This window comes from Pontibacter flavimaris (assembly GCF_001907195.1).
GTDB lineage: Bacteria > Bacteroidota > Bacteroidia > Cytophagales > Hymenobacteraceae > Pontibacter > Pontibacter flavimaris.
The window spans coordinates 346,029-576,714 of the sequence record NZ_LVWA01000003.1 but is presented as its reverse complement, the minus strand read 5'-3'; the positions used below and the strand labels follow the sequence as shown (position 1 = coordinate 576,714).

Annotated in this window: 212 protein-coding genes and 3 tRNA genes (1 of these 215 running past the window's edge); 95 read left to right on the top strand and 120 right to left on the bottom strand. The window is 54.5% G+C overall.

What is annotated here, in order from left to right:
• Positions 1-33: 33 nt before the first annotated feature.
• Both A3841_RS04745 and A3841_RS04740 read right to left on the bottom strand, forming a co-directional pair.
• The gene (locus A3841_RS04745) at positions 34-1,428 is read right to left on the bottom strand and encodes an MATE family efflux transporter (protein WP_073851143.1); all 1,395 of its coding nucleotides are present in this window, start codon (positions 1,426-1,428) and stop codon (positions 34-36) included.
• A gap of 203 nt (positions 1,429-1,631) precedes the next feature.
• Complete coding sequence (locus A3841_RS04740; protein WP_073851142.1) at positions 1,632-2,093, bottom strand: YhcH/YjgK/YiaL family protein; 462 nt, start codon at positions 2,091-2,093, stop codon at positions 1,632-1,634.
• A gap of 223 nt (positions 2,094-2,316) precedes the next feature.
• Between A3841_RS04740 and A3841_RS04735 the strand changes: the two genes are divergently transcribed.
• A complete protein-coding gene (locus A3841_RS04735; RefSeq protein ID WP_073851141.1) occupies positions 2,317-4,713 on the top strand; it encodes an endonuclease MutS2 in 2,397 nt (798 codons plus the stop codon).
• A gap of 110 nt (positions 4,714-4,823) precedes the next feature.
• On the opposite strand, the gene A3841_RS04730 is transcribed toward A3841_RS04735, so the two are convergent.
• The 5 genes from A3841_RS04730 to A3841_RS04710 form a co-directional block, all read right to left on the bottom strand.
• Entirely contained in the window at positions 4,824-5,591 is a 768-nt protein-coding gene (locus A3841_RS04730; protein ID WP_073851140.1) for a 3-hydroxybutyrate dehydrogenase, read from the bottom strand.
• A 102-nt stretch (positions 5,592-5,693) separates the two neighbouring features.
• Positions 5,694-8,210, bottom strand: coding sequence for a TonB-dependent receptor (locus A3841_RS04725; RefSeq protein WP_073851139.1), 2,517 nt, complete (start codon positions 8,208-8,210; stop codon positions 5,694-5,696).
• A gap of 82 nt (positions 8,211-8,292) precedes the next feature.
• Positions 8,293-9,279 (bottom strand): alpha/beta fold hydrolase, encoded by a 987-nt coding sequence (locus tag A3841_RS04720; protein WP_073851138.1) that lies wholly within the window; start codon positions 9,277-9,279, stop codon positions 8,293-8,295.
• On the bottom strand, positions 9,269-10,807 hold the full coding sequence (locus tag A3841_RS04715) for a sodium:solute symporter family transporter (protein ID WP_073851137.1): 1,539 nt from the start codon (positions 10,805-10,807) through the stop codon (positions 9,269-9,271). The genes A3841_RS04720 and A3841_RS04715 overlap by 11 nt, the downstream gene beginning before the upstream one ends.
• A gap of 609 nt (positions 10,808-11,416) precedes the next feature.
• Positions 11,417-12,178, bottom strand: coding sequence for a LytR/AlgR family response regulator transcription factor (locus A3841_RS04710; protein ID WP_073851136.1), 762 nt, complete (start codon positions 12,176-12,178; stop codon positions 11,417-11,419).
• 127 nt (positions 12,179-12,305) lie between these two features.
• Between A3841_RS04710 and A3841_RS04705 the strand changes: the two genes are divergently transcribed.
• Positions 12,306-14,468, top strand: coding sequence for a sensor histidine kinase (locus A3841_RS04705; RefSeq protein WP_073851135.1), 2,163 nt, complete (start codon positions 12,306-12,308; stop codon positions 14,466-14,468).
• Between the two features lie 85 nt (positions 14,469-14,553).
• Complete coding sequence (locus A3841_RS04700; protein ID WP_073851134.1) at positions 14,554-15,369, top strand: alpha/beta fold hydrolase; 816 nt, start codon at positions 14,554-14,556, stop codon at positions 15,367-15,369.
• Positions 15,370-15,519: 150 nt separating this feature from the next.
• On the opposite strand, the gene A3841_RS04695 is transcribed toward A3841_RS04700, so the two are convergent.
• The 14 genes from A3841_RS04695 to A3841_RS04630 all read right to left on the bottom strand — a co-directional run bounded on the left by A3841_RS04695 (position 15,520) and on the right by A3841_RS04630 (position 28,639).
• Positions 15,520-15,939, bottom strand: a complete 420-nt coding sequence (locus tag A3841_RS04695; RefSeq protein WP_139307874.1) for a hypothetical protein — start codon at positions 15,937-15,939, stop codon at positions 15,520-15,522.
• Positions 15,940-16,081: 142 nt separating this feature from the next.
• Positions 16,082-16,516: a hypothetical protein gene (locus A3841_RS04690; protein WP_073851132.1), complete on the bottom strand. Its 435-nt coding sequence runs from the start codon at positions 16,514-16,516 to the stop codon at positions 16,082-16,084.
• A 257-nt stretch (positions 16,517-16,773) separates the two neighbouring features.
• Positions 16,774-17,880, bottom strand: coding sequence for a signal peptidase I (lepB, locus tag A3841_RS04685; protein ID WP_073851131.1), 1,107 nt, complete (start codon positions 17,878-17,880; stop codon positions 16,774-16,776).
• 14 nt (positions 17,881-17,894) lie between these two features.
• On the bottom strand, positions 17,895-18,611 hold the full coding sequence (gene dapB, locus A3841_RS04680) for a 4-hydroxy-tetrahydrodipicolinate reductase (protein ID WP_073851130.1): 717 nt from the start codon (positions 18,609-18,611) through the stop codon (positions 17,895-17,897).
• A complete protein-coding gene (locus A3841_RS04675) occupies positions 18,608-19,270 on the bottom strand; it encodes a DUF5683 domain-containing protein (RefSeq protein WP_073851129.1) in 663 nt (220 codons plus the stop codon). Before A3841_RS04675 ends, dapB begins: the two co-directional genes overlap by 4 nt.
• A gap of 5 nt (positions 19,271-19,275) precedes the next feature.
• Positions 19,276-20,190: a ParB/RepB/Spo0J family partition protein gene (locus tag A3841_RS04670; RefSeq protein WP_073851128.1), complete on the bottom strand. Its 915-nt coding sequence runs from the start codon at positions 20,188-20,190 to the stop codon at positions 19,276-19,278.
• Positions 20,191-20,205: 15 nt separating this feature from the next.
• On the bottom strand, positions 20,206-20,988 hold the full coding sequence (locus A3841_RS04665) for a ParA family protein (RefSeq protein WP_073851127.1): 783 nt from the start codon (positions 20,986-20,988) through the stop codon (positions 20,206-20,208).
• Positions 20,989-20,996: 8 nt separating this feature from the next.
• Positions 20,997-21,677 (bottom strand): metal-dependent hydrolase, encoded by a 681-nt coding sequence (locus A3841_RS04660; RefSeq protein WP_073851126.1) that lies wholly within the window; start codon positions 21,675-21,677, stop codon positions 20,997-20,999.
• Positions 21,678-22,302: 625 nt separating this feature from the next.
• Positions 22,303-23,160, bottom strand: coding sequence for a YsnF/AvaK domain-containing protein (locus A3841_RS04655; protein WP_073851224.1), 858 nt, complete (start codon positions 23,158-23,160; stop codon positions 22,303-22,305).
• A 48-nt stretch (positions 23,161-23,208) separates the two neighbouring features.
• The gene (locus tag A3841_RS04650) at positions 23,209-23,712 is read right to left on the bottom strand and encodes a YsnF/AvaK domain-containing protein (protein ID WP_083610212.1); all 504 of its coding nucleotides are present in this window, start codon (positions 23,710-23,712) and stop codon (positions 23,209-23,211) included.
• 261 nt (positions 23,713-23,973) lie between these two features.
• Positions 23,974-24,459, bottom strand: coding sequence for a DUF6438 domain-containing protein (locus A3841_RS04645; RefSeq protein WP_073851125.1), 486 nt, complete (start codon positions 24,457-24,459; stop codon positions 23,974-23,976).
• A gap of 7 nt (positions 24,460-24,466) precedes the next feature.
• Positions 24,467-25,069 carry a hypothetical protein gene (locus A3841_RS04640; RefSeq protein WP_073851124.1) on the bottom strand — a complete coding sequence of 201 codons (603 nt, stop codon included), beginning with the start codon at positions 25,067-25,069 and terminating at the stop codon, positions 24,467-24,469.
• Between the two features lie 93 nt (positions 25,070-25,162).
• Positions 25,163-26,998: a membrane protein insertase YidC gene (yidC, locus tag A3841_RS04635; RefSeq protein ID WP_073851123.1), complete on the bottom strand. Its 1,836-nt coding sequence runs from the start codon at positions 26,996-26,998 to the stop codon at positions 25,163-25,165.
• A 27-nt stretch (positions 26,999-27,025) separates the two neighbouring features.
• Positions 27,026-28,639 carry a CTP synthase gene (locus A3841_RS04630; protein WP_073851122.1) on the bottom strand — a complete coding sequence of 538 codons (1,614 nt, stop codon included), beginning with the start codon at positions 28,637-28,639 and terminating at the stop codon, positions 27,026-27,028.
• 400 nt (positions 28,640-29,039) lie between these two features.
• On the opposite strand from A3841_RS04630, the gene A3841_RS04625 reads away from it, so the two are divergent.
• The 3 genes from A3841_RS04625 to A3841_RS04615 all read left to right on the top strand — a co-directional run bounded on the left by A3841_RS04625 (position 29,040) and on the right by A3841_RS04615 (position 32,748).
• The gene (locus A3841_RS04625) at positions 29,040-30,872 is read left to right on the top strand and encodes a glycoside hydrolase family 15 protein (RefSeq protein ID WP_073851121.1); all 1,833 of its coding nucleotides are present in this window, start codon (positions 29,040-29,042) and stop codon (positions 30,870-30,872) included.
• Between the two features lie 221 nt (positions 30,873-31,093).
• Entirely contained in the window at positions 31,094-31,636 is a 543-nt protein-coding gene (gene hslV / locus A3841_RS04620) for an ATP-dependent protease subunit HslV (RefSeq protein WP_073851120.1), read from the top strand.
• Positions 31,637-31,776: 140 nt separating this feature from the next.
• Positions 31,777-32,748: a deoxyhypusine synthase family protein gene (locus tag A3841_RS04615; RefSeq protein ID WP_073851119.1), complete on the top strand. Its 972-nt coding sequence runs from the start codon at positions 31,777-31,779 to the stop codon at positions 32,746-32,748.
• Between the two features lie 353 nt (positions 32,749-33,101).
• Here the strand turns inward: A3841_RS04615 and A3841_RS04610 are convergent, their stop codons facing one another.
• Entirely contained in the window at positions 33,102-33,653 is a 552-nt protein-coding gene (locus tag A3841_RS04610) for a 2'-5' RNA ligase family protein (protein ID WP_073851118.1), read from the bottom strand.
• Positions 33,654-34,031: 378 nt separating this feature from the next.
• On the opposite strand from A3841_RS04610, the gene abc-f reads away from it, so the two are divergent.
• Both abc-f and A3841_RS04600 read left to right on the top strand, forming a co-directional pair.
• Positions 34,032-35,960 carry a ribosomal protection-like ABC-F family protein gene (gene abc-f / locus A3841_RS04605; protein ID WP_073851117.1) on the top strand — a complete coding sequence of 643 codons (1,929 nt, stop codon included), beginning with the start codon at positions 34,032-34,034 and terminating at the stop codon, positions 35,958-35,960.
• A 181-nt stretch (positions 35,961-36,141) separates the two neighbouring features.
• The gene (locus A3841_RS04600) at positions 36,142-36,975 is read left to right on the top strand and encodes a hypothetical protein (RefSeq protein ID WP_073851116.1); all 834 of its coding nucleotides are present in this window, start codon (positions 36,142-36,144) and stop codon (positions 36,973-36,975) included.
• 94 nt (positions 36,976-37,069) lie between these two features.
• Here A3841_RS04600 and treZ read toward each other — a convergent pair whose 3' ends face one another.
• Both treZ and A3841_RS04590 read right to left on the bottom strand, forming a co-directional pair.
• Positions 37,070-38,914: a malto-oligosyltrehalose trehalohydrolase gene (gene treZ / locus A3841_RS04595; protein WP_073851115.1), complete on the bottom strand. Its 1,845-nt coding sequence runs from the start codon at positions 38,912-38,914 to the stop codon at positions 37,070-37,072.
• 38 nt (positions 38,915-38,952) lie between these two features.
• Positions 38,953-40,554, bottom strand: coding sequence for an alpha-amylase family glycosyl hydrolase (locus A3841_RS04590; RefSeq protein ID WP_073851114.1), 1,602 nt, complete (start codon positions 40,552-40,554; stop codon positions 38,953-38,955).
• 418 nt (positions 40,555-40,972) lie between these two features.
• Between A3841_RS04590 and A3841_RS20205 the strand changes: the two genes are divergently transcribed.
• On the top strand, positions 40,973-41,128 hold the full coding sequence (locus tag A3841_RS20205) for a hypothetical protein (protein WP_170866143.1): 156 nt from the start codon (positions 40,973-40,975) through the stop codon (positions 41,126-41,128).
• 442 nt (positions 41,129-41,570) lie between these two features.
• Here the strand turns inward: A3841_RS20205 and A3841_RS04585 are convergent.
• Positions 41,571-41,644, bottom strand: a tRNA-Met gene (locus tag A3841_RS04585).
• Between the two features lie 134 nt (positions 41,645-41,778).
• Here A3841_RS04585 and A3841_RS04580 point away from each other — a divergent pair.
• The 10 genes from A3841_RS04580 (at position 41,779) to A3841_RS04535 (ending at position 52,870) form a co-directional block, all read left to right on the top strand.
• Complete coding sequence (locus tag A3841_RS04580; RefSeq protein WP_073851113.1) at positions 41,779-42,183, top strand: START-like domain-containing protein; 405 nt, start codon at positions 41,779-41,781, stop codon at positions 42,181-42,183.
• A 96-nt stretch (positions 42,184-42,279) separates the two neighbouring features.
• A complete protein-coding gene (locus A3841_RS04575; protein ID WP_073851112.1) occupies positions 42,280-43,692 on the top strand; it encodes an LptF/LptG family permease in 1,413 nt (470 codons plus the stop codon).
• Positions 43,693-43,801: 109 nt separating this feature from the next.
• Positions 43,802-44,077: a 30S ribosomal protein S15 gene (gene rpsO, locus A3841_RS04570; protein WP_073851111.1), complete on the top strand. Its 276-nt coding sequence runs from the start codon at positions 43,802-43,804 to the stop codon at positions 44,075-44,077.
• Between the two features lie 140 nt (positions 44,078-44,217).
• Positions 44,218-46,356 (top strand): polyribonucleotide nucleotidyltransferase, encoded by a 2,139-nt coding sequence (gene pnp / locus A3841_RS04565; RefSeq protein WP_073851110.1) that lies wholly within the window; start codon positions 44,218-44,220, stop codon positions 46,354-46,356.
• A gap of 190 nt (positions 46,357-46,546) precedes the next feature.
• A complete protein-coding gene (locus A3841_RS04560) occupies positions 46,547-47,410 on the top strand; it encodes a sigma-70 family RNA polymerase sigma factor (protein WP_025605096.1) in 864 nt (287 codons plus the stop codon).
• A 144-nt stretch (positions 47,411-47,554) separates the two neighbouring features.
• On the top strand, positions 47,555-48,493 hold the full coding sequence (gene trxB, locus A3841_RS04555) for a thioredoxin-disulfide reductase (protein ID WP_073851222.1): 939 nt from the start codon (positions 47,555-47,557) through the stop codon (positions 48,491-48,493).
• Between the two features lie 23 nt (positions 48,494-48,516).
• On the top strand, positions 48,517-49,683 hold the full coding sequence (locus tag A3841_RS04550; protein ID WP_235861293.1) for a M23 family metallopeptidase: 1,167 nt from the start codon (positions 48,517-48,519) through the stop codon (positions 49,681-49,683).
• Between the two features lie 12 nt (positions 49,684-49,695).
• The gene (bshB1, locus tag A3841_RS04545) at positions 49,696-50,415 is read left to right on the top strand and encodes a bacillithiol biosynthesis deacetylase BshB1 (protein WP_073851109.1); all 720 of its coding nucleotides are present in this window, start codon (positions 49,696-49,698) and stop codon (positions 50,413-50,415) included.
• A 170-nt stretch (positions 50,416-50,585) separates the two neighbouring features.
• Positions 50,586-51,599 (top strand): NADP-dependent oxidoreductase, encoded by a 1,014-nt coding sequence (locus A3841_RS04540; protein ID WP_073851108.1) that lies wholly within the window; start codon positions 50,586-50,588, stop codon positions 51,597-51,599.
• 113 nt (positions 51,600-51,712) lie between these two features.
• Positions 51,713-52,870 (top strand): iron-containing alcohol dehydrogenase, encoded by a 1,158-nt coding sequence (locus A3841_RS04535; RefSeq protein WP_073851107.1) that lies wholly within the window; start codon positions 51,713-51,715, stop codon positions 52,868-52,870.
• Between the two features lie 76 nt (positions 52,871-52,946).
• On the opposite strand, the gene A3841_RS04530 is transcribed toward A3841_RS04535, so the two are convergent.
• Entirely contained in the window at positions 52,947-53,564 is a 618-nt protein-coding gene (locus A3841_RS04530) for a TetR/AcrR family transcriptional regulator (protein WP_073851106.1), read from the bottom strand.
• Between the two features lie 517 nt (positions 53,565-54,081).
• On the opposite strand from A3841_RS04530, the gene A3841_RS04525 reads away from it, so the two are divergent.
• Positions 54,082-54,327 (top strand): hypothetical protein, encoded by a 246-nt coding sequence (locus A3841_RS04525; RefSeq protein ID WP_073851105.1) that lies wholly within the window; start codon positions 54,082-54,084, stop codon positions 54,325-54,327.
• An 88-nt stretch (positions 54,328-54,415) separates the two neighbouring features.
• Here A3841_RS04525 and A3841_RS04520 read toward each other — a convergent pair whose 3' ends face one another.
• Together A3841_RS04520 and A3841_RS04515 are read right to left on the bottom strand one after the other, a co-directional pair.
• Positions 54,416-54,652 carry a hypothetical protein gene (locus A3841_RS04520; protein WP_073851104.1) on the bottom strand — a complete coding sequence of 79 codons (237 nt, stop codon included), beginning with the start codon at positions 54,650-54,652 and terminating at the stop codon, positions 54,416-54,418.
• 72 nt (positions 54,653-54,724) lie between these two features.
• Entirely contained in the window at positions 54,725-55,408 is a 684-nt protein-coding gene (locus A3841_RS04515; protein WP_073851103.1) for a hypothetical protein, read from the bottom strand.
• A 133-nt stretch (positions 55,409-55,541) separates the two neighbouring features.
• On the opposite strand from A3841_RS04515, the gene A3841_RS04510 reads away from it, so the two are divergent.
• The 9 genes from A3841_RS04510 (at position 55,542) to A3841_RS04470 (ending at position 63,513) form a co-directional block, all read left to right on the top strand.
• Positions 55,542-56,237, top strand: coding sequence for a hypothetical protein (locus A3841_RS04510; RefSeq protein WP_073851102.1), 696 nt, complete (start codon positions 55,542-55,544; stop codon positions 56,235-56,237).
• A gap of 77 nt (positions 56,238-56,314) precedes the next feature.
• Positions 56,315-56,878, top strand: a complete 564-nt coding sequence (locus A3841_RS04505) for a hypothetical protein (RefSeq protein WP_073851101.1) — start codon at positions 56,315-56,317, stop codon at positions 56,876-56,878.
• Positions 56,879-57,153: 275 nt separating this feature from the next.
• Positions 57,154-57,495, top strand: a complete 342-nt coding sequence (locus A3841_RS04500; protein WP_073851100.1) for an ArsR/SmtB family transcription factor — start codon at positions 57,154-57,156, stop codon at positions 57,493-57,495.
• Positions 57,496-57,528: 33 nt separating this feature from the next.
• Positions 57,529-58,062 carry an ArsI/CadI family heavy metal resistance metalloenzyme gene (locus tag A3841_RS04495; protein ID WP_073851099.1) on the top strand — a complete coding sequence of 178 codons (534 nt, stop codon included), beginning with the start codon at positions 57,529-57,531 and terminating at the stop codon, positions 58,060-58,062.
• An 88-nt stretch (positions 58,063-58,150) separates the two neighbouring features.
• Entirely contained in the window at positions 58,151-58,915 is a 765-nt protein-coding gene (locus A3841_RS04490) for a metallophosphoesterase family protein (protein ID WP_073851098.1), read from the top strand.
• A 54-nt stretch (positions 58,916-58,969) separates the two neighbouring features.
• Entirely contained in the window at positions 58,970-60,058 is a 1,089-nt protein-coding gene (gene arsB / locus A3841_RS04485; RefSeq protein ID WP_073851097.1) for an ACR3 family arsenite efflux transporter, read from the top strand.
• A gap of 115 nt (positions 60,059-60,173) precedes the next feature.
• Positions 60,174-60,851: a response regulator transcription factor gene (locus tag A3841_RS04480; RefSeq protein WP_073851096.1), complete on the top strand. Its 678-nt coding sequence runs from the start codon at positions 60,174-60,176 to the stop codon at positions 60,849-60,851.
• Complete coding sequence (locus tag A3841_RS04475; protein ID WP_073851095.1) at positions 60,848-62,113, top strand: sensor histidine kinase; 1,266 nt, start codon at positions 60,848-60,850, stop codon at positions 62,111-62,113. The genes A3841_RS04480 and A3841_RS04475 overlap by 4 nt, the downstream gene beginning before the upstream one ends.
• An 83-nt stretch (positions 62,114-62,196) precedes the next feature.
• Entirely contained in the window at positions 62,197-63,513 is a 1,317-nt protein-coding gene (locus tag A3841_RS04470; RefSeq protein WP_073851094.1) for a PepSY-like domain-containing protein, read from the top strand.
• Between the two features lie 86 nt (positions 63,514-63,599).
• On the opposite strand, the gene A3841_RS04465 is transcribed toward A3841_RS04470, so the two are convergent.
• The 3 genes from A3841_RS04465 to A3841_RS04455 all read right to left on the bottom strand — a co-directional run bounded on the left by A3841_RS04465 (position 63,600) and on the right by A3841_RS04455 (position 66,890).
• Positions 63,600-65,450 (bottom strand): glycoside hydrolase family 13 protein, encoded by a 1,851-nt coding sequence (locus A3841_RS04465; protein ID WP_073851093.1) that lies wholly within the window; start codon positions 65,448-65,450, stop codon positions 63,600-63,602.
• Between the two features lie 177 nt (positions 65,451-65,627).
• Entirely contained in the window at positions 65,628-66,128 is a 501-nt protein-coding gene (locus A3841_RS04460; protein ID WP_073851092.1) for a DUF4920 domain-containing protein, read from the bottom strand.
• 180 nt (positions 66,129-66,308) lie between these two features.
• Entirely contained in the window at positions 66,309-66,890 is a 582-nt protein-coding gene (locus A3841_RS04455; protein ID WP_139307873.1) for a hypothetical protein, read from the bottom strand.
• Between the two features lie 257 nt (positions 66,891-67,147).
• On the opposite strand from A3841_RS04455, the gene A3841_RS04450 reads away from it, so the two are divergent.
• The gene (locus tag A3841_RS04450; protein ID WP_073851220.1) at positions 67,148-67,774 is read left to right on the top strand and encodes a cytochrome c oxidase subunit 3; all 627 of its coding nucleotides are present in this window, start codon (positions 67,148-67,150) and stop codon (positions 67,772-67,774) included.
• A gap of 142 nt (positions 67,775-67,916) precedes the next feature.
• Here the strand turns inward: A3841_RS04450 and A3841_RS20470 are convergent, their stop codons facing one another.
• Positions 67,917-70,466: a gliding motility-associated C-terminal domain-containing protein gene (locus A3841_RS20470; RefSeq protein ID WP_073851090.1), complete on the bottom strand. Its 2,550-nt coding sequence runs from the start codon at positions 70,464-70,466 to the stop codon at positions 67,917-67,919.
• A 123-nt stretch (positions 70,467-70,589) separates the two neighbouring features.
• Positions 70,590-71,099, bottom strand: a complete 510-nt coding sequence (locus A3841_RS04440; protein WP_139307872.1) for a hypothetical protein — start codon at positions 71,097-71,099, stop codon at positions 70,590-70,592.
• Positions 71,100-71,384: 285 nt separating this feature from the next.
• Here A3841_RS04440 and A3841_RS04435 point away from each other — a divergent pair, with 285 nt between their 5' ends.
• A complete protein-coding gene (locus A3841_RS04435) occupies positions 71,385-71,852 on the top strand; it encodes a hypothetical protein (protein ID WP_073851088.1) in 468 nt (155 codons plus the stop codon).
• 129 nt (positions 71,853-71,981) lie between these two features.
• Here A3841_RS04435 and A3841_RS04430 read toward each other — a convergent pair whose 3' ends face one another.
• From A3841_RS04430 to A3841_RS04420, 3 genes are all read right to left on the bottom strand, one after another.
• Positions 71,982-72,413 (bottom strand): DUF2147 domain-containing protein, encoded by a 432-nt coding sequence (locus A3841_RS04430; protein WP_073851087.1) that lies wholly within the window; start codon positions 72,411-72,413, stop codon positions 71,982-71,984.
• Between the two features lie 654 nt (positions 72,414-73,067).
• Positions 73,068-73,442, bottom strand: coding sequence for a hypothetical protein (locus tag A3841_RS04425; RefSeq protein WP_073851086.1), 375 nt, complete (start codon positions 73,440-73,442; stop codon positions 73,068-73,070).
• 81 nt (positions 73,443-73,523) lie between these two features.
• The gene (locus A3841_RS04420) at positions 73,524-74,129 is read right to left on the bottom strand and encodes a C40 family peptidase (RefSeq protein WP_073851085.1); all 606 of its coding nucleotides are present in this window, start codon (positions 74,127-74,129) and stop codon (positions 73,524-73,526) included.
• Between the two features lie 270 nt (positions 74,130-74,399).
• Between A3841_RS04420 and A3841_RS04415 the strand changes: the two genes are divergently transcribed.
• Complete coding sequence (locus A3841_RS04415) at positions 74,400-74,819, top strand: hypothetical protein (protein ID WP_073851084.1); 420 nt, start codon at positions 74,400-74,402, stop codon at positions 74,817-74,819.
• A 96-nt stretch (positions 74,820-74,915) separates the two neighbouring features.
• On the top strand, positions 74,916-76,724 hold the full coding sequence (locus A3841_RS04410) for a M61 family metallopeptidase (protein ID WP_073851083.1): 1,809 nt from the start codon (positions 74,916-74,918) through the stop codon (positions 76,722-76,724).
• A gap of 73 nt (positions 76,725-76,797) precedes the next feature.
• Here the strand turns inward: A3841_RS04410 and A3841_RS04405 are convergent, their stop codons facing one another.
• A complete protein-coding gene (locus tag A3841_RS04405; RefSeq protein WP_073851082.1) occupies positions 76,798-77,526 on the bottom strand; it encodes an SIMPL domain-containing protein in 729 nt (242 codons plus the stop codon).
• A gap of 198 nt (positions 77,527-77,724) precedes the next feature.
• On the opposite strand from A3841_RS04405, the gene A3841_RS04400 reads away from it, so the two are divergent.
• On the top strand, positions 77,725-78,171 hold the full coding sequence (locus A3841_RS04400) for a hypothetical protein (RefSeq protein ID WP_073851081.1): 447 nt from the start codon (positions 77,725-77,727) through the stop codon (positions 78,169-78,171).
• A 33-nt stretch (positions 78,172-78,204) separates the two neighbouring features.
• Here A3841_RS04400 and A3841_RS04395 read toward each other — a convergent pair whose 3' ends face one another.
• Positions 78,205-79,629: a Glu/Leu/Phe/Val family dehydrogenase gene (locus tag A3841_RS04395; protein ID WP_073851080.1), complete on the bottom strand. Its 1,425-nt coding sequence runs from the start codon at positions 79,627-79,629 to the stop codon at positions 78,205-78,207.
• Between the two features lie 314 nt (positions 79,630-79,943).
• Between A3841_RS04395 and A3841_RS04390 the strand changes: the two genes are divergently transcribed.
• Entirely contained in the window at positions 79,944-80,426 is a 483-nt protein-coding gene (locus A3841_RS04390) for a hypothetical protein (RefSeq protein WP_073851079.1), read from the top strand.
• 99 nt (positions 80,427-80,525) lie between these two features.
• Here A3841_RS04390 and A3841_RS04385 read toward each other — a convergent pair whose 3' ends face one another.
• Positions 80,526-81,125: an FKBP-type peptidyl-prolyl cis-trans isomerase gene (locus tag A3841_RS04385; RefSeq protein WP_073851078.1), complete on the bottom strand. Its 600-nt coding sequence runs from the start codon at positions 81,123-81,125 to the stop codon at positions 80,526-80,528.
• Between the two features lie 852 nt (positions 81,126-81,977).
• On the opposite strand from A3841_RS04385, the gene A3841_RS04380 reads away from it, so the two are divergent.
• The gene (locus A3841_RS04380; protein WP_073851077.1) at positions 81,978-83,534 is read left to right on the top strand and encodes an FMN-binding glutamate synthase family protein; all 1,557 of its coding nucleotides are present in this window, start codon (positions 81,978-81,980) and stop codon (positions 83,532-83,534) included.
• 1 nt (position 83,535) lies between these two features.
• Positions 83,536-83,946, top strand: a complete 411-nt coding sequence (gene rnk / locus A3841_RS04375) for a nucleoside diphosphate kinase regulator (protein WP_073851076.1) — start codon at positions 83,536-83,538, stop codon at positions 83,944-83,946.
• 86 nt (positions 83,947-84,032) lie between these two features.
• On the opposite strand, the gene A3841_RS20195 is transcribed toward rnk, so the two are convergent.
• From A3841_RS20195 to A3841_RS04365, 3 genes are all read right to left on the bottom strand, one after another.
• Positions 84,033-84,182 carry a hypothetical protein gene (locus tag A3841_RS20195; protein ID WP_170866142.1) on the bottom strand — a complete coding sequence of 50 codons (150 nt, stop codon included), beginning with the start codon at positions 84,180-84,182 and terminating at the stop codon, positions 84,033-84,035.
• Between the two features lie 148 nt (positions 84,183-84,330).
• Complete coding sequence (locus A3841_RS04370) at positions 84,331-87,717, bottom strand: methylmalonyl-CoA mutase family protein (RefSeq protein WP_073851075.1); 3,387 nt, start codon at positions 87,715-87,717, stop codon at positions 84,331-84,333.
• A 121-nt stretch (positions 87,718-87,838) separates the two neighbouring features.
• Positions 87,839-88,426 (bottom strand): DUF1003 domain-containing protein, encoded by a 588-nt coding sequence (locus A3841_RS04365; protein ID WP_073851219.1) that lies wholly within the window; start codon positions 88,424-88,426, stop codon positions 87,839-87,841.
• Positions 88,427-88,646: 220 nt separating this feature from the next.
• Here A3841_RS04365 and lepA point away from each other — a divergent pair, with 220 nt between their 5' ends.
• Complete coding sequence (gene lepA, locus A3841_RS04360) at positions 88,647-90,431, top strand: translation elongation factor 4 (RefSeq protein ID WP_073851074.1); 1,785 nt, start codon at positions 88,647-88,649, stop codon at positions 90,429-90,431.
• Positions 90,432-90,616: 185 nt separating this feature from the next.
• Complete coding sequence (locus A3841_RS04355; RefSeq protein ID WP_073851073.1) at positions 90,617-91,498, top strand: bifunctional 5,10-methylenetetrahydrofolate dehydrogenase/5,10-methenyltetrahydrofolate cyclohydrolase; 882 nt, start codon at positions 90,617-90,619, stop codon at positions 91,496-91,498.
• Here the strand turns inward: A3841_RS04355 and A3841_RS20190 are convergent.
• Entirely contained in the window at positions 91,495-91,653 is a 159-nt protein-coding gene (locus A3841_RS20190; protein WP_170866141.1) for a hypothetical protein, read from the bottom strand. The genes A3841_RS04355 and A3841_RS20190 overlap by 4 nt on opposite strands.
• 186 nt (positions 91,654-91,839) lie before the next feature.
• Between A3841_RS20190 and A3841_RS04350 the strand changes: the two genes are divergently transcribed.
• Complete coding sequence (locus tag A3841_RS04350; protein ID WP_139307881.1) at positions 91,840-92,421, top strand: 7-carboxy-7-deazaguanine synthase QueE; 582 nt, start codon at positions 91,840-91,842, stop codon at positions 92,419-92,421.
• 6 nt (positions 92,422-92,427) lie between these two features.
• Entirely contained in the window at positions 92,428-94,359 is a 1,932-nt protein-coding gene (locus A3841_RS04345) for an OmpA family protein (protein ID WP_073851071.1), read from the top strand.
• Between the two features lie 62 nt (positions 94,360-94,421).
• Here A3841_RS04345 and pyrE read toward each other — a convergent pair whose 3' ends face one another.
• Positions 94,422-95,060 (bottom strand): orotate phosphoribosyltransferase, encoded by a 639-nt coding sequence (gene pyrE, locus A3841_RS04340; RefSeq protein ID WP_073851070.1) that lies wholly within the window; start codon positions 95,058-95,060, stop codon positions 94,422-94,424.
• 109 nt (positions 95,061-95,169) lie between these two features.
• On the opposite strand from pyrE, the gene A3841_RS04335 reads away from it, so the two are divergent.
• A complete protein-coding gene (locus tag A3841_RS04335) occupies positions 95,170-95,850 on the top strand; it encodes an NUDIX hydrolase (protein WP_073851069.1) in 681 nt (226 codons plus the stop codon).
• On the opposite strand, the gene coaD is transcribed toward A3841_RS04335, so the two are convergent.
• The 3 genes from coaD to A3841_RS04320 form a co-directional block, all read right to left on the bottom strand.
• Entirely contained in the window at positions 95,807-96,283 is a 477-nt protein-coding gene (coaD, locus tag A3841_RS04330; protein ID WP_073851068.1) for a pantetheine-phosphate adenylyltransferase, read from the bottom strand. The two genes, A3841_RS04335 and coaD, sit on opposite strands and share 44 nt — an antisense overlap.
• Before the next feature lie 355 nt (positions 96,284-96,638).
• The gene (locus A3841_RS04325; RefSeq protein WP_073851067.1) at positions 96,639-97,526 is read right to left on the bottom strand and encodes a DUF3822 family protein; all 888 of its coding nucleotides are present in this window, start codon (positions 97,524-97,526) and stop codon (positions 96,639-96,641) included.
• Between the two features lie 90 nt (positions 97,527-97,616).
• Positions 97,617-98,102 carry an NUDIX domain-containing protein gene (locus A3841_RS04320; RefSeq protein WP_073851066.1) on the bottom strand — a complete coding sequence of 162 codons (486 nt, stop codon included), beginning with the start codon at positions 98,100-98,102 and terminating at the stop codon, positions 97,617-97,619.
• A gap of 37 nt (positions 98,103-98,139) precedes the next feature.
• Here A3841_RS04320 and A3841_RS04315 point away from each other — a divergent pair, with 37 nt between their 5' ends.
• From A3841_RS04315 to A3841_RS04295, 5 genes are all read left to right on the top strand, one after another.
• Positions 98,140-98,589: a PaaI family thioesterase gene (locus A3841_RS04315; RefSeq protein WP_073851065.1), complete on the top strand. Its 450-nt coding sequence runs from the start codon at positions 98,140-98,142 to the stop codon at positions 98,587-98,589.
• A 343-nt stretch (positions 98,590-98,932) separates the two neighbouring features.
• Positions 98,933-100,339 carry an ATP-dependent DNA helicase gene (locus tag A3841_RS04310; RefSeq protein WP_073851064.1) on the top strand — a complete coding sequence of 469 codons (1,407 nt, stop codon included), beginning with the start codon at positions 98,933-98,935 and terminating at the stop codon, positions 100,337-100,339.
• 82 nt (positions 100,340-100,421) lie between these two features.
• Positions 100,422-100,877: a DUF1573 domain-containing protein gene (locus A3841_RS04305; protein ID WP_073851218.1), complete on the top strand. Its 456-nt coding sequence runs from the start codon at positions 100,422-100,424 to the stop codon at positions 100,875-100,877.
• A 262-nt stretch (positions 100,878-101,139) separates the two neighbouring features.
• Entirely contained in the window at positions 101,140-102,216 is a 1,077-nt protein-coding gene (locus A3841_RS04300) for a calcium:proton antiporter (RefSeq protein WP_073851063.1), read from the top strand.
• A 67-nt stretch (positions 102,217-102,283) separates the two neighbouring features.
• On the top strand, positions 102,284-102,853 hold the full coding sequence (locus tag A3841_RS04295; RefSeq protein WP_073851062.1) for a hypothetical protein: 570 nt from the start codon (positions 102,284-102,286) through the stop codon (positions 102,851-102,853).
• A gap of 59 nt (positions 102,854-102,912) precedes the next feature.
• Here A3841_RS04295 and A3841_RS04290 read toward each other — a convergent pair whose 3' ends face one another.
• From A3841_RS04290 to A3841_RS04260, 7 genes are all read right to left on the bottom strand, one after another.
• Positions 102,913-103,290, bottom strand: a complete 378-nt coding sequence (locus tag A3841_RS04290) for a DUF423 domain-containing protein (RefSeq protein ID WP_073851061.1) — start codon at positions 103,288-103,290, stop codon at positions 102,913-102,915.
• A gap of 89 nt (positions 103,291-103,379) precedes the next feature.
• Positions 103,380-103,826, bottom strand: a complete 447-nt coding sequence (locus tag A3841_RS04285; protein ID WP_073851060.1) for a DUF2750 domain-containing protein — start codon at positions 103,824-103,826, stop codon at positions 103,380-103,382.
• Positions 103,827-103,899: 73 nt separating this feature from the next.
• A complete protein-coding gene (locus tag A3841_RS04280; protein WP_235861292.1) occupies positions 103,900-104,886 on the bottom strand; it encodes a glycerophosphodiester phosphodiesterase in 987 nt (328 codons plus the stop codon).
• A gap of 63 nt (positions 104,887-104,949) precedes the next feature.
• A complete protein-coding gene (locus A3841_RS04275) occupies positions 104,950-105,636 on the bottom strand; it encodes a YggS family pyridoxal phosphate-dependent enzyme (protein ID WP_073851058.1) in 687 nt (228 codons plus the stop codon).
• Positions 105,637-105,750: 114 nt separating this feature from the next.
• Entirely contained in the window at positions 105,751-106,803 is a 1,053-nt protein-coding gene (locus A3841_RS04270; RefSeq protein ID WP_073851057.1) for a vWA domain-containing protein, read from the bottom strand.
• Entirely contained in the window at positions 106,787-107,698 is a 912-nt protein-coding gene (locus A3841_RS20185) for a hypothetical protein (RefSeq protein ID WP_073851056.1), read from the bottom strand. Before A3841_RS20185 ends, A3841_RS04270 begins: the two co-directional genes overlap by 17 nt.
• A complete protein-coding gene (locus tag A3841_RS04260; protein WP_073851055.1) occupies positions 107,691-108,572 on the bottom strand; it encodes a DUF58 domain-containing protein in 882 nt (293 codons plus the stop codon). Before A3841_RS04260 ends, A3841_RS20185 begins: the two co-directional genes overlap by 8 nt.
• A 58-nt stretch (positions 108,573-108,630) precedes the next feature.
• Between A3841_RS04260 and A3841_RS04255 the strand changes: the two genes are divergently transcribed.
• Positions 108,631-109,032 (top strand): DUF4296 domain-containing protein, encoded by a 402-nt coding sequence (locus A3841_RS04255; protein WP_235861291.1) that lies wholly within the window; start codon positions 108,631-108,633, stop codon positions 109,030-109,032.
• Between the two features lies 1 nt (position 109,033).
• Here A3841_RS04255 and A3841_RS04250 read toward each other — a convergent pair whose 3' ends face one another.
• Positions 109,034-109,390 carry a tRNA-binding protein gene (locus A3841_RS04250; RefSeq protein ID WP_083610211.1) on the bottom strand — a complete coding sequence of 119 codons (357 nt, stop codon included), beginning with the start codon at positions 109,388-109,390 and terminating at the stop codon, positions 109,034-109,036.
• 224 nt (positions 109,391-109,614) lie between these two features.
• Between A3841_RS04250 and A3841_RS04245 the strand changes: the two genes are divergently transcribed.
• The gene (locus A3841_RS04245; RefSeq protein ID WP_073851054.1) at positions 109,615-111,147 is read left to right on the top strand and encodes an FAD-dependent oxidoreductase; all 1,533 of its coding nucleotides are present in this window, start codon (positions 109,615-109,617) and stop codon (positions 111,145-111,147) included.
• Positions 111,148-111,199: 52 nt separating this feature from the next.
• Here the strand turns inward: A3841_RS04245 and A3841_RS04240 are convergent, their stop codons facing one another.
• The 5 genes from A3841_RS04240 to egtB form a co-directional block, all read right to left on the bottom strand.
• A complete protein-coding gene (locus A3841_RS04240) occupies positions 111,200-111,787 on the bottom strand; it encodes a DUF922 domain-containing protein (protein ID WP_073851053.1) in 588 nt (195 codons plus the stop codon).
• A gap of 80 nt (positions 111,788-111,867) precedes the next feature.
• Positions 111,868-113,211, bottom strand: coding sequence for an MATE family efflux transporter (locus tag A3841_RS04235; protein WP_073851052.1), 1,344 nt, complete (start codon positions 113,209-113,211; stop codon positions 111,868-111,870).
• A gap of 205 nt (positions 113,212-113,416) precedes the next feature.
• Positions 113,417-114,541 (bottom strand): aminotransferase class I/II-fold pyridoxal phosphate-dependent enzyme, encoded by a 1,125-nt coding sequence (locus A3841_RS04230; protein WP_073851051.1) that lies wholly within the window; start codon positions 114,539-114,541, stop codon positions 113,417-113,419.
• Positions 114,542-114,597: 56 nt separating this feature from the next.
• A complete protein-coding gene (gene egtD / locus A3841_RS04225) occupies positions 114,598-115,605 on the bottom strand; it encodes an L-histidine N(alpha)-methyltransferase (protein ID WP_073851050.1) in 1,008 nt (335 codons plus the stop codon).
• 4 nt (positions 115,606-115,609) lie between these two features.
• Positions 115,610-116,884, bottom strand: coding sequence for an ergothioneine biosynthesis protein EgtB (egtB, locus tag A3841_RS04220; RefSeq protein ID WP_073851049.1), 1,275 nt, complete (start codon positions 116,882-116,884; stop codon positions 115,610-115,612).
• A 187-nt stretch (positions 116,885-117,071) separates the two neighbouring features.
• Here egtB and A3841_RS04215 point away from each other — a divergent pair, with 187 nt between their 5' ends.
• Positions 117,072-118,121, top strand: coding sequence for an o-succinylbenzoate synthase (locus A3841_RS04215; protein WP_073851215.1), 1,050 nt, complete (start codon positions 117,072-117,074; stop codon positions 118,119-118,121).
• 359 nt (positions 118,122-118,480) lie between these two features.
• Here A3841_RS04215 and A3841_RS04210 read toward each other — a convergent pair whose 3' ends face one another.
• Positions 118,481-120,265, bottom strand: a complete 1,785-nt coding sequence (locus A3841_RS04210) for a chloride channel protein (protein WP_073851048.1) — start codon at positions 120,263-120,265, stop codon at positions 118,481-118,483.
• A gap of 212 nt (positions 120,266-120,477) precedes the next feature.
• On the opposite strand from A3841_RS04210, the gene A3841_RS04205 reads away from it, so the two are divergent.
• Positions 120,478-121,299, top strand: a complete 822-nt coding sequence (locus A3841_RS04205) for a metallophosphoesterase (protein ID WP_235861290.1) — start codon at positions 120,478-120,480, stop codon at positions 121,297-121,299.
• On the opposite strand, the gene mnhG is transcribed toward A3841_RS04205, so the two are convergent.
• The 7 genes from mnhG to mbhE form a co-directional block, all read right to left on the bottom strand.
• A complete protein-coding gene (gene mnhG / locus A3841_RS04200; protein WP_073851046.1) occupies positions 121,253-121,702 on the bottom strand; it encodes a monovalent cation/H(+) antiporter subunit G in 450 nt (149 codons plus the stop codon). The genes A3841_RS04205 and mnhG overlap by 47 nt on opposite strands.
• 3 nt (positions 121,703-121,705) lie before the next feature.
• Positions 121,706-121,975: a monovalent cation/H+ antiporter complex subunit F gene (locus A3841_RS04195; protein WP_073851045.1), complete on the bottom strand. Its 270-nt coding sequence runs from the start codon at positions 121,973-121,975 to the stop codon at positions 121,706-121,708.
• The gene (locus A3841_RS04190) at positions 121,972-122,469 is read right to left on the bottom strand and encodes a Na+/H+ antiporter subunit E (RefSeq protein ID WP_073851044.1); all 498 of its coding nucleotides are present in this window, start codon (positions 122,467-122,469) and stop codon (positions 121,972-121,974) included. Before A3841_RS04190 ends, A3841_RS04195 begins: the two co-directional genes overlap by 4 nt.
• Positions 122,470-122,480: 11 nt before the next feature.
• Positions 122,481-124,007, bottom strand: coding sequence for a proton-conducting transporter transmembrane domain-containing protein (locus A3841_RS04185; protein ID WP_073851043.1), 1,527 nt, complete (start codon positions 124,005-124,007; stop codon positions 122,481-122,483).
• A gap of 80 nt (positions 124,008-124,087) precedes the next feature.
• Entirely contained in the window at positions 124,088-124,441 is a 354-nt protein-coding gene (locus A3841_RS04180) for a Na+/H+ antiporter subunit C (RefSeq protein WP_073851042.1), read from the bottom strand.
• Between the two features lie 6 nt (positions 124,442-124,447).
• A complete protein-coding gene (locus A3841_RS04175; protein ID WP_073851041.1) occupies positions 124,448-124,993 on the bottom strand; it encodes an MnhB domain-containing protein in 546 nt (181 codons plus the stop codon).
• Complete coding sequence (mbhE, locus tag A3841_RS04170) at positions 124,990-127,296, bottom strand: hydrogen gas-evolving membrane-bound hydrogenase subunit E (RefSeq protein WP_073851040.1); 2,307 nt, start codon at positions 127,294-127,296, stop codon at positions 124,990-124,992. The genes A3841_RS04175 and mbhE overlap by 4 nt, the downstream gene beginning before the upstream one ends.
• A gap of 150 nt (positions 127,297-127,446) precedes the next feature.
• Between mbhE and A3841_RS04165 the strand changes: the two genes are divergently transcribed.
• Positions 127,447-128,370, top strand: a complete 924-nt coding sequence (locus A3841_RS04165) for a universal stress protein (protein WP_073851039.1) — start codon at positions 127,447-127,449, stop codon at positions 128,368-128,370.
• A 261-nt stretch (positions 128,371-128,631) separates the two neighbouring features.
• On the opposite strand, the gene nhaA is transcribed toward A3841_RS04165, so the two are convergent.
• From nhaA to A3841_RS04145, 4 genes are all read right to left on the bottom strand, one after another.
• Positions 128,632-129,996 (bottom strand): Na+/H+ antiporter NhaA, encoded by a 1,365-nt coding sequence (nhaA, locus tag A3841_RS04160; RefSeq protein WP_073851038.1) that lies wholly within the window; start codon positions 129,994-129,996, stop codon positions 128,632-128,634.
• 195 nt (positions 129,997-130,191) lie between these two features.
• A complete protein-coding gene (locus A3841_RS04155) occupies positions 130,192-131,265 on the bottom strand; it encodes an alanine racemase (protein WP_073851037.1) in 1,074 nt (357 codons plus the stop codon).
• A 1-nt stretch (position 131,266) separates the two neighbouring features.
• Positions 131,267-131,719 carry a GNAT family N-acetyltransferase gene (locus A3841_RS04150; RefSeq protein WP_073851036.1) on the bottom strand — a complete coding sequence of 151 codons (453 nt, stop codon included), beginning with the start codon at positions 131,717-131,719 and terminating at the stop codon, positions 131,267-131,269.
• The gene (locus A3841_RS04145; protein WP_073851035.1) at positions 131,659-133,398 is read right to left on the bottom strand and encodes a sodium:solute symporter family protein; all 1,740 of its coding nucleotides are present in this window, start codon (positions 133,396-133,398) and stop codon (positions 131,659-131,661) included. The genes A3841_RS04150 and A3841_RS04145 overlap by 61 nt, the downstream gene beginning before the upstream one ends.
• A gap of 426 nt (positions 133,399-133,824) precedes the next feature.
• Here A3841_RS04145 and A3841_RS04140 point away from each other — a divergent pair, with 426 nt between their 5' ends.
• On the top strand, positions 133,825-135,075 hold the full coding sequence (locus A3841_RS04140) for a pepsin/retropepsin-like aspartic protease family protein (protein ID WP_083610210.1): 1,251 nt from the start codon (positions 133,825-133,827) through the stop codon (positions 135,073-135,075).
• Positions 135,076-135,077: 2 nt separating this feature from the next.
• Here A3841_RS04140 and A3841_RS04135 read toward each other — a convergent pair whose 3' ends face one another.
• A complete protein-coding gene (locus tag A3841_RS04135) occupies positions 135,078-135,374 on the bottom strand; it encodes a hypothetical protein (protein ID WP_073851033.1) in 297 nt (98 codons plus the stop codon).
• Between the two features lie 575 nt (positions 135,375-135,949).
• On the opposite strand from A3841_RS04135, the gene A3841_RS04130 reads away from it, so the two are divergent.
• The 9 genes from A3841_RS04130 (at position 135,950) to argH (ending at position 145,659) form a co-directional block, all read left to right on the top strand.
• Positions 135,950-136,636 carry a GNAT family N-acetyltransferase gene (locus A3841_RS04130; RefSeq protein WP_073851032.1) on the top strand — a complete coding sequence of 229 codons (687 nt, stop codon included), beginning with the start codon at positions 135,950-135,952 and terminating at the stop codon, positions 136,634-136,636.
• 30 nt (positions 136,637-136,666) lie between these two features.
• Positions 136,667-137,869, top strand: coding sequence for an argininosuccinate synthase (locus tag A3841_RS04125; protein WP_073851031.1), 1,203 nt, complete (start codon positions 136,667-136,669; stop codon positions 137,867-137,869).
• The gene (argC, locus tag A3841_RS04120) at positions 137,857-138,861 is read left to right on the top strand and encodes an N-acetyl-gamma-glutamyl-phosphate reductase (protein WP_073851030.1); all 1,005 of its coding nucleotides are present in this window, start codon (positions 137,857-137,859) and stop codon (positions 138,859-138,861) included. Before A3841_RS04125 ends, argC begins: the two co-directional genes overlap by 13 nt.
• Before the next feature lie 230 nt (positions 138,862-139,091).
• The gene (locus A3841_RS04115; RefSeq protein ID WP_073851029.1) at positions 139,092-140,246 is read left to right on the top strand and encodes an aspartate aminotransferase family protein; all 1,155 of its coding nucleotides are present in this window, start codon (positions 139,092-139,094) and stop codon (positions 140,244-140,246) included.
• Positions 140,246-141,196 carry a Rossmann-fold NAD(P)-binding domain-containing protein gene (locus A3841_RS04110; protein ID WP_073851028.1) on the top strand — a complete coding sequence of 317 codons (951 nt, stop codon included), beginning with the start codon at positions 140,246-140,248 and terminating at the stop codon, positions 141,194-141,196. Before A3841_RS04115 ends, A3841_RS04110 begins: the two co-directional genes overlap by 1 nt.
• A 218-nt stretch (positions 141,197-141,414) precedes the next feature.
• Positions 141,415-142,203, top strand: a complete 789-nt coding sequence (argB, locus tag A3841_RS04105; protein ID WP_073851027.1) for an acetylglutamate kinase — start codon at positions 141,415-141,417, stop codon at positions 142,201-142,203.
• Positions 142,204-142,305: 102 nt separating this feature from the next.
• The gene (gene proC, locus A3841_RS04100; protein WP_073851026.1) at positions 142,306-143,121 is read left to right on the top strand and encodes a pyrroline-5-carboxylate reductase; all 816 of its coding nucleotides are present in this window, start codon (positions 142,306-142,308) and stop codon (positions 143,119-143,121) included.
• Between the two features lie 12 nt (positions 143,122-143,133).
• Positions 143,134-144,201 carry a M20 family metallo-hydrolase gene (locus tag A3841_RS04095; RefSeq protein WP_073851025.1) on the top strand — a complete coding sequence of 356 codons (1,068 nt, stop codon included), beginning with the start codon at positions 143,134-143,136 and terminating at the stop codon, positions 144,199-144,201.
• Positions 144,202-144,324: 123 nt separating this feature from the next.
• Positions 144,325-145,659: an argininosuccinate lyase gene (gene argH / locus A3841_RS04090; RefSeq protein ID WP_073851024.1), complete on the top strand. Its 1,335-nt coding sequence runs from the start codon at positions 144,325-144,327 to the stop codon at positions 145,657-145,659.
• Positions 145,660-145,708: 49 nt separating this feature from the next.
• Here the strand turns inward: argH and A3841_RS04085 are convergent, their stop codons facing one another.
• The gene (locus A3841_RS04085) at positions 145,709-145,924 is read right to left on the bottom strand and encodes a hypothetical protein (RefSeq protein WP_073851023.1); all 216 of its coding nucleotides are present in this window, start codon (positions 145,922-145,924) and stop codon (positions 145,709-145,711) included.
• 310 nt (positions 145,925-146,234) lie between these two features.
• Here A3841_RS04085 and A3841_RS04080 point away from each other — a divergent pair, with 310 nt between their 5' ends.
• The 5 genes from A3841_RS04080 to A3841_RS20780 all read left to right on the top strand — a co-directional run bounded on the left by A3841_RS04080 (position 146,235) and on the right by A3841_RS20780 (position 151,145).
• A complete protein-coding gene (locus A3841_RS04080) occupies positions 146,235-146,957 on the top strand; it encodes a cysteine peptidase family C39 domain-containing protein (protein ID WP_073851022.1) in 723 nt (240 codons plus the stop codon).
• Between the two features lie 3 nt (positions 146,958-146,960).
• The gene (locus tag A3841_RS04075; RefSeq protein ID WP_073851021.1) at positions 146,961-148,436 is read left to right on the top strand and encodes a RimK family protein; all 1,476 of its coding nucleotides are present in this window, start codon (positions 146,961-146,963) and stop codon (positions 148,434-148,436) included.
• Positions 148,411-149,685 carry a carboxylate-amine ligase gene (locus A3841_RS04070; RefSeq protein WP_073851020.1) on the top strand — a complete coding sequence of 425 codons (1,275 nt, stop codon included), beginning with the start codon at positions 148,411-148,413 and terminating at the stop codon, positions 149,683-149,685. The genes A3841_RS04075 and A3841_RS04070 overlap by 26 nt, the downstream gene beginning before the upstream one ends.
• Positions 149,679-150,371, top strand: a complete 693-nt coding sequence (locus A3841_RS04065) for an N-formylglutamate amidohydrolase (protein ID WP_073851019.1) — start codon at positions 149,679-149,681, stop codon at positions 150,369-150,371. The genes A3841_RS04070 and A3841_RS04065 overlap by 7 nt, the downstream gene beginning before the upstream one ends.
• Before the next feature lie 264 nt (positions 150,372-150,635).
• Positions 150,636-151,145 (top strand): YqaE/Pmp3 family membrane protein, encoded by a 510-nt coding sequence (locus A3841_RS20780; protein ID WP_317042473.1) that lies wholly within the window; start codon positions 150,636-150,638, stop codon positions 151,143-151,145.
• A 138-nt stretch (positions 151,146-151,283) separates the two neighbouring features.
• Here A3841_RS20780 and A3841_RS04055 read toward each other — a convergent pair whose 3' ends face one another.
• Positions 151,284-152,372 carry a PAS domain-containing sensor histidine kinase gene (locus A3841_RS04055; protein WP_073851018.1) on the bottom strand — a complete coding sequence of 363 codons (1,089 nt, stop codon included), beginning with the start codon at positions 152,370-152,372 and terminating at the stop codon, positions 151,284-151,286.
• Between the two features lie 205 nt (positions 152,373-152,577).
• Between A3841_RS04055 and A3841_RS04050 the strand changes: the two genes are divergently transcribed.
• Positions 152,578-153,507, top strand: coding sequence for a DnaJ C-terminal domain-containing protein (locus A3841_RS04050; RefSeq protein ID WP_073851017.1), 930 nt, complete (start codon positions 152,578-152,580; stop codon positions 153,505-153,507).
• 41 nt (positions 153,508-153,548) lie between these two features.
• The gene (locus tag A3841_RS04045; protein ID WP_073851016.1) at positions 153,549-153,899 is read left to right on the top strand and encodes a hypothetical protein; all 351 of its coding nucleotides are present in this window, start codon (positions 153,549-153,551) and stop codon (positions 153,897-153,899) included.
• Here the strand turns inward: A3841_RS04045 and A3841_RS04040 are convergent.
• A complete protein-coding gene (locus A3841_RS04040) occupies positions 153,886-154,635 on the bottom strand; it encodes a pseudouridine synthase (RefSeq protein ID WP_073851213.1) in 750 nt (249 codons plus the stop codon). The two genes, A3841_RS04045 and A3841_RS04040, sit on opposite strands and share 14 nt — an antisense overlap.
• A 179-nt stretch (positions 154,636-154,814) precedes the next feature.
• On the opposite strand from A3841_RS04040, the gene A3841_RS04035 reads away from it, so the two are divergent.
• Positions 154,815-155,015, top strand: a complete 201-nt coding sequence (locus A3841_RS04035) for a hypothetical protein (RefSeq protein WP_073851015.1) — start codon at positions 154,815-154,817, stop codon at positions 155,013-155,015.
• A 2-nt stretch (positions 155,016-155,017) separates the two neighbouring features.
• On the opposite strand, the gene A3841_RS04030 is transcribed toward A3841_RS04035, so the two are convergent.
• Positions 155,018-155,278 (bottom strand): hypothetical protein, encoded by a 261-nt coding sequence (locus tag A3841_RS04030; protein ID WP_073851014.1) that lies wholly within the window; start codon positions 155,276-155,278, stop codon positions 155,018-155,020.
• 16 nt (positions 155,279-155,294) lie between these two features.
• On the bottom strand, positions 155,295-155,711 hold the full coding sequence (locus tag A3841_RS04025; protein WP_073851013.1) for a hypothetical protein: 417 nt from the start codon (positions 155,709-155,711) through the stop codon (positions 155,295-155,297).
• Positions 155,712-155,892: 181 nt separating this feature from the next.
• On the opposite strand from A3841_RS04025, the gene A3841_RS04020 reads away from it, so the two are divergent.
• The 3 genes from A3841_RS04020 to A3841_RS04010 all read left to right on the top strand — a co-directional run bounded on the left by A3841_RS04020 (position 155,893) and on the right by A3841_RS04010 (position 158,280).
• Positions 155,893-156,192 carry a GIY-YIG nuclease family protein gene (locus tag A3841_RS04020; RefSeq protein WP_073851012.1) on the top strand — a complete coding sequence of 100 codons (300 nt, stop codon included), beginning with the start codon at positions 155,893-155,895 and terminating at the stop codon, positions 156,190-156,192.
• A gap of 157 nt (positions 156,193-156,349) precedes the next feature.
• Entirely contained in the window at positions 156,350-157,348 is a 999-nt protein-coding gene (locus A3841_RS04015; protein WP_235861289.1) for a cation diffusion facilitator family transporter, read from the top strand.
• A 5-nt stretch (positions 157,349-157,353) separates the two neighbouring features.
• Positions 157,354-158,280, top strand: a complete 927-nt coding sequence (locus A3841_RS04010) for a ketopantoate reductase family protein (RefSeq protein ID WP_073851011.1) — start codon at positions 157,354-157,356, stop codon at positions 158,278-158,280.
• 84 nt (positions 158,281-158,364) lie between these two features.
• Here A3841_RS04010 and dprA read toward each other — a convergent pair whose 3' ends face one another.
• A complete protein-coding gene (dprA, locus tag A3841_RS04005) occupies positions 158,365-159,486 on the bottom strand; it encodes a DNA-processing protein DprA (protein WP_073851010.1) in 1,122 nt (373 codons plus the stop codon).
• Positions 159,487-159,507: 21 nt separating this feature from the next.
• On the bottom strand, positions 159,508-159,855 hold the full coding sequence (locus A3841_RS04000) for a MerR family transcriptional regulator (RefSeq protein WP_073851009.1): 348 nt from the start codon (positions 159,853-159,855) through the stop codon (positions 159,508-159,510).
• A 201-nt stretch (positions 159,856-160,056) separates the two neighbouring features.
• Between A3841_RS04000 and alaS the strand changes: the two genes are divergently transcribed.
• The 3 genes from alaS (at position 160,057) to A3841_RS03985 (ending at position 165,372) form a co-directional block, all read left to right on the top strand.
• The gene (alaS, locus tag A3841_RS03995; RefSeq protein WP_073851008.1) at positions 160,057-162,693 is read left to right on the top strand and encodes an alanine--tRNA ligase; all 2,637 of its coding nucleotides are present in this window, start codon (positions 160,057-160,059) and stop codon (positions 162,691-162,693) included.
• Positions 162,694-162,778: 85 nt separating this feature from the next.
• On the top strand, positions 162,779-164,236 hold the full coding sequence (gatB, locus tag A3841_RS03990) for an Asp-tRNA(Asn)/Glu-tRNA(Gln) amidotransferase subunit GatB (RefSeq protein ID WP_073851007.1): 1,458 nt from the start codon (positions 162,779-162,781) through the stop codon (positions 164,234-164,236).
• A gap of 11 nt (positions 164,237-164,247) precedes the next feature.
• Complete coding sequence (locus A3841_RS03985; protein WP_073851006.1) at positions 164,248-165,372, top strand: TlpA disulfide reductase family protein; 1,125 nt, start codon at positions 164,248-164,250, stop codon at positions 165,370-165,372.
• A 144-nt stretch (positions 165,373-165,516) separates the two neighbouring features.
• On the opposite strand, the gene A3841_RS03980 is transcribed toward A3841_RS03985, so the two are convergent.
• The 3 genes from A3841_RS03980 to A3841_RS03970 all read right to left on the bottom strand — a co-directional run bounded on the left by A3841_RS03980 (position 165,517) and on the right by A3841_RS03970 (position 167,447).
• The gene (locus tag A3841_RS03980) at positions 165,517-166,155 is read right to left on the bottom strand and encodes a hypothetical protein (RefSeq protein WP_073851005.1); all 639 of its coding nucleotides are present in this window, start codon (positions 166,153-166,155) and stop codon (positions 165,517-165,519) included.
• Positions 166,156-166,161: 6 nt separating this feature from the next.
• Positions 166,162-166,695, bottom strand: a complete 534-nt coding sequence (locus A3841_RS03975; RefSeq protein WP_073851004.1) for an acyl-CoA thioesterase — start codon at positions 166,693-166,695, stop codon at positions 166,162-166,164.
• A gap of 92 nt (positions 166,696-166,787) precedes the next feature.
• Positions 166,788-167,447 carry a protein-L-isoaspartate(D-aspartate) O-methyltransferase gene (locus A3841_RS03970; protein WP_073851003.1) on the bottom strand — a complete coding sequence of 220 codons (660 nt, stop codon included), beginning with the start codon at positions 167,445-167,447 and terminating at the stop codon, positions 166,788-166,790.
• A 225-nt stretch (positions 167,448-167,672) separates the two neighbouring features.
• On the opposite strand from A3841_RS03970, the gene A3841_RS03965 reads away from it, so the two are divergent.
• Entirely contained in the window at positions 167,673-168,266 is a 594-nt protein-coding gene (locus tag A3841_RS03965; protein WP_073851002.1) for a riboflavin synthase, read from the top strand.
• Positions 168,267-168,311: 45 nt separating this feature from the next.
• Here the strand turns inward: A3841_RS03965 and A3841_RS03960 are convergent, their stop codons facing one another.
• Both A3841_RS03960 and A3841_RS03955 read right to left on the bottom strand, forming a co-directional pair.
• The gene (locus A3841_RS03960; RefSeq protein ID WP_073851001.1) at positions 168,312-168,776 is read right to left on the bottom strand and encodes a DoxX family protein; all 465 of its coding nucleotides are present in this window, start codon (positions 168,774-168,776) and stop codon (positions 168,312-168,314) included.
• A gap of 99 nt (positions 168,777-168,875) precedes the next feature.
• Complete coding sequence (locus tag A3841_RS03955; protein WP_073851000.1) at positions 168,876-169,577, bottom strand: SIR2 family NAD-dependent protein deacylase; 702 nt, start codon at positions 169,575-169,577, stop codon at positions 168,876-168,878.
• A gap of 360 nt (positions 169,578-169,937) precedes the next feature.
• Between A3841_RS03955 and A3841_RS03950 the strand changes: the two genes are divergently transcribed.
• Together A3841_RS03950 and A3841_RS03945 are read left to right on the top strand one after the other, a co-directional pair.
• A complete protein-coding gene (locus A3841_RS03950; RefSeq protein ID WP_073850999.1) occupies positions 169,938-170,618 on the top strand; it encodes a hypothetical protein in 681 nt (226 codons plus the stop codon).
• A 154-nt stretch (positions 170,619-170,772) separates the two neighbouring features.
• The gene (locus A3841_RS03945) at positions 170,773-171,102 is read left to right on the top strand and encodes a hypothetical protein (RefSeq protein ID WP_139307871.1); all 330 of its coding nucleotides are present in this window, start codon (positions 170,773-170,775) and stop codon (positions 171,100-171,102) included.
• A 106-nt stretch (positions 171,103-171,208) separates the two neighbouring features.
• On the opposite strand, the gene A3841_RS03940 is transcribed toward A3841_RS03945, so the two are convergent.
• Entirely contained in the window at positions 171,209-173,038 is a 1,830-nt protein-coding gene (locus A3841_RS03940) for a M2 family metallopeptidase (protein ID WP_073850997.1), read from the bottom strand.
• Between the two features lie 437 nt (positions 173,039-173,475).
• Between A3841_RS03940 and A3841_RS03930 the strand changes: the two genes are divergently transcribed.
• On the top strand, positions 173,476-174,369 hold the full coding sequence (locus A3841_RS03930) for a hypothetical protein (protein ID WP_073850995.1): 894 nt from the start codon (positions 173,476-173,478) through the stop codon (positions 174,367-174,369).
• 94 nt (positions 174,370-174,463) lie between these two features.
• Here A3841_RS03930 and rmuC read toward each other — a convergent pair whose 3' ends face one another.
• From rmuC to A3841_RS03910, 4 genes are all read right to left on the bottom strand, one after another.
• The gene (gene rmuC / locus A3841_RS03925) at positions 174,464-175,795 is read right to left on the bottom strand and encodes a DNA recombination protein RmuC (protein WP_073850994.1); all 1,332 of its coding nucleotides are present in this window, start codon (positions 175,793-175,795) and stop codon (positions 174,464-174,466) included.
• Between the two features lie 90 nt (positions 175,796-175,885).
• Complete coding sequence (locus A3841_RS03920) at positions 175,886-177,262, bottom strand: DEAD/DEAH box helicase (protein ID WP_073851211.1); 1,377 nt, start codon at positions 177,260-177,262, stop codon at positions 175,886-175,888.
• A gap of 221 nt (positions 177,263-177,483) precedes the next feature.
• Positions 177,484-178,239, bottom strand: a complete 756-nt coding sequence (locus A3841_RS03915; RefSeq protein ID WP_073850993.1) for a LytR/AlgR family response regulator transcription factor — start codon at positions 178,237-178,239, stop codon at positions 177,484-177,486.
• A 160-nt stretch (positions 178,240-178,399) separates the two neighbouring features.
• Complete coding sequence (locus A3841_RS03910; protein ID WP_083610209.1) at positions 178,400-179,413, bottom strand: sensor histidine kinase; 1,014 nt, start codon at positions 179,411-179,413, stop codon at positions 178,400-178,402.
• A gap of 205 nt (positions 179,414-179,618) precedes the next feature.
• Between A3841_RS03910 and A3841_RS03905 the strand changes: the two genes are divergently transcribed.
• The 3 genes from A3841_RS03905 (at position 179,619) to A3841_RS03895 (ending at position 184,072) form a co-directional block, all read left to right on the top strand.
• Positions 179,619-182,084: an outer membrane beta-barrel family protein gene (locus A3841_RS03905; protein WP_073850992.1), complete on the top strand. Its 2,466-nt coding sequence runs from the start codon at positions 179,619-179,621 to the stop codon at positions 182,082-182,084.
• A gap of 79 nt (positions 182,085-182,163) precedes the next feature.
• Positions 182,164-183,057: an AraC family transcriptional regulator gene (locus A3841_RS03900; protein WP_073850991.1), complete on the top strand. Its 894-nt coding sequence runs from the start codon at positions 182,164-182,166 to the stop codon at positions 183,055-183,057.
• A 43-nt stretch (positions 183,058-183,100) separates the two neighbouring features.
• A complete protein-coding gene (locus A3841_RS03895) occupies positions 183,101-184,072 on the top strand; it encodes a multidrug resistance efflux transporter family protein (RefSeq protein ID WP_073851209.1) in 972 nt (323 codons plus the stop codon).
• Between the two features lies 1 nt (position 184,073).
• On the opposite strand, the gene A3841_RS03890 is transcribed toward A3841_RS03895, so the two are convergent.
• The 3 genes from A3841_RS03890 to A3841_RS03880 all read right to left on the bottom strand — a co-directional run bounded on the left by A3841_RS03890 (position 184,074) and on the right by A3841_RS03880 (position 189,388).
• On the bottom strand, positions 184,074-185,258 hold the full coding sequence (locus A3841_RS03890) for an acyltransferase family protein (RefSeq protein WP_073850990.1): 1,185 nt from the start codon (positions 185,256-185,258) through the stop codon (positions 184,074-184,076).
• Positions 185,259-185,353: 95 nt separating this feature from the next.
• Entirely contained in the window at positions 185,354-186,493 is a 1,140-nt protein-coding gene (locus A3841_RS03885) for a helix-turn-helix transcriptional regulator (protein WP_073850989.1), read from the bottom strand.
• A 153-nt stretch (positions 186,494-186,646) separates the two neighbouring features.
• Entirely contained in the window at positions 186,647-189,388 is a 2,742-nt protein-coding gene (locus tag A3841_RS03880; protein WP_139307879.1) for an outer membrane beta-barrel protein, read from the bottom strand.
• A 288-nt stretch (positions 189,389-189,676) separates the two neighbouring features.
• Between A3841_RS03880 and A3841_RS03875 the strand changes: the two genes are divergently transcribed.
• Complete coding sequence (locus tag A3841_RS03875; RefSeq protein ID WP_073850987.1) at positions 189,677-190,249, top strand: DUF2062 domain-containing protein; 573 nt, start codon at positions 189,677-189,679, stop codon at positions 190,247-190,249.
• Between the two features lie 230 nt (positions 190,250-190,479).
• Here A3841_RS03875 and A3841_RS03870 read toward each other — a convergent pair whose 3' ends face one another.
• From A3841_RS03870 to A3841_RS03855, 4 genes are all read right to left on the bottom strand, one after another.
• On the bottom strand, positions 190,480-191,358 hold the full coding sequence (locus A3841_RS03870) for an OmpA/MotB family protein (RefSeq protein ID WP_073850986.1): 879 nt from the start codon (positions 191,356-191,358) through the stop codon (positions 190,480-190,482).
• 53 nt (positions 191,359-191,411) lie between these two features.
• On the bottom strand, positions 191,412-192,290 hold the full coding sequence (locus A3841_RS03865) for a bifunctional transcriptional activator/DNA repair enzyme AdaA (protein WP_073850985.1): 879 nt from the start codon (positions 192,288-192,290) through the stop codon (positions 191,412-191,414).
• A gap of 105 nt (positions 192,291-192,395) precedes the next feature.
• Complete coding sequence (locus tag A3841_RS03860) at positions 192,396-193,112, bottom strand: tetratricopeptide repeat protein (RefSeq protein WP_073850984.1); 717 nt, start codon at positions 193,110-193,112, stop codon at positions 192,396-192,398.
• 114 nt (positions 193,113-193,226) lie between these two features.
• Positions 193,227-193,901: a tetratricopeptide repeat protein gene (locus tag A3841_RS03855; RefSeq protein ID WP_235861288.1), complete on the bottom strand. Its 675-nt coding sequence runs from the start codon at positions 193,899-193,901 to the stop codon at positions 193,227-193,229.
• A gap of 218 nt (positions 193,902-194,119) precedes the next feature.
• On the opposite strand from A3841_RS03855, the gene parS reads away from it, so the two are divergent.
• The 3 genes from parS (at position 194,120) to A3841_RS03840 (ending at position 196,974) form a co-directional block, all read left to right on the top strand.
• Entirely contained in the window at positions 194,120-194,548 is a 429-nt protein-coding gene (gene parS / locus A3841_RS03850; RefSeq protein WP_073850982.1) for a type II RES/Xre toxin-antitoxin system antitoxin, read from the top strand.
• Positions 194,545-195,009, top strand: a complete 465-nt coding sequence (locus A3841_RS03845) for an RES family NAD+ phosphorylase (protein WP_073850981.1) — start codon at positions 194,545-194,547, stop codon at positions 195,007-195,009. Before parS ends, A3841_RS03845 begins: the two co-directional genes overlap by 4 nt.
• Positions 195,010-195,711: 702 nt before the next feature.
• Entirely contained in the window at positions 195,712-196,974 is a 1,263-nt protein-coding gene (locus A3841_RS03840) for an alkaline phosphatase family protein (protein ID WP_073850980.1), read from the top strand.
• Between the two features lie 91 nt (positions 196,975-197,065).
• Here the strand turns inward: A3841_RS03840 and A3841_RS03835 are convergent, their stop codons facing one another.
• From A3841_RS03835 to A3841_RS03765, 14 genes are all read right to left on the bottom strand, one after another.
• A complete protein-coding gene (locus A3841_RS03835; protein WP_073850979.1) occupies positions 197,066-197,665 on the bottom strand; it encodes a hypothetical protein in 600 nt (199 codons plus the stop codon).
• Between the two features lie 426 nt (positions 197,666-198,091).
• Positions 198,092-198,505, bottom strand: coding sequence for a DUF4625 domain-containing protein (locus tag A3841_RS03830; protein ID WP_073850978.1), 414 nt, complete (start codon positions 198,503-198,505; stop codon positions 198,092-198,094).
• A 266-nt stretch (positions 198,506-198,771) separates the two neighbouring features.
• A complete protein-coding gene (locus A3841_RS03825; protein WP_235861287.1) occupies positions 198,772-199,764 on the bottom strand; it encodes an N-acetylmuramoyl-L-alanine amidase family protein in 993 nt (330 codons plus the stop codon).
• Positions 199,765-200,041: 277 nt separating this feature from the next.
• Entirely contained in the window at positions 200,042-201,502 is a 1,461-nt protein-coding gene (locus A3841_RS03820) for a M48 family metalloprotease (protein WP_073850977.1), read from the bottom strand.
• Positions 201,503-201,918: 416 nt separating this feature from the next.
• Positions 201,919-203,049: a tetratricopeptide repeat protein gene (locus A3841_RS03815; protein ID WP_073850976.1), complete on the bottom strand. Its 1,131-nt coding sequence runs from the start codon at positions 203,047-203,049 to the stop codon at positions 201,919-201,921.
• 70 nt (positions 203,050-203,119) lie between these two features.
• A complete protein-coding gene (gene gyrA / locus A3841_RS03810) occupies positions 203,120-205,696 on the bottom strand; it encodes a DNA gyrase subunit A (protein ID WP_073850975.1) in 2,577 nt (858 codons plus the stop codon).
• Positions 205,697-205,774: 78 nt separating this feature from the next.
• Positions 205,775-206,017, bottom strand: coding sequence for a hypothetical protein (locus tag A3841_RS03805; protein ID WP_073850974.1), 243 nt, complete (start codon positions 206,015-206,017; stop codon positions 205,775-205,777).
• 132 nt (positions 206,018-206,149) lie between these two features.
• Positions 206,150-206,920 (bottom strand): SDR family oxidoreductase, encoded by a 771-nt coding sequence (locus tag A3841_RS03800; protein ID WP_073850973.1) that lies wholly within the window; start codon positions 206,918-206,920, stop codon positions 206,150-206,152.
• Positions 206,921-207,000: 80 nt separating this feature from the next.
• Positions 207,001-208,020 (bottom strand): metal-dependent hydrolase, encoded by a 1,020-nt coding sequence (locus tag A3841_RS03795; protein WP_073850972.1) that lies wholly within the window; start codon positions 208,018-208,020, stop codon positions 207,001-207,003.
• Between the two features lie 283 nt (positions 208,021-208,303).
• A complete protein-coding gene (locus tag A3841_RS03785) occupies positions 208,304-209,470 on the bottom strand; it encodes a hypothetical protein (RefSeq protein ID WP_073850970.1) in 1,167 nt (388 codons plus the stop codon).
• 160 nt (positions 209,471-209,630) lie between these two features.
• Positions 209,631-209,703 (bottom strand) — tRNA-Thr (locus A3841_RS03780).
• Positions 209,704-209,761: 58 nt separating this feature from the next.
• A tRNA-Thr gene (locus tag A3841_RS03775) sits at positions 209,762-209,834 on the bottom strand.
• Between the two features lie 128 nt (positions 209,835-209,962).
• Positions 209,963-212,032 (bottom strand): DUF349 domain-containing protein, encoded by a 2,070-nt coding sequence (locus A3841_RS03770; RefSeq protein WP_073850969.1) that lies wholly within the window; start codon positions 212,030-212,032, stop codon positions 209,963-209,965.
• A gap of 31 nt (positions 212,033-212,063) precedes the next feature.
• Positions 212,064-212,636: a YqgE/AlgH family protein gene (locus A3841_RS03765; protein ID WP_235861285.1), complete on the bottom strand. Its 573-nt coding sequence runs from the start codon at positions 212,634-212,636 to the stop codon at positions 212,064-212,066.
• Between the two features lie 396 nt (positions 212,637-213,032).
• Between A3841_RS03765 and pdxH the strand changes: the two genes are divergently transcribed.
• The 4 genes from pdxH (at position 213,033) to A3841_RS03745 (ending at position 217,033) form a co-directional block, all read left to right on the top strand.
• A complete protein-coding gene (gene pdxH / locus A3841_RS03760) occupies positions 213,033-213,683 on the top strand; it encodes a pyridoxamine 5'-phosphate oxidase (protein ID WP_073850968.1) in 651 nt (216 codons plus the stop codon).
• Between the two features lie 66 nt (positions 213,684-213,749).
• The gene (locus A3841_RS03755) at positions 213,750-215,048 is read left to right on the top strand and encodes a DUF1015 domain-containing protein (RefSeq protein WP_073850967.1); all 1,299 of its coding nucleotides are present in this window, start codon (positions 213,750-213,752) and stop codon (positions 215,046-215,048) included.
• On the top strand, positions 215,014-215,595 hold the full coding sequence (locus tag A3841_RS03750; protein WP_073850966.1) for a Maf family nucleotide pyrophosphatase: 582 nt from the start codon (positions 215,014-215,016) through the stop codon (positions 215,593-215,595). Before A3841_RS03755 ends, A3841_RS03750 begins: the two co-directional genes overlap by 35 nt.
• A 253-nt stretch (positions 215,596-215,848) precedes the next feature.
• The gene (locus A3841_RS03745; RefSeq protein ID WP_073850965.1) at positions 215,849-217,033 is read left to right on the top strand and encodes a class I SAM-dependent rRNA methyltransferase; all 1,185 of its coding nucleotides are present in this window, start codon (positions 215,849-215,851) and stop codon (positions 217,031-217,033) included.
• 215 nt (positions 217,034-217,248) lie between these two features.
• On the opposite strand, the gene A3841_RS03740 is transcribed toward A3841_RS03745, so the two are convergent.
• Genes A3841_RS03740 through A3841_RS03730 form a run of 3 tightly spaced genes read right to left on the bottom strand, consistent with a single transcriptional unit; the run spans position 217,249 to position 220,195 of the window.
• On the bottom strand, positions 217,249-218,649 hold the full coding sequence (locus tag A3841_RS03740; RefSeq protein ID WP_073850964.1) for a methyltransferase RsmF C-terminal domain-like protein: 1,401 nt from the start codon (positions 218,647-218,649) through the stop codon (positions 217,249-217,251).
• A 37-nt stretch (positions 218,650-218,686) separates the two neighbouring features.
• Complete coding sequence (locus A3841_RS03735) at positions 218,687-219,097, bottom strand: (deoxy)nucleoside triphosphate pyrophosphohydrolase (RefSeq protein WP_073850963.1); 411 nt, start codon at positions 219,095-219,097, stop codon at positions 218,687-218,689.
• Positions 219,098-219,154: 57 nt separating this feature from the next.
• On the bottom strand, positions 219,155-220,195 hold the full coding sequence (locus tag A3841_RS03730) for an acyltransferase family protein (RefSeq protein ID WP_235861283.1): 1,041 nt from the start codon (positions 220,193-220,195) through the stop codon (positions 219,155-219,157).
• 83 nt (positions 220,196-220,278) lie between these two features.
• Between A3841_RS03730 and A3841_RS03725 the strand changes: the two genes are divergently transcribed.
• Complete coding sequence (locus tag A3841_RS03725; protein ID WP_073850961.1) at positions 220,279-220,785, top strand: hypothetical protein; 507 nt, start codon at positions 220,279-220,281, stop codon at positions 220,783-220,785.
• 45 nt (positions 220,786-220,830) lie between these two features.
• On the opposite strand, the gene A3841_RS03720 is transcribed toward A3841_RS03725, so the two are convergent.
• From A3841_RS03720 to sdaAB, 4 genes are read right to left on the bottom strand one after another with little or no spacing between them, the layout of a single operon-like run.
• The gene (locus A3841_RS03720; protein ID WP_139307870.1) at positions 220,831-221,820 is read right to left on the bottom strand and encodes an NAD(P)H-dependent glycerol-3-phosphate dehydrogenase; all 990 of its coding nucleotides are present in this window, start codon (positions 221,818-221,820) and stop codon (positions 220,831-220,833) included.
• A gap of 4 nt (positions 221,821-221,824) precedes the next feature.
• Positions 221,825-223,231: an efflux RND transporter periplasmic adaptor subunit gene (locus A3841_RS03715; RefSeq protein ID WP_073850959.1), complete on the bottom strand. Its 1,407-nt coding sequence runs from the start codon at positions 223,229-223,231 to the stop codon at positions 221,825-221,827.
• 6 nt (positions 223,232-223,237) lie between these two features.
• On the bottom strand, positions 223,238-224,698 hold the full coding sequence (locus A3841_RS03710) for a TolC family protein (RefSeq protein WP_073850958.1): 1,461 nt from the start codon (positions 224,696-224,698) through the stop codon (positions 223,238-223,240).
• Positions 224,699-224,713: 15 nt separating this feature from the next.
• Positions 224,714-225,391 (bottom strand): L-serine ammonia-lyase, iron-sulfur-dependent subunit beta, encoded by a 678-nt coding sequence (gene sdaAB, locus A3841_RS03705; RefSeq protein WP_073850957.1) that lies wholly within the window; start codon positions 225,389-225,391, stop codon positions 224,714-224,716.
• A gap of 268 nt (positions 225,392-225,659) precedes the next feature.
• Between sdaAB and A3841_RS03700 the strand changes: the two genes are divergently transcribed.
• From A3841_RS03700 to A3841_RS03690, 3 genes are all read left to right on the top strand, one after another.
• Positions 225,660-226,625 (top strand): tryptophan 2,3-dioxygenase family protein, encoded by a 966-nt coding sequence (locus A3841_RS03700; protein ID WP_073851206.1) that lies wholly within the window; start codon positions 225,660-225,662, stop codon positions 226,623-226,625.
• A gap of 168 nt (positions 226,626-226,793) precedes the next feature.
• Positions 226,794-228,374: an NAD(P)/FAD-dependent oxidoreductase gene (locus A3841_RS03695; RefSeq protein WP_073850956.1), complete on the top strand. Its 1,581-nt coding sequence runs from the start codon at positions 226,794-226,796 to the stop codon at positions 228,372-228,374.
• A gap of 149 nt (positions 228,375-228,523) precedes the next feature.
• Positions 228,524-228,886 carry a CoA-binding protein gene (locus A3841_RS03690; protein ID WP_073850955.1) on the top strand — a complete coding sequence of 121 codons (363 nt, stop codon included), beginning with the start codon at positions 228,524-228,526 and terminating at the stop codon, positions 228,884-228,886.
• A gap of 212 nt (positions 228,887-229,098) precedes the next feature.
• Here the strand turns inward: A3841_RS03690 and A3841_RS03685 are convergent, their stop codons facing one another.
• Both A3841_RS03685 and A3841_RS03680 read right to left on the bottom strand, forming a co-directional pair.
• Positions 229,099-229,965 carry an SDR family NAD(P)-dependent oxidoreductase gene (locus A3841_RS03685; RefSeq protein WP_073850954.1) on the bottom strand — a complete coding sequence of 289 codons (867 nt, stop codon included), beginning with the start codon at positions 229,963-229,965 and terminating at the stop codon, positions 229,099-229,101.
• Positions 229,966-230,348: 383 nt separating this feature from the next.
• Positions 230,349-230,686, bottom strand: the final stretch of a protein-coding gene (locus tag A3841_RS03680; protein WP_317042472.1) for an ABC transporter permease. The gene runs 2,206 nt beyond the window's last position; 338 of the gene's 2,544 nt are visible here — the last part of the coding sequence; the start codon falls outside the window, past its right edge — the gene reads right to left on this strand; it ends in the stop codon at positions 230,349-230,351.

Below are 230,686 nucleotides of genomic sequence, written 5' to 3'. Positions count from 1 at the left end.
TCTAACTCCTAAACTCTCTAACTCCCAAACTCTCTACACTTTCACCTGCTTCCAGGTGCCGCGCCTGAACAGCCACCAGCTTACCAGCGCATGAAGGGAGTGGCAGCAGGCAATGGCTATGAAAATGCCGGTGTAGGCCATGTCCAGGTAAAGGGCCAGCGTGTAGGCAAGCGGAATCTCCAGGAGCCACAGCACCACGATGTTGATGAGGGCAGGGGTGCGGGTGTCGCCGGCGCCGTTAAAGGCCTGCACCATCACCATGCCAAGACCGAAAAAGATGTAGCCCAGCGTGATGATCTGCAGCGCCTCGGTGGCAATGCCGATCACTTCAGTATCATCCGTGAAAAAGCTGGAAAGGTGCTTCCCGAAAAGTATGAAAATGAGTGTGACGGCCGCCATGAACACCATGTTGTAGCGGGCCGTCAGCCATACGGCCAGTTCGGCCCGTTTGGCCTTGCGGGCACCCAGGTTCTGGCCTACCAGCGTAGCCGCCGCGGAAGAAAGCCCCCAGGCTGGCAGTAGCGTAAAAATGATTACCCGAAACGCGATGGTGTAGGCGGCCAGTGCGTTGCTGCCGAACTCGGCGATGAGCCTGGTGAGGAGAATCCAACTGGCAGAGTCGATCAGGTACTGGCCCACGCCGCCCGACGAGAGCTTCAGGATGCGGTACATCACTTTAAAGCTGAGCACCAGGTTATCGCCGGTGATTTTTAACAGGTGCTTTCCGTTGAACAGGTGGTAGAGTTGGTAGACCACGCCCAGGCTTCTGCCAATGGTGGTGGCCCAGGCCGCGCCCGCCAATCCCAGCCCGTCAAAATGGCCGATGCCGAAGATCAGGAGCGGGTCGAGGAGGATGTTAGCGCCGTTGGCCAGCCAGAGCGCGCGCATGGCCAGGTGCGGCTGGCCCGCTCCCCGAAAAGCGCCGTTGATGAGGAAGAGCAGGATAATGGCTACGTTTCCCGCGAAAATTATCCGGGCATAGGCCAGGCCCTCAGTGACGACTTCGGGCGAGGCTCCCATCAGCGTCAGCGTTTCGGCCGCGAAGTAGGTGGCCAGGCCGCCCATCAGCAGCGACAGGAGCAGGCCGGTCACGATTAGCTGGAAGGTTATACTTCCGGCCTCATGGAAATTCTTCTCCCCAACCCGCCGCGCAACCAGCGCTGCCGCCGCAATGCTGATGCCCATGCCCACTGCGTAGATGATCATCAGCACCGACTCGGTGAGCCCCACCACGGCCAGTGCGTTTGAGCCAAGCCTGCCCACAAAGAAGATATCGACGATGGCAAACAGCGACTCCATCAGCATCTCCAGAATCATGGGGATGGCCAGCAGCACGATGCTATGCTTGATGCCAAGGGTCGTATAATCCTGCTCCTTGCCCTTAATGGCAGACCATGCGAGCTGCAGAAAGTCTCTGAAGTTGGCCATAGGGAAGAGGAGAGTTTATATTTTGGAGAGTGCTTTACTTGCTTTGCCAGCTAAAGGTTAGCGTTCATAACTGCCTTTTTCGCTCTGTAAGAAAGTATAAATAACCCAGGTTATGATTAAATCACCCAAGCTGGGGGTGTTTTATCAAAGTATAGCAAAGCATGAATTACTGGCTGCCTGATGTCAAGTATAAGCAGGCGTTTTTATACTTGAGGCGTGACCGCGATCTTGAGCACCACCTTCCGCACCACCTGTTCCCCGGTCACCATGGCGGCGTGGGCATCATCCGGGTAAAAAATAGTGAACGAACCGGCGGGCACCTCGAACCAGCTGGTCGCCCTGTCGGGGAAGAAGGCCGCGTCGCGCTCGTCCTGGTAGGGATCGTTGGGCGCCGCGCACTGGGCCATGTCTTTCCAGCCCATCCGGTCGGTGCCCGAGATGATGTACTGGATGTCGATGTACTTGCGGTGCACCTCCAGTTTGTACGCCTGCTCCGTTACGCCCGGCCCGTCAGAGATAATGGCGAAGAGCTGTTTCCCCACGATTTCATGCACCCCGGTTGCTGCTGTCTTCAGGTCTGTTTCGCGCAGGTAACGGAAAGCCTGCTCAAAAAGCGGGTGTAAAGAATAGTAGCGCTGCGCGTTGTCGAGTTTATCAAGAACCATGGGAGTTTAGGAGTTAGAAAGTTTAAAAGTTAGAGAGTTAGAAAGTATGGGCGCCTTACTTTTCGGCTGTTGTCTCTTGTTAAAAAGTCCTTTGTCTTATGTCAAAAAAGTCTTTTGTCTAGATACCTGATACTTGCTACGAGATACGGACATCAAAACGAACGAAACACCGATTTATACTTGTTATAAAATGCTATTTTTGCTGTAAATTAAAAGATAAGAATTGATCTATCCAGAAAACTTTGAAATAAAAATAGGCTTTGCACAGGTGCGCGAGATGCTGTCGGAACTCTGCCTGAGTCCGCTGGGCCGCCACTTTGTGAACCGCATGGCTTTCCTGAACCGCCACGACCTGGTGGAGCGGCTACTGCAGCAAACCGACGAGTTCAAGCAACTGCTGGAGTCGGATGCCGAGATCCCGCTGCAGCACTACTACGACGCCACCGCCTACCTGGACCGGGCCGCCATAGAAGGTTCCTATTTGGATGTGTCAGCTTTCTTTGAGATCAAGATGTCGCTGCGCACCATCCGCGACTCGCTGCGCTTTATCTCCGAGGCAGAGGAAGGCAAGTATGAAGCCCTGAAGGAGTTGGGTGCCAACGTAAGTGTGGAGCGCTCGCTGCTGGCCGCCCTGGACAAGGTGGTGGACGATGCCGGTGCCGTGCGCGACGATGCCACCCCCGAGCTGCAGCGCCTCAAGCGCGACCTGATCGCGCAGCAGGCAGTCCTGCGAAAAACCATCTCCTCCATACTTCGCCATGCTAAAAACGAAGGCTGGACACCTTCTGACGTGGAGCCCACCATACGCGGTGGCCGCTTGGTGATACCGGTTATTGCCGAGCACAAGCGCCGCATCAAGGGCCTGATCCACGATGAGTCGAACACGGGCCAGACGGTATACATAGAGCCGGAGTCTATCTTCGAGCTCAACAACGACATCAAGGACCTGGAGAACGCCTACCACCGCGAACTGATCCGCATCCTGATGAGCCTGACCAGCACGCTGCGCCACCACATACCGGAGTTGCGCAAGGCGTACCAGTACCTGGGCCTGCTCGATTTTATCCGGGCCAAGGCCGCCTTTGCCCGCCGCGTGGAGGCCAGCAAGCCGAGGCTACAGAAGTATCCGCTCATTAACTGGAAGCAGGCGTTTCACCCGCTTTTATACTTGGCCCACCGGCCGATCGGCAAGCCAACCGTACCCATGGACCTGGAGCTGAACCAGGAGCAGCGTATCCTGTTGATCTCCGGCCCAAACGCCGGTGGTAAATCGGTGAGCCTGAAAACGGTAGGCCTGCTGCAGTACATGCTGCAGTGCGGATTGCTGATTCCGGCGGAAGATGGGTCTGAGGCAGGTATTTTCCACGATATTTTCATTGATATCGGGGATGAGCAGTCGATTGAGAACGACCTGAGTACCTATAGCTCGCACCTGACCAACATGAAGAAGTTCGTGACGGTGGCCGACAAGCGCAGCCTGGTTTTAATAGACGAGTTCGGTACCGGCACAGAGCCTATACTTGGCGGTGCCATTGCCGAGGCGGTGCTGCAAACGCTGAACGAGAGCAAAGTATACGGCGTCATCACCACGCACTACACCAACCTGAAGAACTACGCCGAGCGCACGCCGGGCATTGTGAACGGCGCCATGCGCTACGATCACAAGCATCTGCAGCCGCTCTACCAGTTGGAGATCGGGAAACCGGGCTCTTCGTTTGCGATTGAGATCGCCCAGAAGATCGGCCTGCCAAAGCATATCATCGACAGGGCCAGCAAGCTGGTGGGGAAGGACAAGATCCGCTACGACCGCCTGCTGGAAGAGCTGGAGACGGAGAAGCAGGAGCTGGAGAAAAAGACGCGCGAGGCGGCCAAACTGGAGGAGAAGCTCAAGCGCCAGGTAAAGGACTACAGCGACCTGAAGAACTTCCTGGAAGACAGCAAGCAGGAGATCATGCGCGAGGCCAAGGGCAAGGCCAAGCTGCTGTTGAAAGACGCTAACCAGAAAATCGAATCCACGATACAGCAGATAAAGCAGAGCCAGGCCGAGAAGGAGAAGACCAAGGAGGCCCGCCGCGAGCTGGAAACCTTTGCCCAGGAGGTACGCAAGGAGGAACCGCGCCCGGCCCACAAGCGCATCGCCAATGGAAGTATAAAGGAGGGCGATCACGTGGCGCTGGTCGGGCAGGACTCCGTAGGCCAGGTGGTCAATATAAAGGGGAAAACCGCGGAGGTATTGTTCGGTGGCCTCAAAACGATTGTGAAGGTAGACAACCTGGAGCGGGTAGAGGGGCAGGTGGCCAAGCAGAAGAAAGCCAGGGCAGAGAGCGACGGCGGCGGGTATAGCCGCGGCATGAACATGACGCAGCGCATGGCCGACTTCGCCAGCACCCTCGACATCCGGGGCGAGTATGCCGAAGACGCGCTCACCAAAGTGATGAACTTTACGGATGAGGCGCTGATGCTGGGCATCCCGGAGATCAAGATCATCCACGGCCGCGGCAACGGGGTGCTGCGCCAGGTGGTGCGCGATTACCTGCACTCGTTGCCGGAGGTGGCAAGCGTAGGCAACGAAGCTACTGAGCGCGGCGGCGACGGTGCTACCCTGGCGGTGCTGAAGTAAGTATAAAGTATAAATTAAAACAGCTGCGGCTCCCATACTCGGGAGCCGCAGCTGTTTTAAGGGCTTACGATGATACCAATTCTAGTTGCTTGCCTGTAGTCAGTTTATACTTACTGCGCGCTCCAACCGCCATCTATAGGAAGGCAGGCACCCGTCATCTGCGCGGCGGCGTCTGAGGCCAGGAACAGCGCCAGCTGCGCGATGGCCTCCACGTCCACAAACTGCTTCACGGGCTGTTTCTTCAGCATCACCTTCTCCACCACCTCATCCTCCGACATAGCATGCGCCCTGGCCTGGTCTGCGATCTGTGCCTCCACGAGCGGGGTTTTTACATAGCCGGGACAAATGGCGTTGCAGGTAATATTGAAAGGAGCCCCCTCCAGCGCCAGCACTTTGGTAAGCCCGGCAATGCCGTGCTTGGCCGCCACATAGGCCGCCTTAAACTCTGATGCGCGCAGGGCATGTGCCGAAGCGATGTTGATGATCCGGCCAAAGCGCCGCTCCTGCATCCCCTGCCAAACTGCCTTGGAAGTATGAAACGACGAGGAAAGGTTCACGGCAAGTATGGCGTCCCACTTCTCCTCCGGGAACTCCGCCACCGGCGCCACATGCTGAATGCCGGCGTTGTTCACCAGCACATCCACCTGCCCCAGCTGCTGCGCTGCCTGTTGCACCATCTGGCGTATCTGCTCGGGCTGCAGCATGTTGGCCGGCGAGAAGTATACGTTTACCCCATGCTCCTGCGCCAGCTTGTCCGCTATTTCCTCGCCGTTCTTCTCCAATCCGTTTACCACTAGGTTGTAGCCCTGGGCGGCAAAGGCGCGGGCCAGCCCCAGGCCAATGCCGCTGGTGCCGCCGGTTATCAGTACATTCTTCATATCTATACTTTGGGTTGATGTTAGGGAATGAGTAAAAATGCCGAAGCGCCCCGGTAGAGCGCTTCGGCGGTAAAATAACCTTCTTAACCTTTCACTCTCATATTAATACTTGCCGTTGAGCACGCTCAGGTTCGGGAGCAGTTTTTCGGTCAGGTCGAAGCGGAGCTCTACGGAGTAGAGGCGGCCGATCTCCGGTGAGCCCACGTACTCGCGCTGCGCCGTATCGAACAGGTTGCTCACGCTGGCACCCAACGTCATCCACTCCTTCAGCTTATAGCCGGCGCTCAGGTCAACAGAGGTAAAACCACCCAGCGGACCGTAGTTATAATTGTAGGGGGCTACTCGTCTGCCTTGGTTCTCTCTGGCGGCGATCTGGACACCGGAGTAGAAATCGTACTCAGGCAGGATGCGCACGTTCACGGAACCGAAGAACTTCTTGTTGAACAGGTCGCGGGCGGTGAAGTTGAAGTTGTAGCGGTGCTTGGCCGCGTTCAGGCTGCTCTCTGATACAGACACTTTCCCGTCGCCATTGGCGTCGTTGTCCAGGTTGTCGGTGTCGGTGATGTTGGAGTTGAAGTAGGAGTACTTGGCACCCACGCTGAAGAAGTCGTTGAGGTAGTAGTTAATGCCCAGGTCGGTTCCCCAGGAATCAACATCGCCATAGTTCAGGTAGGTGAGGTAGTAGTTCAGGGCGTTGGCAGCCGTCTCGGTCACGTCTTTGTCACCTTTCAGAACCACCTTCTCTTTACCCATGAGTGGCGTAACGGCGGTGAGCGGCGAGATGAAGTTCTCTGACTTGGAGTACCAGGTGCTCAGGTCGATAAACACTTTATCCGTAGGCGTGCCTTTATAGCCAAACTCGAAGGTCTGCACCTGCTCCGGCTCCAGCTTGTCGATGGTGCGCGTCTGGTTCGTCTCGGTGTTGCGGATGGTCAGGCCGGCGCCGTTGCCAAGTATGGCCAGTGCCCCGTTGTTGAGGTAAAACTCCTGGAACTGGATGGATGGTGCGGAGTAGGCACTGCCCCAGGTGGCGCGGAAGGTGCCTTTCAGGGCATTATACGTCAGGGCTGCCTTTGGGCTGTATTGAGCACCGTAGTTGTCGTGGTTGTCGTAGCGGATAGCACCTAAAGCCTTGAATTTGTCGGTGATGGCATACTCCAGCTGCGCCACCACGCCGTACTGGCTCAGGATGATGTCGCCGGCTGCGTCGTCCAGGTAGGTCTGGCGGCTATAGGCCACGTCGCGCTGGTAGCTTACGCCGGTAATCAAATCGAGCTTGCCGAAGCTGTTGTTGTACTGCACCTCGCCGTTGATGCGGTGGCTCTTGTCGATGAAGCCGGGGAAGGCAATGGCTGGGGAGCCTTCGCCGATCTCTCCGGGCTTGGCGCCTGTCTTGGAGTAGCGGGCTGCCTGGTCTTCAGAATAGCCCATGGCGCGCAGGGTGTAGTAGTTGGTGGTGCGGGCATTGATCTGGTAGGTATCACCGGCATCGTTCCAGGTGCTGTAGAGCTGGGCAAACACGTGCGGCGACACGAAGCGGCCCTGCAGGTACTGGAAGGTCCAGCCGTTGATCTGGTTGCGGCCGTTGCTGGTCACGCCAATGTTATCGCCCTGGCCAAAGCCATAATCCAGTATAAGGTCGGTGGTTTTGGTTGGGCTAAAGTATAAAGCCGAGCCGAAGCGCTTCGATTTAAAGCCGAAATCCACGTCATACTCCGGCAGGGCACCCAGCGCAGCGTTGTACACGGTGTCCACAAACCTGAAATCCTGGCCCTCGGTGTACTCGCCGGTTATCTTGTAGGCAAACTTGTCGTTGATCACGGCAGCGTGGCGGGCGCGGGCGCTGAGCACATCCTGGTTGCCGGCGCCAATGGTTACGGTGGTGCCTGGGTGGCGGCGCGGGTCTTTGGTGATGGTGTTGATGACGCCGTTGTGCGCATTCGGTCCGTACAGGGCCGAGGATGGGCCGAGAATCACCTCCACCCGCTCAATATCCTCCTTGATGGTGGTGTTGTAGAAACCGGCTGGCAGGCCCGTTCCGCCCGGCAGCATGGAGTTGCGGCCGTCCGTCATCTGGTACATCTTCACGTTAAAGGCGTTGTTAAAGCCGCGGGCGTTGATGCCCACGCCGATCACACCGGAGCGCACCACCTCCACACCCTGCACCTTGTTGAGCAGCTCGCCGATGTTAAAGGAAGGCATCGCCTCCAGGTCGCGGGAGGAGATAACGCTGATGGCGGCCGGGGCCTCGGTGAGTTTCTCGGGGCGGCGCGTGGCCGATACCACCACTTCCTCGCCCATCATGGTAGCGGCCTGCATGGTGATGGTGCCCACATTGGCAGTGCCATCGGCCCCCACTATTACCGGCATATCGGGAGAGGAGTAGCCCACGTAGGAAATGCGCAGGCTATATGTTCCGGCCGGCACGCTCTGAATCAGGAAATCGCCATTGGCGTCGGTGGTGGCGCCTTTGCTGGTGCCTTTCAGGAGCACCGTGGCGCCTACCAGCGCCTCTTGGGTGTCTCCGCCTACCACGCGTCCCTGCACAGCGCCGCTTTGGGCCATGGCTGCCTGTGCCACACAGACGATAGACAGCAGGAGTACGTAAATTTTTCTCATGGTTAGTAAGGTTAGATAAAGTGATTTTTTAGTGTTCCGTTTCGTGTGTTCGCAAGTATAAAGTATGATCGCAAGTATAAAATCAATCCAGAAAGTCTCGTACGGCCTTGTTAAAGGCCTCCGGCTGCTCAAACTGCAGCATGTGCCCCACCTGCGGCAGTAGCACCACCTGGCTGTTGGGTATCCGCTCCTTGCCGATGTCAGCCACTGCTTTCGTGGTGAGGGTGGGGTTGAAGTAGCGGTTGGGGATCAGCGCGTCGTTCTCCCCGAAAAGTATAAGCGTGGGCACCTGCAGCTGCGGCAGCTTGTCGTGCACCGGCTCGTCCACCATACTGGCCACACCCTGCGCCACAGCCTGGCTGTAGTCCGGGAACTGGGCGGAATTTAGCATCTCCACGCGCTCCTCTACCATAAACTGTGCATCGGCCGGCATCTGGAAGAAATTGACCTTGATGTTGGCAGCAATCTGCTCAGGCGTGGTCTTGGCAATACTTTCCGGCGTGACGGTGGCCTTGAACAGCTGCTTCTGCTGCTCCGTGAAGGTCTCCAGCCCAGCGGGGGCGGCCAGGATGAGCTGTTGCACCCGCTCCGGTGCCTGCAGGGCCGCGGTGATGGCCACCTGCCCGCCCATGGAATGGCCCGCCAGCACCGCCTTTTCGATTTTCAGCTCATCCATCAGGGCCAGCACCGCATCCGCATACGCTTTCATGCCTACCTGCGCATTTTCCTTGGAGGATTTTCCGTAGCCCGGCAGGTCCAGGGCGATGATCCGGTAGTGTTGGCTCAGTTCGGGTATGTTCTTGTTCCAGGCGGGCAGGTAGCTACCCAGTCCGTGGATGAGGATAATGGTCTGCGGCCCCTTTCCCTGATCCACATAGGCGATAATCTGGCCATCGGGCAAGGTGACTTTCCGCACCGGGTATTTATACTTCAGGCCCTCGAAAACCGGGTCGGCAGTGGTTGCGGCGGCGGCCGTTCCAGACCTGGAGGCCGGTGACTGGCACTGGGCGTTCAGGCTCAGCAGGCCCCCGAGCAGGAGCGCTACGTATAGTTTTGCGTTAGTTCTCATACACGGGTTCGGTTTTAGGTGTGGCAGGAACACTCACTTCGGCAGGCTTTCTGAAAGTATAGTATAAGGAGAATCCGACAATGACGGAGGCAACTATCGCCAGTGCAGCGGCAATGCCTGGATTACGAACAGGGGCATCCATGTAGGAGGTAAGGCCGCCATAGTATACTGCAAAGTGCACGGCCACCGAGGTCAGCGAGGCCGCCACCGGCGCCACCAACGGCACCCGTTTCAGGAACATCCCGAACAGCACCGGCACAAACGCCGCCGAGAAGTAGGCGTACACCCCGTTCTGGGCGAAAATGCCCACGCTCAGGTTCGGGTACAGCAGCTGATCGAACGTGAGAAGTATGGTTACTCCAGCCAGCGCCACAATCACCAGGCGGTTCACCAGGACGCTGCGCGCTTCTATTTTTTGGCCAAAGATGGGGGTAAGGATATCGGAGGTGATGGTGATGGACAGGGACTGGATCAGGCCTTCGAGGGTGGAAAGACCCGCCGAGATGAGCCCCAGCACCACCAGCAGCCCCACATACACCGGGAACTCGCTCACCACATAGGCTGTCATGATGCCATCCAGCGGAATCGCCTCGCCGTTTATACTCAGGTCCGGGAAGGTGATACGGGCGTAAAGTCCTGCCACCACCACCAGGAAGAACAGGCCCTGCGTAACGAGGCCCACCAGCAAGTATAAATTCACGTCCTTCTCCTCTTTGAGCAGCAGCGACTTGGTGATGATGTGCGGCTGGCACACAATGGCCACCCCGATGATGATCTGGCAGAAGATGATCTCGAAATAATCGCGGAACAGGAAGCTCTGTGGGTTGGTCGGCTCCACCAGCAGCGGGTCGATGGCCGCCAGCTTGTCCAGAAAGCCCCGCACACCGCCGCTGAAGTGCTCGTAGCCGGACCCCAGAAGTATAAAAGCCACGATCACCATCAGCAGGGCCTGTATCATGTTGGTATAGACCATGGAGTTGGCGCCGCCAAACATCATATAGCCGAACACAAACACCACAATGCCCACGCACACGTACAGTTCCGGCTGGTTCAGCACGCTGGCCAGCACCTTCGTCAGGCCCACGCAGATGAGCACGATAAAGGTGATGAGCAGCAGCGATAAGAAGGCAAAGAACATCGTGTAGCCTTTGCTCTTGTACACGGCACCCATCCACTGCGCCATCGTCTGCGCCTTCACGGCTGTGCCCATGCTTCGGAAGCCCTTGGTAAGTATAACCAGCGATAGTAGCGCGGCAGCTGGCAAGGCAATGGCCATGGAGATAAAGCCACTCACGCCATAGAGCGCCACAAAGCCCGGGTTGATGATGAAGGTGGCGGCGCTCGTCATGGAGGCAGCCAGCGACAGCCCCACCGCCACCGGCGAGAAGACCACGCTGCCCAAGGCGTAATCAGAGATGGAGCGGATGCGCAGCGCGCCCCGTACCACAAAGAAAAGTATAAGCGCAGCATATGCGGAAACAAGTATCCAACCAGCCGTTACAAGTTCAGAAGGGGCCAAGTCGTTCATAAGGTCAGCGTTACAGGTGTTGCTTTGTCCTAAAAATGTAGGAATTATTTTACATAGTATCGTACCTATACTTGCCAACTCAGCATATTTTAAGGTGAAATCAGGAGTGTGTGTGGTGAGGTGTTTTAAGGATGAGTGAGTGGTTGCTTATTACATCTTGAGGATAGTATAAAGATGCTGTCTCTGCCGGAAGTATAGCGAAGCCGTAACTTGTGGCTGTGCATGAGGTTAGTCTACCATTATTTTATCAGTTCAGGTAAACCTGCTTTCTGCGCGGGCAGGAAAGTATAAGTCAGCAGGTTTATACTTTGCTTTGGCAGGCATCGGGGGCTGAGTAAGCTGTTATAATTAAATTATAAAGTATAGCCAAAGCCTTCATAACCTTGCTTTTTCAAAGCAAAGCAGTTTAAAACTGCTGCTAAAGCAACCACAAGTTGCGCTATCGCTAAACTTGCGGTATGAAGCGTACAGCAATTACCTGGCGGATTGCAAATTCGCGGTTACTATACTTTCGGTAAGGACGCAGCTTATTGCATTCCTTTAACTTTCTAACCTTCTAACTTCCCAACTTTCTAACTCCCAAACTCTCTAACTCTCTAACTCTCTAACTCAAAGGATCTGCAGCCGCTTGAGCAGCGCCTCCTTGTGGGTGTTGCCGATGGGGATTTGTTTGCCACCGATCAGGATGTGATTGTCCTCAATGGCCTCGATGGCCGTGAGTCGCACCAGGTAGGAGCGGTGCACGCGCATAAAGTCTTTTCCGGGAAGGCGCTGCTCCACGTTTTTCAGGCTCTGGCTCACAAGGTAAAGGTGCTGCGGCGTTTTAATGTTGCAGTAGATATCCTGCGCCTCAGCCCACACAATATCCCGCAGCGCCACCTTCTCCAGGCGGTTCCGCACCTTCACGAACAGCGCATCGTGCAGCAGGTAGCTGTCGTTTTCCGCTGCGGAAGGCGCTGTAGCCTCCGTATTTATACTTGCCGGCTGCTGCTGGCGGGCGCTGGCATTGTGAATGGCCACCTCAATGCTGCTCTGCAGTGTGCGGATGTCGAAGGGCTTGACCAGGTAGGCGTGCGGGCGGGTTTGCTTGGCGCGGTCTATGGTCTCCTTGTCCGAGAGGGCCGTCATGAAAATAAACGGGATCTGGCTTGACCTGGAAAGTATGGCCGCCGTGTCGATGCCGTCGAGCTTACCCTCCAGCGTAATATCCAGTATGGCTAAATCGGGGTTATAGCGATATACCTCCAGCAGCAGCTCCTCGCCCGTACTCACCAGGGCGCATACTTCGTAGCCCAGTTCCTCCAGCGAGAAAGCCAGGTTCTGCGCGATCACCACATCATCCTCTGCTATCAGTAGCCTTACCTTTTCCATACTTTAAGCCTTATACTTTTAGCGGTAGCCGCTTTTAATTCCAATCAATATATATAATAAAAGCAGATAAATAAACCAACAGCACCTGCAAGTATGGTTTTATACAGAAGAGTTTATAAATTGATGGATGCTTTTGCCACTAAACCAGCTACACAACACCCTGACACTGAGCCTGCTTTTTTTGCTGGCCCTGGCAGGTATGGCCAAGGCGCAGGCTCCCGGCATGGTGTCGCTGCTGCCGGGCAAGGAGCAGGAGGTCAGGGAGCAGCTGCAGGTCTACCACGATGCAGCAGGCAACCTTTCGCTGCAGGAGGTGCAGCAGATGGCCTTTGCCCCCCTCGATACCCAGGCCACGCTGCAGGCGGGCAAAACCGTGCACTGGGTGCGGGTGGCGCTGCAGAATAATTCCCACCACGAGGCTACGCGTTTCCTCTACTCCGGCGAGTGGAGCCGGGTGCAGCTTTATGCTTTGAGTGCTGACGGGAGCTTTGAGGAGCGGCAAACGGGGCAGCTACTGCCCATTCCCGAGCGTGATGTGCCCCAGAGCAAGCCTCTGGTGCTGGTGCGGGTGCCGCCGCAAAGCCAGACGATGCTCTACCTGCGGCTGCAGGGCGACATTGACCTGTACAAGCCGCAGCACCTGAGCCTACGGCTGCAAACGCCCGAGCAGGTGGTGCAGGTGAACAACCGCCGGCTGCTGGTGCAGGGCTTTTTTATGGGCATCATCCTGGTGATGGCGCTTTACAACCTGGTGCTGTTCTTCTCCGTCCGCGACCGCAGCTATTTATACTTTGTACTGGCGCTGCTGGGCACCGGATTATACTTTATGTTTTACCACGGCTTTGCCCTGGAGCTTCTCTGGCCCAATGCGCCTTTCTGGAACGCCCACAGCTTTGCCTTCCTGGTGACCTTCAACGGCCTCTTCCGGCTGCTGTTTACGAAAAGCTACCTCAACACCCACGCTACCATGCCCCGCTGGGACAAGCTCTTGACGCTGCTCTCGCTGCTTTACGCGCTGCCGGTGGCCATGGGGCTGCTCTCTTACCTCACTCCGCTGGACCTGCTGCAGGCCTGCGTGGACCTGATCGGGATAATCGGCGGTGCCGTGCTGGTAGCGATGCTCCTGGTCAGTGTGGCGGCGCTGCGGCAGGGGTATCGCCCGGCCTTATACTTCCTCATCGCCAATATGTTTTTTGTGGTGGGCGCGTTGCTGTTCATCCTCAAGGAGATGCACCTGCTGCCCAATACGCCGCTCACGGTATATGCAGCGCAGGTAGGCATGCTGGCGCAGGTGGTGCTCTTCTCGCTGGGCCTGGCCTATAGGCTGAACACAGTGACAAGCGAACTGGCTGCCGAGGTGCTGGAAAAGGAGCGCCTGGAGCGGGAGAAGGAGACGGAGCGGAAACGCCTGGCTGAGCAGCAGAAGCGGGAGCTGGAGGTGATGGTGGCCAACCGCACCGCCGCCCTCCGCCACAAAACCCGGGAACTGAACGAGACGGTACACCAGCTACGGGAGTCGGAGCACAAACTGCTGCGCCTCAATCAGCTCAAAGACCGCTTCTTCTCCATCATTTCCCACGACCTGCGCACCCCGCTGGCCACACTGGACTCTTTCCTGAACATCCTCCTGAATTTTTCCGGCAGAATGCAGCCCGAGCAAATGCAGAAACTGGCCAACCACACGCAGCTGTCGGTGCACAACCTGCAGTCGCTGCTGGAGAACCTCTTGCAATGGGCCTCCTCCCAGGCCGGTTCGGACCACAGCATGCGCTTTGAGCCAGAGCCTTTGCAAGTAGGGGAGGTCGTGCAGCGCAACCTGGCGCTGTTGCAGGATACTGCCGCCGCCAAGCAGATTAAATGCCAGGTGCAGGTGCCGGAGGAACTGCAGGTAGTGGCCGATGCCAACATGCTGGACTTCCTGATCCGTAACCTGCTGCACAACGCCATCAAGTTTTCGAAGGCAGGGGGGAGTGTAAGTATAGCGGCCAGGGCGCAGCACGATGGCTTCGCGGAAATAACGGTGGAGGACGAGGGGATAGGGATAGAGCCATCCATCAAGCAGTCTCTTTTTCAGCGGGAGCACCCGGCCCAGACGACGAAAGGCACCGCCAATGAGAAGGGAGTAGGGCTTGGTCTGCTGCTGTGCCGGCAGTTTGTGGACCGTTGCGGTGGCAGCATCCATGTGGAGAGTGAGCCGAACAAGGGGAGCCGCTTCTGGTTCCGGTTGCCCCTGCACCGGCAAAAAGCAATGGCAGACCCCGAGCGTACACTGGAGGGCGAGATACTTTAACTGATGAGTAAGTGAAAGTATAGTAGCCGGATCTGGTGCCAACGATTATGATTCACAGAAGTTTTCACCCCTAATAAAGATACGTATGAAGCACACTTTACCTGATGGCCTACAGCTATACTATGAGCTGCACGGTAATGCGGATGCCGCCCAAGCCTTGGTCTTCCTGAATGGCTTGTCGCAGTCTACGGCGGCCTGGGCGGGACTGGTGCCGGCGCTGAGCAAAGACTACAAGCTAGTGCTGGTAGACCTGCTGTTTCAGGGGCAGTCGGATGCGGCGCCGGCGCACCGGACTTTTGAGGGGCACGCCGCCGACCTGGCCGACCTGCTGCATGCGCTGCGCCTGCCTGAAACGGTGCTGGTAGGCATTTCGTACGGAGGTGCTGTGGCGCAGCGCTTTCTGGTGAATTTCCCGGATCTGGCGCAGGCAGGAGCGCTGCTTTCCACCTTCCCTTACAAGGATGCTTTCTTTGATGCCATCGGCTACAGCTGGGAAGCGGCCCTGCAGGCGGGGGGCTACCCGCTGATGCTGGACGTGATGCTGCCCGCGGTGCTGGGGCGAAGCTACTTCCTGAACCCGATCATCAGCATCGAAAACCTTAAAAACAGCAAGTCCAGCCAAAGCCCTGCCCCCGAGAACATTCTAAAGCTGACGCAGGCCACCAAGGAAAGCGGTAATTACCTGGAGGAGCTGCGCAACGTGCAGGTGCCGGTGTTGGTGGTGCACGGCGAGGAAGACTCTTTGTGCACGGTAGAGATGGGAAGGGCGATGCACCGGGCTTTGCCTTATGCGTCGCTGGAGATCCTGCCGAACGTGGGCCATACCCTGAACCTGGAGTGCGTTCCCAGACTGACGCAACTGCTGGATGAATTTGCCGCGAAAGTAAGGCAGGAAGTATAAACGCTGGCGCTGCTCAAGAACGGCTTTTACCCACAGGAGGTACAGCTTGTCGTTTAGCAGTCGTTCGTTCTTGGTTGTCCTGGTACCGGCAAAGTATAAAACAACGGAGCGTCTAAGTATAGGCCCCTCCGTTGTTTTATACTTTGAAAATCAGTTCTGACGCGTAAACCTGAACTCTGCGCCGCCCTGTATGTAGTAAAGCTCCCGCTCGTCCAGCTTTGAGATTACCACGCGGTACTCATCAGAGGTGCCCTTATCGAAAAGTATAACCCGCTCGTCATTCTCATATTCCCACGTCCCATCGGCAAGCACGGAGCCGTCGTAGTGGTCTGTATAGCTGCCGTCTCTCTCAAAAAGGGAAGTATAGCGGGTAATGTCAATGCCAAAGTCGGCTTCAAATTCGGAGGAGATATCCTGGCCGTCAAAGAAGATCGCGCTGCCGGTCCACTCGCCACGGGTGAGCAGGGCCACGTTCGGGGAGACATCATCGTCATCATCATCGCCGCAGCTAGAGAGGGACACCACGCACAACGCGGCAAAGAGAAAGTAAAGGAGTCTAAGTTTAGGCATATACAGCAGGTTAGGGTTCTATGTCTTCCTATATATGTAAGTTGTCTATAAAAGTTTTGTGATCGCAGTAGATGCTGAAAACTTCAAAACAGCGAAGGCTCTCAAGTATGAGAGCCTTCGCTGTTTTGGAGCAAGAACCGGGTTATCGCTTCAACCGGATCTCCATACTCATTTCGGAGCCATCTCCAATTGGGAAAAGCCCTTCCAAGTGTAGTTCCGAGGATGTTAGTTTATTGATTTCGTACTTATTCTCGTCCGAAGTGCCCTTGTCCGTGGTGATTTCCTTCTCGCCGGTGCTGAACTCCCAAGCCCCATCCTGCATCACTTCACCCTCAGATTTTATGGTATAGGAACCATCCTTCTTAAAATCTAGCTGTATTTGCGAGGCAGTCACGCCATAATTCTTCAGCGTCTCCGTCATGTTGTTGCCTAGCATCCAAATCTGATCTCCAGTCCACTCGCCGCCTGTCAGCAGTTCGGTCTTAGAAAGGTCTTTGTCATCGTCTTTGTCACAGCTAACCAGTGTCAGCATGAATAGAGAGGCAAAGAAAAGTGTAAATAGGTTAAGCTTGTTCATAAATTTAATTATTTAAATAGTAATACAGCTCAAATATAGCAAGACTGATATACTTTAAAGTATAGGTGGATCAAAAATTTTATTAAGATGAGGAAAAAGTTTCCAGCAGCAGGATAGGCGCAGTTTTTAGTGAATTGCTATGGAAGGTGTTTTATACTTCAAGGAGATGTGCGCCCATTGGACTAACCGCTAAAGTATAAAACAGCAAAGCCAGCCCATGATAGGCTGGCTTTGCAATATCCTATAAGTATAAATCCTTATTCGATGATGTTGAAGATGCGGTTCCAGCGGATTTTGTCGAACATGGTGCCTTCCGGGTTGGTCGACATCCAGATCATCACGGCCTTGCCCACAATATGGTCTGCCGGCACATAGCCCCAGTAGCGCGAGTCGAGGGAGTTGTGGCGGTTGTCGCCCATCATGAAGTAGTAGTCCTGCTTAAAGGTATACTGCTGCACCTCCTGCCCGTCGATAAAGAGTTTCCCGTCGCGCACTTCGGCTTTTTCATTATGCTCATACTCCAGGATCACGCGCTCGTAAAACGGCAGCGACTCCGGCGTAATGGCCACGGTGGCGCCTTCCTGCGGAATGTAGATGGGGCCGAAGAAATCCTTGTTCCACTTATACTTGCTCGGCACGTGCGGGAAAACGCCCGCTTCCGCCTCGCCGGCTGTACTTTTGTACATGATCACCTCCTTGATGAAGTCCAGCTTGGAGATCTCATCGGCCATCTCGGGAGTGATATCCAGTACGTAGCCGTTGTCGAACATCTGTACTTCACTGAGCCTGATGTCGCGGTCCTGGAAGAATTTATCGGAGAGCTGCATGGTGGGGATTACCACATACTTGAACTGCATCAATTCGGGGTTCTGTGCAGGCTTACCGTTAATCAGTACCTGCGTGTCACGGATCTCCAGCGAGTCGCCGGGCATTCCAATGGCGCGCTTGATGTAGTTGGTGCGCAGATCGGCCGGGTGCTCTTCCTCCGGCGGGTAGTTAAACACTACCACATCATTATGCTTTACCTCAGAGAAACCCGGCAGGCGGTACGACTTCAATTGGATGGCATCGGAGTAGGAGGGGATGTTGGTGCCCCAGATGGTTTGGTGCGTGAGTGGTACCTGCAGCGGTGTCATGGGAGTACGCGGGCCGTAGTGCAGCTTGCTCACAAACAGGAAATCCCCCACCAGCAGGGTTTTCTCCATGGATGGCGTGGGAATGGTGTAGGCCTCAAAAGTGGCCCAGCGGATAAGGCTGGCCGCAATGACGGCAAAAAGGATGGCGTCGCCCCACTCTCGGGCAAAGCTTTTCTTCTTTTTGGGTTCCTTTGTTTCGGGTTTCTTATCCCAAAATTTTACGTTCATCAGCTAAGCTATAATTACAGGTTCAGCATGTCCTTCATGCCGTAAACGCCCTGGCGGCCCTGCAGCCAGGCAGCGGCCATAACGGCGCCCTCGGCAAATCCGGCACGGGAATGGGCAATGTGTCCTAACTCAAGGGTATCCACACCGGAGCTGTACGTAACAATATGCGTACCCACCACATCAGGCTCACGCTCCGAAGCGATGTTTAATTTAGTTGTTTCTTCCGGATTATCACTCACCCAGCCGCTTAAATCTTTGTAGCTGGCCAGTATGCCCTCTGCTGTTGTGATGCCTGTTCCGCTTGGCTTGTCTACCTTCTGCAGGTGGTGCACCTCGCGGATGGCCACGCTGTACTCCTTGTAGTCCTTCATTTTGCCGGCGATGTACTCGTTAAAATGGAAAAACAGGTTTACGCCTACGCTGAAGTTGGAAGCATAAAAGAAGGCACCGTTATTATCGGCGCACAAAGCCTGGGCGTCTTCATACTTGTCGAGCCAGCCGGTGGAGCCGGACACCACCGGGATGCCGTTCTCCAGGCAGTAGCTGATGTTAGCGAAGGCCGATTCGGGGTGAGTGAACTCGATGGCCACGTCGGTGTTGGCAGAGGTGTAGTTCTGCAGCTCCTGCACGTTGCTGTGGGTAAGCCTGCCGATGATCTGGTGGCCTTTGGCCAGGGCGGTCTGCTCAATGGTTTTGCCCATCTTGCCATAGCCTATCAAAAGGATTCTCATTTCTTGGTGCGGGTGTATAATGTCAGGGTAAGGCCAGGGGTATAGTTGCCCGGCTGCGTGTGGAGGGGCAGCAGGTTGGGCTGTACGCGCAGCGCCAGGTCTTCTCCTACCTCAAAATCCTTCATGTGGGCATGCACATAAGCCTCTGCTATTTGCAACGTATGGGCTGCCACCGCAAGTATGATGGTCAGGTCGCGGTTGCGGCGCCAGTAGTCTTTGCGGTAGCGCAGGTTGTTTATAGCGTCGGTGCCTCTCGCTTCACCCAAAATCGGATGGTTGACAAACTGATCCACGGTGGTGCTGTCCCTGTCCACGCGGCGCAGCAGGGCCACCCGGTAATCCTGGTATTGGTTGTTGTTATCGATAAAGAAGAAGGTGAGCACTGCACCCGTGGCGTACACGATGGGCACTTTCCAGTAGGCTTTGTTGTAAACCTGCCCGGCTCCGGGAATGATGGCGGAGAACAAAGCGGCCTTGGCGGGTTTGTCCCACTTGCTCAGGAAAAAGCCACGTTCCTCCTCAGCGGCGGTATCGGCTGGCACCACAGGCACGCGCACCGAGTCGGGGCCGGCGGTTATCACCTGCCCCTGGGTTTGTGCCGGGGCAAAGTATAACACCATGCCCAGCAGCCAAACTGCAGCGCCAACTCTCAGCCTCATTCGCCTTAGTAGTTAAGTATCTCCAGTATACGGTTCAGCTCATCCACCGACACAAACGGGATCTTGATCTCGCCTTTGCCCTCGTTGTTGGCCTTTACCTGTATTTTCGTGCCGAATTGGGTAGCCAGTTTGCTCTCCACGGTCTTCAGCTCTTCCTCATACTTGTTGAACAGCAGTTTTTGTTGCGCGTCCGGCTTTTTCCTGGCGTTCTGCAGGTTGCGTACCAGCTCCTCCACCTTGCGCACCGACAGCTCCTTGGCCACCACTTCCTTAAACACGTCCAGCTGCAGCTCAATGGTGTCGATGTTGATCAGGGCCCGGGCGTGGCCCATGGAAATCACGTTGTCGCGCAGGGCGATCTGGATGTCCGGCGGCAGCTTGAGCAGGCGCAGGTAGTTGGTTACGGTAGTGCGTTTCTTGCCCACGCGGTCGCCAAGCTCTTCCTGCTTCAGGCTGCACTCGGTGAGCAGGCGTTGGTAGGAGAGGGCGATCTCGATGGCGTTCAGGTTCTCGCGCTGAATGTTCTCGATCAGGGCCATCTCCAGCATCTGCTGGTCGTCTGCCTTACGGATGTAGGCCGGAATGACGGTTAAACCGGCAATCTTGGAGGCCTGGTAACGGCGTTCCCCCGAAATGAGCTGAAAGCTGTTCGGGCCCAGCTGCCTTACCGTGATGGGCTGAATGATGCCCTGTACTTTGATGGACTCCGCCAACTCCTCCAGCGCCGCCTGGTCGAAGTGCGTGCGCGGCTGGTAAGGGTTGGTCTGTATGTATTCAATGGCTATGTCTGCGATGGTGTTGACGTCGTTAAAAGTGGATGACTCAGTTTTACCGGTGTACTTGTTGCCCTCCAGAAGAGAGCCAAGGCCTCGGCCGAGGCCGCCTTTACGTTTCGCTGCAGAATTCTTGTTATCAGACATGTACTCTCCTAAAAGTTATTTCGCCAGCGCTACGCTGTTTTTCTCCGCAATCTCGCGGGCCAGGTTCAGGTAGCTCAGGGCACCCTTGCTGTCGGCGTCGTGCAGCAGGGCCGGTATGCCGAAGCTTGGCGACTCGCTCAGTTTCACGTTTCGGGGGATGATGGTGTCGAACACCATTTGCTGGAAATGCGTTTTCACCTCTTCCACCACCTGGTTAGAGAGGCGCAGGCGCACGTCATACATCGTTAAAAGGATCCCCTCAATGGCCAGTTCCGGGTTCAGGCGCGACTGGATGATCTTGATCGTGTTCAGGAGCTTGCCCAAACCCTCCAGCGCAAAATACTCGCACTGCACCGGAATCACCACCGAGTCGGCGGCGGTCAGGGAGTTTACCGTGATCAGGCCCAGGGACGGGGAGCAGTCGATGATGATGTAGTCATACTTCTGCTTCATCTCACTCAGCGCCACGCGCATTTTCTCCTCGCGGTTGGGGATGTTGATCATCTCCACCTCGGCGCCCACCAAATCGATGTGCGAGGGGATCAGGTCCAGAAACTCAATGTTAGGCGACTGCAGCACAATCTCCTCTGCCTTCACGTCCTCCACCATGCACTCGTAGATGCTGCTGGTAATGGTGGCCGGGTCGAAGCCCAGGCCGGAGGTGGCGTTTGCCTGTGGGTCGGCATCCACCAGAAGCGTTTTATATTCCAGGGCTGCCAGGCTTGCTGCAAGGTTAATGGCTGTAGTGGTTTTGCCTACGCCGCCTTTCTGGTTGGCAACCGCAATAATCTTTCCCATGTTATACTTTATAGTTCAATCGTTTGACCTATCTCCATTAAAATGAGTTCCTTATCGGCCATTTTCGCTACTTCCATCACTTCCTCCTTATCGATCTTGATGTAGGGGAACGTGTCGTAGTGCATCCCGATCACCCGGTCTACCTGCACAAAGTCGGCGGCTATCATGGCATCGTGGATGTCCATGGTAAAGTTGTCGCCGATGGGCATCAGGGCAAAGTCCACGTCAAACTGCTCGGGTATGAGTTTCATGTCGTAGGTGAGGGCGGTATCGCCGGCGTAGTAGAATGTCTGGCGCTCCGTTTCCACCACGAACCCCGCCGCGCTGCCAGCGTACGAGCCGTCTGGAAGGGAGCTGGAGTGGATGGCGTTCACCATCTTCACGGTGCCGAAAGGCAGCGTCACCTTGCCGCCGGTGTTCATCGGGTGCAGGTTTTCAAGGCCCTTGGCGCCATACCAGGTCGTGATCTCGAAATTGGCGATAATGGTACTGTTGTTGTTCCTTGCGATCTGCTCGGCATCGTGCACGTGGTCCTGGTGGCCGTGCGAGAGCAGGATAAAGTCGGCCTTAATATCGTCTACGTTGATGCTGGATGCTAGCTCGTTAGGGGAGATGAAGGGGTCGAACAACACGCGGTTCTCTCCGATTTCAAATAAAAAGCAAGACTGGCCGTAGTACGTTATTTTCATAATTTTATCGGATTTAGCTTACCCATACCTACGCAAGGTAACTTAACTTCCACAAAGATACATTTTTTTACCCATATAGCCGCTGGCATTTTTGAACATTAGGGAGCAATTTATCCACATTTCAGGGCTGTTTTATACTTGCCAGCACCCTGTTTTTGCGTTCAGATTCCGGAGTTATAATTCTCTCTTTTTTATACTTGTTTCCGGGATAGGTGGAGCTGTTTATACTTTGTGTAAAACATTGAAAACAAATAATAGTGTCAAACAAAGTATAAAGTATAAGTTGAAGTAAAAGTTTTCCGTCTTGTCTCCATCCGAATTCATACTTCCCGGGCAGCGTACTTAGGACAGGACGTGCCTAGCTGATCAACCTGAGCAGGAGCCTTTCCCATACTTTAGCAGGGTGATCAGCGCTGGCCGATCGTGCTTCCCGGATCAAAGCTGCCTGTGCTTCTTTAGGCTATTGTAGGTAAAGTATAAACCGGCCTCCGCTACTTCGAAATCGTTGTATTTCTTCCAGAGAGAGGAGCAGGACTGCGGTTGAAGTAGGAGTCAAAAAAGAAAGCGCTAACCATAAGTTGGTCAGCGCTTTCCTTTCTCTGCCTCATGGCTCTATCTCCCGGGCTTAGGGACGCTTGTTCTTGTCAATGTCCCGGTCTAGGTTCGGATCGCGGCGGTCAGTATTCCTGTTCAGGTTAGGATCTCGCTGCTCGTTTCTGGGGTTGAGCTTGTCTACCTCCACGTCCTGCTTGCGCACGGTTTCCTTTATCTTCTCCGTATGCTCCGTGGTCTCCTTGTTCAGGCGAACTTCCTCTACCACGCGGGCCTCCTTGTTCACCACCGGGATTTCGGAGCGCTCTGTCATGGTTCTTTCGCCTTCCTTAAATGTCTCCAGGTCGCGCTCGTTTGCCGGGCGGTTCACCGGGCGGCGCTCCACGTTCACGTGCTCCTCACGCAGGCGCAGGTTCTCTTCCACGGGGCGCTCAATAATGCGGCTTCTCAGCCTCACGCCGCCGGTCTCCACCTCGCGCTTGCCAACGTTCAGGTTCTCCTCCACTACGGGGATGGAGGCGCTGGAGCCGGTCCAGTTTCCCTTGCTCGACGAGGCCATGCCACTGCGCTGCTGGGTTGCCCGCTCGTCCACATCCATTGCCCCCGCCTTGTCCAGGATCTGGGATACCTTGCGCGCCTCCTCGTCAGACGAAGTATGGACAGTCACAATAGAACCGTTCTGGGCTGCCTGTGAGTATCTGGCGGATTCATCGCGGTTACCTAAGAGGGAGTTAAAGAAATTGCCTACACGGCTATCGTTCTCTCTGTTCTGGGGTTGCTCATGTATATTTGTAGCGGTGGATTTATCCCTGGCCCCGTGTACGGCAACATCAATCTTGCTGCTTGGGATACCGGCTTTCTCCAACTGCTGCGCAGCCATCTGCGCGTCTACTCCATAATCGAAAATACCAATTACTGTTTGTCGTTTCATAGTCTCTTTCATTAAAATATGTGTTAAAAATATCCACAGGCCGGATTATCAGGCCTGCCTTGGGTCGTGCGGCTGGGTTTTCACCCGTTCAATGATAACCTCCTCCTTTCGGAGCGGCATTTTTTCTGTCCGGTGCGTCTCTACCTGCTTTTTGGTGACATGCAGTTCCTCCACCAGCAGCAATCGTTTCTGCAGCACAACTTCTTCTTTCAGAACCGAAATGATCATTTTGTCGCCTTCGTAGCGCACGGGCGGAGGGGCCTCGTCCACAAACCTGTTCATGGCCACGCGCTCAACCTCCACTTCTTCGTGCATCGAGGGAATGTCCACGTCTTCCAGTTCCTCACGCACTTTCTTAGAGATATGCACTTTTGCTGTCTCTACCTCTCTTTTCCCTATCTGCACCTGTTCCTCCACCACGGGTATGGTCTCTTCCTGATACCGGCGCGATACGTCCGGCGCTATGCCGGCCTCCTCATCGTGGTGGTTAGACTGAAAATTATCCTCAAATTCTGTTTTTAGTATTTTATCGCTTTTATTCGGCTTTTTCATAGTTTACAACCATATTTAAATATAGTTTTCCTAAGGCATATTGTTGCGATATGTCCTTTGATTTCTACGGAGCTCCAGGGCTATAGTTGGCAATTGCCCGAAGGCAAGGCAATTCTAATTCGGGTAGATTGTTTTATACTTATGGCGAAGGGAGGGTATAAGTTGGTGTATGGTTGCACAGCCTCGGTAAGCACGCATGAAACACAGGAACTATAAAAATAGGGGACCCGAAGAAAAATTCTCCATCCCCTCACCACCGGCTCATTTCCCGACAAGCAGGCGCATCACCAGTTCATGCAGTTCACCGATGGTCTGCTGCAGTTGCGCCGGCCCTTCCTGTTGGTGCTTCACCCGTTTTACTTCCCTGCCTTGTTCGTAGAAGGTGAGGTAGGTAGAGGGCATATCGGTGTAAGGGGATGGGTAGCTGCTTTCCAGTGCAGTATAGTTCAGATTACGGAGGGAGGCCTGTACTTTTTGGAGCTGCTCTGGCGTGAGTTGCAGCCGAACCGAGTCCAGCACGGGCACGTAGCGGAATCCCTCAAAAAGTATACTTCCGTCGGAGTAGAAGGTGGCGTTGTAGGCGGGGCAGGTGCCGTAGCAGGGCGTTTTCTGAAACAGCAGCAGTTTATCCAGCGCGCCCTGCTGTGCCTGAGTTCCTTGCGCGGTGCTGCTGGCGCAGCCGCCTGCAAGGAGGCAACCCAGCCAAAGCAGGGGGAGCAGCCAGTAGTTTCTATAGGATGGGTGCATGCTGTGCTTAACGGTTTTGCTGCTCCAGTTTACGGAATTTATCGTTCTCAAACACAAAGGCCTCCGGGGTACACTGGTTGCATGCCTCGTAATCTATGGCTGAGTCCGGTGGGTTGACTATGAACAGGCGGCTATCGGCACTATAGCTGGCGCCCATGCTGCTCTGCACCTTATCGAGCACCTTGCCGGTTTCCCGGTCCACCACGTAATGCTGCTGGCAGCCGGTGCCACAGCCAATACTTACCACCGTATACTTGCCGGCAAAGTTTACGCCCTCTTCCATCCCTTTCCGGATGGCGGTGCGAAAGCCGCGGGCATCGGCGTGGCTGGCCTCATCCAAAGGGGCCATGCGGCCGCGGTACAGGTTGCCTACACTGTAGTTGCCGCTGCTCCTGTACTCTTCCGTGGTGATGCGGTAGCGGTTGTAAAGCTGTTCGCTGGTGCTGTCGCTGTAAGGCACCGTCAGGGAGTCTCTGGCCAGCTCCTCGGCGAGTTCGGGATGGGTGGCTGCCAGTCCCTCGTCTTTTTTCGTATTGCCCTGGCAGCCCCATACTGCCAGCGGCAGCAGGAGCAGGTATAGTTTCAACGTATGGGTGAAGCGCTTTCTCATATAGAGCATACATACGTGCCAACCGGCGCCGCAGCCATAAAAAAAGCCTTCCCGAATCCGGGAAGGCTTTTGTGGTAGTTAAAGTATAAAGGCTTATTTCTTTGTCTTGCTGCGCTTCTGCTGCTCACGCTCCTGTGCCTGGCGCATGGCCTCCTGCATACGCTCAGTGAACGAAGGGCCGCCTTTCGGCTTCTTCTCCTTGCGCTTCTCCTTGTTCTCCTCCAGCCTGGTCCTGATCTTCGTCTCGTCCACAAAGTAACGGATACCAGCCTGCTGGCCGAAGGTCACGATGTTGGATACGAAGTAGTAGAACGACAGACCGGCAGGGAAGGAGTTCAGCACGAACATGAAGATCACCGGCATCAGGTAGCTGTAGAACTTCATCGGGCCCTGCATCTGGGAGTTGATCTGGTTGTTAGACCAGGTATAAAGTATGGTGGAGGCTGTCATCAGCAGCGTGAACATACTTACGTGGTCGCCATAGAATGGTATGGTGAACGGCAGACGCATGAACACGTCGTAGGTGGAAAGGTCGTCCGCCCACAGGAATGCCTCCTGGCGCAGTTCGATCGAGTTCGGGAAGAAGTTGAACATCGCAAACAGGATCGGGATCTGCAGCAGCATCGGGATACAGCCGCTCAGCGGGTTCACGCCCATCTCCTGGTAGAGTTTCATCGTCTCCACCTGCGTCTTCTGCATGTCGCCTTCGTTGCGCTCTTTAATCGCGTCGATCTCCGGCTTAAGCACCTTCATCTTCGCCATCGACAAGTATGACTTGTAGGTGAGTGGGAAGAGGATGGTCTTGATGTAGAGCACCAGCAGGATGATGATGATGCCGTAGCTGGCGATGTAGTTCTCCAGGAAGTCGAAGGCCGGGATGATGATCCACTTGTTCACGTAGGAGAAAATGCCCCAGCCCAGGTCCAGGTTCTTGTCAAAATCGTGGCCGATGTGCTTGAGGATCTTGTAGTCGTTCGGCCCGAAGTAGAACACGAACTCGCCGCCGTTGCCGCTCACCACATCCTGCGCTGGTATAAGAATCTCAGAAGAGAGCATCTTCACCATGGTTGTGTCAGCGGGGTCTACGGTAGATGTGAGGCGGGCGCCGGAAAACTGGCTGCCTGCGATAATACCGGCCGTAAAGAAGTTCTGCTTGTTGGCCACCCACTTCACCGGCTCCTCCAGGGCCACGGTTTCCTTCTCCTCCGAAATAGAGAGGTGGTCGTAGCCATCCTCTACGGTGGCAAAGTTGATGGTGGACTTGGCGCGGTTCTGCTTCAGGTCGCGCTCCAGCTGCTTCAGGTTATCGTCCCAGGTAAAAACCAGGTTGCTGCCTGCCACCTGCTGGTCCAGGCCCTCGAAGTCAAGCTTATAGCCCAGCAGGAAGTTGTCGTTGTAGAGCGTGTACACCTGGTTGATGTGCTGACCGTTGCCCAGGCTGGCCCGGAACGTGATCGTCTTGCCCGACTTATCCTCGGCGGCAACTTCCGTCACCTCAGAGGCGGTAAAGTACAGGTCAGAGAGCTTTACCGTTTTCCCCTCGCTGGTGTTGAAGGTAACGTCGGTGTTGCTGCTCTCGCTGTCGAAAAGGATGAGAGGCTCGCCCAGGTACGTCTTGTAGTTTTTCAGGAGCACTTCCTCCACCTGGCCGCCCTTTGTGTTGAAGGTGACGCGGATGTTCTCGTTTTCCAGGGTGGTGGTGCTGGCCTCGCCGGTGGCGGCAGCGCCAAAAGCGCCCAGGGCGGCAGCTCTGTTAGCACGGGTCAGCGAGTCTTCCGCTGCGGGTGCAACAGGGGTTTGCAGCTGCTCTACTTTGGCTGTTTCCTGCACTGCCTGCCTGGCTGGCTCCTCCGGGCTCGAGAAAAAGAACGAGTAAGCCAGCAGCAGCACGGCAATCAGTCCAAAGCCAATCGCTTGATTTCTATCCATCTACTTTGTTGTGTTGTGTGTATGCGCTTATTTAGATTTTGAATGATTGATGGCTGCCTTCACAAACTTCACGAAAAGTGGGTGAGGGTTCAGCACGGTGCTCTTCAGTTCCGGGTGGTACTGCGCCGCCACGAACCAGGGGTGGTCCTGCAGCTCGATCACCTCTACCAGGCCGGTGTCCGGGTTAATGCCAGTGGCATGCATGCCGGCCTCCTCAAACGCCTGTAAGTACGTGTTATTGAACTCGTAACGGTGGCGGTGGCGCTCCGAAATCCTGGACTTCCCGTAAATAGAATAAGCCTTTGTCCCTTTTTTTAGTTCACAAGTATAAGCACCCAGGCGCATAGTGCCGCCCATTTGCGTAATTTGTTTCTGATCTTCCATCATGTCGATCACCGGGTGTGGTGTCTCCGGGTCCATCTCGGTAGAGGCGGCCCCACTCAGCCCCAGCACATTACGGGCAAACTCAACGGCTGCGCATTGCATGCCCAGGCAGATGCCCATGAAGGGTATCTTGTTCTCCCGCACAAAACGGATTGCTTCGAGCTTACCCTTGAAGCCACGCTCTCCGAAGCCAGGTGCCACCAGCACGCCGTCCATGCCTTGCAGTAGCCCGGTCACGTTCTCGTCGGTAATGTTCTCCGACTGGAACCACTTGATGTTTACCTTGCATTCGTTAGCGGAGCCTGCATGCACAAAAGACTCTATAATAGACTTATACGCATCCGGGAGCTCCACATACTTGCCCACCAGGGCGATATTTACCTCGGAGGTTGGGTTCTTCAGTCGGCCCAGGAACTCCTTCCAGGTATCCAGGTTCGGGTCTGCCTTGTGCGGCAGCTTCAGCTTGGCGATCACGCGCTCGTCCAGTTTCTCCTTGCGCATCAGTAGGGGCACGTCATAGATCGTTTCCGCGTCGATAGACTCGATAACGGAGTTTTGCTTCACGTTACAGAACAGGGCAATCTTCTTGCGCACTTCCTGTGGTATGGGGTACTCTGAGCGGCACACCAGAATATCGGGCTGTACGCCAGCCTCCGACAGGTCACGCACGGAGTGCTGGGTTGGTTTTGTTTTCAGTTCGCCGGCGGCCTTCAGGTAGGGTACCAGCGTGAGGTGAATTACGCATGATTCGTTCACACCTAACTCCCAACGCAACTGGCGCACCGCCTCCACGAATGGCAGCGACTCGATATCACCTACACAGCCACCGATCTCAGTAATCACAATGTCGAACTCGCCTGACTGGCCCAGCAGCAGCATCCGCCGCTTGATCTCGTCGGTGATGTGCGGTACCACCTGCACGGTCTTGCCCAGGTAAGCACCTGCGCGCTCCTGCGTGATGACGTGGTGGTAGATACGGCCCGTGGTCACGTTGTTGGCCTGCGAGGTGTGCACGTTCAGGAAACGCTCGTAGTGGCCCAGGTCCAGGTCCGTCTCAGCGCCATCTTCGGTCACGTAGCATTCGCCGTGCTCGTAGGGGTTAAGGGTGCCTGGGTCGATGTTGATGTAGGGGTCGAATTTCTGGATAGTGACAGAATGGCCTCTGGCCTGCAGTAGTTTAGCAAGAGATGCGGAGATGATTCCTTTTCCTAATGATGATGTTACGCCACCTGTAACAAAAATATATTTCGTTGCCATAAGTTGGGGTTAAGCCTTATGGGCTGCAAAGTTAGGGAAATTAATCCAGACGCGAAACAGAAGCCCGGATAGACTTTACATTTAAATGGCAGGTTCCTGCACATCCACGCGGGAGGTAAAGTCCGCAACGCTTTCCCACACAAGTATAGCTATCCGGGAAAGGCGCGAAGGGTTCAAAGGTTCTCTGTCAGGGCAAAGGCAAGTATAACCCCGTCACTTTATTCACTTCAGCGTCATGCGCAGCTGGTAGGGTAGGAGGCGGATTAGCCCCGGCTTCTGCAGGCGCAGCGCCCAACGTATAATTTAACCACCTGCTCTCTATACCTGTCATCCTTGCCCCATTCAACTATGATCTGCAGTACCCGTAGGAAAGAACCGTAACCAGCAGGCACAATAAAGTATGAACGAAGATACCAATGCTTATTTACCCATAGAAGACCATGGCGTGATCGGGGACTTGAACACCGTGGCGCTGGTGGGCCTCAACGGCACCATCGACTTCATGTGCTTCCCTGATTTCGACTCTCCCTCTATTTTTGCCTCCCTGCTGGATGCCGGGAAGGGCGGGAGCTTCTCCATTCACCCCACCCACAACGGCATGAAGCACAAGCAGCTCTACCTGCCTGACACCAATGTGCTGCTGACCCGCTTCCTCTCCGACGCAGGAATTGGCGAGGTGACCGATTTTATGCCGGTGGAAGCGCTGAAGGAGGGTCATGAACTGATCCGGAGGGTGGCCTGCGTGTATGGAAGTATGGAGTTCCGGATGCAGTGCAGCCCGCGTTTCAATTATGCGCTGTCGCCCCACACGGCTGTTCAGGTTAACGAGAACGAGGTGCAGTTTACCAGCGAAGGGCCGGACGGAATAAGCCTAAGACTTAAGAGCACCGGGCCGCTGCAGCTAAAAGATGGGGATGCAGAGGCTACCTTCCGACTGAACACCGGGGAGAAGGTTGATTTTATACTGGAGTACGTAACCAGCGACACGCCCCCGGCCATTGACCTGGAAGCGTTTGTGACCAGGCACCTCTACGAAACCATTAACTACTGGAAAGACTGGGTTGCCAATAGCAGTTACAGGGGCCGCTGGATGGAGATGATGAACCGCTCGGCGCTGGTGCTGAAACTGATGATCTCCCACAGGTATGGCTCTATGGTTGCCGCCCCCACCTTTGGGCTGCCCGAGGAGATCGGCGGGGTGCGCAACTGGGACTACCGCTATACCTGGATCCGGGATGCCTCCTTCACCGTTTACGCCCTGCTCCGGCTGGGCCATAAGCAGGAGGCAAAGAATTTCGTGGACTGGGTGGATAAGCAATGCGATAGCCTTAAAGATGCCGGTTACCTGCGGCTGATGTACACCCTGGAGGGAAAGCTGGAACTGGAGGAAAACGAACTGCACCACCTGGAAGGGTATAAAAATTCCAGACCCGTGCGCATTGGCAACGGCGCCTACGACCAGATACAGCTCGATATCTACGGGGAGCTCCTCGATTCCGTGTACCTCTACGACAAGTATGGCGCGCCCATCTCCTTCGATTTCTGGAACGACCTGCGGCGCCAGGTGGATTGGGTCTGCCATAACTGGCATCGGCAGGATGAGGGGATATGGGAGGTGCGCGGCGGCAAGCGGCATTTCCTGTACTCCCGGATGATGTGCTGGGTGGCCATCGACAGGGCCATCAAGATAGCCAACAATCACTCTTATCCACTCCCCAACAGGTGGGTGGAGGAGCGGGACAGTATCTTTTTTTCCATACACCACGAGTTCTGGAACGAGGAGCTGCAGTGTTTCGTGCAGTACAAAGGGGCCGACACTGTGGACGCGGCCACCCTCCTGATGCCCCTGGTCCGGTTTATAAGCCCCAAAGACCCGCGCTGGCTCTCTACCCTGAAGCGCATAGAGGAGCGGCTGGTGTCCGACTCCCTGGTTTTCCGCTACCGCACGGATGAGGCTTTCGACGGATTGGCAGGCGGGGAGGGAACGTTCTCCATGTGCACCTTCTGGTACGTGGAGTGCCTGGCCAAGTCGGGGCAGGTAGACAAGGCCAGGCTATACTTTGAGAAGATGCTCGGCTACGCCAACCACCTGGGCCTCTATGCCGAGATGCTGGGGCTGAAGGGCGATCACCTCGGAAACTTCCCGCAGGCGTTTACCCACCTGGGCCTTATTTCTGCCGCCCTAAGTATAAACGACATCCTGGAAGGGAAGGAGAACAAGCGGAAGATTTAGGTAGTTGTTTGTTATTTGAATTCAGGTAGCGGGAAAGTATAAGTATGGGATGCATTGAAGGAATGATTTATACTTTGGCTTTAGCTTGATTCATTCATTACGCCATTCTGGCACACTGCGTGGCTTTGGCTTTTTGTTTGCTTTTGCCGTAGCTTTACCTAGTGCGGCGGCCAGGTATGAACCAGTTGCTGCCCATCTCAAACTAAAACAAGTATAACAGCATGACGAAGATAAGATCAACCACCGTGTGCGGCATTTACCATAACGGGGAGGTAGCGCTGGGCGCCGACGGACAGGCCACCATGGACAAGCACATCGCCAAGAGCAACGTGAAGAAAATACGTAAATTGCTGGATGGCAAGATCGTGACGGGTTTCGCCGGCTCCACCGCCGATGCCTTTACCTTGCTTGAGCGCTTCGAGGAGAAGCTGAATGCCTACCAAAGCAACATGAAGCGCGCCGCCATTGAGCTGGCCAAGGATTGGCGCAAAGACCAGTACCTGCGCAAGCTGGAAGCCATGATGGTGGTGGCCAACAAAGACGAACTGCTGATCATCTCGGGCACAGGCGATGTGCTGGAGCCGGACAACCAGATTGCTGCCATCGGCTCGGGGAGCATGTACGCACACGCTGCCGCTTTGGCACTGAAAAAGCACGCGCCGCACCTGTCGGCAGAGGAGATGGTGCGCGAGGCCCTCAATATCGCAGCCGATATCTGTATCTACACCAACCACAACCTGATCATCGAGAAGCCTTCGTCTTAGCGGCTGCCGGGCCTGAAGTGCTGCGGGAAAAGGAACTTTAAAGGTGCCAACCTCGAATAACGGTAAACGAGACTAGAATAATTGTTAACTTGCCACCGCCTGGGCAGCCACTGGTTATGCCAGGCATTAAGCGACAAACTATGAACGTATCAGAATTCCTAAAGAAACACTACAAGCATTTTAATGCCGCATCGCTGATTGATGCCGCCGAAGGATACAAGACACACCTGAACAACGGTGGGAAAATGATGGTGACGCTGGCCGGTGCCATGTCGACGGCAGAGCTGGGCATCATCCTGGCCGAGATGATCCGCCAGGACAAGATACACGCCATTTCCTGTACAGGCGCTAACCTGGAGGAGGACATTTTTAACCTGGTGGCCCACGACTTTTACGAGCGCGTGCCGCATTACCGCGAGCTTTCCGCCGCAGATGAGGAAGAGCTGCTGAGCCGCCACCTGAACCGCGTAACCGATACCTGCATTCCGGAGGAAGAGGCCATGCGCCGCCTGGAGCACACGGTGCTGAAATATTGGATGAAGGCCGATCAGGAAGGCAAATCATACTTCCCGCATGAGTTCTTTTACCAGATCCTGCTGAGCGGCGACCTGGAGCAGTACTACCAGATAGACCCGAAGAACAGCTGGATGCTGGAGGCTGCCAAGAAGAACCTGCCGATCATCTGCCCGGGCTGGGAAGACTCCACACTGGGTAACATCTACGCCAGCCACGTGATCAGTGGCGACGTGAAAAACGTGTACACGGTGAAGACCGGTATACAGTACATGATCGAGCTGGCCGACTGGTATACGAACACTGCCAAGGAGGAGTCTACCATTGGTTTCTTCCAGGTTGGCGGCGGTATTGCCGGCGACTTCCCGATCTGCGTGGTGCCGATGCTGCACCAGGACCTGCAGCGAGACGGCATTCCGCTTTGGGGCTACTTCGCGCAGATATCCGACTCCACTACGAGCTACGGTTCGTACTCCGGTGCGGTGCCAAACGAGAAAATTACCTGGGGCAAGCTGGGCAAAGACACGCCTAAGTTCATGATCGAGTCGGACGCGACTATTGTGGCGCCGCTTATCTTTGCGCTGGTGCTGGATATGTAATTGCACCTAAAGTATAAAATGAAAGCGGCTGCAGGTTTATACCTGCAGCCGCTTTTTGTTTGATAGCCAGAGCACTAGGCCGGCAGCGTTGTAGCGATGCCATAAGTATAAATGGCTTTATACTTATACTTTCAGAGAATAGTCTTTTGTACGGAATCCCTGATAACTTCCTTCAGGGTAGGGATGGGGTAATTGCGACTTGGGCTTTATACTTTCACGCAGTCTAAGTTGGAGCAGCGACAGCAGGGGAGAAGTTTTTACCTTAGGTATAAGGTATGGCCAGGTCCGGGACGGAAAAAGTAACTGCTGTGGCTTTAATTTATACTTGCAAACTACGCATCAATAGGCGTTTATCAGAAGATCAGCTCGCCCCTGCCAAAACGGAACTCTTCGTCCTTGAGGTAGTACTCGCCGCATTTCTGCAGGATAGTGAGGTTATCCAGGGTTATCTCCCAGTTAAAGTTATACGTGCACAGGAATGACAGCACTGGCCCGAGCAGCTGTGGGGTAGTGTCGCCGAGGGCAAGCGTGATGTGGGGCAGCCAGAGGTTGGTGTTGTAGTATACGCCCATCTCGGTGCTCATCTCTGAGATGTCGCGGTGGAGGCGGCTATGGAACTGGTTCAGCGGGGTTGTGCGCAGCACAGGGATGTAGATGACCGGGTTCTCGCCCGGGAAAATGCCCAGGCCGGTGGTGCGCACGCTAAAGTTCTGCGCCTCCATGCAAGTCAGCTCCAGGTACTGCTTCAGCTCCTCCATGTCCGGGATCTCGGCCGTGAGCAGCGTCAGGTGCGGGTAGGGCGTAATCTTAACACCGCTCAGCCCGAATTTCCTCTCAAGTTGCTCGGTCAGCTCCGACACGCGCTCCGAGGTTTGCTTGTCCAAAAGCGAGGCAATCGCAATCATATAGTAAAGCTTACAGTCCCTGTTCCGCTGCCCGTTCAGGCAACGCATTTTGCATAAATTATCTAAACGGCATCCCGGTATTTATTGTTCTGCCGGCGGTTCCCGCAGGTTGTCCCAATGCAACGATGGCGCTGAATTCGCGCTACAACCTTTGCAGCAGCCCCTCCTGGTCGGCCCAAATTTGGGCAGGAAACAGCAAATGTATGGTTTGTTATACTTTATTTCAATTTTCAGCGGCTTAATATTTAACAGGCCCTCCTTTGCGCCTGGGTAGGGTAAAGGCAGCACCAGCCGCCGCCGCACGATTTTAGCTGATTCGATGTTTTCATCTCACAGCTAAAAATAAGTACCTTTGCCCCTTAAAGTATACCGGAGCGCATGATTTCCATAAACAACCTGAACTTTCATTTCGGCAGCCGCATCATGTATGAGGATGCCAGCCTGCATATAAAACCAAAGGATAAGATCGGACTGATCGGCCTGAACGGCACCGGCAAGTCCACGCTGCTGCGCCTGATCGTGGGCGAGTTTAAACCTGACAGCGGCAGCATACAGATGAGCAAGGAGACGACCATCGGTTTCCTGAACCAGGATCTGCTGAGCTACGAAACGCATGAGAGCATCCTGTCGGTGGCGATGCAGGCCTTTGGCGAGGCGCTGCACCTGCAGGCGGAGATAGACAAGGTGCTGGTGGAGTTTGAGAACAACTTCCATGACGACCTGGTGGACCGGCTGGCCACGCTGCAGGAGCGCTTTGAGGCATTGGGCGGCTATACGATGCAGGCCGAGGCCGAGGCCATTCTGGAAGGGCTCGGCTTTACCACCGAAGAGCTGCAGCAGCCGCTGAAGTCTTTCTCCGGCGGCTGGCGCATGCGCGTGATGCTGGCCAAGATCCTGCTCCAGAAGCCCTCGCTGCTCCTTCTCGATGAGCCTACCAACCACCTGGATTTGCCCTCCATCAAATGGCTGGAGTCTTACCTGGAGCGGTACGAGGGGGCCGTGGTGATCGTGTCGCATGATCGCGAGTTCCTGGACCGCACCGCCAACATGACCGTGGAGGTATCAGGCGCGAAGCTGAACGTGTACGCCGGTAACTACAGCTTTTATGTGGAGGAGAAGGAGCTGCGCAACGAGATACAGAAAGGCGCCTTTGAGAACCAGCAGGCGCAGATCAGGCAGGCGGAGCGTTTTATTGAGCGCTTTAAGGCCAAGGCCACCAAAGCCAAGCAGGCACAGAGCCGCCAGAAGATGCTGGACCGTATGGAACGCATTGATGAAGTGGCGCCTGACGCTGCCAGGGTGAACTTCAGCTTTAAGTTTAACACCCAGCCGGGCCGGCACATCCTGCGCCTCGAGCACATGAGCAAGGCCTACGGCGACAAAGTGATCTTCCGGGACACGAACGTGCACATTGAGCGCGGCGACAAGATAGCCCTCGTGGGTGCCAACGGAAAGGGTAAATCCACGCTGCTGCGCATTATTGCCGGCACCGAGCCGATAAAGGGCAAGCGGGAGCTGGGACATAACGTGATCCTGTCGTTCTACGCCCAGCACCAACTGGAGTCGCTCAACGTGGAGAACGACATGCTGACCGAGCTGCAGCAGGCCGGCTCTAAGAAAACCGAGATGGAGCTTCGTACCCTCCTGGGCTCGTTCCTGTTCACGGGCGATGAGGTTTTCAAGAAGATCAAGGTGCTGTCGGGAGGGGAGAAGAGCCGTGTGGCGCTGGCCAAGACACTTATCTCCGAGGCCAACTTCCTGATGCTCGACGAGCCCACCAACCACCTGGACATGCAGTCGGTGAACATCCTGATCCAGGCGCTGGAACAGTATGAGGGCACGTTTGCGGTGATTTCCCACGACCGTTATTTCGTGGAGAACGTGGCTACCAAGATCTGGTACATCGAGGATTTCCAGCTGAAGGAGTACCCCGGCACCTACCACGAGTATGAGGCCTGGCAGGAGAAGCGCGAGAAGGAGGCCAAAAAAGAAGCTGCCAGCGCCCCGGCTTTGGTGAAGCAGGAAAAGCAAACCCGTGAGAAAAGCGAGTTCTCCCAACTCTCGAACCAGCTGAAGCAGGTGAACAGGCAGGTAAGCCAGGTGGAAAAAGAGGTGCAGCAACTGGAGGAGCAACTGGCCGCACAGGAAAAGCACCTGGCTGATCCGCAGGTTTACAGTGATGCGGATAAGCTGCAGCTAGCCACCAAAGAATTTGATGATATCAAACTGAAATTGGACAAAAAGCAAGAAGAGTGGGAGCGGCTGATGCTGGAAGCAGAGGAAATTGAGTCGAAAATGGAGAGCTAGTTTCTACGGAAAGGCTTTTAGAGGCGGCCCCTGAGGTGATATTCACAGCAGGGGCCGCCTTATTTAATATAAGTATATTGCTAAACCAATATTAACAAATTGTTAAATCATTGTAACCTTTCTGCTATTTCTTAATATAAGTATATTATATATAATGTTTTAAAGATGAAATCAGCAGCATATGAACCAAGAGATACCCGTTTTACCATACAGCCTCATCAAGACCGAGGAATTAAAAGACAAAGGAGGCCTGAGCCTCCATTTTAAGGGAAAAAAGCTTCTGCACTGGCTCTACCGGGCCGCCGCCATCCTGGTGGTGCTGAACATCATAGCGGTTTCCTGCAAATACCTGACCGACCACCCCAACGCCTGGGGCATCATCCCACAGTTCGAGCTGGACAACGAGCGAAACATCCCCACGTACTTCTCATCCTTTATCCTGCTGCTGTCATCGTTTTTGCTCTTTACCATCGCTTTTATGAAGCAGCGGCAACGAGACAAGTATACCTGGCACTGGCGCCTGCTGGCATTCGTGTTTCTGTACATGAGCGTGGATGAGTCGGCGGGGATCCATGAGATGCTCATTTACCCGCTCCGCGACAACTTCAACATGGGCGGCATCTTTTATTTCTCCTGGGTAATAGCAGGAGGACTGCTGGTGCTAGGTCTGGGCATCTACTACCTGCGCTTCCTGTTCTCGCTGGAGGCGAGGCTACGAAAGGGGCTCATACTTGCCGGAACGGTGTATGTAGGTGGCGCTTTAGGTGTAGAACTGTTTGGTGGCTATTACGCAGATACTTATGGGCTCGATAACCTTGGCTATGCGATGATCACGACAGTGGAGGAAACCCTGGAGATAGCTGGTGTTCTGCTCCTGATGTCGACGCTCTACAGCTACCTGGAGCAGCAGCTTGCCTTCCTGCGGCTCAACCTGCGCCGCGCTGAGCCGGAGGTAGAACTGACGGATATCTTACCGCAACTGAAAGCAGTGCCGCAGGAGGAAAGGCTGAATTAAGTCCTGCAGCTTTAGCTCAAAACCTTAGGCAAAGTATGAATGCCTACAGGCTGCTTGCCCAACGTATGATGCATACCTTGGGCAAGTATAAAACCTACATTTCTACACTTGCATATACCACCACGCTTAGCGGGGGCAGTTTTATACTTGTGCCAGTGGCGATCTGATCCGGCATTTCTTTGGCCCCCTCTTTTTGCTGCATCCACTGCTCATCCTTTGAATGGAGCACCAGTTTATACTTTGGCTCCGGCGTAGGCCATTCATACTTTAGTTCTTGTTCCGAGAGGTTGAAGAGGCACAGCAGTTGCTGCTCACGATCCATACTTTGCCGCAAAAGTATAAATCCCTGCTCCCCCAGTGCCGCTGCCTGCACACGCTCCTTATCAATGTTTCGAAGGGCGGGCATTTCCTTCCGCATACTTATTAAATGCTGATACCACTTTAGCAGTAAGTTGTGTTTGCTTTTTTCCCGCTTCTGCCACTGCAGTTTCGAGCTTTCAAAGGTATGGGCATCCTGCGGGTTGGGTGGCTCACCCTCCCATTTAAAGCCGGCAAACTCCCTTTTGCGGCCCTCCTGCACTGCCTTTATCAATTTCTTGTCAGAGTGGCTGACAAAGTATAAAAACGGGTTGTCCTCGCCGTACTCCTCGCCCATGAACAGCATCGGGATGTAGGGCGAAAGCAGGAGGGCGGCAGCCGAGAGCTTCAGGCGTTCAAAGTTAACCAGCACGCTCATGCGTTCACCGTGCACGCGGTTGCCTACCTGGTCGTGGTTCTGGGTGAAGGCGATGAAGGTGTCGCCCGGCAAGTGGGCGGAGGAGGCGCCGAAAGTTTTCTTCCGGAACTTCACGTACTCGCCGCTGTGCACAAAGCCGTCGGTATAGGCCTTTACCAACTGCGCCATCTGCCCGAAATCCTCGTACAGGCTTTGCCCTTTTTTATCGAGCAGCACATACAGCGCATGGTGGAAATCATCCAGCCACTGGGCATTGAACCCGTAGCCGCCCGTTTCGGCTGGCTGTACCACGCGCGGGCTGTTCAGGTCGCTCTCCCCAACCAGGTGAAATGGGCGGCCGCTTTCCTGCGTTGCCTGTGCAATTTTATGGCTCATCAACTCCCAGAAGGAGGTGGCGCTCTGGTCGAACATGGTATGGATGGCGTCGAGCCGGAGGCCGTCGATGTGGAAGTGCCGCAGCCAGTACACCGGGTTCTCCGAAAAGAAGGCGCGCACGCCGTCGGAGTAGGCCCCATCGAAATTAATGGCCGCTCCCCAGGGTGTTTTATACTTGCCGGTAAAGTATGGGCCGAACTTTCCGAGGTAGTTTCCTTCCGGGCCCAGGTGATTGTACACCACATCCAGCAGCACCGCGATCCCTTTGGCGTGGCAGGCATCCACCAGTTTCTTCAGCCCCTCCGGCCCACCGTAGGAGTGCTGCACGGCAAACGGAAACACGCCGTCGTAGCCCCAGTTGCGGCCACCCGGGAACTGCGCCACCGGCATGAGCTCCAGCGCGTTTATTCCTGTTTCCCGCAGCTCCTCCAGCCGCGGAATAATGGCCTCAAAGGTACCCTCCGGTGTAAAAGTGCCCACGTGCAGCTCATAGAGGACCATCTCCTGCAGCGGCAGGTTCTTCCAGTGGGCGTCTGTCCAGGTGAAGGAAGTATGGTCCACCACTTCGGAGGGGCCGTGCACGCCCTCTGGTTGGGAAAAGGAGGCCGGATCGGGAAAGTCGCCCTCGTTATCGGAGTTGAAATAGTAGCGGGTGCCGTGTGCCACGTCTTCCACCTCGGCGGTAAAGTAGCCCCAGGCATCCTGCTGCATCCTTATAGTGCGCTCCCTGGGGTGCACCAGGTGCAGCATCATGTGCTGCTTCTCGGGTGCCCAGACGTGAAAGCGGCACCGACCATGGCCCAAATACAGGGCTCCAGCTGTCTCCATCAGTTACGATTTCTAAAGTATGAAATGACAAGCAACCGCTACTCCAACGCCACCAGCATGCCCTCATCGCCGTAAAGGCTGATGTTGCCCTCTACGTGCAGGCCTTCGCGCTCCGGGTCGGTGGATAGCACGATCCTGCCTTTGAAGTTCTGATGCTCTTGCCGCAGGGTACAGGGTTTGTGGCTCAGGTTCAGCACCACCAGGAACTTTTTGCCCGCGCTTTTGCGAATGTAGGCTACCAGCGGGCCGCTGGTTATCACCGGCGCATAATCGCCCACGCAAAGGGCGGGCTCCTGCTGGCGCAGCTGTACCAGGCGGCGGTAATAGGAGAGCATGGAATAGGCATCATCCTGCTGGGCCTCCACGTTGATGCGCTTGTAGTTATCGGCCATCGGCAGCCACGGCTCCCCATCCGTAAAGCCGGCATTCTTACTGTCATCCCACTGCATGGGCGTGCGGGCAGGGTCGCGGCTCAGGTCTTTATCGGGCATGTTGAGCCCCTGGGGGTCCTGTATCTTATCCGGCGGAATGGGCACGTCGCGCATGCCCAGTTCGTCCCCATAGTATAAAGTAGGTGTACCGCGCAGGCTGAGCAGCAGCATGGCGGCCACCTTTGCCTGCGCCTGCCCGATGCGGCTGGTGATGCGGGGCTGGTCGTGGTTGCCGATCACCCAGTTGGGCCAGCCGCCCTCCGGCAGGGCGCCTTCGTACTCGTCGATGTGGGAGCTGATGCTGCGGGCGTCCCAGGCCATGGTTATGAGCGTGAAGTTAAAGGGAAGGTGCGTGCCGTTGTTCTCGTGGCCATAGTAGCTCACGAGCCGGTGCACGGGCAGGTAAATCTCGCCGATCAGTACGCGCTCTTGGTAGGCATCGGTTACATCGCGCATCTTGGCTACAATCTGGTGCACCTCGGGCTGGTCGGTGGAGAAGGCGGGGATCAGCTGCTCATACGTGGCCTGGTGCGCCTTGTAATCCGGGTTGACGGGGTTGTCGCGCAGGTTCTTGTCTTTGATCATGTGCCACATCACATCCACCCGGAACCCATCCACGCCCTTGTCCAGCCAGAACCGCATGGCGTCGAACATGGCCTCCTGCACCTCGGGGTTTCGCCAGTTCAGGTCGGGCTGCTCCTTCAGGAAGGCGTGGTAATAGTACTGTTGCGTCTGCTCGTCCCATTCCCAGGCGCTGCCGCCAAACACGCTGAGCCAGTTGTTGGGCTCCGAGCCGTCTTCCTTGGCATCGTGCCAGAGGTACCAGTCGCGCTTGGGGTTATCGCGGGAGGAGCGGGACTCCAGGAACCAGGGGTGCTCGCTGGAAGTATGGTTCGGCACCAGGTCAAGTATAAGCTTCATGTCGCGCCGGTGTACTTCCTCCAGCAGCCTGTCAAAATCGTCCATGGTGCCGAACAGCGGGTGGATGCCCGTGTAATCCGAGATGTCGTACCCGAAATCTGCCATGGGCGAGGGGAAGATAGGCGACACCCAAACAGCGGTAATGCCCAGCCACTTGAGGTAATCCAGCCGGCTGATGATGCCGCGCAGGTCGCCCACGCCATCATCGTTCGAGTCCTGGAAGGAGCGGGGGTATATCTGGTAAATTATGCCTGACTGCCACCAAAGGTATTTTTGATCCTGCTTCATAGTTCTGTGATTATTGCGCACTCGCTGTTTTAGTATGGTATCTACGCAGCATGGCTCCTGAGGATATGTTAGCGGGCGTGGGGTTAGGGCTACCTGAAGTATGACTCCAGCTTTGGTTTCCAGGCGAAGTATAAAGTAGGATAGTTTTTCACTGAATAGTTAAATACAGCTGGCTTGCTAAAAATATTTTATATGGATTATCCAAGCATGAAGCGGTTTAGGTAGCAGGAACAGCGGAAGTTAATTGTACTTTGTATTATCCTGTATAAATATTTAATAATACTTATTTCGATTGATTAAAAACTCTATATATTTGCATTATAATATTTAATGCCGGCTTGGGCGTTGGGGCAGGGAAGGAGCCAAGATTAGACTGAGAACAAACAACTAAATACATAAACCAACAAAATCACCTTTTATGAAAACACTTTTACCAAAACTTCTTCTGTTCGTCTTTGCAGTGGCCTTCTTCTCTTCCTGCCAGCAGTCCTACTGCCCGGCCTATGCCAGCCATAAAGACAAGCCTCTGTACAAGCCCACTTTCCTGAAGGACCACCAGGCGGCGCGCAGATAAAGGAGTGATTTGCTCCTGGCGACTTGGGGAGTTGCCAGCGGGAACTAACACACAAAGCCATGCCTTCCGGGCATGGCTTTTCTTTTTGAGGGGTATTTAAGAGTGTTTAAAGTATAAAACCGGGCTTATTTATACTTTGCCCGCCGGTGCCAATCGGAAAAGCAGCTCAGGAGCACTTGCCGGCAACTATGGCGGGCGTTATACTTTGTTGGCGCTGCATGGGTGGCATGAGTAGATACGACCCAAGAGTATGGCTAAAGTATGGCGGGTGATTGCTGGTTGCAGGGGCGGCCCGTTGGGTGGGGCCGGGCAAAGTTTGCCGCAAACCATCCTATATGGCAGATGGATGCGTATATAAAAGTATAGGAATAGAGCAGGAGCAGACGTAGGGGCATAAAAAAATCAGGCCCGTAAGTATGAACCTACGGGCCTGTTTTGGTAGTAGCGGGGAGCAGAATCGAACTGCCGACCTCAGGGTTATGAATCCTGCGCTCTAACCATCTGAGCTACCCCGCCGAATTGTGGTGCAAATATAACCGGTTCGATTTTAAATAAGCAAGCATCCCTCCGGAAAAAAAATATTTTATTTTATAAATATATAGTAATTGGAGAATTAATGCTATACTTACTCAGACACTTACCATATCCTTATGACGAAAGACACGAAGCTGAAATTTGTGCGCGAGTACCCGATCAATGCCTCTGCCAAACTGCTATACCCATACCTGAGCACGCCGGGCGGCCTTTCGCAGTGGTTCTGCGACGACGCAAGGGTGGATGAGGACAACGTGTTCAACTTTATCTGGGACGGACGAAACCACTACGCCGAGCTGACCGGTCACCGCACCAACAAGTCCGTGCGCTTCCTGTTCCTTACTGACGATAAAAAGCATAGCCCCGACGCACCTTACATTGACTTTCACATCGAGAGCAGCGAGCTGACGCAGGAGCAGTTCCTCAAAATAGTGGATTACTCCAATGGGGACAGCGAGGAAGAGCTGGAGGAACTGTGGGATCACCTGCTGCAAAATCTGCGGGAATTAGTAGGAGGGTAGCGCGTTTGCTGGACTAAAGCGTATCTTTGCACGGTAATTGCTGGCTAAAGTATGGTTTAGCGGCATGCCGTACGTGCTGCCGCCCTTTATTTGCGCATGAAGAAACTTGATAAGCTAATACTTAGGGAATTTTTCGGCCCCTTTCTGTTAACCTTTGCTGTGGTGGAGTTTATCCTGCTCACCCAGTACATGCTGAAGTACCTCGACGAGCTGGTGGGTAAGGACCTGGGCGCAGAGGTGTTCGGCGAGCTCCTGTTCTACTTTAGCATCAACATGGCGCCGGTGGCCCTGCCGCTGGCTGTGCTGCTGTCCTCGCTCATGACCTTCGGATCCCTGGGGGAGCACCATGAACTGACCGCCATCAAAACCTCCGGCATTGCCCTTACCCGCATCCTGCGCCCTGTGCTGCTTGTGGTGGGGCTGATCACGGTGGGCGCCTTCTTCTTTAACAACTACATTGTACCCAAGGCCAACCTGAAGGCCTATAGCCTCTTATGGGACATCCGCCAGAAAAAACCCGCCATGAACTTTAAGGAGGGGGCTTTCTATAACGGCATTCCGGGCTATAGTATAAAGGTGAATGAGAAGATGAACGACGGGCAGACGCTGCGCGACGTGATGATCTACGATCATACCAAAGGGGGCACCAACACTACCGTTATACTGGCCGACTCCGGGGAGATGTACATGGATTTCAACGACACCTACCTGGTGCTCGAGCTCTTCCGCGGCAACACCTACGTGGACCAAAGCTCCTCCTCGTACCGCAACTCCAACGAGCAGTTTGTGCGGCAGGAGTTCGACAAGAGCAAGCTGATGCTCAGCATGGCCTCCTTCAACTTCGACCGTACCCGTGAGGAGCTTTTCTCGGACAACAAGATGATGAAGAACATCGGCGAGCTGAGCGTGGTGACCGACTCCCTGCGCCGCCACAGCCAGCGGGAGCAGCAACTGTATGCCCCCAACGTGGACCCTTTTTACATGTACTTCAAGGCGGACACGGGGCAAGTGAAGAACGGCCTGCGCATGTTGGACAAGAAGGTGGCGCGCGAGCTGCCCGAGTTAACGCCTGAAATAAGGGTGATGGCGACCAACAAGGCCCGCAACATCAAGAGCTTTACCGCCAGCTATGTGGAGCGCGTGCGCAATACCGTGCGGGAGGCTAACAACTATGAGGTGGAGATCTGGCGCAAGTATACGCAATCGGCCTCCATCATCATCATGTTCCTGATCGGCGCTCCGCTGGGGGCCATTATTAAGAAGGGCGGTCTGGGCGTTCCGGTGGTGATCTCCATCGTTTTCTTCATCAGCATGTACGTCATGTCCATACTGGGCGAGAAGTGGGCGCGGGAGGGCATGGTGTCGGTGGGAGCGGGCATGTGGGCGGCTAATTTAATCCTTTTGCCGGTCGGCCTTTTCTTCCTCTACCAGGCCCGCAACGACTCCAGCCTGCTCGAGCTGGACTTCTGGCGCAAGCTCATGGCGCGCCTCCGTCGGAATAAACTGTAAAACCACTATATAAAGATTCGGTAAAAGTTTTTTTTGTAAAAGTAAATTATATACCTTTGTGGCTTGTATAGCAAGCTAAGCAAGATAAAAACAGATTGATATTTTTACGATGAGATTAACCACTGAAGCGAAACAAGAGATTTTCGAAAAGCACGGTTTCAACAAGTCAAAATCTGATACAGGTTCTCCTGAGGCTCAGATAGCGCTGTTCACGACACGTATCGCGGACCTGACCGAGCACCTGAAAACGCACAAGAAGGACTTTAGCACACGTCTGGGCCTTCTGAAACTGGTAGGTAAGAGAAGAAGACTTCTCAACTACCTCCAGAAAAATGATATTGAAAGATACAGAGCTATCATTAGCGAGCTGGGTATCCGTAAGTAAGCTTATTGAGATTAGGGAATTCCTAAAGGGATTCCCTAATCTTTTTAGTAGTATCCTTCCCCCTTCCTTCCTCTGAATTGCCAGTACCGACAGTGTCGCAAAGGGTGGCGCTGTCTTTTTGATGATAACGATAATTGAAGATGTCCTACAACGCAATTAATAAAACTATTTTTCTTCCGGATGGCCGGGAGATAACAATTGAAACTGGTAAGCTGGCCAAGCAGGCCGATGGCTCTGTGGTAGTGAAAATGGGTAATACCATGCTGCTGGCAGCCGTTGTTTCAAACAAAGAAGCCCGTGAAGGGGTTGACTTCCTGCCACTGTCTGTGGATTACCAGGAGAAATTCGCCTCTTCAGGTAAAATTCCTGGGGGCTTTTTGAGAAGAGAAGCCAGGCTTTCTGACTATGAAGTACTCGTTTCGCGTCTGGTAGACCGCGTGCTGCGCCCGCTGTTCCCGGATGATTACCATGCCGAAACACAAATGACCATAAACCTGATCTCTGCTGACACAGAGGTAATGCCGGATGCGCTGGCCGCTCTGGCTGCTTCTGCTGCCCTGGCAGTATCAGACATTCCTTTCAACGGCCCCATCTCCGAAGTGCGCGTAGCCCGCATCGATGGTCAGCTGGTGATCAACCCACGCGTGAGCGACCTGCAGCGTGCCGACATCGACATGATGATAGGTGCGACAATGGACAGCGTGGTGATGGTAGAGGGGGAGATGAACGAGGTTTCCGAGGCAGAGATGCTGGAGGCCATCCAATTCGCCCATGAAGCCATCAAGACCCACTGCCAGGCCCAGCTGGAGCTTGCCGAGATGGTTGGCAAGACGGTGAAGCGCGAGTATGTGCACGAAACGCACAGCGAGGAGCTTCGCAAGAAAGTATGGGAAGCCACTTACGACAAGGCCTATGCCGTTGCCAGACGTGGCAGCGCCAACAAGCAGGAGCGCTCAGAAGGCTTTAAAGCGGTGCGCGATGAGTTCATAGCGTCTCTTGGCGAGGACCACGGCTACGACGAGAACCTGATCAAAGTATACTACCACGATGTGGAGAAAGAGGCGGTTCGCAACATGATCCTGGACGAGCGCGTGCGCCTGGACGGCCGTCAGCTGGATGAGATACGCCAGATATGGTCAGAGGTGAACTACCTGCCAGCCACCCACGGCTCCGCTGTCTTTACCCGCGGCGAAACCCAGTCTCTGACAACGGTTACGCTAGGCACCAAGCTGGACGAGCAGATGATCGACAGCGCCATGGTATCCGGCACGAACAAATTCCTGCTGCACTACAACTTCCCGGCCTTCTCTACCGGTGAGGTAAAGCCAAACAGAGGCCCGGGCCGCCGCGAGATCGGTCATGGTAACCTGGCCCTGCGCGCCCTGAAGAAAGTGCTTCCGCCGGAGGCTGAGAACCCCTACACGATTCGTATCGTTTCCGATATCCTGGAGTCGAACGGCTCCTCTTCCATGGCTACGGTTTGTGCCGGTAGCCTGGCCCTGATGGATGCCGGTGTGCCTGTGAAAGGCGCGGTTTCCGGTATCGCCATGGGACTGATCACGGATACAAAAACAGGCAAATTCGCCGTGTTATCCGACATTCTGGGGGATGAAGACCACTTGGGTGACATGGACTTTAAAGTAGCCGGTACGAAAAACGGTATTACTGCCTGCCAGATGGACATCAAGATTCAGGGGCTTTCCCATGAGGTGATGACACAGGCGCTGCAGCAAGCAAACGCCGGCCGTCTGCACATCCTCAACGAGATGTCGAAGACGCTTTCCGCACCAAATCCGGACTACAAGCCGCATACTCCTCGCTCATTCAACATTGTGATCGACAAGGAGTTTATCGGTGCCGTGATCGGGCCAGGCGGTAAGGTGATCCAGCAGATCCAGAAGGACACAGGCGCCACGATCATCATCGAGGAGAAGAACGAGAGAGGCCACGTGAATATCTTCGCCACCGACCAGGAGTCTATGAACTCTGCCATCGGGCGAATCCGCGCCATTACCGCGCAGCCTGAGATCGGGGAGGTGTACATTGGCAAGGTGAAGTCTATCCAGCCGTACGGCGCCTTTGTAGAGTTCATGGCGGGCAAGGACGGCCTGCTGCACATCTCTGAGATCAAGCACGAGCGCCTGGAGGCCATGGAAGGCGTACTGGAGATCGGCGAGGAAGTAAAGGTGAAGCTCATCGACGTAGACAAGAAAACAGGTAAGTTCAAGCTTTCCCGCAAGGCGCTTCTGCCCAAGCCGGGCGCTGCGGACAACCAATAACACCTGACAAGGTATAACTCTTGGTGCCTGGCTGTAGTGGCTCACAGGGCACCAAGAGTTTTATTTTTGGGCGCCACAGGACTGCATCTTGATTTTATTCTGAAGATGTCAGAACTTTGCGCGATTTTCTGATGTTACTTCACCGGGCCAAAACCATAGTTTTCACAATTTTTGAATAAGATATACTCTGATGAGACAACTCAAGATAAGCAAACAGATAACGAACCGCGAGAGCCAGTCACTGGATAAATACCTTCAGGAGATTGGCAAAGTTGATTTGCTTACTCCGGACGAAGAGGTGTCGCTGGCACAGAGAATTAAAGAAGGAGATCAGTTTGCACTTGAGAAATTAACAAAAGCCAACCTGCGTTTTGTCGTGTCCGTGGCCAAGCAGTATCAGAACCAGGGCCTTTCGTTGGGCGACCTGATTAACGAGGGCAACCTCGGTTTGATTAAAGCAGCCAAGCGATTTGACGAAACAAGAGGGTTTAAGTTTATTTCATATGCCGTTTGGTGGATCCGTCAGTCCATTCTGCAGGCACTGGCAGAGCAGTCGCGCATTGTGCGTTTGCCGCTCAACCGTGTCGGTTCACTCAATAAAATCTCTAAATCATTCTCAGAGCTTGAGCAAAAGTTCGAGCGGGAGCCATCGCCCGAGGAAATTGCCGAAGTGCTGGAACTGACTACCGCTGAGGTGGTAGACACCCTGAAGATATCCGGTCGCCACGTATCGGTGGATGCACCTTTCGTGCAGGGAGAGGAGAACCGTTTGCTGGACGTGCTCGAGAACGAAGACGAGGAGTCTCCGGACATGGGCCTGATGAACGACTCGCTCCGTAAGGAAGTGCAGCGCGCCCTTTCCACGCTGACCAAGCGCGAGGCTGATGTGATCACCTTATACTTTGGGCTGAACGGAGAGCACTCCCTAACCTTGGAGGAAATAGGAGAGAAGTTTAACCTGACGCGCGAGCGCGTGCGACAGATCAAAGAGAAAGCCATCCGCAGGCTCCGCCATACTTCCAGAAGCAAAGCACTGAAGCCATACTTAGGCTAATCGCAGAGCAACAACTACCAAGCCCGGGCCAGCAGCCCGGGCTTTTTGTATTGTATACCGCGGCTTTTGCCAGAGCAAATGCAGGCAAAGGCACAGAAATTTTGTATACTTGCAACCAAATTTCTTTCAGACCCTGAAACAGTAATGGAAATAGAAAAAGTAAAGTGCCTTATCATCGGATCCGGGCCTGCTGGCTACACAGCGGCAATTTATGCCTCCCGGGCCGGTCTTAACCCTGTGCTCTACCAAGGCCTGCAGCCCGGCGGCCAGCTCACCATCACCAACGATGTGGAGAACTACCCCGGCTACCCCGACGGGGTAATCGGGCCGCAGATGATGGAGGATTTTAAAAAGCAGGCGGAGCGTTTCGGCACCGATGTGCGCTATGGCATTGCTACTGCCGTGGATTTTTCCTCGCAGCCGCACAAGGTGATCATCGACGACCAGAAGACGATAGAGGCAGACGCGGTGATCATCTCTACGGGTGCCTCCGCCAAATGGCTGGGCATGGAGTCGGAGTCGAGGCTGAATGGCAACGGCGTTTCTGCCTGCGCTGTGTGCGACGGTTTCTTCTACCGTGGTCAGGATGTCGCCATTGTAGGGGCAGGAGACACGGCGGCAGAGGAGGCCACTTACCTTTCCAACCTTTGCAGCAAAGTATACATGATCGTGCGTCGCGACGAGATGCGCGCCTCCACCATCATGCAGGAGCGCGTGATGAACACGAAGAACATCGAGGTGCTGTGGAACACGGTGACAGATGAGGTCCTGGGGGAGCAGACCGTGGAGGCCGTGCGCGTGAAGAATGCCCTTACCGGGGAGCTGCGCGAGATCCCGGTGAAAGGGTTCTTCGTGGCGATCGGACATGAGCCCAACTCAGCTATTTTCGCTGATTACCTGAACCTGGACGAGAACGGCTATATTCGCACGATCCCGGGAACCAGCAAAACCAACATCGATGGCGTTTTCGCCTGCGGCGATGTGCAGGACTATACGTACCGCCAGGCCGTTACGGCCGCCGGCTCGGGCTGTATGGCAGCCCTGGATGCGGAGCGGTACCTGGCTGCCAAGGGGATGCACTAATCTCATGATGCATTAGCACGCTTGTGGCGGATTTAAAGTATAAATCAGGCCTGAAGGTGTATTACAATAAAATGGCTGTGCTGCAGTTTTATTTAGCGAAAGACGTGCTGCGGGAAGGCAGCACAGCCAACCTCTTGATGCAAATGTCAAAGAACAAAGCCCCCTTAACTTTTGTACTGTTTTGTTTCTGCCTGCTGTGCAGCGCCTCAGGCGCCATGGGCCAGAGCAAGGTGAAAGACCTGTTTAAGGTAAAGACACCCAAGATACAGTATGTACGCCCGGATACGACGATCCTGATCAAGTATGAGGATTTCCCGGATGATGACTCTGACGCCGACCAGTCCATCTACTTCAACCCCAAGAAAGAGCTCTCCATTGTAAGCGAGGACACTTCGGAGCTTGACCTGGGGGAGCAGCACATTGTGGAGATGTCGGAAGAGGTGTTGGTGGATTCTACCTGGATCCGGATTGCCGGCTACTATGCGATTTGGGACACGCGCAACATCAACCCATACCGCATGGACAGCCGCCAGCTGAAGGATACAGTGGACATCCAGCTTTATGACCCGGAGAATAACCGGGAGTATAAGATGCCCCTGGAGAAAACCCCGATCACGAGCAGGTTCGGGCCCCGCAGCGGCCGCTGGCACTATGGTACGGACATCGACCTGGATACCGGCGACTCCATTTACGCGGCCTTCGATGGTGTGGTGCGGATCAACAAGTGGGACGGCGGTGGCTACGGCAATTACATCGTGTTGCGCCACTACAACGGCCTGGAAACGCTCTACGGCCACATGAGCAGGACCATCTCCAAAACAGGCGACTATGTGAAGGCAGGCGAGGTGATAGGATTGGGCGGAAGCACGGGCCGCAGCTCCGGGCCGCACCTGCACTATGAAGTGCGCTACCAGGGCAACCCGCTGGACCCGGAGAACATCTATGATTTCCCGGATTACCTATTGAAGGGCGAAAGCTACCAGATCACCTCCGCCGTGTTCAACTACGCCAACCGCGCCAAGAGCAGTAGCAGCAGCGGCCGCCGGGCGGCGTACCACAAAGTGCGGGGCGGTGATACGCTCTCCGGCATAGCCAAGCGGTATGGCGTGTCCGTCAGCCAGTTAACCCGACTAAATGGGATTAGTACACGTACTACCCTGCGTGTAGGGAGATCCCTGCGCATAAGATAAACATAGTATCACATGAAATTAGACATACTTGCTTTTGCCTCGCACCCCGACGACATTGAGCTGGGCTGCGCCGGTACGCTGATAGCCCACATAGCAGCTGGCCGAAAGGTAGGGATAGTGGACCTGACGGTGGGAGAGTTGGGCACGCGCGGTACACCGGAAACGCGGCTAAAGGAAGGGGAGGATGCCGCCCGGATTATGGGCGTGAGCGTGCGCGAGAACCTTGGCTTTGCCGATGGCTTCTTCCGCAACGACCGCGAGCACCAGCTAAAGGTGATGGAGATGCTGCGCAAGTATAAACCGGAGATCGTGATCGCCAACGCCATCCACGACCGCCACCCGGACCATGGCCGGGGTGCAGAGCTCGTGTCGGAATCCTGCTTTAAAGCCGGCCTCAGAATGATCGAGACGCAGGATACGGATGGGGCGGTGCAGGAGGCCTGGCGCCCGAAAGCTGTTTACCACTACATCCAGGACCGCCTGATCAGCCCGGACTTTGTAGTGGACGTAACGCCGTACTGGGAGAAGAAAATGGAGGCCGTCCGCGCCTTCAGGTCCCAGTTCCATAACCCCGACGACTCATCCCCGAACACGTACATCTCCTCGCCGGAGTTTCTGGAGTTCATTACCGCAAGGGCAAAAGAACTGGGCCATGCTATTGGGGCAACCTACGGGGAGGGTTTCACCAAGGAGCGCCATCTGGGTGTAAGGAATATGTTTGACCTTCTTTAGAAGTATGGCGTTGCGCGCCGGCATAACAAAACACATCATTTTTAAAGTATAAAGGGGAGAGTTGTAGTTCAAAGCTGCGGTTCTCCCCTTTATACTTTATGGGCTGTGCGATGAACAAATGCGCCCCCTGACTGGTTTGGTTTTAATCAGAACACGACGACTATTTCGCTATGAAAAATAAAACTATACTGCTGGCCAACCGCCCTACGGGGATGCCTGCTCAGGAAAATTTCAGGTTTGAGGAGCACCAGGTGCCGGAACTACAGGAAGGGCAGGTGCTGCTCAAGTCGCTGTACGTATCTGTGGACCCGTACATGCGCGGCCGCATGAGCGACGCGGAATCCTATGTAGCGCCCTATGCGGTCGGCGAGCCGGTTACGGGCGGCGTGGTGGCGGAGGTTGTACAAAGCCGGAACGAAGGGCTTCCGAAAGGAACCGTGGTGCTCGGGAACCTGCCGTGGCAGCAGTATAGCATCCACAGCGGTAAAGGCCTGAGCACCATCAACCCGGATATTACCCCCTTAAGTTATCATTTAGGCATTTTAGGAATGCCGGGCCTCACCGCGTATTTTGGCCTGCTCTATATCGGTGAGCCGAAGCCGGGCGAGACGGTGGTCGTGTCGGGAGCGGCGGGCGCTGTGGGAACAGTGGTAGGTCAGATCGCCAAGCTGAAAGGCTGCCGGGTGGTGGGTGTGGCCGGATCGGATGAGAAAGTCGCCTACCTGAAGGAGGAGCTGGGCTTTGATGAAGCCATCAACTACAAAAGCACCGGTAACATGAACCAGGCCATGGCAGCGGCCTGTCCGGATGGCGTGGATGTATACTTTGATAATGTGGGCGGCGAGATCTCGGACGCGGTTTACCTGGCATTGAATAAATTTGCTCGGATTGCCATCTGCGGCCAAATTGCCTACTATAACCATACTTCGGTGCCCAGCGGCATGCGCGTGGAGCCTATCCTGTTGAAGAAAAGCGCCCTGATGAAAGGCTTTATCGTGAGTGACTATGCCAAAGACTTTGACCGGGCTGCCAAGGACCTGGCGGGATGGGTGCAGGAGGGCAAGCTTCAGTACCAGGAGACCATCACGGAGGGCTTCGACAATATTCCGAAGGCGTTCCTGGGGCTCTTTACCGGGCAGAACACGGGCAAGCAATTGGTGAAAGTGGCTGAGCGGGAAGTATAACCGGCAGTGGCCAGAGGCAAAGTATGGTTGCGCCGCGCTCCGGTTCTCAAGAAGTATAGTAAAGTATGGCGGCACCCGTCATCTTAAAACAAGAAAATCCATTTTAAACAACTATGAATAACTTCACTTTTTATAACCCCGTGAAAATCCTGTTCGGAAAAGGACAGATCAGTGCTATCAGCAAGGAAATTCCGGCAGGGGCGCACGTCATGGTGACCTATGGCGGCGGCAGCATCAAGCAGAACGGCGTGTACGACCAGGTGATGGAGGCGCTCAAGGGCTTTCAGGTGAGCGAGTTCGGGGGCATTGAGCCCAACCCGCACTACGAAACGCTGATGAAGGCCGTGGCGCTTGCCAAGGAGAAGAAGGTTGATTTCTTCCTGGCGGTGGGCGGAGGCTCCGTGATTGATGGGACCAAGTTTATTGTGGCGGCGATGGCGTATGAGGGCGAGGACCCCTGGGATATCATGGCCAAGCGCGAGCCTGTAACCAGGGCGGCTCCGTTCGGTGCGGTGCTTACCCTGCCGGCCACGGGCTCTGAAATGAACTCCGGCGCCGTTATCAACCGGGTATCTATTAAGGAGAAACTGTCGTTTGGCAGTCCCCATACTTTCCCCAAATTCTCGGTGCTCGACCCGGAAACGACGTTTACGCTGCCGGTTCGTCAGATCAGCAACGGGGTGGCGGATGCGTTCTCGCATGTGCTGGAGCAGTACCTGACCTACCCGGTAAACGCGCCGCTGCAAGACCGCTTTGCGGAGGCCATACTTCTCACCCTGAAGGAAGAGGGACCAAAGGCGGTGCAGAACCCGCAGGACTATGACACCATGGCCAACTTTATGTGGGCCGCCACCATGGCGCTGAATGGCGTGATCCGGGTGGGGGTGCCAACGGACTGGGCTACCCACTACATTGCTCATGAGCTAACGGCCCTGCACGGCATCGACCATGCCCGTACCTTGGGCATCGTGTTCCCTGCTTTGCTACGGTATAAAAGCGAGACCAAGAAGGAGAAGCTGCTGCAGTACGGTGAGCGTATCTGGAATGTGACCAGCGGCACCGAGGATGAGCGCCTGGAGGCGACCATCCAGGCCACCATTGCCTTCTTCGAATCGCTGGACATTAAAACGCGCCTCTCGGATTACGAGGTGGGGGAGGACACCATCCATACCATCATCTCCCGTTTTGAGCAGCGTGGGGTGAAGGACCTGGGCGAGCGCGCCGATATCCAGATCCAGGATGTGAAAGAAATACTCTTGCTGAGCCTGTAAAGTATAGGTAGAACGTAGAAGTATAAAGTATGGGCAAGGCCGCTGCAAGGGTAACTGCAGCGGCCTTGCCCATACTTTATACTTCCGTATCCTGACGCAGAATGCCCTTGAAGATGATCTTTACCAGGCCATCGAAGACCTCACCAGGCGTCTTGGGCAGCTCCTGCATCAGTTCTTTCGGAACCTGCTCGGTGAAGTCGGGGTTCAGGATCGTCTCCAGGGCGCTGGCGTAAAGCAGCACGGCCATGGTACGGTTCACGTCCGCGCGAACATAGCCCTCCCGGTAGCCTTCGTCCAGCAGGGCGCTGAACCGGAGAAAAGCGGCATCGGTTTTATACTTTTGCAGGTGCAGCCACGCCGAAGGAGCGTTTTTCCGGATATCCACCACAAAGTCCGGGTTGATGTCGTGCAGTTTGGTGCCCACATAGCCGAAAATGCGCCGCGTCTTGTCCGGGAAGGGCAGGCTCTCGTCTGCCAAAGTTCGCTCCACCTCCTGCTGTATGTCCTGCCCATGCTGCCGGATGATGCTACTCAGCAGCTCCTCCTTGCCCGGAAAGTGCTGATACAACGTTTTCTTGCTCATGCCCAGGCGCCTTGCCAGGTCCGCCATCAGCACTTTGCTATAGCCCTGGGTAAAGAACAGGGCCTTCGCCTCGGCTAAAATTCTGTCGCGTGGGGTTTCCTGAGCCTTCATAGTAAAGTCAGCGGGTTGAGGATTGTCGGTCTATGTGCCCCTGAAAGTATGGTTATTCAAGAGCAGATTCGCAAATATAAACATTAACGCATCACCTGCGGGAGGATAGGTAGTTGTATTTCCTGCCTTTATGCGGCTACACCTCTGAGAGGCCATACGAAATAAGGGGAATACGGCACGCAACCGGGAAACTTTTAAGAAGCATATTGCATTAATAAGCCATACCCTTTACCAGGTATGAGATCGTTGGTTGTTAATCTGTATGCATTAACATGTTGATATATAGTAAAGAGTCTATTTATATCAATGTTACGATTCTGTAAATTTTATTTTATTTATACTTGTATTTTTAAAGGTAGTCTTCTAAATTGCATCAAGCAGTTCCGGAAAAAGCTAGCCGGGAAATACAAAACGACCGACGACAGTTAGTAAACGATTTAAAACCAATGCTGTTAAAGTACATGTTTTCAGCAACAGTGCGCAACACAGCATTCACAGGCAATCTAACTTTTAGCCAATGCTAGACATCATCAACCTAATTGCATTCTCCGGTATTTTCAACGTGCTGTTCTTTTGGTATGCCTCCACCAAAATGAGATCCAAGCCGGACCCGATTAAAACACTGATCGTATCGTTTGTTTTCTCAATTCCCCTGAGCTTCCTGCTGATTGGCGTGTACACCACCATGCTGATCTACGCGGCCAAGAGCGGCGCCAGCGAAGATGCCATGTGGGAGTACATGGAGCAAGAGGAACTGCAGTAGAATAGCATTTACGTTATTACTAGTATACTTCTGAAACAGCGAAAGCCACCTATATGGGTGGCTTTCGCTGTTTTTATACTTTAAAAGATTAGTGGCTGCCGGCGCTGCTGCCTACATCGCTTCCGCCGTCCTGCACATCAGCGCTGCCGCGGCTGCCGCTTTTCTGCGATGGCACCCCGCCCACGTCGCCTCGTTTGGCCTCGGCGTTATCAATGTCCTGGCGCTGGCCGGTGGGGTTGATGTTGGGCACCTTGTTGCCTTTGTTCATCGTCTTGTTAAGGTCCTCGTTCTTGAGCTTGTCTTTATTCTTATCGTTCTTGTTCATCTTTCTAAATGGTTTAAGTTAATAATAGAGCCTGGTTTCTGGTCTCCTTTATACTTGTTTATACTTTATACGTTAGTCCCGCTCGTCACTGCCGGAGCTGTAACGGTCGTGCCTTGGGTTGCGGCTGGTATAGTTGCCGTGGTAGCTCCGGCGCCTGCCGCTCAGCGGGTCGTAGTGGCGGTTCCAGTCGGGGTCGTAGTTGCTGGTGCCATCGTAGCCGTAGCTGAGGGAGCCGGCCTGGTTGCCGTAGTTCTCGCCGCCGCCCTGTCCGTAGTGGTCGGGGCCATAGCTGGCGTTAAAGTTGCTGCTGCCATACCTGTCGCGCTCGTCCATGCGGTCGCGCACGCTGCGGTGCTGGCGGCTTCCATCATCGTTTCCGTAATCATTGCTGCGGTAGTGGTCCCGGTCGTTCCAGTCGGCGTAGTTGCTGCTGCGGTAATGCTTGTCGCCCTGGTCGCGGTAGCGGCTGTCGGTGTTATAGTTGTCGTGGTCGTAGCCCCGGTTGCGGCTGTCCTCGTTGTAGTTCCTGTTATAATCTCTGTTGTAATCGCGGTTGTAATTTTGATTATAGTCGTTGTCGCGGCGGCGGCTTCTATCTGTGCTGCCGAAGCCGTCCCAGGTCGTTTCGTTGCGGTGGTCGCTGGTGGTGTCCAGCCGGTAGGCGCCACGGTAGCTGTCCTCGTCCACCTGGCGGCGGCCCTGGTTGCGGTTGCGCTCGTTGCTGTCCCTATCCCTGTTCCAATAGTTTGATTCCATAGGTATTGAGTTTTGTTGATGTATCCATTTTAACGGATGCCGGGCCCCTGGGTTTAGGGCTACCTTAACCCAAGGGCGGTGCCGCACCGTAGAACAGGTAGCGTAAACATTCATTTAACAAATTCATCAAGCTATGAGAGACGACAGAAGAGACAACCAGAGGAGACAGGAGAATTACCCGGAAGACAGGGAGGGGCAGTGGCTGCATGGGCACCACCAGGGCCAGAACTCCGACAGGGGCAACTATACCACCGACTCGCACTTTAACCGTGGCTACGGGGTTAGCGCTGACAGCCAGTATGGCGACACCCGCAGCTTTAACAGCAATGCCGACCAGTGGCAGATGTCGCCGCAGGGCCGGTTCCAATCCGGGGGCGCGCACTACAGCGGGCAGGATTATACGCGCGGCGGCAGCGGAAGCGACAACCCCTACGGCATGAGCTACGTGCCAGACGACGACTACAACTCCGGCCGCCATTACGACCCGCAGGCCGATTACTCCGACAGAGACTTTGATGAGCTGAGACGCCAGGGCCGGTCTGATTACAGGTATGGCATGGCCGACGAGCGCTTCGGACACGACGTGCGCCGTGGCGACCACAGCGGCAACTGGGCGCGCGGCCAGCGCGGCGATTACGAGTCCTACCGCCGGTACGAACAGGGCAACCGCAACTATGACAACGACTACAGCGGCGGATTCAGCGGCCGTAACTACACGCCCGGCGAGCAGCACTACGGCGAAGGTAACCGCTACAGTGATAGGGATAGCCGCCAAGGCCAGCGGGAGGTAGATCGGGAGGGCTATATGCGCGACCGCGACCGTCGCTAAACCCGAACACCAAGTATAACTATGTATAACCGAAGCGGCGCAGCGTAAAGCCTGTGCCACTCATACTTTAAAGAACCATGAGAGACGAAAGAGATAGGCATTACGGCGACTTCAGCCGGGCTTACCGGCAGGAAGGATATGACAACGACCGCCACTGGCGCTTCCGTGGCCAGGAGCGGGCTCAATTAGGCGATACACGGAACGAACCGGGCCAGCATTACCGCATCCAGCATAGCCAGGAGTATGGCCGCAGGGGAGGAGACGCCTGTAACCAGGAGGATTTCTATAACGAGATGTACGACATCTCGAACTACACCGACCAGCCCAGGCCACAGGATTACGGCTTGCCGCACGGCGCCGAGAACGATCTGGACACCGTGGAGCGTTTCCCGTACGCTGAGGGACCTTACAACAGGCAAGTGCGGCACTACAGCTACAACACCGGCTATAACCCGAACTACGACAACCCGGAGGAGGGGGATCGTTACCGCGACTTTGACAGCCGGGGCAATCACGGCTACCGGCACGATGCCTCCTATGGCAACGAGGATGAGTTCAGGGACTTCGGGGATGACCACTATGGCCGCCACGACCGCAGCAACAGCGGCTATTACGGTTATTTTGGAGGCTACAACAGATAAGCATACTTTCATGTAACCATTCCGTATAAGGAGCTGTACATTGTATTAAATTTCCATCTGAGAAAAGGCCGCGGCAGGAGCTGCGGCTTTTTTTTGCCCCATCCCTTCGTTTGCTGCATCATCTGCCAGTGCTACGCAGCTGCACGTATTGCACTGTTTCTTAGTCCATACTTGCAGCGCTAGTTTCTACGGATCCTTTTAATAATTTTTTCAGAGCGATAATTGACTTACCGTTAGCTATGTCGTATGTTTGCGACATACATCAAATTAAAAGCATGACCTACACCAAAGCCACACAATTCAGCCAGGAGCAGCAGGAGGTGGCCCGCATCGCCAAGGTGTTGTCGCACCCGGCGCGCATTGCCATCCTGCAGCACCTGGCCGAGACCAAGACCTGCATCTCCGGCGATATCTCCAGCGCCCTGCCGCTGAGCCGCACCACCGTGTCGCAGCACCTCACAGAGCTGAAAAATGCCGGTCTGATCAGAGGGGAGATAGACGGCCTCACCGTCTGCTATTGCATCGACCAGGAGCAGTATGACAGGGCCAGGCATTTAGTAGAGTCCATGCTCGCTGCCATTAAGAGTACCTGCTGCGACGCTGGCTGCAGCTGTTAAACAAAAAGATTTAACCCCTTAAAGTATAAACCGATGAGCCATACTGTATTTCCGCGCATGCACGTGAGCCTTTACGTGAGCGATATCCGCAAAACCACTGCATTCTATACTTCCTTCTTTGGCCAGGAGCCGGCCAAGGTAAAGCCGAACTACGCCAAGTATGTGCTCGATACCCCGTCGCTGATCATCTCGTTTGTGGAAAACCCGGAGCGGGTGCAGCAGCACTTTGGCCACCTGGGTTTCCAGGTGGAGACGCAGGTGGAACTGGAGCAGCGCCTGGAGGTGGCTAAGGCCCTGGGCCAGGTATCAAAAGAGGAGATCGGCACGGCCTGCTGCTATGCCGTGCAGGATAAGTTTTGGGTGGAGGATCCGGATGGCGTGCAGTGGGAGGTGTATTATTTCCATGAGGATGCCGAGTTCAACGACCCGCATTACGAGAGTGCCGACGCCAGCGCCTGCTGCATGCCGCCGGCCAAAGAAGAGAAGCCAATGGTGCAGCTGACCGACATCAGCTTTGTGTCTGATTTTGAAGGAGGGGCCTGCACCCCCGGCGGTGGCTGCTGCTAAGTATAAAGTATAAGTGATAATGCGCCAGCAAGTATAAAACGCATACTTGTTGGCACTTGTGTAACGCTGGTTAAACCTACACTGAAGTATGAAGATCGCCTTCTTCAGCGATATCCACGCTAACCTGCCCGCCCTGGAGGCCGTGCTGCAGGACCTGCAAGAGAAACAACCGGACATGGTCTACTGCCTCGGCGACCTGGTAGGGTATAACGTTTGGGCCAACGAGGTAGTGGAGCTTATCCGCAAGCACCGCATCCCCACCATTGCCGGGAATTACGACGAGGGCGTGGGCCTGCACAGCGGCGACTGCGGCTGCGCCTACAAAACTGAGGAAGATAAAGCCCGCGGCAACCAGTCCATCGACTACACGAACCAGATCATCAGCCACGAGAACCGGAAATATTTGCGGGAGTTGCCCCGTCATTTCCGGGTGGAGTTGCAGCCAAAGGAGGGAGAGAAGCTGCGGATCCTGATGGTGCACGGCAGTCCGCGCAAGATTAACGAGTACCTCTTTGAGGACCGGCCGGAGAATAGTATGGTACGCATGCTGGAAGAGGCGGAGGCAGACGTTATGCTGTTTGGCCACACGCACAAGCCCTATCACCGGCAACTGGAAACGGATGGCAAGTATAGACACGCCATAAACCTGGGCTCGGTGGGCAAGCCGAAGGATGGCGACCCGCGCGCCTGCTACGTGCTGCTGGAGCTGGACGAGCACAGCACTGCCGCTGCGCCCGAAAGTATAACAGTGACCTTCGTGCGCGTGCCCTACGACGTGGAGCGGGCTGCTCGTGCCGTGGAGGAGAGCCCGCTGCCAAACGCGTTTGCCGATATGCTGCGCAAGGCTTATTAAAGTATAAAATATAGCTGTTTATGCTTCCTTACTTAAAGTACAACAATAGATAGAATGACGACTTCCTGCAACCCAACGTATAAACGCCAGCGCCTTTCTTTCCTAGACCGCTACCTTACCCTCTGGATCTTCCTGGCGATGGGGCTGGGCGTGGCACTGGGCTACCTGGTGCCGGGCATGGAGCGCTTCATCAACTCCTTCCAAAGCGGCACCACGAACGTGCCCATCGCGCTGGGCCTGATCATGATGATGTACCCGCCCCTGGCCAAAGTGCGCTATGAGCAGCTGGGCAAGGTGTTCCGCAACTTCAGGGTGCTGTCGGTGTCGCTGGTGCTGAACTGGCTGGTGGGGCCGGTGCTTATGTTCCTGCTGGCCATTCTTTTCCTCCGCGATTACCCCGAGTACATGGTGGGCCTGATCATGATCGGCCTGGCCCGCTGCATCGCCATGGTGATCGTGTGGAACGAACTGGCCGAGGGCGACCGAGAGTACGCTGCCGGGCTGGTGGCCTTTAACAGTATCTTCCAGGTGCTGTTCTACAGCCTGTTTGCCTACCTTTTCATCACGGTGCTGCCGCCATACTTTGGCATCAAAGGCGAGCTAATAAGTATAAGGATGGGCGAGGTGGCCGAGAGTGTGGCCATTTACCTGGGCATTCCGTTTGCAGCCGGCCTGCTCTCCAGGCTGGTGCTCAAACGCCTAAAGGGCGAGGCGTGGTACCAGCAGAAGTTCATTCCGGCCATCAGCCCCATTACGCTTGTTGCCTTGCTTTTTACCATCGTGGTGATGTTCAGCCTGAAAGGGAACACCATTGTAAGCATTCCTTTCGATGTGCTGCTGCTGGCCGTGCCGCTGGTAATTTACTTTGCGGTGATGTTTTTGGTGAGCTTTTTTGCCGGCAAGGCGGTGGGGGTGGACTACGCGCAGAACGCAGCCATCTCGTTTACGGCGGCGGGAAATAATTTTGAGCTGGCCATAGCCGTGGCCATCGGCGTGTTCGGCATCAACTCGGGCCAGGCCTTTGTGGGGGTGGTGGGGCCGCTGGTGGAGGTGCCCGCGCTTATACTTTTAGTGAACGTGGCGCAGTGGTTGCGGAAGCGCTTCTATACTTCCCGGGAGCTGAAGGAGCAAGTTACGGCCTGATTCTATCAACATGACGCAAAGAAAGCCTGTCCTACATGTGGCAGGCTTTCTTTTTATACTTCCAGTTCAGAATTCCTTCAGACTTCTTCCTTAATTTACCGTTTCTGAAGAACCTATGAAGATACTTGTAATAGAAGATGAGGCGGCCCTGAAGGACTCGATCGTGGCGTACCTGAAGCAGGAGGGGTATACCTGCGATGAGGCCACCGATTACCGCAGCGCGCTGCTCAAAACCGCCTCGCATACTTACGCCTGCGTAGTGGTAGACCTCACGCTGCCGGATGGCAACGGCCTGAACATCGTGCGCTCGCTCAAAGAAAACCACACGGATACGGGCATCATCATTATCTCCGCTAAAAATGCCCTCGACGACAAGATTACGGGCCTGGAGGTGGGCGCCGATGATTACCTGACCAAGCCTTTTCACCTCTCGGAGTTAAATGCGCGCCTGAAATCGGTGCTGCGGCGGCGTAACTTTAACGGGCAGAAGGTGCTGCGCGTGGGCGAGGTGGAGGTGCAGCCGGAGGCGGCAGAGGCCTCGGTGGCGGGCAAGCCGCTTACCCTCACCCGCAAGGAGTATGAACTGCTGTTATACTTTGTCTCCAACCGCAACCGCGTGCTTACCAAGGAGTCCATAGCCGAGTACCTGTGGGGCGATCATATCGAGATGCTGGACTCGCTCGACTTTGTGTACACGCACATTAAGAACCTGCGCCGCAAGATCATAGAAGCCGGAGGACAGGATTACATCAACACCGTGTACGGGCTGGGGTATAAGTTTATGAGCCCATGAGAGTTCTCACCAAGACCAGTTTATACTACCTGCTGGTGTCGCTGGTGGTGTTTGCGGTGGGCGGCACGGTGTTTTACCTTACGCTGCGCGAGGAGATCTACGACGAAGTGGACGACCAGTTGTTTACCGACAAGGAGAACATCATCGCCTATATCCGTCAGTACGACCGTCTGCCCAATGTAACCTCCGGTATCTCAGAGGCCATCCACGTGAGGAAGGCCAACCCGGAAAAACTGGTGATGGAGCAGCTCAAGGACACGCTCATCTTCAGCTCCTACGACGAGGAGTTCATCCCGTTCCGGCAACTTACCTTCACGGCCTACCGGCAGGGGGAGCCCTACGAGTATACCATCTTCAAATCGGTGATGGATTTTGAGGACCTGACGGAAAGCACGGTGCTGGCCATGGTGTGGATCTTCCTGCTGCTGCTCGTGGGCCTGGTGTTCGTGAACTACTACATCAACAAGTATACCTGGCGCCACTTTTACGGCACCCTGGCCAAGCTCAAAAGCTATACCCTGAGCCAGCACCAGCCCCTGGCGCTGAGGCAGAGCAACACCCGCGAGTTTGAGGAGCTGAACCAGGTGCTGCAAAGTATGACCGGCAAGATCCACAACGATTACCTGAACCTGAAGGAGTTCACCGAGAACGTCTCGCATGAGATACAGACGCCGCTGGCCATTGCAAGCAGCAAGCTGGAGCTGTTCATGCAGTCCGAGAACATCACCGAGGAGCAGGCCCTGCTGCTGTCGGATATGTACAGCGCCCTTAACCGGCTGGCCCGCCTCAACAAGTCCCTCATCCTGCTCACCCGCATCGAGAACCGCGAGTTCAGCGTGGAGGAGCGGGTGCCACTGCACCGGCTGCTGCAGGAGCAACTGGCGCACCTGCAGGAGATTATTGCCATGCGGGAACTGGAAGTGCGGCAGGAGGAGCTGGACGAAGCGTACCTGCACATGAACAGCGGCCTGGCCGATGTGCTGCTGCAGAACCTGCTCAACAACGCCATCAAGCATAATAAGCCCGGCGGAAGTATAAAAGTGCTGCTCAACAGCCAGAAACTCTGCATCCGCAACACCGGCGACGCGCCGCAGGACCAGCCCGAGAAGCTCTTCGGCCGCTTCCAGACCGGCCACGACGCCGTGGGCTCGCTGGGGATAGGGCTGGCGCTGGTGAAGAAAATCTGCGACATCTACGGGCTGATCCCCAAGTATAACTACACCAACGGCGAGCACAGCCTCTGCATTTATTTTACAAAATAGCACCTTATCCAGCAGGTTCTTCAGATTCTCTTCAAAATCAGCCAGTATACTTGTGTATAGGCTTACATTAAAATATTAGATATATGAAGAAGAGAAGAATAAGCGGTGTGTTGCTTGGCGGGATGCTGCTGCTGGGCGCTACATCGTGTAGCGATATACAAGGAGAGATAAGCGAACTATGGGACAAGGTGGAGGTGCCGGAAGCAGTTAAGACACAATTTACGTCGCTCTACCCTGATGTGAAAAACCTGGATTGGGACGAGGAGGCGGAAGGCTTTGAAGCGGAGTTTGAACTGGGCGGAAGGGAGCGCTCCGTGCTGTTCAGCCCCGAAGGCAAACTGCTGCAGGTAGAAGAGGAGATAGCAGCCAACAGCCTGCCGCCGCAGGTGCTGGCGTATGTGCAGCAGCATTTCGACAAGTACACCCTCGACGAGACGAGCTTGCTGAAGGTAGGCGAGAACATAAGCTACGAAGTGGATCTGGAGTACCGTGATGCGGAGGTGGAGCTTTCCTTTGACCAGAGCGGGCAACTGCTGGGGCAGACAGGGAGCGGCGCAAGTATAAATTCGCCGCAGTTGCAGGAGGCATCGCTTGTGGGCTCGCTGGGCTTGGCGGCCTCCTCTGCAAACGCGTTCTCCAAGCCGGTGGCTTCCTGGGAACTGCCTTCCGAACTGCGCGAGGTCTCCGGCATTGCGCTGCTGCCCGACGGGCGCATGGCCTGTATCCAGGATGAGAAAGGGACTATCTTCATCTATAACCTGACTTCTAAAAAGTTGGAAGAGCAATATCCGTTTGGCGAGTCGGGCGACTATGAGGGGATCGCGGTAGATGGAAAGACGGCCTACATCCTGCGCAGCGACGGCACGGTCTTCGAGGTGAATGATTTTATGAGCGCGAAACCAAACGTGAAGGAGCATAAGTCCATGCTGGCGGGCAGCCAGAACACCGAGGGCCTGGCGCTAGATAAGAGCAACAACCGCCTGCTGATCGCCTGTAAGGGCCACGACAGGAAACTGGGCAATAACAAGGGCATCTATGCGCTGGACCTGCGTACCGGGAAGATGAACCCCGAGCCTGTGATCTCGATTCCGCTGGCGCAGGAGCCGCTGCAGGCACCGGCCGGGGATAAGAAAAAGGCAAAGGATGGATATGATGTGCTGCAGCCCTCTTCGCTGGAGATACACCCACAGACCGGCGCGTATTACGTGCTGGACGCCGTGAACCAGCGCATCATGGTGCTGGAGAAGGATGGAAAGATCGGCAAGCTGGAAACGCTGGACGAGAACCTGATGCGGCAGCCGGAAGGGCTGGCCTTTGGACCGAACGGGGAAGTATACATCGCCACGGAGGGCAGCAAGAAAAGCAACGGCGCCATCCTGAAGTATAACGCCGCCCTGTAAGTATAAAGTATAAAGTGCCTATAAAAGCAGGAGGGGCAGCGATGGAACGTATCGCTGCCCCTTTTTAATTTTTTCCTTTAGCCTACTTATTTCAGCTCCAGTATCAGCGGTGCTTTAACAGGCAGGCTGATCTTAGACTGGCCCAATTCGTAGGTTTTACCGGTGAGCACATCAGTGCCTTGCTTTATACGTTGTAATTGCGGCGCGAATTTCTGCAGCTCCAGCTCGTAGGGTTTCTCGTTCTTGTTCAAGATCACCATCACTTTATTGTCTCCCTGCTCGCGGAAGTATACATACACGCCTTTGTAGGGGGCATAATGCGTTAGCTTGCCGGTGTGCACCGCCGCAGCGTTTTTGCGCCAATTGAGCAGCTTTTTGGTGAACTGCTGCATCTCCTGCTGCTCCGGCGAGAGGCCCTTTCCGGTAAAGGCATTCACTTTATCGCCGGCCCATCCTCCCGGAAAATCCGTCCGGATGATGCCGTGGTCGCCGCGCTCCTCGTTGTGCATCAGGATCTCCGTGCCGTAGTATACCTGCGGGATGCCGCGCGTGGTCAGGATAAAAGCCAGCGCCAGCTTGGTCAGGTCGGCGTCCTGGTTCAGTTGGGTATAGATGCGGTCCATATCGTGGTTGTCGGCAAACACCACCAGGTTTTGTGGGTCGGCATAGAGGAAATCAGTGGCCAGCACGTTGTACAGGTGCAGCCAGCCGGTATCCCAGCCGCTTTCATCGTCGCGCAGAGCCGTGGTGAGGGCTCCCTGTAGCGGGAAATCCATCAGGCTGGGCAGGAAGGAAGTATAGCCGTTCGGGTTCTGCTTGCCGCGCTGCCAGTAGGCTATAATGGCCGGGTTCAAGGACCACTCTTCGCCCACAATATTAAAGTTCGGGTACTCCTTCATCACGCGGCGCGTCCACTCGCTCATAAAGTCCGGGTCGGGGTATGAGTAAGTGTCCATCCGGATGCCGCCCAAATCTGCGTACTCAATCCACCAGAGGGTGTTCTGGATCAGGTAGGTGGCTAGTAGCTCGTTGCGCTGGTTCAGATCGGGCATCGACTCCACAAACCAGCCGTCGGTGTGCAGCTTGCGGTCGTAGGCAGCGGCGTAGGGGTCCTGTATGGCTTCGCGGCGGTGGTTGGTGGTCTTAAAGTCGCCCTGGAAGTTGAGCCAGTCCTCGGTCGGCAGGTCTTTCATCCACCAGTGCTCCGAGCCGATGTGGTTCAGGATCATGTCCATTACCAGTTTAATGCCGCGCTCCTTGGCCTGCTGCGATAGCTTTACATACTCCTTGTTGGAGCCGAAGCGCGGGTCCACCTGGTAATAATCGGTGGTGGAGTAGCCGTGGTAGGAGGTCCGGTCCTGGTTGTTTTCCAGCACGGGGTTCACCCAAAGGGCGGTAAAGCCCATGTCCTGGATGTAGTCCAGGTGTTGGATGATGCCCGTGATGTCTCCGCCGTGCCGGCCGCTTTTGTCGGAGCGGTTCAGCCCCTCGGTCATGCCCTTCACGTTGTCGTTTTTGGGGTTGCCGTTGGCAAAGCGATCCGGGGTGATAAGGTAGATGACATCGGCGGGGGTAAAGCCCTGGCGGCTGGCGGAGCTGGCCGCGCGCTGCCGCAGTTCGTAAGTATAACGGTGCACGGTCTTGTTGCCTCGCTTCAGCTGCAGGGTAAACTTGCCAGGCTTTGCGTTTTGAAGGTCCAGGTTGAGGAAGAGGTAGTTGGGGCTTTTTACCTTGATCACGTCTTTAAGCGCCACGCCTGCCTGGTTCAGGGATGGGGTCAGGTTTCTGATGTTGTCGCCGTGCAGCATCAATTGCAGGTGGGTGTCTTTCATGCCGGTCCACCAGAAGGCGGGCTCTACCCGCAGTTGCTGGGCAAAGGCCGCTGAGTACAGCAGGGTGAGCAGGAGCGAAAGCGTTAGTAGTTTTATCCGGTTCATAGACTTGGAGTGGTAGAAGTATGGCAGGATTGATTCCTGTTCATACTTAGATAGCCGTTAAAGTATGGGTTTATCCCTCCCGGGCTCACCTTTTATACTTTTGGATTGGAAGTATAGCCGTAAAAAAAGCAGGCAACCGTTTCCGGAAGCCTGCTTCAAGTATAACGTATAAAAGCCTTACTTCAGGATCACCCCATCCGCCACGAAGCGCAGCTCCTCTTTTGGCGCTGTAATGGCGGCTATCTCTGCCTCCGACTTACCGGCGTCCTCGGCAAAGTGGCGCAGGTCCTCCACAGACACCAGCTCTCGTTTGGCCGTACCGGTAAACACGACTTGCCGCCCTTCCAGGTTTTCCGTCGGCACGAAAAATCCATAATCACGGAACGTCACTTTCATGTCACTGTCATCGCTCAGCTTCACATCCATCCAGCACCCTTTCTTCTGGCAGCTTTGCTTTATCTCGGCGGCCACGGTGGCCTGTACCGAGTCCTTACCGGCCACGGCGGCCGTTAAGGCAGCGGCTGGCAGCACGTTTTCCTCGGAAAAGGGAGCACCGAACGCAGCCCCTGCCTCCGATGACAGCGCTTCCTGCGCCGTTGTTGTTTCTGTGGCAGCCTGTTGCTGGTTGCAGCCGTAAGCCATGGCGGCCACGAGCAGAAGGAGAGTAGCTTTTTTCATGTATCGTGTTTATGGTGAAAGAATTACAAAAGTAGCAAATCAATACTCAGTTGCAAGTCCTGCGCCTACGTATTCCTGTTGCTTGGGAGAGCCGGTACGGTGTGCATAAAGTATGGGATTGAGCTCAACTCCTTGTTTCTGTTAAGGAAGGTAGTCTGCAAGGTGTAAGGGTTTTATACTTTACCGCGATGTCAGGTTCATCCAGCGGGCGCGGTCTATGGTGATGGTGACGCGGCCGGTGAGCAGCGGCAGGTAGGCCACCGGCAGCGAGGCCTGGAAATCCGAGAGCCACAGGTCCAGGGTGGTGGAGAAGTATAACGAGCTGCTCTCCGGAGAAAAACTGATGGGCACGACCAGGTCCCGGGTTACGCTTTGCAGCTGCACCGCGGTCTTGCGCCTGATGGTCTCCGAGCCGAGGTTGCCGGCGTTGATCTGCCGCTCCGGCGCAGCCATGGTGATGTAGAGCTGCGGGTATCGCGCCCCGAACAGCACGTCGAAGGCCATGTTTTGCGGGATGGTATCCTGCAGCGGAACCAGAGTCTCCAGGGAGAGAACGCACTCGAGCTGCTGCAGGTCCTTGTTGTAGCGCACCAGCATCTGGTCCGACACGAACTCGTATGGTGCGGAATGCCCATCCAGCGTGAGCAGTACACGGTTACTGCCGGTGTATGGCGTACGGTTTCGCTGGCCCACCACATCAGGGGCAGACAGCAGCAATGGGAGCAATAACAAGAGGTATAGCAGGCGTAAATTTCTCTCCATAGGTGGCGTTGGGGCTAAGGTCTCTTCTAAAGCTTCTAACGCAAACGGGCAGGCGCAGGGCTATACTTTTCCGGCAGAAATCAGCACAACTAAAAGATTCTGATAAGGTTACTAGGGTAGGACGTGGCCAAACTCAAATAAAAGAGGCTTTTGCAAAACTATAACAAGGTCGCAAAAGTATAAATTACTACACGTATACAGTGCAGCAGGTACAACAGCGCGGCCCGCATTCAGCGCACAGGATAACGGAGCAGAGGATGAACCAGGATAAAAAGAACCAAGTAAACCCCAAGCAGCGGTCAGCCTTCAAGCGGATCGAGCGGATGCACCCGATCAGGATGCTGCTCTACCTGAGCATGGTGGGCATTGGGGTGCTGTTCTTTGTGCTGGTGGTGGCCTTTGCGCGTACAGGCGGCTTTCCGGAAGGGCAGTTTGACCTCCCGAAGTTCTTTAGCATCAGCACCATCATACTTCTCTTCAGCAGCTATACCATCTCCAGGGTGCCCCGCTTCTACAAGCAGGAAAAGCTGAAGAAAATGGCGCGTTACCTGGGCGCCACGCTTGGCCTGGGGCTTCTATTCATCGGGGCGCAGCTTATCGGCTGGAACGAAATGACGAAAACGGGCGTGTACTTCTCCGGCAAATCCTCCGGCACCTACCTCTACCTCATATCGGCGCTGCACATCCTGCATTTATCGGGCGGTATTATTTTCCTGTCGTTCATGGTGTTTAAGATGGTTTACGTGAACAGCGACGCCGTGCGCAGCCTCGTCTTCATCCGTGATCCCTTCCGCCGCCTGCAGCTTTCGATGCTCAACAGCTACTGGCATTTCCTTGATTTTCTGTGGCTGGGTTTGTACCTGGTACTGCTCTTTATCGCTTAAGTATAAATTGTATAGCCAGGCAAAGTATAAGCTCTTGTTGAAGCTGATCTTTTCTACTTTCTGCTTTTCTCAAAGTATAAACAGGAATCCCCGCCAAAGTATGAACCTTGGCGGGGATTCCTGATATAGATGATTTCTGCTCTTACCTGACTAAGGTGACGCTGCCCTTGTAGGTGGTGGTGCCGTAGTCGATCACGTAGAAGTACACGCCGTCGTTGACCTCGCTGCCGTCCCAGCTGAAGCGGCTGTCGGTGCTGCGGAACACCTCACGGCCCCAGCGGTTGTAGACCTTGATACTGGTGAAGGTGGCGGTGCAGAACTCGGGCGGCAGGTTGGGAATGTGGAAGAAGTCGTTCTTACCGTCGCCGTTGGGGGTGAAGATGTTGGCCGGCACGTAGTCAGCGATCCTGGGTGCCTCCACCCGGAATTCCATCGTCAGGCGCTGGGGTTTGGGGTCGCAGGCGTCCTCCTGAAGTATGAAGTTGACGCGCAGCACCTCCTGCAGCGCGGCCGGGCAGTTGGCCACCCAGGTGAACTTGCCCTTGGCTTCCCCGGCGGCGCCCGTGGCCGTGAACGCCATGCCGTAGTTGGCCAGGCTGAAGCCGTCTCCCTCAGCCGACATGATCAGGTTGTCCAGGTCCAGGTCCAGCCCGTCGAAGTTCGCCTCGAAGGCGTCGTCCAGCTTAAGGGCAAAGGAATGGGTGCTCTGGTCTGAGGTGAGGGTGGGGGCGTTATTGGGATCCTTTAGCACAAACTCCAGCGTCAGTTCTTTGTCCGGTGAGGTGTCGCAGGCATCCTCGGTAAGGTTGAATTTCACGCGCAGGTTGTCTTGCTGAAACGCCTCGCAGGTGGGGGTCCAGGTAAACACGCCGTCTGCCGCGCCGGCGCCACCCGTACTGCTGAACTGCATGTCGTACTGTTCCAGCGAGGCGCCATCGATACTAGCCAGTAGCGAGAGCATGTCCTGGTCCAGGTCGCGGCCGAAGATGTTGGCGGTAAAGGGCTGCCCTACTTCCAATTCTATGGTGGTGGCCTCCTGGTCTGAGCCGATGGTGGGTTCATGGTTATTGGAGATGGTCCTTACCTCGATTGTTTCGGTGCGGATCTGCTCCTTGTTACAAGCGGTGCTCCTGACGGTAAAATCCAACGTATAGCGCTCCTTCTTCATCGTTTCGCAGGTGATGTCCCAGGAGAAAGGAGAGGAAACCTCGCCGGGACCGCTTTTGTTCTCGAAGTGTATCTGTTCAGTGCCCATGTCAAAGTCTCTGCCTGTCGCACTGAGCAGCACCTCGTCCTTGTCGGGATCCAGGCCCAGCACGTTAAAATCAATCCGGTCGCCCTCACGCACCTCAAATATGCGCTTTTTAGTGGAGAGCGTTACGGCTGGCGGCGCGTCGGGCAAGGGTTCTATCACGAAGCTTACCCGCACCGTGTCCTGGCGGGGCAGGCTGCAGCCGTCATCCTTCACGATGAAATCCATCTGGTATACTTTGCCCTCGGTATTGAAGCACGCGTCGAAGCAGACGGTGGCGCTTAGCGTATCCTGGCTGGTGCCCTGGTTGATGATGCCCCTGGTGTCGCCGGTAAAAGTATAGCTTGCGCCGGAGAAGTTAACCGGCTGCGCCCGCAGCTCCACGTACTCACTCATGTCCGGATCTGTGAAGAACACGTTCAGGCAGCGCTCGGTGTCGGAGGAGCTGATGCGCAGCACTTCCCCCTCCTGGTAGATATTCTTTTTGCCTTTCTGCTGCGCGATTACCTGGGGTGTTTGGTTGCGGGGGCAATCCAGCACCAGCACCTGGAAATCACGCCTTACCTCACCTATTTTCGTTCTATTGCGGTACTCCTGCACCCGGATTCCGAACACAAAGAGGCCTTTGCGGGCCGGGCGCATCGTCAGTAAACCGGAATTCTGGTCTATGTTCAGGGCCGGGGTGCCCGGTATCTGCGTGGAGGCGTTGTAGCCCGGCAGCCACTGGATGAGCGGGTAAGGGGCCGGCAATGGGGCCCTGATGTAGCTTGGCGGGTACGTTATGTTATAGTAAGCCGGCTGGTCAGGGTAGGTGTAACCGTTGAGCGGGGTCACCATGTCGTACACCAGGGAGTCGCCGTCCGGGTCGGTGCCATTGAACTCGAAATAAAAGAGTTCGTCTACGCAGGCGTAGTCGCTGAGCGGGGGGAAAAGGATGGGGGAGGAGTTCTGGAAGAATTGCCCGCTCTGGATAACCGGTGGAAACTCCATGTAAAACACCTGCGCGGCATCCTCCGGCCTTACAATGTTATTGATGGTGCGGTTGCGGCAGCAGCGCTCCCAGGTAATATAATAGCCGCCCGGTTCGTTGTAGATGTTCGGGTCCAGGTAAATGTTGGAGGTATAGATGATTTTGTCTGTTACCAGTTCTCCCACGGTACAGTCAATATTGGTGTAGGGCACCCGCCTGGTGGAAGTAAGGTTCAGGGTGGCGCGGCCAATGTTCCTGTTGGTGGCCTTGCTGAAGATGTTCACGGATACATAGGGGTCTTTCGCGCCGATGCTTCCGTTAATCACATCAAAGTACAGGTTCAGGCTTAGCTTGTAGTTATACCCACTGAGGTGCTGCATCTCGAACTCGCCCCCCACAATATGTGTGGCGCGAGCGGAAAGGAAACAGGTGCACAGCAGGAAAGTTAGGAGAAGTAGACGTTGCAGCATAGGCCCAGCCAAATTGTTAAAGTATAATTCTGACTTAAATATAGCAGAAGCTACGGATATTTAAACAGTTTCTAAGAAGATTATACTATACTGACGGGGCGGCTGTTGTTCCTTCGGGCAGGTTTATCTACGGGGCTGCTCGTGTGGCTGCAGTGTCTTCTCCAGCAGTTCCTCGAAGGGCAGCGGTTTGGAGAAGAAGGCATCCTGGTAGCTATTGACGGCGAAGCGGATAAAACCGGGCCGATTGTTCACTTTGATGTAATCAAGCAGCACGTTGCCGTACAGCTGGTTGCAGAGGCTGGTGCCAGGCAAATCGGAGGCGGGAGGGGTTAGCACGAGTTTTTCTATTTCCTCGGTGTACCGCTCGTGCCGCACCTGTAGTTTGTTGCCGCTGTGCAGCGTATAGCCCTGCTGCTGCACGCGGTCTTTGAGGAGCTCAAGGAAAAAGCCGAAATTCTCGGCTCCTATACTTGGGTCATAAAAGAAAATGGCACCTCTCAGGTGCTCCTCCGCTATAACCTGCACCCGGTACCGGGCCGGCAAATCAGCCTTTTTATAGTGATAGGCGGTGAAAAAGGGCTCCGTCCAGTTTAGGTATGTTTGGTTCGAGAGCCATGTATGGTAGGCATCCATAAACTTAGCCGAGCGCTTTGTAACGCTGCAGGTGGGCAAATTCTTCCTATAGCCCAACAATCGCTTAAAAAAATCGTTAAATGGCATCTGATTATTTACCTGATAAACATACTTTGCCCTAAATAGTTTTTAGGCTATGCCTGGAGCCGGTGATGACCGGGTGGCGTTTAACAAAAAATGTGTTTAAAGACTCTGAGTTTAAAAATAACGATCATATGCCAGTTGCGCGCTGTGGGCCGGAAGTATAAACGGCTGCTGTCCCGCTGCTGCAAACCCTGAAAACTTATGGAAATACTGACACAAGAACTCGAGACCAAGAAGCGGCTGCTACAGGAGAGTAACAGGCTGCTGAACGCGCAAATAAAGGCTGCCAAGGATGCCATGGACGAGGCTCAGGAAAGCGCGAATGACCACCAGGGAGCCATGGAGGACAAATTTGAGTCGTTCCGGGAGAACTGCCAGATACAGCGCGACATGTATGCCCGGCAGCTGGACGAGCTGATGACCACACAGAGCGTGCTGCGCCGCATTAACGCCACCAAGCTGAACCACGATGTATCCCTAGGGGCGGTGGTGCACACGGAGCTGCAGAACTACTTCATTGGCGTGAGTCTGGGGCAGATTGTGCTGGATGGGGAAAGCTATTACGCTATCTCGGGCCTCTCGCCATTGTTTAAAGCCATGATGGGCAAGACGACCGGAGAAACCTTTGAGTTTAGAGACAAAAGCTATAAGATATTGCAAGTATTTTAGAATCTGAGATTTTTACCCAAACATTAAAAACCCACAGGACCAGTTTGGAGTTAAAAGGATGGTAAAGGGTTAATAAAAAGGGTTAGCTGTAAATAGCTAACCCTTTTGCTTTTATATATTTTATGAGGCTTACTCCACCCGCGTCCAGTACTGTGTGCGGCCAATAAGCGAGATGCCGATGTAGCCTTTCACTTCCATTTTGTCTTTGCCGGTCATCTTCATGTAGCAACTGTAGGTTTTGCCGCTCTCCGGATCGTAGATCGTGCCATCATCCCACTTATTGTCGCCGTCATACTCAAAGCCTTCCATAAACCGCAATCCTATCAGCGGCTTGCTGCGCAGCTTCTTGTCGGGGTTGTTATCGTCCAGCTTGGGTTTTCCATTGCGCAGGGGCTCCTTTAGCGACACGATCTTGCCGCACAGTTTTTCGCCGCACTTGTAGATCTCGAACTTGGCCTTGCCTTCTTCGTTCGTCCAGGTCCCGATCGGTGACAGGCTCTGGGCCCAGGCGGCAGACGTGAAAAGCATGAGCATCAGAAGGGGTAAGAGGTGCTTTCTCATGGGTTAAGATTTGTGGTTAGTTTGCAATGTAATTTAAGGAAATTTTTTTACCTGCCAGTTCTGCACGCATTAAAATTCAAGCCCAGCTATAAACCATTTTCAGGCTGAACCGGCGGGCCTGGCAGGGACAGAAGTATACTTGGTACTTGTGCAGCGCATTGCTTTACAGATACTTATAAGTATGCCGCGCAAAAGCAGATCTAAGTGGGCTTCAGGGTGCCGTGGCAGCGCTTGCGGCATCCGGGGAAAGTATGAAAACAAACACCGAAACATTGTGAACTAATCCCCGTTTTTTTACCTTTATACACAAGTGAGTGGCGGGTGCCACGGCCTTTAAGCCAGATGTTGGTTACAAAACGCAGCGTCGGCTTAAGGTTTATGTCGGACTAAAGAGAAAGGAGGTGCTATGTCTAATCCATCGGTCGTCTTAGTAAGCCAAGGTAATAATGCTCACGTAAAAGGTGAGCTGGCTTAGTAAGCAGTACTGGCTACTGCTTACGCAGATAGCGATTTACCTTTGGTCTTCTTAAGAGATGGTAAACTGAAACACAGGGCGCCGCTTACTGAGAAATTGAAGGATTCCTGAAACACCTGGTGTAACTTGACGGGCTACACCGGGTGTTTCTTTTTTATGCCCCGCCCAACGTATAAAACCTACAGGTCGTCCTTGTAGATGCTTTTGTTGCGCATGCGCCGCTCCTGCACAAAGGTGCCCACATAAAAAGCCACGGCCACAAAGCTGCTCAGCCCCATCAGCAGCAGCAGCACGTGCTGCAAACTCCACCCAAAGCCCTCCGGCTCTATTTGCCAGATCATCAGCAGTCCCGCCAGCAGCGTGAGCGCCGACACCGTGTTAAACACAAAGCGGTTGTGCTTGCGCAGATGATAGGTGCAGGCCAGCAGCAAAATACCCAGAAACGGGGCGAGAAGTGCCATAGGCGGCCTGGCCGGGTGGCTGAAGTATAGAATAGTGCCGGCAATGAGAAGCACCAGCGCGTTCAGGGTGTTAATGACATAGGGATGTACCATAGCTCAGAGATTTGCCCGGTAGGGCCACTGCGGCCCTGCTATGGTTGCTTGTACGTGAAAATGCGGAAGTGTTATACTTGCTTAGAGCACACGGCGCACCTGCAGAAAGCGCACCTCATAGCCGCTGCCCTCTACCTGGCTCAGTTTTACGCCCCCGTTCGACGAGGAGTGCACAAATTCAATGGTATCGCCGGGCTGGGAGATGACGATGCCGACGTGGCCGGGCTCGCGCACCTGCGGGTTAGTGCCGGTAAAAATCACCAGGTCTCCGGGACGGGCCTGCTGCCGCGTTACCTGCTCGCCCTCCTCTGCCTGCATGCGGGAAGAATGGGGCAAAGCTACCTCATACCTGTCATACACGTGCGTGATGAAGCCAGAACAGTCGAAGCCTGCGGGTGTTTCGCCGGCCCAGATGTAGGGCGTTCCCATTAATGTCAGCGCATAATCCACCAGGTCCTGTGTTCCATCGGAGTAGGCATTTGTATGGGCCGGTTGTGCCGCTGTACCGGTCGGGGCATCGGCAGCTTTCGTAACGGAGGCGGTGCGGTAGCTAGGCGTAGCCGCAGTCCGGGCCTCAAACGAAGCGGATGCATCTGTATTGGAACTGGCAAAGTGCTGCGGCACGAAGAGCAGGAGCAGGGCCAGCAGTACAACCGGGGAGAGCATGATGAGCAAAGTCTTTTTCATAGTGTGGTGTGTTTGGTTCGGTAGTGCTACTAAAGAAAACTTCGTGCCAGTTTTTGCACAGTTTCTTTAAGCATAGGGTGATACGATAAATGTCTTTTCCATAACAACGCCTATAGCAAGAAAAGTTCTACCATGCCCCAGCCGGCCTTTGGTACCAAAAACCGATCATTCACGAAGTATGGTATCCGGTTGAGACGGGTTGCAAGTATAATAATACTACTAATGAATATATAAATGGTGTTTTAAGAGCAGTGGCACACCTGTAAGCGGATGGAACTATACAAGACAATCTCCCTGGAGATATTTTGCGACGAGACCCGGAGGAGGCTTTTTCTGCGGTGCCTGGAGCAGCTGAGCTCGAAGGAGTTCAGGGAAGGGCTGCTGGAGGCACTCCACTGTGCGGAGATCCACCACATAAAGCAATGGCTGCTGGACCTGCGCGAGATAGGGGAGTTGGATGAGGAGGAGGAAGTATGGCTGCAGCGTTACTTTTTCCCCAACATCATGGCTAAGCTCGGCACCGGCAATTTTGTGGCCATGGTTCTGTCGGAGAGGTGCTACAACATGCTGCTCAACGAGGCGGGCAAGTATGGGTTGCAGAGCTACAACGAGGTCATCATCATTAAAAACTTCTGCCACCTACAGGATGCGATACGCTGGCTCGACACAAAGGCCGCACACGCGGGCTGACGCCAGCTTCGGCAACAGTTGTTTGTACAGGGATTTTGAAAAACAGGCGAATTGTCGTAAAATGCCTGTTTAATAAATTTGACCCCAGATACAAACATGCGCAAACACAACCGACTTAAACTATCACTCTTACTAGTTCTATTCCTGAGCTTGGGAAATGCGGCGGCGGCCCTGGCAGCGGAGCTGCGCTATACCCTCTCGATGCCGGAGCCTCATACGCACTACTTTGAGGTGGAGGCGGAGCTGAGCGGCGCCCGCAAGAAGTACATCGACTTTACCATGCCTGTCTGGGCGCCGGGCTCCTACCTGGTGCGCGAATTCGCCAAGAACGTGGAGAGCTTTGAGGCGACCGACGGAACGGGGAAGGCGCTGCGAAGCGAGAAAATCGACAAGAACACCTGGCGCGTGTACAGCAACAAGGCCAGCGTGGTGCGCGCCAAATACGATGTGTACGCCTACGAGATGAGCGTGCGCACCAGCTACCTGGATGCATCGCACGGTTATGTGAATGGCACCAGCATGTTCATGTACCCCGAGGGCTTCGAGAAGCAGCAAGGTACGCTGGTGGTAAAGCCTTTCTCTGGTTGGGATAAAGTTTCCACCGGACTCAAGAGCACCGGCAAGTTCACCTATACTTTCCCGAACTACGACATTCTGGCTGACTCGCCGCTGGAGATCGGCACCCACGAAGTATACGAGTTCACAGCGGCCGGCGTGCCGCACGAGCTGGCCATGTATGGCGGCGGCAACTACGAGCCAAAGAAACTGATGGCCGACATGACCAGGGTGATAGAGGAGGCCGTGAAAGTGATGGGCCAGTTGCCCGTGGACCGCTACGTGTTCATTGTACACAACCTGGAGCGCGGCGGTGGCGGCCTGGAGCACCTGAACTCCACCACACTGCAGACCTCCCGCTGGAACTATGGCAACGAGAGCAGTTACCACGGCTTCCTGGCGCTGGTGGCCCATGAGTACTTCCACCTCTGGAACGTGAAGCGCCTGCGCCCTGCGCCGCTAGGCCCCTTTGACTACAACAGCGAGAACTATACGCGCCTGCTGTGGGTGTCGGAGGGTATCACCAGTTATTACGATGACCTGCTGGTGCGTCGCGCCGGGTTCTACTCGCCCGACAGGTATTTGGGCATTGTGGCCGGAAGTATAAATTCGGTGGAGAACACTCCAGGAAACAAGATTCAGTCGGTAGCGGAGTCTAGCTTTGATGCCTGGATCAAATACTACCGCCGTAACGAGAACTCGAACAATGCAGAGGTATCTTACTACACCAAGGGCGGCGTGCTGGGCCACCTGCTCAATATGGAGATCATGGAGGCCACGAAAGGCGATAAGAGCCTGGACGACGTATTCCGCTACATGTATGAGCGCTACTACCAGAAGCTGGACCGCGGCTTTACGGAGGAAGAGTTTAAGCAGGCCATCGAGAAGGTGTCCGGCCGAGACATGGATGCCTTCTTCCGCAGCTTTGTGCACGGAACCGAATCACCTGACTACAACCAGTACTTTGATGCGGCCGGCCTGCAACTGGTGAACACGAACGAGGGTAGCCAAAGTATAAACTGGGGAGCCTCCACCTACATGTCGGGCGGTAAGCTGATGGTGCGTGGCGTGAGCCGCGGCAGCAGCGCCTGGGAAGGCGGCCTGAACGCGAACGACGAGATCGTTGCCCTGAACGGCTACCGCGCCGGCGATAACCTGGAAGACCGGCTGGCAAGTATGAGCACCGGAGACACGGCCGAGGTGCTGATCTCCCGCGACGGAAAGCTGCAGACGCTGCAGGTGAAGATGCTGCAGGACAATAGCGTACGTTACCAGTTCATCCGCGTAGATAACCCAACCGCTACGCAGGAGAAGATCTTCAATGCCTGGCTTAACATCAGCAAGAGCTAAGTATAAAGTATAGCTAAAAAAACAAAGGCCGGAGTTTTTACTTCGGCCTTTGTTTTTATACTTGGTTTATACTTTAATCCAGCCGGAACGAGGCGCTCACCACCGCCGTGATCTCTTTCTCGATGGAAGTCGCGTCGTTGATGCCGTAGTCGGCAATCATGTTGGAGTTGACGGGGGTGATCTGGATAACCCCCATGCGCGCGTTGGTGATGGAGCCGAGGTCGCTGCCGGTGGCTTCGGCTATTTTCTGCGCCCGGTTCAGGGCATCCTTGGCGGCATCGGCCTGTATCTCGATCTTCAGGTCGGCCAGTTTGGTGTAGTAGTACTCGGGCGGCATCACCATGATGTTGATGCCTTGGCGCACCAGCGAGGTCATGTCCAGCGAAACGGCCTTTATCCGCTCCACATCCTTGGAGGTTACCTGCACCATCTGGTTAGCATTATACTGGATGATGCGGTTGGTGCTGTAGCCCTGGCCGGTTACCTCGTACACGGGGTTCAGGTTGATCGTGTTGAGTTCGATGTCGGCATCGGCAAAGCCTTTTTCCTTCAGGTAGTTCAGCACGCCGGGGCGTTGTTCCAGCAGGCGCTGGTAGGCGGCCTCAGCGGTGGGGGCCTCGGCCTGGATGCTGCTGCGCAGTATCCCCAGGTCGGAGGTGATCTCCCGCTTGGCGGAGCCGGTCACGTTAATGGTCTGGTTGGCCTGGTCCCGGAACCTGAAGATCTGCGACAGCAAAACGGCGCAAACAATCAGGCTGATGCCAAGCACAAGAGCGGGGAGCAGGAGATGGTTTCGGTTCATAGTTAGTATACGCTCGAAAGTATAAATATAGTATAAATTAAGTTTATTGTACTATTTTAAATTGCCTTCAGGCGGACTTTATACTTTTGTGCGGGCAGGTACTGCAATAAGCGACCAGAAAGTTGCATGGTAAGTACTTGTTTATTAATTTATAGCTATGTAAATTTCGTTTTCATTATGCGCTAAGATTACACTCTTATGGTGATATTTAATACCCCGGGCGTTAATATTACTTTTCAGGAACAGGAGAGGCTGCTGCTGATCCACTGGCTGAAGAAGCCGGACATGGAACTGCTGATGGATGCCTACCTGCATGCGCTCCAGTTTGTGTGCGATAACCGGCACACGTACTATTTCTGCACCAACCAGACCCAGATAGGGCCGCTGGACCGGGAGCAGGAGGCATGGCTGAGCCAGGAGTATTACCCAAAAGTGTTCGAGTGTATTCAGGACGAGATCTATGCGGCGGTCGTGTTCTCCAATGCCCACTTTAAGGCCATCGTGACCAACTACCAGGTGCCGGCCACCTTGCCGCAGCATCACTTCATCCAGTTCAACTACTTTACCAAGCAGCAGGAGGCGCTGCAGTGGCTTTCCGACGTGAAAAAAGGACAGGATGTGGCGGTTATTGCGCGCACAAACTGACCTTTTATACTTTCCTTTAGAACTGGTGCCGCCTCAAGGGAAAATGCCCAGCGCCTCGTAGCTCACCCCGATCTTTTCTATAGCCGTCAGGAAGGCTGCCGAGCGTAGTCCCGGCGTGTTTTTCTGCAACATCACCTCCCTTATCTCGTGGTAGGCATTGATCATGGTATCCTCAAGCCCCGACCGCACCAGGCTGATCTCGTCTGCACCCTGCGTCAGGAAGGCTCTTTCCTGTGAAGTCATACTTTTGCCGGAGCTCGTCTCGATAGCGTTTACAAGGCGCCGGTAACTGGCTTCCTCAGCTCGCTTGCCCATTCTGCCAAAGCGCACGTTCGACAGGTTCTTCAACCACTCAAAGTATGAAACCGTTACACCGCCCGCGTTCAGGTACAGGTCTGGCAGGATGACGATGCCATTTTTGAGCATGATTTCCTCTGCCTCCCGCGTCACGGGGCCGTTGGCGCCCTCGGCCACGATCTTGGCTTTTACCCTGCCCGCGTTGCCGCTGTGGATCACGTTCTCCAGCGCGGCCGGAAGCAGTATGTCGCACTCCAGCTCCAGCATCTCCTCCGAGTTCTCAAAGTTCTTGCAGTCCTTGAAGTTGAGGATGGAGCCGTTCTCGCTGCGGTGCTTGAATGCCTCCTTCACATCAATGCCGTTCTCGTTGTAGATGCCTCCCTCACGCTCGGCTATGCCTATGATGACGGCCCCGTCCTGCTGGCAGAAGAAGGCGGCGTGGTAGCCCACATTGCCCAGGCCCTGCACAATCAGGCGCTTGCCCTCCATCGAGTTGCCGGACAGGCCCTTGCCGCTCAGCATCTCCGTGTCGGCCAGCAGCTCGCGCAGGCCGAAGTAAATGCCCAGGCCGGTGGCCTCCGCACGTCCTCGGATGCCTCCCTGGCCCACGGGTTTGCCCGTCACGCAGCCCAGCGCGTTAGTCTCGCCATACTTTAGCGCCTGGTAGGTATCGGCAATCCAGGCCATCTCGCGGCTGCCCGTACCGTAGTCGGGGGCAGGCACATCCATGCCCGGGCCAATCAGGTTCTTCTTGATCAGCTCGGCAGCGTAGCGGCGGGTTACCCTCTCCAGCGTTTTAACCGAGCTGGTCCTGGGGTTGATTTTTACACCTCCCTTGGCACCGCCAAAGGGCACGTCCACCACGGCGCATTTAAACGTCATCAGGGTGGCCAGTGCTTTTACTTCGTCCTCGTCTACCTGCATGCTGAAGCGGATGCCGCCCTTGGAGGGAAGCTTGTGGTGGCTGTGCTGCACGCGTATCCCTTCAATTACCTCAATCTGGCCGTCTATCTCAACCGGGAACGATACTTTGTACACGCTGTTCGTTGCTTTGATCTGCGCCAGGATGCCAGGGCTGAGCCTGGAGTAGCTGGCAGCGTGGTCGAAATACTGATGGACACTGTCTAGGAATTTTTTGCCTTCGTTAGGTGTATTTGCCATACAAGTGTTCTTTATATAGGATGATGAATTGCTGATTTAAGAACGTGGCAGGAAAGTATTTGTTCTCTGAGCTACGTTTCAGGGTCTTTCCAAGGCACGTATACCACTTGGGTTTGAATATGTTAAGTGGATGCAATCCTATTGAAAGTTTATAGTTAATATTAAATAATTATTAAATGCTTGCATGTTAGCTTTAAATTGATCAATTTTACATATATAACATTATAGTTGCAGGCACTTTGTATGACTAGTATCAAGTCACTGCGTTGCCTGCCGCTTTCTTTTTAACTTCCCTTAGACCTGAACTTATACTTATGGCTATACTGGACGGAGTGATCACTTTGGACAAGCACTACACGATGACCGTGCCTTTGCTGCAGACGGAGAAGCTAGCCGTGTGCTATGATGGGCAGGAGGAGACGCTGCTGATTGAATGGAGGGGAGAAGTGTCCTCGCAGGAACTGCGGGAGGGGTATAGCCAAATTATAGCGCAGGTGCGCCGGCTGAAGCCCGTAAAGTGGCAGCTGGACCTGCAGCAGCGCGGAACGATAAAGCGCGAGGACCAGCGCTGGATCTTTGAGTTTGTTTTTCCGGAAGTACTGGCTATCGTGAACGATAACGTCTTTGTGGCGGTGGTGCTGCCCGTGTTCCTGTTGCACGACCTGGTAAGCGAGCTGAACGGCGACGAGCTGATGCAGGAGGGGAACTTCCTGATCATGCAGCACTTCATGTACCCCGAGCAGGCGCAGCGCTGGCTAAACGAAATGCACCAGATCAAGACCGGAACCAAAGTATAAGTATAGCATCAGCCTAAAGTATAAAGTATAAAGTATAAAGTATAAGGCCCGGGCTGTAGCTACAGCCCGGGCTTTATACTTTGTAAGTTCTTCCGGAGGCTATTTCACCTGCAGCAGCTCCACATCAAAAATCAGCGTGGAGTTTGGCCCGATCACGTCGCCGGCGCCTTGTGCTCCGTACGCCAGCTCTGCCGGAATGAAAAGTCTCCACTTGGCGCCTTCCTTCATTTTCTGCAGCGCCTCTGTCCAGCCCGCGATCACGCCGTTGACCGGGAACGTGGCCGGCTGCCCGCGCTCGTACGACGAGTCGAAGGTGGTGCCGTCGATGAGGGTGCCGTGGTAATGGGTGGTTACGGTGTCGGAGGCCGACGGAGACTTGCCTGTTCCCTCCTCTAGCACCATGTACTGCAGGCCGCTTGGCAGCGTCTGCACACCTTCTTTGTTCTTGTTTTCAGCCAGGAACTCCTCGCCGGCCTGCTTGTTGGCATCGCCCGAGGCGCCCTGCTTCTGCGACATTTCCTGCTGCAGCGCCATCATGGCCTCCTGCACCTCCTGCTGCGACAGGGCAGAGGGCGTGCCAGCCTGCACATCTTTCAGCCCTTTCATAAACGACTCGGCCTCCACCTCAATGCCTTGTTTCTTCAGGTTGGTGGCCATGTCGCGGCCAATGATGTAGCTGATCTTCTCTTTTAAATCCATAGTATGCGTTTTTGCACCCACTGGTGCGGTTTAGTATGAAAGTATAGCCCTTACGGGCATGTGGTACAAAGCTACTGTTTTTCGGCCCGATGCCAAAGGGAGTAGCCGTAAGCCTGCCCGGCAGCGCTTGCAGACGAAAAGGGCTACCTCTTATTAGGAAGTAGCCCGGTGTTTTTTATTTGCTTCGGTTACAGGTACATATGATAATCTTCATCTTTCATATCAAGCTGTATGTCTGCCGAGGTAAGCCAGTTTCTCAGAACTAGCGCTACCGAAGTGCTCAGCAGAAGCACCGACGAAATGGATGCGAACTGTCTCATGATAGTAAGTGGTAAAGGGTTAGACTTGCTCCTAAAAACGCGTTTCTGCCGCTAAGGTTACTCACTTTGGTAACTTATACATTAGCTGTTTGTTATACTATTGTTATCATCAGAAATCAGCGCCAAAGTGGCTGTTATGTAAGGTATAAGCACAAACCCGGGACTTGTTAAAGTATAAATATACTTGTAGCATGCTTCTTGTATGGGATCGGTATAAATATCTGTGCCGGTTTAGCTGGCTTTTATCAAAAAGATTCGCATAACTTTGCAACCTGAAACAAGAAATGCATCCACAGCAACTACATATGCGCCCTTTTAGTGCCTGTGCCCTGCGTGCCGGTATGGTGTCGGCTTCGCACCATGTCTCGCTGTGCGATAAACTGAGCGGGTACTGCCTGCATTTTTACACTTCCCCCAAGGCCTTTAGCTGATCAGGCCGGCGCTACCGGGCTCCTTTTTGCCTTGTAACGCTGGACCATATTTTCGGGCATCTCCCATAGTTTCAACATCTATATCCAATTTCTTAAATTTTATGGCAACGACTATTAGCGTCAGGCGCACGTTTTTATACGTGTTAGTAAGTGCTTACTTAGTTACGCTTTTTTTATCCGTTTTCGACAGGCAAATGCTCTGGCTGCTGGTGCTGCTGGTGCCTGTTCACCTGGTATATCAATACAATATCCGGCAGGCAAAGCACACCTTGCTGCGTAACTTCCCGCTGGTGGGCTACCTGCGGTACTTCTTCGAAAGCATCCGCCCGGAGTTCCGGCAGTATTTTTTTGAGTCCGACACCGACGGCAAGCCTTTCAGCCGCCGCCAGCGGTCCATCGTGTACCAGCGCGCCAAGAACCAGCGCCAGACGGTGCCGTTCGGGATGCACAGCAACAGCCTGGAGGTAGGCTACGAGTGGATCGCCCATACCATGTTCCCGGTGCACGTAAAGGTGGAGGACCTGCGGGTGACCGTGGGTAGCAGCCGCTGCAAGCAACCCTACAGCGCCAGCATCTACAACATCTCGGCCATGAGCTATGGCTCTCTGAGCAAAACCGCCGTGACGGCCCTGAGCGCTGGTGCCAAACTGGGCGGCTTTGCCCACAACACCGGCGAGGGTGGCGTCAGTCCGTTCCACATCGAGGGGGGCGGCGACCTGATCTGGCAGATCGGCACGGGCTACTTCGGCTGCCGCGACAAAAACGGCAACTTCTCGGAGGAACTGTTCCGGGAGCAGGTGGCGCATCCGCACATCAAGATGGTGGAGATAAAGCTCTCGCAGGGTGCCAAGCCGGGGCACGGCGGTATACTTCCGGCTGCCAAGAACACGCCGGAGATAGCAGCCATCCGGAAAGTGGAGCCTTTTACAACGGTTGCCTCGCCTCCGTCGCATTCCGCTTTCAAAGATCAATTTACTTTGTTACTTTACATCGAGAAACTGCGCGTGCTCTCGGAGGGAAAACCTATCGGAATAAAATTATGTATTGGTAATAAGCAGGAATTTGAGCGCCTGTGCCAGGAGATGATGCACAACCGCATCTACCCGGACTTCATCTCCATCGATGGGGCAGAGGGGGGCACGGGAGCCGCACCGCTGGAGTTTACCGATAGCCTGGGCATGCCGCTTTACGACGCGCTGGCCTTTGCCCAGAGCACGCTCCGCAAGTATGGCTTGCGCGAGGAGATCAGGCTGATCGCTGCCGGTAAGATCATCACAGGCGTGGATATCATCAAAGCCGTGTCGCTGGGGGCGGATATCTGCTACAGCGCCAGGGGCATGATGTTCGCGCTGGGCTGCATTCAGGCGCTGCAGTGCGACTCGGGCCGCTGCCCGGTGGGTATCGCCACGCAGGATAAGAACTTATACCAGGGACTGGATGTGGCGGACAAGCGCGTGCGCGTGGCCAACTTCCACGGTAACACCCTGAAGTCTACGATTGAGGTAATGGAGGCGTGCGGCTTTGATAGCATACACAGCATTACGCCTGATAAGATCTTCCGGCGTGTGGAGCAGGGCAGGAACATGAGCTTTAAGGAGTTATACTTCCCCAAGAGCCAGACAGCCAGCAACATCACTAGAAACTATGTACTAAACTGATATGGAAAACATAATTTATCTAACGGAGCTTGATTATAAGCGTCTTGTAGACCTGATTCAGGCGCACCGGCAGGGCAACGCACCTGCTGCAAACATTGGCAAACTGGGTGAGGAACTGAAGCGCGCCAAGCGTGTACCTTCCGAGGAAATCCCGGCTAATGTCATCACGATGAACTCCCGTGTGCTGCTAAAGGACCTGCAGGGCGGCAGAGAGCTGGAAATAACCCTGGTATACCCCAAGGATGCCGACATCAATACCCGCAAGATCTCCATTTTCGCGCCCGTTGGTACGGCTATTTTGGGCTGTAAGGAAGGGGATGTGGTGGAGTGGCCGGTCCCGTCGGGCACCATCAACTATAAAATTGAGAAAGTTACCTTCCAGCCGGAATCGACCGGCAACTTTAACCTGTAGCGTTTCCCCTCATTTCATGAAGAGCCCGCTGTGCCTGTAGTACAGTGGGCTCTTTCATTTCAAACTATAAGGTTTGGGAAAAGCTTTCAGAGATAATCCGCGCTTTCTTCGTCGTAGGTGTCGAACTCAAAATCCTTCTCGTCGAAGCTGTTGTTCACCAGCAGGTAGGCTGCGGCGCCTATCAGGAGCACGGTACCCAATAAGAGCAATATCGGAGCTGAGTCAGGTCTGTTCATAAGTATAGATCTTTGGGTTGCAAGTTTATACTTACGAAAGCCAGCCGCTGCGGATGTTACCGAACCGTGAAATTCTCGCCGCCCCTCCCAAACAAGAAAAGCCGGACCATATGGCCCGGCTTTATACTTTATACGTCGGAAGTATGGCTTACATATTTCGGCGGTACTGTCCGCCTACATCGAACAACGCATTAGTGATCTGGCCCAGCGAGCAGAACTTCACCGTTTCCATCATCTCTTCGAAGATATTGCCATTATTTATGGCCACCTGCTGGATGCGCTTCAGCATTTCGCCTGACTTATCTTCATTCCCTTCTTGCAGGGCCTGCAGCATCGAGATCTGGTACTGCTTTTCTTCCTCGGTCGCACGGATAACTTCTTTGGGAAGTACCGTAGGGGATCCGGTAGATGACAGGAACGTATTCACGCCAATGATCGGGTACTCACCGGTATGCTTCAGCGTCTCGTAGTACAAGCTTTCCTCCTGAATCTTGCCGCGCTGGTACATCGTTTCCATCGCGCCCAATACGCCGCCACGCTCTGTTATTCTGTCAAACTCCAGCAGTACAGCTTCCTCAACCAGGTCGGTCAGTTCTTCAATGATAAACGAGCCTTGCAGCGGGTTCTCATTTTTCGCCAGACCTAACTCACGGTTGATGATCAGCTGGATCGCCATTGCACGACGTACAGATGCTTCGGTTGGCGTCGTAATAGCCTCGTCGTAAGCGTTCGTGTGCAGCGAGTTACAGTTATCGTAGATCGCGTACAGCGCCTGCAATGTCGTACGGATGTCGTTGAAGTCGATCTCCTGCGCGTGCAGCGAACGTCCTGACGTTTGTATGTGGTATTTCAACATCTGCGAACGGGCATCGGCGTTATACTTGTGCTTCATCGCTTTCGCCCAGATTCTGCGTGCCACACGACCGATCACCGCATACTCCGGATCGATACCGTTGGAGAAGAAGAAGCTCAGGTTCGGCGCAAACTTGTTAATGTCCATGCCACGGCTCACGTAATATTCCACAAAGGTAAAGCCGTTTGCCAGCGTGAAAGCCAGCTGCGAAATCGGGTTAGCACCGGCCTCGGCAATGTGATAACCGGAAATAGACACCGAGTAGAAGTTGCGTACGTTCTTATCGATGAAGTACTGCTGCACGTCCCCCATCAAACGAAGCGAGAATTCTGTTGAGAAGATGCAGGTATTCTGCGCCTGGTCTTCTTTTAATATATCGGCCTGAACCGTACCACGAACTGCCGCTAAAGTGCGCGTCTTGATCGGTTCATATACTTCAGCCGGCAATACCTGGTCACCAGTTACACCTAACAGCATCAAACCTAAGCCATCGTTACCTTTCGGCAGGTCGCCCTGATACTTCGGACGCTCCACACCTTTCTCTTTATAGATGGCTTCGATCTTCCGGTTAATCTCACCTTCCAGGCCATGCTCTTTAATGTATAGTTCGCATTGCTGGTCGATAGCAGCATTCATAAAGAAGCCGGTAAGTATGGCTGCCGGACCGTTAATGGTCATGGAAACCGAAGTCATCGGGTCGGCCAGGTTAAAGCCGGAGTATAGTTTCTTGGCATCATCCAGGCAGCAAATGCTTACACCGGAGTTACCGATCTTACCATAGATATCCGGCCTGAAATCCGGATCTTCACCGTAAAGCGTTACCGAGTCGAAAGCCGTGGAAAGGCGCTTAGCTGGCATGCCCAGGCTTACATAGTGGAAGCGACGGTTGGTGCGCTCCGGTCCACCTTCCCCGGCAAACATACGGGTAGGATCTTCGCCTTCACGCTTGAAGGGGAACACACCCGCTGTGTAAGGGAATTCACCCGGCACGTTCTCCTGCAGGTTCCACTTGAGCAAATCTCCCCAGGCTTCATACTTTGGTGTAGCTACTTTTGGTATCTGCAGGTGCGAGAGCGACTCGGTATGCGTCTTGATCTTGAGTTCCTTGTCACGCACTTTAAACACGTAGAACTCATTCTTGTAAGTCTGTACTTTGTCTTTCCAGTTCTCTAGTATCTTCTTGTTCTGGCCGTCAAGGCTAAGCGATACTTCGGCGTACGCCTGCTCCAGTTGCTTTACCAGACGGTCTTTATCGGCAATGTCTATACTTTGAACCGCTTCAATGGACTTTTTGATGCCGTAGAGTTTCTGCGCTACTTCTGCCTGGTCCTTGCTCCACTTATCATAGTTGCGGATGGTCTCCGATATCTCAGAAAGGTAACGCGTGCGGGCAGGAGGGATGATGTATACTTTCTCCGACATCTCCTGCGAGGTGTGCAGGTTGGAGTTGAATTCTACTCCGGTTTTCTCCTGGATCTTAGCCATCACGGCGCGGTACAGGCGGTTCATGCCCGGGTCGTTGAACTGCGAAGCTATCGTTCCGAATACCGGAATCTCCTCATCGTTCACATCCCACAGCAGGTGATTGCGCTTGTACTGCTTCTTTACATCACGTATCGCATCCAGCGCGCCGCGCTTGTCGAATTTATTCAGGGCAATCACGTCGGCAAAGTCCAGCATGTCGATCTTCTCGAGCTGTGTGGCGGCACCATACTCCGGCGTCATCACATACAGACTCATGTCCGAGTGCTCAATGATCTCGGTGTCAGACTGACCGATACCGGAAGTTTCAAGTATAATTAAATCAAAGTCAGCAGCTTTGACAATATCCACGGCATCCTGCACATACTTGCTCAGGGCCAGGTTGCTCTGGCGAGTAGCCAGTGAACGCATGTATACTCGGTCGTTTGAAATCGAGTTCATGCGTATTCTATCACCTAGCAGGGCGCCACCGGTTTTACGCTTGGAGGGATCTACAGAAATGATCGCGATTTTTTTCTCCGGGAAGTCCAGCAGGAAACGGCGAACCAGTTCATCTACAAGCGAGGATTTACCGGCACCACCTGTTCCGGTAATCCCCAGCACTGGGGTTTTAACTTCTTTCGCCTGCTCTTTTACTTCGTCAAGTATAAATCTTGCTTCCTCAGGAAAGTTCTCGGCAGCGGAGATCAAACGGGCGATAGACTTCGGATCTTTATCTTTTAAGTGCTTTATTTCACCGTTCAGGTTCTGACCGGTAGGGAAGTCGCATTTCTGCAGCATGTCGTTGATCATACCCTGCAGACCGAGCGCGCGTCCGTCATCCGGAGAGTAAATTCTCTCTATACCATATTCGTGTAGCTCTTCAATCTCAGAAGGAAGGATAACACCGCCACCGCCACCGAACAGACGGATATGGCCGCAGCCGCGCTCTTTCAGCAGGTCGTACATGTACTTGAAATACTCGATGTGGCCGCCCTGGTAAGACGTGATCGCAATGGCCTGGGCATCTTCCTGAATGGCGCAATCCACGATTTCCTGCACCGAGCGGTTGTGGCCCAAATGTATCACTTCTGCGCCTGAGGCCTGAATGATACGCCGCATGATGTTGATGGCAGCGTCGTGGCCGTCGAACAAAGAAGCTGCTGTCACGATACGGATATGGTTGACAGGCTTATATGGTTCTACTTTAGTAAGTTGCATACTAATTTAACAAGTTTTTTTCCAGATTAGATGCGAATATAGCAAAATTCCGGCATTGATTTTCTGGATATCCCTTGCAGAAGGGGCAATGGAGCAGGGCAGATTAGCTGGACAAAGTGTATCAGCGAGCTTGTTTATTGTTGTTATTCGTATTCTGCTTGGAAATTCCCATTTCTTCCTGCTGCTTTTCCATCGTATCCATCACTTTCTCGGGCGCCACGTTTTTAGTGAGTTCGTTGATCTCTGGGTCATGAGATTCCTGGATATCCATTTTCTGGGCAATGGCCTTCACCATCTTAATGAGTTGGGTAACTTCATGCTCGGTCAGCAGGCTCACCTGCAAATCCAGTTCGGCGCGCTTATCGGCCTGAGCCGACATGCGGTTCTGGCTGATTAATACAAACGTGGAGAGGAAAATCGCTTCCACAGAGGCTTCCATGGCCAATATCACAAGGGATGGGTCAAAAGGTTCTAGTCCCAGCAAGCCAGTGTTCCAGGCAATCCATAATCCGAAGAAAACTATGTGAATGTACACAAAGGTCATGCTGCCCACAAAACCGGTAATGGCGTCAGCTATTCTGTTTTCGGCTGATCTATTTCTGTCTTCCTGTTGCTTGCGCTCCAGCAAGGCCTTTATATTCCGCTCTACCACCTGCGTCATCCCTCCCGATTTGTCAGGAGCGGTATCTATTGGCTCTTTTGTCTGCATATACTTCTTGATAGTCTGCCCTGTATACGTGAAAATAGCAGGAGGGAAGTATGGTGCCGAAAACAAGTATAAGGGCGGGCCGCTCTTCGGAATATACTTGCAGGAAGATGTTTCAGCCTGCCATACCTCACAGCATGCTATACATCCTGATTTAAATCTTAGCCGCAGAAGCAGCAACAAACGCACATTCTTCTTAACTTTGTTTTTCGTATAGACATTTATGAAGAACATTCGCAATTTCTGCATCATTGCCCACATCGACCACGGTAAAAGTACGTTGGCCGACCGCCTGCTGGAGTTTACCTCCACCGTGGCGGAGCGCGAGATGCAACACCAGCTGCTCGATAACATGGACCTGGAGCGGGAGCGCGGCATCACCATCAAGAGCCACGCCATCCAGATGAACTACCATTACAAGGGGGAAGATTATGTGCTGAACCTGATCGACACACCAGGCCACGTCGATTTTTCCTACGAGGTTTCCCGCTCCATTGCCGCCTGCGAGGGTGCGCTGCTGATCGTGGATTCCTCACAGGGGATTGAGGCGCAGACCATCTCTAACTTATACTTGGCGATCGGCAATGACCTGGAGATCATCCCGGTGCTCAACAAGATCGACCTGCCGCACGCCATGCCGGAGGAGGTTTCCGACCAGATCATCGAGCTGATCGGCTGCGACCGCGAAGACATCATACATGCCTCCGGTAAAGCCGGCATCGGTGTGGAGGAGATCCTGAACGCCATCTGCGACCGAATTCCGGCCCCGAAGGGTGATCCGGCTGCGCCGCTGCAGGCGTTGATCTTCGACTCCGTTTTTAACTCCTACCGCGGTATCGAAGTATACTTCCGTATTTTTAACGGCACCCTGAAGAAAGGGGAAAAGGTGAAGTTCATCAACACCGGCAAGACCTACGAGGCAGACGAGATTGGCGTGCTGAAACTAAACCAGGAGCCGCGCCAGGAAATGGCTGCCGGCAACGTGGGCTACCTTATTTCCGGTATCAAGAATGCCAAGGAGGTAAAAGTGGGCGATACCATAACGCATGTAGAGCGTCCGGCCCTGGGCATTCAGGGGTTTGAGGATGTGAAGCCGATGGTTTTTGCCGGTATTTACCCGGTAGAGACCAGTGAGTACGAGGAGCTGCGCAACTCCATGGAGAAGCTGCAGCTCAACGATGCCTCGCTGGTGTGGGAGCCGGAGACATCCGCCGCCCTTGGCTTCGGTTTCCGTTGCGGCTTCCTGGGAATGCTGCACATGGAGATCGTGCAGGAGCGCCTGGAGCGTGAGTTCGACATGACGGTAATCACCACCGTGCCGTCGGTGCAGTTCCACGCCTATACCACCAAGGAAAAAATGGTGAAGGTAAATGCTCCTTCGGAAATGCCGGACCCGACCTATATCGACCACATCGAAGAGCCGTTCATTAAGGCGCAGATCATTTCCAAGTCCGATTACGTGGGCCCGATCATCACGCTGTGTATGGATAAGCGCGGTATCCTCAAAAACCAAACCTACCTGACCAGCGACCGTGTGGAGATGACCTTCGAGATGCCGCTGGCCGAGATCGTGTTCGACTTCTTTGACAAGCTCAAGACCATTTCCAGGGGCTACGCCTCGCTGGACTACGAACTGATCGGTTTCCGCCCCTCCAACATGGTGAAGCTGGACATCATGCTCAACGGTGAGAAAGTGGACGCTCTGAGCGCCATCGTGCACCGCGACAAGGCTTACGACTGGGGTAAGCGCCTCTGCGAGAAGCTCCGCGAGCTGCTGCCGCGCCAGATGTTCGAAATTGCCATACAGGCGGCTATCGGGCAGAAGATTATTTCGCGCGAAACCGTGAAGGCCATGCGCAAGAACGTGCTGGCCAAGTGCTATGGCGGTGACATTTCCCGTAAACGCAAGCTCCTGGAGAAACAGAAGAAAGGTAAGAAACGCATGCGCCAGGTAGGCAACGTGGAAATCCCACAAGAAGCCTTCCTAGCCGTGCTCAAGCTTGACTAAAGTATAATCAAGCCCCGACGTGCCCCCGCGCGCCGGGGCTTGTGACTTTTAACCCTTTGAAAAGCTCTGCTCAGAGCATATGGGACGATGGACAAATGGCTTCTTCAGAATGAGTATGCCTTTGTCCTTTGTTAACTAGTCCTTTGTCACACAATCCAAGTAATTAATAACTCATAACTAAAAGAATGACCCTGCTCGACGGTAAAAAAACATCCGAAGCCATTCAGAACGAGATAGCTGCTGAGGTAGCTGCGATTAGAGCCAACGGTGGCAAGGTGCCGCACCTGGCTGCCGTGCTTGTCGGAAACGATGGCGGCTCCATTACTTATGTTACCAATAAAGTGGCTACCTGTGAGCGCATCGGCTTTGGTTCCTCGCTTATCCGCTACGAAGACACTGTTACCGAAGAAGAGCTACTGAACAAGATAAAGGAGCTGAATGAGGATGACGAAGTAGATGGTTTTATCGTGCAGCTGCCCCTGCCCCGGCACATCGACACAGAAAAGGTGATCGAGGCGATAGACCCGAAAAAGGATGTGGACGGCTTCCACCCGACAAACGTGGGCCGCATGGTGGCTGGTTTGCCGGCGTATCTGCCCGCCACACCCGCCGGTATACTGCAACTGCTCATGCGTTACGAGATCGAGACCAAAGGCAAGCACTGTGTCGTGATTGGCCGCAGCAACATCGTAGGAACGCCCATGAGCATCCTGATGTCTAAATCGACTTACCCGGGCAACTGCACCGTTACGCTTTGCCACCGCCATACTGCCGACCTGGCTTACCATACCCGCCAGGCCGATATCATCATTGTAGCCGTGGGCCAGCCGGGCCTGATCACCGCGGACATGGTGAAAGAGGGCGCCGTGGTGATAGACGTAGGCACGACGCGCGTGCCGGATGCCAGCCGCAAGTCAGGTTTCAGGCTGCGTGGCGATGTGGACTTTGAAGGCGTGGCAGAGAAGTGCAGCTACATTACCCCGGTACCGGGTGGTGTGGGTCCGCTCACTATTGCCATGCTGATGACGAACACCCTGCGGGCTGCCAAAAAAGAAGTATACGGCTAAGTATAACCGCTGCCCGAAGTATAAAACCTCATGTTGTCCTGTTCAGGATGCTGTGAGGTTTTATACTTTTCGTGCCGCATCTGATGCTTTACCGAAAGTATAAACAGATGCATGAGGTGGTGCCCGGAACAGTTACCCTGCTGTCCTTGTTGCAATTTTAACTAAATTGCGGGTTCTGGCAGAAGTATACTTTATATTCCTGCCAGGCAGCAACGCAAGTATAAACGGCTGTGCTTAAAGTATAAAGTATAGCCTGAAGAGAGAAAGCATTGGAAGAATTAAAAGTAATCAGGACGGCCTCCATACACCAGGTGCCGAACGACGGCAGCCAATTACCGTTGATGGAGGCTTTTTATACCATACAGGGAGAGGGCGGCAACACCGGCACGGCGGCATACTTTATCCGCCTGGGCGGCTGCGACGTGGGCTGCCACTGGTGCGACGTAAAGGAAAGCTGGGACGCCGAAGCACACCCGCTCACCGCCATTGAGGATATTGTGGAGACGGCCGCTGCCTACCCGGGCAAAGCTGTGGTAATTACCGGCGGTGAACCGCTGCTCTACAACCTGCAGCCGCTCACGGAGCAACTGCAGGCGCGCGGCATCAAAACTTATATCGAAACCTCCGGCGCTTACCCAGTGAGCGGTAACTGGGACTGGATCTGTTTATCGCCTAAAAAGTTTAAGCAGCCTGATCCGTCGGTATACCCTTTTGCGCATGAGCTAAAAGTGATTATCTTTAACAAGAGTGACTTTAAGTGGGCTGAGGAGCACGCGGCAAAAGTGGGGGAGCACTGCAAATTATACCTGCAGCCGGAGTGGAGCAAGGCCAGTGAAATGACGCCGCTTATCGTTGAGTATGTTAAAAACAGCCCGAAGTGGCGTGTGTCGTTGCAGACACATAAGTACATGGACATTCCCTAAGCCCTTATGAAGTATAAACAGCTGCTGATCGCCGCCTTTTTGGTACTGGGTTCTGCCTCAGCCTCCATGGCACAAAACCATAAGCTCAGTACCACTTCGGCCAAAGCAGAGCGTTTATACGAAAAAGCCGACAGCTACGCCCGCGCGCGCGACTTTAACCGTGCCCTGCAGTCGCTGGACGAGGCTATTCAGAAAGACCCCAACTTTGCCGATGCGTACCTGCGCGCCGCCAGCCTGCACAAAATGATGGGCAACAAGGCCGTGGCTTTCGAGTACATGAATAAAGGCCTGAAGCTGCTGCCGTTCTCCAAAGGGCAAGCCAATAATTACTTCGAGCTGGCCGAGCTATACTTTGATAAGGGCGATTACAAGTTGGCCAGTGAGTGGTACGAGACCTTCCTGAAGACGGGCGCCAACAACGCCAGGCAGGTAGAATGGGCCAGGCAACAGCTAAAAACCGCTGCATTTGCGCAGGAGGCCATGCAAAAACCGGTGGCGTTTAACCCGGAGCAACTTCCTGGAACACTCAACAAGTTCGGGCTGCAGTACTTCCCGTATACCACCGCCGACCAGCGTTATTTCATCTACACGGCCCGCGAGAGCGGCCGCCCGGACCACGACGAGAACATCTACGTGAGCCAGTATAAAGACGGCCAGTGGCTTGCCCCGGTATCTATCTCCGAGAACATCAACTCACCGGCCAACGAGGGCGCCGCTACGATTTCCGGTGATGGCAGGACGCTGGTCTTCACCTCCTGTAACCGACCCGACACGCAGGGCGACTGCGATCTGTACATTTCCTTTAGGACGGGCAGCGAGTGGAGCAAGCCGCAGAACATGGGCAATACCGTCAATTCCAAAGCCTGGGATTCGCAGCCGAGTCTATCTGCTGACGGACGCACGTTATACTTTACCTCCACGCGCGGGGGCGGCGTTGGCAAGGAAGATATCTGGGTAACGTACCGCAACGACGACGGCTCCTGGCTAAAGCCCACGAACCTGGGCAAAGTGATTAACTCCACCGGCCGCGACATGGCGCCCTCCATACACATGAGCGGCAGCACTTTATACTTTGTGAGTGACGGCCATATCGGGATGGGCGGTTTGGATGTCTTTAAGGCCGATCTGAATAAGAACGGCAAGTGGTCTGCCCCTCAGAACCTGGGCTACCCGCTCAACACCTTCGCCGACGAAGGGTCTCTCTTCATCACGCCTGATAGCGAAGTAGGCTATTATTCCCGCCAGGTAAGCACGGATGCCGGTTTGCCGGGCATACAGCTCTATAGCTTTGATGTGCCTGCCGAGTGGCGCAGCCGTGTGACGAGCACCTATGCCCAGGGCCGCGTGTTTGATGCCGACACCAAGAAGCCATTGGCGGCGCAGGTGCAGCTCTACGATGTGGTGGCCGACTCGCTGGTGCAGCAGGTAAGCTCCGATAAAGTATCGGGAGAGTATACGGTCGTGCTCACGCAGGGGAAACAGTACGCGCTGTATGTGTCCGCCCCGAAGTACCTCATGAACAGCCGCAGCTTCGACTATACTTCCTCCAAGGCGCTCTCGCCGGTGGCGCTGGATGTATACCTTGATCCGATCAAGTCAGGGGCCGCGATGGTGCTCAACAACCTCTTCTTCGATACCGGCAAGTATAACCTGGAGAAAAAATCAAAGACGGAGCTCGACAAGCTGATTGGCTTTGTGCAGCAGAACCCGCAGGTGAAGATCGAGATTTCAGGCCACACCGATGATGTGGGGTCGGACAAAGCCAATCAGGTGCTATCCGAGCGGCGCGCCAAATCAGTGGTGGACTACCTGGCCGGCAAGGGCATCAGTAAAGAGCGCATCCGCTACAAAGGCTATGGCGAAACGAAGCCCGTTAAACCGAATACCTCCGAGGAGAACCGCCAGTTGAACCGGCGCATCGAAATGAGAATCCTTTAATAAAATAATAATGACTAATTAATAATTTTATTACTCTTTAGTCATTATTATTTCTTCATTAATTACACGCCCCAGGTCTGCGGCGATTGGCGCCATTCGGCCAGCGTATCCATGGCAGATTTCTGAATGTAACCCTGCTCAGCGGCGGCCTCTACCAAGGCGTTGTAATTGCTCAGGCAGTGCAGCGGAATTCCGGCTTTCCGGAAGTTCTCCTCCGACACGGCAAAGCCATAGGTAAAGATGGCGGCCATACCTACAACCTCGGCGCCGGCGGCTCTCACGGCCTCAGCGGCTTTCAGCGAGCTGCCGCCCGTCGAGATCAAATCCTCGATCAGCACCACTTTCTGTCCCTCCAGCAGGCGTCCCTCGATCTGGTTGCCCATGCCGTGTTTTTTTGGCTCGGGGCGCACATACAGAAAAGGCATCTCCAGCTGCTCGGCAACCAAGGCTCCCTGTGCTATCCCTGCCGTAGCTACGCCTGCAATGGCCTCAGCATTCGGGTATTGCTGTTTTACCAGCTCCGCCAGCTGCTGCTTGATGTAACTACGTATGTAGGGAAAAGAGAGCGTGACACGGTTATCGCAATAGATGGGGGAGTTCCAGCCGCTGCTCCACTTAAATGGCTGCTCCGGTCTTAACTTCACGGCCTCTGTCTCGAGCAGGAACGAGGCCACCTGATGTGCTGTTGTCGTAGAATCCATGACCCGAATTTACAGAAATAATCTTCCTTTTTAAGGCTGCAAATTTTGTTTGCGCCGTTTTATTTTTTGTTTTGTGTAAATTGCGCTTCCACTGGAGCAACCAAACTGCATGAACGTTTTTATTAACGACATCCCGCTTATCCTAAAAAAAGCCACCGACAAGGTGTATAAGCATGAGTATGACCTCATTCTGAAAGCCTCGGACCACTTTACCTCTAAAGATCTGGTGGGGGATGTGCTGATAAAAGAGGCCGATCCACAGCTGATAGACCGTCTGGTGCGCCTGATGGAAGTGAAGAAGCTAAAAAAGCTGAACTCGCTGACGCTGGTGGCCGATAAAAAGAAAAAGCTGAGTGAGCACCTGAAGGATCAGTTTAAGATCGTGAAGGCCGCCGGAGGATTGGTGCTAAAGGACGGCAAAATCCTGTTGATCTACCGCCTCGGTGTGTGGGATCTGCCTAAAGGAAAGCTGGAGAAGAAGGAGAGTGTGCGCGAAGGCGCTATGCGCGAGGTAGAGGAGGAGTGCAACATTAAGGTGGAGGTGGTGGAGAAACTGCCCAAAACCTGGCACTCGTATGCCTTCAAGGGCAAGAAGATACTGAAGAAGACCAGCTGGTTCCTGATGGACTGCTCCGACGATAACCTGATGAAGCCGCAGGCCGAGGAGTTTATTGAAGAGGTGCGCTGGATGACGCCGGAGGAAGTGGAGGAGGTGTTGCCCAAGGCTTATACCTCCATCGCCTTCATTATCCGACACTATCTGCAATCTCTGAAAACCGGAAAGGTATAAACTCGTCCACGTTGCCGCCAAACCGGTGAATCTCACGGATGATGGAGGAACTGATGGCGGCAAGGTGCGGCGCGGTGATCAGGAAAACGCTCTCCAGGTCGTGGTTTACGTGGCGGTTAGCCTGGGCGATGGTGTTCTCGTATTCAAAATCCGTGGTGTTGCGCAGGCCACGCAGCAGGAACTGTGCCCCGATCTCCCTGGCAAACTCAGCCGTAAGCCCTTTAAAGGTCGTAACCCTGATGTTCGGCTGGCCCTCGAACAGGCGCGTCATCACCTCGAACATCCGATCCACCGGAATGTAGCGCTGCTTGCTGCTGTTGTTCCCAATGGCCACCACCACCTCATCAAATAGTTTCGCCCCCCGCATCACCACATCGTAATGGCCGTTTGTGAAAGGGTCAAAAGATCCGGGAAAAAGAGCGATGCGCTTCATAGGCAATTAGTGAATGAGTGGATGTTTTTTAGTTTTTTCTTAGCCTTCGTTAAAACGGATAAAGCGACCCTGTTCCTTTGGTTATACTTGCCACAGAAGCTTTTAGATAATATTCCTGATTTTCCAGTAGTTCCACCTCATAAATGTCTTAAAGGCTTTTCTGTAAATTATACTTCTTATTGCCTGGAACCCTAACGTATAATATTGGGTGTTAACCTTGTTATTCCCTTTATAATGTCCTTTGCTTACTTCAGTTCTGATAAGTTGCTGTTTCCTATTGGTATTAAAGTATAAACTTTTCCCTTGCCGAATAGACGATAAAATAATTCACTCAAACGCTCATTCAAAATTAAACTCACTCACATAAGTTCAGGCTGTAAAGCTCAAAGTAGCGATGCTCGAACATGTCGTGGAATTTGTAGCTGTAGTCCGCATCCGCTGGCTTCTTTCCAAGTTTTATCTGGCGGATATACTTTTGCAGGATGTTGAACAGGGAGGAGTCGTGGGTGATGTCGCCCCAGACGGTAATGGTTTCCTGCTCCGGGTTCATCTTCTGCTCCTGCATGATGAAGATGATGTAGTAGATAAAATCCTCAGGACTTACATAATGGAAGATGTTGCAGAACTCCAGCCCGCCCGGCCCGATAACCAGCAGCGTGACGTAGTTGCGCTCCACGAAGGCATACATGCTGCGCGGGTTTGTGCGCGGCGTCTGGTGCAGCATGCTGCGGATAAGGGAACTGGTGAGGTGCACCACCTGCGCTGGTCGCTCCGGGTAAAGATCTACCAGGGCCTGGTGCAAGGCGCCGTCCATGGCAAAGATGTTGATGGCTTCCAGCACGCTGTGGCGGTAGCTCAGCACCTTGTCCTGCGCAGGGTTAAAGTCGGAGTGCAGTTTCAGGTATTCCTGCTGATAAGCGGGGTCGTAGAGCGTTTCGGGCACCAGGGTAAAGTGCTGGTTGCTTACCGAGACGCGCACCAGTTTCCAGTTCTGCTCCTGCAGCAGCTCGTTTTCCTGTGCGATCAGGCGCAGTTGCTCGGCCACCTGCAGGGGCGAAAACACGGTGATCAGCTCATAATCCTCCAGCACTACAAACTTGTTGCGTTCTGCGTTGGCCACCGCCAGGCGTATGGCCTTTTGGCTGAGGGCAATGTATAAATTGCACTGCGCCGCCTGCTCCAACGAGAAAGCCTCATCCTGAATGCGGTGAGAAAGCCTGTAATGTGTGTTGATGGTGTTCAAAGTGTCCTGTCGTCCGGTGTAAGCTGTAGCGGGTAAAGCCGCCCTAGTGCAAGTATAAAAAAATTATAGCAAATGGCAGCGGCACCGGGGCTAAGGTATAAAATTATGCGGCAGGCCCAGCAGGTCGTCCAGGGAGAGCAACAGCTGCAGCGAACGATGTTTGTCCGCCAGTGGTATTTCCTGTATCTCCTTTACCGTCAGCCACTGCAGATGCTCGATTAATTGGTTGTCGGCGTCAGCCTCCGGATCTGAGCCGGTTTCCATACTTCCTCCCAGGATGTTCACCTCGAAGAAGAACTCCACCGCATGCAGCGGCTCCTGCAGAAACTCGTTCACGAACAGGAATCGCTTTACCTTTACCTGCAGGCCGGTTTCCTCCTCAAATTCCCGTTTCAGGCACTCCTGCATACTTTCGCCGTACTGCAGACCACCGCCGGGCGGGGCCCAGAAGGCGCTGTTGCCGATGGTCTTGCCGTGGCGAATTAACAGGAGTTTATCATCTTGGATACAGATGCCGCACACGCGCACGCGCAGTTTGTCGGCGTAGGCTGTGGCGGCAGGGTTTAGGTCAGGCATGGTTGGTTTACGGGTGATTTGGTCGTAAATTTACAGTATGATTAAATCGCACAATCCCGATTACGAACAAGACATACGCGAAAAGCTCGAGCGACAGGAATTTATGAAGCTGATGGGCTTTACGGTTACAAAGATAGAAGAAGGACGGGTAGAAGGCGAATTAAACCTGGAGCAAAAGCACCGGCAGCACAAAGGCTTCGCCCACGGCGGCGTTATCGCCACGCTGGCCGACATCGTGGCTGGCTTTGCCGCCGTTAGCCTGGTGCCCAAAGACCACCATGTGGTAACAGCCGAGATCAAAGTATCCTATTTTCATCCCGGGCTTGGCGATAAACTACTGGCCAAAGGCTACGTGCTGAAGCAGGGCCGCAAGCTTAACTTCTGCGAGGCGGAGATATACGCTGTGAAAGGAGCGGAGCCGCCGCTGCTCATCGCTAAGGCCAGCGCAAGTATGGCTAACATCTCGCCAGAAGAGTTAAAGCGTTAGAGAGTTTAGGAGTTAGAGAGTTTAGGTTTTATACTTTCCTGGAAGTATAAAGTATACTTCTTCTGACTTTTTTACCCCTCTCTTTTGTTATACTTTCATACTTCTTACAAAGTATTTATACTTTACAGCCATACCCCTTATAAAGTATTCATACTTTCCAGCTATAGTAAAACTGACGGAGCACTGATGGAGGATGATAACAGCAACAAAGTATAAAAAGCGAGTCCGGAGACTCGCACGCACTGAGTAACACCGGCCAGATACCGGCGCCAGATGTAGCAGCTTTATACTTCCATTCTCTAACTCCCAAACTCCTAAACTCTTTAATTCTCTAACTCAAACCATGCGCCCGGTAGAAGCCTTACGAAACAGTTTCCCGTTTGAACCGACAGAGGACCAGGCGAAGCTCTTTGCCAAACTCGATGAGTTTATACTTGATAAAGCCGGTGAGCGGCAGGTGTTCCTGCTGAAAGGCTACGCGGGTACCGGCAAAACCACGGTGGTGACCTCCCTGGTGAAGATCCTGAACTCCTTTGGCTATAAGTATGTGCTGCTCGCCCCGACGGGCCGTGCGGCCAAGGTTATGTCGAGTTACAGCGGCCGCCCCGCCTTTACTATCCATAAGAAGATCTACCGCCAAACCGCCAATCCCTTCTCCCAGGGGCTGTCCTTCACCCGCCAACCCAACAAAGCAGACAGTACGGTTTACATTGTGGACGAGGCCTCGATGATCTCGGATGAGAGCGGCTTTGGTGAGAACGGCCTGCTGCAGGACCTGCTGCAGTACGTGTTCGATAAAAAGAATAACAAGCTGCTGCTGATCGGCGACACGGCCCAGCTCCCTCCGGTGGGGCAGACCCTGAGCCCATCCCTGGATGCCGAGTACATGAAGCAGAACTTCCGGTGCCAGGTGCAGCAGCTGGAGCTGCGCCAGGTCATGCGCCAGGCCGAGGCGTCGGGCATCCTGATGAACGCTACGCAGCTGCGCGACCGCATGAAGCAGGAAAAGCTGGACATCAAGCTCTTTACCAAGGGCTGGCGCGATATTTACCGCATGACGGGTGAGAAGCTGGAGGACGGCCTGCGCTACGCCTATGATAAGTTCGGCATCGAGAACACCATCGTCATCTGCCGCTCCAACAAAAACGCCAACCAGTATAACCAGCATATCCGGCGCAGGATTTTCTTTGCCGAGGACGAGCTTGGGGTGGGCGATTACCTGATGATCGTGCGCAACAACTATTTCTGGCTCGAAAAGGACTCTGACATCGGCTTCATGGCCAACGGCGACTTTGTGGAGGTCACCAAGATCATCCGTTACGAGGACCTGTATGGCTTCCGCTTCGCCGACATCCGCATCCGCTTTGTGGATTACCCCGACGCGCAGGAGGAGGAGGTGAAGATCATGCTCGACACGCTCTATACCGATGCCCCCGCGCTACCCGCCGACCAGAACAAGAAGCTCTACGAGGAGGTACTGCAGGATTACATGGACATCCCCACGAAAAAGGAGCGTTACAAGGAGTTGAAAAAGAACCCCTACCTGAACGCGCTGCAGGTAAAGTTTGCCTACGCCCTTACCTGCCACAAGGCACAGGGCGGGCAGTGGCAGGCCGTTTTCGTGGATCAGGGATTCCTAAAGGAGGACATGGTGAACGAGGAGTTTGCCCGCTGGCTCTACACCGCCCTTACCCGCTCCTCCGAAGAGCTTTATTTGCTGAACTTTAACGAGCAATTATTAGTTGACTAACAAAAGAAAATCTTATTTTGCATCGTTTTTGATGCTGAACAAGTATATAGCTTATCGCATACACTTTAACCCTCTACATAAGATGAAAAAAGTAATCCTTTCTTTTGCGTTTGCCGCACTGTTTGTGGGTGGCGCTGTGGCTCAGGAGAAACCTAAGGCTACTGCCCCGCAGGAGCAGGCAACCAACGGCCCTGCGCTGGCTTTCACGGAGACCGAGCATAACTTCGGCGAGATCACGCAAGGCGATGTGGTGGAGCACACCTTCGAGTTTAAGAACACGGGCACGCAGCCGCTGGTGCTGGAGCGCGTGGACGTTACCTGCGGTTGCACCACCCCAGCCTGGACGAAGGAGCCGGTAATGCCGGGCAAGACAGGTTTTGTCACAGCCAAGTATAACAGCGCCGGACGACTGGGCCAGCAAAAGAAAGCTATTGTAGTGCACTCCAACGCCGCCGATGGTGCCAAGTACATCTACATAACAGCTAACATCAAGGAGAAGACCAACGCAAGCGCGGCCAAGACTTCTGCCAAGAACTAAGTTGCTGCCAAGCAAAGTATAAAGAGCCATCCTGAAAAGGGTGGCTCTTTTTTATGCTATCTGCTACAGTCCTGCGTAAGTCAGAGTAAGCCAGTTGAGGGCGGAGGATAGGTGTGCGGGCCATGCTGCTATGCCGTGGCAGCATGCCCCATGCAGTGCATGTAAGCTTGGCTGTCCTCCGTTTATGCCGGCGCGTGCGCGAGAATTCCTAATAAAACGGGGTGGAAAAATAGTAACTTGCAACTATACACAAATCAATAGTATGCGATTATTTCTTCAGTGGACAGTTATTATCCCGGTTCTGGCCTGGGTGCTGTTTTTTTCAGGCCTTGTTGACGATAATGGTTACTTTAAGATAGCAGCAAGTATACTGCTTATTTTCAGCGTGATGTCGGCCGTGCACCATTCGGAGATAATCGCGGAAAGAGTGGGGGAGCCTTACGGAACCATCATTCTGGCTATATCCATCACAGTGATTGAAGTCTCCATCATTGTATCCCTTATGATGACGGAGGGGCAAGCGGCGGCTTCGCTGGCCCGGGACACGGTCTATGCGGCCACCATGCTCATCCTGAACGGGATCGTCGGGCTCTGCCTGCTGATAGGAAGCCTGAAGCACTACGAACAGGATTTCTCCAAACCCTCCGTCACCATCGCCCTGATCTCCCTGGTCTCCATTATCGTCTTTACGTTAGTGTTCCCAACCTTCACTGAGAGCGTCGCGGGCTCCTACTACTCAAATCCCCAGCTCATTTTTGCTTCTATTGCCTGCCTGGTTATTTATGGGTGTTTCCTGTTCGCGCAGACAAGGAGGCACCGGCAGTATTTCCTTACAGTGGGCAAGGATGAGGATGAGGAAATAGCACCGCCCATCATCATCAGCAACCGTATATTCTTCACAAGCCTGGTGTTTCTGATCATTTGTCTCGGGATCGTCGTGCTGCTGGCTAAAACGCTTTCTCCTACCATCGAAAGCATCATTACGAGCTACAACCTTCCCAAAACATTGGTGGGGATTGTCATCGCCGCCATCATTCTGTTGCCGGAAGGGATTGCCGCCATCATCGCTGCCAGGAACAACAGACTACAGACAAGCCTCAACCTTTCGCTCGGGTCGGCGCTGGCAAGTATAGGTCTGACCATCCCGAGTGTGGCGGTGGTCTGTATCCTGTTTGATTTTAAGATCATCCTGGGCCTGGACATAAAATCGATTATCCTGCTGGGCCTTTCTGTTTTTACCGTGATGCTGTCGTTGAGCAGTGGCAAGACAAATGTGGTTTACGGCGTGGTGTTGCTCGTCAACCTGTTTGCCTTTATATTCCTGATGATTTACCCTTGATGGCGTAATCTTCTGCCTGCTTTTGTGAGATTATTTCTTATCTTGTTTATATATACATACTTAAGGGATGCCCATAAGAGCAGTTATACTTGTATTCCTTCTCGCCATACTTAGCGTTTGGCAGGAGGCCCGGGCACAAAAGGGGCAGCAGGACCTGAACCTGAGCTACGGATTTGCCTCCACACCGGTCATGGTGCATGCCGTGTGGGATATTTTTACAGGCAAAACCAAACTGAACGTACTCGGCCCCGCAGGGATAGAGTATAACTACCACCTCAGCGAGCGGGTTATACTTGGCTTTGCCGGCTCTTATACACGCATTTCCTCCCGAAACCCGAGCTCAGGAGATTTACACTATCGGAGCAGTTACTACGCGGCCATGCCGCAGGTGCTCTTTTACCTGGGCAAAAAAGATAAGCTGGAAGTATACTCGGGGCTTTCGCTGGGAGTGGCTTACCATGATCACCTTCCTGCTGATGAACGGGCAGCCTACGGAGATGTGATTCCGGCCTTCCAGCTAACCGGCCTGGGCCTGAGGTCGAACAAGCGGAACAGTTTGTTTGCAGAGCTGGGCTTCGGCTACAAAGGCTGGCTTAACGTGGGGCTGAGCCACCGGCTGCGGGAGGTGAAAAAATAAAGCGAAGTATAAACAGCTGCTTATACTTCGCCCCGATAAGAATGGAATGGTATACTTTTTTACAGCGCCTTCAGCACCGCATAGAACAGCGCCCCCCATCCAACGATAAGCAGCGTGCCGCCGATGGGAGTGATGGCGCCCAGCCAGGTTACGCCTGATAAGATCAACACATAGAGCGAGCCGGAGAAGATCAGGATGCCCAGGAAAAAGCACCAGGCGGCCACCTGCAGCGCCGGTTGCTGCACCTGGAACAGGAGCAGGCCAACGGCCAGCAGCGCCAGCGTATGGTACATCTGGTATTTTACGGCCGTCTCGAAGGTGTCTACGCGGTTGGTGGCCTGCAGCATGGGGGCCAGGGCATGCGCGCCGAAGGCGCCGATGGCCACGGTTAAAGCGCCCAGCGCACTGGCAATCAGAAGTATGGTTTTCTGCGTCACGGTTTTAGGATTTGAGTGAGCCTGCAAGCAGGGGCAGGTATGCCGCAAAGGTACGACAGCAAAGTATAAAATGCAGCCCCGGCTATACTTTACTCAGCCTCCAGCGCCTCAATCAGCTGCTCCTCAAACTCTTCCTGGCTATCGTACTGATCAAAGCTCAGCGTTTTGCCCACCGCTTTCAGCTGCGTTACCACATCCAGGGCTACCACCAGGGGCTCGGCCTCTTTCCCCACCAGGTCGCTGTTCCAGTCGGCGCCCACCAGCAGCTCATCGCCATACATGCCCACGCACCAGTTCTCCAGGAACTCCACCAGCGTGATAGGCTCCGCCGTGTAGTCCGACCACTCATCCTCGGCGCAGGCCGCAGCGCCCTCCTTTTTAGACCAGAACAGGATCACCTCGGTCTCCTCATACTCCGAAGAGCTGGAGGTGGCCCAGGTTTCGTCTTTTGTCAATCCCCAGACCTCTTCCGTCTGCACAACATGCTTGATGAAGTCCTGGTAGGTGTGCTCGGTGTTGTTGTCATGCTGCGTCATACTTCGCGTTCTTTTGAGTTTAGGATTGATTTCCGGGGCAAAATACAAAATTTATACTTACATCAGCCATGGCTTACAGCGATAGCGCTTTATACAGGTTGGGGTAGTCCGAGATGAGGCCATCCACGCCAAGTTGTTTCAGCCTGCGCATCTCCTCCAGGCTGTTCACCGTCCAGGGCACCAGCTTCATGCCGCGCCCCTGTGTTGCCTCTACGAGAGCGGGCGAAACGAGTTTATAGTAGGGGCTGTAAATGTGGGGCGTAAAGCCCAGCAGGTCGAGGTTCTTCTCCAATCCCTTGGTGTTCTCCACCAGCAGCGAGGTTTTGATGTCGGGATGCTTGCGGTGCAGCGCCTGCAGCGTGCGCGGGTCGAACGACTGGATAATGGCGTAGGGGCGGATGTTCTTCGCGTCGAGCACGGCCACCAGCCGGTCCACAAACTCCTCCGGCGCGGGGTGGTATTTGCCGTCTCCGGCGGGACTGGATTTGGTTTCGATGTTATAAAACACCTGCGGCAGCCCGTGGTTTTGAAGGTAAGCCTGCACCGAGTCGATCACCTCCGCGAGCAGCGGCTTGTATGCTTTCATAAGCCGCTGCTCCGGGAACTTGCTGTAGAACTTAGAGCCTGCATCGAATTGGCGTATCTGGCTGTAGGGCATCTGGTAGAGCACATACTTTTTGGCGTCCTTCTGCGGAATCTCCTCGCCGCTAGGCAGCAGCTCATGCTCGCGGTTGATGAACGGGTCGTGGGAGAGGAGCACCTGGCCGTCCTGGCTGATGTGCGCGTCCATCTCCAACGTGGTCACCCCCAGTTCCAGCGCCTTGAGCATGGCCGGAACGGTATTTTCAGGCAGCAGCCCACGTGCCCCGCGGTGGCCCTCCAGGTCGAATTCAGGTAGTGGCGGAGTGGTGGCGGCAGGTGGTGTAAAACTCATGGTTTTGGAGGATGTGCAGGCGATTGAAAGTATAAAGGCAACAGGCAAAGTATAAAGTATGGCTTTCATCCTAAAGTATGATCTAAGTACAGGTGCCGCACCGGAGCTCTCTTTTTTGTGGGCCATGCTTTATTTATACTTGATGCATCTAAAAAGGCTGGGGATTTATACTTTCCTCAGCCTTCCGTTTTATTTCCTGCTATAATCGCGCGCGCCGAAGATGCCGCTGCCCACGCGGATCATGGTGCTGCCTTCCTCCAGCGCGATCCGCCAGTCGGAGGTCATGCCCATGGAGATCTCCTTAAAGTCATCGTTGCCCATAAAAAAGGTTTCCTTCAGGCGGTTAAAGCAATGGCGCAGCTGTTGGAATTCCTGGCGGAGCTTCTGCTCCTCGTCGGTGTTGGTGGCGATGCCCATTACGCCCGTGATGCGGATGTACTGCATCTGGCGGTACTCCTCTGTCTGCAGCAGCGCCTCGGCCTCCTCACAGGTCATACCATACTTGGTTACCTCGTCGGCGATGTTGATCTGCAGCATGCAGTTGATGGGCAGGGTGCGGCCATACATCTCGGCGCGCTTGTTTATCTCCACCAGCAGCTTCAGGCTATCCACCGACTGGATGGTATCGATGAACTCGGCAATATACTTTACCTTGTTGGTTTGCAGGTGCCCGATCAGGTGCCAGGCAATGTCGTGGGGCAGCAGCGCATACTTGTCCACCAGCTCCTGCACCTTGTTCTCCCCGAACAGGCGATGGCCGGCGTCATAAGCTTCCTTAATCACCTCCACCGGGTGCGTCTTGGTTACAGCCACCAGCCGGCAGGGGGTAGGCCGCAGCTGCTCATCAAAGTATAAAATGTTCTCTTGTATGCTCATAGTTCTATAGTATAATTCTGAATGAGTGATTGAGTGGATGCTTGAATAAATATCTGTTAACTTTCTAACTCCTAAACTCTCTAACTTTCTAACTCCCAAACTCCCAAACTTCCCTCAGTCTTCCAGCACGTTGGCGATAAAGGTGTTCTTCAGCAGCATCCAGATTAGCAGCAGGAGCAGTGCCCACTTCAGGTATACCTGGTAGTAATCCTGGGTGTCGCGGAAGCGCTTCTCGGTCACCTCGGTTTTCTCCATCTGGTTGATCTGCTGAAAGACCTGCTGCAGCGCGTTCCTGGAGTCGGCCCGGAAGAACTGCCCCTCCCCAATCCTGGCGATCTGGCGCAGGTTGCTTTCGTCCATCTGCGTCTCCACGTACAGCACCTGGCCTGAGCCATCCACATCGTAGGGTACCTGCCCATCTTTACCAATCCCGATGGTATAAAGTTTTATGCCGTAGCCATAGGCCAGTTGTGCCGCCAGTTCCGGGTCCAGGCTGCCGGCGGTGTTCTCGCCATCGCTGATAAGGATGATCACCTTGCTTTTGGCGTTGGAGTCGCGCATGCGGTTAATGGCCACGGCCAGCGCGCTGCCGATGGCCGTGCCGTCGTTCTGTATCATCTTAAACCCGATGGCGTCTATACTTTCGCGCAGCAGGTCGTAGTCGGTGGTGAGGGGGGCGAGGGAGTAGGCATCTCCGGCAAACACCACCATGCCGATGCGGTCCTGCACGCGGCCGTTGATAAAGCCCAGAGCCACGTCCTTGGCAGCCTCCAGGCGGTTAGGCTGAATGTCCTGCAGCTCCATGGAGCCCGACACGTCCAGCACCAGCACAATGTCAATACCTTCGGAGGTGAGCTCCAGCTGCTCGTTTACCCGCTGTGGCCGCGCCAGCGCCACCAGCACCAGCATGGTGAAGAGCATAAACACGAGCCTCGGCAAAAAGCGCAGCACGCTGCTCCACTGCAAGCCCACGCGCCCCTCAAACAGGGCCATGTCCAGCTTTTGCCGGGTGTTGCGCCGCAGTACGGATTTGAGCAGGAACAACAGCGGGACGACGGGCAGCGCGTAGAGCGCCAGCGGGTACACCCAATCGAAGGAGCGGAGGGTGCTATAGGTAAACCACTCCAGGCTCAGCCAATCCCACAAGTCTTTACTTACTTCTAGCATTTCTGATCAGTTCGCGGTGTAGTTTATAGCGTTCCTTCGAGAAGCGGCGCAGCATGCCCAGCGCCAGGTTCGTTTCGCCTTCCGACTCCGTCTGCAGGTGCCCGTAAATGGCTTTGTCGCAGATGCGCAGGGCCGTGTTTATCTCCTCATCGTTCCCGTAGAACTCCACAATCTCCTTGGTGGTAAACGAGTTGATGCCGCTCCGCTCCAGCTTGGTAAGGTAGTTCTTCCACAGCGCCACCGCCTTCTCCAGGCTCGACTGCACCCCCGATTTCTGGAAACGGTCCTTGTGCGAGTTAAAGCGGGAAGTATAGTACAGGTGGTCTTTGCGGAGACGGTAGAGTTTATACCTTCTCTTGATGGACTGCCCAAAGATGAGCCAGATCAGCGCCACCAAGGCAATAACTGTCGTCACCCAGAGCAGCATCACCGGCCAGTTGAAATGCTCCATCACCGGGGCCAGCTCCGTATCGGCCTTTACCTGCAGCGGCTCCTGCACCGTTTGCACCAGCTGCAGCAGGAACACTGTGCTGGCAGGGGAGAAAAGCTCCAGGGTGTCCTGCCCGCGCAGCACGTAGATCGGCAGCGCCAGCTGCTGCAGCGTGTCCGTCTCAAAGGTCCTTAACGTATAAATAGCGCTGTCGGTGCTGATGCCGGCACGGGTGGTGGTGGGGTAATAGGTGTTGCTCACCAGCTCAAAAGGGGCGAAGTCGTGGTTGGCAGCCGGAAGTATCACCTCCAGCGTGTCGGGGTGGCGGAGCACCAACATATACTGCACCAGCTCGCCCAAGCGAATGGTGTCGCGGTTAAAGCGGCCTTCGGGAGTGAGTGGCTGTTGTGCCTGCGCAGCCAGCTGCCACAGGGGCAGGAGCAAAAGGATGATCAGTTTACGCACTTTTCTTTGTAGACTTATTCCGGAGCCTGAACAGGTTCACCAGCTGCGGCACGTAATCCTCGTTGGTGTTGATGGCCAGGTAATTGGCCTGGTGCTTCTGGCAGAGGCGCATCAGTTGCTCCTGGTTTTCCTGGTATTGCGCCAGGTAGCGCTCCTGAAACTCCCTGCCTGAGGTGTTGAGCCACAGCGTGCGGCCGGTCTCCTTATCAAGTATGGGTACGATGCCCATGGCCGGCAGCTGCTGCTCCCGCACGTCGCGCAGGTGCAGCACAATCAAGTCGTGGCGGCGCGCCAGCATGCTCAGTTCTTTTTCATAGTTGATGTCGATAAAGTCGGAGAGGAGCAGGATAATGCTGCGGCGCTTGATAAGGTCGAGCGTCAGCTTTATACCGGCGGCCAGGTTGGTCCGGGTTGACTTGGGCACCAGCTCGTCCAGCGATTTGATGATAGCATATGCCTGCTGTATGCCTTTGGCTGGCTTCAGGTACTTTTCCTTCCGGTCGGAAATGCAGATAATGCCAATCTGGCTCTGCTGCCGCGCCGCCGACAGGGCCAGCACGCCGCAGATCTCCTTGCCCACGTCCAGCTTCTGTTGCTGGCCCGTGCCAATCCGCTGTGAGGCGCTCACGTCCAGCATCAGAAACACCGACTGCTCCTTCTCCTCCCGGTACGTTTTCACGAAGGTGCCGTGCCCCTTAGCCGAGACGTTCCAGTCGATGGAGCGCACGTCGTCGCCATACTGGTAGGCGCGCACGTCGTCAAACTCCAGCCCCGTGCCTTTAAACACAGATTGGAAATCGCCCTGCATTTGCGTGGTAATGGCTTTGCGGATGCGGATTTCATACTTTCGTAGCTTCTTTACAAGCTCTCTCATGAGAAGGTAAGCTGCAGTCTGATTTTAAAATTAAGCGATAAACTCGTAATATGCATCCGTGAAAAGACTTTTCTCTATACTTTTTTGCCTCAGCCTGCTCGGCTGCCAGCCCCAGGAGAACCAGAAACCTAAGGATATGATTCCGCAGGAGAAGATGGTACGCGTCCTGGCAGACATACACACGGCAGAGGCCCTGATCGAGGCGAAGGTGATTTACCCGGATACCGCCCTGATGACGTACAACCAGGAGCAGGAAAAGATATTTCAGAAGTACAACATCACGCAGGAGCAGTTTAAGGACACCTATGACTACTACCTCCAGAACCTGCGTGAGATGGACGCGCTCTACGAGATTGTGGTGGATACCCTGAGCATGCGCGAGACAAAGGCAGAGGCCGTCGAGGGTAAGCCGAGGCGCAACATCCCGGCGAGGGATAGAGAGCAGCTACAGGCGCAGTAGGCTACATCAGCTTACTGCCGTTGGGCACCTTGCCTGCCGGCTGCGCCAGCACAATATCGCCATTCTCATCGGCAAAGCCCGTTACCAGCACCTCCGACATATAGCTGCCGATCTGCTTTTTGCCCAGGTTGGTAACGCACAGCACCTGCATCCCCAAAAGTTTCTCCGGCTTGTAGTGCTTTGTTATCTGCGCGCTTGATTTCTTAATACCCAAAGGCCCCAGGTCTACCTGTACTTTATAGGCAGGCTTGCGCGCCTCCGGAAACTCCTCCGCCGCCACGATCGTGCCCACGCGTATATCCGTTCTCTCAAATTCCTGCCAGCTGATCTGCTCCATCGTTTGTGCGGGTATGTGCATGTGCTCTTCTATTTTTTTAGTTGATGCTGCTCAAGATAAGGATAAGTAACGAACCTACCCAGCCATACTTACCCTAACGTATACTTGCTGTTGCCAATTGTAGGCGTTACGGACCTGCAAGGGCATTTTAGCAACATAAGCGGCCTTGCTCCGTACTCCTATGCATCCGGCTTTAGCTCTTTGCCAGAGCCTGATAAAACTACCATTCGTACAAAACAAGAACTATGAAAAAAGAATCCGGAGCCACTATGTCCGTTTGGATGAACCAGGTGCAACTGCCCGCCACAACAACGCTGGCAGAGAACATAACGTGCGATGTGTGCGTGGTGGGTGCGGGCATTGCGGGACTCACCACGGCTTACCTGTTGGCAAAGGAAGGGAAAAAGGTAGTGGTGCTGGAGTCGAAGGATATCGGGGGTGGGGAGACGAGCCGCACCACGGCGCACCTCTCCAACGCCCTCGATGAGCAGTTCTATAACCTCATCAAGCTTTTCGGCAAGGATGGTGCCCGGCTTGCGGCGCAGAGCCACGGCCAGGCCATTGATAAGATAGAGGAAATAGCCAAGGATGAAAAGATAGACTGTGACTTTACCCGGGTTGACGGCTACCTGTTCGCCACCTCTCAGGAGGAAGAGCAGCAACTGATGCAGGAACTGGAGGCATTGCAGCAGATCGGCTGGCAGGATGTGGTGCTGCGCAAGCACTGCCCGGTGGATACCTTAACCACCTTCCCTTGCCTGCACTACCCCAACCAGGGGCGCTTCCACGTCATGAAGTACCTCAACGGCCTTGCCAACGCCATTATTGACAAGGGCGGGATGATCTTCACCAACTCCCATGTAAAGGAGTTCAGGTCAGGTCCGGTGGCGATGGTGGTTACAGCAAGCGATCATTCCGTTTCGGCTAACCACCTGGTGGTGGCTACCAACACGCCAATAAACGACAGGGTGACCATGCACACGAAGCAGGCACCTTACCGCACCTACGCCATTGGGGTGCAGGTGCCGAAAGACTCCGTTCCGGATGCCCTGTACTGGGACTTAAAAGACCCCTACCACTACATCCGTCTGCAAAAAGATACGGTAGGTGATGCAGACTTTGACATCCTGATAGTAGGAGGAGAGGACCATAAAACCGGTCAGAACCACGACCCGGCAACTTGCTTCAGAAGACTCGAAGACTGGACCCGCCATAAGTTCCCGATGGCGGAGCAAGTAAAGTATGTTTGGTCGGGGCAGGTGTATGAGCCGGTGGATGGCCTGGCATTTATTGGCCGCAATCCCGGCGACGAGGAGAACGTGTACATTGCCACCGGCGATTCAGGCCACGGTATGACGCATGGTACCATTGCCGGTATGCTCATCACTGATCTGATCATGGAGCGACCCAATCCCTGGGCCAAACTTTACGATCCTGCCAGATCACCTATGAAATCAGTTGGGGAGTTTTTGAAGGAAAACCTGAACGTGGCGGCTCAGTTTAAAGATTATGTAACTCCAGGCGAGGTGGAGAATCAGCTGGACGTGCTGCCCGGTACGGGCCGCATCATGCGCAAGGGGGCGCAAAAGATAGCCGTTTACTGCGACCAGGATGGCGTGCGGCACCAATGCTCGGCGGTATGCCCGCACCTGGGATGTTTGGTCAGCTGGAACAGTGTGGAGAGCTCCTGGGACTGCCCATGCCACGGTTCCCGCTTCGATCCGTTTGGCAACGTGATAACAGGCCCTGCCAGTTCGAACCTAGGCCCTGTCAGCTAATAATGTAAAAGCTAATTCTATTCATTTATACTTTGGAGGCTTACCGGTTACGTTACTGGTAAGCCTCCAGCTTTTTAAGGCGGGTCTCAATTCTGGCAGCCCATACTTGTTGCTCCTCTTTGTCTAATCCGTGGCGGGAGACCTCATCAAACAGATCCTGCTCCGCTTTCCACCTTTTAAAGGCATCGTTCACCACCAGGCTTAGTTTTGTCTTCAGGTTAGCGCAGCTGATCTGTTGCAGGTCGTGGCGCAGCTGGCGGGCGTGCACCTCCGTCAGATCGAAGTGGAGTTGCTCGTGCGCCAGCAGTTTCTCAGAGCTTTTCCTCTTGGACCAGGATTCATGCGGCAGGAAAACACATTTTACCGTGTACGTATACTGGTTGTTTTTACAGCTCGCATTCACGGCCAGGTTGGCTGCCGTCAGGGCATGGTGGGGGGTAGCGTCATCGGGTTGGCCCTTAAAGTCCTCCCAATTTAAGCGGCGGTCTGCGGACCACACAACATACTCATTTTTAGTATTTTCTACAGGAAGTGTTGCAGCTATACTTGCAGCAGGAGGTACTGCGGCAGACACACCCGGAGAAAACAATGGCAGCAGTATCCTTGCCCAGAACGACAGGAACAGGGTAAAGGTAAACATGTAGGACTTTGGCTAAAAGTTGATACTGTTTCTGGAGGGGTAACGGCAACCGGCTGTAAAAAGTGCCCTTGATTTGTACTTTACCTGAGTAAGAAACGTGCGCTCAGGTTTTGAAACCTGATTGTGAGCAAGATAGCGGCAATAGAAAGTCCTGTCAGCAGCCCCAGCCAGATGCCATTTACCCCGAAGCCGGCCTTGAAGCAAAGCAGGTATCCTACCGGGAGCCCCACTACCCAATAGGCAAGTAAGGAGATAAGCCCGGGAACCCGGACATCCTCCAGCCCCCGCAGGGCGCCCAGGCCCACCACCTGCACACCGTCCGAGATCTGGAACAGCGCCGCGATGACCAGCAGGCCAGAGGCCAGTTGGATCACCTCCGGGTCATCAATGTAAAGCATGGGGATGAACTCGTTGAACAGTACCATCAGCAGCCCGCTGCCGATCATAAAGACCACGCCCATCATCAGGTTACTGTAACCGGCCACGCGCATGGCTTTGTAGTTGCCAAGGCCTTTCTGGTTGCTGACCCGGATGGTGGCCGCTGCCGCAATGCCGCTTGCCATCATGTAGGTAACGGAAGCAATGTTGATGGCGATCTGATGTGCCGCCAACTCTACGGCGCCGAGCCACCCGATCATCACGGCCGAGAAGCTGAAGGCGCCCATCTCAAAGACCATCTGTCCCGAGATCGGAAGGCCCAGCTTAAACATCCGGTAAATGTGCACGAAGGAGAGGTGGCGCAGGCGTAGAAACCGCCGGAAAATATCGAAGCGTTTAGCATATAGCACCCATGCCGCCATTGCCAGGGCCATCACTACCCGCGAGATAAGGGTAGCCCACGCGGCCCCGAGCAGCCCCATGGGCTCGAGCCCGAGTTTACCGTAAATCATGATATAGTTGAGCACCACGTTCAGGGCATTGGCAAGTATGGTGATATACATGGCCTGCTTCGTGAAGGAAAGCCCTTCGGCAAACTGCCGGAAAGCCTGAAACACCATGAGCGGCACCATCGACAGGAACAGCACATTCAGATAGGGAATGGCCAGTTCCACCACTTCCGAAGGCTGCTGCAAAACCGAGATGTAGGGCGACAGGAAATAACCTGCTACGAAGAGCAGGATGCCCAGTAATACGTTACAAACAAGCCCGTTGAGCAGCAGGAGGGAGATACGGGTATAGTTACGGCGCCCGTCCGCAGCAGCGATCAAGGGCGTAAGGCTATAAGAAACGCCCAGGCCAAACACCATGGTGATAGTGAAAATGCTATTGCCCAAAGAGGCGGCGGCAAGCGGCAGGGTGCCTATCTGTCCTACCATCAAGCTATCAATCACGCTCACCATGATATGGCCTAACTGGCTCAGCACCACCGGATAGGCGAGGGTAAAGTTCTTGGAGAAGTGTTGCTTGTATTCGGGGATGTCCATACGGCGGTGATCAGGCTGATAAGGCCGCGAAATTAGTGGAAATAACCGACTTTTGCCTTACTGGCGTTGGATTTCAAAGACCATGAAGCCTGTTGGATCCTGCAAATCGCTTTAACCGCGTCAACGATTCATACTTGCTAACGCTCGCAGACACCTTATACTTCTGATTCCGACAGGCCTTGTCAGGCATCAGAAGTATACTTTGTTACCGGTCCCTCTCATCCGTGATCAAAAGGGCCAGGCCTTGCCGGAGGCGCTGCATGGCTTCCCGTAGCCGGCCCGGTTCGATGGCAAAGGACATGCGCACATGGCCGGGAGCCCCGAAGCTGTCGCCCGAGGCAAGTTCGAGGTTGTAGCAGCCGCGTAGGTAGCGGCAGAGATCGGGCGTGGTTTTAATTACGTCACCGGTGATGCTGGTGTAGTGGAGGTAGTAGCTGAGGTCCGGGAAGAAATAGTAGGCTCCGTCGGGGAGGTAGTAGCTGATGTGCGGTATGGCATCCAGGCCTTGCTGCATGATCTCCCGGTTCCTGGCCAGTACCTCCTGCATGGGCGGCAATGCCTGCGCACGCGCCTTCAGGGCAGCCTCGGCGGCATCCTGCACGAACACGCTTGCCCCGGAGAGGGTGGCCTGCTGGAAATCTATGCAGCGTTGTATCAGGTCTTCTGGCCCAAGTATAAACCCGAGCCGCCAGCCCGACATGGCAAAGGATTTGGAAAAACCGTTTACGACGATGGTTCTGGCCGCTTTCGCCCCCTGGCAGGAAAGGATAGTAGTAAAAGGCCGGCCGTAAGTAACAAGGTCATATATTTCATCGGAAATAAGGTATAGGTTCGGGAAATCATTTACTACCTCTAGTAGCGCTTCGAGCTCGTGCTTGGTGTACATACGGCCCGTCGGGTTGCCGGGGTTGGTAAGCAGCAGGATGCGGGTGCGGTGCGTGAGCGTGCCGCGCAGCATGTCGGGCGTCAGCTTATACCCGTCCGAGAGATGGGTGGGCAGGGCTATTCCCTTGGCGGGGCTATACTTAAGCAATTCTTGAAAGCCGAACCAGGCCGGCGTGGGCACCACTACTTCATCGCCCTCCTTCAGCAGCACCGTGAAGAGGTTGAACAAGGCCTGTTTCGCCCCGGGCGTTACGAGCACCTGTTCCGGCTGCACCTCCACGCCATCGGCTTTATACTTCTGGCTGATGGCTTTGCGCAGGGAGAGTGTACCCGCAGTGGGGCCGTAAAACGTTTTGCCGTTCTGCAGCGCCGCGATGGCCGCCCCGGTGGCTGCCTCCGGGCTCCTGAAGTAACTGCTGCCTGCAGCTAGCGAGATAACCTCCATGGTTTGAGTAAGTAAATTTGGGGGTGAGAGAGTTAGAAGTATAAAAGTATGATTTTTTAGTCGATGCTGAAAAGCACGTCGGCAAAGCCCTGGCGGTTGTCGTAGAAAACAGTTTCCGGTCTAAAGCCGCACTGCCGTCCCATCTCCTCTACCTGCGGGATGGTGTACTTGCAGGAGTTCTCGGTATGGATGGCTTCCCAGGAATCAAAATGCACCGTAAGACCGGCTTTTTGAATATACACTTCCTGTTCGGCCTTGCTAACCAGGAAGCTGCGCATCACGCCTTCCTGCGGGTTGTACATGGCGTGGTGGCTGAACTGATCCACCTTAAAGTTAGCGTCGAGTTCCCGGTTTATGCGGTGCAGCAGGTTCAGGTTGAAGGCCGCAGTCACGCCGCTGGCATCGTTGTAGGCCCGCAGGATAGTGGCCGGATCCTTGCGCAGGTCCACGCCCATCAGCAACTGGTCGCCGGGACTGAGGTAGCTGCGGATGCTGCGCAGGAAATTTATACTTTCATCAGGTTTGAAGTTGCCGATGTTGGAGCCCAGGAACAGCACCACCTTGCGCCCCGGCTTGTTCTCCTGCAGCCACTCCAGCGCCTGGAAGTACTCGCCCACCACGGCCTCCACCTGCAGCTGGGGCAACTGCTGGCGCATGTTGTCCGAAAGCTGCCGCATGGCATCCCCAGAGATATCCACCGGCACGTAATCGAATTCTTTCTGCTGGCCGGAGAGTCCCTGTAACAGGATCCTGGTCTTGAGGGCATCGCCGGCACCCAGGTCTATGAGGTGAAAAAAGCCTCTCCGGGAGAAAAGCTGCGCCATCTCATACTTGTGCTGCGTGAGCACCTCCAGCTCGCTGCGCGTCAGGTAATACTCGGGCAGCTCCATAATCTGCTGGAAAAGCCTGCTGCCGGTGCCATCGTAGAAGTAGCGGGAGGGAAGCGTCTTTCGTGGCTGGCGCAGGCCCTCGGCCACATCGCGGGCAAAGGCGGATATATCGTTGGAGCCATCCTGCCGGCGGCTGAGTTCTATCATCGGGAATTGTGTTGTGGGGATACCCATAGGTTTATTTTGATGCAGCCAGTCTGATGCCGTTGTACTGCCAGCGCTTGTCGGGGTGGAAAAAATTACGGTAACTGGTCCGGATGTGGCTTTCGGGGGTGGCGCAGGAGCCGCCGCGCAGCACCATCTGGTTGATCATGAACTTGCCGTTATACTCGCCCACGGCCCCGGGCGCCTTGGAGAAGCCGGGGTAGGGATGGTAGGCGCTGTAGGTCCATTCCCATAAATCGCCGTAGAGTTGCTGCACGCCTTCTGCCGCCGGGTCTGCCGCGGCGGGCTCCAGCAGCCCGCTCTCCACAAAGTTGCCTTTCTGCGGCGGGTATACCTGTGTGGCGGCCTCCCACTCAAACTCCGTTAAAAGCCGCATGCCCGACCAGTTGGCAAAGGCATTGGCCTCGTAAAAGCTCAGGTGGCAGACCGGCTCGTTCGGGTCTACCGGCTGCAGGCCGTGCAGCGTGAAGCGGTGCCACGCCTCTTCCTGCTTTACCCAGTACAGCGGGGCCTCCAGCCGCTGCTCCTTCACCATCGCAAACCCCTCGTCCAGCCAGTGCCTGAAATCCCCGTAGCCGCCATCCTCCATAAACGCCAGGTACTCGCCGTTGGTCACCAGCCGGTTCATCACCTCAAAATCCTCCAGGAGCACCTCGTGCACACCCAGTTCGTTATCAAAACAAAAGCCGTCACCCTGAAAGCCGATGTTATACTTTCCGCCCGGCACCTCCATAAACCGGGCGTCGGTTTTTATACTTTGCCGCTGGTGCTTTGGCAGTGGCAGGTAGACCGGCAGCATTGGGTTGGTGCCCAGGATATACTTGATGTCGGTGATGAGCAGCTCCTGGTGCTGCTGCTCGTGCTGCAGGCCCAGTTCCAGTAGCGGCAGAAGCTTCACGATCTTGTCCTCCGGCAGCTCCTGCAGCAGTTTGTTCATGTGCTCCGTCACGTGGGTGCGGTAGGACAGCACATCGCGCAGGGGCGGGCGGGTAATGGTGCTGCGCTGGTGGCGCAGCACGCGGCTGCCCAGGCTGTTGTAATAGGAGTTGAACAAATAGGCGTACTGCGGGTGGAAGATCTTATACCTTGGCAGGTGCTCCTGAAGTATGAGCGTCTCGAAAAACCAGCTGGTATGCGCCAGGTGCCACTTGGGCGGGCTCACGTCCACGATGGGCTGCACCACCGTGTCCTCCGGCTCAAGGGGGGCGCAGATGGCTTCGGTGCGTTGCCTGATTTTATTGAATCGTTCGCGTAGCGCTTGCGTGGCGGAGGCGGCTAGTATAGTCATTGGGGCTGTATTATATGCTCAGAAGGCTTAAGGTAATGCATGCGATGGCTGCAAAAGTGCTCGGTTTCATACGTACAGATCAGTACAGTAACAACACCCCACGTCTCTCATAGCAGTTATATGTTCTTCATTTACGGCAAAACCGGCGATTATGGTTTATCTTGCCACCTTGAACGGTACCAGAAACATGAGCCTGCAACTAAGCTTTTCCCCGCATACGCTTCAGTTTAAGTTCGATGCGCGCACCAGCCGCGGCGCCATCTCGGAGCATAAAGTTTACTTTGTAAAAGTATGGGACACAGCAACGCCCGAAGTATACGGACGCGGAGAGTGCGCCCCGCTGGCAGGCTTAAGTTTGGATCATCGCCCGGACCTGGAGCAAAAGCTGCGGCAGGTGGCGGAACTGGTGAACAACCAGCAGGTAGAACTGAGTGTGGACGCCGAGTTGCCGCAGGAACTGGGGCTGCAGGAGTGGCCCGCGCTGCGCTTCGCCCTGGAAACCGCCCTGCTGGACCTGGAGAACGGCGGCAAGGGCCTGCTCTACGACAATGCCTTCAGCCGTGGCGAGGCGGGCATCCCCATAAACGGACTGGTGTGGATGGGCGACCGGGACTTCATGCAGCAGCAGATCGAGCAGAAGCTTAAGGACGGTTATACCTGCCTGAAACTCAAGATCGGCAGCCTGGACTTTACCACCGAGCTGGAGCTGCTGCAACGTATACGGGAGGTGGCCGGAGCAGACCGGCTGACGGTGCGCGTGGATGCCAACGGCGCCTTCCCGCCGCAGGAGGCTTTTAAAAAGCTGGAGCGCCTGGCAAAGTATGAGCTTCACTCCATTGAGCAACCCATCAGGCAGGGCCAGCCGAAGGAGATGGCACAGCTCTGCGCCTACACGCCCGTGCCCATTGCCCTGGACGAGGAACTGATCGGGGTGCGGGAGCCGCAGGCAAAGGAGGCGCTGCTGGAACGTATAAAACCGCAGTACATCATCCTGAAACCGACGTTAGTAGGTGGCCTGGCTGCCAGCGCCGAGTGGATACGGATGGCTGAAGAGCGACGCATGGGCTGGTGGATGACTTCCGCGCTCGAATCCAACATCGGCCTCAACGCGATTGCCCAGTTCACGGCCCGGTATCAAATCACCTTACCCCAGGGGCTAGGCACCGGGCAGCTCTACCACAACAACATCCCCTCACCGCTGCAGATCCGGCAGGGGGAGCTGTGGCGGGGGATTTGAAGATTTGAAAATGTGGAGATTTGGATATTGGAAGATGTGGTAAAGGGCTAATTCGAAAATGTAGTAATTTGGAGGTGAGTTTAAAGTATAGCTCCTGGGGTGGCGTGAGTGCCTGGAGGAGCATTTGTACTTATACTTATACTTATACTGCAGGCAAGCTTGTTAGGCTTTGGCTGTGAATGTAGTAAGTATAAAGTTATACTTTGGAGGCAGCTAAATGTATAGCGAACGGAAGCTTGAGGGTTTCTGCTATAAAGTATGGCGTTGGTCACCGCTGCACTAAGGGCCTATGCTACCCTCATAAACTATGCTTTTACATTAAAAAAATTCCTTCATCTTCAAATTTCCAAATCTACTTATCAGCTCACGTTCGTGGTCTTGATCAGGAGCTTTCTATACTTGGTGAAGATGCTGGACTTGGAGACGAAGCCAAGGTAAATGCCCTCCCGGAGCACGGGCAGGTTCCAGGCGCCGGACTCGTCGAACTTCTTCATCACCTCAGCCATGCTATCGTCGTAGTCTACAAGGGCGGGGGGCTTTATCATCAGCTCTTTTACCTTCACCTGGCTATATTTCTCGGTTTTGAACATGATACCGCGCACGTTCTCCAGCAGGATCACACCGTCCAGCCTGCCGTCTGCCGTTACCACCGGAAACAGGTTGCGGCGCGAATGGGTAATCACCTCCACCAGCTCGCCAAGCGTGGCCTCTGGCAGAATCGGTTGAAACTCCGTCTCGATCAGGTGCTGAATCTTCAGGATGCGTAGAATCGTGCGGTCCTTGTTGTGTGTGAGCAGCTGGCCTTTCTGTGCAAGTTTCTTCGTGTCGAGCGAGTAAGGCTCAAAGTATTTCACCAAGGCAAACGAGCTGGCTGCCACGATCATCAGCGGGATCATCAACGTATAGCCACCGGTTATCTCCGCGATGAGGAAGACAGCGGTGAGCGGCGCATGCATCACCCCGCTCATGATGCCGGCCATGCCCACCATCGAGAAGCTGCTGGTAGGCAGGTTGCTGATGTGGAGCATGTTGATGATGCGCGAGAAGAAATAGCCCGCACTGGCCCCCACAAACATAGACGGGGCAAAGTTGCCGCCATTGCCGCCCGCGGCGATGGTGATGGTGGTGGCAAATACCTTAACCAGCGCCAGCGCCCCCACAAAACCAAGTATGAGCCACTCGTTGGTGCCAAAGAAAGCCAGCCAACTATCCTGCAGCAGCAGTGGCGCATCACCGCGCTCCAACAGCCGGATGCCGTTGTAGCCTTCCCCGAAGAGCGGCGGGAACAGCATGATGAGCAGGCCCAGCAAAGCACCGCCAACGACGGCGCGCTTCAGGGCCGAGGTCTGGTACTCCTCAAACAGCTCCTCCACCCACAGGGCCATGCGCGTATAGTAGACCGATATTATGCCGCAAAGGATGCCCAGCAGCACATAGAACGGGACATGTTCGGCGGCGAAAAACTCGGTTTTGCTGATGTTGAAGAGAATATCCTCCTCCAGAATGATCTTGGAGCTGAGCGCGCCCACTACCGCCGCGATAATCAGTGGTATGAAGGCGGAGATGCTGATGTCGGTGAGGAGCACCTCGATGGCGAACAGCACGCCGGCAATGGGCGCGTTGAACACGGCAGCTATACCGGCCGCGGCGCCTGCGGCCAGCAGCAGGGTGCGGTCGCGGTAGTTGAGGTGGTACTCGCGGCCATAGTTGGAGCCAATGGCGGAACCCGTGACCACGATCGGCGACTCTAGTCCGGCCGAGCCGCCAAAGCCCGACGTAATGCCGCTGGTCAGCACATGCGAGAACATCTTGTGCCGCTCCACCAGGCTGGACTTCTGCGAGATATTGAACAGCACATTAGCCGTGCCGCGCCCAATGCTGCCCTTAAAGAACACCTTGACAATGAGCACGGTCAGCAGGATGCCAATGAACGGGAATACCACAAGCCAGTACGGCTGGTCGAGCAGGCGGTTGCCGTAGGCCAGAAGCACCTGTATATAGTGCACCAACGACTTGAGGATGACCGCCGCCACGCCGGCCGTCAGGCCCACCAATACACTCGAAACCAGCATAAACTCCCGGTCGGAGGTATGGCGGCGCAGCCATAGCAGTGGTATTTTTGTTTTCTTGTACGTAGAAGGCATTTATGCAGAACTGCCTGAGGGTGCTTCGTCTATAATCCTGCAAAATTAGGCAGACCTGCGCCCAAGGACAATAAAAAGTTGCACTCTTTTGACCTGGCTATTTCTAAAAATGTTTGTCCGCAGGCTAACCCCAAGCCCGCTTTCACTGTTAATATAGAGGCGCTTCTTCCAGCGCGTATGTTTAACGTAACAAATACTGTATGGGGAAAGGGGTGGATCATCCTTTATTTAACCTTGAACTCGCCGCAGAGCGTGGGCCGTTCCATGTGATTGGGGATGTGCATGGCTGCTTTAACGAGCTGATGGAACTGCTGAGGCAACTGGACTACCAGGTACGCTTTGACAAGGAGGAAGGCCGGTATGAGGTCGCGCCTCCAACGGGAGCCAAAGCTGTATTCGTGGGCGACCTGGTAGACCGCGGCCCCAACTCGCCGGAGGTGTTGCGCCTGGTAATGGATATGGTGGAGCAGGGGACGGCCTACTGCGTGAGCGGGAACCACGATGACAAACTGCTGCGCCTGCTGCTGGGCCGCAATGTGCAGGTGCGCCATGGCCTGGAACTCACAAAGGCGCAGCTGGAGCCGTACGACGCCGTGTTCCGGGAGCGGCTAAAGCATTTCCTGAGCACCCTGCCACACCACGTGATACTGGACGAGGGGCGGCTGGTGGTGGCGCATGCCGGACTGGAGGAAAGGCTGCACGGCCGCAACACCAAAGGAGTGCGCGAGCTCTGCCTCTACGGCCCCACCACCGGCGAAACAGACGACAAAGGGCTGCCGATCCGCCTGGACTGGGCCGCTGACTATTGCGGTAAAGCGATCGTGGTGTATGGCCATACCCCGGTACAGGAGCCGAGATGGCGCAATAACACCATCAACATTGATACGGGCTGCGTGTTTGGGGGGCGGCTCACTGCCCTAACCTATCCCGACCACATTCTTACTTCTGTGGAGTCGCACCATACCTATGCCGAGTCTGTGAGGCCGTTTATACGGTATCACCAGCAGCATCACCCATCTCCTTCTCCTTCTTAGCCTTCTCCTCCAGGTACTTGTCGTGGCTGATGTGCTGCTCCAGGTGCGCTTTTACCAGGTATGCCCTGAACTCCTCCAGATCGGTCTTCTCCCAGAACGGTATCCTGTTCTGCACGGCGGTGCGGCCTATCACGTGGGCTGCCACCGGTGCCGTTATGGAGGTGAACCCGATGATGGCCAGAACCTTCAGCAGCACCCCGGGCTGGTTAAAGTATATCGCCATACCCAACAGGATCAGCCCCAGCCCCAGCGTAGATCCTTTGGTGATGGCGGACATGCGGATGTAAAAGTCGGGGAAGCGGAGCAGCCCGATGGAGGCGATGAGCATGAAAACAACCCCCGCAAGTATGAAAAAGCAGCTTATTACCTCCTTTACCAGCACCCAGTCTATACTTTGCTCCATGGTTTATTTCGTTATCCTCATGATGTAAAATGCAAACGAGATGGAACCCAGAAATCCGAACAGCGACAGGATCATGGCCACATCTATAAAATCCTCGTTGTGGGTCAGCTCTGTGTAGATCACGATGATGCCGATCACGTTGGCCACAAACAGGTCGAAGGCCGTAACGCGGTCGGGCAGGGTGGGGCCGATGGCGAAGCGGATAGCGGTGAGCAGCAGGCAAATGCTCAGCATTACCATGGCAATAATCAGCGTTATTTGGAAGATGCTCATGCGGTCAGTTCTAAAATTCTACGTTCAAATCCATTCTTAATGTGGAGTTTGAGTTGCTCCACATCGCCATGCCGCAAGTATAAAGTATGGACATAGAGTGTACTACGGTCGTCGCTCACGTCCAGGCTGATCGTGCCGGGCGTAAGGCCTATCAGGTTTGCCAGGAGGGTTATCTCCAGGTCGGTGCTGGCTTTCAGGGGTAGCGCGAATACGGTTGGCTGCAAACGGTAGTTCGGCGTGATGATGTCATAGGCGATCTTCAGGTTAGCCACAAGAAGCTCCTTCAGGAAGAACGCGATAAAGTACGCCAGCTTCGGAACCTTCCGGAAGTATGAACGCCGGTAAAAATAGGAGCCCAGCCAGAAGAGCAGGAATACCGCCGCGAAGAGCAGGGTGGTGCTCAGGGCAGTGTAGGGCACCCGGGCGCCGGGGAACTGAAAATAGGTGTACACCACCGCAGCCGCCAGCATGATATGTAAGAGTAGAAGCTTCATGATTGCATCCTTTATTTTGCCCTGTTATTAGAAAGTACTGTATCTGTATAAGTGCCGATGTGCAGCAGCCCGTTTGCCGCCCGCTCTGAAAGCCGCACCAGTGGCCGCGCATAGAGGCCCGTAAAAAGTATAAACGCCAGCAGCAGCACAATGGGTAGGTACAGTTGCCACAGCCGGAGGGGGTTTATAGGCGCCATAGCGATATCTTTCTTAACGGCCACGGGCCTGGGCTTCCAGAATACCTCGTTCCAGATCTTCGTCATGGAGAAGAGGGTGATGAGGCTGACGCAGAGCGAGACGGCCACCAAGGTATAGTTACCTGCTTCCAGGCCTGCCCGGGCCAGCATCAGTTTGCCCCAGAAGCCGGACAGCGGTGGCGTGCCCGCCAGGCTAAGCGCCGTCAGCAGGAACAGCACCGACAGCACCGGCTGCAGCAGGTACACGCCCCCCAGCTTTTTGAGCGAGAAGGTACGGTAGCGCTGCGCCACCACCCCGCTTATCAGAAACAGGTTTGTTTTCACGAAGATATTGTGGATGATGAAAAAGATGCTTCCGGCTATAGCCAGGGGTGTGTAAATGGCCAGCCCCATTAGCATGTACCCGATCTGGCTGATGATGTGGAAGGAGAGGATCTTCTTGAAGTCGGTCTGGGCAGCGGCGCCAATAACCCCGATGAGCATGGTAAAGCCGGAAAGGATGGCCAGCAGCGGCAGCATAAACCCCTGGTCGCTGACGAAAAGGAGCGTGAACAGCCTGATCAGCGTATACATGCCTGTTTTGGTGATGAGCCCGGCAATAAAGGAGGAGATAGCAACCGGGGGCGTGTGGTAGGAGGCCGGAAGCCAGAAGAACAGCGGGAAGATGGCAGCCTTGATGCCGAAGCCGACCAGGAAAAAGACGCTGGCCATACTTAGCAGGGGCAGGTTCGGGTGCTCCGGCTGCCGCACCAGCAGCGCCAGTTCCGCCAGGTTCAGCGAGCCGAAGAGGCTGTAGGTAATGCCCACCCCGGAGAGCAGCAGCCCCGAGGCCAGGAAGTTGATCGTCACATACTTGATGGCGCCCTCCAACTGCCCCTTGCCGCCGCCAAGGCTCAGCAGCGCAAAGCAGCAGATCAGCAGCACCTCGAACCACACGTACAGGTTGAAGAGATCACCGGTAAGGCAAACGCCGGCCACCCCCATCTGCAGGAGCAGCATCAGGGGGTAATAACCGAAGCGCCTGCGCGTTACATCCAGTCCCTGCAGGGAGAAAAGGTATACCGCCAGCCCGATGATGGCGGCAGACGTCAGCATCATCGCGCTGAACACATCCGCCGCCAGCGTGATGCCGTACGGGGCCGGCCAGTTGCCCACCTGAGTGGCTATCACCTCCAGCGCCAGCACCCGCCGCATCAGCATAAAGGCACACAGCAGCCACGCAACCTGCGCCAGCCCTGCCATCACGGCCATCCACTGCTCCCGCTGCCAGAATGCCAGGCAAAGCAGGGCGCCGTAAAGTGGGATCAGCAAAGGCAAAACGAGCAGTAAGTCTGATGGCATATAGTGTGGTTAGCGGTATCGTTTCTGTTGTGACAGGGCTGGTTCAGAAGGTACTCTGCAACTTCAGGCGGCGGCACGGCCTACTGCGCCTCGTTCTCTTTCTGCAGCTCGTCGAGGTTGTTCGATTTAAAGGTCATGTATACCCGACGGATCAGCACGATGGAGAAGGCCTGTATCCCAAAGCCTATCACGATGGCGGTGAGCAGGAGCGCCTGCGGCACCGGGTCGGCATAAGGCTCGACCGCAACGGTTTGCTCCTCGTTGATGATGGCGCTTCCACCCCGCGTAAGTCCCCCGATCACGAACAGGAACAGGTTGGTGGCCAGCCCGAACAGGATGAGGCCCAGTATCACCTTGAACAGGTGGCGGTGCAGGATAAAGTATAAACCAGCGGCAAAGAGCGTCCCAACCATTAACGGAAGCAGTGTTTCCATACTTTCCTATTCTTTAGACATTGTAAAAACCATTTTCAGGACCATGCCCAGCACCAGCAGGTAGACACCGGCATCGAACAGGGTTGGTGTGCCCAGAGTGCCGATAATCGGGATCTCCAGCTCCAGCCAGGAGGCTGTCATATAGGGCTTGCCCTGCAGCAACCCTGGCACACCGCTTATGGATGCCAGGAACAGGCCGAGGGCCATCATGTAAGCCGGCCTCACGCGGACAATATAATAGCGCCAGTTAACCGGGGTAACTTCTTCAGCCCTTTTCCAGGTGTTGGCCCGGACCAGATCCCACATATACTGTGGGGAGGCGTGCTCCGGCTGCTTGCCCTCCTGGCTGTAGAGTTTAAGCCGGAAGTAGGTGTTCACGGTATGGTCGGAGCCATGCGCCAGCGCATGGAAAACGAAGGCGATGGAGCCGATCAGACCACCAATAAAGCCGCCGCCGGGGTGGTTATGCCCCCTGAACAGGATGTACACCGAGAACAGCAGGAAGAGCGGAGTGAGGTAGCGTATGGCCGTAGCGAAGATGATGGTTCTCATGGTTTCCCTCCTTTCTCCGGGTTCAGGCGCAGCAGCGAGAAGATGCCCAGTGCTGCCACGGCCAGCACCGTTATCTCGCCCAAGGTGTCCAGTCCCCGGAAGTCTACCAGGATCACGTTCACGATGTTGCGGCCGTGCGCCTCAAGGTAACTGACTTTGCCATAGTATTCCTTCAGCTGTGAGGGAATGGCCTGTTGCTGCACCAGCAGCATCACGTAGGTCATCAGCGCCCCGAAAACGACGGAGATGGCTATGAACTTATACTTCATGAACTGGTGCGAGAGGTAGATGAAGGCCGGCAGTTTGTGCAGCAGCAGTACAAAGATCACCACCGTCAGCGTTTCGATCAGGAACTGGGTGGCGGCTACATCTGGCGCCCCGAAAAGGATATAGAACAGGGCAGAGGAGTAACCTATCAGCCCCATCACCACAATGGAGGTGAGCCTTGACCGTGTACCCAGCAGGTACACCAGGGCCGAGATGACCAGGAACAGCACCACCAGCTCGTACAGCCGCACCTCTTGCAGCTGGTAGATCCTGTCGTTGAAGTCTATGCCCGGCGTGTCGCGCCAGAGGATGAAGAGCAGCAGCCCGCAGAAAAAGAACATGATGTACATCACGTAGCTCCGCAGGTGCCCGTCCTGAAGCCAAAGTATAAAAGACTTTGACCCGTGCAGGAACAATTCGAAAAGCTTGTGGTAGGCAGCGTCTGGGCCAACGCGGTAGAGCGGCTGCAGCACTGCGGCGCGTTGCCCCAGCCAGGGAAGGGCCAGGTACAGGGCCAGGCCGAGCAGCAGCGTGAGGATGCTCAGGCCCAGCACCGGCGTAAAGCCATGCCACAAACTTAGCTTGAGCTCCAATGACGGGTCTGCCGTTATAGTCCGAACCCCCTGCTGCAGGAGGGGCAACGCCTGAGAATTTACCAGCAGCCCCAGCAGCAGTCCGCCGAACGCTAAGACCAGCGGCGGGAAGTATAAACGGAAATGGGCGTGGGGATGCACCTGCGTTTTTTCCTCCCCTTTGTGCCAAAAGATCCGGTAGCCCATAATAAGGGCCACGGCTACAAAAGCCACACCCGTTACCAGGCATATCCCCAGCAGCAGGTAATTCTCCAGGGAGGCCTCATACAGCAGCTCCTTGCCCACAAAACCCAGAAACGGTATAACGCCGGCCATGGAGAGAGCTGCCAGCGTAGCCGCCGTGCCGCTGTACCGCATGTGTTTTCCCAGACTAAAGAGCCTGTTCAGGTCGCGGGTGCCGGTTCGGTGGTCTATGCCGCCGGCCACCAGGAAGAGCGTGCCTTTGTAGAGGGCATGGGCCAACAGAAAAACCAGCATCGCCTTCATCGCCTCATCCGTGCCGATGCCCAGCATGGTTACCAGCAATCCCAGCGCGCTGATGGTGGTGTAGGCAAGTATGGCTTTCAGATCGGTGTGCTGCAGCGCCAGCACTGCCCCCAGAACGGCCGTGATTCCGCCCGCTGTCATTAAGGAGACGTGCCATACATCTGGGCCGGAGAGTACCGGTGAGAGCCTTGCCAACAGGTAAATGCCCGCCTTCACCATGGTGGCCGAGTGCAGGTAGGCGCTCACCGGGGTAGGGGCCGCCATGGCGTTGGGCAACCAGAAATGAAACGGGAACTGCGCCGACTTGGTAAAGCAGCCAAGCAGTACAAGCACCACGGCCGGAAGGTAAAATGGGTGCTCCAGCACCTCCGGGCGCCGCTCCAGCAGCCCGCTGAACGTGTAGCTGTCCCCCGCCACGCTGAGAAGTATAAGACCTGCCATCAGGGCCAGGCCGCCCAGGCCAGTTACCAGCAGCGCCTGCCATGCCGCCACCCGCGCCTCTTTCTCAGCCTGTTTATACCCGATGAGCAGGTAGGAGCTGATGCTGGTTAGCTCCCAGAAAACAAAGAGCCCGAAGATATTATCCGAGGTTACCAGCCCCAGCATCGATGTCATGAATAGGGTGAGGAAGAGGTAGAAGCGGCCCAGCAGCGGGTCGCCCTCCAGGTAGCCGCTGGCGTAGAACATCACCAGCGCCCCGAAGAAAGAGATGAGCAGCGCGAACAGCAGGCTCAGCCCATCGAGCCGGAACTGCAGGTTAATGTCCAGCTCCGGCACCCAGGTGTGCCGCTGCACCACCGCGTGGCCCTGCAGCACCTCAGGCATAAAAGAGAAGTATAAACCAAGAAGCAAGAGCGGCGCCAGCACCATCGGCACTGCCACCCATCGCCCCAGGAGCCGGTGCAGGAGGGGCGCAACGGCTGCCATGAGAAGACCAAAAAGGATGGCATACAGCATGAATACCAGGTTAATGAATATAATTCGTGTATGTTGACGTATGAATATGAAGCGTACTTGCCAGGCAGCCACTTTAATTTTACGGATATGGGCCGGCGCAGGCTGGCATGGTGTGCATTTTGCGAACGGCAACCGATAACGATCACGACTATGAATAGAATCAATAGACTAATGGTGGGGCTCGATCTCTCCGCCATGGACGACTCGCTGGTGAGCTACGCGGCCTTTCTTAGCCGGGAGCTACACATCGAAACTGTCTACTTCATCCATGTGGAGAAAAGCCTGGAGGTGCCTGACGAGCTGTTGCAAAGCCTGGAGCGTTCCGGCCTCTCGGCTGATGAGGGCATCCGGGAGATGATCATGGCCAAGGCAGGCCCGGCCTTCCAGCAGCTGCCGCAGGTGCACGTGGAGGTGCTGGTGGAGGAGGGTATCCCGGTAAAGGAACTGCTGCATTGGTCCAAGGTGAAAGACGCGGACCTGCTGCTGATGGGCCGCAAGCTGCGCCTGCGCGGCTCCGGCGTTCTGGCCCAGAAAGTGCTGCGCACCGGCAGAAGGAGCGTGCTGTTTGTGCCGGAAAACGTGGAGCTTCAGCTCCGCAACCTGGTGGTGAGCACCGATTTCTCTGACTATAGTGTGATGGCTGTGGAGCGCGTGCTGGAGATCGCCAACGAGAAGCCGGATATCAAGGTAGTGTTGCTGCACGCCTACCAGGTGCCTACCAGTTACCGCACCCTCGGTATGTCCTACAAGTCTTTTGATGAGCGCATGCGTGGCTTTGCCCAGGCAAAGTATGAAAAGCAGATCCAGCGATTCCCGCAACTGCAGGGCCGTGCGGAGTTTGCGCTGGTACGACTGGAGGATGAGGACGATATCGGCGAGTTGGTGGTGCTGGAGGCCAAGCGCAACCGGGCCGATCTGCTCGTGATTGGGGCCAAGGGCATGTCGGCGGCGGCGCTGTTTGTGCTGGGCAGCGTAACGGAGAAGATCCTGCGCCACGACCTGGATATACCGCTGCTGGTGTTTAAGAAGAAGGATGAGGACATGGGTTTCCTGGATGCCCTGCTGTCCCCTTGATTTCCAATATCTGAGGAATAAATCAAACAGCCTGCCCTGAAACCAAAGCAGGCTGTTTTGTTTAGTCAGGAATATATATGCTGCTGCTATCCGGCTATACTTGCTGGCTGCTGATTCTTTGTTTTAGGCACCTATGGTGTCAAACAATTTACTGCTCAGGCCTCGCTACGGGGTGAAGGGGAAGGTACAGGCGAGGGGGGAGACGTGAAGGCAGAACAAAATCCCTCCCTTCCTCTCACCCAGGTCATCCAGCAACAGAAGTTATACATTCACATCATCCGTCATTGCCTTCCTGCCAGAAAAACGAAGTAGCATGTACGCCACTACACCCGCCACCACAGAAGCGCAAAGTATGGCCAGTTTCGCCAGTGGCAGCATGGCTGACCCGGCGAAGGCCAGATTGGCGATAAAGATGGACATGGTAAAACCCACGCCGCCCAAGAGACCTACGCCAAAGAGCTGCATCCAGCTGAAAGCCTTTGGCTTGGTGGCTATACCCGTGGCGGAGGCCAGCCAGGCAAAGAAAAATATCCCGAGGGGCTTGCCCAGCACCAAGCCAAGTATGATGCCCAGCGGAACTGAAGCAGTTAAGCTGTTCACCAGATCAGCGTTGATAAAAATGCCTGCGTTTGCCAGCGCAAAAACGGGCATGATCAGGAAAGCGACGAAAGGGTGCAGCGCGTGCTCCAGACGATGCATCGGCGAGAGCGCTTCCTCGCAGTTGGCCTCGATGGTGTACACAGCACCCTGGTAGGCTTCGCGACTTGGCTTTAGGTCCGGGTCACTTGTTTCTGCCAGGTGCGTGGTATGCAGGTCCTGTACGATCTCGCCGGTGCTCGTTATGAACTCCTGCTCGGTGATTTTAGAGCGGCCCGGGATGGTGATGGCCAGCAGTATACCGGCAATGGTGGCATGCACTCCGGACAGCAGAAAGGCCACCCACATCACCACGCCTGCCAGCGAATAGATCCAGATGTTGCGCATTTTAAGGGCATTGCCCACCAGCAGCAGCCCGAACAGCAGGATACCGACCCAGAGGCTCAGGAAATTAACTTCAGCAGTATAAAACAGCGCAATCACCAGCACAGCTCCGATGTCATCTACGATGGCGTAGGCGATGAGGAAAAGCTTGAGCGATAGCGGCGCGCGCCGGCCCAGCAGCGTGAGTATGCCCAGGGCAAAGGCAATATCGGTGGCCATGGGGATGCCCCAGCCGGAGATGCCCTCTCCGCCCAGGTTCAGGAGCACGAAAAAGCCCGCCGGCACCAGCATACCACCCAGCGCCGCCATTACTGGAAAAGCAGCCGTACGGAAAGAGGAGAGTTCGCCCACCATCACTTCGCGCTTTATCTCCAGCCCCACCACGAAGAAGAAAATGGCCATCAGGCCGTCGTTTATCCAGAGGATGGCGGCTTTGGTTAAGCCATAATCTCCTAGAGCAATTGTGAAAGGCGTATTCCATACTTGCTCATAAGTTTCTGCCCAGGGGGAATTGGCCCAGGCGAGCGCTACGAGCGTAACGAACATCAAAAGGATACCGCTGAAGGATTCCGCCCGGATAAAGTCCAGGAGCGGGTAAATGATGCGGTGGTATAGCTTCGGTTTGGTGGTAGCGGTCTCGTTCAAAGCAGGAATGCGTTAGTTATACTTGTTCCTACAGACGTGGCAGGCAATATAAATGTTCGGTTATGCTCTTGTGTGTTAACAGGAGCTGTGGGTATGGGCAAGGGAGTCTGAGGCGTCTATAAAGTATAAAATGGCGGAAGCCTCTGCCTAAAGTATAAGCAGAGGCTCCAGCAAAGTATAAAAGTATAAAATTACTTACCGCACCACTTCCTTTTCGATGTAGCGCGAGTTCAGCACGCTCAGGGCGCCCATGTAGCGCAGGTTGAAGCGCAGCACGTCGCCCACCTTAAAGTTCTGCGCATTCTCGCCCAGCTCCACGATCAGCATGTCCGAGCTGGCCCCGATCACGCTGATGTTCTCCTCCTTGGGGATCAGGAACTTGGGGTTGATGTCGAGCAGGCCCACATCGAGTATGGCGCGGTGCGAGGTTTTGCCGTAGAGGCTCTCGTCCACCTCAAAGCTCTCGCCGCTGGGGTTCTCGGCCAGCACTCCGCTCGGGATCATCGGTTTCTCCGTGAGCTCGATGATCTCCGTCACCAGCTCAAACACATCGTCGTGCATGCCCACGAAGGTTTCGTTGGTGAACAGGTTCAGGCCGAAGAACAGCGCCTCGCCAATGCGGAAGTGATTTACGCCCTTGGGCAGCAGGTGGTTGAACAGCAAGGGGATGGTCACCGAAGTGCCCCCCGATACCCACTGGATCTCGCGGTTGAATTTGGCCTCGATGATCTGCTTGTAGAGGCACAATTGAATGAGCTTGTCCTGCGTAGGCATCACACCGTGCAGGCAGTTAAAGTTAGCGCCCAACCCGATTACGGTGATGCCGGGAAGTTCAAAAACGCTCTCGTAGAAATCCACCAGTTCTTCGCCCATCACGCCCTCCCGCAGGTCGCCCATCTCGATCATGATGATGATCTTGTGCAGCTTCCGCTGCCGCACCGCCTCCTCCGAGAGCAGCCGGATAATCTCCAGCTCCGTCTGGAAACTCACGTCGGCATACTGTATAATGTCCGGAATGCTTTGCTTGGGGGCCGGCTTGATGTAGACCGTCTGCACGCCGGGGGCCATCCGCTTTAAGACTTTAAGGTTCGTTACCCGCGAGTCGTGGACCTCCTTCACGCCCAGGGCCAGCACCTCCTTTAGGAACAGCTCATGGCCGCACAGCAGCTTGGTGACGATGCCCCAGTCGATGCCGTGCTCCCGGAAGACCCCGTCGAGGTGCTGGTAGTTGTGTTGTAGTTTGTTTTGGTACAGCTTCAGAACTGCCATGTTATCTTGTTAATCTATACTCTAAATACTTATTCGTGAAGCCAAGCTTTTCGTAGAGGTGGCGGGCCGGGTTCTGCGGCTCCACGTGCAGCGCAATGCTGCCACGGGTATTTTCTATCGCCAGTTGCACCAGCCCCTTGCCCACGCCTTTTCCGCGCGTGCTGCCGTGCACCGCCACGTACACCAGTATGTTTTCCGGTATATAGCCGCTCATGCCGGTGTTGTTCAGGATCAGGGCGCCCACTACGTGGTCATTCTCACGGGCCACCGACACCGATCCGCCTTTTCCTTCCGCTCCTGAAAGGGCGTAATCCATGCACTTGGCAATGTCCTCCCGCTTGTCGCCGTACTCGTCCAGATGCTCAAAAAGGAAGTCGAGCACTTCGTCCCGGTTCAGGCCTGCGTGATCTGCCGGGGTAAAGCGCTGGTAGCTGATGCCGTTGTTGTCTGCCATGTTGTTTTGTCGGTTTTATCAGGGTATAAAAATGTTAAGGTGATGTAAAGTATAAGCGAGGCCGTGAGGCCAAACAGGTTCGGGTCGAGGTGAAAGGGCAGGGCAAACGTGAGGCCCAGCCACGAGATATGTACGATGCTGTGGGCAGAAAGTGTACGCTCGACTAACTGGTGCAGCTCAAACCCGCTTAAGCTCAGCCAGCTTTGGCGCAGCTCCTCCGGGAATAAATGCTGTATACCATACGCTAAGCCGGTGAGGTCGGCATCCGGGGCGGGGGCAGCCAGGGTACTTACCTGAAGCGTGACCGTTACCACGCCGCCGATCAGCATAGCCCAGAACGCCGCCACACTGCTGCGCCTTTTCCAGAACAGCGCCCCCAGCACCGGCACAAAAAGCCCGGAAACCATAAAGGCGTAGGAGTAGAGCATCAGGTCGAGCACGTTGGTCATCATGGTGGCCAGCCAAAGCGCAAAGGCGCCTACCAGCAGCGTCACCAACTGCGACAGCCGCAATGTTTTGGGGGAATCGTGGTCGATCTTGAAGAAGTGGCTCAGTACATCCGTCACAATGTTTCCCGACGAGGCCATCAGGCAGCTGTCGGCGGTGGAAAGGATGGCCGAGAAGTAAGCCGACAGCATGAGCCCCATCAAGCCCACCGGCAGCACCGTGCGCAGCAGCATCGGCAGGCCAGACTCAGGGTCCAGCATGGCACCGGCGCCAAGAGCATCGAACATTCCCTGCTCGGCGGCCACCCGCGAGAGCATGCCCAGCCCAACGCCCATGAACGCCATGATCGGCCACTCGAAAAGCCCGGCGATGAACCAGGCGCGCCTAGCTGTTTTCTCATCCCGGCAGGCATAAATGCGCTGGTACAGTGTCATGCCCACAAACCAGATCGGGATGATGGTGATGCCCCAGTTCACTATCTGCGGCCAAGTGATGCTGGTCAGGCTCAAAAACTCAGGGGGGAGGGTGGCCCGTATGGCCGCCATACTTCTGCCTCCCTGCTCGGCTAGGTAGCCGGGGTTGAGTACCTGCGATAGATCCAGCGTGTCTAGCCCCCCAACAGCGAGGAAAGAGACCGGTATGCCGATAAAAATGAGCCCGCCCATCAGGATGATCCATTGGATGGTATCAGTGTAAATGACGGCCTTCATGCCACCCATCACGGTATACACCACGGCTATGATGCCCATCACCAACAGAGCCATGTTCAGGTCGAGGTTGACGAAGGTGCCGCTGGCCAGTTTGGCGCCCGCCAGGATCTGGGAGCTGGTGAAGCCCGTGTAGCCAATGGCCGAGATAAGGCCCGCCAGCAGCGCCACCCGCGCGTTAAAGTAATAACCGAAGATCTGCGGGAAGGTGAGGAAATTGGCGAAAGCCGGGTTGCTTTTTACTTTCGGGATAAGGAAAACCGCCCCCAGCCAGGCCCCCAGCAGCCCCGTAAACAACATCCAGGAGCCCGAGAGGCCCATGGCAAAGCCAAGCCCGCCCAGTCCGATGGAGAAACCGCCCCCCACATCTGTGGCTACGACCGACAGCCCGATATGGCCGCTGCTCATGCTGCGCCCGCCCACATAATAATCCTCGGCCCCCTCGTTTTTCCGCAGGAAGTAGAACCCTACCCCCAGCATGGCTACCATATAGAGCACGAAAATAGAAAGGTCGATGTAGTGCATTTATTAGAAAAGTATAAGTTTTGCCGATAGTATGAAGACCCTTGATAGCTTAAGGTACTATTTTTTTAGGCCAAATTCATGGTAAAAAGGCTAAAAGCGCCTTGAGGTGGCCTTGCCCATACTTTTGCTGGAACGGTTTTGTGCAAATAGGCAGGTGCAAGGGTTTGGAGGTGGGGGTTGACAAGTATAGTACACAAGCTATACTTTATTAGCTGAGTTCAATTCAGCCGGTAAGGGAGAGGCGCCAGTTTTTTAAAAGGTGCAAGTATGAAAAGGTCTTTCGGGACAGCGCCTATCCTACCCACCGCTCCGATTTGCAGGCGGTGTCGTAACATCTTATACTTCAGGGAGTAAAGTATCCCCGCTTTGCGAACTTAACCGTATAAAGGAAAAGAACGGTAGCCTCCACAAGCATTTCCCCAACCTATGAGAAAAGCCGGTTTTCTTGCGATGCTCTTTGCCTGCCTGCTTCTCTTGGCGCCCGACCTACAGGCGCAGCAACCGGAGCAGCCCGATACGGTTTACTTTACGTCGAACCGTACCAAGGTCGTTTTGCCCTTTAAACTGGTGCACAACCTCATCGTGCTCCCGGTGCAGATCAACAATTCCCGCCCGCTCAACTTCATCCTCGACTCCGGGGTGCGTAACACGCTGATCACACAATTGTACTTTTCCGACTCTCTCGACCTCAACCATTCCAACAAGATCAAAATTAAAGGCTTGGGGGAGGGCTATACCGTGGAGGCGTTGCACAGCACCGGCAACAACATGTACATGCCCGGCGTGAGGGGCGACAACCATACGGTGTACGTGCTGCTGGAGGATGTTTTTGACCTGTCGATGCGGATGGGAATGCCCGTGCATGGCATCATCGGGTACGATATCTTCAAGAACTTTATCGTGAAGATAAACTATAGCAGCGAGACCATAACCCTCTACAGGCCTGATGTAAAGCTGAAGAAGAAACGCAGGGCGGAGGAATACCCCCTGCACATCGAGGACTCAAAGCCATACCTGTATGGCTCGGTGAGGCAGCACAACGGCGACTCGTTGGACGTGAAGCTGATCGTGGACACCGGTGCCAGCCACAGTCTCTCGCTCTACCTGCCCACCAACAACCGGTTGGCGCTGCCCCCCAAGGTGATGCAGGCCTACCTGGGCAGGGGACTGGGTGGTGATATAAATGGGAAAATAGGGAGATTGGAAGGGTTCAGCCTGGGCAAGTATAAACTGGAGAACCTGACTGCCTCTTACCCCGACGATGAGGCGGTGAAGCTGGCGCTCAACATCGCCGGACGCAACGGCAACCTGGGCTCTGCCATCCTCAAGCGCTTTACGGTTATTTTCGATTACCCGCACCAGCGCATCACGCTGCTCCCTAACCGCAGGTTCAAAGAGCCTTTTACCTACAACATGGCAGGCTTTGAGATCAGTACGCCGCTGCCGGGGGCAAATTTTTATGTGGTTTCCAATGTGGTGGAGGACTCGCCGGCCAAAATGGTGGGCATGCAGCCCGGCGACCAGATCCTGCTCATAAACGGCAGAGACTGCCAGGAACTGCAGCTGCAGGACTTGCTGAACATGCTCGACAGCAAGCCAGGACGCAAACTCAAGCTCCGGCTAAAGCGGGAGCAGCAGATTATCAACGTGGACTTTGTCTTGCAGAGCCGTATCTGAACTTACTGCGCCGCGGCTGCTCCGGTCTGCTGCAGGTCTAGGAAGATCTGGAAGATCAGCAGCAACACGGCAGACACGATGAGCAGGATGGCGGCATAGGTGCGCACCCTCGGGATCGGTTTCACGTACTCATTTCCCCGCTCATCCACACCGGTAAACCGGAGGTCCGAAAGTATAAGCCCGTTGCCGAAGCTCAGCCAGATAGCCGCCATCAGCGCATCCCGGGTGAAGAACAGCGACACCAGCCCGATAGCCGAGAAGAGGATGCCGATAATGACTCTGATTGAGAGGTTTTTCATGCCTGTAGTGTTCAAAAGCGCCCAGCCCGCAGGGGCTGATGTGGCCGCAATTTACATTTTTTGCCTTACAAGCAGGGCCTCCGAACTTTTAGGGCGCGACGATTGTATAGAGGGAGCAGCTTTTAAAGTATAGGATTGTTGTTAATGTCTGTGCAAGTATAAATTTTCAAACAATCTTATGCCGTTAGTTGCAAATACCATTTCTATTACGAAACATTTGCATTGCTAATAAGGGTATAACAACGACCCACTATTCTCTAGAAACGAAATGAAAAAAAAGGCGCTTTTATCATCTGACATGATAAAACTCTCTCCGGCCACGGGGGGAACGACTTTTTCTGCCTTTTCCGAAAGGGTAGTTTTGAGGGCTATCATTCCTGCGGTCCGCTACAGGCGGTAGCCTGCGTTCTTCCCGACTGCCTATGCGGTAGTCATCCATCCAGACTTTCCTGCATCACGTATTATGGCTTTCCGGCTTTTGCCTGTCTTGCCGATGCACTTATTTCTCCGGTTAAAATTTTTTTCAAGCTGAATTAACGTTGCTCCCAGGCAGCAGCGTTATACTTTAGATAACAATGGATCAACCTGCATTCATCGTGACGGTTGCCCAAGGGCAACATATTATCCATGCGCTGCAAATCTGCAACGAGATGGAGTCATCGGCTAAGGCGCGCGGCACCGGCATTGCCAAACGCTCCCCGGATTACATTGCCCAGAAAATGATGGAGGGCAAGGCCGTGATCGCGCTGCACCAGGACGGTACCTGGGCTGGTTTCTGCTACATCGAGACCTGGGGCCACGGCAAGTATGTGGCTAACTCGGGGCTGATCGTGTCGCCGGAGCTGCGTAAGAGTGGGTTGGCGCGCCAGATCAAGAAGAAGATCTTCGAGCTCTCGCGCACCAAATACCCCGATGCCAAGATCTTCGGCCTGACCACGGCCCTGGCTGTAATGCGCATCAACTCCGGCCTGGGTTACACGCCCGTAACATACTCCGAACTGACCGACGACGAGGAGTTCTGGAAGGGTTGCCGCAGCTGCGTGAACTTTGAGATCCTGCAAAGCAAGAACCGCACAAACTGCCTCTGCACGGCTATGCTCTATGACCCGGCCAAGGAAAAGGATTTTATGGCCCTGCCGGTGGTGGAGAAGAAGCCCGCGCCCAAGCAAAGTAGCGTGAACGAGCGCTGGCTGCGCCACCGCCAGAAGCCGGGGCAGCAGCCTGGCTGCAGTTCGCCCGAAATGAGCACTGTAAAAGTATAAATTCGCATCATCAGTAAGAGAAAATATAACATGAAGAAAGTAGTTTTAGCCTTTAGCGGCGGCCTCGATACCTCATACTGCGCCATTTACCTGGCACAGGAGCTGGGCCTGGAAGTATATTCAGCCATAGTGGACACCGGCGGTTTCTCGGACGAGGAACTGCAGGAAATAGAGCGCAGGGCTTATGCGATGGGCGTAAAACAACACACCCACCTCAACGAGACGGAGCACTTCTACAACAGCTGCATCCGCTTCCTGGTGTTCGGCAATATCCTCAAGAACAACACCTACCCGCTGAGCGTGAGCGCCGAGCGCGTGACGCAGGCCATTGCCATTGCCCAGCATGCCAAAAGTATAGGAGCCGACTATGTGGCCCACGGCAGCACCGGTGCCGGCAACGACCAGGTGCGTTTCGACATGGTGTTCCAGGCGCTGATCCCGGAAGTGGAGATCATCACCCCGATCCGCGACAAGCGACTCTCGCGCGAACAGGAAATCACCTACCTGCAGGAGCATGGCGTGGAGATGGACTTCCAGAAGGCGCAGTACTCGATCAACAAAGGCATTTGGGGCACATCCGTGGGAGGCAAGGAAACGCTGACCTCACACCTGCCACTGCCCGAGGAGGCTTACCCAACGCAGCTGAGCAAAACCGAGCCTGAGCGCGTGACTTTATACTTTGAAAAAGGCGAGCTGAAAGGCATAAACGACCAAAGTTTCGAACATCCTGTAAAGGCTATCCAACACCTGCAGGAGCTGGCCGCGCCCTTTGCCATTGGCCGTGACATTCACGTGGGCGATACCATCATCGGCATCAAAGGCCGCGTGGGTTTTGAGGCAGCCGCTCCGATGGTCATCATCAAAGCGCACCACCTGCTGGAGAAGCACGTGCTGACCAAGTGGCAGCTTTACTGGAAAGACCAGCTGTCGGCCTGGTACGGCAACTGGCTGCACGAAGGCCAGTTGCTTGACCCAACGATGCGCGACATCGAGGCTTTCCTGGAGAGCACGCAGCAGAACGTAACGGGCAAAGTGTTCGTGCAACTGGCGCCGTACCACTTCCAAGTACAGGGCATCGAGAGCGCGCACGATTTGATGAGCGACAAGTTCGGAAGCTACGGCGAAATGAACCGCGCCTGGACTTCGGACGACGTAAAAGGCTTTGCCAAGATCTTCGGCAACCAGACCAAGATGTACCACACGGTAAACAATACAGCGGAATGGGCGGACTAAGTATAAAAGCGGGTATCGTGGGCGGCGCAGGCTATACCGGCGGCGAACTGCTGCGCCTGCTCCTGAACCACCCCAACGTAGAGATTGCCTTTGTGCATAGCAACAGCCAGGCCGGCAAGCCGGTGTATGAAACCCACAAAGATTTGTTAGGCGACACGGATTTATACTTTACTGATGAGCTGCATCAGGACGTGGATGTGCTGTTTCTGTGCGTGGGGCATGGAGCCGCGAAGCAGTTTCTAGAGGCTGCCCAGCTGCCGGCAAGTATAAAGATCATCGACCTGAGCCAGGATTTTCGCTGGAATGAAAGCTTGAAAGAGGCTGTCGTAACAGGTTGTGAGAGAGAGTTTGTATATGGCCTTCCGGAGCTGCAGCGCGAAAGTATAAAACAGGCACAGCACATTGCCAACCCAGGCTGCTTTGCCACCGCCATCCAGCTGGCGCTGCTGCCGCTGGCCCAGCAGAATCTGCTGACCGAAGAAGTGCAGGTAAGCGGCATCACGGGCAGTACGGGCGCCGGGCAGGGCCTGAGCCCTACCGCGCACTATAGCTGGCGCGAGGGTAATATCTCCAACTACAAAGTGCTTAGCCACCAGCACCTGCACGAGATCCGCCGCACGCTGCAGTGCATGCAGGAAAATGAGGTGCCCAATATAAACTTTGTACCGTATCGGGGGGCATTTACCCGCGGCATTCTGTGCACCAGTTATACCCGCAGCCACCTGAGCCAGGCAGAAGCTGAAGAACTTTACGGCAGCTTTTACAGTACCCATCCCTTCGTGAGCATCAGCAAAAGCACACCTGACCTGAAGCAGGTCGTGAACACGAACAAATGCCTGCTGCACCTGCAAAAGCAAGGCAATTACCTGGTCGTGACCAGTATGATCGATAACCTGGTAAAGGGCGCCTCAGGCCAGGCGGTGCAGAACATGAACCTGCTGTTCGGCCTGGAGGAGCAGGCAGGGCTGCGGCTGAAGGCTTCGGCATTTTAACTATTATAGTCCCCCTTTGAAGGGGGCAGGGGATGACAATCATCCGCAGAACGGGCATCAATGATTGTATGCATCAGGTGTAAATCATCCCCCAACACCCTTCAAAGGGGGACAAACACAAAGTATAAAAACAATAATTTAACAATACAACCATCAGCAATTCAGCTTATGTACGTGAAGTATTTTCTCTATTGTTTAACCTCTTACCTCTAACTTCCTTTCTATAGATCATGAACGTATTCGATGTATATCCGCTCTTCGATATTACGCCCGTTCGGGCACAGGGCGCCTATGTTTGGGATGACAAGGGCAACCGCTACCTCGACCTCTACGGCGGCCACGCCGTTATCTCCATCGGCCACAGCCACCCGCACTATGTAAAACGCATTGCGCGCCAGCTCTACGACATCGGCTTTTACTCCAACTCGGTGCAGATACCGATGCAGCACGAACTGGCCGAAAAGCTGGGCCAACTGAGTGGATACGAAGACTACAGCCTGTTTCTGTGCAACTCCGGTGCCGAGGCCAACGAGAACGCCCTGAAACTAGCTTCCTTCCAGACCGGCCGCAAAAAAGTCATCGCTTTTAAAGGCGCTTTCCACGGGCGCACCTCCGCTGCCGTAGCTGCCACCGACGACGAAAAGATCCAGGCGCCCATCAACAAGACGGATAACATCATTTTCCTGCCATTGAACGATATTTCAGCCTTTTGCACCGCTCTGCAGGAGCACGGCCCGGAACTGGCTGCTGTGATTGTGGAAGGCATTCAGGGCGTAGGCGGCGTGCAGGTACCCGAGCCCGCTTTCCTGAAAGCACTGGCAGCTGGCTGTGAAAAAGCAGGTGCACTGCTGATCCTGGATGAGGTACAGTCCGGCTACGGCCGCTCGGGCAAGTTCTTTGCCCACCAGCATGCGGACATCAAGCCACACCTGATCACGATGGCCAAAGGAATGGGCAACGGCTTTCCGGTGGCCGGTGTGCTGATCCACCCGGACGTAGAGGCCAAGCATGGGATGCTGGGTACGACTTTTGGCGGCAATTACCTGGCTTGCGCCGCGGCCCTGGCTGTGGTGGAGGTGATAAAAGAGGAGAACCTGATGGAGAATGCCATTCTTATCGGGCAGCGCCTGATAAGCGAGCTGCGCCAGCTGCCCGGCGTGAAGGACGTGCGTGGCCAGGGCCTGATGATCGGCGTGGAACTGGACAAGCCTTGCGCCCCTATTCGAAAACAGCTTTTAGATGAGTACCAGATCTTCACCGGCTCCTCGTCGGATAAGAACACGCTGCGCCTGTTGCCGCCGCTGTGCATCGGCCTGCGCGAAGTAGAGAGATTCCTGGAGGCTTTCGAAGCCATTCTTTATCAAACTGAACCACAATCCATCTAATGAGAAAGTATACTTCTGTGCACGATGTGGCCGACCTGGACCAACTGGTAAAGGAGGCACAGCACCTGAAAGCGAACCCATACAAGTATAAAACCCTCGGCGAAAACAGGACGCTGGGCCTGATTTTCCTTAACCCGAGCCTGCGCACGCGCCTGAGCACGCAGAAAGCCGGCCAGAACCTGGGCATGAACGTGATCGTGATGAACCTGGACAAGGAAGGCTGGGCACTGGAGACGCAGGAGGGAGCCGTGATGAACGGTACCACCGTGGAGCACATCAAAGAGGCCGCTGCTGTCATGGGCCAGTACTGCGACATCATCGGCATCCGTTCCTTCCCGAAGCTGCAAAACCGTGAGGAAGATTACAGCGAGGAGCTCTTGAACCAGTTTATAAAGTATAGCCAGAAGCCCATCGTGAGCCTGGAGTCGGCTACGCGCCACCCGCTGCAAAGCCTGGCCGATTTGCTGACCATCAAAGAAAACGCAGTTGCCGGCAAGCGGCCCAAAGTAGTATTGAGCTGGGCTCCGCACATTAAACCTATTCCGCAGTGCGTGGCCAACTCGTTTGCCGAGTGGATGGGACAGGCCGACGTGGACCTGGTGATTACGCATCCGGAAGGCTATGAACTGGCCGGGGAATTCACGAAAAACGCTACGGTTACGACTAACCAGGAGGCGGCGCTGCAGGGCGCGGACTTCGTGTACGTGAAAAACTGGTCGAGCTATACTGAGTATGGCCAGGTGCTCACCGATGGAGAAGGCTGGATGCTGACCAATGAGAAGCTAAAAGAAACAAACAACGCTAAAGTAATGCATTGCCTTCCGGTGCGCCGCAACGTGGAGCTGAGCGACGAGATCCTGGACGGACCCAGCTCGCTGGTGCTGGAACAGGCCAATAACCGCACCTACGCCGCCCAGGCCGTGCTCAAACGCATGCTGGAAGCTTTGTAGTTGGTCGTTATTAGTTATTCGTTATTCGTTGTTCGGTTATACTGGTGCCGGTTTTCAAACCGGTGCCTAATGGTGAAAGTGGAGTCTCCGACTACACTGGCGCCGGAGGCGACAAATAAGTGTAGCCGGATGAAGTATAGCTGAAATAACATAGGCAAGGGGCAAAGTATAACCGAACCTTCTTTTGTCCTTTGTCAAACAATCCATTGTCAATCAAGATGATTATAGTAAAGATAGGCGGCAATATCCTGGACAACCCGGAGCGCTTGCAGTCGTTTTTAGCTGATTTTGCCGCCTTGCCAGGCCCGAAACTCTTGGTGCATGGCGGTGGTAAAATCGCCTCTGCCTTTGGCCAGCGGTTGGGCATTAGCCCTAAAATGGTGGAAGGCCGCCGTATTACGGATGCTGAAACGCTGGAACTTGTCACGATGGTATATGGTGGCCTGGTGAATAAGCAGGTAGTGGCCAAACTGCAGGCGCTTGGCTGCAACGCCATTGGCCTGACAGGCGCGGACGCGAACATCATTCCGGCACAGAAAAGGCCGGTTCAAAGCATAGACTACGGCTTTGTGGGCGATGTAGCTGGCCCCGAAAGTATAAACGTGGATGCATTGGGGGCCATCCTGGAAGCTGGACTTACACCGGTTTTTGCGCCGCTTACGCACGACAGACAGGGCAACATGCTCAACACCAATGCCGATACCATTGCCTCTGTACTGGCTACGGCGCTGGCGCCAAAGTATAACGTGCAGCTGGTGTACTGTTTCGAGAAGAAAGGCGTGCTGCAAAACGCCGAAGATGATGATTCGGTTATCGGGCATATCACGACAGAAAAGTATAAAACACTGAAAGCGGAAGGCGTAGTAAACGCCGGCATGATTCCGAAGCTGGACAATGCCTTTGCCGCGCTGTCACAGGGAGTGCAAGCGGTACAGATTGGCGATGCCGCAGCTATCGCGCAGATGGCAGCCGGAGGGGGCCAGGCCGGAACCTTGATCACACTATAGTTAGCCTTGCTGTGGCTCGGGTTGCCCTAAGGCTTGGTAAAATTACTTATATTGCTTTTTGGCATAGCGCCCTTTCCTTATACTACAGCAATGACAAGCAAAATGACAGAACGCAAGAAAATAGCCATCATAGGCGGCGGCAACATGGGTGTGGCCTTGGCTAATGGAATTGTTGCCTCCGGTCTGCACCGGGCAAGCGACATTACCCTTACCCGCCGCAACCTTCGCTCCCTGGAAAGCCTGGCCCAGGAAGGCTTCCATATAACCAGCAATAACGAGGCGGCGGTGGCAGGAGCAGATATCATCATTCTGAGCATCCTGCCGCAACAGCTGAATGGTGTGCTCGATGCTATCGCCCCTGTCGTAGACCCGCAGCGCCACCTGTTCGTTTCCATTGTGACAGGGGTGCGCGTAGCCGATATCATACAACGTGTGGGGAAAGAGGTACAGGTGATCAGAGCCATGCCAAACACGGCTATCGCTATCCGTGAGTCTATGACCTGTATTGCAGGAAGTATGGCTACAGAAGAGAATCAGGCGCTGGTGCGGCAAATTTTCCAGGCCGTTGGGGAAACGGTTGAGATAGAGGAGGAGCTGATGACCTCAGCAACCGCGCTTTGTGCCTGTGGCATTGCTTTCTTCCTGCGCTCTATCCGCGCGGCAACGCAGGGGGGCACCGAAATCGGCTTCCATGCCGGGGACGCGCTACGCATGGCGGCGCAAACGGCAAAGGGGGCGGCATCCTTGCTGCTTCACTTCCAGAGCCACCCAGAAAACGAAATCGACAAGGTTACCTCTCCGAAGGGATGCACCATAGCCGGGCTCAACGAAATGGAGCACCACGGCTTTAGCTCTGCCATGATCAAGGGTATAAAAACATCCTCTCATAAAGCCGAGCAGCTCTATAAGAACGAATAATATCAGTGTAGCATGACCGAGAGAAACCTCTACAATGAGGCTGTTGAATTACTTAGCGCATTGATCGCTACCCCCTCTTTAAGCAAAGAGGAAGAGAAGACAGCCGCTTTGCTGGCAGATTTTCTAAGAAGCAAGGGAGTGGAAGAGGTTCATCAGCAGCAGTATAATGTATGGGCCTTTAACAAACACTACAATCCAGCACTGCCCACGCTGCTCCTCAACTCGCACCACGACACGGTAAAGCCCAACGCCGGCTATACCCGCAATCCGTGCGAGGCAAGTATAGAGGATGGCAAGCTCTTTGGTCTGGGCAGTAACGATGCGGGTGGTTGCCTAGTGTCGCTCATCGCTACGTTTTTATACTTCTATGAGCGACAGGACCTGAAGTATAACTTAGTGCTGGCGGCTACGGCAGAGGAAGAGATCAGCGGTAAAAACGGCATTGAAAGTATACTTCCGCAGCTGGGTAAGCTAGAGGTAGCTATTGTGGGAGAGCCCACCGAAATGCACCTGGCTGTGGCTGAGAAAGGCCTGATGGTGCTTGACTGCACGGCCCAGGGTAAAGCAGGACACGCTGCCCGCGAAGAAGGCATTAATGCTATCTATGAGGCACTACCGGACATCCAATGGTTTCAAAGCTATATGTTTCCGAAAGTATCCGAACACCTGGGGCCGGTGAAGATGAGCGTAACGGTAGTGCAGGCGGGCACGCAGCATAACTTAGTACCGGATACCTGCGCTTTTACCGTAGACGTGCGCTTGACGGATGCTTATACGATGGAGGAGGTGCTGGAAACGATCCGGCAACATGTAAAGGCGGAGGTGGTTCCGCGTTCCACACGCCTAAAACCATCTTCTATTCCGATAGAGCATCCGCTGGTGCAGGCCGGCATCCGCATGGGCCGTCAGACGTATGGCTCACCTACCACCTCCGATCAGGCGCTGCTACCTATTCCGTCGCTCAAGCTAGGCCCCGGCTTTTCCGGCCGCTCGCACATGGCCGACGAATATATTTACCTTCAGGAGATTGAAGAAGGAATCAATTTATACATTGAGTTGCTGGGAAAAGTAATTTCTTAATGACTAGTGACTAATGAGTAATGAATAATAGGTATGGATAAAATTTATTCAAGCCATACGTCAAGTTTACTCATTCATCATGACTCCACTAATCATTATTCATTCATCATTAGTAATTAATACATGAAACTTTGGCAGAAAACTACGGCTGTAGCCGCTGAGATAGAAAAATTCACCGTGGGTCGCGATGCGGAGCTGGATATGGAGCTTGCACGCTTCGACGTGCTGGGCTCGCTGGCCCACACGCAGATGCTGCAACGTATCGGCCTGCTCACAGCAGAGGAGCTACAGCTGCTGCAGGCGGAGCTGAAGCAGATCTACAAAAGTATAGAAGCCGGTGATTTTGCCATTGAACCCGGGGTGGAAGACATCCACTCGCAAGTGGAACTGGAGCTGACCAGAAGGGTAGGAGAGGCTGGAAAAAAAATTCACAGCGGCCGCTCGCGCAACGACCAAGTGCTGGTAGACCTTAAGCTATACTTCCGCCACCAGTTGCAGGAGGTGGTGCAGGAGGTGCAGGCGCTGTTTGAGGTGCTGCAGGCCCAGAGCGAGAAGTATAAAAACGTGCTGCTCCCCGGTTATACGCACCTGCAGGTGGCCATGCCTTCGTCGTTTGGCCTCTGGTTTGGCGCCTATGCCGAAAGCCTGGTAGACGACATGCAGCTCCTGCTGGCCGCTTACAAGATCACCGACAAGAACCCCTTGGGATCTGCTGCCGGCTACGGCTCCTCGTTCCCGCTCAACCGCCAGATGACGACCGATTTGCTAGGGTTTGAAAGTATGAACTACAATGTGGTGTACGCGCAGATGGGGCGTGGCAAAACAGAGCGCACCGTAGCGGTGGCCCTGGCAGCGGTGGCCGCTACACTGGCCCGCATGAGCATGGACCTGTGCCTGTACATGAGCCAGAACTTTGGCTTTGTGACCTTACCTGACCACCTGACGACCGGCTCGAGCATCATGCCGCACAAAAAGAACCCCGATGTGTTTGAGCTATTGCGAGGCAAGTGCAACAAGCTGCAGGCGCTTCCAACCGATATCAGCATGCTGCTCATCAACCTGCCCTCCGGCTACCACCGCGAAATGCAGTTACTCAAGGAAAGCCTGTTCCCCGCCTTCCAGGAACTTAAGAGCTGCCTGCAGATGATGGCCTATATGGCCGAACAAGTGCAGGTAAAGGAAGGAATTCTGGAGGACGAAAAGTATAAATATCTTTTCAGTGTGGATGCCGTGAACGAACTGGTGCTGCAGGGCATGCCGTTCCGGGATGCCTACAAAGCGGTGGGAGAAAGTATAGACGCTGGCACGTTTGAGACACCGGCCGAGGTTACCCATACCCACGAGGGCAGCATCGGCAACTTGTGCAATGAGCAAGTGGCCGGGCAGATGCAGCAACTGCTACATTCGTTTAACTTTGAGCGCGTAGCACAGGCCTACGCCAAGCTGACTGCTGAGTAGCCCAATTCTCATAATCAAAGCCGTTAAGTATACTTACCTGAATTTATACTTAACGGCTTTGATTATATAAACTTAAGTAACAGGCTGTTAAAGTTAAAAGCGAAGCCTTGATTGAGGTGATGGTTCTGCGGCTTGATATAGAGGGCTGCCATAGCATGCCCACCAGCAGGGAAAGTATAACCGCCATGGCAATCACCAGGTAAGAGAGCACTTTGAGCGATTTTATCTGCCGCTCAGCGTCTTCATACAGCTCCTTTAATTTCATCCTGCAGCTGGCTGAGCGCGTACGCTTACCTTGGTCATGCTGTAGTTCACGAACTAATTGGTAACCATAATCATCAGGAAAACAGCCCACAGGGCCAGGGCCATACCGTTGCGGTTGCCTATTCTGAAGCTCCAACTCATAGTATCAGACTCATTTTCACCTTGATACAGGTCATCCATCGGGCAACGCCAATTTTATGACTTAGGCCACCTTGGCTTTGACACGTATTATCTTTAATATATTCAAAAACTTATAGTTGCTGCAGCGTATAAAAGACACATTGTTGTGCCATTTTAAGCCAGAACTTTAAGTGATCCCGATAAAAATCCACACGCAGCCCGACGACTCCACCTGCGGCCCCACCAGCCTGCATGCCGTGTACCGTTACTTTAAAGATCCCATCTCCCTGGCCGATGTCATCAAAGAAGTTCCGTCCTTAGACGAGGGCGGCACGCTGGAGGTACTGCTGGCCTGCCATGCCTTGAAGCGGGGTTACCGGGCCCGCATTTATACGTACAACATGTTCGTTTTCGATCCTACCTGGATCGGGATGAGCAATGAGGAGATCATTCTGAAGCTGGAGGAACAGCTCAAGTATAAAAAGGGGGCCAAGCTGCACCGTGCCACGCACGCCTACATTGAGTTTCTGCGCCTGGGTGGCGAGCTGCGCTGCCGCGACCTGAACAAGCAACTGCTTAAGAAGTACTTCGATGCGGATATCCCGCTTCTGACCGGCCTGAGCGCCACCTACCTCTACCAAAGTGCCCGCGAAATGGAAGACGATCACGGCAACTCGGTGTACGACGACGTGCGTGGCTATCCCCTGGGACATTTTGTGGTGCTGTGTGGCTTTGGGGAGGACCAGAAAAGCATCGTGGTGGCCGATCCTTACCGCGAGAACCCCTACTTTGGAGAAAACTATTACGAAGTGAAAGGCACCCATCTGGTCAATTCCATCATGCTGGGAATGGCCACCTATGATGCTAACCTGCTGGCCATACTGCCTGCACACTATGAACCGCTCGAAGATTAAATCATGCGTAAAATAATTATTGTGGACTATCCCAAAGACTGGGAAGAGGCGATAGAAGATACAGAGGTAGTCGACGCCCAAACATACCTTACCAGCCCCACTTACACCGATATCCGCAGCGCACGCATCTTTAACCTGTGCCGCTCGCACCGCTACCAGAGCGCAGGCTACTACGTGTCGCTGCTGGCCGAGGCCCGGGGCCACAAGCCCATACCGAGCGTTACCACCATGCAGGACCTCAAGAGCCCGACCATTGTGCGCGCCATCACCGTGGAGATGGAGGACCTGATCCAGAAAAGCCTCTCCGGCCTCAAATCGACGAGCTTCACCCTGAGCATCTACTTTGGCCAGAACCTGGCCCACAAGTATGAAAAGCTGTGCAAGGCCCTCCACGACCACTTCCAGGCGCCGCTGCTGCGGGCGCAGTTTGTGCACAAAGATAACTGGGTGCTGCAGAGCATCTCGCAGGTGCCGATAAATGAGGTGCAGGAAGAGCATCGCAAATACCTCAAGAGCTTCGCTAAATCATACTTCGCGCGCCAGCGTTTCTCCGGTGCCCGCATCAACCGCAAGGCCTACGATTTGGCCATACTGATAGATCCGCAGGAAAAAGCGCCGCCATCCAACGAGCGGGCCATCCAGCATTTTGTGGACGCCGCCGAAAGTATGGGCTTTTACACCGAGCTGATCACCAAGGATGACTACCGCCGGCTGCCGGAGTTCGACGCGCTTTTTATCCGGGAAACCACCTCCGTGAACCACCATACCTACCGCTTTGCCCGCAAAGCCTTTGCCGACGGGCTGGTGGTGATCGATGACCCGGTGTCCATACTTCGGTGCACGAACAAAGTATACCTGGCCGAGCTGCTGGCGAAGGCGAAAGTGCCTATCCCCAAAACCATGATCATACACAAGGACAACCGCAAGCTGGTGGAAAAGGAGCTGGGGCTGCCCTGTGTGCTCAAGCTGCCCGACAGTTCCTTCTCGCAGGGCGTGGTAAAGGCTAAGAATAAAGAGGAGCTGAAGGAGGAACTGGACAAGATGCTGGAGACCTCGGAGCTGATCATCGGGCAGGAATACACGCCCACGGACTTCGACTGGCGCATCGGGGTGCTGGATAAGCAGCCGCTTTATGCCTGCAAGTACTACATGGCCAAAGGGCACTGGCAGATCTACAACTGGAACGGCAAGAAGCAGGACGAGGAGGGCGATGGCGAGGTGATCCCCTTTGAGCAGGTACCGTTTCATGTGCTGCACACGGCCCTGAAAGCGGCCAACCTCATCGGCAACGGCCTATATGGTGTGGATGTGAAGGAGATAGACGGCAAAGCATACGTGATTGAGGTGAACGACAACCCAAGTATAGATGCCGGAGTAGAGGACAAGATCCTGAAAAAGGAGCTTTACACGTCCATCATCAAATCCATAAAACAACGCATAGACAACCATAAAAATGGAAACGGCAGAACCGAGGGATAGCACCAAAAAGACACTGCACCTGTTCGAGGGATTCGGGGTGGAGCTGGAGTACATGATCGTGCAGCAGGGCAGCCTGCAGGTGCTGCCCATTACCGACAAGCTCATTTACGACGAGGTGGGGGCGTACCTGTCGGATGTGGAGTTCGGCGACATAGCCTGGAGCAACGAACTGGTGCTGCACGTGGTGGAGCTGAAGACGCAGGGGCCTGTGAAAAGTCTGATGCAGCTGCAGGAGAAGTTTCAGGCGCACGTGCAGAAGATAAACCGGATGCTGGCAAAGTATGACGCCATGCTGCTGCCCACCGGCGCGCACCCGCTCATGAATCCCTACACCGACACCAAACTGTGGCCGCACGAGCACAACGCCGTGTACGAGGCCTATAATCGCATCTTCGATTGCCGCGGGCATGGCTGGGCCAACCTGCAGAGTACGCACCTGAACCTGCCGTTTTACGATGATGCCGAGTTTGAGAAGCTGCATGCCGCTATCCGGGTGCTCTTGCCCATCATGCCGGCGCTCAGCGCCTCCACGCCCATTCTAGACGGAGCGGTAACTGGCTTAGCAGATTCGCGACTGGAAGTATACCGGCAGAACCAGCAAAAGCTGCCAAGTATAGCCGGCAAGGTGATTCCGGAGGCTGTCTTTAACGAGGCTGACTATGAGGAGCAGGTGCTGCAGCCCATGTACCATGAGGTGGCCCCGTACGACCCGGAGGGCACGCTGCAGGAGGAGTTCCTCAACTCGCGCGGCGCCATTGCCCGCTTCGGGCGCAACACCATTGAGATTCGCTTGTTGGACATACAGGAATGCCCGGTGGCCGATATGGCGGTGCTGCAGGCGGTGGTGACGGTGCTGCAGGCGCTGATAGCCGAGCGCTGGGTGCCCCTGCACGATCTGAAAGCCTGGCACGAAGACCGCCTCTCAGCCATACTGTTAGAGGTGATTGCCAAGGGGCAGGAGGCCATACTTACAGACCTTGCTTACGCCCAGCTTTTCGGGTTCGATTTCGGGGAAAGCTGCACCGTTGGGGAACTCTGGAAGCACCTGGTGCAGGAGGTGCTTTCCCTGGACGACCAGCCGGAGCTGGCCAATGCCCTACATGTTATTGTTTCCCGTGGCAACCTTTCCAAGCGAATTATCGAGGCCTTAGGCGATACGCCTTCGGAAGAGAAGATCCGGGAGGTATACCGGCAGTTAGCGGTGTGCCTGCAGAAAGGGAGCGTTTTTTTACCTGATACACCATGTTGAAAATTTTAATTACCTGCGAGCACGGCGGCAACGAAATTCCAATGGCTTACGCAGGCCTTTTTACCACAGAGCAGGAGCTCCTGCAATCGCACAGAGGTTTCGACAAAGGCGCGCTGGAGCTCTTCAAAGAACTTAAAGATTTAGCCGATAAAACATTTTACTCGACCACATCGCGGCTGCTGGTGGAGCTTAACCGCTCCCTGCACCACAAAAGCCTTTTCTCCGACATCAGCCGGTACCTGCCGGAAAAAGAGAAGGAGCTTATTCTGAAGGAGCACTACCAGCCTTACCGCGAGCGGGTGGAGGAACTGATCTACGACCTCACGATGGTGGGGCACCAGGTACTGCACATCTCGGTGCACAGCTTTACACCGGTGCTGAACGGGGAGGAGCGGCAGGCGGACATCGGGTTGCTTTACGACCCCAGGCGCCAGCGCGAGCGCGAATTTTGCCGCGCCTGGAAAAAGGCGCTGAAGGAGCAGAGGCCGGAGCTTGTGGTGCGTTTCAACTATCCGTACCTTGGCATTGCCGATGGTTTCCCGACGTACCTGCGCCGCAAATTCACGGAGGAGCAGTACGCAGGCATAGAACTGGAGGTGAATCAGAAGTTTCCGGAGCAGGGCGGCAGGCAGTGGGAACAGGTGCAGCAAGTCATCAGGCGCAGCCTGAAAAGTATACTTGTATAGGATAAATTTAATGCGGGAGTATGTAAATTATTGTATTAGGAAAACAAAATATCTTCATTTGTAGTATTCAAATTAAAAACAACCCGTGCATGCTCCTGCACGAGAAGTTTTTTGACACGAATCGTTAACTTTAAAAGTAAGACTATGAGAATTAAGAATTTACTTCACTTGGTTGTGGTACTGGCATTAGGGCAATTCCTGTTTTCCTGTAGCTCAGCAGAATACTATAAGTTTTCTCCAAGCAAACCTGAGGCCTACAACACGGTGAAAGAGAAACCAGCCCCGGCGCCGGAAGTGGCAGCGGTGGAGGACCTGACGCCAACTGTTGCTGAGATTGCCCTGGCCGCAAATGAAGAGAAAGAAGCCGCCGCGCCTGAACCCGTGTTTGAGGCGACCACCAAAGCTGCCCCTGCGGTAGCCCCGCGCAAGTCGGCGGCCGTGGTGGAGACCCCTGCCGTGAAGGAAGAGGTGAAGCTGGAACCGCGCGAGATGACCGTGGGAGAGGCCGAGGCCCTGGCCATGGCCAAAGAGCGACTGGCCGAAATGACCAAGGCCGAGAAAAAGGAACTGAAGATGGAAATGAAGGAGATGATGCGCCAGGGCGGATCTCGCACCTCGGTGGTGGAGATCATACTTGCCATCATACTTCCGCCGCTGGCCGTGTTCCTGCACGACGGCATCGGCACCTCGTTCTGGATCAACATTATCCTGACGCTGCTGTTCTTCCTGCCGGGTGTCATCCACGCCTTACTGGTAGTAACCGACACGATCTAGCGCACAAGAAGGACTATAAACAGGAGAAGCACCACGCAAGTGGTGCTTCTTTTTTTGCCCATACTTTATTGCAAAGTATAAAATGGCAGGCGGGTGCAGAGGCTGATGCAAGTATAACCCAACTCGGATAGTGTCGGTTTAGTCCTTGGGCAGCTCGATGAAGAAAGTTGTGCCCACGTTTTCCTTGCTCTCAAACCAGATGCGGCCGTTGTGCCACTCCACGATCGTTTTGATAATGGACATGCCCAGGCCCGTGGATGGCTCCCCGCGGAGCCCTTCGCGGCGAGCCATGGTAAACTTGTCGAACAGCTCGGCGTGGAAGTGCTTGGGTATACCGATGCCGTTATCCTTCACAGTTACCAGTATCGTGTCTTTTTCATCGCGGAGATTAATCTCGATCACGCCGTTGTCGGGCGTAAATTTGATGGCGTTGGAGAACAGGTTGTTGATGACCTGCATAAACTTGTTCTCGTCTATAAAGGCATAAAAACTGGTGCCAGAGTAGGTGAACCGGATGTCCTTCTGGATGTGGTCCTCTCCCTCCTTGTACTGCTCAATGATGTTTTCTATCTTGGAAACGAGGTTCACCCTTCTCCTTTGCAGCCCGGCATGGGAAGACTCCAGGAACTCCTGCTGCACGAACTCACGGATCAGGCGCACGCTTCGCTCGCTGCTCTCCCGGATGATGCGGATCACCTTGCTCACCTCGGCATTGCCATACCTGCCTGTACTCTCCGCGAGCACGTCGGCAAGGGCCTGTATGTTAGCCAGCGGGCCCGCCAGGTCGTGCGACAGGATCTCCAGAACCGAGTTTTTCTTGGCCGCGTACTTCTCCAGCGTTCCTGAGTTCTCCTGGGATAATGTTATGTCATCCAGAAAGCCCGCTATGTGTCTTTTCCCATCCCCAGCCACCAACAGCTCAGGGAACAACTGTAGCCACTTTACAGATCTGTCCGGAAGTATAATCCTGAAATCAAGGCTGTTTTTGATGATTCCCTGCAGCAGTTCGTGAAACTCATTCACCAGGAACTCCTGATCCTCGGGGTGAACCGAGTTGAGGACAATAGCCGGATTGCTGTACACACTCTCCGGGGTACGCCGCCAGATGTAGCTGAATGCCTTGTTCAGGAAGGTGATGGCGCCAGCCTCTACATCAAAAGAAAAAACGATTCTGTTTGTTTGGTGGATCAGCTTTTCTAATATATCAACTTGGATTCTGTTGTTCATTCTAGCGTGTGTTTGCACCCCTTTACTGCGTTTTCAGGTATAACGTTTTAAGTATGAATGGAATGAGCAGGGTGCTACGCGATTAGTGTTTTTGCATCAGCTTATCAAGGCTTCTCCTGCATTTGTTCATACTTTGTCGCCGTTCAAAGTATAGGAGAACTACCTGCAGCAAAGCAGATGTGTGATATAGAAATTGTAAAGCAATATGGAGTACAAGGACTACTATAAAATGCTGGGCGTACAGAAAAGCGCGTCGCAGGCGGAAATAAAGAAAGCCTACCGTGCGCTGGCCAAGAAGTTTCACCCTGACAAAAACAAGGACAACCCGCAGGCAGAGGAGCGTTTCAAGGACATCAGTGAGGCGTATGAGGTGCTGGGGGATGAAGAGAAGCGGAAGCAGTACGACCAGTTGGGGTCCAATTGGCGGCAGTTTCAGCAGGGTGGGCCAGGTGGCCAGCAATATGGTGGGCGTCCCGGCGGCGGCTTCCAGGGCGGCGACTTCAGCGACATGTTCGGAGGCGGTGGCGGTGGAGGCGGCGGCTTCTCCGATTTCTTTGAGCAGTTCTTCGGCGGCGGTGCGCGTGGCGGCTTTGGAGGCCAGCAGCGTGCCCGCAAAGGGCAGGATTACCAGGCCAACATGGAGATTACGCTGCAGGAGGCTTACACAGGCACCAGCCGTCTGCTGAACGTGAACGAGCAGCAGCTCCGCATAACCACCAAGCCCGGCGTGGCCGATGGGCAGGTGCTGCGCATCAAGGGGAAGGGGGCACCCGGTCCGGCGGGAGGGGAGCCCGGCGACCTGTACATTAACGTGCAGGTGCTTCCCGACCAGCGCTACGAGCGCAACGGTGATGACCTGACCACCACCTTGCCGGTGGATATGTATACGGCCATACTTGGCGGCGAGGCCCAGGTCAACACCATGAGCGGCGCTTTGAAGCTGAAGATCCCGGCGGGAACCCAAAACGGCAAAACGCTGCGGCTGCGGGGCAAGGGCATGCCGCGCTACGGGCATGCCAGCCAACACGGAGATCTTTACGTAAGAATAGAAGTAACCCTGCCAACCAGCCTCAGCGCCGAGGAACGCGACTTGCTGGAGCGCCTCCGCGACCTGCGGAAAGCCAAGGCAGCCTGATTTAATAGCGTATAATTACCTAGCCATACTTTGCCATGTTAATGACCATTGAACAAACCCGCACCTATACCCCACTCGAGAATTTCCTGGACAGCCTTGCCGACCAGGAGTTGACCTGCTACGCCTCAGACCTGCTGCAGCAGCGCGGCTGCGGAAGTATGGACGAGCTGAGCCAGGCCGTAAGACGCGCCACCGAAGTATGCACCAGCATGCACCTGCCCCTAAACGAGAATTTCAAGCCGGTGTATCGCTCCCAGGCTGGGGAGGTAGTGCAGGACTGGCGCCTCTCGCCGATGGCTTACATGCTGACGGTGCTGAATGCCGATTCTAAAAACGACCTGGTGGCCCGCACGCAGCTGGAGATGGTGCGCCGCTTCCTTAACAATCAGTAAACCCGGGCAGCGGCTGCGGCAGTGTTTGCTGCGCTGCCAGCTCCTGTGTCCAGCCGAATTTCTGGCAGAGGCGCAGCGTGTTCTGCGGCAGCTGTGCCTTTATACATACTTCCCCACCTGTGAAGGGATGCGTGAAGCATAACTCCGCAGCGTGCAGCAGCAGGTAGGGACTCTCCAACTCCTCCAGAAACATCTTGTTGTGCCGCCAGTCGCCATGGCGCTTATCACCCACAATATAGTGCCGGATGTGCGCAAAGTGCTTGCGTATCTGGTGCATGCGGCCTGTCTCCGGCTTGATCTTTACCAAACTATAGCGCGAGCACGGGTAGCGGCCCACCGGTATCGGCAGCTCAACGGTCGCCAGTCGCTCGTAGTGCGTTACGGCGTCCTGCGGCGCTTTATGCTGGTGGTCCTTGTCGGGCCGGATGGGGTTGTCGATGGTGGCGGCTTCGGGGGTGCAGCCACGCACGATGGCAAAGTAGGTCTTGTCGGGCTCGCGGGCCTCAAAAGCCTGCACCACCGGCTTTGTCGCCTCCGGGGTCTTGGCGAAGAGCAGCACGCCGGAGGTGCCCCGATCCAGGCGGTGCACCGGGTACAGGTGGTAGCCCAACTGGTCGCGCAGCAGCTGCAGGGCAAACTCCTTCTTTTCCTCGGCTATGCGCGTGCGGTGCACCAGCAAACCGTTCGGCTTGTTGATGGCCACATACTGGGCATCCTCATAAATTATCTCTAGCACCGTCTGTCTCTTTTCTGCAAAGATAGGCAAACCATACTTTATGGTGGAGGTTAGGCGACATCGGTTATACTTTAAAAGTATAAAGTGGCGGCGGGAACCGTTTATTTTGACACCGGTAACGGATTTGCTGGCACGGCTCGTATCTTTGCCAGAATCACATTTCGCAGAAAAAGCAGCACATGGCCATTTCCATAGACAATCTCCGCAGGGGCAAGAAGTACAGGCTAACGAACTACGGGGAAACCTTTGAATTTCAGGTGGTGGACATGCCCGAGGAGAACGAGTACCGTGTAAAAGATTTGCTGACCCTGGAGAAGTACCTGCTCAACGACCTGCTGAAGTATGGCAAAGGCAGGGACTTTGACCTGGAGGAGCTCTAGCGTCAGCTGCGGCTAACGCTGCCTTTCTTCTCCCAGTGGCTTTTGAGGATGCTGTTTCCCTGCGGCTGCCGCACGATCCGGCGCACGTAGCGCTCCCCGGCTATACTTCCGTCCTCGTTGCGCCTGCCGATAAACAGCGTTACCGGCTCCCCCAGCTCGTTGGTGATGTAAGTGATGTCCTTGCCGGCGTACTGCTGGTCGTAGCGCTGCCCTGGCTCGTATACTTTCTCTAAGAGCTTCTCCAGCTTTGGGTTAAGGGACATATGTAGCATCTACTGTTTAAGCGCGCTGCCGCGCTCCATTCAACAACCATTTATAGGCTTCGTCCTTGCTGTAGAACACCCGAAACTGCAGCTGGTTCTGGTCCGTTTGGCTGATGCAGTCATACATCTTATACGAAACGACCTCCTGGAAGGCGTCAGGCGGCACAACGCGTGCGTAGCGCTCCATCTTCAGGTTACTGATGATGCCAGAGGAATAGGCCGATACCCAATGCTGCAGGGCTATCGCCAGATTTATTCCCACCGAGTTATCCGATAGGAAATAACGCAGTTCTTCCACCAACGCGGTTTGAAGGCTCAGGGAAAAAGCTTCCTTAAACTCCTCGTCGGAGGTCTGGCGATGCCAGGTTACCTCCAGCAGGCTCTCATCCCGGAAAACGGTCACGGTTGCAAAGTCCTTTTTAAGAATTTCCATAGGCTAAAAATGCTACCCAAGGGTAAGGTTAACTCCTATCTTACGGAAGGCACGCCGAAGTGGATACCCTTGTAGGAATTCCGCCGGAGTAGTGTTAGTAATTCAGATGCCAGAAAAGCTTGCCTGGGCATGAACGCTGCTGCCGGCGCACCGTATAGATAATTCGAAAGGAGGTACAGTTATGCAAGCACAGGAGCCACATTACTTTGTATACATATTCGGCTATCAGCCGCGCGAGAATGTAGAAATAGGCGTAGCAGGAGACCTGCAAAAGCTCTCGCACTCCAAGGCTGCTCCCGCGCCTGACACGCTCCCCGCGCCACTTCCGGCCAAGCTGGTGTATTATGAGCACTACCAGGTAGAGGACGAGGCCCTGAACAGGGAGCGGCAGTTGAAGGGGGAGAGCCGGGACGCCACTTTTTACCTGATCGAGTCGATGAACCCGAACTGGCTGGACCTGAGCGACACGCTCGACGATTGACCTGCCATTTAGCGCCGTGAGGCGCGCTTGTTCCATTCTTTACACAGCTTATAAAGTATAAATCCTGCCATTTGGCATTGGCATCCTATAGGCATACCTTTACAGCAGCTCCGCCATTTGGGGCACAGGCAACCCTTATAAAAAAGCAAGCGCACTCTTGAGAAAAATAATCCAGGGCCTGGGCGAGAACATACGGCTGCAGATGTTTGTGGTGCTGGTGGGAGTGGTGCTGCTGGCCGCCAAGTTCCTGGCTTTTATACTTACCAATTCCAACGCCATCCTGACCGATGCGCTGGAGTCGATCATCAACGTGGTGGCTGGGGCTTTCTCGCTTTACAGCCTGGTGCTCTCCGCCCGCCCACGCGATGAGAACCACCCCTACGGCCACGGCAAGATCGAGTTTGTGGCGGCCACGCTGGAGGGGGCACTTATTCTGGTGGCCGGTGGCGCCATCATCGTCAAATCCATCCTTAACCTCATCAAGCCGGTGCCGCTGCATCAGCTTGACATTGGTATCCTGCTGATAGCTGCTTCTGGCGTGGTGAACTATGCCGTGGGCTACATCACGGAGCGGAAGGGCCTGCAAAATAACTCGCTGGTGCTGGCTTCGGGCGGCAAGCACCTGAAAACCGATGCCTACTCCACGGCGGGTATTCTTATTGGCCTGCTGCTTATCTACCTTACCGGCATGGTATGGCTCGATAGTGCGGTGGCGATCCTGTTCGGGCTGATGATCGGCTTCACCGGCTACCGTATCCTGCGCACATCCATCGCCGGCATTATGGATGAAGCCGATTACGAGCTGCTGCAGCGCATTGTGCAGGTGCTGAACCAGAACCGCCGCCCCAATTGGATCGACATCCACAACCTGCGCGTCATCAAGTATGGCTCCACCCTCCACATCGATTGCCACCTTACAGTACCCTGGTACCTGAACGTGCAGCAGGCGCACGACGAGGTAGAGGCCGTGGGCAAAGTCGTGCGCGAGCAGATAGACCCCAGCATTGAGTTGTTCATCCATACCGACCCCTGCATTCTGCCTTCCTGCGCCATCTGCACCAAAGCGGATTGCGACGTGCGCCGGCAGCCATTCCAGGAGCGGGTGGAGTGGGATTTTGAGAAAGTGATAGCAGACCGTAAGCACGGACTAGATTAGGGACTATGGAAAAGTATAGGATTGCCGTTGTAGGCATGGGTGGCGTGGGCGGATATTATGGCGGCATGCTGGCACAGCGCTTTGCAACTGATGAGAAGTATGAAGTGATATTTATAGCCAGAGGCGAGCACAAAGAGAAGATAGCGCAGCGCGGCCTGACACTGGAACTGGAGGAGGGGACGCAAGTAATACGGCCAAGTATAATAGCCGATGATCCTGCCCCGCTTGGGAAGCTGGACCTGATACTTTTCTGCGTGAAGAGCTACAGCCTGGAGCAGGTGGCCGGGCAGTTAGCCAAAAGTATAAGCTCTGATACGGTTATACTTCCTTTGCTAAACGGCGTGGAAAGTATAGAGTACCTGCAGCGGCGCTTCCCGGAGGCGCAGGTGCTGTGGGGCTGCGTGTACATCATAGCAAGTATAAAGGCGCCCGGCGTGGTGCAGGTGCAGGGAAAGTATAACCGCCTGATCTGGGGCAGCCCGGATTCACCGCAGGATAAGCTCGAACGTATAAAATCGCTTTTCGACGAGGCCGGCATTAACCACGAGCAGTATGAGCAGGAGGCTGAGGTGAAAGTATGGGAGAAGTTCTCCTTCATCTCGCCGGTGGCCAGCCTCACGTCGCTCACCCACCAGACTATGGGGCAGATTATGGACCAACCAGCCTTGCAGGAGCAGCTGCAGCAGCTAATGCTGGAACTGGTGCAGGTATCAAAAGCCAGGGGCATAGAATTGCCCGGCGATATCGTGGCGCGGAACCTGGATGTGGTGGAGCGGATGCAGCGGCATGTCACTTCCTCGATGGAGCGCGATTTTGCAAACGGCAACAACACGGAGCTGGAAAACCTGACCGGCTACATTGTGCGCGAGGCGGATAAGTATAACGTGGCGGTGCCGATGTATCAGCAAGTATACCAGGCGTTGAAAGGTTGATTGTTACATTGCTAATTGTACTTGCTCGCTAGGAGGAGCGAGGGTTATGACTATCAATAACAAGCAGCAATCAACAATTACCAATTAAATAAGTATAAACCTTTTACCCGGCAGGGCTTTCACCATTCCTTTAAACTCCAGCCCTAAAAGTATGGAGGCTAACAGGCTTATGGGCACCTGCGCCTTCCAGCTCAGGTTATCCATGTGCTCCTCGCGGCGCTGCTGCAGCACCTGCAGTACCTTCAACTCATCTTCATTAAACTCAGCGGGATCAAAAGCAGCAGCGGAGGCTTTCTTTTTCTGTGCGGCTTCGTCCTCCAGATCCCAGTTCAGCAACTCTACCAGGTCCTGCACCGAAGTATAAGCCACCGCTTTTAATGACTTGATCAGGTGGTTGGTGCCTTCCGAGACAGGGGAGGTGATGTTGCCGGGCACGGCCATCACTTCCTTGTCATAACTATGGGCGATATCAGCGGTGATGAGGGTGCCGCTTTTCATGGCCGCTTCCACTACAATGGTGCAGTCGCTCATGCCGGCGATGATGCGGTTGCGGGCCGGGAAGCGCGGCGCATCGGGCCTGGTGCCAAAGGGATTCTCCGTCAGCAAGCCACCCTGCGTAAGCATCCGCTCGGCGTACTTGCGGTGCACGGCCGGGTAAACGGTCTCGGGGCCGCTGGCCATCACGCCGATAGTGGGCAACCCGGCCTGCAGCGCCGCCCGGTGCGCCACAATGTCCACGCCATAGGCCAGCCCGCTCACGATCATGGCGTTATAGGGCTTCAGCTCTTCCACAATACGCTCCGTTACCGTTTGGCCGTAAGTGGTTATCTGCCTGGTGCCTACCATGCTGATGATGCGGCGCTGGTTGAGGTTGGCATTGCCCCGGAAGTATAAAAGCGTGGGCGCATCCGGTATCTGCTTGAGCCGGTCCGGGAACCTGGGCGAAGTATAAAACAGCAGTTGTACCTCCTCCTCAGCGGCACGTTTCACCCATTCCTCCGCCTGCAGCAAGTTGCTCCGGGCATTTTCCTTCATGTTCTGGATCAGTTTGGGCCCGACGCCGGGAATCCTGAGCAGCTTGGCCGGAATTGCCTCAAACACAGCCTTGGGCGAGCCGCAGTAACTTACCAGCAGGCGCGTAAGCTGCGCCCCCACGCCCGGCATGCGTGTTATGGCAACCTCGTAGATATTCTGTTCTTCCACCATAGGTAAAGAACTACGCAGCTTTTAGGCTTTGGTGTTCAGTTGCTCCTTTATGCCCTGCAGAAAAGCCTTCACCTTTTCCAGCGATTCCACAATCTCCATTTTGTCCTTGGCCTGCACGGGCTTGTTCTTCATCACCTCGCGGGCCCCCTGTATGGTATAGCCGCGCTCCTTTACCAAGTGGTACACGGTACGCAGCGTCTCGATGTCCTTCTGCGTGTACTGGCGGTTGCCTTTCTTGTTCTTCTTCGGCTTCAGCTGCTCAAACTCCGTCTCCCAAAACCGGATGAGGGAGGGGGCTACGTCGAACATGGCGGCTACCTCGCCGATGGTATAGTACTGCTTCTCTATCTCTTTTTCCTTGTATGGCATAATCCTGTATGGTTTATCGGGCAAAGCGGGCGTAATTTTTGTGCAACAGTTCCTGATTACCGCTAAATATGCTACTTTTGCCCATATTGCGCTTGTTGGTAACCGCCGTTTGAGCGGGATTAAGGTTTGGCAAAAATTAGATATTTTTCGCTCTTAAACAACAAGTATAGCACTTAGTATCTAAAGGCTTAACACTCATACATGAACTCAGCTGAGATTAGACAAAAGTTCCTGGACTTCTTTGCTTCCAAACAGCACCAGATCGTGCCTTCTGCGCCCATTGTGGTAAAGGATGACCCAACCCTGATGTTTATCAACTCGGGCATGGCACCCTTTAAAGATTACTTTCTGGGCAATAAGCCTGCGCCTTACAAGCGTGTGGCCGATACGCAGAAGTGCCTCCGGGTGAGTGGCAAGCACAACGACCTGGAAGAGGTGGGCTACGATACCTACCACCACACCATGTTCGAGATGCTGGGCAACTGGTCCTTTGGCGACTACTTCAAAAAAGAGGCGCTCGAGTGGTCCTGGGAGCTGCTGACGGAAGTATACCAACTGTCGAAGGACAGACTCTATGTTTCGGTTTTTGAGGGGGATAAGTCGGAAAACCTGCCGATGGACCAGGATGCCTACAATATCTGGAAGTCCATGATAGCGGAAGAACGCATCCTGATGGGCAACAAGAAGGACAACTTCTGGGAGATGGGCGACACCGGCCCGTGCGGTCCCTGCTCCGAGATCCACATCGATCTGCGTACAGACGAGGAGCGCGCGCAGGTGGATGGCAAAACGCTGGTGAATGCCGATCATCCGCAGGTGGTGGAGATCTGGAACAACGTGTTCATGGAGTTCAACCGCCTGGCCGACGGGTCGCTTGTAAAACTGCCTGCACAGCACGTGGATACCGGCATGGGCTTTGAGCGTCTGTGCATGGCTATCCAGGGCAAGCGCTCCAACTACGATACGGACGTATTCCAGCCCCTGATCCAGTTCATCGCCAAAGAAGCCGGTGTGACCTATGGCCAGGATGAGAAAACAGACGTTGCCATACGGGTAATTGCCGACCATATCCGCGCTATTTCCTTTACCATTTCCGATGGGCAGCTGCCGTCTAACAACAAGGCGGGTTATGTGATTCGCCGCATCCTGCGCCGTGCCGTGCGCTATGGCTTCACCTTCCTGGATTTCAAGAAGCCCTTCCTCTACAAGTTGACGGAGGTGCTGGCAGAGCAGACCGCGCATGTATTCCCGGAACTGAAGCAGCAGCTGGGCTTTGTGCAGCGCGTGATCGAAGAGGAGGAGAACGCCTTCCTGCGCACGCTGGAAAACGGCCTGAAACGTCTGGACGCGCTGGAGGATACTTTTAAGCAGCACAACAACACTATCGACGGCAAAACCGCCTTCGAACTATACGATACCTTCGGCTTCCCGCTGGACCTGACCGCCCTGATCGCCCGCGAGAAGGGTTTGAAAGTAGATGAGCAGGGATTCGGAGTGGAGATGGAGCAGCAGAAAAACCGCTCCCGCAACGCCTCTGCCACTGAGCAAAGCGATTGGGTTATACTTCAGCCGGATGTGGTGAACGAGTTTGTTGGCTATGACTGCGACACGACCGACTCACATATCGTGCGCTACCGTCAGGTAAAAGCCAAGAACAAGAGCGAGTACCACCTGGTGCTCGACAAAACGCCATTCTACGCCGAAAGCGGCGGCCAGGTAGGCGACGTGGGCTTTTTAGTGGCTGACGGCGAGCGCGTGGAGGTGCTGGACACGAAGAAAGAGAACGATCTTATACTTCACATCACCAGCAAACTGCCGCAGCACGTGGAGGCTGGCTTCCGGGCGGAGATCGATGCGGAGCGCCGCAACATGATCCGTAAGAACCACTCGGCTACGCACTTGCTGCACTCCGCTTTAAGAAAAGTTTTAGGCGACCACGTGCAGCAGCGTGGCTCCTTGGTAAACGAGAAAATCCTCCGTTTTGACTTCTCGCACTTTGCCAAGGTAGAGGAAGCCGAGCTGCGCGAGATCGAGCACATCGTGAATGAGCGCGTGCGCCAGTCCATTCCGCTGGACGAGCGCCGCAACGTGCCGATCGACGAAGCAAAAGGTATGGGAGCCACTGCCTTGTTTGGCGAGAAGTATGGCGACTTTGTGCGCGTGATCACCTTTGGCAGCGATTACTCGGTAGAGCTCTGCGGCGGCACGCACGTGCACAACACCGGCAACATCGGCTATTTCAAGATCATCTCTGAAAGCTCTGTGGCTGCCGGCGTGCGACGCATCGAGGCTATTACGGCTGAAGGCGCAGAAGAGTACATGCAGCAGCAACTGAATGAGCTAAACGCTGTGCGCGAGGTGCTAAACACCCAGAGTAACGTATCGGGGGCCGTGCAAAAAATGCAGGACGACCTGAAGGTTCTGCAGAAGCAGCTGGAGCAATTTGAATTGAAGCAGCTGAGCAGCCTGAAAGATACGCTGGCACAAAAATCGCAACAGCTGGATGGCGTTAACCTGATCACTGAGCGCGTTGACCTGAGCTCTGCCGATTACCTGAAGAAGCTGGCTTTTGATATGCGGCAGGTAGTGGACAACCTGGTGCTCATACTTGCTGCCGAGATCGATGGCAAGCCGCAGATTGCGGTGATGCTGTCGGATAACCTGGTGCAGGAGAAAAACTTGAACGCCAGCCAGCTTGTTCGTGAACTGGCCAAGGAAATCAAAGGCGGCGGCGGCGGACAGCCCTTCTATGCCACGGCGGGCGGTAAAGATACTGCTGGTCTGGATGCGGTGCCTGCCAAGGCAGTGGAACTGATCAAGTCAATTATTAATGGATAAGTAGTAATGATTAATTAATAATGATAAATGTATAATGAACGTCAAAAAGATATTCATTAGTCACTCATCATTAATCATTAAACAAATGGATAAAGCGATAAGAGATAAGTATCAAGCCATCATTGGTTTAGAGGTGCACGCACAGTTGCTCACCGAGAGCAAAGCCTACTCCTCCGACTCGACAGAGTATGGCATGCTGCCCAACACCAACCTGAGCGAGATTACGCTCGGCCACCCGGGCACTTTGCCACGTGTGAACAAACGCCTGGTGGAGATGGCCGTGAAAATGGGCCTGGCCACCAACTGCGAGATCACAAAGTATAACGTGTACGCCCGCAAAAATTATTTCTACCCCGACCTTCCGAAGGGCTACCAGATCACGCAGGACAAAACCCCGATTTGTACCCACGGCCACCTCTTAATTAAAGATGCTGCCGGCGAGGAGAAAAAGATCGGTATCACGCGCATCCACATGGAGGAAGACGCCGGTAAGTCGATGCACCTGCCGGGCGAGGTGGAGACGCTGGTGGACTTTAACCGTGCCGGCGTGCCGCTGATCGAGATCGTGTCGGAGCCGGATATCCGTGATTCGGAGGAAGCCTATAACTACCTGATTGAAATCAAGCGCCTGGTGCGTTACCTGGATATCTGCGACGGCAACATGGAGGAAGGCTCGCTGCGATGCGACGCTAACATCTCGGTGATGCTGAAGGACTCACCACTTTGGGGAACCAAGGTGGAGGTGAAGAACATGAACTCCTTCCGCAACGTGCAGCGTGCCATTGAACACGAGATCGAGCGCCAGATCCTGGTGCTGGAGAACGGCGGCAAGGTAGAGGGCGAAACACGCAACTTCGACGCCAATACCGGCTCTACCACAGCCATGCGCTCCAAGGAAACGCTGAACGATTACCGTTACTTCCCGGAGCCGGACCTGCCACCGCTGGTTATTGAGCAGGAGTGGCTGGAGTCGGTAAAGGCTGCGATGCCAAGCCTGCCGCAGGAGTTGTACAAGCGCTTTGTGGAGGAATTTAACCTTCCGGAGTATGATGCTGCCGTGCTAACGGATGCCAAGGAGATTGCTTTATACTTTGAGCAGCTGGCCAAGCACACCAAAAACTACAAGGCGGCCTCTAACTGGGTGATGGGCCCGGTGAAATCATACTTGAACGAGCTGCAACTGCACATCAGCAACTTCCCGCTGAAGCCTGAACAAATCGCGGAGCTTATTGCTTTAGTAGATGAGAACAAGGTGAGTCACTCGGTCGCTTCTAAGATGATTTTCCCTTACATGCTGGAGCACCCGGACTACACCGCAACACGCGTGGCCGAGGAGCAGAACCTGCTCCAGGAGTCCGATTCCGACGAACTAGCGCAAATCGTGCAGCAGGTGCTGGCCGAGAACCCCGCCAAAGTGGAGGAGTACAAGGCCGGCAAGCAGTCGCTGATCGGGATGTTTATGGGGGAGATCATGAAAAAGACCAAGGGAAAGGCCGATCCGAAAGTGACCAACCAATTGTTAAGAGAGAAACTGAACGCCTAAAATAGCTAACCATGAAGTTAAAGAACATGTTGGCAGTAGCTTCCGCTGCTGTTATACTTGCCAGCTGCCAGGGAAACAAGCCCGCCACCAACGGCGAGGGCAGTTATACCATACAGGGCAAGCTCAACAACGCCACACCCGGGCAAATATACCTTTTTGAGTTGGGGGAGCAGAGCTTTGAGCCACGCGATACCGCCGAACTAAGCAACGAAGGCACCTTTACCTTCTCGGGCACGGTGGAAGAACCAACTTTCTACCGCATTGCGCTGGACCAGCAGAACGGGTTGATGCTGGTGCTGGAGGAAGGCAAGATTGAGGTGGAGGCCGATGCCAAGGATTTGAACGGCACGGCAAAAGTAGAGGGATCTGAGGAGTCGAATCTGTTTATAGAGCTGAACAAACTGGTGAACGAAACCCGCCAGAAGCAGTCGGAGTTGGAGCAGCAATTTGCCAAAGCCATGCAGGAGGGCAACACGGAGGAAGGCGAGCGCCTGCGCGCAGAGTTCTTCAAGCAGCAGGACAACATCAAGGCCTTTATCGCGCAGCATCCTAAATCTGTGGTTTCCGCGTTCGGAACGGCTAGCTTAGTAGACCCGATCAATGATTTTGCCTTTGCCGATAGTATGGCCACGCTGTACAACCAGCACATCCCGAACTCAAAGTATACCGCCATGGTAAACGAGCGCCTGAAGCCACACCGCAGCACAGCCGTCGGCCAGCTCGCGCCGGATATCACGCTTCCCAGCCCGGACGGCAGCACCAAGTCGCTCTCCTCGCTGCGCGGCAAGTATGTGTTGATCGACTTTTGGGCCAGTTGGTGCGGACCATGCCGCCAGGAGAACCCGAACGTGGTGCGGATGTACAACAAGCTGAAGGACAAGGGTAAAGGCTTCGAGATCTTCGGCGTGTCGCTCGACCAGTCGGAGGAGAAGTGGCTGGCTGCCATTGAGAAAGACAAACTTACCTGGCCGCAGGTATCGGACCTGAAAGGGTGGGAGAGTACCGCCGCCGGTCTGTACAACGTAACGGCTATCCCGCAAACGGTGCTGCTTGATCCGGAAGGAAAGATTGTGGCCAAAGGTTTGAGGGGAGAGGCATTGGAGCAAAAATTAGAGGAGCTCCTGTCTCAAAATTAAGATCCTTATCAGGGAGAGTTTTACTCTCTTAAATAATATAATTAACTCATAAAAGGAGCGGCCTTCCATACTTTGGAAGGCCGCTCTGTTTTATACTTTATACTTTGAAGTATGAACCCTGAAGTATACTTGCCGCTTGGAAAGCTATAGGTTAAAAGTCTTCTGCAGCGCGGACCACAGCAGCTTTTTGTGCTCTACGTTATGCTCCAGCATGCTAAGCGCCTGCGAGAAAACAACGGGCACCTTGCCTACCGTTATCGGGTTGTAGAGCGTGAACTTCTCGTGGGGCAGCGCGGTTTCGATGCGGCTGGCAAAGCTGATGATGTAATTTACCGGCAGCTCCCGCTGCAGCTCTTCGAACAGCGCCAACTCCCCGGACACGTTATTCACATAAGCCACATCCGCGGGCTTCAGGCCAATGGCCGAGAGAATCTTCTGCAGGAACTGCAGCTGCGGCAGCTGGGTGAACTCGGCATCCGGAATCGTGACCAGAATAACCACCCCCTTCTGGTTCTGCCCGCTTATTTTATACTTCTGTGGCAGCGGCGCGGCCTCCTTTTTCGGGATCTTTGGCAGCTCATGCACCACCTGATTAGCGGGTACAGGGGCAGCTATAGTTGCCGGCGACGTCGCCTCCACCTCTACGGCTTTAGCTTCCTGCGCCTCTGCAGGCTCGGGTGCCAGGGGAGCAGGCACAGCATTGTCTCCCTCCACTAAAAAAATGGTTTCGGGGATAAAGTTTTTGAGAAACTCACTGCTGATAGCTGCCTGTAAACCTGCCATGTATACTTAGTCGTTCGTGTCTTCTTTGATATTGAAAATGGAGCGCAGTTCTGTCGCCTCGCTTGGCTTCATGCGTCCGGCCAGCACCAGGCGCAGCTGGCGGCGGCGCAGGGCCTCGTTGTAGAGCCGTACTTCCTCCTCTGTCTCGGGTAGGGCCTCCGGCACGTCGATGGGATTGCCCAGCTGGTCTACCGCCACAAAGGTAAAGAAGGCCTGGTTCGACATCACCTTCTTGCCGCTTGGAATGTCCTCGGCATACACCACGATGTGCACTTCCATGGAGGAGTTGAAGGCGCGGGTTACTTTTGCCTCCAGTGTGACCACATTGCCCAGCCGTATACTTTCGGCAAAAGATACATTATCCACCGAAGCTGTAACCACAATGCGGTTGGAGTGTTTCTGCGCCGCAATGGCCGATACAATGTCCATCCAATGCATCATGCGGCCGCCCATCAGGTTGTGCAGGGTGTTGGTGTCGTTGGGTAACACCAGTTCGGTCATGATGACGTAGGAGTCAGATACTTTTTTTTGTTTACGCATTCCAGATTGTTGTTTGATGGGGCAAAGATAAGGCGCCGGTGCCAAAGGATAAAATCTACTTCAGGGGCCGCACCAAGTATAAAGCGGCCGTACTACTCGCCTCCGCTCCAGCCAGAGCGGCCCAGCAGCGGCACAAACTTAAAGTCACTGAAGGATTCCTTGGTGAACTCGTTTTCCTCCACCCGCGTGATGCGCAGCATCTTTTGCGATTTTTCATCCCCCACAGGTATCACCAGAATGCCGCCTACCTTCAGCTGGCGCAGCAATTCCTTGGGTACCACCGGCGCACCAGCCGTCACGATGATCTTATCGAAAGGGGCGTGGGCGGGCAGGCCCAGGGAGCCATCGCCATGGAAGGTATGGGGTTTAAGACCGTGCTTGCGGAAGAACAGGCGGGCCTTTTCGTACAGTGGCCTGTTATACTCAATAGTGTAAACGTTTGGCGTGAGTTGCAGCAGGACGGTGCACTGGTAGCCGGAGCCGGTGCCGATCTCCAGTACCTTGTCGGTTGGCTTTAGCCGCAGCAGCTCACTCTGAAACGCGACGGTATACGGCTGCGAGATCGTTTGCCCTTCCCCGATCGGGAAAGCCTTGTCCTGGTAAGCCTGCTCCAGAAACGCTTTGTCGAAGAAGAAGTGACGTGGTACAGACTCGATGGCAGCCAGCACGCGCTCATCGCTGATGCCTTTATCGCGAAGCTGTTTTACCAAAGCCCGGCGCATGCCTTTGTGCCTGTACGAGTCGGTTTGCATGATCTTGTAATCTAATGTTCTTTAAGGTAGCCGTACCGCCCCCGAATGAGGCAGGTTTGCGAAAATAAGCATCTAAGGCCAATAAAGCTCGCTAAAACTCCCTTTTCCTCTTTTTATTTCGAAACGGGGCGGCACCCACTGATAATCGTGTTACTTTTGGAAAACATTTTTGGTGGCAGCCGGATTTATACTTATGGCAACCAAAGGATCATCTGATTTAACGCTATGTTTACCGGAATAATTGAGGGCCTGGGGCGCATCATCGCCGTGCAGGACGAGCAGACCAACAAGCACTTCACGCTCACGTCGCCTTTCACCAACGAGCTGAAGATAGACCAGAGCGTGGCGCACAACGGCGTGTGCCTGACGGTGGTACGAATAACCGGGGAGGAGTACACGGTGACGGCCATTGACGAGACGCTGCGCAAGACAAACCTGCACAGCCTGAAAGTGGGTGATCCGGTCAACCTGGAGCGCTGCATGCAGGCCAACGGCCGCTTCGACGGGCATGTGGTGCAGGGGCACGTGGACCAGACCGGGGTCTGCGAGGAGGTAAAGGACGAAAACGGCAGTTGGATCTTCACCTTCAGCTACGATACCGGCAAGGGCAACGTGACCGTGGAGAAAGGCTCCATCTGCGTGAACGGCATCAGCTTGACGGTGGTAAACTCAAGGGAGGACCGGTTTTCCGTCGCCATCATTCCGTATACTTATGAGCATACCAACCTGCACATGGTAAAGCCCGGCGACACCGTGAACCTGGAGTTCGACATCATCGGCAAGTATGTAGCCAGGCTGCTGGGGAAAAGTAATGAATAATGAGTAATGACTAATGAATAGTGATTACTCATTATTCATTACTTCTTAAAACTTCCGTTCCTGGTTTGCCATACTTTGGTCGATGCTGAGTTTGCCCGCGCCTCCTACGGCCAGGGCCCACGCCATGCCGATCACCAGCAAGTGGTATTCATAGCCTTCACCCGGCTGGTTGCCGCCCCAGTTCATAAAGAAGCCATAGGGGAGGTGCAGGGAAAGTATGATCCCGATGAACAGGCCGATGAAGGCCAGGCTCCACAGCCGTACCCAAAAGCCCAGGATCAGGCAGATCGCGCCCACAAACTCGATGATGATCACCAGCCAACCCAGCCAGCCGGGCAGCCCTGAAACTTTTTCAAAAGATTCCATAAAAGCGGCAGGCCCGTAGCCGCCAAACCAGCCAAACAGCTTCTGCGCCCCGTGCGGCCACATCACTAGCCCTAGCATTACCCGCACAATCGACAGGCCCCAGGTGTTGTGGGTTGCCAGTATTCTGTCTTTAAAAAAAGCCATACCTCTACCAATAGTTCTAATCCATAGGCTTACGCATTTTATACTTTTTGGATAGGAGAGGCGGGCCTTATAGGTTTCCTGCTGCAGCCAATCTGTACTTTATGTATACTTCTCACGGAGCAGGAGCGCTATTTTCTGTATCCCGGAGCTGGCCTTCTCCTCATAGCGGTGCAGGTTCGGGCGCAGGCGCATCCCAGGCAGGTTGGGGTCCACCACGAAAATGGGAACCTCACTGTCTACGTAGTCCACCAGGCCCGCGGCGGGGTATACCACCAGCGAGGTGCCAACTACCAGGAAAATATCTGCCTGCAACGTTTCCTCAATCGCTTTCTCCATCATGGGCACGGCTTCTCCAAACCACACGATGTTGGGCCGCAACTGCGAGCCCCGTTCACATTTATCGCCCTTCTTCAGTTCCCAACCCTCAATGGGGTATATAAGGCTGGGATCCAGGGTGCTGCGGCTCTCGAATAGCTTGCCGTGCAGGTGGATGACGTTGGTGGAGCCGGCGCGCTCGTGCAGGTCGTCCACATTTTGGGTGATGATACGCACATCGAAATCCTTCTCCAGATCGGCAAGGGCCTCGTGGGCGGGGTTTGGCTTAACGGTATGAGCATTTTTGCGGCGTTGGTTATAGAAGTCCAGCACCAGTTCCGGGTTCTTTTGCCAGCCTTGCGGAGAGGCCACCTCCATCACATCATGCCCCTCCCACAGGCCATCGGCATCGCGGAAGGTGGCAATCCCGCTTTCCGCGCTAATGCCCGCTCCCGTCAGCACCACTAGTTTTTTCTTCATAGCCATCGGTTTATACTTTCTAAGATAAGCTTTTAATTATAAGGTTTACAGCTGCTAAAGTTACAGGCTGGTTTTACTCCTCAATCTATACTGGTACTTTCAAGTAGCAGGGGCTGCTTTATACTTTGTACAGCTGTCTTCGGCACCGGATTTTTCCCAGCCGGATAAAGTGAAGAACTGTGGTTTATTAACAGGACTTAGCTGCTGCTACTTTTCTAGCTATATAAAAAATGTATATTAGTGAAGCGATGGGGAGGAAATGTTATATCCTTCTTGTAGAAGTGAAGGGGGTACAGTATATCAAACAATTCAACACATAGTGCAGATAAGCGTAAGTTTGCGCTTATACCGCAGTTGGCACCAATTATGAACCATAGAAAGATATTTTTATTAATACTTGGCGGTATACTTATAAGTCTCTCATCATACGCCAATAGTTGCCCTGGTCAGAAATGGGCAACTTGGAGCGTCCCTATAGTTCAGGAAGAAATTAGAAAGAATGAAGTAATTTTCTTAGGTGAAGTTCTTACCTCAGATGGCTTTAACTACAGCATGAGGGTGATTGACGTCTTCAAGGGAGAAATTCTTTCAGACACTGTGTATGGCTCTTACAAGCACAAGTGCTATTTCCCTCCGTTAGAAGGTATATGGGTTGTTTACTCTAAATTCGAGAGTACAGAAAAAGGCTTACGGCTGCTGGGCATGAGCAGTCTTTCCAGAAGCCTTTCGCACCCGTTGTCCAACAATATACCATTGCTACCGAATCCTTCAGAAGTTATTGCTGCACGTGCTGCGATAAAAGACGACAGTGTATATAAGCAGGTGGTTAATGTAATGGTTGAAGAGGTTGAAGCAGAAGAAGAAAGAAAAATGCTACCTGTCTTCCTAAAGAACTGGATGAATGAATATGCTATGTTAATCGCATACAGAAGAGGATACAGTAGTCGCCCTGAATCGTTACCTGATAAAGTTCAAAATATAACTTCATATGTTGCTCTAGGTTTGGCTTTGGTAGCTTTGGTTATAGCCCTACTGAAAAAATACTAAGAGCCAATCACGTGTATACTTCATGCGGCTACGCCTTGCACATCGTCTACACTAATCCGCTTAACTTAAATAATAAATGAATAGATCTTATTTTACTAACACACTCTTTTATTGGGTAATTATCTTGATTCTTAGCTTGCTATTGATTTGGAATTTGTACTTAACATTTGCTTACTCCAGGCTTGCTGGACTTTTACCAATAGCGATACAAGTATCCCTACTTGCACTGATACTTAAGAAGCATGAGTTCGCAAAAAATGGAATAAAGATATGGGCTATCATATTTTTGATAGCTGGTCCAGGGTTGCAGTTTCTAGGACGATTGCTCAGAAACCTTGCTGAGAGTTTTACGAGTGCAGATTTACAGTACTACATAACAACGGGGGCAACTATTTTAGTCGGAGTTGCAATACTGTACTATACAAATAAAACTGTGGAAGTAGTAGAAACTGTTGAAGAAGGTGCTGAATCTGATCACAGCTAAACTTTAACTACGTCACAGTTTTGCCTCGACTTTGTCTCAAAGGTAAAAGCCGCAACAGGAGCTCCTGCTGCGGCTTTTGTGTTTAAAATATAGATTCAGGCCCTACCTACAAAGTATACTTTCTTCCCTTGTTCTGCTCTTTCAGGTAATCCATCAGCGGCTGGAAGTAATCCACCATGGCGCGGGCGCTCAGCTCTTCGCCGGTTTTCTCCTTCAGCATCTGGCGCCAGTCGGCAGAGGCACCCGGGTACATGATGTCGCGGAGGAAGTTGCCCACCTCTTTGCTGCCGTAGTAGTTGGTAGCGTGCGGGTCCTGCTTCAGGATGTTCTTAGCGATGTGGTCGTGCAGCTGGAACAAGATCACATAGCTCATGGCATAGTCGTAATACTGCGCCGCATCGTCGTTGATGTGCGTTTTGGTGGCAGCGTCCAGGTAGTTCTCGCCACGATCAGCCGGCGGCACAATGCCCTGGTACTGCTTTTTCAGTTCCCACCAGCGCTTGTTCAACTGGTCGGCAGGCAGGTTCTTGGCATAGAAATCATGTTCCCACTCGCTCATCACCCCGGAGGAGAAAGGGATGAACACCACATAGTTCAGCGCCTCTTTCAGCAGCGTCTGCACCTCGTCCGTCTGCACGTTTTCCTCTATCAGGTTCAGCTCCGCCAGAAAAGGTTTTTGCATGGCAGCCAGCCCTAACAATGAGCCTACTGCCTCGTGGTAGGCCCGGTTAGCACCACCGCGCAGCAGCAGCGGCACATCCGGATTTGTATAGGTCATGTAGTAGTAAATATGGCCCAGCTCATGATGGGTTGTTTCATACCACTCGGCGTTCGGCTCCACGCTCATCAGGCAGCGCACGTCCTGGTTCAGGTCCATGTGCCAGGCCGAGGCGTGGTTGTTCTTTTTATAGCCAGCGTTTGGCGGCAGCGGGTACAGGCTGGACTTAGTATAGAAGGTCTGGGGCAGCTCCGGGAAACCCATGCTGGTATAGAAACGCTCCGCCTGTTTTACCTGCCACTCGGCACCTTTCGGTTTCAGGGCTGCGTCCAGGTCAATGCCTTCCACCTCTACCATAGCGCTCCAGTCCTGGCCCCAGCGGTTGGGCACCCAGTGAGCCGGCAGGTAATCCGGCACTTCCTTCACGCCATACTTCTTCGCCAGCTCGTAGCGGGCATAGGTGTGCAGCTCGCGGTACAGCGGGCGCAACTCCTCATTTATCTGCCGCATCAGGTCCATCATCTCCTCGCGGGACATGTCGTAGTCGGAGGCCTGGTAGGTAAAGTAGTCGTCGTAGCCGAGGCTCTGCACGGTTTTGTTGCGTAGCTGGCGCAGGTTCAGGAGGCCCTCCTTCAGGTTAGGCCCAACTGCCTTGCTGGCGTTCCAGGCATCCAGGCGCTTCTTTACATCCGTCTCCGTTTTCAGGACGTTGTCGATGTCGTTGGTGCTGACGGATTTCTCATAGATGCGGTAGTCGAAGCCGTATAGTTTCTCAGTCTGCTCCGTCTCCGCTTTGATGCGCGCCTTCACCACATCCGGGATGATCTGCGGGTTGTTGGCACCGGCGTAAAGTATGGCTTCGAACTGTTTTACCTGCAGCGGCGTCAGCTGGTCTTTTTTTTCCAGCATGGTGCGGGCCATTTCTATGTTCTCGGCGCTGCCGGTAAAGGCGGCGAAAGCCTCATTGGCGCGGCGCGTGGCGGCGGCATTGGTGGTATCGCCCTCCACTATTTTGGTGTTGGATGCCCACTCTGCCTCTGCCGACCGGGTATAAAGTCCCTGGTAGGTTTTGGAGTAGTCATCCAGAAAGGCCTGCGCCTCCTGCTGCACTTGCGTCATTTCAACAGCCTGCGAGGTGCCTGCCGTCTCTGTTTTCTGGCTGGAGCAGGCGGAGAGGAGCACGGCAGCGGTGAGGCCGGTAAAGAGTAGTTTTTTCATGGGTTAGTAAGGGTTGAGTTAAGGTGAATGCATCAGTTTGGAAGAGATGCAATCATTAAATATAAGCACTGAGGGCAAAATAGCATACCTCAAACACTTTAAATATTTGTAAATAATTTTATATATAAATGAATCTATATTATAAGTCTTGCGTATATTTGTTTGATTCTACGTTCGGATATGGATTTATAAGCAGAATCGTCTTCCCTTTCATTCTTTACGACAAATTTTTCCTGAGTACTTTTTATTTAAAGCTTATAAAGCTTATAGGTATAAACAGCTGTACGCCAATGCGTTTGTTTGCGGATGCTTTGATGCCTAAAGTATAAAGAGCGATAAACGGAAAGCAGTTTCTTTACCAGGGGCCGCGCTAGCTTTCTGGTTTATGGCTGCGTTTCCCTTTTTAAGAAAGTATAACCTAACCCTTTATAAACTATATGAAAAAGTTACTCAGTAATTCGGTTTTAATTTCGGCCTTAATGGCCTCTACTTTCATGCTGGCAGGTTGCGAGAAAGAGATGGATAGTACAGACCTGATGAGCAGTTCAACTAGTGCAGCCAAGGCAGCTGCTGAAACAGCTCAGTCTATCATGGTAGACATCAATGTTAATGCACCGGCTATTGATGCAGAGGGCTCTTGGAAGTTTGACAATGTTTCAGCCGCAGCTTACTTTACTGGTGGTACAGCGCAAAGCAGAAATGCTACTGCTCAGTCACAGAAATGCACTTTTTTGAATGGTGGTGTGCTGGAGGCAAAAAGTTTTGGGAAAAATAACGTTGTAGTACCCATTACAACTGTCCCTGTTGTTCCAAAAACGGCCTGGACACTCACTTCTACAGGTGATGGCGCTACTAATTCTGATGTAACAGTAGACATAACCATCGCTGGCCAATCAGTAGTAGTAAACAAGGGCAGAGCCAAGTACTCCTTTACCTTACTTGATGACGAAGGTAACCCACGCATCAGCGACCTAAAAGTGATGGTTACAGGACAGGAGGATATTATTGACCCTGCTTTTGCCGTAGAAGTAGGCGATGAAGCTAACAACTGTCTGGCTGATGTGCTTTACTCCGCGAATGCAGGTACATTTGGTCGTGCTACCGATGCTTTGTTAACAGACATGACCATGGGAGAGATCATTGCCCAGAATGCCTTCAGCAGCACCTCTGCCTGTGGTAATGCTTCTGTCGCTAAACTTGATCAACTGGACTATAGTTTACCGGCGGGTGCTTATACTGTAACGGTAACAGGTACAGTGAAAGGTAACGCTGGTATGGCTTCAACTCCGTTTGCGGTAACACAGACCGTAACAGTTGGGAAATGTGAATAATCTTACTCCACTAAATTTGCTAGCATAAATAAAAAAGAGGCACTGCTAAAGTGCCTCTTTTTTATTTACAAGTATAGCTTATTATAAGTATAGCTTACTCCTGCTCCGTCTCCTCGGTCAGCTGCGCCTCCTGCAGCAGGTGCTCGTCCAGGGTCTTGCTGGTTTTGGCACCGAGTTCGCGCAGGATCTCCACGCGGCGGATGAGGTTTCCCCGGCCTTCGGTGAGTTTGTTCATGGCAGCGTTATAGGAACTTTGGCTGTTCTCCAGGTGCTTCCCTACGGTTTTCAGGTCGTCCACAAACCCCACGAACTTATCATACAGCTTCCCGCTTTCCTCGGCAATCCGGAGCACGTTGCGCTTCTGGTCTTCCTGGCGCCACACACCCGCCACGGTGCGGAGCGTGGCTAGTAAGGTGGAAGTGGTTACCAGCACAATGTTCTTGTCGAAGGCATCAGTAAACAGGTCGTGGTCGTGCTGCACGGCCAGGTTAAAGGCGGGCTCTATGGGGATGTACATCAGCACAAAATCCGGGGAGTTGATGCCGTTGAGGCGGTGGTAGCTCTTACGGCCCAGGTCGGAGAAGTGGGTGCGCACCGAGTTGATGTGGCCCCGCAGGTATACTTCCTGCTGATGGTCGTCCTCGCAGCTGCAGAAGGCCTCATACGCCACCAGCGACATCTTGGAGTCAATGATCAGGTGCTTGCCCTCCGGCAACCGCACGATTACGTCGGGGCGGTATACTTGTTTTTCGTCGTTCTGCCGCACTTCCTCCCGCTCATAGTGCACCCCTTTGCGCAAGCCGGATTTCTCCAGCAGACTCTCTAGCAGGTACTCGCCCCAATTGCCCTGTGTTTTGCTTTCGCCTTTCAGGGCCCTTGTCAGGTTTACGGCGTCCTGGCTCATCTGCTGATTCAGAGAGGCCAGCTGCGTGATCTGCTCTTTCAGGGAGATGCTGTCTTTTAGCGTTTTCTCGTAGGTCTGCTCCACCTTTACTTCAAACTCCTTGATGCGCTCCTTAAGAGGAGAGAGAATGCGCTCCAGATTCTCGGATGAGGCTTTGTTGAAGTGCTCGGCATTGGTCATCAGCACCTGGTTGGAGATGCTCTGGAACTGCTGCAGGAATTTCTCGCGCAGCTGCTCCAACTCACGGCCCTGTTCCTGCAGCCTGATTTTGAGGTGCTCGTAGTCTGTCTCGGTCTTGGTGAGGGCGTTGGTCAGGTCCAGCGTCTCGGACTGGGCCTCGCGTAGTTGCGCCTTTAGCTGCTCGTGTTCCGCGGCTTTTTGCTTTGCCTGCCCCTCCAGCACGCCCTGCGCCACGGCGGCCTGGTTAGCCGTTAGTTGCAGCGCGTTCATTTTTCCCTTCAGTGCCAGGAACGCCACCACCAACCCTGCCAAAAATGCTGCTATACCTACGATGATCTCCATAGGGTAAAGGTAAAATATTTTAGTATTGAAGCAAATGATTTTGCTAATGAAATTAGCTTTTGGCGAGGTCGAAGATCAGGACAGCGGTTGTTACCTCACAAAACTCACTTTATACTTTTTCCCTTTGATCCGGGCTTCGTTGAGCTTCTGTACGGCGACCTTGGCGGCGGTGTCGGGAACGGCTACGAAACTGTGGTAATCCTGTATCTCAATCTTGCCGATCTCGGCGGCTTTCAAGCCCACTTCTGCAATCAATGCGCCCACAATGTCGCGGGGGCTCAGTTTGTCTTTTCGGCCGCCGCTGATGTGCAGGGTGGTAAGTGAGGACGTTTCGGTAGGAGCGGGGGCTTTAGCATTAGATAATTTATTTAAGTCCAGCCACTCGTTTACCTGCACCTCCGGCCACTGCTCCAGTTTCTGCACCTCACGCGCGCTCAGCAGTGAATACACCGTACCCGACTTCCCGGCCCTGCCTGTGCGGCCGCTGCGGTGCAGGTAGGCATCCTGGTGCTGGGGCAACTCGATGTGAATGATCTGCTGCACCACGTCCATGTCCAGGCCGCGGGCGGCCAGGTCGGTAGCGACAAGGATGGCGGTGGTGCCGTTGCGGAAGAGCGTCATGGTCTTGTCGCGCTCGCGCTGCTCCAGCTTTCCGTGTAGGGCGCGTGCCGAGAAGCCATACCCCTGCAGGTGCTGCGCCACCTCCTCGGTGGAAAGGCGCGCATTCACGAACACCACCGTTCCGGCGGAGTTTATACTTTGCAGCAGTTGCAGCAGCGCCGCCGGCTTTTGCTCGTCCTGTACCTTCAGCCCATAGTATAGAATGCGATCGGGAACGGCCGTGGCGGTGGCCTGTACAAACCTGGGCTCCTGTAGCGAATTGGCGATCAGTTCCTTCACGTTTTCCTCCATGGTGGCGGAGAAAAGGATGGTCTGGCGCTGGCGAGGCAGGGCTTTCAGCAGTTTATCCAGCTCTTCCTCAAAGCCCATCTCCAGCAGTTTATCCGCCTCATCCAAAACTACTTTACTGGCCTTGCTTAAATCTAAGGTTCTGCGGCTGAGGTGGTCGGTCAGGCGGCCGGGTGTGCCCACCAGTACCTGTGGCGGGTGCGCCAGCGAGTCTTCCTCCTGCTTAAAGGAATGGCCCCCGTAAAAGGCGCTGATCTTGAGGTTAGGAATAAAGCGGGCGTACTGCTTCAGCTCCTGGCGTACCTGCACGGCCAGCTCGCGGGTGGGCACCACCACCAACGCCTGCACCTGCTGCAGTTCCGGGTTTATACTTTGCAGCACCGGCAAACCGAACGCCGCTGTTTTCCCGCTGCCCGTCTCGGCCTGCCCGGCCACATCGAGCCCCTGCAGCAGCATGGGGATGGCCTGCTCCTGGATGGGAGTGGGCGAAGTATACTGCAGTTCCTGCAGCCCCTTCAGCAGGGCGTCGTTCAGTTTCAGTTGCTCAAAAGTAGCCATGGTATGCTTGTACGTAAGCGGCAAAGGTACGGCAATTCTCGTTCTCCAGACGTTTTAATCCGTCGCTGAAGTATAAAATAAGCTTGTGTAGCGGCTACTGCGCCCGCACCGAAGGCTGTCCAGCTAGCCGTTTGCGCTGGGCACGGAGGAAACAGAGGAGTGCGCGTATGACTTCGGGAGGACCTGGCGTTTTTTGGCTGGAAGGATAAGGCCATGTAATGCTACAGCGCGTACTTTTCGCGTATCCTCTTAAGAAAACCCTCCCGGTACGTTTCTCCAATCGGAATGGCTGTGTCGTTTATGTAGATCGTGTTGCCATCCACCATACTTACCTTGTCGATGGAGATGATGTAGGAGCGGTGCACGCGGTAAAAGGGCGGCTGCGGCAACTGCTCTGCCAGCTCTGTAAGCGACTGATACGTAACGAGCCTCTGCCCCGGCAGGTACAGGGACACGTAGTTCTTGAGCCCTTCCACATACAGAATATCGCCGTAGGCCACTTTCAGGAACTTGTTCTTGCTCTCGCCCTTCACGAACATGTACTCCGGAGCGGGTGCAGCCGCAGCCTCTGCAGCTGGTTGGGGTGTTTCTACGGCCGCCGGTAATGGGCCGGAATGCCTTGGCCGCAGCATACTTTGCGCCTTGTGCGCCGCCTTGAAGAAACGGTCGAAGGGGATGGGCTTCAGCAGGTAATCCACCACATCGTGCTCGTAGCCCTCCAGGGCATACTCGGGGTAGGCGGTGGTCAGAATCACTTTGCACTTGCTGCCGCATATCTTCAGGAACTGAATGCCGGTCAGCTCCGGCATCTGTATATCCAGGAACACCAGGTCTACTTTGCCCTCCTGCACCCAGTTAATGGCCTCAATGGGGCTGGTGGTTTGGCCGACCAACTCCAGAAAAGGGACTTTGCTGATGTAATCGGCAATGATAGTGGCAGCGTAGGCTTCGTCGTCAACGGCAATGCAGCGGATCATATTAAGTTTGGGAGTTAGGTTGAGTTAGAGAGTTTAGGAGTTAGAGAGTTTGGGAGTGCTCCTAAATCAGAATTAATATACTTTAGATATGATTAACATGCATCGTAATCATTGCAAAATATTGATTTCAATTAAATCCTGTCCATCCTGAAAACCCAATTCATACTTCCTGCAGCTTCAGCACCGTTCGGAACTGCTGCCCGTCGTCCTGCACGTCGAGGTTATACTTGCCGGGGTAGAGCAACTCCAGCCTGCGCCGGATGTTGGGTAGGCCGATGCCGGTGGTCTGGTCTTTCTGGCTTTTGTTGATGCGGTTGCGCACGTCAAAGTATAAATTGTCGTTTTCCAGCAGCAAGTTTATACTTACCGGGGCGGAGACATCGTCTACCACGCCATGCTTCAGAGCGTTCTCCACGAAGGGAATGAGCACCAGCGACGGCACCCGCTGGCCGTTCACATGGCCCTGGATGTGGAAGTTCACGAAGAAGTTATCCTCAAAGCGAAGGCGGTAAATCTCGAGGTAGTTGTGCAGGTAATCCACTTCCTTCTGCAGCTCCACCTTACCGTCCTGGCTCTCGTGCAGCATGTAGCGCATCAAATCGGAGAGCTTAATGATCGCGTCGCCCAGTTTATCGGAAACAGGATAAGCCAGTGCATACAGGTAGTTTAGCGAGTTGTACAGGAAGTGCGGATTGATCTGCGTTTTCAGGAAGGCCAGCTCTGCCTGCGTCTTCTCCTGCTTCAGCGTCCGGTTTTCGCGCTCTTTCTGCAAGGTTGCCTCCAGCGCCCATACCACTGCCCCCAAAAAAATGCCTGGCAGAGCCCAGTACAGGTTGTCGAAAAAGTAATAGGAAGGCGTGATGCTGTCGTAATTACTAAACCCAAAAACAGACAGGAAGAAGACTTCTTCTATCGTATAGCGCAGGCCGATGTACGTAAACATGACTCCCACAATACCCAACGCCAGCACTCCCCATTGTTTATACTTCATCCAGAGCGGGAAAACCAGGAAATAGCACAGGTAGAACTCCACCACATGCAGCACGTGCTGCGACATCGTCAGTAACAGCACCTCGTACCGCCAGTTGTAGAGGAAGTAGCCCAGGATACTATAGCCGATGTAGAGCGCCCAGCCCAGCAGGTGCAGCCCAATCTTTCTTTGCAGCGCATTCATATTCTAAAGCTAGAAATAAGTTAAACCTCCTGCACTATTTTTATCCCAAACCGGAGGTTTATTATCCGAGCCCCTGTATTCGTGGTTCCAACCGGGCGGAGGAAGTTGATCAGGCTTGGGATAATATATGGGGGGATTAGTATAGTATAATTCAGATATTATAAGTCGTGCTGCATCTTTGGCTTAACAACAAAACACCTGAGCCATGAACAAACCGTTTACAACTGCCGCGACAAATGACCGATCACTGAACAAGTTTAAAAGCCTCGTTCTGCTGGGCTGCAGCATTGCTTTATACTTTACAGCCTATACTTCCTGGGCACAAGCTGCTACCACGGTAAAAGGAGCCGTAACAGACGCTGCCTCGCAAAAGCCGCTGGAATTTGTATCGGTGGTGTTGCTGCAGTTGCCCGATTCGGCGGTGGTGGCCTCGGAAATGACGGATGCGGCAGGCGCTTATACTTTCGGGCCGGTGAAGGCTGGGAATTATACGGTGAAAGCCCTGCTGGTTGGTTTTGCCCCGGCCACAAGTATAGCCTTTGAGGTAGAGCAGCAGCAGGTGCAGGTGCCATCCATACGCTTGCATGAGAAAGCCAACGCGCTGCAGGAGGTGGTGGTAAAAGGCCGGAAACCGCTGCTGGAGCAGGAGGCAGACCGCCTGGTGATGAACGTGGAGCAGCTCAACACGGCTGGCGATAATGCGCTGGAGGTATTAAAGTATGCGCCGGGCGTGCGGTTGGATAAGGACGACAACATCATCTACAGGGGAAGCGCCAGCGTGCAGGTGATGATCAACGGCAAAATGACTTACATGAGTGGTGCCGAGCTGCAGGCCTACCTCAAGTCGCTGCCGGCCTCGGCGGTGAGCCAGGTAGAGCTGATCGCCAATCCCCCAGCTGCCTTCGACGCCGCCGGTACGGCCGGGATCATCAACATTAAACTAAAGCGGGACGAAACCATGGGTATGAACGGCTCCGTGAATCTGGGCGCCGGCTATGGCAAGTATGAGAAAGTATGGGGCGGCCTGAACCTGAACTACAACACCGGCAAAGTGAGCCTCTACACCCGTCTGAACGCCGGTCACTACGACTCCTTTAACCGCCTCACCTTAAAGCGCAACATCAACGACAGCCTCTACAACCAGGTTAACTACTGGCACCCGGTTACCAACAGCTATAACCTGACGGCCGGCGCCGATTATTTCATCAGCAAAAAGCACACCGTGGGCATCATGGCCAAAGGGTACGCCTCGCCGGAGCATACCCTTACCACCAGCAACTCCACCAACTTCGATGCTGCCGGCAAGGTATTCGGACGTATGAACATGCACAACCCCAAGGAGTCAAACACCGATAACTATAGCCTGAACCTGAACTATAAATTCGATATCGACAGCACCGGCCGTAGCTTAACGGTTGATGCCGACCATGTAACCTACAGTACCAATGCCGATGAGCACTTCACGAACAACTTTCTTACCGCTTCCGGTGAGGCCACGCAGGCTCCTTTGCAGCTCCGCAGCTACAGCAGGGCAGCTGCAAGTATAAATGCGCTGAAGGTGGACTACGTGCATCCGTTCGGCAAAGGCTACAAGGCAGAGGCCGGCTTAAAAACCAGCAAGGTTAACAACGACAGCGACATCAGGTTTGAGCAGCAGCAGGAGCAGGGCTGGGTGAATGACGCTAACCGCACCAACAGCTTTGCCTACACTGAAACCATCCGTGCAGCCTACCTGAGCCTGAGCCGCAAGTTCAGTGACAAACTAAGTATGAAAGCGGGCCTTCGGGCAGAGCACACGACAGCCGAAGGCCACTCCGCCAACACAGCACAACCCGTGGACGATGCCTACCTAAAGTTTTTCCCAAGCTTGTTCGTGAGCTACAGCGCCAGCGACAACAACCAGTTTTCAGCATCTTACAGCCGCCGCATCAGCCGCCCTTCGTACCGCAGCCTGAACCCCTTTACCTTTTACTCGGATCCCTACACTGCTTTGCAGGGGAACCCATTTCTGGAAGCCTCTTATGCTAACTCGCTGCAGTTCAACTATAACTATAAGAGCTTTCAGTTGCTGAGCCTGAGCTATGTGGAGTCCACTAACTTCGTAACGGATGTGATCAAGCAAAACGATGCGACCAAGGTGAGCATCAGCAGGCCCGAGAACCTGAGCAAAGCCACGTACCTGAGCGCCAGCAGCGGCGGCACGCTACCTGTAAACGAATGGTGGACAAGTACGCTGCAGCTGGAGGGATCCTATAACACGGTTTCCTCGCCACTGCAAGGCACTGCCTATAACAGCTCCCGCTTCAGCTGGTCGGCCAGTGCGGACGAGACCTTTATCCTGCCAAACGACTATAAACTGCAGCTTTCCGGGTATTATATGTCGCCGTCGGTTCAGGGCTTGTTCCACACAAAAGCCAACTACCAGATCGACCTGGGAGCACAGAAGAACTTTTTAGACGGCAAAGCCAGCCTGAGCCTGAAGCTGCGCGATGTGTTTAATTCCAGCCGTTCCAGGGCTACTTTGGCGTACAGCAACGTGGACATGTACTGGCAGAACCAGTGGGAGAGCCGCCGCCTGAACCTTACGTTTAACTACAAGTTCGGCAGCAACAAAGTAAAAACCGCCCGCAGCCGCAAAACCGGCACCGGCGAGGAGGAGGGAAGGCTGTAGTACCAGCAGGGGATTAGGCTGAGGCGCGGGAAGTATAAAAATAGCTTTTATACGTACATTTGCGCTGATTTATACCTCTATGAAAAAGCCGAACCCGGAGCCACTGCCCATACAGGAGCTGCTGCAGACACAGCAGCTGGCTGTGCTGCCCCTGCAGGACTTTGCCAGCGAGCTTTCGGCCGTGCCCCATCGGCACAATGCCTATCAGCTCATTTATGTGCAGGAAACGAAGGGCGGCGATAACCTAATCGATTTCAGGCGGTACGAGATGCTGGCGGGTCGGGTGTTCTTTCTGGGTCCGGGACAGGCGCACCAGCGCGAGGCCCGGCAGGAGCAGGGCCGTATCGTGGCTTTCCGGGAGAGCTTGCTGCAGGCTACCGGCCTTACCGCCCACGAGGTGCTGGTGCTTTTCGGGTCTGCCTACCAGCATCCGTACCTCGACCTGCCCTATGAGCTGCAGCAAACTTTTGAGCAGCTCGTGCAGTTGCTGGAGCAGGAGCTGGAAGAGCTTGTTCCGGATTATACCATTCTCTCACGCCTCCTCTATACCCTACTGCGCTACCTACTGCGCGAGTCGCACCAGCAGATCGCCCGCTTCACCCCAGCCCGCTACAGCGAACGAATCTTCCAGCTGAGCTCGCTGGTAGAGCTGCATTTTCAGGAGCATCTTCCGGTTTCATACTATGCTGGGGCAATGGGCATTACATCTAAGCACCTCAACACCATCTGCAGGGGATGCCTGGGCATGACGGTGGCCGATATGCTGCACAACAGGCTGTTGATCGAAAGCAAGCGGCTGCTATACTTCAGCACCTTATCGGTCAAGGAAATCGCGTATAAGCTGGGCTTTGAGGATGCTTCCTACTTTGTGCGTTTCTTCCGGAGGCTGGCCGGCAGCACCCCCATGCAGCTGCGGCGAGAGCTGAGTGGTTCCAAAAGTACCATAGACGAGACGGATAGTACCGTGACCTGACCCGGGCCGGGCCGTACATTTGCAGCTTCAGGAGATGACGGCTATGAACCCGAACAACAATCTAAAAGCCATCGCGATCGGCTCGCTGGCCTGCATTTTTTTCAGCGCTACCTACACGGTAAACAGCTTTATATCAGCCGGCGGCGGCCACTGGGCCTGGACCGTAGGCCTACGAACCACCTTTCTGGTGCTGCTGCTGCTCCCGCTGCTCGTTTTTCAGCGGCGGCTGCGCCCTTTGCTGCAGGCTCTGCGCCAACACCCGCTGGTATGGCTGGGCTGGGGCGGCCTGTCCTTCGGGATCGTGTACATCTTTCTTACTTCCGCGGCTTTCTTTGGACCGGGATGGTTGGTGGCTGGGGTATTTCAGTTCACCATCGTTGCCGGCATCCTGCTCTCCCCCCTGATCTACAAGGATGCGCGCAGCCGCATCCCGGTGCGGGCGCTGCTGCTGTCGGTGCTCATACTTTCGGGCATTGCCCTGATGCAGTGGAGCCAACGCAACGGCATTTATACCCAGCAGGACCTGTGGCTGTGCGTCATCCTGGTGCTGATCGGGGCTTCGCTGTGGCCGCTGGCCAACCGCAAGGTGCTCCTGCACACAGAGGAGAAAACGCACGGCCTGAACGCCATGCAGCGCGTAGCGGGAATGGCCATTGGCAGTTTGCCGGTGCAGTTTTGCCTCATGCTCTATGGCTACCAGGAGGCTGGCCTCCCCGGTGGCGCCCAAACCCTGGGTATCCTGGTCATCGCCCTGAGCTCTGGCGTCATCGGCGGCATCCTGTTCTTCGTGGCTATGAACATGGTGCGCCACAATGCCGCCGCGCTTGCCGCCGTGGAAGCTACCCAATCCATTGAGATTATTGCCACGCTGGTGGGTGAGATTATACTGCTGGGCATCGTTTGGCCTGGCTCCCTGGCTACAAGTGGCATGTTGGTGGTAATGGGCGGACTGGTGCTCTACAGCATTCCGGCCCGGGAAAAAGCCTTTCGGTTGCCAAAAGTAAAGTGGCGGTAAGTTATACTTTCTCACCAGCTACTTTAACAAGCCGCTGTGCAGGGGCTGTTTCAGGAGCTGTGGTATTTGCCCGCTGCACCGGCTTCAGCCCAAACGGCACCCGTAGCCAGTTGAAAGGCATGATCACGAAGCGCACCAGTATAAAACAAAGTATAAACGTGCCCAGGCTGATGAAAGTAAATTTAGACCCTATGCTCCAGTTTAGCTCGCGCAGGTAAAAGCCGAGGGCCACGATAACCGTCTGGTGCAGGATGTAGAAGGGGTAAACCATTTCGTTGGCCCTTGCCAGGTGCCTGCTCCTGATCTGGAGGTGCTGCAGGGCAAAACCAAGTATAACCATGAGCCAGAACCAGCGGTTGCTCTGCTTGAGCACGTGGTAGAAGGCCACTTCAGCGCCTGCCAGGTCTGTGTCCTGATACCAATAGAACGTATAAAGTACAGTCACCGTGGCCAGCGCGGCCGCCATACTATACCAGCGCATGCTTCTGATTTTTTCCTGCAAGGCGGGTATCTTCATCAGTAGAAACCCGATCAGAAAGACAGAGATGTAGAGGAAGTGGTTCGCCCAGTCGTTGATAAGGGCGTTGGTAGCCGGGAAGCGCTCGTTTAAAAGCATACCACCTATACTTAGCCATAGAGCCGGCACGAGCAGCAGCAGCCAGCCTTTGATATGTTCCTGTTTTATACTTGCCTTGCGGATATAAACGAGCAGCGGCAACAGTAGCAGGCTATAACAGAGGATATAGGCCAGGTACCAGAGGTGATGCCAACTGAAATTGCCCTCCGGGTAAGGCTCAAACTTGAATATGGAAGGGTAGAAGCTGAGGTAGTCGGTGGCGGCGCCCTGCATCACGCGCTCAAAGTATACCTGGGGCGGCACCACCAGCAGCATGCCCACCAGCAGCGGCACGAAAATTCGCTTCAGCCGGTCTTTGGCGAAGGCGCCGGCGCTGCGGTAACCCAGGGCAAAGTATACGCCCACACCCGAAACCAGGAAAATGAGCGACATGCGCCACTGGCTCATGAAGAGCATGGGCCGCTCCAGCGCCTCACTGATTTCGGTGTTCTTGACATGCCACTCCCAGCTCACGAAGAACATGCCGGTGTGGTAAAAGATAAGCAGCGAAAAGGCCAGCACCCGCAGCCAGTCGAACTCATAGCGTCTGATTTTTTCTCTTTTTTCCATAGTAGTAGGTTTTGAGGCAAACTTACCCATGGAAGTATGAAAAAGAGGAATGCGCCGGTAAGTGCGGGGTGCTACCTTATCGGGAAGTACTTAAACTAGCCCAAAATGGCCTTTTTGCGGTACTCTCCTGGCGTCTGCCCCGTCTGTTTCTTAAAGGCGGCACTAAAGGCAGACTTCGACAGGTAGCCCACCTGCTCGGCCACTTCCTCCACCTTTAGGTGCCGCTGCGCCGGGTCGGAAAGTATGGCTTTAGCCTCCTTTATCCGCAGCGCGGCCAGGTACTCGAAAAAGCTCTTGCCCAGCCGCTCGTTCAGGCTCTGCGAGAGGTAATGGGGCGAGGTGTGCAGCTGCCTGGCCAGCGCCGGCAGTGAAGCGGAGGGCTGAACATAGAATTTAGCGTCTTCTGCCACCTTTAGCTTCTGCAGCAGGTCCTGCTTGGCCTCCTCGCTCAGCGCCGATTTCTCATACTTTACCTGCACCACCGGCTGGAAAAAAGCCGAGTCGGTGATGATCTTGTAGCTGGCGAAGAAAAGCTGGAGCACCAGGAAAGCGGCCAACAAGTGGTCCCCGAGATCGCGCTCATAGGTTAGCTTCACGAAGAGTATCAGCAGAAGGGAGGCCACAAAGAAGTATAGCAGGAACCTGGCCCACGGATAAAAGTATGGGTTAGGAGATTCGGAGAAGCGACGCCTCTTAAGGAGCCGGAAACAAAGGCCGATGTAAAGTATAATATGCAGGATCGTCAGCTCATTGATGTACCTGGTCAGGAGCAGCGGGTCTGGGTCTACTTTAGAAGAAACCGGCAGAAACTCCCTGTCCGGAAAATAGGCGTTGATGTAGGCGTTATACTTTACCGCCTCCGGTTGGATGTAAAAAAGGGTATGGTAGAGCAAGTATAGCCCGAAAGGTATGAAATGCAGCCATTGCCTGCGCGTCCAGCTGCTGCCGTTCAGGCTTCGGAAGAGCAGGTAGATGAGGGGACCGAGGGCGAAATTAACCGGCTCCGAAAAATCGACCAGGTGCAGTACCCGGAACATGAGCCCGCTGTAGCACAGGAAAGTATCCAATACCAGGGTTCCAAACGCAAATACCACCGCAGCCAGCAGCAGGTGGTGGTAGGGCTGCCGGTGCGGCCGCCTGGCCAGGAACAGCAGCGCCAGAAAGAAACCCTGCACCACCCCAACCAGCAGTATGGCGGCAAACCAATCGAACCGGAAGAAGTCCTGTAGCGGCATGGGCAAGTACACCTGAGCGGTTTATACTTTAACGAGCTAAATCTAAAATGAAATTTTTAATTAAGCGCATTCAATCGATTTAAATCCAACGGCCAATAAATAAGCCCGGACCGCAATGGCCCGGGCTTTCACCTTAATCATACTAACTTATTACTAGGGTCTGCCGCCCCAGTTGCCGCGGCGCTCCTGGTTCATCTCCGGGGCCTCGCCGCTGATGAACTTGCGCAGGTTGTAGGTAAAGGTTAGCATAAAATAGCGCTGCAGCACCGACGACTGCACATCCTCCACATAGTCGGCGGCGATATTACGCTGGATGCTCACGTTCTGCTTCAGCAAATCGTTCACGCTCAGGCTGATCTCACCCTGCTGGTTCTTGAAGATCTTCTTGCCCAGGCTCATGTTCCAGAGCAGGTAGCTGTTGTCCACGCCGGCAGACAGACCCGTGTTGTACTGGTGGTTGAGTTCTGTGCGGTACACAATGCCTTTCCAGATGATGGTGTTCAGGCGCAGGTTCGTGCTGTGGTTGTAGAAGTTATTGTTCTGGTTGGTGCGCAGCGTGTTCTCCACCAGGTTATAGCTACCGGTGGTGGAGAGGTTAAAGTCCACGTTCTCGCTGATGTTGCTGCTCAGGTTCAGGCCGGCCCTGAAGTTGGTGTTGTTGGCATAGTTGATCTCCTCATCGATCATGCCCGGGGTTCTGGAGTAACCCACCGAGCCGTTCAGGTTCAGGTTAGAGCTGATGAAGTTGATCGGCTGACCATAGTTGAAGAACGAGCGAACGCTCCAGTAGCCATCCAGGTTCACGGGGCGCGAGAAACGGGAGCCCGGACGGTAGGTGTAATTCTCCGGCAGCTCGAACGGCACGTCGCGGGTGTAAATGCTGTTGGTAACGTAGTTCTGCGTCATCGTACCGAAAACACCCATGAAGAACACCTTGTTGGTCTCAGCATTGAAGTTACGGAAGCGCATGAACAGCCTGTTCTGGTACTCCTGGTCCAGTTCCGGGTTGCCGATGCGCGGCTGCAGCGGGTTGGAGATGTCCAGCACGTTCTGCAACTGCTCCACCGACGGCTCGTTCGTGGAGGTGCTGTAGTTGATCCTCAGGTTCGTGGACTTTGAGAACTTGTACTCATACTCGGCAGACGGCAGCACGTTGTTGTAGTCCCGCTTCACCGGGTACTGCTCCGGGAACTGGCTCTCGCCGCGCAGGGTGGCATACTGGTAGCGGGCATTCAGCTGGAAAGTGGTTTTGTCCGTCCGGTACTGGTAGCTCGGCCCGAACCGCTGCGCCACGTAATCGCTCTGGAAGGTGTTGCTCAGCGGGGCGTTAAAGCTGTTGTAAGCGCTCTCGTTCTCCACATAATCATAGGTGCGGCGGTCGGAGTCGTTGTTGCGGTTGCTGATGTTGTACTCCAGCTGCAGGCGCGAATTCTCGCCCAGTCGCTGGGAGTAGTCCAGGTTACCCGACCAGGCCAGGTTGCTCCTGTCAAGGTTGATGAACTGGTTACGCGTCACGTCGCGCTCCGGGTCCATGAGGTTGGCGGTGTTCTCGAGCTGGTAGGTGTCACCGTCCGTGTCTGTGTACCTGGTGTCGATGTCCACCGTCAGAATCCTGCCGGAGTCGCCGAAGCGGTGGGAGTAGAGGATGTTGTTGCTGATGTTGAGGGTGGTATTGTCCGCGTTGTCGGAGTTGATGGAGTTTGTCAGCTCCTCGCCGTTGGCAATGGTGCTGGCGTTACGGCCCGTAAACGACTGGCTTCGCTGGATGGAGATGTTCGGACGTACCAGCAGCCTGTTGTTCTCGTTGATGTTGTACTGCAACCTGAAGTTGAAGCGGTGGCTGTCGGTGATATCCTGGTTCTGGCTGTTCTCGGTATAGGTGGTGTCGCTGTTCACGAAGTCGCGGAAGCGGTACTGGTTGTTCACCACATCACGGTTCGTGTAGTTGTAGTTGCCGCCCACTTCCATTTTCTTGCCCCACTTGTCGTTGTAGCTGAGCGCGAAGTTATCTGTGTTGATGATGCCGTTCGGGGAGCCGCCGCCCCAGCCTCTGCGGCCGCGCATGCCGCCGCCGGGCGTTTCGCCGATGGAGAAATCGAACATGTTGATGTTGTTGGTGAGGCCCGTAGCGGTGATGCGCTGCTCGCCGTTGAAGTAGTTCACGGTAGCACCCAGCATGTAGCGCTCGTCGGTGCCATAGCCTGCGGAGGCCTTGCCCACGTAGCCGTGGCGCTTGTCCTTGCGGGTCACGAAGTTGAGCGTTTTGATGCGGTTGCCATCGTCAAAGCCACTGAAGGCGGCGCGGTCGCTCTGGCCGTCAAACACCTGTACGCTCTCGATCATGTCGGCAGAGATGTTACGCACCGCAGAGTTCACATCCTCGCCGGTATAGCGCTTGCCGTCAATCATGACCTGCTGCACATCCTCGCCCTGCGCCTGTATCTTGCCATCCTGCACGGTTACGCCCGGCATTTTGGTGACCAGGTCCTCGGCGCTGGCATCGGGGGCAGTCTTGAAGGCCTTGGCGTTAAACTGGGAGGTATCGCCTTTCTGCTCGCCAAGCGGCGCGCGGCCAATGATCTGTACTTCCTGCAGCCCGGTGGCCCCATCGCGCAGCAGCAGCTGGCCCAGGTTCACCGGCGCCCCCGCCACCTGAAAGCTACGGGAGAAGTTCTCGAAGCCGATGTAATTGATCTCTAACGTATACTGCCCCTGTGCTACGCGCTCAAACTGGAAGCGGCCTTCGCCGTCGGTGGCCGTTACGGTCTTGGTGGCGTCGGCGGTGCGCGTCAGCACCACGTTGGCTCCGGGAAGCGCTCCCTTATCGCTGGCGCTCTGCACCGAGCCCGATACGGAGGTAGTTTGTGCATAAGCCTGCAGCACAGCTACAAGCATCACTAAAATAGTAAAAAGCCTCTTCATGAATGGTGTGAATGTGATAGTAAGTCTGCGTGTTTAGACAGCAGCGTCACAACTTGGTTTAACCTCTCCATCAAATATTCTCAATATTAATAACAGTGGCGGGTGGTAGCTTTAGAAGGATGTTAAAGCCGGGGAGAAATACTTAAAACAAATAGCTACAGGACAGGTTACTTTTATACCCGCTAGCGTATAAAAAGCAGCTGCAGAAGATCTGCCTGAGTCCAGCCCCTCCCGGCTCGCCAGACCACCTGCTTTTCCCGTATGCAGCAACACCCTATACTTTTAAATTTACCTCTCGTGGCCACCTACAGTGTCATATCCGATTTTCTGAGACGAAAGCTGGTGCAGCCGGTCTCTAACCTGCTGCGGCAGGGCATGACGGCGCGTAGCCTCTCGGCCACCGTGGCGGCAGGCAGTGTGATCGGGGTGGTGCCTGCGCTTGGCGTGGCGACGGTCCTGGCTACTGCCGTGGCGGCCCGCTTCCGGCTGAACATTGCGGCCACGGTGCTGGTGAGTTACCTGGTGCAGCCCCTGCAGCTACTTCTGGCTCTTCCGTTTATCCGACTGGGTATTTCCTTTTTCGGGCTGGGCGAGCTGCGGCTGACGCTGGAGGAGATGCAGACCATGTTTCAGGATGACTGGCTGGACGCGATCGGTAAACTTTGGATGGCAAACCTGGCGGGCGTTGCCGCCTGGGCCATACTTTCCATCCCTGTGGGTGTAGGGTTATACTTTATACTTCAGCCGGTGCTGCAGCGGGTGCTGCCGAAACCTTCGCCTGTGGTGGTGGAGGGGGAAGGTGTGGCGTTGGAGGCAGAGCATTCCCTTCCTTAAGTAATTCCCCGGATTAAATTCCCCCGCTGGCCTGCAGGTATATTTATGGCCGGTAGCGGAGCATAAAATCATAAGTATAAGTATAAGTATAAAGCCTGGTCTCTCCTGATCAGAAAAATCTCCCCAGGGCAAGGCTGTATGGCCTGCAAAGTATAAATTGAGCCGAATGCAAAACAGCCAGCTCTTTATAGGAGCTGGCTGCTGCATTTTATACTTGCACGAGGCGCTGCTTAGGTTGTCTCCAGGATCTTGAACAGCTCGTCAAGTTTCGGAGTCAGGATGATCTCGGTGCGGCGGTTTTTCTGGCGGGCCTCCTTCGTCTTGGCCTCATCCAGCGGCACGTACTTCGAGCGGCCTGATGGCGTCACGCGGGTAGGGTCTACGCCGGCGTTGGCCAGGATGCGGGTGATCTCGGTGGCGCGGAGCACGCTCAGGTCCCAGTTGTCCTGCATGCCCACGGTGCCCCTGGCTATCGGCACATCATCCGTGTGGCCCTCTACCAGCACGTTCACGTCCTGCTGCTCCTTCAGCACGGAAGCCAGCTTGCGCAGGGCGTCCACGCCTTTGGGGTCTACCTTGGTGGAGCCGGAGTTGAACAGCAGCTGCTCGGCCAGCGATACGTATACTTTGCCATTGCGCACATCAATGGTCAGGTCTTTGTCATTGAAGCCAAGCAGGGCCTTGCTCACGCGGTTGCGCAGGTTGGCCACGGCAGCATCTTTCTCATCCAGGATGCGCTGCAGCTCCGCCAGCCTTGCCTCGCGGGCTTTCAGGTCGGCATTCAGCCTATCGATCTGCGATTTGCTCATGTTCAGGCTCTCGCCCAGCGACTTTCCTTCCTTCAGGGCCTTGGCCAGGCTTTCCTCATACTCGCGTTTCTGTTGCTCCAGTTTCGCGCGCTCTTCCTCCAGGCTTGCCTTTGCCGCCTCCAGGTCGGCTTTCTGCTGCTCCAGGGTTGATTTTTCCTGCTGCAGTCCTGCCTTGTCTACCTCCAGAGAATTCTTGCGGGCCATCAGGTCATCGTACTTCTTCTTGGAAACCACGCACGAGGAAAGCGACATGCTACCAGCCAGCAGTAGGATAGAGGCTTTGAATAGATGTTTTCTCATTTGCTTTAGCTAAAAATTTGTAATAGGGTGTAAGCAAATATAGTAAAAAACCTTTAACTGCTGCCGAAATTCAGTGCGTATTGCTGCTGCGGTTCCTCGCCAGCTTTTATACTTGCCGCTGCTTCCCAGCCGATCATGGCCATTTTGCGCTCGCTGCCCCAGCGGTACTCGCCAATGCCGCCCACGCTTTTAATGACCCGGTGGCAGGGGATAAGGAAGCCGATGGGGTTGCTGCCAATGGCGGTGCCCACGGCGCGGCTGGCGCTTGGCTGGCCTATACGTTGTGCCAGGCTGGCGTAGGAGCAAAGGTGACCTTCCGGGATGCGCAGCAGCGCCTCCCATACTTTCAGCTGAAAAGGCGTGCCGCTCGGGTGCAGTCGGATGCGGTTAGCATCCGGGGTGAGGGTGTTTTGGAAGAATGCCTGTACCTGCTGGTGTATACTTGCCTCTTGCTTTACCAATTCCGCCTTGGGCCAGGCTTGCTGCAGCTCATACAGTGCCTGTTCGGCGTTCTGGTAAAAGTGCAGGTGGCAAATGCCTTTATCCGTGGAGGCGACCAGGTATGGCCCGAACTGGCAGTTGCCGAGGCTATACTTCAGCTGCAGCCGCTCTCCGTGGTTTTTATACTGCCCGGGCGTCATACCTTCGATGCTGACAAACAAATCGTGGAGTCGACTGCTGCCGGAGAGGCCAGTGTGATAGCTCGCCTCCAGCAGGGAAGCGCTTTGCGTGAGTACTTTTTTGGCGTGCTGCAGCGAGAGGTACTGCAGAAACTTTTTGGGACTGACGCCAGCCCACTCAGTAAAAACGCGCTGGAAATGTTGCGCGCTCAGGTGCACGTGCGCCGCCACCTCGTCTAAGGTAGGTTGCTGTGCTGTGTTTTGGCGGATGTAGGCCAGTGCCCTGGCTACGGTCTCGTAATGCGTGTTCATTGGGGCAAGTACTAAAATCCGCCTTATACTTTCAACCCGATTCTTGCGGATTTTATGCTTTAGGGCTAACAATAATCCCCGGCCGTGGGGCCAGGGATTATTATTTTAGTTCGCTGCACTATCCGGGGCGGATGCGTTGAAGAAGCCCTGTGGGTCGGGCATTTTTTCCGTCAGTTCCAGGATATAGGTATAGTCGATCTGCGCCATGTCCAGGGTGCGGCTCTTGTGCAGGTAATCCCAGGCCGCGTCATACTTCTTCTCCTGGTACTTCACCTTCGAGAGGTTGTAGAGCGCATAGGCGTTGTTGGGATCTGCAGCCGTGGCGGTGGCCAGGTAAGCAGCGGCCTTCTTCAGGTCCTTTTTCTTCTTTTTCTCGTTGTAAACGGCCAGGTAAGCCGCGGCCGCATCCGACAGCAGGAGCGAGTTCTTTGCATCCAGCGCCAGCGCCTTCTCATACATGCTGATGGCAAGCGGTTGGTTGCCGCGGGCGGAGGTTACCAGGCCAAAGGCCCAGTAGGTGTCCTTGTTACCCGGGTTCAGGAGCCAGGCCAGGTTAAAGCGGTACATGGCCGTGTCCACCTGCCCGCCGTTGAGGTACTCCCAGCCGCGCTCCATAAAGAATTTGCTGGCCTCCAGACGGTCGGTAAAGTTTTTGTCGCAGCTGGTCAGGAATTTCTCGTCCTGCTTCTGCTCCGCCTCCGTCTTCTGCTTTTCGCCGAACATGGGCAGCACTTTCGGGCTGAGCTCGGCTGCCTGCTCTTGGGCAAGGCTGAGGGTGGTGGCGCAGAGAAGGGCCACGGCGGCTAAAAGGATTCTTTTCATAACTGCTGTTTATACTTTCGGGGATGAGCTGCCGCGGTTTTGGGCAGCAGGACCGGCGTTCATACGTTGTGCCGTCATCGTATAAAAGTAACACAGCCGCGCTTTACTTGCAAGTTACCGCTTCCGTTGCGACGTATAAATTCCCTCCGGGTCGCGCTCATGCTGCAGCAAGGCCGAAATCAACTGTTTATCTTCCTTTGTCCTGTCCTGGCGGATGCTCTGGTGCAGGTAGTCCCAGGCTTGGGCAAAGTCATAGAGGTAGTAGCTGTTCACGGCCAGTTTGTAGAAGGTATCGGCGGCGTTATCGGGATGCAGCTGCACGGCCCGCTCCAGTAGCTTTTTGCTCTGTTGCAGGTCCTCCGGCGAGCTTTTCTGGTAGAAGCGCGCCAGGTGGGTGGTGGCGATGTCGGTGAGCAGGCGCGGGTTTTCCTTGTCCTTGTCCAGGGCGCGGTAAAGTATGTAGAGGGCCTTGTCGTACTGCTGCTGCTGCCCGTACACCAGCCCGTAGCCCCAGTAGATCTCGTTGTTGTTGCGGTCCATCAGCCAGGCGCGGTTGAAGAAAACAATCGCTGAGTCGAGCTTTTCCTCGTTAAACGTGCGCTTTGCCTGCAGCACATAATACTTACCGGCCATCTGGCGACTTTTGAACCGGTCGGTATTCTCCTTCAGGAACTTGTTCTGCTGCGCCACGGCCTCCGGCGTGGCGGGTGCCATGGGCGGAATCACTTCCTGCATCGTAAGCCTGGGCCGCTGCTGGGGCTGATGGTTTTCGGTAAGGGCATTTTGCATGTTACAACCACTCAACCCCATTGCCATTAATCCTGCCGCTGCTATCCACTGTCGCATTTTATACTTTTACTGGTTTGATTTACTAACGCCCCTACGTAAATTTTAGTACAACGTCTGGATTTTAGGAAAGGGAGGGAGTGGACAGGAATTAATTTGCGACAATTGACGTTTTTATTTAGACAAGTTTCGTATATTTGAATGTATAAACCGCTACCACCATGGGACAAGCCTTAAGTATAGACAGCAGCCTGAGCTACAGCCTGATAGACGATAAAGACGTATTTATGCTCATCAGCACGGTGCGCGAGGGCATCAAATACGCCCTGTTCCAGAACATCGCCGATAAGATTCCTTTCAGCGTGAGCGAGTGGTCTAATTTCCTGCACCTGTCGGAGCGCACGTTTCAGCGCTACAAGAAAGAGAAGCGCACCTTCGACCCGCTGCACTCCGAGAAGATACTGGAAATAACGCTGGTGTATAACAAAGGCACGGAGGTGTTCGGCGACAAGGCTAACTTTGATGCCTGGCTGGAGGCCAAGAACGTGGCGCTCGGTGGCCTGAAACCAAAAGAACTGCTCGACAGCACCTTCGGTATTGGTTTGCTGCGCGATGAACTGACGCGCATAGAACACGGCGTGCTGGCATGATCGTGTACCGCCTCAGCAGAGGCCCGTACCGCAACGACCTTTCGGGGCGCGGGGCGGAGATTGCCGGCGGCCGCTGGAACAGCAAAGGCACCGCCATACTTTACACCAGCGAGTCCATTGCCCTGTGCACCGTGGAAATTGCCGTGCACATGCCGCTGGGCATCATACCCAAGGATTACTACCTCGTCCGCATCGAGATACCGGACACAGCAAGTATAAAAGAACTGTCAGAGGCAGACCTGCCGCCAGATTGGAAGTCCTTTCCGCACGCCAACAGCACCCAGGAGATAGGAGACGCCTTTGTGCAGGAAGCCGGGCAGCTGGTGCTGAAAGTACCCTCGGCCACCGTGCAGGGCAACTTTAACTTCCTCGTAAACCCGCGCCATGCGGACTTTCACCAGGTTAAAGTGGTGGAGACCATACTTTTTGAGTTCGATAAGCGGCTGTTTGTGAAGGAGTAGGCGCGGGACCACGTCCAAGCACCCCAGCCAAAGTATAACCCCTCCCCAACCCTCCCCTAAAAACAGGGGAGGGAGCTTGTAATTACTTTTGCCAAAGTATAAATTCCATAGCTGCAGTTCTCGCGCGGACAGGTCGCGACCTGTACCTACAAGTATAAATCTACCCCCGCAGAGAAGAGAATTATACTTGTTGCTATACTTTATTGTCATCTCGAGCAGGGCGAGAGATCTATCCGACATTCTATAGAGATAATATCTCACAGCTGTGCTGGCTCTCTTCGGCTCTCGCCTCAAGAGTAATCGAAATGAGATCTAGGGCGGCTATGGAAGTAAGGACGAAGTATAAAAGTACGACCTGCTGCAGACTTCGAAGTCCGCAACAGGCAAAGCTCTGGGCAGGGAAGTCCGGAACAGCAAGTATAACTAAAGTATAAATCTCCAAGCAAGTCAGGTTGTAAACCGGACTTTATGGTGTAAATCCGACTTTATAGAAAGTAACAAGTCCAAAGACTTACTTTAAAAAAACGGCTTCCACATATTCCTATACTTCATACGTAACTCCCATCTGCGCAAAGGTTACCGGCCAGCTAGAAAGAACATAGTATAGTTTGCTTTATACTTTGCTATGCATCCAAATCAGGGGTGATCATAATTTAACCTGCGTTTATACTTTGTTTAACCGCATCAGCTTACCTTTGCCCCATGAACCGCTTGAAGATACTGATACTTGCCCTGCTGCTGGCCGCGCCGGCCTGGGCGCAGGTGGATACTACGCAATATGTAGAGCCAAACCGCCGGAACAGCGCGGAGCAGATGCAGAAGCCTTATGTGATCCTGATCTCTGCCGATGGTTTCCGCTACGACTACGCCGACAAGTATAACGCAACCTTTCTGAAGGAACTGCGCGAGCAGGGCGTACAGGCCGAGTCGATGCTGCCGTCGTTCCCGAGCAAGACCTTCCCGAACCACTATACCCTGGTCACGGGCATGTACCCGGCCACGCACGGCCTCATCAACAACTATTTTTACGACCCGCAGCGCAAGGAGCATTACTCCATGCGCGACAGAAAACAGGTGGAGGACGCCAGCTGGTACGGCGGCGTGCCGCTGTGGGTGCTGGCCGAGCAGCAGCAGATGCTGTCAGCCAGCTTTTACTGGGTAGGCTCCGAGGCGCCCGTGCAGGACACCCGCCCCACGTACTGGTACAAGTATAACGAGGATATTTCGTTTGATGCCCGCGTGCAGGCGGTGGTGGACTGGCTGCGCCTGCCCGAGGCGAAGCGCCCGCACCTGATCACGTTTTACCTGCCGGAGGTAGACCATGCTGGCCACCGTTTCGGGCCCGATGCGCCGGAAACGGAGCAAGCAGTGAAGGAGCTGGATGCGCGGCTGAAGCAGCTGACGGAAGCGGTGGCTGCCACAGGCCTGCCGGTGAACTATATCTTCGTATCCGACCATGGCATGGTGCAGATAGACCAGGAAAATACCCTGCCGCTGCCAACCGCCGTGGACACGGCAAAGTTCATGGTGTCGGGGGGAGGCATGGTGGTGGAGCTGCACGCCAAAGACAAGAGCGCCATCAAGCCAACGTATAAAAAGCTGAAGAAAGAAGCCGGCGGGGCCTATAAAGTATATACCAAAAAGAAACTGCCGAAACACCTGCACTATGGCAAAAAAGATGATAAGTATAACCGCGTGGGCGATATCCTGCTACTGACCGATGCCCCGAAAGTTTTCCATTTCTCCAGCCGCAAGCCTTCGCCGGGCACACACGGCTACGACCCCACTACCGTTAAGGACATGCACGCCGTCTTTTATGCCTGGGGACCGGACTTTAAGCAAGGCATAAAAACAGCTGCGTTCAGCAATGTGCAGGTATACGCCATCGTGGCCAGGTTGCTTGGCCTGGAGTACAGCCACAAGATTGATGGTGATGCTAAAATAGCAAAGGAGGTTCTGAAGTAAGAACCCAGGTATAAAAAGGAAGGGCCGCTATACTTTAGCGGCCCTTCCTTTTATTACGTTATACTTTTTATACTTTATACTTCCCGGCCGGTTACCTTCCCGGCAAGTATACCTGCAGGCCAACGGCCAGGTTCAGCCCCGATTCGCCGTTGCCAACCGAAATATCAGCACTGGTGTGGGTGTAGCCAAGTATACCTTCCAGGGCAACGTTCTGGGCCACAAAGTGCGCATAGCCTGCTCTTATGCCGAACACGCCCGAGAAGACGGAGTCGCCATCGCTGTCTTCTTCAGAGCTGCCGGCTATACCGGCAAGCGCCTCGCCAAACCAGCGGTGCGTAGGGGCAGCCCCTTCCGGAAAATAGTAGCGCACAAAGGGCGTCAGGCCATAGCGGAACGTCTCACCGCCGTCGTAAATATCCAGTCCCAGCTGCACTTCGGTACCGATGGCGGCATTATCGCTGAGGAAATAGCCCGCTCGCGGATTCACGTTCAGGGTAAAGAAATCGGATTCGAAGTTGAAACCGATGTTGCCGATTGTAGCTCCAATAATCCAGTTGCCCTCACGCACGGCGTCAGAGGCTACCGGAGCGGTGGTTTGCGGTGCCCGCTCCCGTATTTCCTCCTCCACTTGGGCAGAGGCAGAAAGCCCGAACAGCGTTAAAAATGTAGCGAGTAGTAGTAATCTTTTCATAGCCTTTCGTTAAGTGATGAACACGATAAAATTTGCACAAGTATATGATAAAGCTGGTATTTATTTTAACGCAGCCATGAAATGTTAGTTGTAATTTATGGTGGAACGCCTGGAGGAGCATGTAGTTTGTGTATTTCTGATGGCGCGCGTTCAACCTAATGGAATTGGTTTTTGTACTTTAAGTGAGTTCTCACGTCACTTTCCCTTAAGTCCATACCCCAAGCCCAGGTCCTCCGCTGGCTAATTCGTTCGGGAATGACTGTGTGGCTGAATAGGAATACCGATGAACTTGCAGGGCTGGTTTGAAGCCCTGCACGCATGCGTAGCAGCGTAAAGGTGTTGCGGGCCCGGAAAAGCAAAAGGCCCCGCATGGTGCAGGGCCTTTTGTTATAGGATGATTTATTCGGGTATAAGCAAGACTTGCGGTTATGGCGTAACACTAACGGTTACAGACTCCTCTGCATTGTTACCCTGCTCGTCCGTGGCCTCAACCGTGATGACATAGGCGCCCTCAGGAGCCTCGGCCGGTAGCGTTATGTCTACATTAAGATCTTTCTGCTTATTATCATTCAGGAAGTCCGAAATGTCGTCATTCTCAATTTCGCTGGTGGTGCCGCTAGGGTTGGTTACCCATACTTTAATGTTCTCCAGCCCCTGGTCGTCGGTAACGTTAGCCCTAAACTCCATCACATCGCCCGGTGCAAACACGGCATTCGCGGTAGGGGAGCTAATCGTGATCGTTGGCGCAGTTACATCCAGGTCCACTTCCTCATCGTCATCATCACAGGCAACAAATGCAAAACTCAGGAACATCAGGAAAAGCCAATTTAACTTATTCATAGCTTGTTTTCTTTAGTTGGTAAATAAAAATGTGTTTAGATTCGATATAGAGATATATCAGGCTACAGGGCTAAAGCAGCACTAGTATACCTCACCTTGAACGGTAGCAGGCATGTTAGGTTCGGTTTTGTTTAAATGAGTGCAATTATACTACTTGAGGTATACTTGGATTCGTGCTATTTTAAGTGTAAACAGATCAGCCGGAAACCAAGAAAAAAGGAGCCCTGTTAGGAGCTCCTTCATACTTTGCTTCGTTTACCGGAAGGCTAGTTGCTGGCCTTATAGTCTGCGATTATGCCATCACAAAGCCAATTAGCCAGGGCCTGCCTGTTGTTCGGGATGACGAAGCGGCGCTGGTCCTTGTCGTTTTTAATGTTGCCCAGCTCCACAAATACGGTAGGCGGGTGGCTGTACTTTACCACATACAGGCTGCTGCGCGGCGTAACGGTGCCGAAGTAGTCGCGGTTGGGCTGGTAGCGGTTATACTTGGTGGTGAACACCTCGTGTATGCGCTGCGCCAGGGCAAGTCCCGGCGTGCTGTTCTCATGGTGATAGAAGAACACATCGATGTTCTGGCCCTTGCTGCGACTGTCTATGTGGATAGAGAGCATGCGCTGGTGCTGGCCCTTGTGCCGCTGGTACAGCCGGTTAATATCCGCCACGCGGCTCCTGAGGCGCTGGGTTTGTCCATGCGGCACCGGGTCGCCATAGTAGCCAACCTCATCCGTATCCATTGGAAGGATGTTCTCGTCCCGGATCCCATCGTCCGGGTCCTGGATAATCATGTAAACAGTAGCGCCATGCTCCATCAGGCGTCGCGCCAGCCGGATGGTGACGTCGTAGGCGTACTCGTCTTCGCTTAGCTGGTAAGGGCCATACTTGCCAATCGCGCCCGGGTCGGGGCCGCTATGGCCGGCCACCAGGTAGTATACCGAGCCCTGCAACTGGCGGTCAAGGATCTCGACGCGCTCATAGTTTTCCCCGAAAAGAGGCTCCACCAGCACTGCGGCGGGAGCAGGGGCCGCTTTCTCCGGTGTGGCTGCGGCAGTGGTACCGCCCGCAGAAGCGGTTGGCAGCAGGTACGTTTTGCCCGCATACAGGCTGTTGTCCTGCCCGAGCTTGTCCTGGTTTAGCTCCAAAAAGTTCTGGAGGTGCTCGGCCGGCTCCAGTCCGTGGCGGCGAAGCAGCAGGTAAATGCCGTCCCCGTCTTCGGCTACCACCTTGGGGTAAGCCTGGCTAAAAAGGAGGGAGGCATTCAAAAAAAGGGTGAAGGTAAGTATAAGTCTCCGCAAGGTTCTTACTGTTTAGATCCTACTATCTCATACGAAACGATAGCATAGAAAATTTTACTAGCGTGAAAATATTCGGCTAAGGCAGCTTTAAAGTTATACTTTTTGACCGACTTTTTCCCAATCAAAAGGCCATCAGCCATTTAAATTTCGGAGGCATGGGGGCAGGGAAGGGGGGAGCTAAAAAAAGCGCCTCCCCAAGGCATGGGGAGGCGCTGCTCAATTTATACTTTACGGCGGCTCTACGTTAATGCGACACTACCTTAACCATGGTGCCTTTTTCTACCCGATCGGTTAACTCCATGCCGTTAAGTATGGCAAATTCCTCCAGGCGGTCCTGTTTGATGTTGTTGTTCTGCAGGATCTGGGACAGCGTGGCTGTTTGCGGCACCGTCACGATGCGGATGCGCTCTGGCTTACGGTTCAGTTTGTCGGCCTCCTTCAGCTCGGCAAAGCTCTGCATGGTGCTGCTGAAGGTCTGGAAATAGTTATCGAAGTTGTCGGCAGTGGTGATACCCATCAGGCTATAGTTGTTGTTGCCGTAGCGGATGAGATACGTCAGCGTGCGGATGACCTGTTGCTGCTGTTGCTGTTGGGCTTGTTGCTGCGGCTGTTGGTCTGCCACAATGGCCAGGGCTGGCAATCCGTTAACTGTTGTGCTCTTGGACTCTACGGGCTGCAGGTTAAAGCCCTGCATCAAGGCCTGGGCTGCAGCCTCCAGGGTCTCGCCGGGCACGAGCATCAGGTTCATCATCGCGCTGCCATCCTTTGGCGCCATCTGGAAAACCTGCGGGGTATTCTGGTAGCCCCATCCCGAAGGCACCGGGAAACGGAACTTGAGCTCCGGATGGTAGAACACGCTATTCTCCACAAATCCCTGCCGCGGATCCTCGCCGTAAACAAGGCCATCGATCCGTTTCAGGTAATCGTTGCGCGCCACTTTGGCATTGGTCAGGTTTTCTTTCTTTTTCCAGGCTGCGGCCAGCTCATGCACCTTCGTGTAGCGGTCGCCAGGGTTGGGGTGCGTGGAGAGAAAGTCGGGGATAGCCTGGCCACTGCCGGCCTGCTGGCGCTGCAGCGTCAGGAAAAAGTCAGCCATCTCGTCGGCGTCGTAGCCAATCTTGGTAGAGTATTCCACGCCCAGCTCATCCGATTCGCGCTCGTCGTCGCGCCCGAACTTGAGGAAGAGCAGCCCCAGGCCCTGCGAGGCCACATCTCCTAATTGCGCGATCTCGGGGGAAATGACCATGGCGCCGATCAGCCCAACCTGCGCCAGCGTGGCCTTCGATTGTTGCTGCACCGAGTGGCGCGCCGTTATATGCCCGATCTCATGGCCAAGTACACCGGCAAACTGGGCCTCGTTATTAAAATGGGCCATAATGCCGCGTGTAAAGTATACGTAGCCGCCAGGCAAGGCAAAAGCGTTGATCACGGGAGAATCCACCACCTTAAAATCATACTTTAACTCAGGCCGGTGCGATACTGCCGCCATTGCCTGGCCTTTCTGCTGTATAAACTGCTGGAGTGCCTTGTCTTCATAAAGCCCGAACTGCGCAAGCACGGCAGGGTCCGACTGCGCACCGAGCGCGATTTCCTGTTCCTCCGACATGAGCACTATGTCGCGTTTGCCCGTTACAGGGTTTGTGGCGCAGGAGTTAAAGAGCAGCAGCACGGCTGCGATACTTGTGCTTACGATATATTTTTTCATAGTTGGTTCTGTTTGTATCCTTAACCAGCACTTCAGGAGAAGCCTATATAAGGATAGTTAGATTTTTAGTTTGAACGGAGCGGCAAATTGTTTAGTTGCGGCTGATGCATTTGAGCTGGATGCAAGCGACACTGAAGGCTGACAACTGTCGCAGCAATAGAAGGCACTAAAGTATGGCAGAATCACCTATTTAACATAAAGTACATTATGAGTGACACTTAAAATAGATGGATATCCATCGTCCATTATAAGTCTTATAATTTATATTATGTTAAGTAATATGTTTCTGTATCTCAATTTGCGTACGTTTTATGACTCCCTTCTTTGGAACTGCAATCCTTATACCGTCATCCTAAGCCACAAAAAAAAGGAGAAGCTCTACAGCCTCTCCTTTTCTATATCATCAATTAAAATACTTAGTTGAGTTTCGCAGAAAGCTTTTCAGCATCAGCTTTGCGGCCCAAACGTGTGTATACGTTGATCAGGTTCTGCATGGTAGCCTTGTCTTCCGGCTGAATCTGGTGCGCCTTCTCAAAGTATGGCAGAGATGATTGGTAGTACTTCTTCGCCTCAGACTCTAGCGCCTTGCCTTTCTTCTGGTACGTCGCGTAGTCCATCTTAGCGGCCTTGTTGTTTATCTCGGCACCTCGGTTGTATTCCAGCACCCCCAGGTTGTAGTAAGCGTCGAAATTTGTCGGATCCGCCTCGATTGCTTTCTTATAAACTTCACGGGCGCCGTCCAGGTCTTTCTTACGCTCCAGCAGGTTGCCCTTCACGGCGTAAAGGCTGGCGTTCTTCGGGTCGGCCTCGATGGCCTTGTCAAGCTTGGCCATTGCCTCATCGGCGCGGTCGTTCTTCAGGTAGTACTTCAGTTCTTCCTGCATCATGTACACGCTGTTCGGGTGCTCCTTCAGTCCGTCGGCCAGGGTTGCCATCACGGCGTCGTCGCTGGCTTCAGTTGCCTGCTGCAGCTGTATTTTTGCCTTGTACACGTCCTCTGTCTTATGGCCCATTTTCAGGAGGTCATCATAAAAGCCGATGGCCTGGTCATACTTGTTGTCAGCTGTAGCGGCATAGGCGGCGTAAAGCACGGCAGTGGTATCCTCCGGGCTGATTTTGTGCGCCAGCTCATACTTCTTTATCGCGTTTCCCCAGTCCTGGCTGTTGTGGAACTCCACTGCCTGGTTCAGCACCTGGCCGTACAGCATTTGCTTGCGCTCCGGCACCTGCTTGGCGAACTCTCCATTCTGGCCGTCCAGCTCCACTGTCTTGTCAAAAGACTCCAGGATAACTATCGGTGTGTTCTCGTCGGTCAGTTTACCATAGATCGGGTTGCCGATCATGTCCTGATAGATCACGCCACGGTAGAACCAAGTCTTTGCTTTATCCTTCGTTTTTTTATGCTCTGTGGCCTTCTCAATGTCAGCCAGTGCTTTGTCAAGCGTACCATTTTTATGGTTCAAGACTGCACTGTTCACAGCCGAGTTCTGAGCACTTGCAACCGAAATGGTACCGGCTACTAAGGCTGTCAAAAGTACTTTTTTCATACTTGAATAATGGTTTGAGGTTGTTGTTTGCCTAACGTATTATACTTGTAAATAATTCGTTCTTAGTTGTTTAAGCCTCTTCTTCCGCCTCCGGGTCGATCATGGTGTCCGGCTGCAGCGATTCGTCCGGAGCCAGTTCTGACTGTTCCATCACCGCCTCTTCTACTGCCTGCTCCAGTACCGCTTCCTCTACCTCAGCCTCATTCTCTGCCTCAACTTTCGCCACCGACGAAATCTGGTCATTCTCGTTCAGCTTAATCAGGCGCACGCCCTGTGTGGCACGGCCGATGATGCGGAGATCGCTCACGCGCAGGCGGATGGTGATGCCGGAGCGGTTGATGATCATCAGGTCGTCGGTATCGATTACGCCTTTGATGGCAACGAGTTTTCCGGTTTTCTCGGTAATGTTCATCGTCTTCACACCCTTACCGCCACGGTTGGTGATGCGGTATTCCTCAAGTGGCGAACGCTTGCCGAAGCCATTTTCAGAAACTACCAAGAGGTTGGTGTTCTCATTCTCTACACAAACCATACCAACTACCTTGTCGTTGGGTCCGGCCAGCGTTACGGCACGCACACCGGCAGCCGTGCGGCCCATCGGTCTTACCTGCGTTTCGTTAAATCGGATGGCCCTGCCCGACTCCAGCGCAATCACAATCTCGCTGCTGGTGTTGGTCAGCTGTACGTCCAGCAGCCGGTCGCCCTCGTTAATGGAGATAGCGTTGATACCGTTGGTCCTAGGGCGCGAATAAGCCTCCAGCACCGTCTTCTTGATGGTACCTTGCTCTGTGATGAATACCAGGTTGTGGTTGAGTACGTAATCCTGGTTTTTTAGGTCATGCACGTTTAGTACGGCACGCACATTGTCTTCCTTCTCGATCTGGATCAGGTTCTGGATGGCGCGGCCTTTGGTGGTCTTCCCTCCTTCCGGGATCTCGTATACTTTCAGCCAGAACACACGGCCGGACTCTGTAAAGAACAGCATGTGGTGGTGTGTGTTGGCGATGAACAGGTGCTCAGTAAAGTCGCTTTCCTTGGAGGCGGCCACGCCGCGCGAGCCTATGCCGCCACGGCTCTGGCTGCGGTACTCGTTCAGCGACGTACGCTTGATGTAGCCTTCGTGGGAAATGGTGATTACCATGTTCTCCTCCGGGATCATATCCTCGTAAGAGATATCGCCGGTGCTTGCCTCAATGCCGGTGCGGCGTCCGTCGCCATAGCGCTCCTTGATCTCGGCCAGTTCATCCTTGATGATCTGCATGCGCAGCGCCTCATCATTCAGGATCGAGGTCAGGTAATCGATCAGCTTCATGATCTCCTGGTACTCCTGCTGGATCTTGTCGCGCTCCAGGCCGGTAAGGCGCTGCAGACGCATGTCCAGTATGGCGCGGGCCTGGATCTCGGATAGGGCAAAGCGCTCCATCAAGCCGTTGCGGGCAATCTCCGGGTCACGGGACGAGCGGATCAGGTTGATCACTTCGTCCAGGTTATCGAGCGCGATCAGCAGGCCTTCCAGGATGTGGGCGCGTTTGCGGGCCTCCTCCAGCTCATACTGCGTGCGGCGGATTACCACCTCGTGCCTGTGCTCCACAAAGAACTTGATCTGGTCCTTCAGGTTTAGCGTCATCGGGCGGCCTTTCACCAGAGCCACGTTGTTTACGCCAAACGAAGACTGTAGCGCCGTATACTTGTAGAGGTTGTTGAGCACCACGTTCGGAATGGCGTCCCGCTTCAGGTCGTACACAATCCGCAGACCATCGCGGTCAGACTCATCGCGCAGGTCGGCAATGCCCTCTATCTTCTTCTCGTTGATGAGCGCTGCTGTTTTCTCGATCATGGAAGCCTTGTTGACCATGTAAGGGATATCCGTTACAATGATCTGCTCCTTGCCGCTTGGCGTGGTCTCAAAGTTAGCGCGCCCACGGATCAGCACACGTCCGCGTCCGGTTTCGAAGGCGGATTTCACGCCGTCGTACCCGTGAATGATGCCGCCCGTCGGGAAGTCCGGGGCTGTGATGTACTGCATCAACTCCGCAATCGTGATGTCGTTGTTGTCGATATAGGCCACGATGCCATTCACCACCTCGGTAAGGTTGTGCGGCGCCATGTTGGTGGCCATACCCACCGCAATACCCGAGGTGCCGTTGATCAGCAGGTTGGGAAGCTTGGCAGGCATTACGCTCGGCTCTTTCAGTGAGTCGTCAAAGTTCGGTACAAAGTCTACCGTGTTCTTTTCCAGGTCGGCCAGCAGTTCGTCGGCGATGCGCTTGAGGCGCGCCTCGGTGTAACGCATGGCAGCCGGCGAGTCGCCGTCGATGGAGCCATAGTTTCCCTGGCCATCCACCAGCGGATAGCGCAAAGACCAGTCCTGGGCCATGCGCACCATGGTGTCGTACACGGAGGAGTCGCCGTGCGGGTGGTACTTACCCAGCACCTCGCCCACAATACGGGCAGACTTCTTGTAGGCCTTGTTATAGGATACCCCCAGCTCAGACATACCGTATAGCACGCGGCGGTGCACTGGCTTTAATCCATCCCTGACGTCGGGTAAGGCTCTGGAAATGATAACAGACATTGAGTAGTCGATGTACGCACCGCGCATCTCGTCTTCAATGTTGATCGGTATTATTCGTTCGCCTTCTTGCATGTTAAAAGGTCTAAAATAATGTAAATGGTATGATAGATCAGGCAAGTTAGGCAAAATTGGCCTGACTGCCTATATAGCTTATTCCTTATTTTTGGCTTTGGAGTGCCCCTTTCGGGTTTTCTCCTGCGACACCGGGTCCAGCTTCTCGCCTATCTTAGGGTTCTGCTTTTTCCAGATGGGTTGCCCGCGGTATTCCTGGTCGCCGTGGATGTGCTCCATACGCACCTGGCAGGGGCCAATGGGGCAGGCGGGTTTACAGGAAACGAGGGAGGCGGAGAGCAGCGCGATGCCGAGGATGAATAGTGGTTTCTGGTGTGTCATGGGTTAAGTTTAAGAGCCTCTCTTACACAGTGGAGCGCTCAAATCCATATCATACAAAAATAAGCATTTTTGCTGACATTCAACAGTAATTTACCACATAATTAGCCGTTTGAGAGGCTTCAAAAGTATAGGCTACAGCGGGTGGAATCCATTCACCGTAAAGCCTCCGTCCACGGCGATGGTTTGCCCTGTGATGTAGGCTGCAGCGGGCAGGCACAGGAAGGCCACGGCACCCGCCACATCCGCCGGCTCTCCTATTTTTTGCATCGGAGTGCGGCTGATCACATGGTTGTAGAACTCCGGATTGCTGAGCACCGTTTGGGCCAGCGGGGTGCTGATGTACCAGGGCGCCACGGCATTGACACGGATGCCGTCTTTTGCCCATTCCACGGCCAGGTTACGGGTGAGCTGCGTGAGGGCCGCCTTGGTCATGCCGTAGATGCTGCCGGTGCGCACGTGCACCAGCCCCGCCACGGAGGTGACATGCACAATATTTCCCTGCCCTGACTTCTGCAGCAGCGGGTACAGCAGCCTGTTGAGCTCAAAGGCCGAGCGCAGGTTGGTCTGCATGATGAAATCGAATTCCGCTGAAGTATAGTCGGCGGTAGGTTTGCGAATGTTGGTGCCGGCGTTGTTTACCAGAATATCGAGCAGGCCCCACTCCTGCTGCACCCACTCCGCCACGGCCGTCCTGCCCTCGGGCTGGCTTACGTCTGCCGGCAGCGTATACAGTCCCTGCGGGTGCTGCTCCTTCAGGCGGTCTAGGTCTTCCTGTTTCCGGGCCACGGCCAGTACCTGGGCGCCTAGCGCCAGTAACTCTTTCACGGTGGCCTCCCCGATGCCTTTGGAGCCGCCCGTAACCACTGCCTTTCTGCCTGTCAGCAGCCATCTGTTTTGTGCCATTGTTTTAACTGTCTAAGGTGATGTATCTGTAAACGGGATTCCACCGGAAAGTATGACGGAGTATACTTTAATGCCCGTTTTTACCTGATCCCGGTGATGCGGTTCCAGTACGCCAGCAGGTATTTCTGATCTATTTTAGGGCGGTTGTTTACCTCCTCGAACTGCAGTTCCCCCTGCGCGTCCGGCCATACTTTGTACACGAACACATAGCCGCCCCCACTCTCCTGCCAGCCATCGAATTTGCCGAATCGAACGTCGTTGATCAGCAGAGCTCCCGCACTGTCTTGCTCCACGGTATAGTAGCCTTTCGTGATCTGGAGAAGACGCTCCAGCTTGGGGTGTCCCCGGTAGGGCGTCAGTAGCTCTGCGTGCTGCGGCTCAAATTCATACTTCACCTGCCGGTCTGCGTCCATCAGCGAGTAAAAACCGTTGTAAAAGCCACCCTCTCCCGCTGCCGTCACTGACCAGAAAACGGTGTTCATGGGCGTGGGTTTACTGATGTAGGAAGTATGGCTGATACCCTGGCGGCTCATACTTTGCTCGAATACGCCATCGGCCATACTTTTAGCCACAAACGACCAAAGCAGGTAACAGGTGCTAATTGCCAGTCCGGCATAGTTGAGGTAGCGCCGCCGGGGGCTAAGGCGGTGATAGAAGGCTGCTGCAACCACCAGCACCAGGAAAGGCAGCGTGTACAGCGGATCCACCACAAAGATGTTGTAGAAGGCTACGCCGTAGGTGGAGAAAGGCCACCAAAGTTGGGTGCCCCAGGTGGTGCAGCTGTCGAGCAGGATGTGCGTAATGAAACCCAGGAAGAACAGCAGCGACCAGTCGCGCACGGTGGCCGGGTTATTTTTGTAGAGCCGGCGCAGCAGCCAGCCAAGCAGGGGCGACATCACCACGGCGAACAAGAAGGAGTGCGTGAGGGAGCGGTGGAAACCCAGTTGCTGCACGGTGTCCAACCACGGGTTCAGCAGCACATCCAGGTCCGGGATGGTGCCAGCTATAGCGCCCCACACCATGGCCTTGTTGCCCAATTTTTTGCCTGCCACGGCCTCGCCCACGGCGGCGCCCAGTATAATCTGTGTTAAAGAATCCATTATAGAAATAAAGTATAAAAAGGCGGCCCTGCAACTGTTGTTGCATCTAAGCCTGCCTTGTACTGGAGGCTGCAAAGGTTTCGCTGCAGCAGCCTCCGGAAGAGAAGCTGGAGCAGCTGCGCAAGCGCCGCAAGTTCTTGAACGCCATGCTGTCCTGTGTTGGCTGGCGCTGGGAGGAAGTACATGCCCCAAAGTTCGAAACAACCTGGACTTTCAGGACCTAAAAAGCTAGCGGCAGGTGATAGTTTATACTTTGGTAAAAGTGTGCCGCCCGCTTTAAATGTTAATGCATGATCCTGGCGCGCTTAAATTCCTTAGTCCTGTCGAAGAGGTAGCGGTAGGTGGCGTGCGTTTTGTAGATCCGGCCCCCGATCTGTTCCACGAGCCGCATCATCTTCGGGTTAAAGTCGCCGATCCAGTTCATCTGCAGATCATAGTACTTAATGGACGGGTTATTGATGACCAGGTTACCGGCTGACACGATCATGGCGGCCTCCACGCCCTTGCCCTGGTGCTCCGGCGTGATGCCGAACACGATGCCGTACATGGTCTTGCAGGCGCCTCTCCAGCGGTTAAACAGGAACTTCAGCTTGCCCCACAAATCCAGCTTGCCGTTGTTATACTTGAACAGCTGGTTCAGCTCGGGAATGGCGATAAAGAAGCCTACTGGTTCCTCGTTGTAGTAGGCAAACCAGATGATGCGCTCGTCCAGGATGGGCTTGAGCTGCTTCATGATGGCCGTGGCCTGCGCCTCCGTCATGGGTTTTACGCCCTCGTGCTTGGCCCAACCCTTGTTGTATACTTCCCGGAAGTCGCTGGTATACTTGGGCAGGTTCTTTTTGTCCAGGTGCTGGAAGCGGTAATTCTTGTCGGCCAGCACACGCTCTGCCTTTACCTGGTACTTCTCCGGAATTGCATCATGCACGGTGCGGTAGTAGGTATACTGCTTAAAGAAGAGCTCAAAGCCATAGTTTTCCAGCAGCTGCTGGTAGTATGGAAAATTGTAGGGCATGCAGTAGGTCGGCTCATAGAAACCATCCAGCAGCACTCCCCACCACTTATCGCGCTCGCCAAAGTTTATGGGGCCGTCCATGGCCTCCATGCCACGTTCCTTCAGCCACTCGCGGCAGGCGTCGAGCAGCATGTTGGCCGCGGCCTGGTCGTTTACACAGTCGAAGAACCCCATGCCACCGGTTGGCTGCTCGCCGGCGTTCGCTGTCTTTTTATTAACAAAGGCGGCAACGCGTCCGATGGATTTGCCCTTGTCGTCCTGCAGTATCCAGCGGATGGCCTCTCCTTCGCGCAGCAGCTTGTTCTTCTTGGGGTCGAAGACGTTGTTCACGTCCTTATCCAGCGGGCGGATATAGTTGGGGTCTTTTTTATACATCCGTACCTGCAGCAGCAGAAATTCCTGCGCGTGCTCCGGCGTGTTTACCTCTATCAGTTTCATAGTATGCTTTAAAACGGAAGTGCTAAATAAAGTATAATCCGCTAGAAATGGAAGTATAAACGGGGCTATGCCCAAATGCGGCCTGCAAAGTATAGCGCGGCGGACGGAAGTATAAATGCAAAAAAGCCTCCAGATTTCTCTGAAGGCTTTCCTGTTCAAGAGCCCCCTGCCGGGATCGAACCAGCGACCTACTGATTACAAGTCAGTTGCTCTACCAGCTGAGCTAAGGAGGCTTGTACTTTATGTTTACCAGGGAAGCAGATGCAGTACAATCATTTGCTTTTGGAGTTGAGCCCCCTGCCGGGATCGAACCAGCGACCTACTGATTACAAGTCAGTTGCTCTACCAGCTGAGCTAAGGAGGCTTAACTTTTTTGATGCGCTTTATTGTGTTAAAGCGTTGCAAAGGTAGAGTTAAGATTCAATTCTGCAAATACCTGCCTCAAATATTTCTCCTGACATTCCCTAAAAAATTGAGTGTCAGGAGAAAAAATTATGCCCTGAAGGCGTCCAGCTGGTGCTGCAGGAGGGCGATGCGCTTTTGAGCGTCGGCAATGCGGCCCTCATACTCCTCGCGCAGCTTATCGGCATTTTTGGAGCGGGCAAAGAACTCGATGTTCGTGCGCAGCGTCTGGATGTCGTTTTGCAGTTGGGCTATTTCGCGGCGCAGCGTGTTCTCACGCTGGTGCAGTTTCTGGCCGGCATCCGGGCTGTGCTTGATGCGCTCTACCTGCAGCTTCACGAGCAGGTCGGTGCGCTCCTCCAGGTTCAGCTCCGGCACGCGCTCCAGGTACTTCTCCATCAGGGAGATAAATTTATCCTCGGCTTTGGGGCTGGTGCGGTGGCTGCCTTTATCCGTTTCGCGCCACTGCTGCACCAGGCTGTTGAACTCGTCCACGGTGCCGGTGGCGCTGGGCTGTGAAAGTGTATCGGCCACCCTGTCGCAGATCTCCATCTTCTCGGCAGAAAGCTTCTCCAGTTCCACCGAGCGCTGCTGCTCCTGCGCCTGCTTGCGGTCGAAGAACTCGTTGCAGGCGGAGCGGAAGCGCTGCCATACCTTGTCGGAATGCTTGTCGGGCACGCGGCCTATGGTCTTCCACTTCTTCTGGAGCTGGATGAGCTTCTCCTTTGTGCTGGCCCAATCGGTGCTTTCCTTCAGGCTCTCTGCCTCCTCGCAAAGCTGCGTCTTGAGCTGCAGGTTCTGCATCTTCTGCTCGTCGAGCGCCTTGAAGAACTGGTTCTTGCGCTGGAAGAAAGCTTTGTAGTTACCCCAGAAGGCCTTGTTCACCTCCTCGGCATTTTCCTTCGGCACCAGGCCCGCCTTGTCCCACTCCTCCTTCAGCTTCTGAATCTCATCGGTCTTGTCGCGCCACTCGTTAATGCGGTCGGTGTTGAAGCTGGCAAACTCCTGCAGGCGCTCCAGTAGGCCGCGCTTCACGGTCAGGTTCTGCAGTTCGCGGGTAGAGCGCTCCTCGTGGTAGGCGCGGCGGCGGTCATGTATTTTCTCAGAGGCTTGCGTAAACTGCTCCCAGATCGGGTCGCGCTGCTCGTTTGGCACCGGGCCGATGTTCTTCCATTCTTCGTGCAGGTGGCGCAGTTCCTGCAGGGCCTTGTTTATACTTGGCTCCTCCTGCAGCGCCTGGGCCCGCTCAATGAGTTGGTGCTTGGCCTCCAGGTTTCTCCTGCGGTCCAGCTCCTTCATCTCGAAGAACATGCTGCGGTTGTTGTAGAAGATGTCGAGCAGGGCGTGGTAAGAGTCCCACAGCTCCTGCGCCTCCCCGGCCGGTACCGGCCCGGTGGACTTCCACTCGGTCTGCAGTTTTTTCAGCTCATCGCCGCTGTTCTTGGTCTCAGCAGACTCCACCAGCTCGCGCAGGCGGCTCAGCAGCTCCTTCTTGCGCTCCAGGTTGTGGTGGCGCTGTTGTTCCTGGGTTTGCCGCTGCTGGTAACGCGAATCGCGGTAGGCTGTCAGCAGCTTTTCCAGGTCCTGGTGCTCTTTGGAAGTATGGTAGTCGAAGTCTTCCTCCGTGCCTCCCTCTTCTTTAAACTTATTTAAGGCCTCCTGGCGCTCTGCCTGAAACTTGAGGTCGTACTGACGTTGAATTTCGTTAATGGTGCGGTACTTTCGGAGGGCGTCGGCGCTTTTCAGCACATGGCCCAGTTGCTGCCGCAGCTCTTCCAGGGATAGCAGGCTGTAGTCGGTGTGGTCGTCCTCCTCTTCCTCCTCCTCCTCGTGGTGCTCAGGTGCGGGCGTGTCCGTGCTGGCCTCAGGTGTTGTGCTTTCCACCGCAGCCGGGGTTTCCGCCACGTCTGTCACGTCCGTGTTCGCCTCAGCAAAAGCCTCGGTTATACTTTCGGAAGCCTCGCTTTCCTGCGCCGTGGCCAGGTTTGGCTGCACCTCCGGCTGTTCCTCCTTCGGCACCTCCTGCCCCGCCTCTGGCCGGGCTTCCTCTGAGCGTTTCGTCTCTGTAGGGGCTGTGTTTTGCTCGTCTGCAGCAGCCTGGTTCTCTGGTTTGTTAGCCTCAGCTCCGGTGGTGTCCATATGTTCTTTGTCAGTTGTCATGCCTACTAAGTTAGGTAAACTTTATCGGGAATCAGTTCAGGCGCGGGTCATCCGGGTAGTTGCTCAGCACCTTAAATTTTCCGCCCATCTCCCGGAGGATGCTCCGCCAGAGGGTTTCTGTATCCAAAGTAAATAATTTATTCGCAGCATTGTTATTCACGATCCAAACATTTTTGTCGATCTCCTCCTGCAGCTGACCCGGAGTCCAGCCCGAGTAGCCCAGGAAGAACTTGATATCATCCTTGTGCACCAGGCCGGCGTCTATCATGGTGCGCAGCGTCTCAAAGTCGCCGCCCCAGTAGAGTTGGTCGCTCAGCTTCACGGCCTGCGGCAGCTCGGGCAGACGGTGGATGTAGTGCAACGTGTTGTACTGCACGGGTCCGCCGATGCCCAGCACCATGTCAAAGTCCTCATCAAACACGTCCAGCACGTCCGACAGCTGCAGGTTGGATGCCCTGTTGAGTACCAGCCCGAAGGAGCCTTCATCCTCTTTGTGGCTGCACAGCAGAATCACGCTGCGCTCGAAGTTCGGGTCGCCCAGGTATGGTTCGGATATCAGTATGCTTCCGTTCTGTGGTTTTATAGCCTTGCTTTCTGCCATCATTCTTGCTTCGCTTTTCGTGTCAGGTACCGTTGGCAACACAGGGAACCTCCTTTTGTACTATTAATCATATAAAAATAACCATCATAATTTTCTTACGCAAATAGAAGGATATGGTAGCGGATTAGCTCCCGGTGTGCCGCATTTTTGATGCTATACTGCGATTTGCGCTTTACAGTTGGTTAATTGGCATTTGTTTGATTTTATACTTTACTGACGGCTGCGTGTATAGCGGTTTCAAAGTATAAAGGATGCCAAAGGAAGAATAAAGATACATTTTATACTTTGCACCAGCAGGCTGCCGGGGCTTTGCGTTCAGAAAGGGTGCCGGGGCAAAGACTGAAGATTAAGTTTAGCCGCAGCGGATAATTTTATAATTTTGAACAAAACAACCAGAGTATGGCACTAACACATAACATTGCCGACATCCGGATCAATTACATGAAGCACGCCCTGACCGAGGACTCTGTGTCCGGGAAACCGCTGCATCAGTTTCAGGGATGGCTGCAGGAGGCCATTGAGGCGCAAGTAGAGGAACCAACGGCGCTGGTGCTTTCCACGGTGAATGCGGCCGGAAGGCCCGCTGCCCGCGTGGTGCTGCTAAAGGGGGTGGATGAGCAAGGCCTGAGCTTCTATACTAACTACACCAGCCGAAAAGGCAGGGAACTGGAGGAGAACCCCTATGCCGCCGCCACGTTTTTCTGGCCGGCCCTGGAGCGCCAGGTGCGCGTGGAGGGAAAGGTGGTGAAGGTACACCCGGAGGAGTCTGATACTTACTTCCACAGCCGCCCGAAAGGCAGCCAGATCGGTGCGTGGGCCTCGCCTCAAAGTCAGGAAATTCCCTCCCGGATGGTGCTGGAGCAACGCGAGCGGGAACTGAAGGAGCAGTATGCGGCGACGGATTTCGTGCCGCGGCCGGAGCATTGGGGCGGGTACCGCCTGGTGCCGGATTACGTGGAGTTCTGGCAGGGCCGCCCCAGCCGCCTGCACGACCGTATCGTGTACGAACTGGAGAACGGCCTCTGGCAGATCAAGCGGCTGGCTCCCTGATCCGGAAGTATACTTATACTTCTACTTCCCGGCTTCGGACTGATTTATACTTTGTAACCAACAGAAATGGCTGAGATACTACCCCTGCGCGCCTGGCGCTACAACGACGACCTGAAAGATACAATAGCCCAACTGACCTCCCCGCTATTTGATGTGGTGTCGGAGAAGCAGCGGCAGGCCCTGTACCAGAACCCCCTCAACAGCATTCACCTCTCCGTGCCGCGCGGCGATAACCCGCCGCAGGATGCGGCAAGGCTGCTGCAGGAGTGGAAGGAAAAAGGCATCCTCCAGCAGGACGTCTTGCCGGGCATCTATGTGTACTACCAGTATTTCCGGTTGCCGGGCAGTGAGAGGGAGTTTGTGCGCAAGGGCTTTATCTGCCACATTAAGGCCTACGACTGGCACGAGAAGGTGCTGCTGCGCCACGAGAACACCATTCCCAGCGCCGTGAACGACCGCATCGAGCTGCTGGAGGCGACGCAGCTGAACGTGAGCCCTACCCACGGGCTGTATGCGGATTCGGAGTTTTTGCTGGAGCCCTACATGGACGAGAGCATCCGCACCCCGATCTACGAAACCGAGGATTACCAGGGCGTACGCGACGTGCTGGCCGTCATCCACGACCACGAGGTGATCAGGCTGTTCCTGCAGACACTTGCCGAAAAGCAGGTCCTGCTGGCCGACGGGCATCACCGCTACGAGGGTTCCCTTTTCTACCGCCGCAAGATGATGGCCCAGAATCCCGACCACACCGATTTTGAGCCTTACAACTACCACCTGATGTACCTGACCAACTCCGAGCACGATGATTTGCGCATCCTGCCCACGCACCGCCTGCTGCAGCAGCTGCCCATGCCGGAAGAGGAATTTTTGCAGCGGCTGGAGGAATATTTTACCGTCACACCCAAGGAAGATCCCTATGAGCTGAACGAGGTGATCGTGGGCAAGCCCTGGGCCTTTGGGATGTATCTGAACGGCAATGCCTACAAGCTGCGCCTGAAACCGGAGGTGCACAAAAGTATAGACTGGAATTTTCCGGAGGAGGTGAAGCAACTGGACCTGACGGTGATGCACTACTTCATCTTCGAGAAGGTTCTCGGTATTTACCGCCAGCAGCAGCGCGATTACAAAGGCCTGAGCTACGAGCGCAACTTCACGGCCTGCATCCGCAAGGTGGACAAGGGCGAGGCGCAGGTGGCCCTGATTACCAACGAAATTTCGATGGAGCAGGTGAAGCGCGTGTGCAACAGCGGCGCCGTGATGCCGCAGAAATCGACCTTCTTCTACCCCAAAGTAATCTGCGGATTTTTATTTAGCTCGATCAAAGAAGATGAATTTACAACGGCCGCTGCTGCTTGCCTCTAACTCACCCCGCCGCAAAGAGCTGCTTTCCAGCCTCGGGCTAACGTATAAAGTGCTGGTGAAAGAGGTGCACGAGGACTTTCCGGAGCATCTGAGGCGCGAGGAAATTGCCGAGTACCTGGCCTCGCACAAAGCCGATGCCTATACTTCAGACATCACCGATGAGGCGCTGATCACGGCCGATACCATTGTTTGCCTGGGCGAGCGTGTGCTGAACAAGCCTGCCGACTATGCGGAGGCGAAGGAGATGCTGCTGGCGCTGTCAGGCACGCATAACGAGGTGATTACCGGCGTGTGCATCCTCACAAAAGAGCAGAAAACTGTTTTCCATGATACAACCAAAGTGTACTTTAAACAGCTGTCTGAGGCGGAGATCGACCACTACATCACCCACTTCAAACCCTACGACAAAGCCGGTGCCTACGGCATTCAAGAATGGATCGGGATGATCGGGATTGAGCGCATCGAGGGCTCCTACTTCAATGTGGTGGGGCTGCCGGTGCAGAAATTATACGCCCAACTCGAGGAGTTGGGCATCACTCGTTTCTAAAAAGGCCGCTACGTATTTAGCTGTTAAATCTCATCGGGGCATCAGGGCCCATTTTTGCTGAAAGTAATCAGGAGTTTCATGTTTTTGTACCCCCACTATTTTTATTGACCTGCAGTGCGCTCTTCCTGAATCGCTGCTACGGATGTTGCAAAGTCATTTTTTTTGAACCGGAAAGGAACAATTTTCCTGGCTTTTGCACTTTATGCATCGTCCGTACCATTCTCAATAAAAATTCATCAGTACAAAAACATCGATGTCACTTACCAAATTATACTTAGCGCCGGGCAAGGAGCACTCGCTCAAGCGCCAGCACCCCTGGGTTTTCTCCGGAGCGATAAAAAAAGCAGACGGAGAGCCGGCCGAAGGCGACGTGGTGGAGGTATACTCCAGCAAGCGCGAGTTCCTGGGCATGGGCCATTATGCGCCGGGCTCCATTGCCGTGCGCATCTTCTCGTTCGAGCAGGCCGAGCCGGATTATACTTTCTGGAAAAGCAAGGTGCAGAAAGCCTACGATTACCGCCAGCGTCTCGGCCTGACCGATAACCCTGAAACGGATGTATACCGCCTGGTATACGCCGAGGGCGATGGCGTGCCGGGCCTGATCGTGGACTTTTACAAAGATACGGCGGTGGTGCAGACGCATACCGTGGGTATGTATCATGTGCGCGGACATGTGGCGCAGGCGCTGCAGGAGATCTACGGAAAAAAGCTGCGGGCTGTGTATGACAAGAGTGCGGAATCGTTGCCACCCAAGGCACCGGTGCAGGCGCAGAACGGCTACCTTTTCGGGCAGTCTGAAGGCGGTGTAGTGGTGACAGAGAACGGCAAGCAGTTCTTTATTGACTGGGAAACAGGCCAGAAAACAGGCTTTTTCATAGACCAGCGCGAGAACCGCGACCTGCTGGCCCGCTACGTGAAAGATAAGGCCGTGCTGAACACGTTCTGCTATACCGGCGGCTTCTCGGTGTATGCCCTGAACGCCGGCGCTAAGGAGGTACACTCCGTGGATGTGTCGAAAAAGGCGATCGAGCTGACGGTGAAGAACGGGGCGCTGAGCCAGGCCCCGGAGAAACACGAAGCCTTTGCCATGGATACTTTTAATTTCCTGAAAGGCAAGGAAGACAAGTATGACGTGATCGTGCTGGACCCTCCTGCCTTTGCCAAGAGCCAGAACGTGCGCCACAACGCGCTGATGGGCTACAAGCGCCTGAACGCCGAGGCCATGAAGAAAATAAAGCCGGGTGGTATCCTGTTTACCTTCTCCTGCTCGCAGGTGGTCGACAAGTACCTGTTCAACAACACGGTGATGGCCGCCGCCATTGAGGCCGGACGCAACATCAAAATCATGCACCACCTCACCCAGCCCGCCGATCACCCGATCTCCATCTTCCACCCGGAAGGCGAGTACCTGAAGGGATTGGTGCTGTGTGTGGAGTAAGACCGGTGAATCAGTAGTCTGCTGCAGATTTGGTATGCTGTTGCCGCATCCCTGATTTAAAAAGCCAGACGCTATACTTATACGCACCGCTGCTCCGGTTATTTCCTACTGGAGCAGCGGTGCTTTTTTAGATCAGTTTATGTTCCGATACAGGGAATTCACGCTCCGGTTTATACTTGCGCAACAACCTAAAGTCGAACACCCAATAACAACGCTTAACGAATCACCAAGCTCGCATCTGGTAACGCAGCTGGCAACTCCATGCGGATGCGCCACTCTTTAGGATAATAGTTATTCAGGCGGTTGCCGATTTGCTTGGCCCAGCCCAGGGGCAGGCCTTTATATTCCAGCAGCAGCCAGTCGTTACCACTGGTGCCCAGGCAGGTATCTTCTTTTCTCAGATAACGCAGCGCCTGCTCCAGGTTCAACTCTGCCGAAGTAAAAACCGACCTGTCCAGATATTGGGAAAGTGCCAGGCCCTGCAACGGCTTCAGCTTTTTGCCATAAACCTCGGCCAGTTCTGTGCCGGCGTAGAGTACGTACAGGTGCTGGTATACTTCATCAGCAGCCTCAAAGATATTTTCGGGTATAGCAGAGATCTTTTCCCCGTGCTGCACAAACGTGTACTGCCCGGGCCGCTGCAGCCAGTCTGCTACCAGCGCTTGCTCTTTCTTGCCTGCTATACTTAGTTTATACTTTTTCTTCCTGCTTTTGCCGTGGCTGATGGCTTCCTCCCGGACAGCTTTCCGCACTACGGCCATAAAAAAGCCTTCGCCCTGCACGCGGTGCGGGTAAAAGCGGTAACCTTCCACCCCCTTCAACTGCGATGGCACCACGCCCCACTCCGGCTGCAGTGCCAGGTTTATACTTTCTGCCCCCTCCTGCTCCGACAGCCAGGCCATGTTGGCCTCGTTTTCCTGCTCGTTCCAGGTGCAGGTGCTATAGATCAGAACACCGCCCGGTTTCAGGGCCTCCCACACGTCCAGCAGAATGCGCTGCTGGCGCTGGGCACACAAGTTCACGTTCTCCTCCGACCACTCCCCTACGGCTTGCGGGTCCTTGCGGAACATGCCCTCGCCGCTGCAGGGGGCATCCACCACCATCACATCAAAAAAGTCGGGCAGTCTGCCAAAGTCGCGTGGGTCGTTGCTGGTGACGAGTACATTGCCGCTTCCCCACTTGGCCACGTTCTCGGCAAGGATTGAGGCCCGGCTCCGGATCACCTCGTTCGACACCAACAAACTATCGGCAGAGATAAGGCTTGCCAAAAGGGTTGATTTTCCGCCGGGGGCGCCGCAAAGGTCCAGCACCTGCAGCGGTTCCTCCAGATCAACTGCCTGGCGCAGGGCTTGCTCCACAAACATAGAGCTGGCTTCCTGCACATAGTAGGCTCCGGCGTGTAAGGTGGGATCGAGGGTAAAGGAAGGGCGGGTGGGGAGATAATAGCCAGTCTCGGACCACGGCACGGGTTGCAGCCCTGGCAACTGCGTGGCTTTGGCTTTGTTGATGCGGATGCTCACAGGCGGCGCCTGCTGCAGGGCTTCCAGGAAGGTTGAAAATTCCTCCTCTCCGAGCATGCGCTGCATGCGGTCCGTGAATGTTTTAGGGTATTGCATAGGCAAAGGTACGCGAAAATGCACTTCCGATTTATACTTATTCCCTGTTTTTCAGCAATTGCAGGTACTCCTGTACAACAGGCAGATCGGCGGGGCACCAGGTATAGTTTGCCAGGTCAGCAGGGGAAACCCAGTGGTAGCTTCGGTGCTCGTGCAGCCTGATAACGCCGCCGCCATAGTGGCATAGGTATGGGATGAGCTCGATCGTGCGGCCGGGGTACCCGTGCACCACCGGTTTCAGGCGCTGGTAGGGGGCAATGGCGATGTTCAACTCTTCCCGTATCTCGCGCACCAGACAGGCCGTCTCCGTTTCGCACGCCTCTACTTTACCACCGGGGAACTCCCACAACAGCGCCTCGCGCATGTGCTCGCTTCGCTGCGTTACCAGCACGCGCCCAAACTGCTCCACAAGCGCACAAACTACTTTTATTGTTCCTGTAGCATCCATGGTAATCTAACTAATAGCCAGTGAATGTATACTTCCACCGGCTTCATTCAAAAAAGACTACGAACCAAACAGCAGCTGCGGCTCATACCTGTAAAAAAGATAGCCCAGCAGGATGGGCACCGCCACGTTCGCCAGGTGCGGCAGGTCCTGGTTGGCGAGGCCGAAGTAGACCACCTGCACCAGAAAGATATGGTACGAGGCCTTGCCCAACTCCGCCAGCAGCCGCAGTGGGATAAAGTTAGAGAAGTTAGGCAGTAGCTTGATGGCCAGCCACACCAGCAAAGCCGCGTAGCCAAAGGTAAACAGCTGCTGCGCCTGCCAACCAGGCCTGATTACACTTTCCAGCTTCAGTTCCCCATACTCCAGCAAGTATAGATTGATGGCTGCCATGATGCCCAGTCCCGCCAAAAGTATAAACTCCCGCCACCGGAACGGTTGCCAAACCACCCGCGACAACCAGAGCCCGAAGGCAATGGCGCTGAAGTAACGCGGGAAGGCTGCGTCGTAGAGGTAGCTGTTCTCCTCAAAATAGGCGAACTGCGCCGCCCATACCTGGAAGGCGACCTCCAGCAGCAGCAGCACCAGCGTGGTAAGGATGGGCTTGCGGCTAAAACCATAGCCTATGAGGGGCAGCAGCAGCACAGACTGCAGCAGCATAGTGATAAAGTAATTACCCCGCCCGGTTATCGGCAGCACGCCCACCCAGGTATAGGTGCTGAACTCCAGTACCCGTTCCCCTTGCAGCCATTCCCAGAGCAGCCCCAAAAGTATGGAAAGTATAAACACCATGAAGAACGGGACGAAAATGCGGGCCGCCTTCTTCGTGAAGTATTTGCGGGTGTAGAGCTGCTGCAGGTGCTGTGGTTTGTTTCGGATGGACAGCCCCAGGTTGAGCCCCATCACTACCAGGAAAAGTGGTACTGCCTGCCAGATGTGGAAGATGGCATACTGCTCCTCCAGCTCCTTGCGTGTAAATGAGTGCAGCAGGAGCACCGCCACAATGGCCACTCCTTTCACTACGTCTATCTGCTGCAGGTGCTGCTTCATGTATGGTATGTTCCGGGCGCGGGGCACGTGAATCGGAGAGATGCTGATCATTAAAAGCTTTCCACGTCGTGTGCCTTTACATCCTTAACCCGCCAGAACAAGTATAAGGAATTGCACCGATATAAGCCTGATACATGTACATAAGCCTGAATTATAGGTTTCTGGTATTGCTGGCAGCCATACTTGCCCTGGCTTCCGTACTGCTGAATGTGGTGCTGTCGCTTCTGCTGTGGCTGCCGCAAGAGGAACTTCCGCTCTGGGGGCAGCAGGGTGTGGCCATGCACCTGTACGCTTTTAGTTTTGTCACCGGATTTATACTTGGGTGGTTCTCTACCAGGGCCACGCGTTGGGCACTTCGCAGCGGCAAGGTGCAGCCGCTGCACTGGCACCTCAAAAGTCAGACCCTGATAGACAGGCTGCCTTCCAGAACGTTTAACCGGGCGTTTATGTTCGCCCTGGCCGGTTTTTCGATAGCCGCTATCCTGGTGCTCCTCCTGGAGTTGCTGGAGCTGCATTATATCCCTTTCACTGACTTTCAGCTGCTTTCGGGCATGTACTGCATCTGTTTTTCGTTCGCCATCACTACGATGGCCGTTTACCGGGCGCTCGGGGATAGCATCATCCGGCACTCCAAAGTATAAAAAAGCGCACCATTCTCTGGTGCGCTCCCGTTGCGGCCGCTGCTGCTACCTGAACTTGTCCTTTAGGATCTCAAATTCCACCGCCGGCGAAATACGCTCGTAGAGGATGTGGTACACCGCTGTGGTGATGGGCATGTGCACTTTCAGGTTTTTGTTGATCTCGTAGATGCTCTGCACGGCATAATAGCCTTCGGCCACCATGTTCATCTCCACCTGTGCCGATTTCACCGTGTATCCCCGGCCAATCATGTTACCGAACGTCCGGTTCCGGCTGAACTGGGAGTAAGCCGTCACGAGCAGATCCCCCAGGTAGGCAGAGCCGTTCAGGGCCCGGTGCACCGGCATGATGGCATCCAAGAAACGCTCGATCTCGAACATGGCGTTGGATACCAGCACCGCCTGAAAATTATCCCCGTAGTTCTGGCCCCGGGCGATGCCGCAGGCCAGCGCGATGATGTTCTTTATGACGGCGCAGTACTCAATCCCATCCAAATCCTCCAGTGGGTTGGCCTTTACATAGCGGTTGCGCAATAGTTCGCAGAAACGCTCGGCGGTGGCCATGTTGTGGGAGCCGATGGTGAGGTACGACTGCTTTTCCAGCGCCACCTCCTCGGCGTGGCAAGGGCCGGCAATTACCAGCAGGTTCTGGTCAGGCACAGCGTATTTATACTTTACGTAGTCCGTGATCAGCACATTTTCCTTCGGAATCATGCCTTTGATGGCCGAGATAACCACTTTCCCTGCGAAGGCATGGTCTGGTAAAGCGGCAAGTGCCAGCTGCACGAATGCGGCTGGCACGGCCAGTATCACCCAATCCGCCGAGGCAACGGCTGCCTGTATGTCGGTGGACGGTTTTACGTAATTCAGGTCAAACGACACCTGGCTGAGGTAGCGCGGGTTGTGCCGGAAGTTGATCAGGTGCTGCACATCCTGCTCGTTGCGCATCCACCAGTTCACCTGTGATTTATTCTCTGAGAGGATTTTAACCAGGGCTGTCGCCCAGCTTCCCCCTCCCAGTACTGCTATTTTTTCCAATCCTTTAGTTCTCTTTTGTATCTGCGGCTATGGCCTGCTTGTTCAGTGATTTCTCATCCTTCACCGCTACCTTCGCTCCATTCTCCAGTGTTTTCGAAACAGCCCTGAACGGCCCTGCTACCACCTTCTGCCCTGGCTTCACACCGCTCAGTATCTCAATGTTCTCAAAGTCGCTGATGCCTGTTTTCACTTTAGCTGATTTTACGGTGTTAGAGGCTTCATCGTACACAAAAACAACCTCATCTACCTGTGCCGGGGCTGGCTGCTGTTGGTTCTGGTCCTGATCTTGCGGGGCGTCCTCCCCTTCTTCCTCCTGCTCCTCTTCCTGCGGTTTTTCAGCACCTCCGGCATTTGCCGAGCGCGTTGTCACTGCCGACAAAGGTACGGATAAAACGTTAGCTTTCCGATCTGTGATGATGTCCACGGAGGCTGTCATGCCCGGACGGAAAGGCCTGGCCGAAGTGCCGCGCAGATGGTCGTAGGACTCATTTATCAGGCGGATGCGTACCTCAAACTCGGTTACTGCCTCCAGGGTGGTGGCATCCTTGGCGGTGTTGGCGATGGCCGTCACAACGCCTCTGAACTTCTCATCACGGCTGGCATAGGAGTCTACTTCCACCTCTACGGAGTCGTTCAGGGCCACCCGGATGATGTCGTTCTCGTTCACGTTCACGCGCACCTCCATGTTGTTGAGGTTAGCAATGCGCATGATCTCGGTACCGGCCATCTGCGAGGTTCCCACCACGCGCTCGCCCTGCTCCACGTTCAGTTTGGATACTGTGCCGCTCACCGGGGCGTAGATGGTGGTTTTGTTCAGGTTCTCGCGGGCATCCTTTAAGGAAGCCTGTGCGTTCTGGACGTTATAATCCGAGGCTCTCACGCTCTGGCGCGCTGACTCCACCTCTGCCTTGGCGGCCAGGTAATTAGCCTCTATCTGCTGCCATTCCGACTGCGAGATCACTTTTTGATCGAAAAGAGGCTTGTTGCGCTTGTAGTTCTGCTCTACCTGCGCAAAGTTGGCCTGCGACTGTGACAGCCTGGCCTTGGCCTGTGCCAGGTTGGCGCGCTGGGTGTTCACCGAAGCCTGCTGTGCGTCCACCATCGACTGGTAGTTGTCGGGGCGGATACGGAGCAGCAGCTGCCCCTTCACCACGGAGTCGCCCTCCTCCACATTCAGCTCGATGATCTCACCGGAAACATCCGGGCTGATTTTTACCTCCGTTTCGGGCTGCACTTTGCCTGATGCGCTTACTTTTTCAACGATGTCCGTAGGTTTGGCCTCCGCCAAGACCACTTCAATGCCTTCTTCTTCACCAATCCAGCCGGACTTTTTTGCTACTATTATAAATACCACCAGCAATACCAGCACGCCGACCAGGATGGGGATCAGCTTTGATTTTTTCTTAGCCATAGTTACTTAAAAAGAGATGTCGTTGCCCTGGTAGAAATCCAGAACTTTTAATTTAAACGTGTATTCATACTTTGCCTGAGACAGGTTGGACTGCGCGGCACGGAACGTATTGGCGATGATGTTGAAATCGACCGTGTTGATCACGCCGGCGTTCAGCCTTAGCTGCGCGTTGCCATAGTTCTTCTCAGCCGCCCGCAGCTGCTCTTTGGCAGCTGCGTACCTACGCTGGGCAGCCACAGCATCCACATAGGCCTGCTCTATGGTCTGGCGCAGGTTGTTGCGGGCAATATCCGCGTTGATCTGCGCATCCTGCTGCTGCAGTTTGGCGCGCTGCACGTTGCTGCGAGCCTGAAGACCGTTGAAGATAGGGACCTGCAGCGAGAACCCGAAGCTCTTGCCTACTCCATCCTTCAGCTGATCGAAGTAATCATAGGTTTCCCTTCTGAACGAGGTAGTGGGCGAGTACACGACGAAAGGCACCGTGCCCTCAGAGTCCAGGAAACCGATGGGGGTTTCCTGCAGCGGTCCAACCACCGGGAATCGGAAATCCCGGGCACTGGAGTAGAAGGTATTCAGGCTCCCGAACATGGACAGGCGCGGGTAATAAGCACCACGAGCCACATCCAACCCTTTGGAGGCACTTAATACGCGCAGATCAGCGGCCTTGATGGCGGGCAGCGTCTGAACCGCGGTATCGAATACCTGGTCGCCACTCAGCAGCACGGGGTCCTGATCAGGATCCGGTATCTGTGGAATCTCAATTTGGAAATCCTGCGAAGCAGGCAGGTTCAGCAGCTGCATCAGCGACAGCCGGGAGATATCGCGCTGGTTTTCCGCGTTTATCAGCTCCAAATCATCCGCCGCCAACTGCGACTCCAGGTCCAGCACGGAGTTTTCGGCCACGCTCCCTGCCTCGAAAAGAAGCCTGGTGCGGTCGAGCTGCTGTTTTGTCAGATCACGTGTTTGCTGCGAAATCTTGATCAGCTCGTCGGCGAAAAGTATGTTCAGGTAGGAGGTGACAATCTGGATGGTAATGTCGTTCTGGGCCGAAAGTACGTCCTGCTCCACAGCCTGCAGCTCCAGCTCGCTTTGCTTGATGCTGTTTGTTTGCTGAAAGCCCATGAACAAGGGCACAGACGCGCTGAGCTGGAAGTTGTTGGTCTGGCTTTGTTCCGAACGCAGGTCCGACGTCGTTGGGTCTACGTATGTGCCATAGTTGAAATTATAGGAGGAGCTTCCGTTGATGGAGGGAAGTCTGCTGAACCTGTTCTGCCGCAGTTCTGTCTCGGAAAGCCCCTTGTTGAGCTTGGTTCGCCGCACCTGCAGGTTGTTGGTATTGGCATACTCCACTGCCTCCCGCAGCGTCCACACGCCATCGCCGCCTGGTTCTTGCTGTGCCGAGGCACCAGAGGCACCAGCCAACGAGAGACCCATGGCCAGCAGCAGGCTTTTGGTTGATTTTTTCATAGTTCGCTACTTGTCTTATAGGTCGATGTTAGGGATATAGACAACATGCTGCACCCAGCTCAGCTGCTTGAGATACTCCAGGGTAATCGGCTTGATGCCGGAGTCCATCTCTATAAACTGGCGCGCCCGCTCATGCTTTCCCTTTCGGGAAACGCTCATGGTGGCGATGTTGCAGTCGTCGTGCGCCAGAATGGAGGCAATGAAGGCAATGCTTCCCTTTTTATCCTCCGCGTCGATGATCAGGGTATGCAGGTTGGCAGAGAAACTGGCGGTAAAGCCGTCTACCTCCACAATCTGGATCACGCCCCCGCCGCGGCTCTGGCCGATCACCTCTACCTCACGGTCTCCGGCCTTCAGGTTAAGCTTAATGGTGTTGGGGTGCATGGTAGAGGCATTTCCAACAGAGCGGAAGCTATACTTCAGCCCGTGCTCCCTGGCGTAGTCAAAAGCCTCCTTTATGCGCTTGTCGTCCGTTTTAAAGTCCAGCAGGCCGGCTACGATGGCGCGGTCGCTGCCGTGGCCCTCGTAGGTGCGGGCAAAGGAGTTGTAAAAGGTGATGACTGCCTCCTCCGGGGCGGCGCCCAGGATACGGATGGCAGCTCTGGCAATACGCACCACCCCAGCCGTATGCGAACTGGATGGCCCTATCATCACTGGCCCGATCATATCGAAAACACTACTTTTCTCAGCCATACACTCTATATCGTGAAAACCAAATTTAGCAATTATGTGGCAGCTTTGCGCTATTCCAGGTTTAATTTAGCCTTATTTCTACAAACACCGTCTTTATATCTACTAACGCTTGGCTAGCATCTATCATTTAAGCCTGTCAGCGGCAGTAGTTTATACTTTGAGCGTAAACCGCTTGCCTGGGATGGAAACCAATTGTTGCCTGCATAACGCAGCCTATAAATGTTTTCTTAATTTTGCGGAAACCACCTCACTTTAAACCCACATGCAGATGGAGCATACTTTTAAACCAGAAGTGCTGGAACAGCTGAAGCGGCTGGAGGAGAAATATGTGCCCCTGGGGCAGGACCTGGCTGCCTACCTGGAAGGCCTCTACCACACCAGCTTCCTCTCCTACTGGGATTACATTCACCTGGACACGTTGCTGAGCCTGCAGAACCCGCGCACCAGCATTCCGGATGAGAAGATCTTCATCATGTACCACCAGATCACAGAGCTATACTTTAAGCTGTGCCTGGAGGAGTATAGGCAAATTGGTGAGGACAAGGAAATTACAGTGGACGTGCTCATCCGGAGGTTAAAGCGCATTAACCGCTACTTCGACAACCTGATCAACTCCTTTGATGTAATGGTGGACGGCATGGACCCGAAACAGTTCCTGCAGTTCCGGATGGCGCTGATGCCAGCCAGCGGATTTCAGTCGGTGCAGTACCGCTTCATCGAGATCGCCTCTACGGACCTGCGCAACCTGGTGGACAAGGCCAAGCGCTCGGTATTGGGACTGGAAAGCACGCACGAGGAGATGATCGGCTGCATTTACTGGAAGGAGGGCGCCACCGAGGTAGCCTCCGGTGCCAAGACCCTGACGCTGGTGCAGTTCGAGCAAAAGTATACCACCTCACTTATCAGCTTTGCCAAAGAGTACACGAACAAAAACGTATGGAGTGTATACAAGCGCCTGCCGGAGGCGGATCAGCAGAACCCCAAACTTAAGCACGCCATGCGCGACCTCGACAGCAACGTGAACGTGAACTGGCCGCTGATGCACTACAAGTCCGCCGTCCGCTATCTGCAGCGCGACCCGGAAGTGATTGCCGCCACCGGTGGCACCAACTGGCAAAAGTACCTGCCCCCGCGCTTCCAGAAACGAATCTTTTACCCGGAGCTGTACTCTGAGCAGGAAATTGAGGAATGGGGCAAAGGCTGGGTTGACAAGGTGCTGAACGGGGATATCTAACAATTTTGAATTTTGAAGGAGTGATTGAGTGTGTAGTTGGAATGTTTTTAGGTATAAACTTGTCAATTTATTGTTCGATTGAGCGGCAACATAATGTTCATCCATCCACTCAATCACCCAATCAGAATTAATTAAAAAGTTTAAGGCTAACTACCTTACCTGTTATAGATGAGAAAGAAAGAATTGGATCTGGTGCTTCCGCCAGAGCTGGCATTTGATGCGCAGCAATTAGAAAGGGAGCTTTTAAAAACCGCCCGGGTGCAGCCCGAGGATGTGAAATTCCTGCACCGCATGAAGCGCTCCATCGACGCGCGCGGGCGCCAGGTGCAGGTGCGCGTGCGTGCCGATGTGTACCTGGATTCCCCTCCTGCCGATATTATCTCCCCGGTTTATACTTACCCGGATGTTTCCGATGCCAGACAAGTGGTAATCGTGGGTGCTGGTCCTGCCGGGCTTTTTGCAGCCCTGCGCTGCATCGAGCTGGGCCTGAAGCCGGTGGTGCTGGAGCGCGGAAAGGACGTGCGTAGCCGCCGCCGTGATCTGGCCGCCATCAATAAAGAGCATATCGTAAACCCTGACTCAAACTACTGCTTTGGCGAAGGCGGTGCCGGCACTTATTCTGACGGCAAGCTGTATACCCGCTCCAAAAAACGCGGCGACCTGCAGCGCATCCTGCAGATCTTTGTGCAGCACGGCGCTACGCCGGACATACTTTTTGACGCCCACCCGCACATCGGCACCAACAAGCTGCCTAAGATAATAGAGGCTCTCCGGGAGACGATCCGCGACGCCGGCGGCGAAGTGCATTTCGACAGGCGCGTTACTGATTTTATACTTGAGAACGGGGAGATGCGCGGCGTGGTGACGCAGGACGGAAAGGCATATACCGGGGAGTCGGTTATACTTGCCACCGGCCACAGTGCCCGCGATATCTTTGAACTGCTGCACGAGAAGGGCATTCTGATCGAGGCTAAGCCCTTTGCCATGGGGGTGCGCGTGGAGCACCAGCAGCAACTGATAGACAGCATACAGTACAAGTGTGAGGACCGCGGGCCCTACTTGCCGGCCTCCTCCTACGCGTTGGTGCACCAGACGCAGTATGAAGGGAGGCAGCGCGGTATCTTTTCGTTCTGCATGTGCCCGGGCGGCTTTATCGTTCCCTCAGCCACGGCCCCCGGCGAGGTGGTGGTAAACGGCATGTCGCCTAGCCGCCGCGATTCCAAATTCTCCAACTCCGGTATCGTAGTGGCTATTGAGCTGGAGGACATGGAACTGGAGAAGTATGGCCCACTGGCCGGTCTGCACATGCAGCAGGCCCTGGAGCAAAAGGCATGCGCCATGGCCGGCGGCACGCAGGCGGCTCCGGCGCAATTATTACAAGATTTTGTAAACCGGAAAGTAAGCAAAGAGCTGCTCGGAACCTCCTATCAGCCGGGGCTGGTGTCGGTGGACCTGAACGAACTTTTTTCCGAAGACATGGCGTACAGGTTGCGTGAGGGATTCAAGGCCTTTGGCAACAAGATGCGCGGCTACCTGAGCAACGAGGCCCAGATCGTGGGTGTGGAAAGCCGCACCTCCTCTCCTGTCCGCATCCCCCGCGACCGTGATACGCTGGAGCATGTGCAGGTAAAAGGGCTTTACCCTTGCGGCGAGGGAGCCGGTTATGCCGGTGGTATCGTGTCGGCGGCCATGGATGGGGAGCGCTGTGCCGAGAAAGCGGCGATACGTGCCGGTGTGGCAATAGCTTAAACTAAAGTATAAACTATCAAAGCCGAAACCTCAGTTGGACTGATATTTATGTGTTTTGAGTAACGGTGCGGAATTGACCTTAACTTAACCTTTCCATCCAACCCAAAGTAAAACAGTATACTTTTGGAGAACATGATTTAACCTGAGATATGAAAAAAACTGTTGTTTTAGGCGCCTCTGATAACCCGGCCCGCTACGCTTACAAGGCGGTGCACCGGCTGCAGCAGCACGGCCATGAGGTGGTGCCCGTTGGAATTAAGAACGCGGAAGTAGGTGGCAAGCAGATTATTACCGACAAATCGGAGCCGATCGAAGATGTGGATACCCTGACGCTGTACGTGGGGCCTCAAAATCAGCCGGTATGGTATGATTATATCCTGAGCCTGAAGCCCAAGCGCATTATATTTAACCCTGGCACGGAGAACCGCGAGCTGGAGGAAATGGCCCAGCAGGCCAACATTGAGACACTGCACCACTGCACCCTGGTAATGCTGGCAACGGATAGTTATTAGAAAGTATGATTTTATCCTAAAAAGTATAACCTCCTTAAAACAGCTCCGTATATAAAGGAAAACAAGGACAGATGGCATTTGTTGTCTATGTTCTGAATAAGCAGGGATCTTGATGAAAGATCCCTGCTTTATTTTTATAGGTGCTTAGAAAGAAATAAGCCTCGGCTCACTGTAGTAGTGTGAGCCGGGGCTTATTCATGACTTCATTGCAATTACTGGGTTATTTCCTCCTCATCATACTTGGCCGTGCCGGTCGGGTTCGTTTCTTCTTCCGCGGGGTCCTCCTCCATCAGGTGGCGCATACTTGCGGCCAGCGCCATGTCGGGCATTAGGTTGGAGCTGGTAGTCTGCAGCTTGTTTTTAAGGCCTGATACGATGCGGGTCTCCCCTTTCATGAGTGCCTCATAACCGTCAAGCGCTACTTCCTCCGGTTCGGACAGGCTGCCGTTGGCGGCCCGGGTATGCGCGGCGCCTGCCCTGCGGAAGAACATGGTGTTGCTGGGGCCAGGGCAAAGGGCCGTTACGGTAATGCCGGTGTCCTTCAGTTCATTGGAAAGTGCCTCCGAGAAAGACAGCATAAAGGCCTTGCTTGCCCCGTAAATAGCCATCAGCGGAGATGGCATGAACGACACGACAGAGGCCAGGTTCAGTATTTTTCCGTCACTGCGTTGCTTCATCTCAGGCAGGAAAAGTTTTGTTAACTCCACTGGGGTGGTGATATTGAGCTGGATGATAGCTTTCTCGCGCTCCAGGTCGGTCTCGAAGAACATGCCGTGTACCCCGGCACCGGCATTGTTCACCAGTACATCGACCTGCAGGCCGGCATTGTGCACTTCCTGGTATACTTCACGCGCCGCCTCCAGGCGTGTAAGGTCCGCTGTAATAATGCAGATATGCTCCAGTAGGTGCTGGTCCTGCAGGTAATGACCGAGTTTGCGCATGCGTTCGGTACTACGGGCCACCAGTACCAGGTTGTAGCCGTCCTTGGCAAAGAGCTTGGCAAATTCCATCCCGAAGCCATTGGAGGCTCCTGTGATCAGTACTGTCTTTTCCTTGTTCTTGTCTTTCATCGTTTTCATAGCTTATACTTTTGCTGCCTAATTTTAGAAGTTTACAGGTATATGATTGTACCAGCACCAGCACCATTAAGTTTCCTTTGTTTGATGTAGAGGAAAAGTGGACGAGCCAGCGTGTAAGTTTTGGAAGTTGCAGTCGGGCCTAGAAGTATAGCTTGAGGTTCGCCTTACAGCAAATCAGCTAATACAAAAAGGGCCCGGGCATATAGCCATGCCCGGGCCCTTACCGAAAGTATAAAAAGTATGCTATGAGGCGAACTGTGCGCTTCGGAACTATAAAGCCTCTCTCTATACTTTACGCTAGGGCTGTTACACCTGAATTTTCATTTTGCTTAACCCTGAACAAGTAGACCAGCACGGTTTGCAGAATCCTATAGAATTTAACGTTAAGCGGCCTCCCGCCTCAGTACCTCCAGCGGCGGACGGTTGAGGATGCCCCGGCTGTTGAGCATCCCGATAAAGACGGTGAGCGCCGTGATGCCGATAAATACAGGCAACAGCGGCGACAGATCCGGTACGAAGGCCACCTCAAAGCTGAACACAGCCAAGGCCCAGCTGGCCGCCACAGAAAGTATGATGCCCGTGCCCGCAGCCAGTGCGCCCAGCAGCAGGTATTCGAAGGCGTTTATGCCCAGGATCTGCCTGCGGCTGGCACCTAGTGTGCGTAATAATACACTTTCCTGCACCCGCTGGTACTTGCTGTTGTTGATGGAGCCGATCAGCA

Bases quoted from the DNA above. Each gene is read 5' to 3' on its own strand.
- A3841_RS04745 (WP_073851143.1), bottom strand. From the start codon at position 1,428: ATGGCCAACTTCAGAGACTTTCTGCAGCTCGCATGGTCTGCCATTAAG.
- A3841_RS04740 (WP_073851142.1), bottom strand. From the start codon at position 2,093: ATGGTTCTTGATAAACTCGACAACGCGCAGCGCTACTATTCTTTACAC.
- A3841_RS04730 (WP_073851140.1), bottom strand. From the start codon at position 5,591: ATGAAGAATGTACTGATAACCGGCGGCACCAGCGGCATTGGCCTGGGG.
- A3841_RS04725 (WP_073851139.1), bottom strand. From the start codon at position 8,210: ATGAGAAAAATTTACGTACTCCTGCTGTCTATCGTCTGTGTGGCACAG.
- A3841_RS04720 (WP_073851138.1), bottom strand. From the start codon at position 9,279: ATGAGAACTAACGCAAAACTATACGTAGCGCTCCTGCTCGGGGGCCTG.
- A3841_RS04715 (WP_073851137.1), bottom strand. From the start codon at position 10,807: ATGAACGACTTGGCCCCTTCTGAACTTGTAACGGCTGGTTGGATACTT.
- A3841_RS04710 (WP_073851136.1), bottom strand. From the start codon at position 12,178: ATGGAAAAGGTAAGGCTACTGATAGCAGAGGATGATGTGGTGATCGCG.
- A3841_RS04705 (WP_073851135.1), top strand. From the start codon at position 12,306: ATGCTTTTGCCACTAAACCAGCTACACAACACCCTGACACTGAGCCTG.
- A3841_RS04700 (WP_073851134.1), top strand. From the start codon at position 14,554: ATGAAGCACACTTTACCTGATGGCCTACAGCTATACTATGAGCTGCAC.
- A3841_RS04695 (WP_139307874.1), bottom strand. From the start codon at position 15,939: ATGCCTAAACTTAGACTCCTTTACTTTCTCTTTGCCGCGTTGTGCGTG.
- A3841_RS04690 (WP_073851132.1), bottom strand. From the start codon at position 16,516: ATGAACAAGCTTAACCTATTTACACTTTTCTTTGCCTCTCTATTCATG.
- lepB (WP_073851131.1), bottom strand. From the start codon at position 17,880: ATGAACGTAAAATTTTGGGATAAGAAACCCGAAACAAAGGAACCCAAA.
- dapB (WP_073851130.1), bottom strand. From the start codon at position 18,611: ATGAGAATCCTTTTGATAGGCTATGGCAAGATGGGCAAAACCATTGAG.
- A3841_RS04675 (WP_073851129.1), bottom strand. From the start codon at position 19,270: ATGAGGCTGAGAGTTGGCGCTGCAGTTTGGCTGCTGGGCATGGTGTTA.
- A3841_RS04670 (WP_073851128.1), bottom strand. From the start codon at position 20,190: ATGTCTGATAACAAGAATTCTGCAGCGAAACGTAAAGGCGGCCTCGGC.
- A3841_RS04665 (WP_073851127.1), bottom strand. From the start codon at position 20,988: ATGGGAAAGATTATTGCGGTTGCCAACCAGAAAGGCGGCGTAGGCAAA.
- A3841_RS04660 (WP_073851126.1), bottom strand. From the start codon at position 21,677: ATGAAAATAACGTACTACGGCCAGTCTTGCTTTTTATTTGAAATCGGA.
- A3841_RS04655 (WP_073851224.1), bottom strand. From the start codon at position 23,160: ATGAAACGACAAACAGTAATTGGTATTTTCGATTATGGAGTAGACGCG.
- A3841_RS04650 (WP_083610212.1), bottom strand. From the start codon at position 23,712: ATGAAAAAGCCGAATAAAAGCGATAAAATACTAAAAACAGAATTTGAG.
- A3841_RS04645 (WP_073851125.1), bottom strand. From the start codon at position 24,459: ATGCACCCATCCTATAGAAACTACTGGCTGCTCCCCCTGCTTTGGCTG.
- A3841_RS04640 (WP_073851124.1), bottom strand. From the start codon at position 25,069: ATGAGAAAGCGCTTCACCCATACGTTGAAACTATACCTGCTCCTGCTG.
- yidC (WP_073851123.1), bottom strand. From the start codon at position 26,998: ATGGATAGAAATCAAGCGATTGGCTTTGGACTGATTGCCGTGCTGCTG.
- A3841_RS04630 (WP_073851122.1), bottom strand. From the start codon at position 28,639: ATGGCAACGAAATATATTTTTGTTACAGGTGGCGTAACATCATCATTA.
- A3841_RS04625 (WP_073851121.1), top strand. From the start codon at position 29,040: ATGAACGAAGATACCAATGCTTATTTACCCATAGAAGACCATGGCGTG.
- hslV (WP_073851120.1), top strand. From the start codon at position 31,094: ATGACGAAGATAAGATCAACCACCGTGTGCGGCATTTACCATAACGGG.
- A3841_RS04615 (WP_073851119.1), top strand. From the start codon at position 31,777: ATGAACGTATCAGAATTCCTAAAGAAACACTACAAGCATTTTAATGCC.
- A3841_RS04610 (WP_073851118.1), bottom strand. From the start codon at position 33,653: ATGATTGCGATTGCCTCGCTTTTGGACAAGCAAACCTCGGAGCGCGTG.
- abc-f (WP_073851117.1), top strand. From the start codon at position 34,032: ATGATTTCCATAAACAACCTGAACTTTCATTTCGGCAGCCGCATCATG.
- A3841_RS04600 (WP_073851116.1), top strand. From the start codon at position 36,142: ATGAACCAAGAGATACCCGTTTTACCATACAGCCTCATCAAGACCGAG.
- treZ (WP_073851115.1), bottom strand. From the start codon at position 38,914: ATGGAGACAGCTGGAGCCCTGTATTTGGGCCATGGTCGGTGCCGCTTT.
- A3841_RS04590 (WP_073851114.1), bottom strand. From the start codon at position 40,554: ATGAAGCAGGATCAAAAATACCTTTGGTGGCAGTCAGGCATAATTTAC.
- A3841_RS20205 (WP_170866143.1), top strand. From the start codon at position 40,973: ATGAAAACACTTTTACCAAAACTTCTTCTGTTCGTCTTTGCAGTGGCC.
- A3841_RS04580 (WP_073851113.1), top strand. From the start codon at position 41,779: ATGACGAAAGACACGAAGCTGAAATTTGTGCGCGAGTACCCGATCAAT.
- A3841_RS04575 (WP_073851112.1), top strand. From the start codon at position 42,280: ATGAAGAAACTTGATAAGCTAATACTTAGGGAATTTTTCGGCCCCTTT.
- rpsO (WP_073851111.1), top strand. From the start codon at position 43,802: ATGAGATTAACCACTGAAGCGAAACAAGAGATTTTCGAAAAGCACGGT.
- pnp (WP_073851110.1), top strand. From the start codon at position 44,218: ATGTCCTACAACGCAATTAATAAAACTATTTTTCTTCCGGATGGCCGG.
- A3841_RS04560 (WP_025605096.1), top strand. From the start codon at position 46,547: ATGAGACAACTCAAGATAAGCAAACAGATAACGAACCGCGAGAGCCAG.
- trxB (WP_073851222.1), top strand. From the start codon at position 47,555: ATGGAAATAGAAAAAGTAAAGTGCCTTATCATCGGATCCGGGCCTGCT.
- bshB1 (WP_073851109.1), top strand. From the start codon at position 49,696: ATGAAATTAGACATACTTGCTTTTGCCTCGCACCCCGACGACATTGAG.
- A3841_RS04540 (WP_073851108.1), top strand. From the start codon at position 50,586: ATGAAAAATAAAACTATACTGCTGGCCAACCGCCCTACGGGGATGCCT.
- A3841_RS04535 (WP_073851107.1), top strand. From the start codon at position 51,713: ATGAATAACTTCACTTTTTATAACCCCGTGAAAATCCTGTTCGGAAAA.
- A3841_RS04530 (WP_073851106.1), bottom strand. From the start codon at position 53,564: ATGAAGGCTCAGGAAACCCCACGCGACAGAATTTTAGCCGAGGCGAAG.
- A3841_RS04525 (WP_073851105.1), top strand. From the start codon at position 54,082: ATGCTAGACATCATCAACCTAATTGCATTCTCCGGTATTTTCAACGTG.
- A3841_RS04520 (WP_073851104.1), bottom strand. From the start codon at position 54,652: ATGAACAAGAACGATAAGAATAAAGACAAGCTCAAGAACGAGGACCTT.
- A3841_RS04515 (WP_073851103.1), bottom strand. From the start codon at position 55,408: ATGGAATCAAACTATTGGAACAGGGATAGGGACAGCAACGAGCGCAAC.
- A3841_RS04510 (WP_073851102.1), top strand. From the start codon at position 55,542: ATGAGAGACGACAGAAGAGACAACCAGAGGAGACAGGAGAATTACCCG.
- A3841_RS04505 (WP_073851101.1), top strand. From the start codon at position 56,315: ATGAGAGACGAAAGAGATAGGCATTACGGCGACTTCAGCCGGGCTTAC.
- A3841_RS04500 (WP_073851100.1), top strand. From the start codon at position 57,154: ATGACCTACACCAAAGCCACACAATTCAGCCAGGAGCAGCAGGAGGTG.
- A3841_RS04495 (WP_073851099.1), top strand. From the start codon at position 57,529: ATGAGCCATACTGTATTTCCGCGCATGCACGTGAGCCTTTACGTGAGC.
- A3841_RS04490 (WP_073851098.1), top strand. From the start codon at position 58,151: ATGAAGATCGCCTTCTTCAGCGATATCCACGCTAACCTGCCCGCCCTG.
- arsB (WP_073851097.1), top strand. From the start codon at position 58,970: ATGACGACTTCCTGCAACCCAACGTATAAACGCCAGCGCCTTTCTTTC.
- A3841_RS04480 (WP_073851096.1), top strand. From the start codon at position 60,174: ATGAAGATACTTGTAATAGAAGATGAGGCGGCCCTGAAGGACTCGATC.
- A3841_RS04475 (WP_073851095.1), top strand. From the start codon at position 60,848: ATGAGAGTTCTCACCAAGACCAGTTTATACTACCTGCTGGTGTCGCTG.
- A3841_RS04470 (WP_073851094.1), top strand. From the start codon at position 62,197: ATGAAGAAGAGAAGAATAAGCGGTGTGTTGCTTGGCGGGATGCTGCTG.
- A3841_RS04465 (WP_073851093.1), bottom strand. From the start codon at position 65,450: ATGAACCGGATAAAACTACTAACGCTTTCGCTCCTGCTCACCCTGCTG.
- A3841_RS04460 (WP_073851092.1), bottom strand. From the start codon at position 66,128: ATGAAAAAAGCTACTCTCCTTCTGCTCGTGGCCGCCATGGCTTACGGC.
- A3841_RS04455 (WP_139307873.1), bottom strand. From the start codon at position 66,890: ATGGAGAGAAATTTACGCCTGCTATACCTCTTGTTATTGCTCCCATTG.
- A3841_RS04450 (WP_073851220.1), top strand. From the start codon at position 67,148: ATGAACCAGGATAAAAAGAACCAAGTAAACCCCAAGCAGCGGTCAGCC.
- A3841_RS20470 (WP_073851090.1), bottom strand. From the start codon at position 70,466: ATGCTGCAACGTCTACTTCTCCTAACTTTCCTGCTGTGCACCTGTTTC.
- A3841_RS04440 (WP_139307872.1), bottom strand. From the start codon at position 71,099: ATGGATGCCTACCATACATGGCTCTCGAACCAAACATACCTAAACTGG.
- A3841_RS04435 (WP_073851088.1), top strand. From the start codon at position 71,385: ATGGAAATACTGACACAAGAACTCGAGACCAAGAAGCGGCTGCTACAG.
- A3841_RS04430 (WP_073851087.1), bottom strand. From the start codon at position 72,413: ATGAGAAAGCACCTCTTACCCCTTCTGATGCTCATGCTTTTCACGTCT.
- A3841_RS04425 (WP_073851086.1), bottom strand. From the start codon at position 73,442: ATGGTACATCCCTATGTCATTAACACCCTGAACGCGCTGGTGCTTCTC.
- A3841_RS04420 (WP_073851085.1), bottom strand. From the start codon at position 74,129: ATGAAAAAGACTTTGCTCATCATGCTCTCCCCGGTTGTACTGCTGGCC.
- A3841_RS04415 (WP_073851084.1), top strand. From the start codon at position 74,400: ATGGAACTATACAAGACAATCTCCCTGGAGATATTTTGCGACGAGACC.
- A3841_RS04410 (WP_073851083.1), top strand. From the start codon at position 74,916: ATGCGCAAACACAACCGACTTAAACTATCACTCTTACTAGTTCTATTC.
- A3841_RS04405 (WP_073851082.1), bottom strand. From the start codon at position 77,526: ATGAACCGAAACCATCTCCTGCTCCCCGCTCTTGTGCTTGGCATCAGC.
- A3841_RS04400 (WP_073851081.1), top strand. From the start codon at position 77,725: ATGGTGATATTTAATACCCCGGGCGTTAATATTACTTTTCAGGAACAG.
- A3841_RS04395 (WP_073851080.1), bottom strand. From the start codon at position 79,629: ATGGCAAATACACCTAACGAAGGCAAAAAATTCCTAGACAGTGTCCAT.
- A3841_RS04390 (WP_073851079.1), top strand. From the start codon at position 79,944: ATGGCTATACTGGACGGAGTGATCACTTTGGACAAGCACTACACGATG.
- A3841_RS04385 (WP_073851078.1), bottom strand. From the start codon at position 81,125: ATGGATTTAAAAGAGAAGATCAGCTACATCATTGGCCGCGACATGGCC.
- A3841_RS04380 (WP_073851077.1), top strand. From the start codon at position 81,978: ATGGCAACGACTATTAGCGTCAGGCGCACGTTTTTATACGTGTTAGTA.
- rnk (WP_073851076.1), top strand. From the start codon at position 83,536: ATGGAAAACATAATTTATCTAACGGAGCTTGATTATAAGCGTCTTGTA.
- A3841_RS20195 (WP_170866142.1), bottom strand. From the start codon at position 84,182: ATGAACAGACCTGACTCAGCTCCGATATTGCTCTTATTGGGTACCGTG.
- A3841_RS04370 (WP_073851075.1), bottom strand. From the start codon at position 87,717: ATGCAACTTACTAAAGTAGAACCATATAAGCCTGTCAACCATATCCGT.
- A3841_RS04365 (WP_073851219.1), bottom strand. From the start codon at position 88,426: ATGCAGACAAAAGAGCCAATAGATACCGCTCCTGACAAATCGGGAGGG.
- lepA (WP_073851074.1), top strand. From the start codon at position 88,647: ATGAAGAACATTCGCAATTTCTGCATCATTGCCCACATCGACCACGGT.
- A3841_RS04355 (WP_073851073.1), top strand. From the start codon at position 90,617: ATGACCCTGCTCGACGGTAAAAAAACATCCGAAGCCATTCAGAACGAG.
- A3841_RS04350 (WP_139307881.1), top strand. From the start codon at position 91,840: ATGGAGGCTTTTTATACCATACAGGGAGAGGGCGGCAACACCGGCACG.
- A3841_RS04345 (WP_073851071.1), top strand. From the start codon at position 92,428: ATGAAGTATAAACAGCTGCTGATCGCCGCCTTTTTGGTACTGGGTTCT.
- pyrE (WP_073851070.1), bottom strand. From the start codon at position 95,060: ATGGATTCTACGACAACAGCACATCAGGTGGCCTCGTTCCTGCTCGAG.
- A3841_RS04335 (WP_073851069.1), top strand. From the start codon at position 95,170: ATGAACGTTTTTATTAACGACATCCCGCTTATCCTAAAAAAAGCCACC.
- coaD (WP_073851068.1), bottom strand. From the start codon at position 96,283: ATGAAGCGCATCGCTCTTTTTCCCGGATCTTTTGACCCTTTCACAAAC.
- A3841_RS04320 (WP_073851066.1), bottom strand. From the start codon at position 98,102: ATGCCTGACCTAAACCCTGCCGCCACAGCCTACGCCGACAAACTGCGC.
- A3841_RS04315 (WP_073851065.1), top strand. From the start codon at position 98,140: ATGATTAAATCGCACAATCCCGATTACGAACAAGACATACGCGAAAAG.
- A3841_RS04310 (WP_073851064.1), top strand. From the start codon at position 98,933: ATGCGCCCGGTAGAAGCCTTACGAAACAGTTTCCCGTTTGAACCGACA.
- A3841_RS04305 (WP_073851218.1), top strand. From the start codon at position 100,422: ATGAAAAAAGTAATCCTTTCTTTTGCGTTTGCCGCACTGTTTGTGGGT.
- A3841_RS04300 (WP_073851063.1), top strand. From the start codon at position 101,140: ATGCGATTATTTCTTCAGTGGACAGTTATTATCCCGGTTCTGGCCTGG.
- A3841_RS04295 (WP_073851062.1), top strand. From the start codon at position 102,284: ATGCCCATAAGAGCAGTTATACTTGTATTCCTTCTCGCCATACTTAGC.
- A3841_RS04285 (WP_073851060.1), bottom strand. From the start codon at position 103,826: ATGACGCAGCATGACAACAACACCGAGCACACCTACCAGGACTTCATC.
- A3841_RS04280 (WP_235861292.1), bottom strand. From the start codon at position 104,886: ATGGCCCACAAAAAAGAGAGCTCCGGTGCGGCACCTGTACTTAGATCA.
- A3841_RS04275 (WP_073851058.1), bottom strand. From the start codon at position 105,636: ATGAGCATACAAGAGAACATTTTATACTTTGATGAGCAGCTGCGGCCT.
- A3841_RS04270 (WP_073851057.1), bottom strand. From the start codon at position 106,803: ATGCTAGAAGTAAGTAAAGACTTGTGGGATTGGCTGAGCCTGGAGTGG.
- A3841_RS04260 (WP_073851055.1), bottom strand. From the start codon at position 108,572: ATGAGAGAGCTTGTAAAGAAGCTACGAAAGTATGAAATCCGCATCCGC.
- A3841_RS04250 (WP_083610211.1), bottom strand. From the start codon at position 109,390: ATGCACATACCCGCACAAACGATGGAGCAGATCAGCTGGCAGGAATTT.
- A3841_RS04245 (WP_073851054.1), top strand. From the start codon at position 109,615: ATGAAAAAAGAATCCGGAGCCACTATGTCCGTTTGGATGAACCAGGTG.
- A3841_RS04240 (WP_073851053.1), bottom strand. From the start codon at position 111,787: ATGTTTACCTTTACCCTGTTCCTGTCGTTCTGGGCAAGGATACTGCTG.
- A3841_RS04235 (WP_073851052.1), bottom strand. From the start codon at position 113,211: ATGGACATCCCCGAATACAAGCAACACTTCTCCAAGAACTTTACCCTC.
- A3841_RS04230 (WP_073851051.1), bottom strand. From the start codon at position 114,541: ATGGAGGTTATCTCGCTAGCTGCAGGCAGCAGTTACTTCAGGAGCCCG.
- egtD (WP_073851050.1), bottom strand. From the start codon at position 115,605: ATGGGTATCCCCACAACACAATTCCCGATGATAGAACTCAGCCGCCGG.
- egtB (WP_073851049.1), bottom strand. From the start codon at position 116,884: ATGACTATACTAGCCGCCTCCGCCACGCAAGCGCTACGCGAACGATTC.
- A3841_RS04215 (WP_073851215.1), top strand. From the start codon at position 117,072: ATGAGCCTGCAACTAAGCTTTTCCCCGCATACGCTTCAGTTTAAGTTC.
- A3841_RS04210 (WP_073851048.1), bottom strand. From the start codon at position 120,265: ATGCCTTCTACGTACAAGAAAACAAAAATACCACTGCTATGGCTGCGC.
- mnhG (WP_073851046.1), bottom strand. From the start codon at position 121,702: ATGGAGCAAAGTATAGACTGGGTGCTGGTAAAGGAGGTAATAAGCTGC.
- A3841_RS04195 (WP_073851045.1), bottom strand. From the start codon at position 121,975: ATGAGCATCTTCCAAATAACGCTGATTATTGCCATGGTAATGCTGAGC.
- A3841_RS04190 (WP_073851044.1), bottom strand. From the start codon at position 122,469: ATGAAGCTTCTACTCTTACATATCATGCTGGCGGCTGCGGTGGTGTAC.
- A3841_RS04185 (WP_073851043.1), bottom strand. From the start codon at position 124,007: ATGCCATCAGACTTACTGCTCGTTTTGCCTTTGCTGATCCCACTTTAC.
- A3841_RS04180 (WP_073851042.1), bottom strand. From the start codon at position 124,441: ATGGAAACACTGCTTCCGTTAATGGTTGGGACGCTCTTTGCCGCTGGT.
- A3841_RS04175 (WP_073851041.1), bottom strand. From the start codon at position 124,993: ATGAGAACCATCATCTTCGCTACGGCCATACGCTACCTCACTCCGCTC.
- mbhE (WP_073851040.1), bottom strand. From the start codon at position 127,296: ATGCTGTATGCCATCCTTTTTGGTCTTCTCATGGCAGCCGTTGCGCCC.
- A3841_RS04165 (WP_073851039.1), top strand. From the start codon at position 127,447: ATGAATAGAATCAATAGACTAATGGTGGGGCTCGATCTCTCCGCCATG.
- A3841_RS04155 (WP_073851037.1), bottom strand. From the start codon at position 131,265: ATGGCAGTTCTGAAGCTGTACCAAAACAAACTACAACACAACTACCAG.
- A3841_RS04150 (WP_073851036.1), bottom strand. From the start codon at position 131,719: ATGGCAGACAACAACGGCATCAGCTACCAGCGCTTTACCCCGGCAGAT.
- A3841_RS04145 (WP_073851035.1), bottom strand. From the start codon at position 133,398: ATGCACTACATCGACCTTTCTATTTTCGTGCTCTATATGGTAGCCATG.
- A3841_RS04140 (WP_083610210.1), top strand. From the start codon at position 133,825: ATGAGAAAAGCCGGTTTTCTTGCGATGCTCTTTGCCTGCCTGCTTCTC.
- A3841_RS04135 (WP_073851033.1), bottom strand. From the start codon at position 135,374: ATGAAAAACCTCTCAATCAGAGTCATTATCGGCATCCTCTTCTCGGCT.
- A3841_RS04130 (WP_073851032.1), top strand. From the start codon at position 135,950: ATGGATCAACCTGCATTCATCGTGACGGTTGCCCAAGGGCAACATATT.
- A3841_RS04125 (WP_073851031.1), top strand. From the start codon at position 136,667: ATGAAGAAAGTAGTTTTAGCCTTTAGCGGCGGCCTCGATACCTCATAC.
- argC (WP_073851030.1), top strand. From the start codon at position 137,857: ATGGGCGGACTAAGTATAAAAGCGGGTATCGTGGGCGGCGCAGGCTAT.
- A3841_RS04115 (WP_073851029.1), top strand. From the start codon at position 139,092: ATGAACGTATTCGATGTATATCCGCTCTTCGATATTACGCCCGTTCGG.
- A3841_RS04110 (WP_073851028.1), top strand. From the start codon at position 140,246: ATGAGAAAGTATACTTCTGTGCACGATGTGGCCGACCTGGACCAACTG.
- argB (WP_073851027.1), top strand. From the start codon at position 141,415: ATGATTATAGTAAAGATAGGCGGCAATATCCTGGACAACCCGGAGCGC.
- proC (WP_073851026.1), top strand. From the start codon at position 142,306: ATGACAGAACGCAAGAAAATAGCCATCATAGGCGGCGGCAACATGGGT.
- A3841_RS04095 (WP_073851025.1), top strand. From the start codon at position 143,134: ATGACCGAGAGAAACCTCTACAATGAGGCTGTTGAATTACTTAGCGCA.
- argH (WP_073851024.1), top strand. From the start codon at position 144,325: ATGAAACTTTGGCAGAAAACTACGGCTGTAGCCGCTGAGATAGAAAAA.
- A3841_RS04085 (WP_073851023.1), bottom strand. From the start codon at position 145,924: ATGAAATTAAAGGAGCTGTATGAAGACGCTGAGCGGCAGATAAAATCG.
- A3841_RS04075 (WP_073851021.1), top strand. From the start codon at position 146,961: ATGCGTAAAATAATTATTGTGGACTATCCCAAAGACTGGGAAGAGGCG.
- A3841_RS04070 (WP_073851020.1), top strand. From the start codon at position 148,411: ATGGAAACGGCAGAACCGAGGGATAGCACCAAAAAGACACTGCACCTG.
- A3841_RS04065 (WP_073851019.1), top strand. From the start codon at position 149,679: ATGTTGAAAATTTTAATTACCTGCGAGCACGGCGGCAACGAAATTCCA.
- A3841_RS04055 (WP_073851018.1), bottom strand. From the start codon at position 152,372: ATGAACAACAGAATCCAAGTTGATATATTAGAAAAGCTGATCCACCAA.
- A3841_RS04050 (WP_073851017.1), top strand. From the start codon at position 152,578: ATGGAGTACAAGGACTACTATAAAATGCTGGGCGTACAGAAAAGCGCG.
- A3841_RS04045 (WP_073851016.1), top strand. From the start codon at position 153,549: ATGACCATTGAACAAACCCGCACCTATACCCCACTCGAGAATTTCCTG.
- A3841_RS04035 (WP_073851015.1), top strand. From the start codon at position 154,815: ATGGCCATTTCCATAGACAATCTCCGCAGGGGCAAGAAGTACAGGCTA.
- A3841_RS04030 (WP_073851014.1), bottom strand. From the start codon at position 155,278: ATGTCCCTTAACCCAAAGCTGGAGAAGCTCTTAGAGAAAGTATACGAG.
- A3841_RS04025 (WP_073851013.1), bottom strand. From the start codon at position 155,711: ATGGAAATTCTTAAAAAGGACTTTGCAACCGTGACCGTTTTCCGGGAT.
- A3841_RS04020 (WP_073851012.1), top strand. From the start codon at position 155,893: ATGCAAGCACAGGAGCCACATTACTTTGTATACATATTCGGCTATCAG.
- A3841_RS04010 (WP_073851011.1), top strand. From the start codon at position 157,354: ATGGAAAAGTATAGGATTGCCGTTGTAGGCATGGGTGGCGTGGGCGGA.
- dprA (WP_073851010.1), bottom strand. From the start codon at position 159,486: ATGGTGGAAGAACAGAATATCTACGAGGTTGCCATAACACGCATGCCG.
- A3841_RS04000 (WP_073851009.1), bottom strand. From the start codon at position 159,855: ATGCCATACAAGGAAAAAGAGATAGAGAAGCAGTACTATACCATCGGC.
- alaS (WP_073851008.1), top strand. From the start codon at position 160,057: ATGAACTCAGCTGAGATTAGACAAAAGTTCCTGGACTTCTTTGCTTCC.
- gatB (WP_073851007.1), top strand. From the start codon at position 162,779: ATGGATAAAGCGATAAGAGATAAGTATCAAGCCATCATTGGTTTAGAG.
- A3841_RS03985 (WP_073851006.1), top strand. From the start codon at position 164,248: ATGAAGTTAAAGAACATGTTGGCAGTAGCTTCCGCTGCTGTTATACTT.
- A3841_RS03980 (WP_073851005.1), bottom strand. From the start codon at position 166,155: ATGGCAGGTTTACAGGCAGCTATCAGCAGTGAGTTTCTCAAAAACTTT.
- A3841_RS03975 (WP_073851004.1), bottom strand. From the start codon at position 166,695: ATGCGTAAACAAAAAAAAGTATCTGACTCCTACGTCATCATGACCGAA.
- A3841_RS03970 (WP_073851003.1), bottom strand. From the start codon at position 167,447: ATGCAAACCGACTCGTACAGGCACAAAGGCATGCGCCGGGCTTTGGTA.
- A3841_RS03965 (WP_073851002.1), top strand. From the start codon at position 167,673: ATGTTTACCGGAATAATTGAGGGCCTGGGGCGCATCATCGCCGTGCAG.
- A3841_RS03960 (WP_073851001.1), bottom strand. From the start codon at position 168,776: ATGGCTTTTTTTAAAGACAGAATACTGGCAACCCACAACACCTGGGGC.
- A3841_RS03955 (WP_073851000.1), bottom strand. From the start codon at position 169,577: ATGGCTATGAAGAAAAAACTAGTGGTGCTGACGGGAGCGGGCATTAGC.
- A3841_RS03950 (WP_073850999.1), top strand. From the start codon at position 169,938: ATGAACCATAGAAAGATATTTTTATTAATACTTGGCGGTATACTTATA.
- A3841_RS03940 (WP_073850997.1), bottom strand. From the start codon at position 173,038: ATGAAAAAACTACTCTTTACCGGCCTCACCGCTGCCGTGCTCCTCTCC.
- A3841_RS03930 (WP_073850995.1), top strand. From the start codon at position 173,476: ATGAAAAAGTTACTCAGTAATTCGGTTTTAATTTCGGCCTTAATGGCC.
- rmuC (WP_073850994.1), bottom strand. From the start codon at position 175,795: ATGGAGATCATCGTAGGTATAGCAGCATTTTTGGCAGGGTTGGTGGTG.
- A3841_RS03920 (WP_073851211.1), bottom strand. From the start codon at position 177,262: ATGGCTACTTTTGAGCAACTGAAACTGAACGACGCCCTGCTGAAGGGG.
- A3841_RS03915 (WP_073850993.1), bottom strand. From the start codon at position 178,239: ATGATCCGCTGCATTGCCGTTGACGACGAAGCCTACGCTGCCACTATC.
- A3841_RS03910 (WP_083610209.1), bottom strand. From the start codon at position 179,413: ATGAATGCGCTGCAAAGAAAGATTGGGCTGCACCTGCTGGGCTGGGCG.
- A3841_RS03905 (WP_073850992.1), top strand. From the start codon at position 179,619: ATGAACAAACCGTTTACAACTGCCGCGACAAATGACCGATCACTGAAC.
- A3841_RS03900 (WP_073850991.1), top strand. From the start codon at position 182,164: ATGAAAAAGCCGAACCCGGAGCCACTGCCCATACAGGAGCTGCTGCAG.
- A3841_RS03895 (WP_073851209.1), top strand. From the start codon at position 183,101: ATGAACCCGAACAACAATCTAAAAGCCATCGCGATCGGCTCGCTGGCC.
- A3841_RS03890 (WP_073850990.1), bottom strand. From the start codon at position 185,258: ATGGAAAAAAGAGAAAAAATCAGACGCTATGAGTTCGACTGGCTGCGG.
- A3841_RS03885 (WP_073850989.1), bottom strand. From the start codon at position 186,493: ATGCCGCTACAGGACTTCTTCCGGTTCGATTGGTTTGCCGCCATACTG.
- A3841_RS03880 (WP_139307879.1), bottom strand. From the start codon at position 189,388: ATGCTTGTAGCTGTGCTGCAGGCTTATGCACAAACTACCTCCGTATCG.
- A3841_RS03875 (WP_073850987.1), top strand. From the start codon at position 189,677: ATGCAGCAACACCCTATACTTTTAAATTTACCTCTCGTGGCCACCTAC.
- A3841_RS03870 (WP_073850986.1), bottom strand. From the start codon at position 191,358: ATGAGAAAACATCTATTCAAAGCCTCTATCCTACTGCTGGCTGGTAGC.
- A3841_RS03865 (WP_073850985.1), bottom strand. From the start codon at position 192,290: ATGAACACGCATTACGAGACCGTAGCCAGGGCACTGGCCTACATCCGC.
- A3841_RS03860 (WP_073850984.1), bottom strand. From the start codon at position 193,112: ATGAAAAGAATCCTTTTAGCCGCCGTGGCCCTTCTCTGCGCCACCACC.
- A3841_RS03855 (WP_235861288.1), bottom strand. From the start codon at position 193,901: ATGCAAAATGCCCTTACCGAAAACCATCAGCCCCAGCAGCGGCCCAGG.
- parS (WP_073850982.1), top strand. From the start codon at position 194,120: ATGGGACAAGCCTTAAGTATAGACAGCAGCCTGAGCTACAGCCTGATA.
- A3841_RS03845 (WP_073850981.1), top strand. From the start codon at position 194,545: ATGATCGTGTACCGCCTCAGCAGAGGCCCGTACCGCAACGACCTTTCG.
- A3841_RS03840 (WP_073850980.1), top strand. From the start codon at position 195,712: ATGAACCGCTTGAAGATACTGATACTTGCCCTGCTGCTGGCCGCGCCG.
- A3841_RS03835 (WP_073850979.1), bottom strand. From the start codon at position 197,665: ATGAAAAGATTACTACTACTCGCTACATTTTTAACGCTGTTCGGGCTT.
- A3841_RS03830 (WP_073850978.1), bottom strand. From the start codon at position 198,505: ATGAATAAGTTAAATTGGCTTTTCCTGATGTTCCTGAGTTTTGCATTT.
- A3841_RS03820 (WP_073850977.1), bottom strand. From the start codon at position 201,502: ATGAAAAAATATATCGTAAGCACAAGTATCGCAGCCGTGCTGCTGCTC.
- A3841_RS03815 (WP_073850976.1), bottom strand. From the start codon at position 203,049: ATGAAAAAAGTACTTTTGACAGCCTTAGTAGCCGGTACCATTTCGGTT.
- gyrA (WP_073850975.1), bottom strand. From the start codon at position 205,696: ATGCAAGAAGGCGAACGAATAATACCGATCAACATTGAAGACGAGATG.
- A3841_RS03805 (WP_073850974.1), bottom strand. From the start codon at position 206,017: ATGACACACCAGAAACCACTATTCATCCTCGGCATCGCGCTGCTCTCC.
- A3841_RS03800 (WP_073850973.1), bottom strand. From the start codon at position 206,920: ATGGCACAAAACAGATGGCTGCTGACAGGCAGAAAGGCAGTGGTTACG.
- A3841_RS03795 (WP_073850972.1), bottom strand. From the start codon at position 208,020: ATGGATTCTTTAACACAGATTATACTGGGCGCCGCCGTGGGCGAGGCC.
- A3841_RS03785 (WP_073850970.1), bottom strand. From the start codon at position 209,470: ATGAAACTGATAGAGGTAAACACGCCGGAGCACGCGCAGGAATTTCTG.
- A3841_RS03770 (WP_073850969.1), bottom strand. From the start codon at position 212,032: ATGACAACTGACAAAGAACATATGGACACCACCGGAGCTGAGGCTAAC.
- A3841_RS03765 (WP_235861285.1), bottom strand. From the start codon at position 212,636: ATGATGGCAGAAAGCAAGGCTATAAAACCACAGAACGGAAGCATACTG.
- pdxH (WP_073850968.1), top strand. From the start codon at position 213,033: ATGGCACTAACACATAACATTGCCGACATCCGGATCAATTACATGAAG.
- A3841_RS03755 (WP_073850967.1), top strand. From the start codon at position 213,750: ATGGCTGAGATACTACCCCTGCGCGCCTGGCGCTACAACGACGACCTG.
- A3841_RS03750 (WP_073850966.1), top strand. From the start codon at position 215,014: ATGAATTTACAACGGCCGCTGCTGCTTGCCTCTAACTCACCCCGCCGC.
- A3841_RS03745 (WP_073850965.1), top strand. From the start codon at position 215,849: ATGTCACTTACCAAATTATACTTAGCGCCGGGCAAGGAGCACTCGCTC.
- A3841_RS03740 (WP_073850964.1), bottom strand. From the start codon at position 218,649: ATGCAATACCCTAAAACATTCACGGACCGCATGCAGCGCATGCTCGGA.
- A3841_RS03735 (WP_073850963.1), bottom strand. From the start codon at position 219,097: ATGGATGCTACAGGAACAATAAAAGTAGTTTGTGCGCTTGTGGAGCAG.
- A3841_RS03730 (WP_235861283.1), bottom strand. From the start codon at position 220,195: ATGATCAGCATCTCTCCGATTCACGTGCCCCGCGCCCGGAACATACCA.
- A3841_RS03725 (WP_073850961.1), top strand. From the start codon at position 220,279: ATGTACATAAGCCTGAATTATAGGTTTCTGGTATTGCTGGCAGCCATA.
- A3841_RS03715 (WP_073850959.1), bottom strand. From the start codon at position 223,231: ATGGCTAAGAAAAAATCAAAGCTGATCCCCATCCTGGTCGGCGTGCTG.
- A3841_RS03710 (WP_073850958.1), bottom strand. From the start codon at position 224,698: ATGAAAAAATCAACCAAAAGCCTGCTGCTGGCCATGGGTCTCTCGTTG.
- sdaAB (WP_073850957.1), bottom strand. From the start codon at position 225,391: ATGGCTGAGAAAAGTAGTGTTTTCGATATGATCGGGCCAGTGATGATA.
- A3841_RS03700 (WP_073851206.1), top strand. From the start codon at position 225,660: ATGGAGCATACTTTTAAACCAGAAGTGCTGGAACAGCTGAAGCGGCTG.
- A3841_RS03695 (WP_073850956.1), top strand. From the start codon at position 226,794: ATGAGAAAGAAAGAATTGGATCTGGTGCTTCCGCCAGAGCTGGCATTT.
- A3841_RS03690 (WP_073850955.1), top strand. From the start codon at position 228,524: ATGAAAAAAACTGTTGTTTTAGGCGCCTCTGATAACCCGGCCCGCTAC.
- A3841_RS03685 (WP_073850954.1), bottom strand. From the start codon at position 229,965: ATGAAAACGATGAAAGACAAGAACAAGGAAAAGACAGTACTGATCACA.